General features: G+C 67.9%; 224 protein-coding genes and 5 pseudogenes (2 of these 229 running past the window's edge). 89 read left to right on the forward strand and 140 right to left on the reverse strand.

From position 1 onward, the window contains the following. From F5X71_RS34585 to F5X71_RS34615, 7 genes are all read left to right on the forward strand, one after another. On the forward strand, window positions 1-847 hold the 3' portion of the coding sequence (locus F5X71_RS34585; RefSeq protein ID WP_167465754.1) for an SAM-dependent methyltransferase. Its footprint begins 68 nt before the window's first position; 847 of the gene's 915 nt are visible here — the last part of the coding sequence; the start codon falls outside the window, past its left edge; the stop codon is at window positions 845-847. Then, window positions 841-1677, forward strand: coding sequence for an SAM-dependent methyltransferase (locus tag F5X71_RS34590; RefSeq protein ID WP_238815619.1), 837 nt, complete (start codon window positions 841-843; stop codon window positions 1675-1677). The genes F5X71_RS34585 and F5X71_RS34590 overlap by 7 nt, the downstream gene beginning before the upstream one ends. Window positions 1678-1732: 55 nt before the next feature. Continuing rightward, on the forward strand, window positions 1733-2578 hold the full coding sequence (locus F5X71_RS34595; protein ID WP_167465755.1) for a hypothetical protein: 846 nt from the start codon (window positions 1733-1735) through the stop codon (window positions 2576-2578). Window positions 2579-2586: 8 nt separating this feature from the next. After that, entirely contained in the window at window positions 2587-3648 is a 1062-nt protein-coding gene (locus tag F5X71_RS34600; protein ID WP_167465756.1) for a hypothetical protein, read from the forward strand. A 63-nt stretch (window positions 3649-3711) separates the two neighbouring features. After that, window positions 3712-4233 (forward strand): hypothetical protein, encoded by a 522-nt coding sequence (locus F5X71_RS34605; RefSeq protein WP_167465757.1) that lies wholly within the window; start codon window positions 3712-3714, stop codon window positions 4231-4233. Window positions 4234-4278: 45 nt separating this feature from the next. Further along, window positions 4279-5583, forward strand: coding sequence for a hypothetical protein (locus tag F5X71_RS34610; protein WP_167465758.1), 1305 nt, complete (start codon window positions 4279-4281; stop codon window positions 5581-5583). Then, complete coding sequence (locus tag F5X71_RS34615; protein ID WP_167465759.1) at window positions 5570-6124, forward strand: hypothetical protein; 555 nt, start codon at window positions 5570-5572, stop codon at window positions 6122-6124. The genes F5X71_RS34610 and F5X71_RS34615 overlap by 14 nt, the downstream gene beginning before the upstream one ends. A 175-nt stretch (window positions 6125-6299) precedes the next feature. Here F5X71_RS34615 and F5X71_RS34620 read toward each other — a convergent pair whose 3' ends face one another. The 27 genes from F5X71_RS34620 to F5X71_RS34750 all read right to left on the reverse strand — a co-directional run bounded on the left by F5X71_RS34620 (window position 6300) and on the right by F5X71_RS34750 (window position 32296). Then, a complete protein-coding gene (locus F5X71_RS34620) occupies window positions 6300-6728 on the reverse strand; it encodes a hypothetical protein (RefSeq protein ID WP_167465760.1) in 429 nt (142 codons plus the stop codon). Next, a complete protein-coding gene (locus F5X71_RS34625; RefSeq protein WP_167465761.1) occupies window positions 6728-9124 on the reverse strand; it encodes a glycosyl hydrolase family 28-related protein in 2397 nt (798 codons plus the stop codon). The genes F5X71_RS34620 and F5X71_RS34625 overlap by 1 nt, the downstream gene beginning before the upstream one ends. Window positions 9125-9128: 4 nt before the next feature. Continuing rightward, entirely contained in the window at window positions 9129-9515 is a 387-nt protein-coding gene (locus tag F5X71_RS34630; protein WP_167465762.1) for a hypothetical protein, read from the reverse strand. Window positions 9516-9562: 47 nt separating this feature from the next. Further along, complete coding sequence (locus F5X71_RS34635) at window positions 9563-9793, reverse strand: hypothetical protein (protein ID WP_167465763.1); 231 nt, start codon at window positions 9791-9793, stop codon at window positions 9563-9565. After that, on the reverse strand, window positions 9790-11052 hold the full coding sequence (locus F5X71_RS34640) for a peptidoglycan DD-metalloendopeptidase family protein (protein ID WP_167465764.1): 1263 nt from the start codon (window positions 11050-11052) through the stop codon (window positions 9790-9792). The genes F5X71_RS34635 and F5X71_RS34640 overlap by 4 nt, the downstream gene beginning before the upstream one ends. Further along, window positions 11049-11453 carry a hypothetical protein gene (locus F5X71_RS34645; protein WP_167465765.1) on the reverse strand — a complete coding sequence of 135 codons (405 nt, stop codon included), beginning with the start codon at window positions 11451-11453 and terminating at the stop codon, window positions 11049-11051. The genes F5X71_RS34640 and F5X71_RS34645 overlap by 4 nt, the downstream gene beginning before the upstream one ends. Further along, complete coding sequence (locus F5X71_RS34650) at window positions 11450-12358, reverse strand: hypothetical protein (protein ID WP_167465766.1); 909 nt, start codon at window positions 12356-12358, stop codon at window positions 11450-11452. Before F5X71_RS34650 ends, F5X71_RS34645 begins: the two co-directional genes overlap by 4 nt. After that, window positions 12358-13206, reverse strand: coding sequence for a hypothetical protein (locus F5X71_RS34655; RefSeq protein ID WP_167465767.1), 849 nt, complete (start codon window positions 13204-13206; stop codon window positions 12358-12360). Before F5X71_RS34655 ends, F5X71_RS34650 begins: the two co-directional genes overlap by 1 nt. 21 nt (window positions 13207-13227) lie before the next feature. Beyond that, on the reverse strand, window positions 13228-14862 hold the full coding sequence (locus F5X71_RS34660) for a hypothetical protein (RefSeq protein ID WP_203218242.1): 1635 nt from the start codon (window positions 14860-14862) through the stop codon (window positions 13228-13230). Further along, on the reverse strand, window positions 14859-15653 hold the full coding sequence (locus F5X71_RS34665) for a hypothetical protein (RefSeq protein ID WP_167465768.1): 795 nt from the start codon (window positions 15651-15653) through the stop codon (window positions 14859-14861). Before F5X71_RS34665 ends, F5X71_RS34660 begins: the two co-directional genes overlap by 4 nt. 128 nt (window positions 15654-15781) lie before the next feature. Further along, the gene (locus F5X71_RS34670; RefSeq protein WP_167465769.1) at window positions 15782-21397 is read right to left on the reverse strand and encodes a phage tail tape measure protein; all 5616 of its coding nucleotides are present in this window, start codon (window positions 21395-21397) and stop codon (window positions 15782-15784) included. A 12-nt stretch (window positions 21398-21409) separates the two neighbouring features. Next, a complete protein-coding gene (locus F5X71_RS34675; RefSeq protein ID WP_167465770.1) occupies window positions 21410-21910 on the reverse strand; it encodes a hypothetical protein in 501 nt (166 codons plus the stop codon). Next, window positions 21862-22335 carry a hypothetical protein gene (locus tag F5X71_RS34680; protein ID WP_167465771.1) on the reverse strand — a complete coding sequence of 158 codons (474 nt, stop codon included), beginning with the start codon at window positions 22333-22335 and terminating at the stop codon, window positions 21862-21864. Before F5X71_RS34680 ends, F5X71_RS34675 begins: the two co-directional genes overlap by 49 nt. Window positions 22336-22427: 92 nt before the next feature. After that, a complete protein-coding gene (locus F5X71_RS34685; protein ID WP_167465772.1) occupies window positions 22428-23393 on the reverse strand; it encodes a hypothetical protein in 966 nt (321 codons plus the stop codon). A 10-nt stretch (window positions 23394-23403) separates the two neighbouring features. Further along, window positions 23404-23790, reverse strand: coding sequence for a hypothetical protein (locus F5X71_RS34690; RefSeq protein WP_167465773.1), 387 nt, complete (start codon window positions 23788-23790; stop codon window positions 23404-23406). Window positions 23791-23796: 6 nt separating this feature from the next. After that, window positions 23797-24162 (reverse strand): HK97 gp10 family phage protein, encoded by a 366-nt coding sequence (locus F5X71_RS34695; RefSeq protein ID WP_167465774.1) that lies wholly within the window; start codon window positions 24160-24162, stop codon window positions 23797-23799. Between the two features lie 4 nt (window positions 24163-24166). Then, window positions 24167-24514, reverse strand: coding sequence for a hypothetical protein (locus F5X71_RS34700; RefSeq protein ID WP_167465775.1), 348 nt, complete (start codon window positions 24512-24514; stop codon window positions 24167-24169). Beyond that, window positions 24511-25050 (reverse strand): hypothetical protein, encoded by a 540-nt coding sequence (locus F5X71_RS34705; protein WP_238815620.1) that lies wholly within the window; start codon window positions 25048-25050, stop codon window positions 24511-24513. Before F5X71_RS34705 ends, F5X71_RS34700 begins: the two co-directional genes overlap by 4 nt. Continuing rightward, entirely contained in the window at window positions 25047-25238 is a 192-nt protein-coding gene (locus F5X71_RS34710) for a hypothetical protein (RefSeq protein WP_167465777.1), read from the reverse strand. Before F5X71_RS34710 ends, F5X71_RS34705 begins: the two co-directional genes overlap by 4 nt. A 12-nt stretch (window positions 25239-25250) precedes the next feature. Beyond that, window positions 25251-26675 carry a phage major capsid protein gene (locus F5X71_RS34715; RefSeq protein ID WP_167465778.1) on the reverse strand — a complete coding sequence of 475 codons (1425 nt, stop codon included), beginning with the start codon at window positions 26673-26675 and terminating at the stop codon, window positions 25251-25253. Window positions 26676-26704: 29 nt separating this feature from the next. Further along, window positions 26705-27520, reverse strand: coding sequence for a hypothetical protein (locus F5X71_RS34720; protein WP_167465779.1), 816 nt, complete (start codon window positions 27518-27520; stop codon window positions 26705-26707). A gap of 376 nt (window positions 27521-27896) precedes the next feature. After that, window positions 27897-29363 (reverse strand): phage portal protein, encoded by a 1467-nt coding sequence (locus F5X71_RS34725; protein WP_167465780.1) that lies wholly within the window; start codon window positions 29361-29363, stop codon window positions 27897-27899. Then, complete coding sequence (locus tag F5X71_RS34730; RefSeq protein ID WP_167465781.1) at window positions 29363-29605, reverse strand: hypothetical protein; 243 nt, start codon at window positions 29603-29605, stop codon at window positions 29363-29365. Before F5X71_RS34730 ends, F5X71_RS34725 begins: the two co-directional genes overlap by 1 nt. An 11-nt stretch (window positions 29606-29616) precedes the next feature. Beyond that, entirely contained in the window at window positions 29617-31308 is a 1692-nt protein-coding gene (locus F5X71_RS34735; protein ID WP_167466970.1) for a terminase large subunit, read from the reverse strand. A 6-nt stretch (window positions 31309-31314) separates the two neighbouring features. Next, window positions 31315-31563 carry a hypothetical protein gene (locus F5X71_RS34740; RefSeq protein ID WP_167465782.1) on the reverse strand — a complete coding sequence of 83 codons (249 nt, stop codon included), beginning with the start codon at window positions 31561-31563 and terminating at the stop codon, window positions 31315-31317. Window positions 31564-31571: 8 nt separating this feature from the next. Further along, window positions 31572-31955: a hypothetical protein gene (locus tag F5X71_RS34745; protein ID WP_167465783.1), complete on the reverse strand. Its 384-nt coding sequence runs from the start codon at window positions 31953-31955 to the stop codon at window positions 31572-31574. Beyond that, window positions 31922-32296: a P27 family phage terminase small subunit gene (locus F5X71_RS34750; RefSeq protein WP_167465784.1), complete on the reverse strand. Its 375-nt coding sequence runs from the start codon at window positions 32294-32296 to the stop codon at window positions 31922-31924. Before F5X71_RS34750 ends, F5X71_RS34745 begins: the two co-directional genes overlap by 34 nt. A 334-nt stretch (window positions 32297-32630) precedes the next feature. Here F5X71_RS34750 and F5X71_RS34755 point away from each other — a divergent pair, with 334 nt between their 5' ends. The 6 genes from F5X71_RS34755 (at window position 32631) to F5X71_RS34780 (ending at window position 36265) form a co-directional block, all read left to right on the forward strand. Continuing rightward, window positions 32631-33635, forward strand: coding sequence for a hypothetical protein (locus tag F5X71_RS34755; RefSeq protein ID WP_167465785.1), 1005 nt, complete (start codon window positions 32631-32633; stop codon window positions 33633-33635). Between the two features lie 4 nt (window positions 33636-33639). Further along, the gene (locus tag F5X71_RS34760) at window positions 33640-34167 is read left to right on the forward strand and encodes a hypothetical protein (protein ID WP_167465786.1); all 528 of its coding nucleotides are present in this window, start codon (window positions 33640-33642) and stop codon (window positions 34165-34167) included. A 130-nt stretch (window positions 34168-34297) separates the two neighbouring features. Beyond that, on the forward strand, window positions 34298-34966 hold the full coding sequence (locus F5X71_RS34765) for a hypothetical protein (RefSeq protein WP_167465787.1): 669 nt from the start codon (window positions 34298-34300) through the stop codon (window positions 34964-34966). Between the two features lie 78 nt (window positions 34967-35044). After that, window positions 35045-35644, forward strand: a complete 600-nt coding sequence (locus F5X71_RS34770) for a hypothetical protein (protein ID WP_174817195.1) — start codon at window positions 35045-35047, stop codon at window positions 35642-35644. Window positions 35645-35714: 70 nt separating this feature from the next. Beyond that, complete coding sequence (locus tag F5X71_RS34775; RefSeq protein WP_167465788.1) at window positions 35715-35936, forward strand: hypothetical protein; 222 nt, start codon at window positions 35715-35717, stop codon at window positions 35934-35936. Further along, on the forward strand, window positions 35915-36265 hold the full coding sequence (locus F5X71_RS34780) for a hypothetical protein (RefSeq protein ID WP_167465789.1): 351 nt from the start codon (window positions 35915-35917) through the stop codon (window positions 36263-36265). Before F5X71_RS34775 ends, F5X71_RS34780 begins: the two co-directional genes overlap by 22 nt. Before the next feature lie 659 nt (window positions 36266-36924). Here F5X71_RS34780 and F5X71_RS34785 read toward each other — a convergent pair. From F5X71_RS34785 to F5X71_RS34815, 8 genes are all read right to left on the reverse strand, one after another. Continuing rightward, complete coding sequence (locus F5X71_RS34785) at window positions 36925-37215, reverse strand: holin (protein ID WP_167460079.1); 291 nt, start codon at window positions 37213-37215, stop codon at window positions 36925-36927. Between the two features lie 112 nt (window positions 37216-37327). Next, window positions 37328-37456 (reverse strand): hypothetical protein, encoded by a 129-nt coding sequence (locus tag F5X71_RS37565; RefSeq protein WP_275106760.1) that lies wholly within the window; start codon window positions 37454-37456, stop codon window positions 37328-37330. Further along, window positions 37453-37635 (reverse strand): hypothetical protein, encoded by a 183-nt coding sequence (locus tag F5X71_RS34790; RefSeq protein ID WP_167465790.1) that lies wholly within the window; start codon window positions 37633-37635, stop codon window positions 37453-37455. The genes F5X71_RS37565 and F5X71_RS34790 overlap by 4 nt, the downstream gene beginning before the upstream one ends. Next, on the reverse strand, window positions 37632-37820 hold the full coding sequence (locus F5X71_RS34795; protein ID WP_167465791.1) for a hypothetical protein: 189 nt from the start codon (window positions 37818-37820) through the stop codon (window positions 37632-37634). The genes F5X71_RS34790 and F5X71_RS34795 overlap by 4 nt, the downstream gene beginning before the upstream one ends. Window positions 37821-38121: 301 nt before the next feature. After that, window positions 38122-38877 (reverse strand): hypothetical protein, encoded by a 756-nt coding sequence (locus F5X71_RS34800; RefSeq protein WP_238815621.1) that lies wholly within the window; start codon window positions 38875-38877, stop codon window positions 38122-38124. 159 nt (window positions 38878-39036) lie between these two features. Further along, window positions 39037-40773, reverse strand: coding sequence for a hypothetical protein (locus tag F5X71_RS34805; RefSeq protein ID WP_167465793.1), 1737 nt, complete (start codon window positions 40771-40773; stop codon window positions 39037-39039). Between the two features lie 158 nt (window positions 40774-40931). Further along, on the reverse strand, window positions 40932-41354 hold the full coding sequence (locus F5X71_RS34810) for a hypothetical protein (RefSeq protein WP_167465794.1): 423 nt from the start codon (window positions 41352-41354) through the stop codon (window positions 40932-40934). Window positions 41355-41405: 51 nt separating this feature from the next. Next, window positions 41406-41609 carry a hypothetical protein gene (locus tag F5X71_RS34815; RefSeq protein WP_167465795.1) on the reverse strand — a complete coding sequence of 68 codons (204 nt, stop codon included), beginning with the start codon at window positions 41607-41609 and terminating at the stop codon, window positions 41406-41408. Window positions 41610-42020: 411 nt separating this feature from the next. Between F5X71_RS34815 and F5X71_RS34820 the strand changes: the two genes are divergently transcribed. Next, the gene (locus F5X71_RS34820; protein WP_167465796.1) at window positions 42021-42437 is read left to right on the forward strand and encodes a hypothetical protein; all 417 of its coding nucleotides are present in this window, start codon (window positions 42021-42023) and stop codon (window positions 42435-42437) included. Window positions 42438-42478: 41 nt separating this feature from the next. Here F5X71_RS34820 and F5X71_RS34825 read toward each other — a convergent pair whose 3' ends face one another. Continuing rightward, window positions 42479-42856 carry a hypothetical protein gene (locus tag F5X71_RS34825; RefSeq protein ID WP_238815622.1) on the reverse strand — a complete coding sequence of 126 codons (378 nt, stop codon included), beginning with the start codon at window positions 42854-42856 and terminating at the stop codon, window positions 42479-42481. 598 nt (window positions 42857-43454) lie between these two features. Here F5X71_RS34825 and F5X71_RS34830 point away from each other — a divergent pair. Beyond that, complete coding sequence (locus tag F5X71_RS34830) at window positions 43455-44168, forward strand: DUF6338 family protein (protein WP_167465798.1); 714 nt, start codon at window positions 43455-43457, stop codon at window positions 44166-44168. Between the two features lie 552 nt (window positions 44169-44720). On the opposite strand, the gene F5X71_RS34835 is transcribed toward F5X71_RS34830, so the two are convergent. The 8 genes and pseudogenes from F5X71_RS34835 to F5X71_RS34870 form a co-directional block, all read right to left on the reverse strand. Next, window positions 44721-45077, reverse strand: a complete 357-nt coding sequence (locus tag F5X71_RS34835; protein ID WP_167465799.1) for a hypothetical protein — start codon at window positions 45075-45077, stop codon at window positions 44721-44723. Further along, on the reverse strand, window positions 45074-45322 hold the full coding sequence (locus tag F5X71_RS34840) for a hypothetical protein (RefSeq protein WP_167465800.1): 249 nt from the start codon (window positions 45320-45322) through the stop codon (window positions 45074-45076). Before F5X71_RS34840 ends, F5X71_RS34835 begins: the two co-directional genes overlap by 4 nt. Then, a pseudogene (locus F5X71_RS34845) lies at window positions 45319-45603 on the reverse strand (endonuclease VII domain-containing protein); the annotation flags it as partial. The pseudogene F5X71_RS34845 and the gene F5X71_RS34840, both read right to left, overlap by 4 nt. Before the next feature lie 135 nt (window positions 45604-45738). Beyond that, window positions 45739-45927, reverse strand: a complete 189-nt coding sequence (locus F5X71_RS34850) for a hypothetical protein (protein ID WP_167465801.1) — start codon at window positions 45925-45927, stop codon at window positions 45739-45741. Next, window positions 45924-46130 (reverse strand): hypothetical protein, encoded by a 207-nt coding sequence (locus tag F5X71_RS34855; RefSeq protein ID WP_167465802.1) that lies wholly within the window; start codon window positions 46128-46130, stop codon window positions 45924-45926. Before F5X71_RS34855 ends, F5X71_RS34850 begins: the two co-directional genes overlap by 4 nt. After that, window positions 46127-46621 (reverse strand): WhiB family transcriptional regulator, encoded by a 495-nt coding sequence (locus F5X71_RS34860; RefSeq protein ID WP_167465803.1) that lies wholly within the window; start codon window positions 46619-46621, stop codon window positions 46127-46129. The genes F5X71_RS34855 and F5X71_RS34860 overlap by 4 nt, the downstream gene beginning before the upstream one ends. A gap of 28 nt (window positions 46622-46649) precedes the next feature. Next, complete coding sequence (locus F5X71_RS34865; RefSeq protein WP_167465804.1) at window positions 46650-47117, reverse strand: hypothetical protein; 468 nt, start codon at window positions 47115-47117, stop codon at window positions 46650-46652. A 194-nt stretch (window positions 47118-47311) separates the two neighbouring features. Then, the gene (locus tag F5X71_RS34870; protein WP_167465805.1) at window positions 47312-47581 is read right to left on the reverse strand and encodes a hypothetical protein; all 270 of its coding nucleotides are present in this window, start codon (window positions 47579-47581) and stop codon (window positions 47312-47314) included. Window positions 47582-48018: 437 nt separating this feature from the next. Between F5X71_RS34870 and F5X71_RS34875 the strand changes: the two genes are divergently transcribed. Continuing rightward, complete coding sequence (locus F5X71_RS34875; RefSeq protein ID WP_167465806.1) at window positions 48019-48300, forward strand: hypothetical protein; 282 nt, start codon at window positions 48019-48021, stop codon at window positions 48298-48300. On the opposite strand, the gene F5X71_RS34880 is transcribed toward F5X71_RS34875, so the two are convergent. From F5X71_RS34880 to F5X71_RS34950, 15 genes are all read right to left on the reverse strand, one after another. Continuing rightward, entirely contained in the window at window positions 48249-50510 is a 2262-nt protein-coding gene (locus F5X71_RS34880) for a bifunctional DNA primase/polymerase (protein WP_167465807.1), read from the reverse strand. The genes F5X71_RS34875 and F5X71_RS34880 overlap by 52 nt on opposite strands. Further along, complete coding sequence (locus F5X71_RS34885; protein ID WP_167465808.1) at window positions 50507-50956, reverse strand: HNH endonuclease signature motif containing protein; 450 nt, start codon at window positions 50954-50956, stop codon at window positions 50507-50509. The genes F5X71_RS34880 and F5X71_RS34885 overlap by 4 nt, the downstream gene beginning before the upstream one ends. Window positions 50957-51073: 117 nt before the next feature. Then, window positions 51074-51262, reverse strand: coding sequence for a hypothetical protein (locus F5X71_RS34890; protein ID WP_167465809.1), 189 nt, complete (start codon window positions 51260-51262; stop codon window positions 51074-51076). A gap of 27 nt (window positions 51263-51289) precedes the next feature. Further along, on the reverse strand, window positions 51290-52435 hold the full coding sequence (dnaN, locus tag F5X71_RS34895; protein ID WP_167465810.1) for a DNA polymerase III subunit beta: 1146 nt from the start codon (window positions 52433-52435) through the stop codon (window positions 51290-51292). Continuing rightward, window positions 52402-53280, reverse strand: coding sequence for a phosphoadenosine phosphosulfate reductase family protein (locus tag F5X71_RS34900; RefSeq protein ID WP_167465811.1), 879 nt, complete (start codon window positions 53278-53280; stop codon window positions 52402-52404). Before F5X71_RS34900 ends, dnaN begins: the two co-directional genes overlap by 34 nt. Window positions 53281-53352: 72 nt before the next feature. Continuing rightward, window positions 53353-54045: a hypothetical protein gene (locus F5X71_RS34905; RefSeq protein ID WP_167460080.1), complete on the reverse strand. Its 693-nt coding sequence runs from the start codon at window positions 54043-54045 to the stop codon at window positions 53353-53355. A gap of 64 nt (window positions 54046-54109) precedes the next feature. Next, window positions 54110-54274 carry a hypothetical protein gene (locus F5X71_RS34910; protein ID WP_167465812.1) on the reverse strand — a complete coding sequence of 55 codons (165 nt, stop codon included), beginning with the start codon at window positions 54272-54274 and terminating at the stop codon, window positions 54110-54112. After that, on the reverse strand, window positions 54274-55041 hold the full coding sequence (locus F5X71_RS34915; RefSeq protein WP_167465813.1) for a hypothetical protein: 768 nt from the start codon (window positions 55039-55041) through the stop codon (window positions 54274-54276). The genes F5X71_RS34910 and F5X71_RS34915 overlap by 1 nt, the downstream gene beginning before the upstream one ends. Further along, entirely contained in the window at window positions 55038-55532 is a 495-nt protein-coding gene (locus F5X71_RS34920) for a WhiB family transcriptional regulator (RefSeq protein ID WP_167465814.1), read from the reverse strand. Before F5X71_RS34920 ends, F5X71_RS34915 begins: the two co-directional genes overlap by 4 nt. Continuing rightward, a complete protein-coding gene (locus F5X71_RS34925; protein WP_167465815.1) occupies window positions 55529-55666 on the reverse strand; it encodes a hypothetical protein in 138 nt (45 codons plus the stop codon). Before F5X71_RS34925 ends, F5X71_RS34920 begins: the two co-directional genes overlap by 4 nt. Further along, window positions 55663-56067, reverse strand: a complete 405-nt coding sequence (locus tag F5X71_RS34930; RefSeq protein WP_167465816.1) for a hypothetical protein — start codon at window positions 56065-56067, stop codon at window positions 55663-55665. The genes F5X71_RS34925 and F5X71_RS34930 overlap by 4 nt, the downstream gene beginning before the upstream one ends. Further along, window positions 56067-56492, reverse strand: a complete 426-nt coding sequence (locus F5X71_RS34935) for a hypothetical protein (protein ID WP_167465817.1) — start codon at window positions 56490-56492, stop codon at window positions 56067-56069. Before F5X71_RS34935 ends, F5X71_RS34930 begins: the two co-directional genes overlap by 1 nt. A gap of 59 nt (window positions 56493-56551) precedes the next feature. Continuing rightward, window positions 56552-56935, reverse strand: a complete 384-nt coding sequence (locus F5X71_RS34940; RefSeq protein ID WP_167465818.1) for a hypothetical protein — start codon at window positions 56933-56935, stop codon at window positions 56552-56554. A gap of 177 nt (window positions 56936-57112) precedes the next feature. Next, on the reverse strand, window positions 57113-57352 hold the full coding sequence (locus tag F5X71_RS34945) for a hypothetical protein (protein ID WP_167465819.1): 240 nt from the start codon (window positions 57350-57352) through the stop codon (window positions 57113-57115). Continuing rightward, window positions 57349-58032 carry an RNA methyltransferase gene (locus F5X71_RS34950; protein WP_238815623.1) on the reverse strand — a complete coding sequence of 228 codons (684 nt, stop codon included), beginning with the start codon at window positions 58030-58032 and terminating at the stop codon, window positions 57349-57351. Before F5X71_RS34950 ends, F5X71_RS34945 begins: the two co-directional genes overlap by 4 nt. Window positions 58033-58283: 251 nt before the next feature. On the opposite strand from F5X71_RS34950, the gene F5X71_RS34955 reads away from it, so the two are divergent. Both F5X71_RS34955 and F5X71_RS34960 read left to right on the forward strand, forming a co-directional pair. Continuing rightward, window positions 58284-58829 carry a hypothetical protein gene (locus tag F5X71_RS34955; protein ID WP_167465820.1) on the forward strand — a complete coding sequence of 182 codons (546 nt, stop codon included), beginning with the start codon at window positions 58284-58286 and terminating at the stop codon, window positions 58827-58829. 504 nt (window positions 58830-59333) lie between these two features. Beyond that, window positions 59334-60065, forward strand: a complete 732-nt coding sequence (locus F5X71_RS34960) for a helix-turn-helix domain-containing protein (protein ID WP_167465821.1) — start codon at window positions 59334-59336, stop codon at window positions 60063-60065. A gap of 18 nt (window positions 60066-60083) precedes the next feature. Here the strand turns inward: F5X71_RS34960 and F5X71_RS34965 are convergent, their stop codons facing one another. From F5X71_RS34965 to F5X71_RS34995, 7 genes are all read right to left on the reverse strand, one after another. Continuing rightward, window positions 60084-61364, reverse strand: a complete 1281-nt coding sequence (locus tag F5X71_RS34965) for a site-specific integrase (protein ID WP_167465822.1) — start codon at window positions 61362-61364, stop codon at window positions 60084-60086. Between the two features lie 610 nt (window positions 61365-61974). Then, on the reverse strand, window positions 61975-63096 hold the full coding sequence (locus F5X71_RS34970; protein ID WP_428981428.1) for a methyltransferase: 1122 nt from the start codon (window positions 63094-63096) through the stop codon (window positions 61975-61977). Between the two features lie 349 nt (window positions 63097-63445). Continuing rightward, entirely contained in the window at window positions 63446-63958 is a 513-nt protein-coding gene (locus F5X71_RS34975) for a flavin reductase family protein (protein WP_167465824.1), read from the reverse strand. Continuing rightward, complete coding sequence (locus F5X71_RS34980; protein WP_167465825.1) at window positions 63951-64463, reverse strand: NADPH-dependent FMN reductase; 513 nt, start codon at window positions 64461-64463, stop codon at window positions 63951-63953. Before F5X71_RS34980 ends, F5X71_RS34975 begins: the two co-directional genes overlap by 8 nt. Window positions 64464-64508: 45 nt before the next feature. Then, window positions 64509-65726 (reverse strand): SfnB family sulfur acquisition oxidoreductase, encoded by a 1218-nt coding sequence (locus F5X71_RS34985; protein WP_167465826.1) that lies wholly within the window; start codon window positions 65724-65726, stop codon window positions 64509-64511. After that, the gene (gene sfnG / locus F5X71_RS34990) at window positions 65726-66841 is read right to left on the reverse strand and encodes a dimethylsulfone monooxygenase SfnG (RefSeq protein ID WP_167465827.1); all 1116 of its coding nucleotides are present in this window, start codon (window positions 66839-66841) and stop codon (window positions 65726-65728) included. Before sfnG ends, F5X71_RS34985 begins: the two co-directional genes overlap by 1 nt. Window positions 66842-66959: 118 nt before the next feature. Beyond that, a complete protein-coding gene (locus F5X71_RS34995; RefSeq protein WP_167465828.1) occupies window positions 66960-68345 on the reverse strand; it encodes a styrene monooxygenase/indole monooxygenase family protein in 1386 nt (461 codons plus the stop codon). 97 nt (window positions 68346-68442) lie between these two features. Here F5X71_RS34995 and F5X71_RS35000 point away from each other — a divergent pair, with 97 nt between their 5' ends. Beyond that, window positions 68443-68931: a GAF domain-containing protein gene (locus F5X71_RS35000; protein WP_167465829.1), complete on the forward strand. Its 489-nt coding sequence runs from the start codon at window positions 68443-68445 to the stop codon at window positions 68929-68931. 48 nt (window positions 68932-68979) lie between these two features. Here the strand turns inward: F5X71_RS35000 and F5X71_RS35005 are convergent, their stop codons facing one another. After that, window positions 68980-70416, reverse strand: a complete 1437-nt coding sequence (locus tag F5X71_RS35005; protein ID WP_167465830.1) for an LLM class flavin-dependent oxidoreductase — start codon at window positions 70414-70416, stop codon at window positions 68980-68982. After that, the gene (locus F5X71_RS35010; RefSeq protein WP_167465831.1) at window positions 70413-71636 is read right to left on the reverse strand and encodes an acyl-CoA dehydrogenase family protein; all 1224 of its coding nucleotides are present in this window, start codon (window positions 71634-71636) and stop codon (window positions 70413-70415) included. Before F5X71_RS35010 ends, F5X71_RS35005 begins: the two co-directional genes overlap by 4 nt. 138 nt (window positions 71637-71774) lie before the next feature. On the opposite strand from F5X71_RS35010, the gene F5X71_RS35015 reads away from it, so the two are divergent. Beyond that, window positions 71775-72074, forward strand: a complete 300-nt coding sequence (locus tag F5X71_RS35015; RefSeq protein ID WP_167465832.1) for a DUF1905 domain-containing protein — start codon at window positions 71775-71777, stop codon at window positions 72072-72074. Window positions 72075-72108: 34 nt separating this feature from the next. Here F5X71_RS35015 and F5X71_RS35020 read toward each other — a convergent pair whose 3' ends face one another. The 3 genes from F5X71_RS35020 to F5X71_RS35030 all read right to left on the reverse strand — a co-directional run bounded on the left by F5X71_RS35020 (window position 72109) and on the right by F5X71_RS35030 (window position 73094). Further along, on the reverse strand, window positions 72109-72444 hold the full coding sequence (locus tag F5X71_RS35020; RefSeq protein ID WP_167465833.1) for a hypothetical protein: 336 nt from the start codon (window positions 72442-72444) through the stop codon (window positions 72109-72111). Between the two features lie 142 nt (window positions 72445-72586). Continuing rightward, window positions 72587-72883: a hypothetical protein gene (locus F5X71_RS35025; RefSeq protein WP_167465834.1), complete on the reverse strand. Its 297-nt coding sequence runs from the start codon at window positions 72881-72883 to the stop codon at window positions 72587-72589. Continuing rightward, window positions 72870-73094: a hypothetical protein gene (locus tag F5X71_RS35030; protein ID WP_167465835.1), complete on the reverse strand. Its 225-nt coding sequence runs from the start codon at window positions 73092-73094 to the stop codon at window positions 72870-72872. The genes F5X71_RS35025 and F5X71_RS35030 overlap by 14 nt, the downstream gene beginning before the upstream one ends. A 142-nt stretch (window positions 73095-73236) precedes the next feature. Here F5X71_RS35030 and F5X71_RS35035 point away from each other — a divergent pair, with 142 nt between their 5' ends. Further along, window positions 73237-74019 (forward strand): alpha/beta fold hydrolase, encoded by a 783-nt coding sequence (locus F5X71_RS35035; protein WP_167465836.1) that lies wholly within the window; start codon window positions 73237-73239, stop codon window positions 74017-74019. Here the strand turns inward: F5X71_RS35035 and F5X71_RS35040 are convergent. From F5X71_RS35040 to F5X71_RS35050, 3 genes are read right to left on the reverse strand one after another with little or no spacing between them, the layout of a single operon-like run. Further along, on the reverse strand, window positions 74010-74678 hold the full coding sequence (locus F5X71_RS35040; protein WP_167465837.1) for a TetR/AcrR family transcriptional regulator: 669 nt from the start codon (window positions 74676-74678) through the stop codon (window positions 74010-74012). The two genes, F5X71_RS35035 and F5X71_RS35040, sit on opposite strands and share 10 nt — an antisense overlap. Continuing rightward, window positions 74663-75427: a crotonase/enoyl-CoA hydratase family protein gene (locus tag F5X71_RS35045; RefSeq protein ID WP_167465838.1), complete on the reverse strand. Its 765-nt coding sequence runs from the start codon at window positions 75425-75427 to the stop codon at window positions 74663-74665. Before F5X71_RS35045 ends, F5X71_RS35040 begins: the two co-directional genes overlap by 16 nt. Continuing rightward, window positions 75424-76953 (reverse strand): acetyl-CoA acetyltransferase, encoded by a 1530-nt coding sequence (locus F5X71_RS35050; RefSeq protein WP_167465839.1) that lies wholly within the window; start codon window positions 76951-76953, stop codon window positions 75424-75426. The genes F5X71_RS35045 and F5X71_RS35050 overlap by 4 nt, the downstream gene beginning before the upstream one ends. A 167-nt stretch (window positions 76954-77120) precedes the next feature. Between F5X71_RS35050 and F5X71_RS35055 the strand changes: the two genes are divergently transcribed. Next, a complete protein-coding gene (locus tag F5X71_RS35055) occupies window positions 77121-77870 on the forward strand; it encodes a crotonase/enoyl-CoA hydratase family protein (protein ID WP_238816081.1) in 750 nt (249 codons plus the stop codon). A gap of 176 nt (window positions 77871-78046) precedes the next feature. Beyond that, a complete protein-coding gene (locus F5X71_RS35060) occupies window positions 78047-79153 on the forward strand; it encodes a DUF4185 domain-containing protein (RefSeq protein ID WP_167465841.1) in 1107 nt (368 codons plus the stop codon). Between the two features lie 115 nt (window positions 79154-79268). Here F5X71_RS35060 and F5X71_RS37350 read toward each other — a convergent pair. Beyond that, window positions 79269-79543: pseudogene (locus tag F5X71_RS37350) on the reverse strand (transposase); the annotation flags it as partial. 60 nt (window positions 79544-79603) lie between these two features. On the opposite strand from F5X71_RS37350, the gene F5X71_RS35070 reads away from it, so the two are divergent. Both F5X71_RS35070 and F5X71_RS35075 read left to right on the forward strand, forming a co-directional pair. Continuing rightward, window positions 79604-80287 (forward strand): class I SAM-dependent methyltransferase, encoded by a 684-nt coding sequence (locus tag F5X71_RS35070; RefSeq protein ID WP_167465842.1) that lies wholly within the window; start codon window positions 79604-79606, stop codon window positions 80285-80287. Window positions 80288-80415: 128 nt separating this feature from the next. Then, window positions 80416-80646: a hypothetical protein gene (locus F5X71_RS35075; protein WP_167465843.1), complete on the forward strand. Its 231-nt coding sequence runs from the start codon at window positions 80416-80418 to the stop codon at window positions 80644-80646. An 18-nt stretch (window positions 80647-80664) separates the two neighbouring features. Here the strand turns inward: F5X71_RS35075 and F5X71_RS35080 are convergent, their stop codons facing one another. After that, window positions 80665-81261 carry an alpha/beta hydrolase family protein gene (locus F5X71_RS35080; protein WP_167465844.1) on the reverse strand — a complete coding sequence of 199 codons (597 nt, stop codon included), beginning with the start codon at window positions 81259-81261 and terminating at the stop codon, window positions 80665-80667. A gap of 226 nt (window positions 81262-81487) precedes the next feature. Between F5X71_RS35080 and F5X71_RS35085 the strand changes: the two genes are divergently transcribed. Then, window positions 81488-83323 carry an acyl-CoA dehydrogenase gene (locus F5X71_RS35085; RefSeq protein ID WP_167466972.1) on the forward strand — a complete coding sequence of 612 codons (1836 nt, stop codon included), beginning with the start codon at window positions 81488-81490 and terminating at the stop codon, window positions 83321-83323. Window positions 83324-83389: 66 nt separating this feature from the next. Here the strand turns inward: F5X71_RS35085 and F5X71_RS35090 are convergent, their stop codons facing one another. Together F5X71_RS35090 and F5X71_RS35095 are read right to left on the reverse strand one after the other, a co-directional pair. Then, on the reverse strand, window positions 83390-84502 hold the full coding sequence (locus F5X71_RS35090) for a GGDEF domain-containing protein (RefSeq protein WP_167465845.1): 1113 nt from the start codon (window positions 84500-84502) through the stop codon (window positions 83390-83392). 373 nt (window positions 84503-84875) lie between these two features. Beyond that, window positions 84876-87065, reverse strand: coding sequence for a VanW family protein (locus F5X71_RS35095; RefSeq protein WP_167465846.1), 2190 nt, complete (start codon window positions 87063-87065; stop codon window positions 84876-84878). Window positions 87066-87396: 331 nt separating this feature from the next. Here F5X71_RS35095 and gnd point away from each other — a divergent pair, with 331 nt between their 5' ends. Then, on the forward strand, window positions 87397-88425 hold the full coding sequence (gnd, locus tag F5X71_RS35100; protein ID WP_167465847.1) for a phosphogluconate dehydrogenase (NAD(+)-dependent, decarboxylating): 1029 nt from the start codon (window positions 87397-87399) through the stop codon (window positions 88423-88425). 152 nt (window positions 88426-88577) lie between these two features. Here the strand turns inward: gnd and F5X71_RS35105 are convergent, their stop codons facing one another. Both F5X71_RS35105 and F5X71_RS35110 read right to left on the reverse strand, forming a co-directional pair. Further along, on the reverse strand, window positions 88578-89903 hold the full coding sequence (locus F5X71_RS35105; RefSeq protein WP_167465848.1) for a lipase family protein: 1326 nt from the start codon (window positions 89901-89903) through the stop codon (window positions 88578-88580). Between the two features lies 1 nt (window position 89904). Next, entirely contained in the window at window positions 89905-91176 is a 1272-nt protein-coding gene (locus F5X71_RS35110) for a hypothetical protein (protein WP_167465849.1), read from the reverse strand. Between the two features lie 567 nt (window positions 91177-91743). Here F5X71_RS35110 and F5X71_RS35115 point away from each other — a divergent pair. Continuing rightward, window positions 91744-92229, forward strand: a pseudogene (locus F5X71_RS35115) (SDR family NAD(P)-dependent oxidoreductase); the annotation flags it as partial. Between the two features lie 108 nt (window positions 92230-92337). Here the strand turns inward: F5X71_RS35115 and F5X71_RS35120 are convergent. Beyond that, complete coding sequence (locus F5X71_RS35120) at window positions 92338-93660, reverse strand: acetyl-CoA C-acetyltransferase (RefSeq protein WP_167465851.1); 1323 nt, start codon at window positions 93658-93660, stop codon at window positions 92338-92340. Window positions 93661-93942: 282 nt separating this feature from the next. Between F5X71_RS35120 and F5X71_RS35125 the strand changes: the two genes are divergently transcribed. Continuing rightward, a complete protein-coding gene (locus F5X71_RS35125; protein ID WP_167465852.1) occupies window positions 93943-95301 on the forward strand; it encodes a 3-oxoacyl-ACP reductase in 1359 nt (452 codons plus the stop codon). Then, on the forward strand, window positions 95301-96167 hold the full coding sequence (locus F5X71_RS35130) for a MaoC family dehydratase (RefSeq protein WP_174817196.1): 867 nt from the start codon (window positions 95301-95303) through the stop codon (window positions 96165-96167). Before F5X71_RS35125 ends, F5X71_RS35130 begins: the two co-directional genes overlap by 1 nt. A gap of 93 nt (window positions 96168-96260) precedes the next feature. Here the strand turns inward: F5X71_RS35130 and F5X71_RS35135 are convergent, their stop codons facing one another. From F5X71_RS35135 to F5X71_RS35145, 3 genes are all read right to left on the reverse strand, one after another. Then, complete coding sequence (locus F5X71_RS35135; protein ID WP_167465854.1) at window positions 96261-97409, reverse strand: DUF5685 family protein; 1149 nt, start codon at window positions 97407-97409, stop codon at window positions 96261-96263. A gap of 125 nt (window positions 97410-97534) precedes the next feature. Then, window positions 97535-98134 carry a TetR/AcrR family transcriptional regulator gene (locus tag F5X71_RS35140; protein WP_167465855.1) on the reverse strand — a complete coding sequence of 200 codons (600 nt, stop codon included), beginning with the start codon at window positions 98132-98134 and terminating at the stop codon, window positions 97535-97537. A gap of 98 nt (window positions 98135-98232) precedes the next feature. Next, window positions 98233-99384, reverse strand: coding sequence for a glycoside hydrolase family 3 N-terminal domain-containing protein (locus F5X71_RS35145; protein ID WP_167465856.1), 1152 nt, complete (start codon window positions 99382-99384; stop codon window positions 98233-98235). Window positions 99385-99544: 160 nt separating this feature from the next. Here F5X71_RS35145 and F5X71_RS35150 point away from each other — a divergent pair, with 160 nt between their 5' ends. The 5 genes from F5X71_RS35150 (at window position 99545) to F5X71_RS35170 (ending at window position 106481) form a co-directional block, all read left to right on the forward strand. Next, window positions 99545-100033 carry a universal stress protein gene (locus tag F5X71_RS35150; protein WP_167465857.1) on the forward strand — a complete coding sequence of 163 codons (489 nt, stop codon included), beginning with the start codon at window positions 99545-99547 and terminating at the stop codon, window positions 100031-100033. A 120-nt stretch (window positions 100034-100153) separates the two neighbouring features. Continuing rightward, window positions 100154-101248, forward strand: coding sequence for an isochorismate synthase (locus tag F5X71_RS35155; protein WP_167465858.1), 1095 nt, complete (start codon window positions 100154-100156; stop codon window positions 101246-101248). A 147-nt stretch (window positions 101249-101395) separates the two neighbouring features. Further along, window positions 101396-101566, forward strand: coding sequence for a DUF2613 domain-containing protein (locus tag F5X71_RS35160; protein ID WP_167465859.1), 171 nt, complete (start codon window positions 101396-101398; stop codon window positions 101564-101566). 92 nt (window positions 101567-101658) lie between these two features. Then, entirely contained in the window at window positions 101659-105921 is a 4263-nt protein-coding gene (locus F5X71_RS35165; RefSeq protein WP_167465860.1) for an alpha-(1->3)-arabinofuranosyltransferase, read from the forward strand. A gap of 59 nt (window positions 105922-105980) precedes the next feature. After that, window positions 105981-106481 (forward strand): DinB family protein, encoded by a 501-nt coding sequence (locus tag F5X71_RS35170; RefSeq protein ID WP_238815624.1) that lies wholly within the window; start codon window positions 105981-105983, stop codon window positions 106479-106481. A gap of 18 nt (window positions 106482-106499) precedes the next feature. Here the strand turns inward: F5X71_RS35170 and F5X71_RS35175 are convergent, their stop codons facing one another. Further along, window positions 106500-107708: an acyltransferase family protein gene (locus F5X71_RS35175; RefSeq protein ID WP_174817197.1), complete on the reverse strand. Its 1209-nt coding sequence runs from the start codon at window positions 107706-107708 to the stop codon at window positions 106500-106502. 205 nt (window positions 107709-107913) lie between these two features. Here F5X71_RS35175 and F5X71_RS35180 point away from each other — a divergent pair, with 205 nt between their 5' ends. After that, window positions 107914-109059, forward strand: a complete 1146-nt coding sequence (locus tag F5X71_RS35180) for a DUF3068 domain-containing protein (protein ID WP_167465861.1) — start codon at window positions 107914-107916, stop codon at window positions 109057-109059. Between the two features lie 293 nt (window positions 109060-109352). On the opposite strand, the gene F5X71_RS35185 is transcribed toward F5X71_RS35180, so the two are convergent. Continuing rightward, the gene (locus F5X71_RS35185) at window positions 109353-110513 is read right to left on the reverse strand and encodes a polysaccharide biosynthesis protein (protein WP_238815625.1); all 1161 of its coding nucleotides are present in this window, start codon (window positions 110511-110513) and stop codon (window positions 109353-109355) included. A 220-nt stretch (window positions 110514-110733) separates the two neighbouring features. Here F5X71_RS35185 and F5X71_RS35190 point away from each other — a divergent pair, with 220 nt between their 5' ends. Beyond that, window positions 110734-112794: a hypothetical protein gene (locus F5X71_RS35190; RefSeq protein ID WP_174817198.1), complete on the forward strand. Its 2061-nt coding sequence runs from the start codon at window positions 110734-110736 to the stop codon at window positions 112792-112794. 37 nt (window positions 112795-112831) lie between these two features. Here the strand turns inward: F5X71_RS35190 and F5X71_RS35195 are convergent, their stop codons facing one another. Beyond that, complete coding sequence (locus F5X71_RS35195) at window positions 112832-114004, reverse strand: glycosyltransferase family 4 protein (RefSeq protein WP_167465863.1); 1173 nt, start codon at window positions 114002-114004, stop codon at window positions 112832-112834. Window positions 114005-114214: 210 nt separating this feature from the next. Here F5X71_RS35195 and F5X71_RS35200 point away from each other — a divergent pair, with 210 nt between their 5' ends. Next, entirely contained in the window at window positions 114215-115000 is a 786-nt protein-coding gene (locus F5X71_RS35200; protein ID WP_167465864.1) for a class I SAM-dependent methyltransferase, read from the forward strand. An 8-nt stretch (window positions 115001-115008) separates the two neighbouring features. Here the strand turns inward: F5X71_RS35200 and F5X71_RS35205 are convergent, their stop codons facing one another. After that, window positions 115009-115311, reverse strand: coding sequence for a hypothetical protein (locus F5X71_RS35205; RefSeq protein ID WP_167465865.1), 303 nt, complete (start codon window positions 115309-115311; stop codon window positions 115009-115011). 210 nt (window positions 115312-115521) lie between these two features. Between F5X71_RS35205 and F5X71_RS35210 the strand changes: the two genes are divergently transcribed. Continuing rightward, entirely contained in the window at window positions 115522-116967 is a 1446-nt protein-coding gene (locus F5X71_RS35210; protein WP_167465866.1) for an aldehyde dehydrogenase, read from the forward strand. Window positions 116968-117008: 41 nt separating this feature from the next. On the opposite strand, the gene F5X71_RS35215 is transcribed toward F5X71_RS35210, so the two are convergent. The 5 genes from F5X71_RS35215 to F5X71_RS35235 all read right to left on the reverse strand — a co-directional run bounded on the left by F5X71_RS35215 (window position 117009) and on the right by F5X71_RS35235 (window position 123377). Continuing rightward, window positions 117009-117212, reverse strand: coding sequence for a hypothetical protein (locus F5X71_RS35215; RefSeq protein ID WP_167465867.1), 204 nt, complete (start codon window positions 117210-117212; stop codon window positions 117009-117011). A gap of 540 nt (window positions 117213-117752) precedes the next feature. Further along, a complete protein-coding gene (locus F5X71_RS35220; protein ID WP_167465868.1) occupies window positions 117753-119585 on the reverse strand; it encodes a phosphoenolpyruvate carboxykinase (GTP) in 1833 nt (610 codons plus the stop codon). Between the two features lie 243 nt (window positions 119586-119828). Beyond that, on the reverse strand, window positions 119829-121412 hold the full coding sequence (locus tag F5X71_RS35225) for a hypothetical protein (protein ID WP_167465869.1): 1584 nt from the start codon (window positions 121410-121412) through the stop codon (window positions 119829-119831). After that, complete coding sequence (locus F5X71_RS35230) at window positions 121399-122532, reverse strand: hypothetical protein (RefSeq protein WP_167465870.1); 1134 nt, start codon at window positions 122530-122532, stop codon at window positions 121399-121401. The genes F5X71_RS35225 and F5X71_RS35230 overlap by 14 nt, the downstream gene beginning before the upstream one ends. Window positions 122533-122594: 62 nt before the next feature. After that, on the reverse strand, window positions 122595-123377 hold the full coding sequence (locus tag F5X71_RS35235; RefSeq protein WP_167465871.1) for an SDR family oxidoreductase: 783 nt from the start codon (window positions 123375-123377) through the stop codon (window positions 122595-122597). Between the two features lie 153 nt (window positions 123378-123530). Between F5X71_RS35235 and F5X71_RS35240 the strand changes: the two genes are divergently transcribed. The 4 genes from F5X71_RS35240 to F5X71_RS35255 are packed head-to-tail and all read left to right on the forward strand — an operon-like array spanning window position 123531 to window position 129537. Continuing rightward, window positions 123531-124874 (forward strand): lipase family protein, encoded by a 1344-nt coding sequence (locus F5X71_RS35240; protein ID WP_238815626.1) that lies wholly within the window; start codon window positions 123531-123533, stop codon window positions 124872-124874. Between the two features lie 59 nt (window positions 124875-124933). Continuing rightward, window positions 124934-125785 carry a tRNA (guanosine(46)-N7)-methyltransferase TrmB gene (gene trmB, locus F5X71_RS35245; RefSeq protein WP_167465873.1) on the forward strand — a complete coding sequence of 284 codons (852 nt, stop codon included), beginning with the start codon at window positions 124934-124936 and terminating at the stop codon, window positions 125783-125785. Then, window positions 125785-126513: an NYN domain-containing protein gene (locus tag F5X71_RS35250; RefSeq protein ID WP_174817199.1), complete on the forward strand. Its 729-nt coding sequence runs from the start codon at window positions 125785-125787 to the stop codon at window positions 126511-126513. The genes trmB and F5X71_RS35250 overlap by 1 nt, the downstream gene beginning before the upstream one ends. Continuing rightward, window positions 126514-129537, forward strand: a complete 3024-nt coding sequence (locus F5X71_RS35255; protein ID WP_167465875.1) for an MMPL family transporter — start codon at window positions 126514-126516, stop codon at window positions 129535-129537. 84 nt (window positions 129538-129621) lie between these two features. On the opposite strand, the gene F5X71_RS35260 is transcribed toward F5X71_RS35255, so the two are convergent. Next, a complete protein-coding gene (locus F5X71_RS35260) occupies window positions 129622-132027 on the reverse strand; it encodes a DUF2339 domain-containing protein (RefSeq protein ID WP_238815627.1) in 2406 nt (801 codons plus the stop codon). 335 nt (window positions 132028-132362) lie between these two features. Between F5X71_RS35260 and F5X71_RS37880 the strand changes: the two are divergent. Continuing rightward, window positions 132363-133133 (forward strand): annotated as a pseudogene (locus F5X71_RS37880) (isopenicillin N synthase family dioxygenase); the annotation flags it as partial. A gap of 245 nt (window positions 133134-133378) precedes the next feature. Here F5X71_RS37880 and F5X71_RS35270 read toward each other — a convergent pair. The 4 genes from F5X71_RS35270 to F5X71_RS35285 form a co-directional block, all read right to left on the reverse strand. Next, complete coding sequence (locus tag F5X71_RS35270) at window positions 133379-134080, reverse strand: DUF1707 SHOCT-like domain-containing protein (protein ID WP_428981429.1); 702 nt, start codon at window positions 134078-134080, stop codon at window positions 133379-133381. Window positions 134081-134162: 82 nt separating this feature from the next. Continuing rightward, on the reverse strand, window positions 134163-134831 hold the full coding sequence (locus F5X71_RS35275; RefSeq protein ID WP_167465876.1) for a response regulator: 669 nt from the start codon (window positions 134829-134831) through the stop codon (window positions 134163-134165). Beyond that, window positions 134828-136006 carry a MacS family sensor histidine kinase gene (gene macS, locus F5X71_RS35280; protein ID WP_167465877.1) on the reverse strand — a complete coding sequence of 393 codons (1179 nt, stop codon included), beginning with the start codon at window positions 136004-136006 and terminating at the stop codon, window positions 134828-134830. Before macS ends, F5X71_RS35275 begins: the two co-directional genes overlap by 4 nt. Next, the gene (locus F5X71_RS35285) at window positions 135987-137237 is read right to left on the reverse strand and encodes an AI-2E family transporter (protein WP_167465878.1); all 1251 of its coding nucleotides are present in this window, start codon (window positions 137235-137237) and stop codon (window positions 135987-135989) included. Before F5X71_RS35285 ends, macS begins: the two co-directional genes overlap by 20 nt. A gap of 193 nt (window positions 137238-137430) precedes the next feature. Between F5X71_RS35285 and F5X71_RS35290 the strand changes: the two genes are divergently transcribed. From F5X71_RS35290 to F5X71_RS35300, 3 genes are all read left to right on the forward strand, one after another. Beyond that, a complete protein-coding gene (locus tag F5X71_RS35290) occupies window positions 137431-138951 on the forward strand; it encodes an adenylate/guanylate cyclase domain-containing protein (protein WP_174817290.1) in 1521 nt (506 codons plus the stop codon). A gap of 4 nt (window positions 138952-138955) precedes the next feature. Continuing rightward, window positions 138956-140044 (forward strand): lysylphosphatidylglycerol synthase transmembrane domain-containing protein, encoded by a 1089-nt coding sequence (locus F5X71_RS35295; protein WP_167465879.1) that lies wholly within the window; start codon window positions 138956-138958, stop codon window positions 140042-140044. A gap of 73 nt (window positions 140045-140117) precedes the next feature. Next, window positions 140118-140498, forward strand: coding sequence for a DUF3054 domain-containing protein (locus F5X71_RS35300; protein ID WP_167465880.1), 381 nt, complete (start codon window positions 140118-140120; stop codon window positions 140496-140498). Here the strand turns inward: F5X71_RS35300 and F5X71_RS35305 are convergent. Beyond that, a complete protein-coding gene (locus F5X71_RS35305; RefSeq protein WP_238815628.1) occupies window positions 140495-142171 on the reverse strand; it encodes an NTF2-like N-terminal transpeptidase domain-containing protein in 1677 nt (558 codons plus the stop codon). The genes F5X71_RS35300 and F5X71_RS35305 overlap by 4 nt on opposite strands. A 408-nt stretch (window positions 142172-142579) precedes the next feature. Between F5X71_RS35305 and F5X71_RS35310 the strand changes: the two genes are divergently transcribed. Both F5X71_RS35310 and aroQ read left to right on the forward strand, forming a co-directional pair. Then, window positions 142580-143194: a hypothetical protein gene (locus F5X71_RS35310; RefSeq protein ID WP_167465881.1), complete on the forward strand. Its 615-nt coding sequence runs from the start codon at window positions 142580-142582 to the stop codon at window positions 143192-143194. Window positions 143195-143220: 26 nt separating this feature from the next. Beyond that, a complete protein-coding gene (gene aroQ / locus F5X71_RS35315) occupies window positions 143221-143661 on the forward strand; it encodes a type II 3-dehydroquinate dehydratase (protein ID WP_167465882.1) in 441 nt (146 codons plus the stop codon). A 26-nt stretch (window positions 143662-143687) separates the two neighbouring features. On the opposite strand, the gene F5X71_RS35320 is transcribed toward aroQ, so the two are convergent. Beyond that, window positions 143688-144134: a nitroreductase family deazaflavin-dependent oxidoreductase gene (locus F5X71_RS35320; protein WP_167465883.1), complete on the reverse strand. Its 447-nt coding sequence runs from the start codon at window positions 144132-144134 to the stop codon at window positions 143688-143690. Between the two features lie 174 nt (window positions 144135-144308). Between F5X71_RS35320 and F5X71_RS35325 the strand changes: the two genes are divergently transcribed. Continuing rightward, complete coding sequence (locus tag F5X71_RS35325) at window positions 144309-145430, forward strand: glycerate kinase (protein WP_167465884.1); 1122 nt, start codon at window positions 144309-144311, stop codon at window positions 145428-145430. A 55-nt stretch (window positions 145431-145485) separates the two neighbouring features. On the opposite strand, the gene F5X71_RS35330 is transcribed toward F5X71_RS35325, so the two are convergent. Further along, complete coding sequence (locus F5X71_RS35330) at window positions 145486-145836, reverse strand: winged helix-turn-helix transcriptional regulator (protein ID WP_167465885.1); 351 nt, start codon at window positions 145834-145836, stop codon at window positions 145486-145488. Between the two features lie 144 nt (window positions 145837-145980). Between F5X71_RS35330 and F5X71_RS35335 the strand changes: the two genes are divergently transcribed. Beyond that, on the forward strand, window positions 145981-146862 hold the full coding sequence (locus tag F5X71_RS35335; RefSeq protein WP_167465886.1) for an NAD(P)-dependent oxidoreductase: 882 nt from the start codon (window positions 145981-145983) through the stop codon (window positions 146860-146862). Window positions 146863-146966: 104 nt separating this feature from the next. Here the strand turns inward: F5X71_RS35335 and F5X71_RS35340 are convergent, their stop codons facing one another. Then, complete coding sequence (locus F5X71_RS35340) at window positions 146967-147203, reverse strand: helix-turn-helix transcriptional regulator (RefSeq protein ID WP_167465887.1); 237 nt, start codon at window positions 147201-147203, stop codon at window positions 146967-146969. 252 nt (window positions 147204-147455) lie between these two features. Between F5X71_RS35340 and F5X71_RS35345 the strand changes: the two genes are divergently transcribed. Then, window positions 147456-148259, forward strand: a complete 804-nt coding sequence (locus tag F5X71_RS35345; RefSeq protein WP_167465888.1) for an ArsR/SmtB family transcription factor — start codon at window positions 147456-147458, stop codon at window positions 148257-148259. A 61-nt stretch (window positions 148260-148320) separates the two neighbouring features. Then, window positions 148321-148689: an MmcQ/YjbR family DNA-binding protein gene (locus F5X71_RS35350; protein WP_167465889.1), complete on the forward strand. Its 369-nt coding sequence runs from the start codon at window positions 148321-148323 to the stop codon at window positions 148687-148689. Between the two features lie 60 nt (window positions 148690-148749). On the opposite strand, the gene F5X71_RS35355 is transcribed toward F5X71_RS35350, so the two are convergent. The 4 genes and pseudogenes from F5X71_RS35355 to F5X71_RS35370 all read right to left on the reverse strand — a co-directional run bounded on the left by F5X71_RS35355 (window position 148750) and on the right by F5X71_RS35370 (window position 152364). Then, complete coding sequence (locus tag F5X71_RS35355; RefSeq protein WP_167465890.1) at window positions 148750-149391, reverse strand: LuxR C-terminal-related transcriptional regulator; 642 nt, start codon at window positions 149389-149391, stop codon at window positions 148750-148752. Then, window positions 149385-149828, reverse strand: a pseudogene (locus tag F5X71_RS35360) (preprotein translocase subunit SecY); the annotation flags it as partial. The pseudogene F5X71_RS35360 and the gene F5X71_RS35355, both read right to left, overlap by 7 nt. A gap of 150 nt (window positions 149829-149978) precedes the next feature. Continuing rightward, window positions 149979-150668 carry a nitroreductase family protein gene (locus tag F5X71_RS35365; RefSeq protein ID WP_167465891.1) on the reverse strand — a complete coding sequence of 230 codons (690 nt, stop codon included), beginning with the start codon at window positions 150666-150668 and terminating at the stop codon, window positions 149979-149981. Window positions 150669-150774: 106 nt separating this feature from the next. Continuing rightward, window positions 150775-152364: an alpha/beta hydrolase gene (locus F5X71_RS35370; protein ID WP_167465892.1), complete on the reverse strand. Its 1590-nt coding sequence runs from the start codon at window positions 152362-152364 to the stop codon at window positions 150775-150777. Between the two features lie 196 nt (window positions 152365-152560). Between F5X71_RS35370 and F5X71_RS35375 the strand changes: the two genes are divergently transcribed. Beyond that, window positions 152561-152872, forward strand: a complete 312-nt coding sequence (locus F5X71_RS35375; protein WP_167465893.1) for a GNAT family N-acetyltransferase — start codon at window positions 152561-152563, stop codon at window positions 152870-152872. On the opposite strand, the gene F5X71_RS35380 is transcribed toward F5X71_RS35375, so the two are convergent. After that, on the reverse strand, window positions 152866-153627 hold the full coding sequence (locus F5X71_RS35380) for a lysophospholipid acyltransferase family protein (RefSeq protein WP_167465894.1): 762 nt from the start codon (window positions 153625-153627) through the stop codon (window positions 152866-152868). The two genes, F5X71_RS35375 and F5X71_RS35380, sit on opposite strands and share 7 nt — an antisense overlap. Before the next feature lie 116 nt (window positions 153628-153743). Here F5X71_RS35380 and F5X71_RS35385 point away from each other — a divergent pair, with 116 nt between their 5' ends. The 3 genes from F5X71_RS35385 to F5X71_RS35395 all read left to right on the forward strand — a co-directional run bounded on the left by F5X71_RS35385 (window position 153744) and on the right by F5X71_RS35395 (window position 155781). Then, window positions 153744-154388, forward strand: a complete 645-nt coding sequence (locus F5X71_RS35385; RefSeq protein ID WP_167465895.1) for a YqgE/AlgH family protein — start codon at window positions 153744-153746, stop codon at window positions 154386-154388. Between the two features lie 134 nt (window positions 154389-154522). Then, window positions 154523-155059: a sigma-70 family RNA polymerase sigma factor gene (locus F5X71_RS35390; RefSeq protein ID WP_275106761.1), complete on the forward strand. Its 537-nt coding sequence runs from the start codon at window positions 154523-154525 to the stop codon at window positions 155057-155059. Beyond that, the gene (locus tag F5X71_RS35395) at window positions 155056-155781 is read left to right on the forward strand and encodes an anti-sigma factor family protein (protein WP_167465896.1); all 726 of its coding nucleotides are present in this window, start codon (window positions 155056-155058) and stop codon (window positions 155779-155781) included. The genes F5X71_RS35390 and F5X71_RS35395 overlap by 4 nt, the downstream gene beginning before the upstream one ends. Window positions 155782-155793: 12 nt before the next feature. Here F5X71_RS35395 and F5X71_RS35400 read toward each other — a convergent pair whose 3' ends face one another. From F5X71_RS35400 to F5X71_RS35410, 3 genes are all read right to left on the reverse strand, one after another. Next, window positions 155794-156564 (reverse strand): ABC transporter permease, encoded by a 771-nt coding sequence (locus F5X71_RS35400; protein WP_167465897.1) that lies wholly within the window; start codon window positions 156562-156564, stop codon window positions 155794-155796. Beyond that, window positions 156561-157541: an ATP-binding cassette domain-containing protein gene (locus F5X71_RS35405; protein WP_167465898.1), complete on the reverse strand. Its 981-nt coding sequence runs from the start codon at window positions 157539-157541 to the stop codon at window positions 156561-156563. The genes F5X71_RS35400 and F5X71_RS35405 overlap by 4 nt, the downstream gene beginning before the upstream one ends. Before the next feature lie 127 nt (window positions 157542-157668). Beyond that, window positions 157669-158184, reverse strand: a complete 516-nt coding sequence (locus F5X71_RS35410; protein WP_167465899.1) for an EXLDI protein — start codon at window positions 158182-158184, stop codon at window positions 157669-157671. Between the two features lie 202 nt (window positions 158185-158386). Between F5X71_RS35410 and F5X71_RS35415 the strand changes: the two genes are divergently transcribed. From F5X71_RS35415 to F5X71_RS35435, 5 genes are all read left to right on the forward strand, one after another. Next, window positions 158387-159157 carry an MspA family porin gene (locus F5X71_RS35415; protein ID WP_167465900.1) on the forward strand — a complete coding sequence of 257 codons (771 nt, stop codon included), beginning with the start codon at window positions 158387-158389 and terminating at the stop codon, window positions 159155-159157. 119 nt (window positions 159158-159276) lie between these two features. Beyond that, complete coding sequence (locus F5X71_RS35420; protein WP_167465901.1) at window positions 159277-160965, forward strand: thiamine pyrophosphate-binding protein; 1689 nt, start codon at window positions 159277-159279, stop codon at window positions 160963-160965. Next, complete coding sequence (locus F5X71_RS35425) at window positions 160949-161659, forward strand: SRPBCC family protein (RefSeq protein WP_174817200.1); 711 nt, start codon at window positions 160949-160951, stop codon at window positions 161657-161659. The genes F5X71_RS35420 and F5X71_RS35425 overlap by 17 nt, the downstream gene beginning before the upstream one ends. Before the next feature lie 7 nt (window positions 161660-161666). Next, window positions 161667-162689: a 3-oxoacyl-ACP synthase III family protein gene (locus tag F5X71_RS35430; protein WP_167465902.1), complete on the forward strand. Its 1023-nt coding sequence runs from the start codon at window positions 161667-161669 to the stop codon at window positions 162687-162689. After that, window positions 162686-163720 carry an aminotransferase class I/II-fold pyridoxal phosphate-dependent enzyme gene (locus F5X71_RS35435; RefSeq protein ID WP_167465903.1) on the forward strand — a complete coding sequence of 345 codons (1035 nt, stop codon included), beginning with the start codon at window positions 162686-162688 and terminating at the stop codon, window positions 163718-163720. Before F5X71_RS35430 ends, F5X71_RS35435 begins: the two co-directional genes overlap by 4 nt. Here F5X71_RS35435 and F5X71_RS35440 read toward each other — a convergent pair. The 5 genes from F5X71_RS35440 to F5X71_RS35460 form a co-directional block, all read right to left on the reverse strand. Continuing rightward, window positions 163717-164721: a bile acid:sodium symporter family protein gene (locus F5X71_RS35440; protein WP_167465904.1), complete on the reverse strand. Its 1005-nt coding sequence runs from the start codon at window positions 164719-164721 to the stop codon at window positions 163717-163719. The two genes, F5X71_RS35435 and F5X71_RS35440, sit on opposite strands and share 4 nt — an antisense overlap. A gap of 138 nt (window positions 164722-164859) precedes the next feature. Continuing rightward, window positions 164860-165186 carry a hypothetical protein gene (locus tag F5X71_RS35445; RefSeq protein WP_167465905.1) on the reverse strand — a complete coding sequence of 109 codons (327 nt, stop codon included), beginning with the start codon at window positions 165184-165186 and terminating at the stop codon, window positions 164860-164862. Next, the gene (locus tag F5X71_RS35450) at window positions 165183-166055 is read right to left on the reverse strand and encodes a DUF692 domain-containing protein (protein ID WP_167465906.1); all 873 of its coding nucleotides are present in this window, start codon (window positions 166053-166055) and stop codon (window positions 165183-165185) included. Before F5X71_RS35450 ends, F5X71_RS35445 begins: the two co-directional genes overlap by 4 nt. A gap of 15 nt (window positions 166056-166070) precedes the next feature. After that, entirely contained in the window at window positions 166071-166994 is a 924-nt protein-coding gene (locus F5X71_RS35455) for a TIGR04222 domain-containing membrane protein (RefSeq protein ID WP_167465907.1), read from the reverse strand. Window positions 166995-167143: 149 nt separating this feature from the next. Then, on the reverse strand, window positions 167144-167551 hold the full coding sequence (locus F5X71_RS35460; RefSeq protein WP_167465908.1) for an SdpI family protein: 408 nt from the start codon (window positions 167549-167551) through the stop codon (window positions 167144-167146). A 352-nt stretch (window positions 167552-167903) separates the two neighbouring features. Between F5X71_RS35460 and leuS the strand changes: the two genes are divergently transcribed. After that, the gene (leuS, locus tag F5X71_RS35465) at window positions 167904-170750 is read left to right on the forward strand and encodes a leucine--tRNA ligase (RefSeq protein ID WP_167465909.1); all 2847 of its coding nucleotides are present in this window, start codon (window positions 167904-167906) and stop codon (window positions 170748-170750) included. Window positions 170751-170815: 65 nt separating this feature from the next. Here leuS and F5X71_RS35470 read toward each other — a convergent pair whose 3' ends face one another. Then, a complete protein-coding gene (locus F5X71_RS35470; protein WP_167465910.1) occupies window positions 170816-171517 on the reverse strand; it encodes an SDR family oxidoreductase in 702 nt (233 codons plus the stop codon). Between the two features lie 195 nt (window positions 171518-171712). Between F5X71_RS35470 and ggh the strand changes: the two genes are divergently transcribed. Then, a complete protein-coding gene (ggh, locus tag F5X71_RS35475; protein WP_167465911.1) occupies window positions 171713-173050 on the forward strand; it encodes a glucosylglycerate hydrolase in 1338 nt (445 codons plus the stop codon). Window positions 173051-173144: 94 nt separating this feature from the next. Continuing rightward, on the forward strand, window positions 173145-173879 hold the full coding sequence (locus F5X71_RS35480; protein WP_167465912.1) for a glycoside hydrolase family 25 protein: 735 nt from the start codon (window positions 173145-173147) through the stop codon (window positions 173877-173879). Between the two features lie 112 nt (window positions 173880-173991). On the opposite strand, the gene F5X71_RS35485 is transcribed toward F5X71_RS35480, so the two are convergent. After that, complete coding sequence (locus F5X71_RS35485; RefSeq protein ID WP_428981516.1) at window positions 173992-174795, reverse strand: hypothetical protein; 804 nt, start codon at window positions 174793-174795, stop codon at window positions 173992-173994. Between the two features lie 90 nt (window positions 174796-174885). After that, complete coding sequence (locus F5X71_RS35490; RefSeq protein WP_167465914.1) at window positions 174886-175422, reverse strand: lipoprotein LpqH; 537 nt, start codon at window positions 175420-175422, stop codon at window positions 174886-174888. 176 nt (window positions 175423-175598) lie between these two features. On the opposite strand from F5X71_RS35490, the gene F5X71_RS35495 reads away from it, so the two are divergent. From F5X71_RS35495 to F5X71_RS35510, 4 genes are read left to right on the forward strand one after another with little or no spacing between them, the layout of a single operon-like run. Further along, window positions 175599-176927, forward strand: coding sequence for a hypothetical protein (locus F5X71_RS35495; protein WP_167466981.1), 1329 nt, complete (start codon window positions 175599-175601; stop codon window positions 176925-176927). Beyond that, window positions 176927-178120, forward strand: a complete 1194-nt coding sequence (locus F5X71_RS35500; protein ID WP_167465915.1) for a hypothetical protein — start codon at window positions 176927-176929, stop codon at window positions 178118-178120. Before F5X71_RS35495 ends, F5X71_RS35500 begins: the two co-directional genes overlap by 1 nt. Before the next feature lies 1 nt (window position 178121). Then, the gene (locus F5X71_RS35505) at window positions 178122-179648 is read left to right on the forward strand and encodes a tetratricopeptide repeat protein (protein WP_167465916.1); all 1527 of its coding nucleotides are present in this window, start codon (window positions 178122-178124) and stop codon (window positions 179646-179648) included. Beyond that, entirely contained in the window at window positions 179645-180904 is a 1260-nt protein-coding gene (locus F5X71_RS35510) for a CHAT domain-containing protein (protein WP_167465917.1), read from the forward strand. The genes F5X71_RS35505 and F5X71_RS35510 overlap by 4 nt, the downstream gene beginning before the upstream one ends. Here the strand turns inward: F5X71_RS35510 and F5X71_RS35515 are convergent. Together F5X71_RS35515 and F5X71_RS35520 are read right to left on the reverse strand one after the other, a co-directional pair. Continuing rightward, window positions 180901-181200, reverse strand: a complete 300-nt coding sequence (locus tag F5X71_RS35515; RefSeq protein ID WP_167465918.1) for a hypothetical protein — start codon at window positions 181198-181200, stop codon at window positions 180901-180903. The genes F5X71_RS35510 and F5X71_RS35515 overlap by 4 nt on opposite strands. Window positions 181201-181328: 128 nt before the next feature. Further along, window positions 181329-182168 carry an alpha/beta fold hydrolase gene (locus F5X71_RS35520; RefSeq protein WP_167465919.1) on the reverse strand — a complete coding sequence of 280 codons (840 nt, stop codon included), beginning with the start codon at window positions 182166-182168 and terminating at the stop codon, window positions 181329-181331. A gap of 67 nt (window positions 182169-182235) precedes the next feature. On the opposite strand from F5X71_RS35520, the gene F5X71_RS35525 reads away from it, so the two are divergent. After that, window positions 182236-183036, forward strand: coding sequence for an AAA family ATPase (locus tag F5X71_RS35525; protein ID WP_167465920.1), 801 nt, complete (start codon window positions 182236-182238; stop codon window positions 183034-183036). A 50-nt stretch (window positions 183037-183086) separates the two neighbouring features. Here F5X71_RS35525 and F5X71_RS35530 read toward each other — a convergent pair whose 3' ends face one another. The 5 genes from F5X71_RS35530 to F5X71_RS35550 form a co-directional block, all read right to left on the reverse strand. Beyond that, window positions 183087-183383, reverse strand: a complete 297-nt coding sequence (locus tag F5X71_RS35530; RefSeq protein WP_167465921.1) for a hypothetical protein — start codon at window positions 183381-183383, stop codon at window positions 183087-183089. Between the two features lie 158 nt (window positions 183384-183541). Beyond that, a complete protein-coding gene (locus tag F5X71_RS35535) occupies window positions 183542-184267 on the reverse strand; it encodes an amino acid ABC transporter ATP-binding protein (protein WP_167465922.1) in 726 nt (241 codons plus the stop codon). Between the two features lie 4 nt (window positions 184268-184271). Next, window positions 184272-186068, reverse strand: a complete 1797-nt coding sequence (locus F5X71_RS35540; protein ID WP_167465923.1) for an ABC transporter substrate-binding protein/permease — start codon at window positions 186066-186068, stop codon at window positions 184272-184274. Window positions 186069-186237: 169 nt separating this feature from the next. Next, window positions 186238-187032 carry an LLM class F420-dependent oxidoreductase gene (locus F5X71_RS35545; RefSeq protein ID WP_167465924.1) on the reverse strand — a complete coding sequence of 265 codons (795 nt, stop codon included), beginning with the start codon at window positions 187030-187032 and terminating at the stop codon, window positions 186238-186240. 112 nt (window positions 187033-187144) lie between these two features. Next, window positions 187145-188158: a tellurite resistance/C4-dicarboxylate transporter family protein gene (locus F5X71_RS35550; RefSeq protein WP_342803754.1), complete on the reverse strand. Its 1014-nt coding sequence runs from the start codon at window positions 188156-188158 to the stop codon at window positions 187145-187147. A 162-nt stretch (window positions 188159-188320) separates the two neighbouring features. Between F5X71_RS35550 and F5X71_RS35555 the strand changes: the two genes are divergently transcribed. Then, window positions 188321-189403 carry an ABC transporter ATP-binding protein gene (locus F5X71_RS35555; protein WP_167465926.1) on the forward strand — a complete coding sequence of 361 codons (1083 nt, stop codon included), beginning with the start codon at window positions 188321-188323 and terminating at the stop codon, window positions 189401-189403. A gap of 99 nt (window positions 189404-189502) precedes the next feature. Here the strand turns inward: F5X71_RS35555 and F5X71_RS35560 are convergent, their stop codons facing one another. Further along, window positions 189503-190027 carry a winged helix-turn-helix transcriptional regulator gene (locus F5X71_RS35560; RefSeq protein ID WP_167465927.1) on the reverse strand — a complete coding sequence of 175 codons (525 nt, stop codon included), beginning with the start codon at window positions 190025-190027 and terminating at the stop codon, window positions 189503-189505. Between the two features lie 100 nt (window positions 190028-190127). Here F5X71_RS35560 and F5X71_RS35565 point away from each other — a divergent pair, with 100 nt between their 5' ends. Next, on the forward strand, window positions 190128-191297 hold the full coding sequence (locus F5X71_RS35565) for a thiolase family protein (RefSeq protein WP_167465928.1): 1170 nt from the start codon (window positions 190128-190130) through the stop codon (window positions 191295-191297). A gap of 34 nt (window positions 191298-191331) precedes the next feature. On the opposite strand, the gene F5X71_RS35570 is transcribed toward F5X71_RS35565, so the two are convergent. Both F5X71_RS35570 and F5X71_RS35575 read right to left on the reverse strand, forming a co-directional pair. After that, window positions 191332-191670 carry a hypothetical protein gene (locus F5X71_RS35570; RefSeq protein ID WP_167465929.1) on the reverse strand — a complete coding sequence of 113 codons (339 nt, stop codon included), beginning with the start codon at window positions 191668-191670 and terminating at the stop codon, window positions 191332-191334. Between the two features lie 166 nt (window positions 191671-191836). Continuing rightward, the gene (locus tag F5X71_RS35575; protein WP_167465930.1) at window positions 191837-192196 is read right to left on the reverse strand and encodes a hypothetical protein; all 360 of its coding nucleotides are present in this window, start codon (window positions 192194-192196) and stop codon (window positions 191837-191839) included. Between the two features lie 90 nt (window positions 192197-192286). Between F5X71_RS35575 and F5X71_RS35580 the strand changes: the two genes are divergently transcribed. Next, a complete protein-coding gene (locus F5X71_RS35580; protein ID WP_167465931.1) occupies window positions 192287-193264 on the forward strand; it encodes an o-succinylbenzoate synthase in 978 nt (325 codons plus the stop codon). 22 nt (window positions 193265-193286) lie between these two features. Here F5X71_RS35580 and F5X71_RS35585 read toward each other — a convergent pair whose 3' ends face one another. Continuing rightward, window positions 193287-193799: a TIGR04338 family metallohydrolase gene (locus F5X71_RS35585; protein WP_167465932.1), complete on the reverse strand. Its 513-nt coding sequence runs from the start codon at window positions 193797-193799 to the stop codon at window positions 193287-193289. 175 nt (window positions 193800-193974) lie between these two features. Next, window positions 193975-194841: a DUF2786 domain-containing protein gene (locus F5X71_RS35590; protein WP_174817201.1), complete on the reverse strand. Its 867-nt coding sequence runs from the start codon at window positions 194839-194841 to the stop codon at window positions 193975-193977. A 143-nt stretch (window positions 194842-194984) separates the two neighbouring features. Here F5X71_RS35590 and F5X71_RS35595 point away from each other — a divergent pair, with 143 nt between their 5' ends. The 6 genes from F5X71_RS35595 to F5X71_RS35620 all read left to right on the forward strand — a co-directional run bounded on the left by F5X71_RS35595 (window position 194985) and on the right by F5X71_RS35620 (window position 201831). Next, the gene (locus F5X71_RS35595) at window positions 194985-196286 is read left to right on the forward strand and encodes an ABC transporter substrate-binding protein (RefSeq protein ID WP_167465933.1); all 1302 of its coding nucleotides are present in this window, start codon (window positions 194985-194987) and stop codon (window positions 196284-196286) included. A 135-nt stretch (window positions 196287-196421) separates the two neighbouring features. Next, a complete protein-coding gene (locus F5X71_RS35600; protein WP_167466983.1) occupies window positions 196422-197354 on the forward strand; it encodes a carbohydrate ABC transporter permease in 933 nt (310 codons plus the stop codon). Continuing rightward, a complete protein-coding gene (locus F5X71_RS35605) occupies window positions 197354-198232 on the forward strand; it encodes a carbohydrate ABC transporter permease (protein WP_167465934.1) in 879 nt (292 codons plus the stop codon). Before F5X71_RS35600 ends, F5X71_RS35605 begins: the two co-directional genes overlap by 1 nt. Window positions 198233-198374: 142 nt before the next feature. Then, a complete protein-coding gene (locus F5X71_RS35610; RefSeq protein WP_167465935.1) occupies window positions 198375-200633 on the forward strand; it encodes a transglycosylase domain-containing protein in 2259 nt (752 codons plus the stop codon). 304 nt (window positions 200634-200937) lie between these two features. Next, a complete protein-coding gene (locus F5X71_RS35615) occupies window positions 200938-201396 on the forward strand; it encodes a GyrI-like domain-containing protein (protein ID WP_167465936.1) in 459 nt (152 codons plus the stop codon). A gap of 9 nt (window positions 201397-201405) precedes the next feature. Further along, window positions 201406-201831 (forward strand): GyrI-like domain-containing protein, encoded by a 426-nt coding sequence (locus tag F5X71_RS35620; RefSeq protein ID WP_167465937.1) that lies wholly within the window; start codon window positions 201406-201408, stop codon window positions 201829-201831. A gap of 214 nt (window positions 201832-202045) precedes the next feature. On the opposite strand, the gene F5X71_RS35625 is transcribed toward F5X71_RS35620, so the two are convergent. Beyond that, window positions 202046-203143: an inositol-3-phosphate synthase gene (locus F5X71_RS35625; protein WP_167465938.1), complete on the reverse strand. Its 1098-nt coding sequence runs from the start codon at window positions 203141-203143 to the stop codon at window positions 202046-202048. Then, complete coding sequence (locus F5X71_RS35630; protein WP_014989047.1) at window positions 203136-203693, reverse strand: PadR family transcriptional regulator; 558 nt, start codon at window positions 203691-203693, stop codon at window positions 203136-203138. The genes F5X71_RS35625 and F5X71_RS35630 overlap by 8 nt, the downstream gene beginning before the upstream one ends. A 214-nt stretch (window positions 203694-203907) precedes the next feature. On the opposite strand from F5X71_RS35630, the gene F5X71_RS35635 reads away from it, so the two are divergent. The 3 genes from F5X71_RS35635 to F5X71_RS35645 all read left to right on the forward strand — a co-directional run bounded on the left by F5X71_RS35635 (window position 203908) and on the right by F5X71_RS35645 (window position 209018). Then, the gene (locus F5X71_RS35635) at window positions 203908-204327 is read left to right on the forward strand and encodes a DUF5318 domain-containing protein (RefSeq protein ID WP_167466984.1); all 420 of its coding nucleotides are present in this window, start codon (window positions 203908-203910) and stop codon (window positions 204325-204327) included. Between the two features lie 97 nt (window positions 204328-204424). Beyond that, entirely contained in the window at window positions 204425-207169 is a 2745-nt protein-coding gene (locus tag F5X71_RS35640; protein ID WP_238815630.1) for a transglycosylase domain-containing protein, read from the forward strand. Window positions 207170-207302: 133 nt separating this feature from the next. After that, a complete protein-coding gene (locus F5X71_RS35645) occupies window positions 207303-209018 on the forward strand; it encodes a glycosyltransferase family 87 protein (RefSeq protein ID WP_167466986.1) in 1716 nt (571 codons plus the stop codon). Here the strand turns inward: F5X71_RS35645 and F5X71_RS35650 are convergent. Beyond that, a complete protein-coding gene (locus F5X71_RS35650) occupies window positions 209000-210628 on the reverse strand; it encodes a TerD family protein (RefSeq protein WP_167465939.1) in 1629 nt (542 codons plus the stop codon). The genes F5X71_RS35645 and F5X71_RS35650 overlap by 19 nt on opposite strands. Window positions 210629-210659: 31 nt before the next feature. After that, the gene (locus F5X71_RS35655; RefSeq protein ID WP_167465940.1) at window positions 210660-212078 is read right to left on the reverse strand and encodes a TerD family protein; all 1419 of its coding nucleotides are present in this window, start codon (window positions 212076-212078) and stop codon (window positions 210660-210662) included. Window positions 212079-212312: 234 nt separating this feature from the next. Between F5X71_RS35655 and F5X71_RS35660 the strand changes: the two genes are divergently transcribed. From F5X71_RS35660 to F5X71_RS36750, 4 genes are all read left to right on the forward strand, one after another. After that, window positions 212313-212936, forward strand: a complete 624-nt coding sequence (locus tag F5X71_RS35660) for an AIM24 family protein (protein ID WP_167465941.1) — start codon at window positions 212313-212315, stop codon at window positions 212934-212936. Window positions 212937-212946: 10 nt separating this feature from the next. Beyond that, on the forward strand, window positions 212947-213642 hold the full coding sequence (locus F5X71_RS35665) for an AIM24 family protein (RefSeq protein WP_167465942.1): 696 nt from the start codon (window positions 212947-212949) through the stop codon (window positions 213640-213642). A gap of 2 nt (window positions 213643-213644) precedes the next feature. Then, window positions 213645-214409 (forward strand): AIM24 family protein, encoded by a 765-nt coding sequence (locus F5X71_RS35670; RefSeq protein ID WP_167465943.1) that lies wholly within the window; start codon window positions 213645-213647, stop codon window positions 214407-214409. A 110-nt stretch (window positions 214410-214519) separates the two neighbouring features. Beyond that, window positions 214520-215437, forward strand: a complete 918-nt coding sequence (locus tag F5X71_RS36750) for a hypothetical protein (protein ID WP_203218243.1) — start codon at window positions 214520-214522, stop codon at window positions 215435-215437. Window positions 215438-215635: 198 nt separating this feature from the next. Here F5X71_RS36750 and F5X71_RS35680 read toward each other — a convergent pair whose 3' ends face one another. Both F5X71_RS35680 and F5X71_RS35685 read right to left on the reverse strand, forming a co-directional pair. After that, window positions 215636-216541, reverse strand: a complete 906-nt coding sequence (locus F5X71_RS35680) for an NAD-dependent epimerase/dehydratase family protein (protein ID WP_167465944.1) — start codon at window positions 216539-216541, stop codon at window positions 215636-215638. Window positions 216542-216723: 182 nt separating this feature from the next. Beyond that, entirely contained in the window at window positions 216724-217521 is a 798-nt protein-coding gene (locus tag F5X71_RS35685; RefSeq protein WP_167465945.1) for an MBL fold metallo-hydrolase, read from the reverse strand. Window positions 217522-217567: 46 nt separating this feature from the next. On the opposite strand from F5X71_RS35685, the gene F5X71_RS35690 reads away from it, so the two are divergent. After that, window positions 217568-218002 (forward strand): MerR family transcriptional regulator, encoded by a 435-nt coding sequence (locus tag F5X71_RS35690; RefSeq protein ID WP_167465946.1) that lies wholly within the window; start codon window positions 217568-217570, stop codon window positions 218000-218002. Between the two features lies 1 nt (window position 218003). On the opposite strand, the gene F5X71_RS35695 is transcribed toward F5X71_RS35690, so the two are convergent. The 4 genes from F5X71_RS35695 to F5X71_RS35710 form a co-directional block, all read right to left on the reverse strand. Next, window positions 218004-218852: an HAD family hydrolase gene (locus tag F5X71_RS35695; protein ID WP_167466987.1), complete on the reverse strand. Its 849-nt coding sequence runs from the start codon at window positions 218850-218852 to the stop codon at window positions 218004-218006. Window positions 218853-218933: 81 nt separating this feature from the next. Next, complete coding sequence (locus tag F5X71_RS35700) at window positions 218934-221423, reverse strand: phosphoribosyltransferase (protein WP_167465947.1); 2490 nt, start codon at window positions 221421-221423, stop codon at window positions 218934-218936. Then, window positions 221420-222634, reverse strand: coding sequence for an HpcH/HpaI aldolase/citrate lyase family protein (locus F5X71_RS35705; protein ID WP_174817203.1), 1215 nt, complete (start codon window positions 222632-222634; stop codon window positions 221420-221422). The genes F5X71_RS35700 and F5X71_RS35705 overlap by 4 nt, the downstream gene beginning before the upstream one ends. Window positions 222635-222647: 13 nt before the next feature. After that, complete coding sequence (locus F5X71_RS35710) at window positions 222648-223865, reverse strand: hypothetical protein (protein WP_238815631.1); 1218 nt, start codon at window positions 223863-223865, stop codon at window positions 222648-222650. A gap of 145 nt (window positions 223866-224010) precedes the next feature. Here F5X71_RS35710 and F5X71_RS35715 point away from each other — a divergent pair, with 145 nt between their 5' ends. After that, a complete protein-coding gene (locus F5X71_RS35715; RefSeq protein ID WP_040740034.1) occupies window positions 224011-224586 on the forward strand; it encodes a TerD family protein in 576 nt (191 codons plus the stop codon). Window positions 224587-224794: 208 nt separating this feature from the next. Further along, window positions 224795-225266 carry the beginning of a DUF475 domain-containing protein gene (locus F5X71_RS35720; protein WP_167465948.1) on the forward strand. It continues 629 nt past the right edge of the window, so the window shows 472 of its 1101 coding nt (coding positions 1-472); its start codon is at window positions 224795-224797; its stop codon lies off the right edge, out of view.

The raw sequence follows: 225266 nt of genomic DNA on the forward strand, positions 1-225266 counted from the left end.
CGGCAAGGACTACTACGAGCCCGACCAGAAGATCGCGGACGGCATGCTCGCGATCGCGCCGGACTCCAGGACCGTTGCGATGCTCGTCCGCGTATTCCAGTGCCGTGCTGTGCGATTGGCCGCCGAGGCGGGCGTGCGCCAGTTCATCGACCTCGGCACCGGCCTGCCCGCGCTCGCAACTGTTCACGAGGTGGCCTGCGAGATCGAGCCCGCGGCCCGTGTCGTCTACATCGACAACGATCCCATGGTTCGCGCGCACTGCGACGCGCTGGTGGCGCACCAGCGAAGCCGCACGGTGATGCAGGCCGATATCCGGTGTCCGAGGCAGATCGTCGAGCAACTCGATGCGCAGGGGCTCATCGACTTCCGCGAGCCCGTCGCCGTGACCATGGTCGGCGTACTCGACCACGTGATGGACGAGGAAGACCCCGCCGGAATCGTTGCTGTGTTCGGTAACGCGATGGCGCCGGGCAGCTATCTCGCCCTCGCTCACGGGTCCACCGAGACCGACGCCGAGTTCATCCACCAGACCCAGGTCGACACCCTCGCCACCCCAGCTCAACTGTGCTATCGCTTTCCCGCCGAGATCGAAAAGTTCATGGCGGGCTTCGACTTGCTCCCGCCCGGCATCGCACCGATACAGGCGTTCATCGACAACGTCAACGACCTGGAAACGCAGTGGGTTTTCTCCGGCGGCATCGGCCGCTCAGGACATCCGGCCAGTCAGACCACCATGTCAGCGAATTCCGGTGCTAGCCAGTGGATTAGCGAGTTGATCGACCAGCCGGAGCTTTCCACGCCACGCCTGCGAGCCCAACGCGACGAAGGGGGCTACCGACGGTGGTGACGCCATTACCTACTGACGCACAACCGGATTGGAGAACCGCTGCCATGCAAGATCGTTCGCCCGGCTTCGATCCCTCGGTTCCCAACTCCGCACGGATCTACAACTACATGCTCGGAGGCAAAGACCACTACGAGGTCGATCGGCAGGTCGCCCACCGCTTGCTCGCTGTCGCTCCCGACACCAAGACCCTGGCCTGGCTCGTCCGCAAATTCCTCGTCCACGCCGTCGAATTGGCTGCCGACGCACAAGTCAAGCAGTTCATCGACCTCGGATCAGGCATCCCCGCCTCACCGAACGTGCACGAGGTAGCGCGCGAGATCCACCCCACAGCACGAGTCGTCTACGTCGACAACGACCCCGTGGCGTGCCTGCACTGCGAAGTGCTGCTCGCTAGGCCGCGCGGCGTGTCGGTCGTGCAGGGCGATATTCGCAGCCCGCAGCAGATCATCGACGAGATCGAAGCTAAATCGCTCGTCGACTTCAGCGAGCCGATCGCCCTACTCATCGTCGGGGTCCTGCATTACGTGATGGATGAGGAGTATCCCGGCGAGATCATCGCGGCGTTCCGCGACGTCATGGCACCCGGCAGCTACCTGGTAGTCGCCCACGCAACGGACGACACCCATCCCAAGTTCCAGTCGCGGTCACACTCGGAGACCGATAACACCTCCGCGCAACTGTGTTACCGATCCGCAGGCGAGATCGAGACGCTGATGAAAGGCTTCGAACCACTCTCGCCCGGCATCGCACCGGTCCAGCAGTTCCTGGGATCGGATCTGCCCACAACCCGACTCGTGATGCACGGCGGTATCGGCCGCCGAACGGACTGAACCTCCGAAAACCCGACACGTCAACGTCAATGACTCATACCCTCCCGGAGGACCCATGGGCCGCCGCGCCCGTTCCCGACGCGACAGCGAGAACACCGCAGCACGACTCCGAGTGCTCCGGCACCTCGCCGACACAGGCGGCACCGAGACCACAACCCAGATCGCTGAAGCGATTTCGTACAGCTCGCTACCCAGGCTGACACACATCCTGGAAACACTGACGGCTGACGGGCACATCTACGGAGACTCACGCGACGGCCAATGGCAATGGACGATCACCGGCAGCGGGCGGCGAGCGCACGACCGACCGGACACGGCCGCGGATGCCGGGCTGGCTCCGCTTCCCGACATGGTTCGCTTGCTCAGCCTGTGGGACGGCCTATTCGACCCATCGACCCAGCTCGGGCACGCAACCCGTGTCTGCGTCGGGCTGTGGATGGAACTACTCGAGCATGTGGTCATCCGCAGCGCTGACGACCTCGCCGTGTACCACCTCGAAGGCGATGCACTCGACCTCTACACGACCGTCGTCCGCGCACTCGACGATGAGGTGACCTGGCATTTGGGCAACGATCCCGACGCGGTGGTCCTCATCGACGATGACGATCCGGACCCAGCCACAGTCGGCGAACTCATCGCCCAGATCGCCTGCTATTCCGTGCTTCTCGACAAATGGCCCCAATCCCTCCCGGACTGCCCACTGAGCGCCCCGTTCAGGCAGACCGGAGCACTGTACGAGGCGCTGGTCACAGACCTGGTAAACGGCAGCGCACGACAGCCCCGCCGCCGATCACACGGCATGCCCCCGATCCAGCCACCACGACGTATCGACCTGGGACGCCTCCCGCCCGACCTCGTACCCGACAGCCCCGCGACAATCATCGACAACCCACACCGATAAGGGGCGAGATGAGCAACGACGAGCAGATGATGATCGATCTCGGCCAGCTCGACCTCACACCCACCACCCGGCCCACGCCTCCCGGCCCGGCCGACTGGGTGCGCTGGTTCGCTCAGATGGACGCCCAGTTGCGAAGATTCGCCACCGAGACGTTCCCTGATCTGCCGCAACCGATCTGGTCTCGCGAGGCCATCGATCGCGTCGGCGAGGCATTCGATCAGATCTTCCCCGATAAGGAAACCGTCGCCGACCCGGCCAATGCCGATCTGGTCGATCAGTTCCTGCGATGGTTCGGCGAGTGCTACACCCACTACACCGATTACGAGTGGTGTTACTCCACTTTTGGACCCGCCGTCTACAACGAAGATGACGATCCGAAGGGTGAAGGGCCGACCGCTGTGCGGTTCTGGTTGAACTACGCGGCCGAATACGGCTTCGACTACATCCGCAGCCACTTCCGGCCCGAATCCGAAACCGAATACGTCGACGACGAATACCGACGCCGCGAACAACAACGCCATACCGCGGCCGCCGCGGCACTCCAGCGATTCCTCCACGCCAGCCCCGGCCCGAGCGCCAACCCTGCGTGGGACGCCTGGATCGCCCCGTACCGTCGCGTGCGGCAACTCCAGACCTTCCTCGATCACATCGGATGGGACGACCTGCCACCGCAGCCGTGGAGCGATGACAGCGCCGACGTCGAGCGGATCGGCGCGCTGCTCACCGACTGGTTCCCGAACCGCAAAGCCATGGTCGCCCCCGAAAACACTGACCGCGCCGACCAGGTCGTTGTTTTCCTCGGCGAATGCCTGATCCGCTACGGACACGGCCGCTGGTTCGACCGCCGCCAATACCACGAGATGCACCTGGTCCACATGGGCGAAAAGTCGATCCTGACCCTCTACGACGGATTCGAACCCGCGATCGTCGTGCCACACACGACAACCAACTACGGCATACCGTTCTTCACCTACGTAGCAGGAGGGCTGCTACCGCGAGCGGTCAACAACTTCGCGGGCATGACCCGATTCCTGCAAGGCTTTCACGGGATGGACGCGCGACTGGAATAATGCAAGGCCGACACTCACGGTGGAACCTCCGAATCGACTGCACGACACCACGAAGGGACAAGCATGGGAACCGGCGACCAGTTGGGCATGGACCTCGGCGTACCACTCGAGCAGTCCGAGTGGGGAAAATGGGTCGACCCCGATCGCAGGGCGGCACAAGTGCGAAAGTTCCTGCGCCGGGCCGAGATAGGCGATCTTCCGTCTGCGCCGTGGCCCGAGGATGCGCCTGAGTTGAGGCAATTGGACGTCACGGTCGCTGAGTTGTTCCCAGATATGGCAACGGCGATGAAGCCCGAGAATGCCGATATTGCTGACGCGTTCATTTGCTTCCTCGGCGAGTGCTTCATCCGGTTCGCAGGCGCGCATTGGGAAGACTATCAATGGTTCGGCCGTGACAAGTCATTCTACGATCACGTCAATCCGATGCTCGAATACGGATTCGATGCCGACGGCGATACCGCCTATGGGCTGATGAGGCTCATGATCGACGACCACGATCCTGCCGACGGGGGCATGTTCTCCGCCATCGCTGAAATGCTGCGCGAATTCGCTGAAGAGTACGCGTTATCGCGCGGAGGCGCGTAGCGAAAGCCGTCCTGTTCAAGGACGTCATTGGGGGTGCGTTCGGCGATGCCCGACGAGTACGACAAGATCCGGGAAGATTTCAACCCGCCGGAACGGGGACGGATTTTCGAGAGCGGCACCAACGAGGTCCTGGGGGACCGCGAACAGGGCCATGTGAGGCATCCGGACCCGCGTCCTACCTCTCTGGGGCCGCGCCACTACGACAAGGAACGTGCCGATGATCACGGCAAGATTCACGCCTTAGAGGAGAAGTCCGGTCAAACCGGAAGCGCGAATGATCTCCGGGAACTGAAGAAGGATCGGGAGCTTCTCGCCGCCCGTGAAATAGAAACGCTCACTATACGAACTGTTGTTGGCGAGAAGATGTCGCCAAAGTATGTACGTGAGCTGTCCAAACTGCGTGACGAATTCAAGAACAGGGTAATTCACATCGAGCTGACGCGCGATCAAGCCCGCGTAGCATTCGGGAAGGGGATATCACTCGAAAAGCCTTCGCCTCAGCTCGAGCTGCCAGGGGTTGCAGACGTAGCACGCGAGCAGGTAGCCGTCGACCTCCAAAAGCGCAAAGGGAAAATCGCAACGCTTGCGCAGGCGCGTGAGACTGCCGAGAGATTCCGAGCTGTGCAGAAGTTCAGCCAAGGGGCCGAACGCGGCCGGAAGGACGCAGAACGGGCTCGCGAAGTACGCGAGACGCGCGAGAACGAGCAAGCCCGTGACCGAGAGCTAGCAAAAACCGCGGAAACGCGTGAACAAATAAAAGTGAAGAACGTTGAGCTAGCGCAGGCCATGGAAGATCAGGCCCGAGACATTAATTCAGCCTGGGATAGTGGCGAAGCGGTTCCTGTCGAGAAGGTGCGTGATGCACACGCGACGTTGAGCCGCGACCTCGCGGAAATCCGGGAAGCCGAGTTGGTGCAGGCGCGAGATGATTTCGTGGCCTCTGGCCACACTTCGGAAGAAGTGCGGACAATCGAGTCGCGGTTGGAGCAGGTACGTGAGGAAGCCCGCCGCGAAATCGTCAAAGGGATCGATACCCTCGGTGTGATCGTCGAGCGCGGCGACAACGCGCATACCGAACGCGAGACGGCAGAACAACAGCGCGAGCGCGAACGGGCGGCCGAGCGTGAGGCAGCGCGAGCTCAAGACGCGGCGAGACAGGCAGCGTACGAGAGGCTTGATCGACAAGGTCAGCTGACCGAGGCCGAGCGGCTGCATTGGCTGGGCCAAGGCACCGACCCACGTGCAGCGGTAAGAAGTCCCCCTGCGCCAGCGCCCTCCGTTGAGCGGGGAGGGACCGGGCAGGGTCAGGGCATCAACCGATCGCTGAATCCGACCCGTGAGGGCCGATGATGTTGACGCAGCGGTCTTCGTGGCATCGATGTCCTACGAGATCGCGCAGCTGCACAACGATGTTCGCGTGGCCTGGCGTCGAGGTTCGGAATCTCAGCGGATGGTCCGGTTGACGGCGCGATCGGCTCGGCGGACGATCTTTGCATCGGTCGCAGATGAGGGGGCAAATGTCATGATGTCAGCGCGTCAAGTCCGACAGAGCAGCGCGACTTGCATACCGCTGGTTGCCGTCGCGATGGTGGTTCTTGGATGCTCCAGCTCGCCCGAGGACGAGGCGAGGAACTTGGAGATGCACCGGCAGCGCCTGCTCACGGGTAAGTGCAGGGAGCTCGTAGAGGGTGAGTTGAAGTCGCCGGGGTCGGCGAAGTTCTCCGGGGAGACAGTCACGGGTGACGCTGCTGCGGGATGGACGGCGGCCGGGAACGTGGACAGCCAGAACAGTTTCGGTGCGCTGCTTCGCAGTGCGTGGTCGTGCTCAGCGAGGTTGGAGGCGGACGGCGACACCATCTATGTGAAGCTAACTCGGCTCGCTCAGTTGTGAGATCCGCGAAACGACGAAATCGCCCTCCCTTTCCCGGTTTCGGGAAGGGAGGGCGATTTCGATCAGCACGTTTCAGGCGCTGGCCGAGGCGGCCAGTGCCGCGATTTCGGGTGCGTGCTTGATGATCACGAGCAGCAGCTCGAGCACGATCGCGAGCATGGTGTCCTTTCTGCGGTCAGGTGAAGTAGAGATAGGTGTTCGTCGCTCCGCTGAGCAGGGTCGCGGAGGCTCCTAGCGGGGTGGTGTAGCTGAGCCACACGGTGTCGCCGCTGGCGAGGGTGAGCGCGACCGATGTGAGTGTGGCGGTGGTGTTGTTGAAGGGGATGGCCATCGTCGCGACCGACGTGGCGTTCTTCATGACCGTCAGCGTCAGCGCCGTCGAGCTCGGCCAGGCCGCAGTCAGCACCGCTTTTGCGTTGAGCATCCATGCTGCGCCTCCGTCGGCGACGAGTTTGCTGCTGGTGATCACGGTGGCGCCGAACCCCGCGCGGGCCGCCCACCCGGTGACCTGCGCGGCGGTGTTGGCCGTCATGGCGAAGTTGGTCGCCAGGTTCATGCCCATGGGATTCGCGCCAGCGGGGGCGGAGGCCCGTGTGACGAACATCAGTCCCAGGTTCCGAACAGATAGGCGCGCAGCCCCTTTCCGGGTGTGGTGCCGGGAGCTGTCAGGGCTAGGGCAAGCCGGTCGCCGACGGCGTAGGAGATGTTGATCGCCGCAGTGCGCGCCGCGTCGGTCGTCGTGTTGTCGACCTGGCTGGTGGCGGTGACGGAGAGATTCGAGTTGGGCACTTGGGCGCCGTTGCGGCGTAGCTCGACGGTGCTCGAGCCACCGCCATCGGCGCTGTCGAACTGGTAGATGGCCTTGGTCAGGGTAAACGGGCGTCCGACGTACATGCCTGCGGCGAGGTCGCCTACGCCGGTGGTTCGGGTGCCGGTCTGGGCGACCCATACGAAGTCGCAGGCGACCGTCCCGCCGGTCGGCGCACGGGTGTTGGACAGGCGCGGGTCGTCGCCTGCACAGGCTGTTGCCGCAGCAGTGCCGTAGACGACGGCGAGGGTCCGGTCGGCGACGAGACTGCCGCCGCCGCTCAGGCCGGTTCCGGCGATGATCTGCCGAGCCGCGTCGGCCTTGTTGACCAGCGCGGGAACCGTGGGCGCAGCGGCGGTTCCGCCGAAGTCGCCTGCCAGCTGGACGAGTCCCTTGACGGTGCTCGTCGCATCAGGCGCGGTTCCTCCCCCGCTGCCGGGCGTCTGCCAGCTGGCGTTGCCCTCGGCGTCGCTGGTGAGCACCCGCGCTGCGCCTGCGCCGTTGGTGACCCGCAGGCTGCCTGTGGTCGTTGTTCCAGCGACCGAAAGGTTCGACGAGGAGCGAAGATTGGGAAATCGTGCTTGCCCTCGCCGGAGCACATTCCAGTACTGGGGAAAGTCCGCGTCGGAGAAATCCGGGCGCAGGGTCGTGACGAGGTTGGCGGCAAAGCCCTCGATGGCCTCGTCGCCGCCTGCGGCGAAGACGAGCTCGGTCATCATCGTGCCTTGGTCTTCGTTGAACTCGCACGCGATCAGTGACGGCTGACGGCACCGGTTGAGCTGGATACCAACGCTTTTCGCCCCGATCTTGCAGCCGATCATGGCGAAACTCGACGGACCGCCGACACCGAGGGTGCCGACGATGAGCCCGTAGTCGCTGCCTTCGAACCAGCACGACTCGAAAATCCATGTGGCACCGACGCCTTCGATAACGACGTGCGCGGCGGTGGTCGTTGCGCCGTCGGCGATGAATTCGGTTGCGACCGCGGCCAGCCCGGAGGAGTTACCCGCCCCGGCTCCTTTGATGCCGTTGTAGCAGTTGACCACCTTGGAGTTGGTGATCTCGTTCTGGATGGCGTCGGTCTGGAGGCCGACACCGAGGTTGGCCAGCACGGTGTTGTGGATTCGGGTGTTGCCGGTGTTGGCGACCAGGCGCAGGCCGGTCTGGTTCCGGTACGTCGCGCCGGTCGCGCTGGTATGAGCTCCGCGGATGCGGACGTCGTCGAGGGCGATCTGGAAGCAGCCTGACAGTGTGATCGCGGTTGCCCCGGCGCCGCTGAGGTGGATACCGAGCGAGCGGAAGGCGATGTCCTGCTTGCCGGTCAGGGTCAACAGGGTGTCGGTGCCGGAGTAGCGGATCTCCGAGCGCAGTGGCCCCTCGCCGATGAGGCGGCTGCCGTCGGCGAGGTCCGGGAGCGTGGTGACCGGGTAGGTGCCTGCGGGGAAATACAGCGGGCGCCCTGCCGCGGCGGTGTAGGCCGCAGTGATCGCCGCGGTGTCGTCGGCGACGCCGTCGCCGAGGGCTCCGTGGTCACGCACGTTCACCATGAGCTCGCCGCGCGGCACGGCCCCGTCGGCGCGGGCGAGGCTGGCCTGCACTGTGGCCCCGAGGTCGAGAGCGGGTATCCCGGTGCTGGGTTTGGTGTAGGTGCCCGCGCCGATGCTGGCGCGCGCGGTCTGGCTGTCGGCGGCCGTGAGGATCGAGCGGCCGACGGCGCTGGAATCGGTGATGCCGGTGGAGGTCACGACGGCGGAGACGTGGACGTTGCCGTGGTCGTCGGGTTCGAGCCCGTTGACGGTGCGGACGTAGGAGACGCGGTAGTCCGGCGGGACAACGAGCTCGGAGTTCCAGTCGGTCAGAAAGACGCTGGTCTGATTCTTGAAGACCTGGATGATGCCGTTCTCGACGCGGTGTGTGCCGTCGGCCTCGGTCCAGGTCGCGTTGATCAGGTAGGACCAGCCCATGACGGCGTCGGTGGTTCCGGCGGCGACGAATCCGTCCTGGTCGACTGCGGGCAGCAGCACCCAGCCCATGGCGGGGAAGGTGGTGCACATGCTCGACAGGTGCTGGCCGGTCGGTGTCCACACCAGATCGCGTGAGGGGATAGCGGTGATGCTGGCCGTCCGCACAGCGCCCGCCGTGGACGGCAGTGCGGCGACCTGGACTGTGATCACGCCGGGCGGAATGCTCATGGGGTTACCCCCTTTCGATCTCCGCTTTGAGGTCGTCGGACATCTCGGGTGCGGGGATGTTGTGGTCTGCGGCGACTTCGAGGAAGTCGCGCAGTACCGAAACAGCGTGCCGCAGTAGCTTTTTGAGCCGATCCTGTTCGGCGTCGCTGGCGCGGAGTTTGGTTTCGAGGATGTCGACACGTGCCATCAGGTCGGCGAGTTCTCGCCGGTAGGTCTCAAGTGTCGCGACGAGCATTTTGTTGACGTCGCGCGCCATTTCGAGCTGGAGCTCGGAGACGCGCAGATCGTGCTCGGCGAGTTCGAGCCGGTCATGTTGGGCTTCGGTGTCGGTGGGATGGTCTCGTCGGCGCCGGGCGGTGAGCATGCTGGCCGTGCGGCGGGCGGCCTCCACGCCGAGGCCGCCGCCAGCGAAGGTCGCGATGCTGACCCAGTCGATACTCACCGGAGCGCCGCGCGTTCGGCGTGGGCTTTGGGTGCGATGACGGCGCCGCGGATGAACCAGCCCGCCACGATCGGTGCGACGATTCCGTAGATGGTGACCGTGGTGTCGATCCAGCTGACGTCGACGGCCCGGCCGAGAACGACGGCCACGACGGCGGAGATCGCGACGAGTACCGAGCGCACGAGCGCGGGTTCCATCTGCGCCAGGCGCAGCAGGCGCGCTTTCACTTCGCTTCCAGCTTCTCGATACGGGCAGCCAGCGCGGGCAGTGCGGCGGCGATGGTGTCGAGCTGGGCGGCGAGCTGAGCAGCCTTGTCGACGAGGGTGAGGTTCTGACCGTCGCGGTTCTGGCCGAGCTGTGCCCAGCCGTTGCCGCCGGGGCCGCGCAGCTGTTCCCAGATTTCGGTGAGCTGGCGTGCCTGTTCAGGGTTCATGTCGTTGCCTTCCGTGAGAGCCGACCACTGTCCGTAATCGGTTGTGAGAGCGATGTTCTGGTCGCATTGGACGCCGCCGACGTAGGCGTAGCCCGCGTTGTTGAGCTGGCGCAGTTGAGCGCGGGGGTCGACATTCCCGCCCGACCACGCCTCGCACTGCCACGCCCAGGCGGCGGTGCCGTTGTCGAGGCAGCGCCGCACGACCCAGTAACCGCCGTACACGCCGACGTTCTCGGCGCCGACGACTGAGGCCGCGCCACGTAGGTAGTCGTCGATGGCGTCCTGCTCCCATTCGGCGGCGTCCCAGTCGGCGCTGAAGTAGATCGGGCGGTCGGACCGGCCCCCGCATCGAAGGACATGTGCGAGTGCGGCATTGGCGTCGTCGACGCCTGCCTGCCAGCCGTCGCGCATGCGATCGGCCCAGGTCTCCCAGTTGCTGACGATCTCGATGCCGCAGGCGCGGTAGTCGTCGGCTTCCCAGGGGAGCAACTGCTTGCCGGGCAGTGACCGGCCGCCGTCGGAGAGGTATCGCACGACGAAGCTGAAGCCTGCGTCGCGGATGGCTGCGGCGCCGGGGCGGCCCCCGGCGAAGTCCAGACCAGTGAGGGGCATTGGTGTGTCGTCACTTTCGCCGATGTAGCTGGCCTCGGCCAGCCACGGGAGGGGGTCGATTTTGGTGTTGGGGTCGTAGCCGCGCGGCATCACCGACAGGTGCAGGTGCGGGCCGGAGGATTGGCCGTTGCTGCCGACGTAGGCGATGAGTTGCCCGGCGTCGACGTGGTCGCCGACCCGCAGGCCGGTGGTTCGTGCGTCCCACATATGGCCGTATTCGGTGACGCCGCCGCCTTCGTGGTCGGCGTGGTCGAGCACGATCCATTCGCCGTAGCCGGAGGCGGCACCGATGTAGAGCACGGTCCCGGCTTGGCAGGCGTAGATGGGGGTGCCGTCGAAGGCGGCGAAGTCCTGCCCGGCGTGGAATCCGCCCCACCGCGGACCGAACCCCGAGGAGAGCTCGAAGGAATTGCGGGCCAGAGGCCAATAACGTGCGCTCATGGGTGTGCCCTCCATGCGGGGTCGTCGGCGCGCAGCGCGGCGCGCAGGCCGTCGAGGAAGCACCCGTTCTGCGCGCAGGATTTGTACATGCGGACATACAGCTCGCAGGTCTCGTCCTTGAGCCCCTGGAAGGCGCGATCAGCCTCGAGGAGTTCGACGAACCAGCGCACGGCCCCTGTCCCGGTTGCCTCGGTTCCGGCTGCGCCGTGGACGATTTCGTTGTGCGGGTCGTAGGCGGGGTCGTCGCTTTTGATCGCGTCGTACAGGGCTGGGACGACCTTGTTGTGGATGTAGAGCAGATCGACCGAAAGTCCCTCGATACCAGTGAATTTCCGCTGGCCGAAGCCGTCGAGGACAACGCCGACGAAGAACTGTTTGACGTGCGCGAGCTTGTCTGTCACGTGGCCTCCCGCAGGTAGAAGAACGGCAGTTTGGTGGAGCGGTCGTAGTTGAGATCGGACTCGGCGACGAATGCGGGCATCGCGCTGTAGGTCCCGGCGTAGGCGTAGTTCTTGCGGGGGTACGCGGTCTCGGAGCGGTTGAGATCGGCGAGCGTGGTGCACATCAGTGCGGCGGCGGTCTGAATCAGCCCGGTCTGTTGGAGCACGCCGATGGCGTAGATCTCGTGCTGGCGGGCGTTGATGGTGACGCCGAGGGAGAACCGGTGCTCGGTGTTGCGTGTGGTCACCGAGTTCGCGATGTTCACCGTGGCCGAGCCAGGGTTGAGCAGGGTCAGCGCGCCGGTGGCGGTGTCCATTTTGAATACGCCGAGGTAGCAGCCGTTGATACCGGCGAAGGTCTGGCTGTTGCCGGAGATGAACCCCACTTCGGACAAGGCGCAGTCCTTGGTGACGCGGATGAAGCCGAGTTCGAGGTAGTTGGTGCCGTTGCCGGAGGGCTGGTAGTCCGGTACCCGGTTGAGCGTGTGGGAGTGCGATCCAGACTGGCTGCCGCCGGACGCGGTCGACGGTGCGCTTCCGAATGACAGCTGGGTTCGAGGAAAGGTGGACTGCTCGGCGCGCGAGAGGGTCTTCCACAGGTCGGTGGATAACGGGATCTCACCCATCGAGGGCTTGCCGTTGGCGACGACGTGCGCTGCGTTGGCGGTGTTCTGGGCGGTGTCGGCGGTGGCTTGTGCGCGGATGGCCTTATTGATCGCGTCGGCGGCCTGCTGGCGTAGCTGGGTGGCCCACCCGCGCAGGTTGATGATGCCGCCGGTGGTCTGGGTGATCGCGTCGGCGATGTTGGCGCCGATCAGATCTCCGAGCGCGGTGCCGAATGCCTGCATGAACTGTGGGCTGGGCATCAGATCGGCACCACGTCGATCATGAACTGGCCGTTGGTGTTCACGGTGTTCCAGTTGTCGGTCGTGCTGGCGGTCTGGACCGCGACCAGATACAGCGTCGCTGCGGTACCTGCCGCGATTTGGCCGTAGGTGCTGGTGCCGGTGATCGCGCCGCCGAAATGCGGGACCACGTTCACCGGGACCGGTCCGGCGCCGGTCACGCCAAGGCCGTAGCCGACGATGTCCCCGGCGACCGGATCGCCCAGGCGCACAACAGCATCGACGTGGACGTTGGGTGTGCCGCCGACGTAGAGGTGTGCCGAGGCGCGGGGCCGCCACGCCCACGGCTGGGCGGGTATGCCGATGGTGGAGACGACGTAGCTGCCCGCGTTGCCGTTGTAGGGCGCGTTGAAGGCGGAGATGAACGGGCCGATCACCCGCCGTGGCGGCCCGGCCACGAGTTTCGCGGTGGCTGCGGAATAGATCAGCTCCCAGCCGTCCTGGATACCGGTCGAGACGACGTCGCCTGCGGTGAGCACCGCGGCGTTGGTGCCCGCGGCTCCTTGCTGGCCGGAGTTGAGGTGGATATCGAGGTCATAGACCGAGGCCGTGCCCGCGCCACCGGGCGAGACCAGCGTCCATGTGGGCGCGGGAGGCGTTGTGCCGTACGGGACTTGGTGCACAACGACGTTGCGGAACCTCGGCGGCACGCCGGGTTCACCGTTGACCAGCGCGGGCAGATTACTGACACCGCCCGCCGGAGTAAGTGTGAGAGTGGCGACGCCGGTCGAGAGGGGGTCGGTGGCGCCGGAGAAGGTGACAGAGCCGGTCCAGGTGATCGACCCATCGGGATTGGTGGTGATGGGCACTGAGGTACCCCCTTGATGAAATCAGTTGGAGGACAGCATCGCGATCTGCATCGCGGACTTGAAACCGGAGAGCTGGCGTTGCAATTTCGCCCACGGGGATTCCTGGGCGGACCCGTCACCGATTTTGGTCAGCACGGTGACGCGTTCGTTGCGATCATCCGTCGCATCGATTTCGGTGATGTAGTCGGTGTAGAGCTTCCCGGCGTGAATCCACGACATCAGATCACCATTTTGATAATCGCGTCCGAGGCTGTACGGGATTCCGTCATACATCACCGCCTGGCAGCTCGTATAGCCGCGCGTATCCCACATAGCGATTTCGAGAGCGAAGAATTCGTCGAGGGTGTAGGCGGTTGATCCTGTGCCGGTGAAGAATTCGGGAAACCCGAACCGGCCGAGCTTGAATCGGCGTTTGGCGTTCTCGATCTGCTGGAACGCGAGGATGATGTTGTCGAACAATCCATCCAGCAGCGTGGAGCTGATACCCGCGGCGCCGAGCACCGTGAGGATCTCGGACAGGATCAACTCGAAGATCACGTCGATGATTTTGTTCACCCACGATGGTGACCGCCCGCCGCCGACGACGGTGTAGGCCAGCGGGTGATGCTCGGTGATGTGGCATTCCTTGATGCCTGACCGCGGGACATCGGGCAGCAGCACCGTCCAGGGCCGGACCCAGTTCACCCCGAACGCTGGCGCGAGATTGATTCCCTCGGGCCGGTATTCGGAGTCGGCGAACGGGTCGAGGATTTCACCGAGCATGCCATCGGCGATATCGACGGCTTCTTTGATCAGCCCGTCGACGATCGTGCCGGTCGGGCCGGTGACACCGGACTTGTCCTTGATCCGCACGACCACGCAGGCTTCGTTCAGGGTGTACCACTGTGGACAGGGCTGCGGGTCGCCGGGCCGCCACGCTTCGGCAGACAGATCGATACCGTTGTCCTTACACACCTGCTCGCTCAAGGTCGCGACCGTGTCCATACGACCCGATATGGCAACCCATTTCGACGTATCGGTGAGCGGGTTGATCGGCACGACCGCGATCGGGGTGAGAAGCCCTTCCTTCATTACCGCCGTCGCGAACCACGCGGCCGGATTGAGGATGTTGTTGACGACCTCCCACAACCCGAGTTGTAACCGAATGGCTTGCTCGAAGCACATGGCAGCCAGGACAGTACATGCCGGGCCGATATAGATGGCTTCCTTGGGTACCTGGAATTGGATGGGGAGCAGAAAATTCGGCCATACGAGGATTCGGTGGAACCACTGCCAGTCCGAAATCAGTTGCAGCGTATAGGTTGCTACGCCGTCGACGAGATCCCAGCTGGCGGTATCCACGCGACCGGTCCACTTGTAGCCGTTGACCTCGGCGATGATCGGCACGACGGTGGTCCGGCAGCGCATCGCATACGCGCCGAGGGGGTCATCGCCGTTGAGGACGATGGTGCCTGTCGAGGTCGCGTTTCGTTTCCAGACGATGTTGGCCGAGATATAGTCGGTGATTTCGCCGTGGCCGCCGTATTCGTTGTCGAGAATCTCGATGACGAATTCGGGGTGGCGAGCGCGCTTTTCGTCGTTCTGGCGTTTCAGCTCGGTGTCGACCGCCCGCATGACCAGACGGGAGTCCAGGGTGTCGAGGTCGATCGGAGTCATTCCGGCCACCTCCGATACGGAGTCAAGCTGGCGATGACTTTGGTCTGCGCGGCGACGGCGCCGGTGACCTTGCATGGGATGTGGACCGCGCGCCCGCGCGGGATCGGGGTAGTGAATCGGCCGGTGAGCAGCTCGTACATGTTGACGCCGGTATTGATTTCGGTGATGGCGCGCAGGCGCGGCAGGGTGGTGACCAGCACCTGCACCCCGGCGGGAACGGGTCCGAAGGCGACGGTGTTGTTCGAGACCCCGTCCCCGAAGGTGAACGTGCCCGGCCCGCGCAACACGAACCGCGCCCAGCCGTCTTGGTCGCCGCGGTTCCACAGCGGCAAGAAGTTAGGCGCGCCCACACCTTTCGGGTCAGCAAGGTTCGTCGGCGAGTTCGCGACCAAGGCGGAGACCGAGTCGAAGCTGGTCCAGAACGGGAGGTCCGCGCGGGCCGCCCACGTGAAGTCCTGCATGGTCATCGACGCCGGGGAGTTCTTGAACACCTCGCCGGGCTGTTTGAGCAGGCGCAGATCGGTCCACCATTCCCCGTACTGGCGGCTGTAAAAGCACAGGCGGCCTTGAGTCCTGGTGTCCCAGGAGTTGATCCAGTTATGGGCGGTGATGCGGTAGGCGCGCGCAGATCGACCCGAGATGGTGATCCCGATGTCGATCTCTGCGGCCTCCCACACCGTGTCTTCCCACGTGACGCCGTCCTGGCGCGCGGATTGCTGGTCCAGGTGCTTGAAACCACCCATGAGCCCGCTGATTTCGCGCATCGACACCCCGTCCTGCACGCCGGGCATCGGAGCCAGTCCACCGGAGAGCGGCCAGCGCGAACCGTCCGCGCCGACCCAGGTGATCACCGTTTCGTCCTCTGCCAGAAACGAATTGAGCTGCCACAGGTTCGGCGGCGAGGACGGGATGTGCAGGGTCACCGCGACCCCCCTCCGATGTAGGCGTTCATCTCCCGCGCGATCTGGCGACCGGCGGCGTGACCGTCTTGGTTCGAGCCCTGGTGGTAGTTCTCGATGTGCACCCAGGACTTCGCTGGGGCGGAGAGGTTGGCGCCGATGCCCATGCGTGCGATGGCGGTGAGGTTGTCTTTCTCGCGTGGGGCCAGGACCGGCTCGGGGATGCCGGTGGCGTTGTTGACCAGCGTGAGGCCGGGCATGAGGTAGCCGCCCTGGTCGTGGACCTGAGGTGGTTTCACGCCGAGCAGCTCGGCCAGCGTCCCGCCCAGTGAGGGCTTGGGCTGGGTCGGTGATGTCGGAGCCAGCGGGGTGGTTTCGCCGACGCCGGGCAGCCATTGCGGGCGCGGGAAGGACCCGAGGCTCGGATGCTCCTCTGTGTCGGCTTGTGACGGGACGTCGGGTCCGGGGTCGAGGGGTTCGTCGTCCTCGGGTGAGCCGTCCCAGCCGGTGGCCGGTTCGTCGGTCAGGTCGTCGCCGGGGTCGATGCTGAGGTAGTCGTCCGGCTCGTCGTCGACCGGGTAGTCCTCGCTCGGGTCGTCTTGGCGGTAGTCCCCGGAGTCGTAGTCGTCGGAGTCCGGGCCAGAACCGCTGCGATCGGTCGAATCTCCCCTGTTCTTGGGAACTTTCGCGAACGGGTTGAGGATCGCGTTGCCGACCCGCAGCAGATAGGACTTGTTGGGATCGGCGAAGACGGTGTCCTCGAGCCCGAACGTTTCCAGCAGGCCGTCGACGAGGATGCCGCCGATCCGCTCGCCCGCCTCGCGCGGGGTCAGCAGGCGATTGGCGTCGGCGGAGTTTCGGCTGTCGGTGTCCTCGGGCCGTTCTGGCGCGGTGCGCGCGGTGCGGGAATCCTGGTCTGCTTGGTCGGCCTGGACGGTGGTGTCCTCGGCGCGCTGGCGTGCCTTGGCGGCTTTGTCGCGTGCCTTGTCGGCGGCGGTGCGGGCCTTGCGGGCGCGCTCGCGTGCCTTGCTGGCCAGCTCGATCGAGCGCTGGCGGTCGCTGGGCAGCAGCGCTTCGGCGGCATTGGCGTCGTAGCGTGCCGCGTCGGCCAGTGCGTCCTCGGCGACCTTGTCATGCTTTGCCGCGGATTCGGTGGCCGCACGTTCCTGCTCCTTGGCCTTCTCGACTTGCGCGCGCAACTTGCCGGAGCGTTCGTCGAGTTTGTTCGCCTGCGCCTGTCCCTGGCCCGGCCTGGCTCCGGCGCCGGTGTAGGGCGGGGAGAACAGGGAGCCGGGCAGGTAGTAGTGCGTGGTGAACAGGGAGCCGTCCGCGCCGGTGGCGCCCGCGCCCATCATCGCTCGTCCGCCCGTGCCGGACGTTTCGACCGGCAGGCCGTCGAAGGTCGCGGCCATGTGACCGGCCGCGCCCGGCTTGGGCAGCACCCCGATAGAGAAGATGCCGCCGAGACCCTTCTTGAAGCCCAGGCTCAAAAAGTCCGACATCGTGTTGAAGGCGCGGCGATTCGGGTCACGCCCGAGCAGCGATTGGTAGATGCCGGAGATGAGCATGCTGCAATCGAGTCCGCCGAGCTGGTAGGGCGTTCCCAGTACAGAATTCAGCCAGGCATGCGCACGATCGAGCGCTGTCCGATCAGGCCCGTCAGACCGCTTCTTGTCGCTGATCTCGCCGACGACGCCGCCGCCTTCATAGCCTTTCGGCGGCAGATTCGGATTCGCCTGCTGAACATTGTCGATGTCGCCGTAGCGGGCTTGGATGTAGCGGATTCCGGCGACGATGTTGGCGACCGGGTCGTAGATGTTGGGGCTTAGCCGTTCGTCGTGATACCGGTCGAAGGTTGCGCCGATGGTCTGCATCAGCCCGCGTGAGGGGTCTCCGTTGGCGGCGTTTATGTCGGTGTCGTTGCGGGCGTTGGGGTTTCCGCCGGATTCGCGCATGATCAGCGTGCGCAAACCCGGTCCCCAGTGCCCTGGGTCTACGCCCGCGAAGGCCATTGCCTGGGTGATCCACCCGTCGAGGTCACCGCTGCCAGTGAAGGGCGTGCTGGCATTCCCGTTGCCGCGCAGCCCGTTCCAGTTCGCTGCGGTCTGGACGGCGTGTGCCACGAATCGTCGCGGGATGTCGACGAGCATCCGGCGCCATTGGGACTGCTCCCCTGGTGTCGCCGTTGCCTCGCGCATGGTCCCGGCGAACAGCGACTTGATGGTGGCGGCGGGGTTGGCGCTCAGGCGCGCGGTGAAGGCGCCCGCGTCGGCGACCTTGTCCCAGGCACTGTCGAGGAAATCACTGACGCCGCCGAGGAATCCGCCTGCGGCGTGGATCGGCATCCCCGCGGCATCGTTGGCGCTGCGGCGCCCGGACTTGCGGTTGAGCGCCATGATGGTGCTGGGACCGAGCTCGCGGGTCGCCTCCGGGGTCAGCACACTCTCGCCGGGCGAGAGGCGGGCGTTGACTTCGTCGTGACCGGGCTTGTATCCGGGGATGACGCCGGGGCCGGTCCAGACCGCCTTGTCGCCGTGCGCGATACCGGAACCGGGCCAGATGCCACCGCCTGCGGCTTCGAACTTGATCTCGGGCAACTGGTGACCGCCGCCGAAGACCTTATCGATGCGATTCCACAGTGGCCGCACGCCCCGGTCGTAGACGTGCTGGATGATCCAGCGGACCGGTTTCGCGGTGATTTCCTGGAGCTTGCTCCATTGGCTGCGGACCGCATCGACGGTGCGAGAGAAGAAGTTTCGCATCCCGGTCAGGGCGCGCCCGACCGCGTCGACCGTCGGCTTCAGGGTGACCGAATAGAGCGCTTTGATCACCGCGCCGAGGCCGCTGAGGACAGTCTTGATTCCGTCGACGGCGGCGGAGACCATGCCCCTCGCGTGTGACCAGGCTCCGGAGAAATCGCCGGTCAGCAGGTTCTTCCAGAACCCGAAGTAGTGCTGGACGAAGGACCAGACGTCGAGGACTATCCGCTTCAGGTTCTCGAACCACGGGCGCAGGACTTCATCCCACACGAACTGGAACGCGGCACCGACCGCGCGGATCGCTGCGTCGACGATGTTGCGGAAGGTCTCGGAGTGCTTGTAGGCATAGATCAGACCGGCGACGAGTGCGGCGACGCCGATCACGATCAGCCCGACCGGGCTGAACGCGAGGTTGAGCAGTGCCTGCGCGGCGGCCCACGCCCTGGTCGATGCTGCGGCGATGCGCTGGGCGATCGTCATCTGCGTGATCGCCACTGTCACCGTGCGGATGCCGCTCCAGGCGTTGATAAATCCGGTGACGACAGCGGTTTTCAGGTTCGCCGCCATCGACACACCCAGCGCGACGATGCCGCGGCTGATGCTGGCGATGCTCGTCGCCGCCGAGGTCGCGCCCGTGCGGAGCGCGCCGACCAGGCGGCCCATGGCGTTCGACGCCGCCGAGACGCCCGCAGCGGCCGCCTGGGCTCCCGCTGTTGCCCAGCCGGACACCGTAGACCCGACATTGCCGACGGCGCGGCTGGCCGTACCGCGAGCGGCTTCGGCGCGCGGACGCGCGTTCCAGGCCCAGTAGTCCGCGAGCCCACTGCCCACGCTTGCGGCACCGCGACCGATCGCGGCGGTGGCGCCACCGATGCCCCGTCCGGTGGCGGCGACACCACTGCCGATGCCCCGCCCGCCTGCCACAACGCCGCGCCGCAGCAACGCACCGAAGGCGCCTTCCCCAGCCCCGAACAGTCCAGCGATACCGTTGCCTGCCTTGATCAGTAGCAATGCGGTGCCCGCGCCGATCGCAGCGACGGTGAGTGTCTGTACCGCCGTCTCGTGTCGGCGCAGCATCTGGACCGAACTCGAAAGACCCTTGACGAAGGACGTGAGTGGCCCTTGCGAAGACTGACCGAGATCGGTCAGCACGCTATTTATCGAGCCCTTGAGATTCGCTAGCTGAGCATTGAGCGACTGCTGGGATTCGTTGGCGCCCTTAACTGTTCCGTCCGGCTCGTTGTGACTCTCGTCTTCCATATGGGCGAAGCTGCGCTGATACTCCGGAAAGTATTTGCCCACAATGTTGTTGGCGACCTGTAGCGTCGGCTGGTCGCCGAACAGCAGTTTCTGTGCTTGCTGGACCGAGAGGTCGGGGTTCATGCCCTTGCGCAGGGCGGAGTTGACGCCGTGTAGCTTCTGAAATGCGGTGAACCACTGTGTAAGTCGTGCTTGGTCTTCGCCGCCGAGTTTGCTGACGATCGCTCGGAAGCTCTTGTCCGACACTTCGCCTTGACCGCTGAATCGGTCGGCGATCTTGCGCTGGAACGGGTTGAGGTTCTCGTATTGCGCCGCAAGAGATTTGGAGGCGTCTTTGCTCATCTTCTGCGGGTCCAGGCGCACGCGGCCGGTGGCCGGGTCGGTGGCCTTATCGATCGCGTCTTGGATCATTTGCATCGTGCCGCCGAGCTGGCGGTTGGGGTCGGCCAGCCCTGCCTGGAGCTCGGTGACGCTGATCCCGAACTGGCCCAATGCGTCTCGCTGCGGGCCTTGCGGACTCTGGAGAGTCAGGATGGCGTGGCGGATGTTCTGGGCGGCGTTCTGCGCGGTGAGGCCGTGCTGGGTCATCACCGAGAAGGCGGCGTTGAGGCCGGACAGGTTCATGCCCGCGCTGGCGGCTACCGCTTCGACGGTGCCGATCGCGGCGGCGTAGTCCTCGAGGGTGGTTTTGGAGATCGCCGCTGCGGCGACCGAGGCCGACATGGCCTCGTTCACCTGTGTGATCGGGACGTGGAAGTCCTTCATGGTGGTCGTCAGCTGGTGCACGACCGTGGAGAGGTTCGAGCCTTCGGCCTTGGAGGCTTGAACGCCTGCGGTGAGTACCTTCAGTGCGTCTGCGCCGTGGAATCCCGCGCGCTCGATGAGCAGCAGCGCGTCGGCCTGGGACTTCGCGCTCGCACCCCAGGTCGATTGCAGGTCCAGTACGCCGTCGCGGAGCAGTTCGAGGTTGTCGTGGGATTCACCCGCGCCCGAGACGAGCAGGTTGAGTTGCTGGTTGAGGTCGGCGGCTTTGTTGGCGCCGATGATCAGCGCGGCGGCCATGCCGACACCGACGACGGCGGTCGTCTTGGCTGCTGCGGCGCTGAACCTGCCCGCAGCCGCCGCGGCGGCGGTGTTGGCTTCGGCTTGGCGGCGGGCGGCTTCGTCGACGCCTCGGGTGGCGGTGACCACGGCGGCGTTGCCCGCGGTGAGTTCGCGCTGGGCCGCGGCGAGGTTGCGGGTGGCGCGTTCCTGCGCGGCCAGGGAGCTGAGGTAGGACGCGGAGGTCGCGCCGTTGCGGGCGAGGATCTCGGTGCTGCGGGCGCGTGCGGCCTCGAGGCGGCGTTCGGCGACCGCGACGCGGTCCAGGGCGGCTACCTGGCGTTCGGAGGCGCGATCCATCACCGCGTTCGCGGCGCGCATCTGTGTTTCCATCCGTGCCACGTAGCGGTCGAGCTGCGTGGTCGCTGGGGCGAAGACGTTCTGCCCGGCGAAGGCGCGGGCCATCTCGTCGGATGCTCGTGATGCGCGCCGCGAGGCGTTGCCGAACAGTTTATCGACCACGGCCATGTCCAGGCGCGGGATGATGTCCATCCAGACGCCGCCGTATCCGGCCATTGTTCACCGCCTTTACGCGCTCGGCGGTGGGGTCGCTGTTCGGCCGAGTTTGTCCTCGGTCTCGAAAGTGACTGTCCGCGTGGGTGGTTGGTACTCGCCACGCATCTGGGCGAGCATCATTTCGCGCAGGTCCAGGTACTGCTGCCGTTCGGCTGCCTTTGCTGCGAGCTGTGCTGGCGAGAGGATCAGAGCGGGCCTCATGTCTCCGCCGTGCGCGGAGGCGAAATCAGCTCGGTAGCAGAGGAACTCGTTGATCAGGCGTGTGGTCAGGTAGCGTTCCTGGGTCCAGTCACCTTCGCGGGCACCGGTTTTCGTCGCTGACTCGTCTGGAAGATGGGCGATGTAGGCGAAGACTTCCTGGGAGCTGAGCTGGCCGTGCCACCAGTCGCGGATGCGGATTCCGTGGTAGCGCGAGAGGTCCGACTGGACCTCGAGCGGCCATTGTTTGAGGACTTCGACGACTTCTAGCGTTTTGGGCTGGCCGCCTGCACCTCGGCGGCCAGTGCCTGCCATGCCAGCGCGACGTGGGCGGATTTGCCGCCGTGGGCGAGCAGTCGGGCGTGGTCCTCGGGGCCGAGTACCGCCCGCGCGAGGCGCACGGTGTGCGAGTCGGCCGGTTCGCCGTCGATGGTCGCCGGGGTCGCCGGGACGGTGATGGTCTTGCCGGTTTCGGGGTCGACGAGGTCTTCCTGGTCGAGGTCCAGACCGGCCTGCACTCGCTCGATCTCCTCCATCCGCTCGTCGGCGACCAGCAGCGGGTGCGGGATGTTGAGCTCGCCGCCGTCGCCGTCGAGGATCAGGGTGTAGCCGGGCAGCTGGCCCAGCGCGTCGAGGGCCTGCCCTTCGAACTCGGCGATGGAGAGTTTCTTCGCGGTCAGCGGCGCCTTGGGCTGACGGACGGCAGAGACAGGAGTCTTGCGGATATTGCGTGTTGCCATGGAAAGTCCTTCGGCTGTCGTGGATCTCGGCTGTTGGGGGGTGCCCGGTAGTGCGGCCAGCCGAGGAACCGCACTACCGGGTCGAGATGGGGTCAGGCGAGCACGGTGATCGAGTTGCTCGCCGTCGAGGGCACCGACTGTGACCCGTTCGCGCCGGTCGCCTGAACGGTGAAGGTCGACGCGTCACCGACGGTCAGGCCCGTGACGGTCAGCACGACCGCCGACGGTGAAGTGGAGTTCACGGTCACGTTGGCGGGCGGGACGGGTGTGGTCACTCCGGCGACGATCTTGTTGGCGCGATAGAGGAACGGGCCGTTGGGTGAGGTCGGCGGCGCGAAGGTCAGCGTCGCTTTCGCCCCGGCGACCGCGACGGCAACGGGGGTGCCCGGTGCGGTCGTGGTGCCGCCGGACGCGCGCCAGGCCGGTCCTTCCCGGAATCGGCGCACCGAGAACCCGGAGTACGGGTCGGGGTAGGAGCCGAAGGTCAGCGGCGTCAGGATCTCGGTCTTTGCCTGCCAGTCGACCTTGTCGGGCTTGATCATCAGTGATCGCGGGAACAGCACACCGAAGTACTCGTTGTGGCCGGAGCTGCCGTCGACGCCGAGGGCGAGCACCTGCCGGTACACCATCTGCGGGACCTTGGGCTTGGTGACGGTGTAGCCGATGGCGCCCATCGCCGGGAGCCCTTGCAGTGGCAGGTTTTCGCGCAGCGCGTCGACGACCGGGGATGCTTCGGCGCACTGGATGCTGCATTCCTCGGCGTCCTGGGTGACGTCGGTGCGCTGGGCCTGGCGGCTCTGCCAGACCATCGTGTCCACCGTCTGGAACTGCGGTGCGAAACTCACGCCCTGCTCGCTGAGCAGGCCGACGTCACGCCAGCCGTCGGTGGTCAGCAGGGTCGGCGAGAGGTTGCCGGTTTCGGGATCGAAGGGCGAGTAGGCGGCGACGGCAGTGGCGGCATCGCCGTAGTCGCGGACCAGGAACGAGCCGTAGAGGGCTTTGGTGATTCGAGTGGCATTACCGCCGAAGAAGGCGTCCCACAAGACGAATCCGGACATGGGGATCTCCTCAAAGAGGTTGGGAAGTAAGGCGAGTCGCGAGTTCGTAGCGGGCGACGTAGCGTTGGAGGTTCTCGTCCTGGTAGTCCAGGAATGCCGGGCCGAGCAAGGTGGCGCGGTGGTCGATGCTGGCCGGTCCCTTGTCGGTGGCCACGACCGCGCGTGGGCTGAGCGCCAGCATCCGGGCGTGCATCCGGCGGGCCGCCACGCGAGCGCTGTTGCGGTTGGCGGCGAATACCTCGATTTGCACTGTGCCCCAGTCAGTTACGCCGTCATCGGAGCCGGTGATGCGGCTCACGAGGTGGAACGGCAGTGGCGGGGTGTTGGGCATCTCGGCGCGCACGTAGCCCAGTGGCGCCAGGTAGGCGATGACGAATGTCTCTGTGTCGATGTACATTTCGCCTCAGATGCCGTGACGCTTGTATTTGGCTTGGCGCAGCAGTTCCTCGCGGGCGTCGGCCATGGGGTGGCGTGCGGCCATCTTGACGGTCCCGAATTCCAGCCAGTGGGCCTTGTAGTCGGTGGTGTAGACGCGGACCTTCATGCGGGTCGGGTTGCGCATGATCTTGTAGCGGATCGAGTCCCGGTAGGAGCCGGGCCGGTCGACGTAGCCGCCGCGCGTGATGTGCGTGCGGTTGCCGACCGGCGCGAGCGCCTTCCAGATCGCCACCGCTTCTTGTCCGGCTCGGGTGAGTTCGGCGTGGATGTAGCTGGAGTTCTTGAGGAAATCGGCGAACGCGTTGGCATCGACCCTGTAGCGAGACGGCACAGCATCACCCCCTCGAGCGCCGTAGGTGGAATCGGACATGGTCGACCGCGCCGTCTTCGCCGGTCCACGGGGTCGGGTCGCCGTGCACGGCGTATCGCTCGCCGAGGTAGCCGATTTCATCGATTGCCTTGAGCGCCAGTATCAATGGGGTCGGCGGTGCGTAGACGACCCACACGGTTCGAGTGAAGTCGGTGTCGGCGATGACCTCGGTGGAGTACTTCGGCTGCACACTGCATCCCGGTTGCGCGGTGGTGCGCTCGTCGGCGGCCGGTATCCCCAGTGGGTCGGCGGTGACACCTTCGCCGCGCTGGATGACCAGTATTGTCTGATCACCCAGGGGCTCGGCGATCACGAGACCTCTTGTGCGGCATAGCGATCCAATATGGTCTTGTCCGAGTCGCGGATCGGCTCGGCCGACTGCCAGTAGGCGGTTTCGACGTCGCCGACCTTGCGGCGCTGCACCCACCGTGGGTTGGCGGAGATCTGCGCGGCCAGCCGCGTCACGACGCCTTGGATGTCTTCGGGAATCACTTCGAAGCCGTGGCTGTAGATGATCTTCAGCCCGCCGGGCACCCAGGGCCAGCTCGGCTCGGGTACCCGCAGGCGCCCGGTTTCGGCGGTGGCGTTGTAGAGCAGCCCTCGTGGAATCCAGCGGTAGGTCAGCGGTTGCCAGTCCCAGACGCCGGTCGGGCCGGGCATCCAGCCCAGTGCCGAGGTGACCGCGGTGACAGGGGTTTGCGGCAGCTGGACCGTGCCGTCGGGGCGTGGATCGAGGATCTTTGTGTCGTTGGCGACGTGGTGAAACGCGATGCCGCAGTAGCCCCGGACGATGTCGCTGGCGTATTCCCACGGGTCGAGGCTGGGCTTCCCTGTCACCAGCGCGTTCACGTCGTTTCGACCTCCCCGGCGCTGGGTTCGGCCTTGGCGGTGGCGGGTGCCTTGATCAGCTTGGCTTGTGCCTTCTTGGGCGCGGGCTTGCGCTCGGGTTTGTCTTCGTCCTCGTCGTGGGTGCCGAAAATGGCGGTCATCGGTCCGATCAGCTGACGGTGGTAGTCGTCGACATACTCAGTTGCCATGTCGCCAGCTCCTTACGAGCCGTTGGCGAGCTGGATCAGCTCGAACCCCGACGGGCGGTAGACCGCCAGGCCGGTGCGCATCTGGGCGCGTACAGTGACCAGTCCGTGGTCGAAGTCGTTGCCGTTCGAGTTCGACATCTCTACCGAAATGCCCTGTCGGCGAAACGCTTCCAGGACATCCCTGGTGAAGGTGCCGACCAGCACGGTGCCCGGCGGGATCGCCGGAGTGACCACGACCGGCTTGTTCCACAGGCCCTCGCCGGTACCGGCTCCGTTGCCGTAGTTGGTGCCGAAGAACGAGCCGCCGAAGTACTGGCCTGCGCTGTCCTTGGCCAGGCGGATCACTTGCCAGTCCAGGGGATTCATCACGACTGCGGTCGGCGCGACGTGCGCGTTGAGCCAGATGTCGGTCATCGCCTGGAAGACGGCTTCGGCGATGGCAACGGCGGTCGGGTAGGCACCGGCGGCGGCGCCGACGACCTTGCGGCCGTAGGTCAGTGACGGCAGCACCGACGGGACGGTGGCCGCGCCGGGCACGCCGGTCGGCGGAAAGGACACGTTGGTGACCGGGGCGATGGTCTGGGGCTTGGTGAAGCCGGTGCTGCGGTTGAGCAGGCCGTTGACGCCGCCGTTGCCCTTACCGGCCAGCAGTGCGGCCTCTTCCTTGCGCTGCACCCCGAGCACCAGGCGGCCCTGGGCGAAGTTCTGGAACATCGCCGAGTCGGCGATGGTCTCATCGGTGAGCTTCTCGGCATTGGCGATCTTGCCGAGCTGCTCGTAGACCCGATCGAGCTTGGTCGAGCTGTAGGGGTACTGACCGGCCTCGGGTACCTCGTCGGCGTTGTTGGTGAACGCGCTTTCCACGACGTAGGACAGGTTGTTGGTGCTGATCGCGCTGCCAGGGATCAGGTCGGCGATGGTCAGCGCGTAGAAGCGCTGCTCGACGATGCCGCCCAGCCAGGTCGGCTGCAAGATTGCTGCCGCAGCGCCGGTCGGGAAGAACGGATTCTGGCCGAGCGGGGTCGGGCCGACCGTGCCCATGATGGATTCACCCATCTGGTTCTGCGCGACGCTCGCATCCTTCAAGTCGATCTCGAACGCCTTGCTGAACGCCCGCTTCGCGTCGGGGTCGACCGCGGCGGAGGCGTCGACGAAGTCAGGGTGCCGCATGATCAGCGCGGCGAGGGTCCTTTGCGTCATGGTCGGCGCGGGGTCGGGGGTGTCGCCGCTACCGGCTTCTCCGCGGCCCAGCTTGGCACTGAGCTGGCTGGCGAGCTCAGAGTTGGCCAGGTCAGTCTCGTAGGTCTTGACGTCGGCTTCGAGGGACTTGAGCTTCTCGGTGCGCTGGGCACCCGTCAGCTCGGTGTTCTCGGTGATGGTCTTGAAGTCCTCGCGCAACTGGTTGCCGCGAGCCTTCAGGGTGGCGGTGTTCGCCATGAATGCTCCTGTGTTTCAGGGAATCTGGATTACTCGCTCAGCTCGGACTCGGCGAGTGAGAGCACTGCCAGGCGCGCGGAGATCTCGGTGGCCAGCAATGCGGCGGCGTCATCGGCGGTGTCAGCGGCATCAGCCTTGGCGGCGGCGGGGTCTGCGGGCGCATCGGAGGAGGCGGCGGCAGGCGCGGCCGGGGCGGCGGGCGCTGCGGGTGACGTGACCAGTTCGTTGTGCGAATCATTCGACTTGCCAGCGTGATTCGGGATTGCCGACAGCGCGGCGTGGGCGATGAGATCGGCCAGGCGCTGGAGGAAGGTGTCGGCGTCGAGCGCGGCGGCCGGGGTGACTTCCGCCGGTTCGGATGCATCCGCTGCGAGCGAAGCAGACACTGCCGCTTTGGATTCGAAGATGACGGCTTCGCGGTTACTCGGGATCGCCACGATGCCCGCGTTGAGCAGCTCACGGCTGGGGGCACCATCCTTGACGGTCTGGTCGTGGATGAATGCCACACTCACAGAACGGATGTGGCCTTCGTTGACGAGCGCTCGAACCTCTTGGGCCTTACGGGTCGAGGCGAACGCGGCCCGGATTCGCAGGCTGCCGTCGGAGTGGATGTAGGGCACCGCGCTGCCGACGGTGCCCGCCACGCTCATCTCGTGGTCGATGTCGATGGTGATGTGGTCGGGCAGTGGCTTCCAGCCCGCTGTTTCGAGCCGGTCGCCGTCGCGGTCGAGCGCCGGGGTGGACAGGATGGCCTCGAAGCCGCCATAGGGGGCTTCGGTGGACGCGGCGTCCGGCGCTGTCGTCGAGGCGATCGGCGCGACAGCCTTCTGAATTGCCTGCGGCATGAATCTCTCCTGGAGTACGGCGGCGCCGCCACGCTGCGCCGGGTGTGCGCGCGACGGCGACGTCCGCTCAGCCATTCCGGCCGTCGGGGTTCATCGCCGTCGCGCGCACAGCGGCTATCAGCTGCCGGTCACCACGGTGTTCGGGTCAGCTGAGCCACTGGCGGCGTTGCCGACAGCGATCAGCCACAGGATCAGCTGGAGAAACAGGGGCATGAGATTTCCTCTCGATCGGCCATTTCTTCGGACAGACGACCCGACGTGGAGCCGTCCGGGTCTCAGGGGCGCAGTGGTGTCGCGCCTGTATGCAGGCGCACGAGCGTGGCTGCGGGAGGCTCTGGGCAACAAGGGATCTGCTCTCGATGAGCACGCTGGCCGTCTAGACAGCCAGCAGGAACCGCGCAGCGGCGAGGATCTCGTGTCGGTCGGCGGGGTGCTTGTCGGCCAACGCGACAGCAGCCTGTTCGAGCGACTGCCCGCGCCCCATACCGCCGCGGATCGCACGGACGTAGCGCGAGGACTTTTGCGGCCGTGGCGCCGAGGCCGATGGATTCGGCGCAGTGTCGGCGGGATCGGTGGTCGCAACGCCGTCTGGGTCGCCGCCGGGCGCCACGTCGCCGGTCAGGGTGATGCGTTCGGCGGGCTGGCCTAGTGGCTGGATGCTCGCCTGGGCGTAGAGCCGGTCGGCTTCGGGACCGGCCTTGCCGAGCTCCATGACCTCGCGGCCCTCGGCGGGCTTCATCACTCCGGCGAGGACCAGCTGCTGCACCGACTGCGCGCGAGTCTCGTAGTCGCCACGCAGCACCTCCGCGACCGCGAAGCGTGCCTCGAGATCGTCAGCGAACTCGCAGCCGAGGTAGTAATCCAGTTGTGCTTCAACGAATTCCAGCCGGACGCTCATGGTGTCGCGGTAGAACGCCCTCATCTGAGCTGTGATATTCGAGAACGTCGCCCTATCCAGGATGTGCACCATCGGAGGTGCGACGTCGTAGACGGCGCAGACTTCCTCGCGGTTGAGCTGGCGCGACTGGACGAATTGCATTTCCACGGCCGTCAATTGGACCGGCTCAGCCTTGACGCCGTCTTCGAGCACGAGGGTCTTGCCCGAATTCAAGCTACCTGCATGGTTGCTGTCGAAGGATTCACGCAGTCGTTTGCGCCCCTCTGGGCCCAGCACCTTTGCGCTGGACAAGACCATATTCGGCCGTCCGGCGTTACGCCACATCGAACTGGTTGCTGTGCGGCTGGAGTCTTCGGAAATCAGCGTGCTGCGCAGCGATTCCAGGCGCGAGAGCCCGCGCATCGTGTTGTCCGGGCTGTAGAGCTGAAAGGGGACAACATCCTCTTCAGCGAACTCCAGCAACCCGGCTTGCGAGGCCGCGGTGCTGAAAAGGTACACGCGGCGGCCGTCGATCTCGCGGCGGATGCTGGTGCGCGAAGGGTGCATCGGGATCAGCGAGACAACCGCACCGGCCGCGTTGCGCACCTTGACCAGGAATGCCTCGCCGTAGATCTCGATCGTCGTCGCAATCCACGCCCAGAAGCTGTAGGGAGACAATCCATTACATGGGTTGGCAATGAGTTTCGCGTACGGACTTCGGGCTAGCCTTCGGTCCGCACCGGTACCTTTCCACACCTCGATACTGAGGCGCGCCAACGCATTTGCGAGCTTATCGACGACGACACGCACCCACGGTTGATGCCGATAGAGCGCGCCGTAGAAGGCCCACTGCCGTTCGAGCAGGAGGCCATCGGAGATCGGATAGTAGTAGGAGCGATACATCTGCGGGCTGAACTCCGCCAGTGCGGACGGCGCGAAGTTCAGGCTGCCGTCCTTGAGCAGCACTACCGGCCTCCGCTCTCGACGAGCTGGCTGTAGCGCACCTCGGCGCGGTCGATGTACAACCGGCCCGGCGCCGGGACGAAGCCGCCGCCGTCCTGGTATGCCTGGATGTCGTCGAAAACCAGGGTCCTGGCCGAGACCGCGGTGAGGACGCCGCTGATGACAGTGCCGTCCTTGCAGGTCACCACGAAGCGGTACAGCACGGCGCCGACGTATGCGTCCAGGCCCTTCTTGCGAGAAAACAATATGGGTCCTCCTAGACGGTGAAGACGTCGTAATCGCCTGTGGCGTAGACGCTTTTGACTTCGTCGCCGCGGGTCTTCCACGCGTTGACCGCCATCACCGCAGCCGGGACGCCGTCGATGCGTTTGGCGGCACGCGACCGGTTGGGTTTATCGGGGCGAATCCGGTCAGGATCTGCAGGGTCGACGCGGACATCGGTGGAGTCGAAACAGAACCGCGCCAACGGGTTTCCGTGCCAGCGGAACGCTTGCTGCTTGACCAGGTCCGAGATGTGATGCATCCCTGGCGACATGTGCTGAAACACGTTGGAATAGGCGAAGATGTCGTCGCAGTAGATCAGCTGCTGGATGCGCTGGAGCACGGGGTCGCTGGCAAACTTGTCGGCATCGCCACCGAGGATCTGGAACAGCGTGTTGTCGGCTTCGACGTCGGCGTAGAAAGCATCGAAATCGAGGACGTCGCCTTCGGTGACGCGCAGCCAGCCGTCCTTGACCCATTGCGTGAACCGGCCGTCATTGGCGGCGTTGAGCCGCGCGTAGGCCGCTTCCGGTAGCCAGAACCGCCACAGCACGTCGACCCCGCCCGCGCTGTCAGGGAAAGCGAAGGCCATCGAACACAGATCCTGTCGGCTGGCCAAGTCGAGGCCGAACCAGCAGTCAGCCCCGGCGAACGCCGCCCGCCCGGCGTCGGCCGCGGTGTATGGCTCGCCGACCGAGGCGTCGAACAGGTGCATCGGCATCCAACGGAACGTTGCGCTCTGCCATTGGTTGAGCCGGAACTGTCGGAAGGCGACCTCGGCGATGGGATTGTTCCGAGCCTCCAGGGCCTGCTTACGCATCCCCTCCAACGAGAGGAACGTCCCCAACGCGGGATTGGCGAGGTGCCAGTTCTTTTCATTCCACGGGTCGGCGTCCATCGGGACGTTGCGCAGGTACACGAAAATGTGGGGGCTGCGCGCAGGGTCGTCGGCGACACGCTGCATCTCGCGGTGCATCGAACCGGCGAATGCTTCTGTGTCGCTACCGGCGGTCGTGGCGGCGACCATGAGCGGCTGGCGGCGGGCACCCGAGCCCATGCCGGTTCGCATCGCATCCCACATGCCGGAGTTCGGCCACGCGAGGATCTCGTCGGCACCGACACCGTGCGGGTTGGAGCCGAGCGCGCCGCCCGCGTCGGCCGCCAAGACTCGATAGAACGAGTCAGTCCGTGGATAGACGATGCGCTTCTCGGTCGCCTTGATCCGCAGGCGCTTCCGCAGGACCGTCGACAACTGCACCATTCGCTTGGCAACGTCGAAGACGAGACTGGCTTGCTCGCGGTTGCGGGCGCAGCCGTAGATCTCGGCGGACTCCTCGTCGTCCATCAGCAGCAGGTAGAGCATGATCCCGGCCAGCAGCTCGCTCTTGCCATTCTTGCGGGCAACCTCTATCCAGGCGATCTCGTATTGCCGCTTGTAGCAGCCATATTCCTGGCTCCAGACCGTCGCGCCGAGCAGTGGGTAGACGATGTCGTCGCGCTGCCAGTCCTCAAGGATGAACGGCCGTCCGGCGTAGGCGCCTTTGGTGTGGACCAGGACGTGGGCGAAGAAGTCCGCGGCCAGTGTTGCCCGCGCGAGGCACAGGTGATCGCCGGTCTCGCTACAGCGGAGACCGGATAGAGCGTTGCGGAATCCGCACGTCGGGACCGGCGCGCTGATGTCGGCCAGCGCAGATCACCGGCGGCGGGTCTTGGCCGCTGCGTCATCGACGACAGACGGCGCGAGCTCCGCGGCGGGCGCGTCGGCGAGAGTGAGCTGCTCGACCGTGGAAGGAGCTGCGACCGCGGCCGGTTCCCCTGCGCGCAGGCGGGCCGAGATTGCGTCGAGGCGGGCGGTCTCGGCGAGCAGACCGGGCGCGGTCGCGCGCAGCGCGGCGATGGCGCGGTCGAGGTCGTCGGCGATGGCGTCGGTGTGGATGGACATGGTTCTCCTCAGTCGTTGTCGGCGGTGTAGCGCCAGTCGCGGTCGATCAAGATGGCGGCCAGATCACAGGGCAGATGTCCGGTGGAGTGGGTGACGCCGCGGATGGCGCCCCAGTCCTGGGCATCGCCGTGCCAGTCCTGTGCGCTCGGCGTGGGGATGCCGACCTGCTCGGACAGCTCGGCCAGAACCCCGGCGAGTTTGCCGAAGGCCGCGGGCGGCTTCGCGCCGGTGGTGTAGAGCGCGGCGCGAACCTGCTCGAACTTGGCGGCCGTGCGGGCGTAGCGTTCCAGCGTTCGCGGCGGCGCGGCGGGGTGGCAGTGTGCGGTGAACTCGGCGATCTGCTCCCATCGGCCAGCCATCAGAGCCCGCTGGCCGTCGAGTCGTTGGCCCATCCTTCGGCATCCTTGAGGAAGGCATCCAGACCGTCGGTCGGGTCAATCTTGTTGTCGTAGAGCGGAACCAACTTCGCCAGCCGCATCATGTCCACACGCAGCGAGTTGAGCACCATCACGCCGGGGTGCCTGCTCAGGCCGCCCCGCTCGCCGGGGCGGATCATGCCGTCGGCGCGCATCCTGGCCATCGCCTCCTGATAGAGCGCCATGCAGTCCGCGTACATCGCCAGCGCGTCGAGGTTGACCACATCCGCGCGACCCTCGTCATAAATGCGGTCGGCGTGACGATGCCAGTGCTCTTTCGCGTGTTTGGTCAGCGCGAAGGGCGGGTTAATCTTCATTCGGAGCTCCCTTCCGGGCTGACGAGCCCTTGACCAGCGGATATGGACGGGCCATGGGGATGAAAACGGTTCGCAAAATCGTGACTTTTTGAGAGAGGGCCGGGGAGAACGGTCCGCGCCGGCGAGTCGCAGAGATACCCACCTGGGGTACCTGACGTACCCGCGCTAGGTATGTCCTATACCCGGCGCGAGTACGTCCGATTTGGTGCGGGAGTGACACCAATCGGCGCAGTCCTCGATAGCGAAATCCGTTGCGCCATGCCTACATTCGGTGTCGTTCGACGTACGCGATCGAGCGCAGGAGCAATCGCAGAAAGGCAGGCAAGCAATGGCAATGACCGCTCTCGCCGAAATGACCGAACTCGCAACAGATCACGGTTGGAAGATTCGGACGCACCTCGATGCCGACACCTACATCCGCACGGACGCAACGGGAAAGACGGTTATCGACGTCATGTACGACAAGCGTGGCGCAGTGCGCAGCATGCTCCGGCATCACAACGGGCGCACCGAACATCGCAACGCCGATTCCGCAGGCAAGCGCGCCGAGCTTGCCAAGTGGCTCAGCGCGGAACGCTTCAGCACCGACTACGACCACCGAATCGGGTGGGTTGTCCGGAAAGCAGGCAGCACAACCGATTTCATGATCAGTGCCATCGGCAACAAAGGCGCTGTGTTGATCAAGCTGCCTGACGGCTCGAACGTCCACGCGGTACCGCTCGAGTCGGTCTCTCGGTGGACCGGAGAACAGCACCTGGTCAAGTTGACTGACGGCACGGACTACGCACGGGTAGAGACATGGCAGGGCGGACGCGCCGCAGCAGAGCAGAAAGCGCGCGAATTGGGCGGTTACGTCGTCGAACTCGACGCCAACTTGTGTCCCGGAACCATCGTCGCCGACTACCGACCGATCACGAACATTAAATCTGTGAGCGTGCTTGTCTCCGAACTGTCAGCGCATGCTAAGTCCGGCGACTACGCCACACACACGCGAACCGGACGCGCCGTCGACCAGGGATACATCGTTCAATTAGATGGGACACAAGTTCCCCTTACGGCGAACGTCGAATCCGATGTCCGGGAGTTTATCGTGCAATTTGAGGAATGGATTACAGAGGCCGAAGACGGCGCGTTCCGTATCTACACAATGCGCGATCCGGAAACATGCGCATGGATGTATGTAACCGATCAGGTACTGATAATTCCTGATCGCGAACGCGCATTTGATCTCGCGATCGAGCACGGTGTGCCGAGTATTTTCGACGCGGTATACGGAGACGAAATCGACGTACCAGACAACCGCCGTGGTATTCAGCAGAATCTGACACAGAACGGATAGAGCAATGGGTCACATGCTCTCGAACGTCGGAACGGCCTACCTTCCCCATGTCCACAATCTGAACGCGTGGACGGGAGACTTCCGCGAACATCGCGAGTTCAGGTTGCCGGAACCGGACCGTAGCGCGTATGCCGCGTACCTGGCTGAGAACGCGAATCAGCGCATTCTCGTGGTCACGCGGGAGACCGAGCGCGACCACACGTGCACTGCGGACTATGCCGCAGACTGCGTGTGCGCCGACAACGGGCGCGACTCCGTAACCGAGGTGGCCATAGGTGCTACGCCCATGTACGTGGCCAACCTGCTCGGCTACTACGGCATCACGGATACCGAGATGTCCTGGAACGCTGAGCACTTCTATGCCGACACGATGGCAGACACGGACGATGGCGAACCCTTCGAACGGCCGGACGCTGATGAATATTACGATGCCGAAGGGCCGGTAACGGCGCGTTACTCGGCGCGGTTGATCGGCTTCACCCCTGTACAGGTGCGCGCCATCCGTACCGCGTTGGGAATCAAGGAGCGCTAAAGCGCCTACAACACTCCGTAGCGTCTGAGCCTTCTAATCCTGAGCTCACTTAATCGGGATTAATACCACATTCAACTGTCTCTTTTGTGCTGCCAAAAAACAGCACGACTACCGAAATGGAGTAATCGCAATGGGCGAGTACGCAACACGTATTTCTGACCGTCAAGAAATCAAGATTGGCACATGTGAGGACATGTACTACCTGCGCTATGACCAGCGCAATAAGGTCAGCGGTGGCGACGCGACGGGGTGGGCTGCTCGCAATTGGGATGGCGCGCGGTTCCGGTTTCCGTTCCCGAGCGAGGATACGATTGCGCCGGGTGCCTTCGAAGACTACGACAAGGGCTTGAACATTAGCGGTTGGGAAATCCCTAGCGATTGGCCTGTCGACCATGGCACGGTTCAATTCACGGCCGATCAGGGTTACGTCGTTTCCCTTCCTTGTCCCGAAGTCAACCCAGATGAAACATTCGGAGAATCGCGATATGGCACGCTCAAAGTGCACAGAAACGGATTCAAAGGTTCGCTGTTCATCGTTCAACAACGATTGATCAAGGATGACGCCGGGTGTACTCACCTTGTTCCGATTCTGCGTTGTGCGTGCGGTTCCATATTCAACATTGGCACCGACTACGTCACATTCGAATCACTTGCGGTTTTCCTGCGCTCGATGGCAGATGAGGACGTGAGGCGGGAGAGCATCTACAACCGCGATATTACCGAAACTCACTTTTCGCGAATGCTGCACACCGTAGCCGACCGAATTCTGTCCGGATACAACGTGTCTGACCCGTCCTAGTCGCTTACGGGGCCGCTGTAGGTGCTCAGCACTCACAGCGGCGCCGTTAGGGACTAGGCCGAACAAGGAGAGATCAACATGTGGACACCTGAACACGGCGGAATCACTACCGCCGATCAACGCGCGCAAATGCTCGCCGACCAGCTAGCAAAAGGCGCGCAACGCACGGCGCGCGTCCTGGAACTGACCGGGTTCGACGTCGACAGCGCGGTACGGGGCTACCTCGAGGCGAAGCTCTGGACGTCCTGCGACGAACTCTTCCCGGACGCGGACAACGATCTACCGCCATCCATTCCGGGTGTCGACCGCAGGGACCACCACGAAAGGCTAGACGAATATTATGACGTCGACGATATCGACGGCGAATATGTGGAATCAACGCGCGCCGATATCGTTGACTTTATTACCGCGCAACCGTTGGCCGTCCGCATCTATATGAGCAAGCGGCGCGCACACGTGGCGAGTGCCGATATGTCCGAGTACTTCGGTCACGATTTCTTGCTGACAAGGGACGGACACGGCGCCGGTTTCTGGGATCGGGGGCTAGGCGCGGTAGGTGAATACCTTTCCCAGAACGCTCGGGTATACGGAAGCTCCGGCGAACTCAGCGACGGCGCATTGTGCAGCGATCCGAAAGGAGTGCGTACGTTCGAAAGCGGCAGGCTTTACGGGTCCTAGTCGCTTCCCTTGCGCGTCGCACCTTCGGCGCGTCCGGGTGGCAGCTAGGCCAGTTTAAGGAGAGTGCTAAATGGAAAATATCCGCTACACATTCGGCGATATCGAGTCGGGTATGGGGTTCATTGCTGAAGGGCTCAGCCTGTCGGAACGGGACACTGATTTGATGGAATTATTGCTAAACGCGATATATGACCGATCGGAATCGGCAGATATAACGCTAGATGAGGTCATTTCTAACCATTACTCGGGTACGCCTGCCGAAGTGCGTTCATGGTGGACGAACTGGTCCTGATAATTGCGCGAAAGGTGCATCTCGTGGCATTCGTTATTATTCAAGAAGGCGGCGCTTCCGGTGAGTACTACTTGTCGGTATGGGGCACAGAAGAAGAAGCTGAGACATTCCGCGTCGATTGCGCCACAGAAGAGGCGTACCGCACCACCGACCCAGTTGAAATGGACGACGCGAACGACTGGAACGAAATCGAGGAATGGGTTCAATCACTCGGATACGGTCCGGAGGTAGGCGTTCCGAAGAATGCCGATCGGCAGGAATTATCCGCCCTGCGCGAATCATTGGAGACGCTCGATTGCGTTGACGTCGACGAATCTGACGGAGACTAGTTTCTTCCCTTGCGCGTCGTCTGTTCGGCGCGTCTGGGTGGCCACTAAGAGCCGAGTTATCTATAGCCCCCGCCTAGCACTGCGCTAGCGGGGGCTATGCGCGTTGAGTGTCACAACAGCCGAAGACGGTTCATTCGACAGAAGGGAGCGAGATAGCACCTAGGGCGCCCGGCAGGCTCGGGAACCATTTCATCCGCGCTCTGTAATCGAGCGCGGTACACAACCCGGTCACGCGCGCCGATTGGTGCAGGGGCGTTGTCGGAACACGCCTAGGACGGATAGCGCCGAGCGACACCCGGCGCGAGCCGACATAGGACCAATACCGGAGCGGACCCGCGCATCGCGTCGGCTGAGCGCGCACGGGCGTCCATCAAAGGGAGTGGCGTGTTGTCGACGCGTCGACCTGCACACCCCAAGCTAGTAATGGGGATTGCCGCCATCGGAGTGCGTGTCGACACGCCGCTAAATCAAACGTTATCAACTCGTGATGCCTGACACTTCCGGTCCCATTCGGTCGATACCCCCTCTGCTTGCAGTTGCAAGCGGAGGCGGGAATAGCTAGCGGGAGCAAAGTTCTTGTCGCCGAATCCCTTTTCTGATTTACGAGCAAGTCGCTCACAAATTTTTTTTCTTACCCGCCGAAATCGTGGGTGGTCCCGTCACCGCGCTTTGCCGAGGTTGCCGTGGCCTTGGGTCCGGCCGGTGTGGCGGTTGTGGCAGTACACGCACAGCGCTCGCCCGTACTGCGGGTCATCGGCATCGAGGCCCGCGGCGACGAGCTCGCGGCGACTGAGTGGATGGTGGTCGGCGACGTCGGCGAATCCGCCGCACATCTGGCAGGTCTGGTCGTCGCGGGCGAGCACACCAGCGCGGAATCGCGCGGAGTGCGCAGTGCCATAGCCGCGCTCCGTGCGAGTGCCGCGCAAGGCGTCGACGCGGGCGTGATGCATCGCGAGGTGGTGTCGGCACTTGCCGCCGGAGACTGCGGGCGCCCCGCAATACGTGCAGGGCCGATGGGGCTTGGTCGGCATGGCTGGCTCCGCCTCTCCCGATCAGGGATCACTACGGATCGGCGTGATCGGCCTCGAGTGCCAGAGTGTCCTCGTCATGTTGGCTGACGAGCCTGCGCATCCATTCGGCAGTCGTCGATGTGGGCCGGTCACCGAGGGTGTCGATGGGGTCGCTGGTCACTGGACCGCCGGGATGGTGATGACGACGGTGCCATCGGCGTGGGTGGCGATGTCGGCGCCGAGCTCGGGGGCGCGTTCGAGCAGACCACGCACGACCATCACCAGCGCGGCACGCTGGCCCGCAGTCATCGGCTGCGGTGTCAAGATCGCCAGCGGCTGAGCCTTTTTGGGCTTCTTCACGACTTCGCCTTAGGCATGAACTTGTTCGTCCGCAGGAAGTGCACGATGGCTTCGGCAACCATCTCGGTCACCGCCGGTCCGGCACCGTCGAACATGACCAGGCGTAGGTCTTTGCCGCCTGGGTGCGGGATCTTGGGCAGGGTCGCCGCCAGTGCGACGACGGCCGGGTCCTTCTTCTCTGGCATGGTTCTCTCCTTCGAGGTAGGTGGCCCATGTTTGCGCTCGGTGCCATGAGCGGCGCACGCGAGATCGGTTGCGGGCGAAGGGAGTAGACCCGCGCCTGTCCTCGGGCGCTGGGAGCGTCGCCGAACGGCGATGCTCGTCAACGGCGGACACCCCGCGCAATTCTGACTGTCGCGGGGTGTTCGATTGCCGGTATTCAGCGGGTGGCCTCGGCGGCTGTGGAACGCCCGAGGCGCTCGAGCCTAAACACGGGGCGTTCGGCAATTTCCATCCCACTGCGGTCGGTGGGTGTGTCGGGTGGACTCAGGCCGCGGTGGCGAAGCGATGTCCACCGAGGGCGGCCAGGACGTCGGCGGCGCTGTAGAGCTTTCGCCCGGTCGTGTCGGTGACGCGCCGGACGGGGTTGTGGCGACGGTAGGACAGGTCGTGGATGCGTTTGCGCGACACCGCGACACCGAGAGCGGCCTGGACGGCGATGACCATGTCGCTGGCGGGCAGAAATCGCTGACCGAGTTGCTCGTAGACGCGCACGTCGTTCTCGCGACGGGCCACCTTCGCGCCGCACGAGCGGCAGTGCAGACGATCGCTGTCACGACGGCCGAACAGCCCGCCGACACCACACGGGCACGGCCCTGCAAACACCGCACCTTCGCGCCGGTCGACGGTGAACGCGGCTGCGCGGCAGGCGTAGGCGATCTCGTCCTGCAAGCGTGCAGCGTCCGGCAGTTGCTGGAGGCGCGCGATGTGATGAGCAAGCCATCCGGCGTAGTCGACCGCGGTGGGCCGGTAGCTGGTGGGCAGGCGCTTCTCGCCGGGCCGCAGCGGGCCGATGAACTCCGCTCGGTGGTGTGTCCACACGGGCGCGAACGCGATGCCGATATGCGTCGAGAGTTCCTCGGTCCAGACCCGCAGCGTGTCACGCAGTACCCACGCCGCGTCGGACGCTTCGGCGTTGTAGGCCAGGGGTCGTTCGCTCGTACGGCCGCCGTCGCGGTAGGGGCCGCCGAGTTTGTCGCGGCGCGTGAGGGTGATCTGTAGCTGATGGGCCAGCCACGGCACCGATACGAGGTCGCGGTGGACGAGGCGAGTACAGGCGGTGCATATGTAGGACGGGGTGGGTCGCAGGCAGGTGTCGCAATTACGCTCCATGAGCGCAAAGTAGGCCCGCCGCGTGACAACTATGAACGCGCGAAACCCCGAGGCGACCTTCGGCGACCGTCATCGTGATGCATGTTCGAGCCTTGCGTCGAAGGTTCGAGCCAGGTCTGCTATTTCGCTCATGTGTGGCAGGTACGTATCCCTCAGCCCTTCCTCCAGGAATCGTGAATTACGCAGGGCGCCATAGGTGTAGCGGAGAAGGGTGAGCACCTGACGGTCATCGAGTCGCCGCTGGCGTAGCAGATCGTCGATGGCCGCCCTGATGTAGACGCTGCCTCGCAACCACGATTTTGCCCAGTGGGCAGTCGTGGATTGCTCGGCCAGGGTGACCACCGCCGCCCAGGCTGGGGTATCGGCGATGCTCGTGAGGAATTCGTCGGTCGCAGGCTGGCGGGTTCGCCGCTCACGAAGGTCTGCGATCCATTCGGCGGGGTCGCCGTACTGGTCTGCCAGGTAGTGGGCGGTGGCGGTGGTGCAAAGGCCCTCGTCGAGCACGGCGAGAAGCTGGTCTGGTGTGAACTTCGGCTTCCGGGAATCCTTGCGGCACATGGCAAGTGCCATCTCGATGGTCAGCCCTTTGCCGTGCGCAGCGATTGCCGCGTCGGCGAAGTCGTCGTTGGTCTGGTCGCGGTAGCGGTGGGCCATCAGCTTGCCGAACGCGGCCACGAACGACGGTGACAACCCCGCACGCGCGACATCCAGTACCCGCTCCGGGTAGATGAAGCGCCAGGGGAACATGCTCATACGCCGAACACGATCGGCGTGAAACAACTTGCCGGGCCGGTCTTGATCGATGGTCAGGCTGGCGTTGTCCCAGCGCGTCAGGGAGATCTGCTCGGCGGCAGCTTCGACCAACAGGGAAAACGGCAACAGCCCGTCGGGCCGGTATCTCAGGTGCTGGATCTTGCGTATCTGCGCGCTCCACTGCTCCGGAGTGAGGCCCTCCCGCGCCGCGCGCTGCGCGAAGGCGGGGTCCATCTTGGCGTCGATGAGGTCCTTGATCTCGGCAGCGGTCCGGACACCGGCCTCGGCGAAGGCTAGCGAGGTCCCAGCATCGAGACCGAGACGGAACACGGCGAGTGCTTCCGCGTGGGACACGCCATGTCGTGTCAGCGATCGGAACCGGTAGTCGTCGTATTCGGGCATAGCGAGCACGTCGGCCGGTATGGGCTTCTCGCCGAGCAGTTCGTTCAGCTTGTCGAGCGGTACACCCTGTTCGAGGGCTCGAACACCGAAGGCGGCGAGGCTTTCCGGAGTGTGTCCAGCGGCGATCACCAGGTCCAGGAACCGGATTCGGTCATCGCCATCGTCGTAATTGTCCTCTGGCAGGACGGTTGCCATCCCGCGCTCGGCGGCCTCGAGCTGGAGGCGGCTGCACGCACGAAACCACTCGTAGATTTCGGCCGAGGAGCTGGGGGCGTCCTCGCCGAAGTACAGCCAAGCCAGGGCTTCATCGACTGTCAGGCTGTGCTGGTCTTTCGGGAAGCATTCTCCAGGATAGGGATGGAACGCAACGCCACACGCAGCCAGCTGCCGGTGCCGATCAGCCAACTCGGTGATCTTCTGCATGGTGTCGATGCCCGCACCGGGCAGCAGCTCAGCGATTCCCAGCGCGTGAACGTACCCAACAGCGTCCAGAATTGCCTGGGTGTAGGCGCGTTCGCTTTCCGGTGTGGCGGACCGTATCTCGGCGACCGGCGATCCATAGCGCGTCAGGCAGACAGGGCCGGAGTCGCCGAGCTGGTCGATCACTGCGGTCAGATCGTTCCGGAATGCGGTGAGGTCCATCGCGACCATCGCCAGGCCATCCTTCGTTGGTCATGTGGTGGGGGCAGATCAACGCTGACACACCGCACCCGCCAAAACAATTCCAAACATTTCAGCAAAAATGTTTGGAAACATTTCAGTAGTCGAGGGTCTGACTCGACGGCAGGTGCACCTGCGCCGGGTCCGGGTCAGCTCGGATTCTGTTCGATGAGTTCGAGCTTGACCAGCTTCAACTCGGTCTCATCCTGACCGCGGAAGTTGCTGTGCTTCTTGACCGTTGCACGCAAGATGCGGACGCGGTCACCGACTTCGCGGTCATAGGCGGCATCCGAGCCGGTCGCCCACTTCACAACCCGGCCGTCGTCGAGCGCGATAGTCAGAATTCTGCCGTACACGACCCGGCCGTAGCGGTCTGCGCTCTCGTAACGGTGCTTGCCGGAGACGACGCCGCATAGCGGCTCCGCGAGTTTGGCGCCGACCTCGCCGACGTGGCCCTTAGGCCGGGCTTCGCGCCGAGCCCGCTCACGCCAAGCGGCCTCTTCGTCGCGCAGCAATTGGTGATAGTCACGTTCCGCGGCAAGCCATTCCAGATACGGGGTTTTCTCGCGCATCTCAGCGGCTCGCTTAGCCGCTCTCCTCGCTCGCGCACGGACGCTGGACACCTAGATCTTCCAGCCGCCAGCGCCACGACAGGTGAAGCACCAGGTGCCTTCGCCTCGGCCTCGAATGATCCATGTGATGCTGCTGTGCCCGTTGTAGACACCGCTGTCGCAGTGCGGGCATTGCTCCCAGACCTCGTCTGTGCCCTTCTTGCCGGGGCATGGGTCGACATAGATGGTCGGATCGCGTTGTTCGTCTGCGGCCACGGTTTCATTCTCCTGTCGAGGCGGTGCGTGACGAATGCTTCGGGCAGACATCAAGTGGGAAATTGGGCGACTCCGGATTGGCAGGAAAGGTCCAGCCCTGCTTGCGGAGCTTGCGCCGGATTCGGCTGGGCGGCTCCCCTGCGGCGCCGAACACACCGTTATCACATTGGTCGCACCTGACCAGGTGGTATCTCAGCTCGCTCATCGCGGTGGTCCTCCTCTGCCTCCAGCGCGACGCTGTCCACTGCCCGACAATACGGAGTGGACACCCAGTGCGCAACATTTCCGATCATATAGTGATCATAAATTCTGAGCTTGCAGTGTTCGACGATTGCGAGCAGTATGTGTGCAGACGCGGTGGACAGTGGTTAGCGAGATCCGTTGTCGACCCACTGACCAGGAAGGGGCTCGATGCTCTACACGGCGAAGGTGACCGGCCGAGACAAGCGGTGGACGGTCACGATTCCCACGCTCGGCACGGGCGAGCATCTCCGTGTCACCTATCTGGCCGATGTCGCGGCGGCGGCCAAGAACTTGATCGTCTCGACGCTGGACGTTGCCCCGTCGACGGTCGATGTCGCGGTGATCGTCGACGACTTCGCCGGTATCAGCGATGTGCAGCTACGATCGGAACGAATCCACAAGGCACGCGGGCATATTCGCGATCTCCAGGAAGGCGTTCAAGCCGAGACCAACGCACTGGCACTGGAACTCGATGACGCCGGGCTCTCGCGCCGCGATATCGCCTATCTGCTCGACCTTTCTCCGACCTGGGTAAAGCAGATCGTCAAACCCGATAGCGATAAAGAGCAGGGACAAACATCATGACGAATCGCCCTCCCCTGTCGGTACAGGCAGTGGCGCACCAACTACGGAAACATGAGATAAAGCATAGTCATAGCCGTCTCCGCCAGGGGGTCCGGCTCAGGCAACGCGACGATGAGGTAGTCGTCAGCCCGGACTTCGATGCCGAGCACGAACGTATGGAATGGGCACAGATACTGACGGGCCTGTTCGAGGATGCGGGCCTCGTCGTCAGACAGCGAGAGGGTTCTGACCTGCTCTATGTCAGTAATGCCGAATTCACAGCGTTGGAAGGCGATCCGTCCTGGCTGATTCCCGGAGCGAAGGTCCTCGTTACCGAAACCCGAGGAAAGCCAGTGCCGGATATCGTTACCAAGGTTGGCCCTCGCGATATTGTCACGGAGCGTGAATACCGCTTCAATAAGAAATCGGGCCGCTGCCAAGACGGAGACAATGTGTACTACCGACGCGCACTCGACAACTTCCACTGGCATGAACTCCGCCCCGCCGAATCCCCAACAGGCAGGCAGCCATGACCCACGTTGTGGCTGTTCGCCTCGCATTCGCAGACTCGCCGGACGCCGGACGATGGGCGATGGCATGAACACCGACGATCAAAGGAATCAGGTGGAAACCATCCAGATCGAGAAGTTCACAGACGGCCTGCGGGACGGGCACATCGACGTTCCTGCTGACTAATTGCGGGCAATCATCAACGACGCCAAGGAAATCGGATACCACATTGATCCATCCGATATTTGGTACATGGACGGAGGGCTCACGATCGGCGACGAGGACCCCTCGGATTGGCTCTCCGCCCGCGGAGCAGAGTAGAAAGTCATGAAAATCATTGCTGGACTTCATGAATCGGAACAGCTCGATGCTGTTCGCGCAGAGCCGACCACCGGACAACAAGACGGCGTGTCGGAATAGCCAGGACACCTTCGGGAAAGACACGTGACGGAAGATGCGGCGGCGCGCGCGGTGTTGCGGTAAGAAGATCCCTACAGCCGATTATGGCGATTCCCAGAGAGGGGCTATGTGAATCTGCCGCAGACCGTAGCTCAGTTCTTCGTGCTGTTGCTGCTGGTGGTCCCCGGCATCACCTTCATCGCAGTTCGGCGCACTTTGCGCGGGCCAGGAGCCGACGACAAGGATTTCAGCGCCCGGCTGGCCAACGCGATTGCAGTCAGCATCGCTTTCGCGTGCCTCTATGCCCTATGTCTCGGCCCCTGGCTGATCGAGCTGTGGACCAAGAACGCCCAGGGGGTACCGGGATATGTCCGGCGCCCCCAATTGGCGGCACTTACGGCCGCTGGGCTTGCGTTCGCAGTGCCTATCGGGGTCGCCGCGATCTGCAATCTCCGTGTACGTCGGGTTGCGCCCAACCGCTGGGTACGTGATCTCAGGGTGGTCAGGCTGCCGATGGGCTACGCGGCTCCGAGCGCATGGGATGCCCGCGCGTCCAGTCGAGCAGACTGTTTCATCAGAATCTATACAGCGGACAGTATGTGGGTCGGTGGCTACATACCTGGCAACGCTGGCTTCATTGCCACGCACCCGCAGCCGCGCGACATCTTCATCCCCGAACCCTGGAAGATGAACGCAAACGGAGAGTTTGTCGACCCTGTTGAAAACAGCATCGGCCTCTACGTGCCACTTACGGGCGCTGAGCGCGTCGAATGGGTCGCAGAACCCGAGGGAGAAGAAGCACCCCGCCCTCCGGACCAGCCAGCGGACGGAGCTTCCTCCTAGTAGCGGGACCTCGTGCGACCGAACCTATCTCGCCTTCGCCTGGCCCGAACCCCCAGCGGGCCGCTTGCGAGGTGGGCGCGGAGGCTGCGGGACAGCCCGCGCCGACGGGCTGAGCCCGTGGTCTTCGCGCGCCCGTGCTGCCGGTCGGCGCGGAGCGGCGCCCCCGGTCAGCGATTGCCGGTCATCCTGCGGCGCTCGCTCGGCCGTCATGTCTCAAACCTCCTGCTAGGTCCGTGGCCCAGCTCTATTGAATTCGCCGCAAGCAAGGACGCCCCGGCACTGGTAGCGGCGACTATTTCGCTTTGCTCTGGCCCGAACCACCGCCGGGGCGCTTGCGGGGCGGTGTCGGAGGAATACCCGTCTTCCGCGGTGAATTGCCCGCCTTCTTGCTCGGCTTGACGGGCGACCGACCTCGGTCTTCATGCGGCTGAGCAGCCATCGTGCCCACCTTTCTCGACCTGCACCGCGCGTTCCAGTTAGAGAGTAAGTCGACAGCTATCGAACGCGCCCGTGTATTGAGTCAAGACGGCTTTTGGACGGCGCTCAACATGCCTACTCCGTTAAGGGACACGACGAATCCTCACCGTCGAAGCAATGCCTGATCCCACCGGCATCGAACACCTCGTACGGCGCGCGGTCGGCGAGGCCGGGCAGCGCCAAGTAGCCGGTTACCTTGCGGTGCAAGCCCTCGCCGCCGTAGGACACGAGAACGTCGACGTGGTCTTCGATCAGCGCGGTCTCCAGATCCAGCTCGAAGTCGATGCTGGTCAGATCGGTGTAGTAGTCGGCGAGGTATGCCGCCAGGGCGGCCAGCGTGGTTTCGTTGCCGTCGAGCTGGAGCCAGGATGTCCTCGAGGTCTGCGCATCGTCGTCCCGTTCGGCGAACGGCACGAACCGCCAGCCGGTCACAATGCGGTTGTCGGCACAGCGATGCCGAGTTGCCAGGCCCAGCCAGCCAGCGTCGCCGAGTCGAGTTCGTTGATGGACTGAAATCGGATCGCCAGGGCCTGCTCGTCGGTGATGTGCAGGCGCGCGGCGATGTCGACGGTCTTCGTCCCGGCGAGGTACTCGTCCAACGCGGTCAGCAGGATCGCGCGTGCGCGCATTTCGGCGGCGAAGTCCTCATGTGGGATCAGGTCGAAGATGTCGGTCACGGCAACTCCTCGGTGGTGTCGAGGCTGAGCAATACCTCTTGTGCGGGTGGGTGTTTCAGGTAGGCGATGGCGCGCAGTAGCGCGTCGACATCCTCGCGCAGGTGCCCGATGACGCCGAGATTGCATGGACCGCAGAGCAATCCGCGGACCATTCCGTCGGAATGGCGGTGGTCGACGGCCAGCTTCTTGGTCTTTCCGGTGGCGCGGCGGCAGATGTAGCAGCGCCCGCCCTGGAATGCGTAGATCGCGGCGTATTCCTCGGCGGTGATGCCGTAGACCTTCTCGACGCGGCGGCCGTGCGCCGCGACCTTGCGAGCTCTGGTGACGGCACGGTGGTGAGTGGTGCAGCGCGGTCCGGGGTGCGGGGCTGGCCGGTCGTTGACCGATCCGTCAGCGCGGCAGTCTTTTGCAGTCGGTCATGCGTCGAATTCCCATTCGATCTCGGTGAGTCGGCTCAGCGGCACGGCGATGAGTTCCCTACCGGCGGTGAGGCATTCGGCATAGGGGAATGGCCATGACCAGGTGCGCTGTACGACGACGGGCAACGACTCGGTCGGCGCGTAGGCCACCGCACCTTTGCGCGGGATCGTGACGAGAGTCCTCACAGCGCAACCAGGGCGGCCTGTAGCGCGGAGCGGACGCTACGCCGGACGCAGTTGACTTCGTAGGCGATGGTTTCGGCTTCGCGGTCACTCGCGGCGATGCCGTTGGTATCCAGCATCTCGGCGACGTCGGCGGGATCGAGATCACCGGCAAAGTTGGTGATTCGAACGGTGAGGACCGCTTTGCGGAGCTCGATATCAGTCATTCGTGTTGTCCTTCAGTGTCTTTCGTGCGTCGGACCGCGGGGTTGTAGCAGGTTGTGCAGTAGCCGTGTCCGGCGTAGCGCCGCTGCGCGGGGCCGGGCGACCTGAGCGCGGGCACGGTCAGGCGTCCGCAGCCCAGGCATGGGGCGCCGGAGTGGTGTCCGTTGCCGGGCTTGGGGATGTAGGGCAAGTCGAACCGCTCGGCCATCCGGCGCCGGACGCGCTCGCAGGGACCACGTTTGGCGCTGTTGTCGGTGTGAGCCATTCCGGCGAGCACGACCCCGGTGATGTAGTCGCCGGTCGTGAGCGGCTCGGCCAGCGCCCACTGCGCGCATTGGCGGATGACCGGACAGCCTGCACATACGCGCTGCGCATACCGGGTCCGTTCGCCGGGCAGCTCGGGAAGGTTGTCGGTGGCCCACCCTTCGGGGTCGCTGCCTGCGCAGGCCGCCTGCTCCATCCACGGTGCGGGCCGGGGCAGAGAGGGGATCACGGTGCGCCGCTTCGTCGAGCGGCGCGCATCACTGCTCGGCGGCGAGGTGTTCGCGAGCGGCTCGGGCCACGGCGTGCCAGGGCTCGCTGGCATCACCCAAGCCAGCGGTGGCGCGCTGGTAGATCTGGCGCAGAGTTCCGGCCAGAGCGGCGGTCTTCGCTCGTTCGGCGTCGGCCTCGGCGGTGCGGCGTTCGCCGATCTCAGTGTCGTAGACCTTCAGCGCGGCGTCGAGGAACGCGGCGTACTGCGCCTTCTTGACGACATCGAGCCGGGCGATTTCGCGTTGCTCGAGAACGTACGCGCGGATCTTGTCGGCGCTCGATCGCGCGTCGGCGTCACCCGGATCGAGGGCAGGGTTCAGCGGGACGTACGCCCGGCTGCCGTTGTCGTTGATCAGGTAGTCGCCGTCACGGCGGACGGTGACGGCGATGACGGTGTTCTCGCCGAGGAAATAGTACGGGTATTTCTCCATGGGCTGATCGGGTGCGGTATTCATCTTTCTCCTCATTAATGGGGGGTGATGATCTTCATCGTCGCGCCGATACCTGAAATCGGTGCACCGCGAAAACGTGACGCTCGGCGCACGACCGCACCACGGATAATTGGCCCTTGCGCGGCAGCGCAAGGGAATGCCAGCGCAACGCGAAAGCCACCGCGCCGACCGCCGACCTGCGGGCGCGCGCAACCCGCTCAGAAGGGCGGGTCCTCGCCGTCGTAGACCTTCCGGCCCACCGCGACATGCCTGGAGTCCACGCGTTGCCCGCACCGATGAGTGCGATGGATGGTCCCGATCAACGGACGTGGTTCGAGGTGGATCATCGGCGCCGAGCGCCGATGCAACCGGCCCTCGACCAGGTGCAGGGTGCGGTGACCGGCCAGCAGCGCCGCAGCTTCGCCGAGCAGGCTCAATGCGGCCGTATCCAGCGCGATCTGCCGCGAGTCGTAGACGGCGGACAGCACGGCGGCCTGACATGTGCGACACGTCGTCGCTCTCGGAGTCGAGCATGCTGGGGTCCAGCGGTATCGGGTGGCGGGTGGCTTGCGGACCATCGTGTGTCCTGGAATTTTTCCTGTCGGGAATGTGGACATGCGTCGTGTCCACACCTGTACACACCGAGCGGTATGGACATGGCCTGCGTCACCTGACACGCCGTGCTGGCGGCGGGATGGACGTTGCGAGCGGCCCTGATTACACTGAGTTTCGAAGCAACGACATTAATCCTCGAATGCTTCGATGACTTAATCCTCTGAGAATTCTTTGAATTCATATATTTCTTAGAAGTCGTCCGCGATTTTTCTCGGAAGAGTGTGTCCACAGTCCGCACCGCTCGGTCTGCTTCGGAAGATTTACGGTTCGGGCTTCGCCGCGCTCGTGATTGAGTGGAAGGATGTGCGGTATGACCAACGAGGAAATCGATAGCCGCGTAGCGGCTGTGCTGAGCGTGGATGGCGAACTGCCGTGGGACGAAGCAGTTCGACTCGTCACGATCCTCCGCCGGGCGGAAGTGTTGCGGTCGGCGACAGGCATCCGCAGTATCGAGATCACCGAGAGCATCGACGCGGACCCCCGAGTATCGATCGAGTACGAAGGCGGGCGCAAGCTTGCCGGTGCCCTTCGCACCGACATTCATATCCCAGCCTTCGGTTGGTCGAATCCGTTGCTGCCCGATGCCTCATAGAGGCAGATCTCACGCTCCTCGGTGATCACGATGCGGCCTTCCTCGGCCAACTGGAGCAACGCGCCTTCGAGGTAGTCACGATCGCGCGAGGCCAGGCGGCGATGCAGGCGCGGCCAGCCCGCCCGGCCACCGAACTCGGTCAGTTTGGCGACCGTCCACGACGCCACCCTGGAGACCTTCTCGGCTTCGGCGACGGCGTCGGCGACCGCGCGCTGCTCTCCGAGCTCGCGACCACGTTCGGCGTTGGCCTCTCGGGCGGCGCGACGTAGCTCCGCGGTGACCATCTCCCGAGTCCGGTCACTGACCTCCATGACAATCCCGGACAGGTGCCAGTCGTCTTCGCCGATGTCGGTCCGGCCGTCCAGCGCGGCCAGTGCGAGAGCGACCTTCTCGCGGACGAACAGGCTGTGCCCATCGAGAGCGTGGCCGTCGCCGCGGCCTCGCAGGACGTGGTTCTCGGTGATCGCCAGCTCCGCGGACTTCGGGATCGCCACCGAGCGCGAGTAGGCGCCCCAGACCGGCCCCTCCGGCAGCGAGCACGGTTCCGGCGGCCGGTCGACGCTGATGCCAGGATCGGTCGTCGGCAGCCACACGAAGCGTTGCGGAGTGCCGCCTCCGGCGTCGCTGATGAGTGGTCCGGCCTTGGATGGCTGGACACCCAGCACGAAACACATCCGGTAGGCGTGCTTGCCGAGGGTGATTCGACGGCTCGCGTCGGCATAGGAGAAGCCGATCTCCTCCCCCGAGAATGCATTTCGAAGTTTGCCCATCAGCGTGGAGCCGGTCCGGCTGCCGATCCCGGCGAGGGTGTCGATCTCGGATTCGCTGAACAGCACCGCGCAGCGGTCCCAGGTCACGACCCGCTTTTCGATGTGGGCGTACTGGTGCGCCAGCCCCTCGCCGGAGCCGATCGGAGCAACATGCACCGGTGCGGGGAACAGGTCGGTCGCCGCCGATTCCGAGGCGCCTTTGCCGCCGCCGGATGGGCCGACGAGCGCGACGAACAAGTTGAGCGATCCCCGGCCACCGATCAACGGCGGCAACGTGATCCACGGCGGAACCGTGGTGATCAGCCGTGCCATCACAACGCCCAGCACGCTCCATGGCGAGCACATCCGCGCGAACGCGAACTGCCGGATCGTTCGCAGGCTCGCCCGGCAACCCCAGAACTCGTCGAGGGGTTCAGTCGTCGGCTCGGCGACCGGCGAGGGTTCGACCGGCCGCCGTTCGGTCGCCGCGCCGGGAATGTGCCGCTGCTCCTCGGCGACACCGGAGATCGTGGCGATGTCGATGGTCGGCGTCGCCGCGATCATCTGATGCCCGCGCGGCCCGGTCACCATGCGCACGTACTCGGCCCGCGCTGGCCCCTCACCGCGGTCTGCGCCGACCACTCGGACGAACTCCTGCCCAAGTGCCGTCAGTGCTTCTGCGACGCCGCCACGACCTTGCTCGGCCATCCGCAGCAGGGCGAGGACGTGCTGGGTTGTGGTGTCGTGGCGGCTTCCGGCGCCGAGGGAGCGTAGGTCGGTCATCGCGCGTTCGAGGCGCGCCGTGACGACGACGTTCATCGGCCCGGCGGGCAGCGCCGCCAGCACGGCGGCGACATCGACATCGGCCAGCGGCGCTTCCGCTGGGGCGGCCAGCTCTTGGACCCACCGTGCGGGCAAGGCCGGGAACTCGTCGACACTCGGCGGCTCATCGGCCCAGAAACCATCCGGATCGCACCACCGATACGGTTTGCCAGTGTCGGGGTGGATGCTCGGCGAGACGACGGCGTAGCGGTGAAACCATTGGATGATCTCGATGTGGGCCAGATTCGCTGCGGGAAAGGTGATCTGGGTGACCAGTCGAGTGCCTGGCGGCACGCGGTAGAAGCGGATTCCGGAAATTCCGTCGGTGCGTGCCGTAGACATCCATGTCCGGGGCAGCACGCCCCAATCCCTCACCGCGTGTGAGTATGTCGCACCGCCGGTCTTGGTGCCGTAGGCATCGACGTCGATACCGATGACATCGTCGGGCATGCGTAACGCGATGTTGCCGTCGGCGTGCTGCTCGGTCCAGGAGTAGACGTCGGGGTATTTCGGATAGGCGCCGGAGTATCCGGTGTATCCCTCCGGTGGCGACGCCTTCTTGCCCGGCGGCAGCGGCAGAACGCCATGCCATCCGGCATCCCAGAGCCCGAGTGCAGCCGTAGCGTACGGGCCGGTCATGGCGCGGCTCGCTTCCGCTGCCGATTGCGGGCATTGATGACGATGCATTGGCGGCAATACCGATATCCGCCGCGCCGGTAGGTGTTCGCCGTTGTGTACCGGTGCCCGCGAGCACAAGCGCGTTTGCGGGCGTTGATCGCCGTCGGCCCGCTACCGCGCAACGTGTTCTCCCGCGAGGTGACCGGCTCCAAGTGGGATGGATTGCAGCAGCGCCTGTTTCGGCAACGATGATCCAGCACGAGACCGGCGGGGACGGGGCCGATGAGCGCGGTGTAGGCGACGCGGTAGCCGCGGCGCATCCGGCCGTCGTACCAGAATTCGGCGTAGCCGCGGTAGGTCGAGGCGCGCCAGTCCCAGCATCGCCAGCGGCCGTGCCGTACGACCGCGACCTTGTCCCAGAATCGTTCCGGTAACCGCGGGTCGCCGAGTTTCGCGGCTACTCCCATTTGAGGTCCATCCAGCTCGGACCGTCACAATCGCCTAAGCCGCGGCCGTAGTCGATGCTGGCGTCGTTCTTGGCTTCGACCATTTGTTGTTCGAGTTGGTCTGCGGCCCAGATGGTTTCATTGTGGCGCATTGGTCATCCCCTGCTGTGTCGGTGCGTCGAGGGGCGGTTCGTAGTGGAGGTGAACGCCGACCTGGTGGCCGGGGAGGAAGGCGAGGACGTCCTCGCCAGTGATGGTTGCTTCGATCGTGATGCGGCCGTCGGGGCCATGTTGGACCTCCGTGACGGTGCCGAGAATGACAGACATGAGCGTTCTTTCTGGATGGCTTGCTGGTCAGCGCACGGGCATGACAGCGCAAAGGGCTGGTACAGAGGGCTTTTCGAGCGAGCGCGCATGATCGCCGGGGTAGGCGAGCAGCGGTCTGCGGTCGGCGGGATCGCTGAATCCCAAAGTGACGGAATCGGATTTGAGTCCCACGACCATGCTTCGGAGGAACGCTGCGTTGCACCTGGTGGTGATCGGTGTGCCGATCGACTGGCAGTGCACCAGCTCGCGGGCGCTGCCGGTTGCCTCGCCGGTATCGGTCACGGTGACCGTGAATCCGTCACTGGCGGTGGTGAGGGTGACGTGGGCGGTCTTGCCTGCGACGACCTCGACGCGACGCAATGCCGCAACGAGGTCGGCGGATGGCATCGAGACCATCGCCGCGTGGGGATAGGCGAGTACGCGCTGCCATGTGGGGTAGTCGTGTGCCAGCGATCGTGTCGTGCCCATCATCGAGGCGGTCGAGAGCCCGAAGGTGGTGCCGAAATGCAGTGTCGGGTCTACGCCGTCGGCCGTGCGCACGATGGCCGCGAGGGAGTCCGCGGGCAGCAACGTGCGCGCGTCGGCGGCGTCCCATTCGAGGTAGGTGATCGCCATGCGCCACCTGTCGGTCGCGACGACCGCCAGCCGTCCCTCGCTGGCCTCGAGCCGGATGCCGAACAACGATTTCAGCGCTGCGGCGTCGCCACCGGTCAACGCGCCGCAGGCGCGAGTCACCGCTTCAGCGAACCGTTCGCCGTCGACGGTGGCTGTTGCGGCAGCCGGAGTCGGCAGGGCCGGGTAGGTCGTCGAGGCCATGGTCGGCAATCCGAAAACCGACGCGCCTGCCTCGATGGCCAGCACCCTGGCGCTCAGTCCCAGGTGAATTTCTGTGCGCGGCAGCTCTTTCGTGAGCCGGGCGAGTAGCCGTCCGGAGACGAGGGTGTCGCCGGGCCGGAGGACTTGCGCCTCCAGGCGGGACAGCAGCGAGGTTTCGAGGTCACAGGCCGACAGCGTCAGTTTGTTCTGGTCGGCGCTGAGCACGATGCCGCCGTGCTCGGGGGCGATCGGACGCTCCGGTACAGCCTTGCTGACCGCCGCTACTGCCGCAGCGAACGCCTTGTGCTCGACGACTGCCTGCATCATCGTGATGCCCGCGTCGTCGTGAAATCGCAAGAGCTGCACAATGGCCCAGTGCGCGCAATGTGTGTGCCCGCCCCGTTGCCCCACGTTGCTTTGGTCCCGCGATGGCCTGCGGCGGCGACGTCGCGTTGCAATTGGTCGATCTCGGCGGCGACGTCCGGGAACCACATTCGGATCTCTTCCAGCTCACCAGGTTTGGCGAAGGACCCGCACAAGCACTCGCCGGACATGTGCAGCAGCTGTGACACTTCGTTGAGTGGTACGTCGCTGTGCATCCGCCGATAGGTGGTCAAGTCCAGTGCTGTCCACATCGCGATCGGCGAAACCCAGATCACCGAATCCACGCGCTCATACAGCGGCACGATCTGACGCCGCTTCGATTCCTGCCGTCGCCGACCGGCGATGAATGCGACCCGTTCCTTGCGACCGTCGGCGACAAGCTTCCTGCGGGCCTGGCGTAGTCCTCGCTCCTTCAATCGCTGATACATCTTGATGTGATGGCCTGGACCGGGGAATCCCTGCTCGAGTACCAGTTCCCGGTAGGTACGCGGGGCGATCTCCTCGATCAGGGGGATGCCCAGTGACTCGCAGGTCGCCCTGACGAATTCGCGTGTCTGCTCGATGCCGATCGTCGTGTTGCAGTGGATTGCGTGCGTGGCTCGCGAGCGCATCAGATGTGTCAGCACAGTCGAGTCGTTGCCGCCGGAGAACAGGATCGCCGTGGCTGCTAACCGCTTTCCCTCCAAGTGTTTTTCCAGCGCTCGGTCGTAGACGAAGTGCGCTTGATCGATGAGGTTGATGACCCGTTTCGCCCTTTGCAGCTCGGAGAGTTCGGCGACGATCTCTATCGGCGTCGGGCTGTCCAGGCCGGGGGCCATGGGATCTTCCATCGTGTCCCTCTCGGTTCACCACCGGCGGAGCAGACAGTCCGCCCCACCGGTGGTGCGATCTCAGCCCTGCTGACGCTGCTGAGCCGCGGTGAGCTCGGCGATGGCAGCGAACGCGGCCTCACTGATCCCCAGGCTGGCCGCCGTCGGTCCGTGCACCGGCCCCTGCTGCTGGGGCGGAGTCTGCGGTGCGGGTTGCTGGTAGACCGGAGGCTGGGCGGGCGCCTGCGGCGCCTGCTGCTGATAGGCGGGGGGCTGGTATGCCGTGGCAGCGGGCTGGATGGGCGGCGTGACCGGTGGCTGTCCGGTGGTGCCGAGGATCTGCGACTGCGCGGTGATCTTCGGCGGCGAGTAGATCGCCGAGTGCAGGCGAGGCGCGTTGTAGCCAGGGGTCGTGCTGGTGCCGTCGCCGATGTACCGGATCGCCAGGAACCCGCCCTCTTCCACTTCGCGCTTGCCGACGTGTTCGAGTGCTGTTGAGACAGCGCGCAATTGGTCGGTGCTCTGCTTGAGGAAGAACCTGCGTAGTCCGTCGTCTTCGGCGTCTTCGCGCAGGGCCGTCTGGATGGTGACGATGATCTGCATCTTCGGCTTGCCGTCGTCCCAGTACAGCAGCTTGCCGTCTTTGAGGTCGGTCTGCTGGACGACCTCGGGCGCCTTGGTGATCACTCCGCCGACCTCGAGGCCGATCGGATCGCCCTTTTTGAAGGCGGCGCGAGGTCCTTTGCCGCCGAACAGGATGCTTTCCATATCCATAGACGTATGTCCTTGTCTGGTAGAGGTTTCCGCAGTCTTGACCCGCTGCGAATCGGGCGCGGTCTCAGCGTGTGCGGTACGGGTTGCGGCCGAAACGAGTGAGCAGCCAGGCGAAACCTGTGTGCGCCGGGCGGTTTCGGCAGTGGGGAGGTGCGGCCAGCGCGTCGCGTTCCGCGCGCTCGTCGAGGGCTTGCTGGTAGCGCTGCTGGGAGTCCAAGAACCGGCCCATTACTGCACCTGGCCGGGGATGCAATGCGCGCCGACGACGGGGCGCGCGGTCTTCCAGGCGCAGAACGAGCAGTCTTCGGTCGAGGCAGGGATGAGCTGATAGCGCTCGGGGTGGTGCTCAACATCGAGGTCGGCGCACAGGCCGACGAGAGTGACGTACCGCTGCTCGAGACGCTGGGCCACGGCCGGGTCGAACGGCACGCTCCAGAGCACGGAGTCGGCGATCAGGCCACCGCGAGGTAGCAGCCATATGGCGACTGCCCGGACCTCGCGGCCGGTGGCTGCGAGTGCGGCGCCGTAGGTTTGGCCTTGCATCTGATAGACCGATTTGGGGCCGCGTCGACCTGCGGCGCGTTTGATGGCGTCTTTGCCGAGGAATTTGTGGTCGATGACGGTCCCGGTGTCGGAATCGAACAGGTCGAGGTTGCCCTCCATGCCCGGCCACGCCGAAACGCGGTGCTCGATGAGCCATCGGTCGCGCCCGAGACGCTGGTTGTCCATCTCGAAGCTTTTCGCGAACCACAGGTGCGCACCCGTGCCGACAGCGCTGGGCAGGGGATCGAATTGCGGTGCGACAGCAGGTGCGCCCATGAGGCCGAACCCGATCCGCCGCGGGCAGGGGTGTCCGATCTCGGACGGGCCGAGCGCGACCTGAAGCGACCTCGGAGAGTGCGAAATCGCATACCCGATTACCGCTTTCATGTCTGCGAGCAGGTTCTCGGTGACGAGGTTGTCGAAGTCGAAGATCTCTTCCATCGACGCGTTCATGCGACGGCCGCCGCCTTCTTGGCGTGGTAGCGAATCACCTGCGCGCATTTGCGGCACCGGCCGTAGGAGTCCTTCTCTCGGATGCCCGACGGAAAGCGGGCCTCCGAGAGCGCTGTTCGCGTGGCCATGGGATCGCCGCACCGGCGGCACGGCTCGGTTTTGATCTCCCTGATCGGCTCCACCACCACTGGCCGTCCGGCCGCGACTGCTTCGAGGCGACGCGTGTCCGACGCTGGTGTGCAGTTCCTGCCGCCGACGGCGATGCCCGCGACGACCATGCCTACCGTCGCGCGACGGCGCAGGTGGAACTTCGCGCAGGCGGCGATGACGTCGCATCCGGCGCAGCGCTGCGCCGCCGCAGCTTCGCGGAGTTCATGACCTTTCGGGAGCAGATCGGTCGACCATCGTTCCGGCGGCTGGTCCCGGCACAGGGCGCGGTGGCGCCAGTCCTCCCGCTCATCGCTCGGCGTGGCCTGATACGGGTTGTTCACTTGCACGCTCCCTTCGTCGAGCCGGTTGATACGGCGTGCGCGCCGTGTCCGGCGGGGCCGAACAGAGCCAGCCCGGCCGCGGCGAGGGTGGCTGTGGCGGCGATGGTGACTGTGATCGCGAAGGCGCGCGTCATCGCGGCTGGTCCTGGTCGTCGAACTCGAGCGGGCTACAGCGCGACAGGGCGGGGGCCTTACCGTCTGCGGCGGTGACCGCGTAACCCCACCGGTGTCCCTCGTCCTGATGGCGTTGAACCTCGAGGAGCCAGGCTTCTTCGAGGTCTCCGAGGGAGATCCCCAGTGAGCGCAGCAGGTGCTCGGCGTCGTGCCGGTTCAGCCCGCGCTGGTCGAGCTCTGCTGCTGAGATACCTAATGCGACAATGGCTTTGCCGATGATGCACGAACCGACCAGCACGCCGTTCTCGTCGGTTTCGACGTTGACGCAATCGCCGATCTTGTCGTAGATGTGATCTGGGTGCGCGGCGGCGATCTGGCGGACCTTGCTGATGACGTCCGCGACGGTGACGTGGTGAACCATCAGACCGCCGCTTTCGTCAGTTCGGCGACCACGCGGGGAAACCGGGCACTGGCGATGTCGACGGCCTCGGACCACGTGTGCTTGTGGTCTTGGTTTCGCTGCACGTCGTTGATCCAGTAAGGGGTGTTGATCGGATCGCTGAAGGCGGTGCGAATTCCCAGGTAGGACAGCATCATCCACGCGGACTTGCTGCGGTCGGTGAGTTGCTGGGGGGCAAAACCGAGCGCGATCAGCGCCCGGCCCACCAGGCACGAACCGACCAGCACACCGTTGACGTCGGCAACGTAGACACATCGCCGCACGCCGTCGTCATCCGAACGCGGTGGCGGCTCGTAGACGAAGCCGGGACTTTCGCGAGCGAGCTCGAGGATCTTGCGAGCGACGTCGCCCGTGGTAACGGATTTGGGCATGGCTGTAGTGCTCATGGATTTCTCCGGATGTGAGTGAGTGCCGAGAAGGAGTGGCGGTCAACGGTTTTAGAGCGCTACAGCGGCGCTTGCATGTCGGCCTTGGCGATCACCGCGCCCCACGGTTCGTCGAGGTCTTGCCAGATCTGGACAGCGGTCAACCAGGCCAGCTGCGGTCCGCGCCGCCAGCCGAGTAGTTCGTAGATGCCGTAGTCGATTCGCTTGGAATTGATGGTGTCGGTCACTCCGTCGGCGATACGCGTGTCGAAGAACGAAGCCGGAACACCGAGGGTGACAAGAGCTTTTCCGACGATGCAATCACCGATGCCGTTACGCACGTACACGCATTTGGTGGCCGCGCCGGAGCGATAGACGACCGCGGGGTTTTGCGCTGCGATGCGGCGGACTTCGGCGATGACATCTTCGATTGCGGGCGAAACAGGTGATTTCGCGGCGGTCATTGGGGTCCTTTCGCTACGGTGCGGACTATCGCTGCGGAATGGATGGCGAATAGCCAGCGACGGATCGAGAGCTCGTCGCAGTCGAAGTAGCTGGCGCGCCACTCGGCCTGCTCGCCGATCTCCTCGAGCTCGGCCAACGTGCGGTCGCGAAGACGGAATGGCGGCGGGAGTGTCATCTCAGGCCCTCACCGCCGGGAGCGCGTCGATGTAGCGGCGCAGGCTCTCCCCCAACACCAGGAGCTTGGTGCCCTCGTAGCGCACGGTGACGACCTCGTTGCGGGCAAGCTCGTAGATCTTGGAGCGGCTCAATCCGAAGGCGTCCATCGCGCCCGCTACGCAGTAGGAATACGCCGCGCCGTTGGGGACCGGAGCACCACAGTGGGAGCAGCAATCGCGATGTTGTTTGGTGGGCTTCATTCCGGGACCGGAAGTCGAAGGCGCTTGAGATACCGGTCATGCATCACCAGCGTCCCGGCCACTGCGACATTGAGGCTCCACGGCGCGGGGGTCGGCACGGTCACGATGCGATGGCAACGGTCGAGCACTGACGCGGGCAGTCCGTGATCCTCAGCGCCCAGCAGGTACATCGCACGGGCCGGATGCGCGAACGCTGTCAGCGATTCGGCGCGCGAGTCGAGCTCCACTGCGACCAGCGGGCAGCTGTGCGGGAGATGGCCCACGAGGTCGTCGATGTCGCTGTAGTGATGCAACGGCACGGACTTCGGCGTGGCGCACGTGTCGGATGCCTGAGTGGCGTAGCGGCGTCCGACCGTGGCGATCAGCGCCGCGTCGTAGCTCATTGCCGAGCGCCACAATCCCCCGACGTTCGCCGCCCGCTTGGGGTGCCAGATACCGATGCCGTAGTAGCCTCTGATCGACATACAAGTCAGCCTTTCGAGAAGTATTGCGGCACTGCTCATTTCAGTGCCAAAGGTTGCTTTCCTCACCCCGGAGGAGCTCGCACGGTGCGCGTGTGCCGCTGCGGTGAGGCGGGTCGTCCCGCTGGCGCCCGAGTGGCGAAGCCAGCCCAAGGAGCCAACACTTTCGTCGCTTCTATCAACGTTTACGTTGATCCGATCGACGTTTCCGTTGATCACACCAAGGACGCTAGCCACGGGGGCCGCCGGTGCCAACACCAGAAATCACCGCTCGGGCCGATCTTGAATACCTGCCGATCGGCAAGTACAGCGCCCCGTCAGCGATCTACCAGCGGATTTATCGCTACTGATGACCTGTAAAAGGTGGACCAGCGTCCATGTCTCGATTGCATAACGGAATCGACGCTCTGTCGACGTCGCGTTGATCGGTCGGCTGGACCCGGCGACGCCGTTCGGTCATGATGAGGACCATGACGAGCCATGGGTGGGCGGAGCTCGGCCCGATAGTCCGGGAGCGAAGAGATGACCTCGGGCTGACGCAGGCCGATCTCCAGGCGCAGGGCGTGATGGGCACGACTCAGCTGCGCACCCTCGAGAACGGCCGCGCGACCGGCATGGCCAGCGTCTACCGCCGCGCCCTGGAGCGCGTTCTGCGGTGGCGCGATGCCGCGATCGACAACTTCATCGAGTTCGGCGAGACGCCCAGGCCACTGCTCGATGAGGTCACCGCTACGGCGATCAGCGAGAACGGTTTCGACGTCGAACTGAACGCGCCTCAGCCCGCCGAGGGCCGCCAGGTCATGGGCTTGGCCGTGCTGGGCCAGCGTCTGACGGAGATCGCCCAAGACGTCGCCGACGGCGCGCCCGCCGATGATCTGGTCGATCTCGCTCGACGGGTCAACGTGGGAATCACCCGCCTGCTCGCCGACTCACTCGGAGTCGACGAGCAGGCCGCACACCGCATTGCGCGCGATGTGCGGCACCTGCTCGATCAAGCACCCAGCGATCGCAAGTAGTCCAGCAACTCGTCGCTGGACACCACGACGGGCTCGATACTCGGCGTGCGCGCCGACAGCCGCACGCGCACCCGCGCTCCTACTGCGGTGACGTAACACGGCGCAGTGCTATCCGATTCCGCAGCGTGACCCGCAAGCGGCTCCAGGGAAGCATCGAGCATCGCCCCCTCCGGTTCACTCTGCCGACCCTCCGACATCCTCAACTTCGATCTCCCCAACCCTCATCGTCATGCCTGGACGACTCGTTCGGCCGCCCTCTTCACCCCAGCGCATTCATTGTCCGGCCCCGGCCCGGACGTGTTATGTAACTCTCGTAGTCAACCCACAGTTCTAGGGGGCAAACTCGAAAAGCCTGGATATCGTCACTCTCCGAGAGTAAAACGTGATATATGTCACTTTTGTACCACTCGTTATGTTAATCAAACGACACCATTTATAGAAGCGTCAATAGCTGAGGGTTCCCCGAAGTTGAGGGCGGGCTGCCTCGAAGTTAGGGGATGGTAAGTGGATGACCATGTAGCGGGGCGAATTCGCCTGATCAGAGCAATCCGCGAGCAACAGGGACTGAGTCGGCAGACGCTTGCGCGACGTGCAGGAATCAGCTGGAAATGGCTCAGCACAATAGAACAGGGGGCGGGCAACCCCTCGGAGAAAGCAATTGCACAGCTATTTAATGGCCTGGGTGTCGGCGCCGAGTTGCAGCACAACATCCTGGCGCAGTTCCGGATGAATGCACTGCCCCGTGCCGAGTTCGACGCCGAGGACCAGGCCGAACTGGATGCTCACCCCTACCCCATGTGGGCTCAGCACATGTCGTCGCACGACGTCTACGGCACCAATGAGCAATACGAGCGCATGTTTCCCGGCATCAAACCGGGCACCAACGCGATGGTCTGGACGGTCACCGACCCCCGCGCCCGCGAACTCATGCCGGACTGGCTCCACGACGCCCGCGTGATGGTTCAGTGGTTCCTGACAATGTCGACGGTGCTCGTCGAACCCGCTCACCGCGACGAGATCATCTCGCAGTGTGCCGTCAACGACATCTGGGAGATGCTGTGCACGCCGCTACGCCCTCACCTGCTGATCCGCCGGACGCTGACCGTCTACGACCCCGAGATCGAGCGAGTTCGCACCTTCACCCGGCTCGTGTCCGAGGCACACATGCCCGAAGCGCGGCCATGGGCAGTAGGCAAACTGGTGCCACGCCCGGACGAGCCGCCCGTCATCGGATGACGGGCGGCCGTCGTCGACTTATGCAGGCTCGAGCAACACGCCGAGGTTGCCGAGAGCCTCGCGTGCAGCAGCCATGCTCAAGTGCTGGTATGCCCTCTGCGCTGTAACCGTGCTCTGTCCGAGGATCTGCATCCGGACATCCTCCGGAACTCCCAATTCCTGTAGGAGAGCGTTGCCAGTGTGACGGGCTCCGTGCAGCACGATCTCGGGAACGGGAATGGCCTTGGTGTCCGCGCGGGCCAGCAGCGAGTACCACGCTTCCAGATCGTCGGCGGCGTCGATCGGATGACCATCGGTACCGACCCACGTCAGCCCGTGCTCGTTCGCTGGACGCACGCGCAAGTACTGCTCGAACAGCGGGCCGAGCGGGTCCGGGATCGGGATGAGCTTGGGTTTTTTGCTCTTGAGCTTGGCGAGTGCGTGCCCACGGTAGACCGGCCTGTGGACATAGCCTTTGCGGACATCGAAGCGGTCCGGATCGTCGGGATCAGCACCCTTTTTCAGCGGCAACCTTTTGAGCTGCCAGGAGAAGTCGATAACCATCTTGTCGAGGTCGATGCGGTCGTCCTCGAGCCCCAACGCCTCGCCCTGTCGAACCGGCATGATGTAGGCGACCGCCCATCGAGTCAGCAGCCGGTCCCTGCGCGCGGTCAGCAGCACCTGCCGCGCCTGCTCGGCGGTATGTGTGTCACGAACCTTGGAGTCGGCCTTGGGACGCCGGACCGCGGCGCACGGATTCACGCGGACCTTGGGCGGAACCTCCTTCGCCAGATCGCCCCATGCCTGACTCAGGCGGTCATAGGCCACCTGAGCTGTTCGCGTGCTCCTACCCTCGTCCAGGACGTATTGATGCATGAACCGCACGTGCGCCGAGGTGAGCTTGTTGCGATCGATATGACCGATCGACGGGCCTATCTGACAGTTGATGACCGACTGGTAGGAGCCCAGCGTCGTCGGATCGATCTCCGGCTTCTTGATGTGGTCGAGCCAGTACTGCATGAGATCCAGCACTGTCTCACCGTTTGCCAAGGGTGTGCCACCGAGCCGTCGAATGTCGGCGACCTTGGCTTCGTACTTCGCCTTGCACTCGGCTCGGTCTTTCGCCGAGACCTCGATGATGCCGCGCTTGCCGCCGAGGCCGCCCGGCTCGGGCTCCCAATCCTTACCCAGGATTTCGCGAAGCACGATGGTCCTGACCCACGCGCCTTTGCGCATGAAATCCCCGCCGTTACCGTGGTCGCGCCGCCGGGTCTTGCCGGGCGTCTTGAACTTCTCTTTGCGTGCCGAGGTTGCAGCCATTCTGGAGTGATTCCGATCTAAATTGGGTTCCTCCTCCCGTCATTCACTCCCGTCAATGGTATGGTGTTGTCGATCAACACCCAAACCGAGAATTGGTAGTCACCAGGACTTTTGGGCGTTGATCAGCATGAACGGAACGGCGGTTTCGGATTCCCAAGCAGACAGCGCGGGTTCGATTCCCGTCATCGGCTCCACGAAAGAACCGGTCTGAGGCGGTGTGCTCGGGCCAGGTGTGTAGGCCTGCTCATCAGGCGGCGCTCAGTGCGAGACGGCGCCGAAACTCCCTTGGTAGCAGCTTGGTCTGCGATCGCTGCTCTGTTCAGGCGACGCGCATGTTCCGTTGTGCTGCGCGCGCGTTGGTCGACGGGTACGCGCGCGGGGTGATGAAGGCGCGTGGCGGGGGCGGGTGGCGACAGCGGGGCTGGCGACCCGCCATCGAGAAGACCGCAGCCGACGTTGGGGTGGTACTTGCCAACAGACGGTCCAGCGATGAAATCGACCGCCGCGCTTGAACATAGCGCCAGTCGGGGCAGATAGCTCAACGCACGGTGCGGGTTCGATTTCCGTCTCGGACCCGGCGGACGACGACTTCTGTGTGGTGTTTCGGGGGTTAGGTGGGGGTCAGGCGCCAGAGGGAGGTGACTTCGGCGGCTCGGGCGGTGTGCAGGGGGTCGGTGCTGTCTTGGGTGCGGGAGTGGTGGGGGGTGGTGTCGAGGCGGTCGAGGATGCGCAGGCCCGCGGCGGTGATGTGGGTGTGCAGATCGGCCCGGGTGCGCAGGCCGAGATGTTCGGCCAGGTCGGAGAGGATGAGCCAGGCTTCGCCGCCGGGGGTGAGATGCGCGGGGACGCCGGCGAGGAACTCGCGGAGCATGTGGCTGTCGGCGTCGTAGACGCCGTGTTCGAGGGCGGAGGTGGGGCGAGCGGGCAACCAGGGCGGGTTGCAGACGATCAGGTCGGCGCGGCCCTCCGGATACAGGGTGGGGCCGAGGACCTCGACGGTGTCGGCGAGCGCCAGTCGAGCCAGGTTCTCGCGGGCGCAGGTCAGGGCGCGCGGGTTGGCGTCGGTGGCGATGACGCGGCGGACACCGCGCCGGGCAAGTACCGCGGCCAGTACGCCGGTCCCCGTGCCCAGATCGAACGCCGTAGCGGGCACGACGGGTAGGGCGGCGCGTACGACGAGATCGACGTATTCGCCACGGACGGGGGAGAATACGCCGTAGTGCGGATGGATGCTGGCGCCGAGAGCCGGTATGGGAACACCCTTTTCGCGCCACTGCGCGGCACCGAGCACCCCCAGCAGTTCGGTGAGCGCGACAAGCATGGGCGTGCGGGCCGGGCCGTACGCCTCGGCACAGGCCCGGCGTACGTCGGGGGCGCGCCGCAACGCCAGCGCATGGTCGGCGTCGAGTTCGACGAGCAGCTTGCCGAGCACCCGGGCACGATGGCCGCGGGCCCGGCGTTGTGCACGGAACGCGTCCGCCGGATCATCCAGGAGCGCAGGCGTTTTCCGGTCGATGCGCCGCGTCATCGCGCGAAGCAGCTGACGGGCATTGTGGTAGTCGCCGCGCCACAGCAGGGCGGTGCCCTCGCAGGCCAGGCGGTACGCGGTGGCGGCGGAGGTCCGGTCGTCGGCGACCAGGACGCGCCTGGGCGCCGGTGCCGCGCATTCGGAATGCCAAGGGGCGCAATGGATGATTTCGGCTTCGGTCCAGGTCACGGTGGACACGGACAACTCCTCGCAGTCGGGCGGTCAGGGGCACGAAGTGCACCTCGACGAGGAGTTGTTGAAGGTGGGTACGGCCGGTGCCGCGCCCAGGGGCCGGTGCGGCTGTCGGCGGTCCGGGGGCGCCCACGGTATGGCGGAGGACGAGCCGATACCGGGATCGTATCGGCTCCGACGCCGCCTGCGGGCGTTCTGGACCGTCGAGAAACGTGCCGAAGCTCCTGGGTGAGGCTAAGTCTCCCGCGTCGACGTGCGCGCGGAGACGTCCCCTAAAACCATGCCCAAAGTCATGACCGACCCTTCCGAACAGATGCGCTACCAGTGTCGCACACCCGGCGTGGTCGCCGACCGGCCCGCCTCATGACGCGATATCGACCTCGGCGTGCAACCGGCGAAACCTGCTGCCGTGGAAGACCAACGGGTCCACGTCGCTGCGGGTGGCGATGCGGTGGATGCGCAGGATGACGACCGCGTGATCGCCCGCGGGCACCTCGGCCTCGGGTACCCCTTCGATCCACGCCGACGCACCGTCGATGAACACGGCCTCGCCGGTGCCGCGATGCAGCTCGGTGCCGCGGAAGCGGTCGCCGTTGCGCGCGCCCAGCGAGCGGGCGGCGTCCTGCTGATCGGTGCCGAGCAGACTCAGGCCGAGATGGCCCGCGGCGGCGAGCTTGGGCCAGGTCGAGGACGAGTTCTGTACACAGAACGACACCAGCGGCGGATCGAGCGAGACCGGCACGAAGGTGCTCACCGCGAGACCGTGTGGGGTGCCGTCGATTTCGGCGCACACCGCGACCACGCCGCTGGGAAAGTTGGCGAAGGCGCGGCGCAGACCGCTGCCGTCGCCGGGATTCTCGAAGAGCTCATGCATGATCGGTCGCCTTCACGGTGGCCAGCGCCTGGGCGACGGGGCGCCACCGGTCGCTGTAGCGGTCGATCGCGCCGTCTTCCTGGAAGGTGCGATCGGAGAGGTAGAGACCGGGCAGCGCGGCGGTGGCGCCCAGTTCGACGAGTACCGGCTTGAGCAGCAGGTCGGGGGCGAGCGCGTGCACGGGCCCGGCACCGAGCATCACCGGGACACTCAGCACCCCGGCCAGTCCGGTCCCGCCGTCGAACTGCTCGAGGAACAACTTCAGTAGCCCGGTGTAGGTGGCTTTGAACGTCGGGCTCGCGAAAACGACCAGCTCCGAATCGGATACGGTGCGCACCGCGGCGCCCACCGCTGGATCACCCCAGCCGAGCAGTGCGGGACCGAACTCGACCAGGTCTATCACGGTGGGCTCCACCTCGGGGCGCAGACCTCGCGCGACGAGCGTGGCCGCGGTCAAGGTGCGGGAGGCGGGCTTCGGATTGCCGACTACGACCGTCACTGTCACTGTTCGTATCCCTCTCACTGACAAACTGTTCGACCGCGCGAGCGGTCAGATCACGCCGTGCAACGGTGGCGCGGTGCCGTGCAACAGCGCACGGCCGAGGTGCTGGTATTTCCATCGGACCGGATCGTGCAGGGTATGGGTCCTGGCGTTGCGCCAGAAGTGGTGCAGGTTCAGATCCGCCGCGGCGCTGCGTGTTCCGCCCACTTCGAAGAGTGCGCTGGACACCTCGGTCGCGCCGCGGTCGGCGAGCACCTTCGCCGCCGCCACCGCGAGGGAGGCGCGCGCGGCCGTATCCGCGTCCGCCGCGGCACCGGTCGCCGCGTCGACGGCGGCGCCCGCGGCGGCGAGCGTGGCCTCGGCGGCGGTGACCGTGACGGACAGTTCACCGAAGCGCTGGATCAGCAGGGGGTCGTCGGCGGCGCGCGAAACCTCGGCCTCGAACCAGGGCCTGCTCGAGGTCTGCACGAATTCCGTTGCCGCCGTGAGCGCCCCACGGGCGATACCGGTATCGATGGCGGCGTGCAGCAGTTGCGCGTACGCACCGTAGGCGTGCGGGGCGCGCACCGCCGTCGCCCGCGCGATCACCTGGTCCGGGTCCACCAGTACCTCGTCGAACTCCACCGTGCCGCTGCCGGTGGTGCGCTGGCCGAAACCGTTCCAGTCGTCGATGATCCGCACGCCGGGGGTGTCGGCGGACAGGTACACGATGTACTCCCCCGGCGCCAAGCCGCTGCGCCCCTCGGGGTCGTCGAGCTTGGTCAGCACGGCGAGCAGATTCGCGAACAGTGAACCGGTGCAATAGAACTTGCGGCCGTCGACGCGCAGCCGCGCGCCTGCGGGCCGCAACGTGGTGCTGATCTCGGCGATGGTCGCACCGCCGCGCTCGGATTGCGCGTTGGCGATCCGCGCCCCGTCGAGCACCTGCCCGAAGTACCGTCGCCGCTGGGCGTCGGAACCGGCCAACCGCACCAGGTTCAGATAGACGAAATGGCTGTGCGGTATCTGCGCGATATTCGGGTCGGCGGCCGCGAGTATCCGCACCACCTCCGCGACCGCGCTCGGCGGCAGATCCGCGCCGCCGTACTCGGCGGGCACGGTGACCGCGAGCAGACCCGCGGCCGCGAGCCGATCGATCTCCTCGTACGGCAGGACACGATCGCGGTCGCGTGCGGCGGCCCCCGCCGCGAAGTCCGCCGCGAGCCGCCGCGCGACCGAAAAGGCCTGTGCCGCCGAGGTGATGCGATCGGCCGCGACCGCGGTCATCAGCCGACCGCCGCGACCGGCCGCCGCGCGGCCTCCAGCTCCCGGACCAGCGGCAGCACCTTCGCACCGAAGTACTCGATCTCCTCCTGGAAGTGCAGGAAGCCACCGAGGATCAGGTCGACGCCGAGCTCGCGATAGGCGACGATGCGCTCGGCGACCTGCTCGGGGGTGCCGATCAGTTTGGTCCGGAAACCATCGTTGTACTGCACAAGATCCTCGAAGGTCGAGTCGGCCCACATACCCTTGCGGTCCTTGGTGGACGCGCCCGCCTGCTGCACCGCGTCCCGGAAACCCGCCACAGCAGGCTTGTTCGCCTTCTCGATGATCTCACGCAGCGTGTCCTGCGCCTCCTTTTCGGTGTCCCTGGCGATGATGAACCCGTTCAGACCGAACTTCACCTCGCGATCGTTGGCCCGCGCCACCGCACGCAGATCGTCGAGCTGTTCGGTGACGCCGTCGAAGTCCTTGCCGTTGGAGAAGTACCAGTCGGCGTAGCGGCCACCGTTGCGCCGGGCGGCGGTCGAGTTACCGCCTTGGAACAGTTCCGGATTCGGGCGCTGCGGGGTGTTGAGCGGCTTCGGCTTCAAGGTGAAGTCCCGGATGCGATAGAAGTCGCCGCCGTAGTTCACGTTGTCCTCGGTCCAGATCTTGCGGATCACCTCAAGGAATTCGGCGCTGCGCCGGTACCTTTCGTCGTGCTCGAGCCACGGCTCGCCCAGTGCGGTGAATTCGCCTGCGAACCAACCGGAAACGACGTTGATGGCGAATCGTCCGTTGGACAGGTGATCGGCGGTGGCGCCGAACTTCGCGAGCACCGCCGGATGCCAGAGGCCCGGATGCACCGCCGCGATCACCTTCAGCCGCTCGGTCGCGCCGAGCAGCGCGAGGCTGAACGAGGTCGACTCGTGCTGGAACTCGGCCCCGTAGGACGCGGTGTAGCGCACCTGAGACAGCGCGTAGTCGAAGCCGTTGTTCTCCGCGGTCTGCGCCAGCTTCTTGTTGTAGTCGAAGTCCCAGCCGGTGCGCTGTTCGATGTCACTGGTGACCAGTCCCCCGCTGACATTGGGCACCCAATAGGCGAACTTGATCTGGTCGGCGATCTGCTCCGTGGTCATAGCTGCTCCATGGTTTTCGGGGGGTAGCCGTCGATCTACCCCACTCCAGCACCGCGACCCGATCGGCACGAGGGTTTGAATCTGTGCGATCGGATCGCCGGGCCGAGCGGGGCGGATGTCAGGCGCTGGCGAGGGCCTGCGCGAAGGTGGAACGGGCGAACTTGCCCGCCGGTGCGAAGCGGCCGAGCACGGCTTGCGCATCCTCACCGGTGACCCGGGTGATGAAGGCGTTGGCCGCGTCGAGCGAGTCGACCTCGAGCAACGGCTGTGGGTGGTGCAGCAGGCCGACCAGCGCGGCGGCGAACTTCGGTGCGACGGCGGCCGCGGCGAAGAGCTGGTTGCCGATCTCGGCCAGCTCCGGGTCGCCGAGGAACAGCCGGGTGACCTTGTTGGCCGCGTCGCCGCGCACGGCGAGGAACTGCGCGTACTGCTCGGTGAACCAGTCCGCGTCGAACGGTCCGTCGTGCACCGCCGCGGCGGCTACCAGCCGTTGGGCCTGGATGAGCCCGCTCTGCGCGCCCTGACCGGCGATCGGGTCGTAGGCCGCGGCGGTGTCGCCCAGCGCGGCCACCACGTGCCCGCCCGCGGTCTGCCCGACGGCCGCCCGGACCACCGGTCGCACCGCACCCTTGAGCCAGGAGTGCGGGTCTTCGGTGATCACCTGGGTGGCCAGCACCTCCGGCAGGTCCCAATCGATGAAGTCGCGGTACAGATCCTGCACAACGCGCAACGCCGACTCGGCGGAATCCGCTGTGGCGAAACGGGTTTCCCACTCGCTGCCCGGCCTGGCCCAGCCGAGGAAGGCCCAGCTCGGCCCCGCGTCCTTGTGCAGGTACGGACCCCACCACGCCTCGCCCTGCTCGGCCAGGATGGAGAAGCCGCTGTGCGCGCCGCCCGCCGGGCTGCGGTGCGCGAAAACGTCCTTGTCGTGGCCGATCCCGGTCACGGTGACGGTGAGCAGCGAGCGCTGCGGCGCGTCGTAGGGGGTGCGCGACTCGTCGATCGGGAACAGGTCCGACAGTCCGCCACGGCCGGTGGCGACCAGGGTCAGATCGTTGGCCGCCGCGATGGCATCGAGGGTTTCCGGGGTCACCGGCTCGACGACGAAGCGGCCGCCGCGCTCCAGGAAGGCGGTCAGACGCTCGTCGGCCTTCAAGCGGGTGTCGACGGCGACGCCGACGTAACCGTCGAAAGTGCCGTCGAACTGGATCAATTCGGCGCCCTCCGGCCCGGCGATCCGGACGCTGAGACCGGTGTGGCGGGGCGCGCGGCCGGTGTAGGTGTCCAGGCCGAGCGCCGACTCCGCCTGCTGGGTGACCCCGAATTCGAGGGCGGTGCCGGTGGCGGGGACGTCGTCGCGCAGGCTGCGCTGATCACGGTCGCTGTAGAGGGTCACGTCGAAGCCGGCGTCGAGCAACCCCAGTGCCGCAGTGGCGCCGGTCTGGCCCGCGCCGATTACCGCGGCCGAACGAGGGGTACGGGGAACGGAATTCTGCGATGTCATGTAGGGATCATCGGGGTGCGCCGCGGCGCTGGTGAGTGTTGCGATCACCAAGAATCAATGAGCGAACCGGCCTTTGCGCAGGCGTACCATTCGGCCCATGTCGTTTACCGTTGCCGAGCTGACCGGAGACCGTACCGAGCAATACCGCCAGCTGGCCGCGCAGGCGAGCGCCCTGGTCGCGGGCGAGCCGGACCGGGTCGCCAACGCCGCCAATATCGCGGCGCTGGTATTCCACGCGCTGCCCGAGGTGAATTGGGTCGGGTTCTATTTCTACGACGGACGCGAACTCGTGGTCGGGCCGTTCCAGGGCAAGCCGGCCTGCGTCCGCATCCCCCTCGGAAAAGGTGTGTGCGGAACGGCGGCACAGACCGGGGAGACGCAATTGGTGCCCGACGTGCACGCGTTCCCCGGCCATATCGCGTGCGATGCCGACACCCGCTCGGAAGTGGTTGTCCCACTGGTGCACAACGGCGCGGTGCTCGGCGTCTTCGATCTGGACAGCCCGAAGCCGGGCCGGTTCGACGACATCGACCGGCAGGGCCTCGAGTCCCTCGCGCAGGTGTTTCTCACCTCGCTGGCTCCGTGATCGCCCCGTCGTTGCGGCGGATTACCCACCGCCGCAACGACATCGGGCCTAGACCTGCGGCGTGACGACCGCCGCTCCCGGCCGGGAGATCTCCTCCGGCAGCACCGTCGACCCGGCGGCGCCGACGCGATAGCGGGCGCCCCGGTGCTCGTCCGGCAGCCGATCGCCCGCACCGAACAGCGCGTTGCGCAGGGTGCCCGGCACGTACTCGGCGGCGTAGGCACCGCGCTCGGTCAGCACCGGAACAACGTGGCGGACAATGTCTTCGAACGATCCCGGGGTGATCGCGTAGGCCAGATTGAAGCCGTCGAGATCGGTGTCGGCCACCCATTCCTGGAGCAGGTCCGCCACGGTCTCCCCGGAGCCGACGAAGACCGGCCCCATACCACCGATACCGGCCCAGCGGCCGATGTCGCGCACGGTCCATTCCCGCCCGTCGTCGTCGAATTCCTGGAAGGCGGCGACGGCGGACTGAATGGCGTTGCTCTGCACCTGGCCGATGGGATCGTCCAGGTCGTAACCGGACAGGTCGATGCCCATCCAGCCGGACATGAAGACCAACCCGCCCTCGATGCTCGCGTAGGACAGGTATTCCTCGTGCTTGCGCCGCGCGGCCTCCTCGGTCGCGTCGGTGATGATGGTCGCCAGCGCGTAGATCCGGGCCGCGTACGGATCACGACCCGCCTGCTTAAGCTCGGCACGAATTCGGGAAACGGTCTGTGCCAGCAGCCGTTTCGAGGGCGCGGCGATGAAGATGGCCTCGGCGTTCTCGGCGGCGAAACGCACGCCGCGGGTGGAGGCGCCCGCCTGGTAGATCACCGGCGTGCGCTGCGGCGACGGCTCCGACAGATGGATGCCCGGCACCGTGAAGTGCTTACCCTGGTGACCGATGTGGTGCACCTTCGCCGGATCGACGTAAATGCCCTGTGCGACATCGCGAACCACCGCGTCGTCTTCCCACGAGCCTTCCCACAGCTTGTAGAGCACCTCGAGGTATTCGTCGGCCTGGTTGTAGCGCTCGTCGTGGTCCAGCTGATCGGCGGCACCGAAATTCCGTGCCGCCGAGGGCAGATAGCCGGTGACCACGTTCCAGCCGATCCGGCCGTTGGTCAGGTGGTCCAGGGTGGACAGCCGGCGCGCGAACGGGAACGGATGCTCGAAACCGGTGCCGGTGGTGATGCCGAACCCGAGATGCTCGGTGACCGCGGCCATCGCCGAGACCAGCAGCAGCGGGTCGGCCACCGGGATCTGCGCGCCCTGACGCAGAGCGGCGATATCGGTGCCGCCGTACACGTCGTAGGTGCCAAGGACGTCGGCGATGAAGATGCCGTCGAACCGGCCCCGCTCGAGCAGCTGCGCCAGATCGGTCCAGTAGCTCAGCTCCTTGTAGCGGTGCGACTGGTCGTCCGGATGCCGCCACAGGCCGGGTGATTGGTGGGCGACGCAGTTCATATCGAAGGCGTTGAAGCGAATTCGGCGGGTCATTCGGCCGTGCCTTCCGTGGTCTTGTGTTCGCCCGCGCTCCAGGCGAAGGGCAGGTCCGTGCCGTTCAACAGGTGATCGCCGATCGCGCGGGCCTTCTGGATGGCCGGATTGTGCACCGAGATCGTGCGGGCGTTGCGCCAGTGCCGATCCAGCCGCTGGCGTTCCGAAACCACCGACGCGCCCCCGACTTCGAACAGCAGCGAGGTGGCGGGCAGCACCAGATCGATCACAGCCAGCTGCGCCTGCGCCGCGGCGAGTTCGGCGGCGATCAGAGACTTTTCGTCGGTGGCGCCGGCGTCGAGCACCTCGTCGAGCACGTCCGCGACGGCGAGCACGCTCGACCGCGCGGCGAAGGCGGCCGCCGACAATCGGCCGATCACCTGCTGCACCAGCGGGTCTTGACGCGGCAGTCCGGCCGCGGAATGGGTGTAGCTGCGGGTCCGGCCCGCCACCCAGGCGCGGGCGTCGGCCTCGGCGCGCTGTGCGATGCCCGCGAGCACCGCGAGCTGGACCAACTGCAGATACGAGGTCGCGTAGGTGGGGCCAGGCGCGCCGTAACCCGGGCCGAGGACGCGCTCCTCTGCCACCACCACATCGGTGAATTCGGTTGTCCCGCTGGCGGTCAACCGCTGACCGAAGCCTTCCCAGTCATCATGTTGACGCACCCCATCGGCACTCGCGTCGACCAGCACACCCACCCGCTCGCCATCGCGATCGGCGGCAGCGAGGATGTGGTCGGCGTACAGCGAACCGGTGCTGTAGTACTTCACCCCGTTGAGCAGCCAGCGATCGCCGTCCCTGGTCAGGGTGGTCCGGTAACGGTCGACCGCGCCGACGCCGGGCTCGGTGATCGCGTTGCCGACCAGCGTGCCCGCCGCCACCGCACGCAGCCATTGTTCGGCGGCCGGGCCGGGCGCGGCGAGCAGCTGGTCCTCGACGAAGGAGAAGTGCACGCGCAGCGCCTGCGGCAGATTCGACTCGGCCGCGGCCAATTCGATCAGCAACCGGAACAGTTGCCGCACTGTGACGCCGTAACCGCCGTACTCGACCGGCACCCGCAGCGCGCCGAACTTCGCCTCGCGCAACCAGCCGACCTCGTCGAACGGCAGCCTGCGATCGATCTCGCGCGCCACCGCGCCCTGGGCGATCCGGTCGAAGATCGGTCCGAAGACCGCATCCAGTTCGGCGTCTGTGGCGGATTTGGCTTCGATGGATGTCATCACCCCACGATCGCGCACGCGGCGAGGGAGCTCACCGGTTGCGCGCAGCGCGATCCGAATACGCGGCGCGGCAGCCTGGGACGACGGCGAAAGTGCTGGTCCCGGCGGCTTGTCGGTGGGTGCGGCTACAGTCGCGGCGTGGCTGGAGCGCAGTACTCGTTCGACGCGCAAGTGTGGGAGCACCACACGGGTTCGTGGTATTTCCTCTCGGTGCCCGAGGCCGTCGCCGATGAGATCGAGCAGCGCTACGCGCACCTGGCCGGCGGGTTCGGCTCGGTCCGGGTGCGCGTCACCATCGGCGCGAGCCGCTGGTCCACCTCCCTGTTCCCGGACAAGTCCCGCGGCACCTACGTGCTACCGGTGAAGAAGGCGATCCGCACCGCCGAGGACCTCGACGCGGGTACCCGCGCCCACGTCGAACTCGTCGTCGCGCTCTGAGCGAACCACTACGCCGCTACGCGCGGGACGGGCCTCAGCGCGGGACGCCAACGCATTCGGTGGCGATGCGGGCGCTCGCGGTGCGCGCCTTCTCCGCGTCTTCCTTGCTCATACCGAGGGTCTGCTGGTCGGCGGCCTTGGTGTCGTACTCGTCGCTCACCATGACCCGCAGGCCGTCCTGCGAAATACCCTGATCGACAAAGAGTTTCGCGGCACACTCGGCGAACTCCGGGTTCTTGAGCCCCTTGTCCTGCAGCGACTTGGCCAGATCGGCCTGGGTCACCGCGGGCGCAGCCGCCGCCTTGTCGCTACCGCATGCCGCGAGCACCGGCAGCGCGATGAGCGCCGCGGCGATCAGGGAGATCCGCACCTGAATCCTCTTCTGTCGAATGGACACTAGTCACTGCCTGGACCGAACGGACGGCACGACAGCACCGACGTCGGCCCCGATGGTACCGATCGCGCCGGAAACCGTCGTGCCGATGCCGTTTTCACACATCCCTCCGCCGCTGTCACAGATCCATGGCGGCGCGCAGCGCGGTGTCCAGGCGCTCCAGGGTCTCGGACTCCATCTCGTCCACCCGCTCGGCGAGCCAGCCGCGGAAGATCCGGCCGATGTTCCCGGCGTGCACCCAGCCGTAGCGTTCCACCGGCACCGCGAGAATGTCGCGCGGGTCGTCCTCGACCACCTCGGCGGCGATCAGCCACGGCCGCGGCGACTCGTTGATGCCGTCACTGCTGATGAGCACGACCGTGCGCCGACGTGGCGAACCATGCGGGTTGTAGATCCACAGTTCACCCCGCCGCACGCATCGCCTCCTCGGCGGCGGCCAGCTCGGCCGCGTCCGCGGCCGCCTCGGCCGTCACATCGAGCGCCGGGTCGCAGCCGGTGCGCACGGCCTCGCGGCGTGCGGCCTTCGATATCCATGCCGAGGGCGACATACCCGCGCGGGCCGCGGCCTGCTCGGCATAGGACCAGGCGGCCTCGTCCAGCGAAAGGGTGACCTTACGCGTTGCCATACCTTTTATCGTACCCATCGCCGCACGCTTGTATGCCGGACTCGGACCTGCCGACCCGGCCGTATCGGGGCCGATCAACTTCAGACGACAACTGAGGGCTGGTGCCTGCTGTTAGTGTGGGCCGAGCGCAGAGAGGCTGACCATGACGACGTTGAACTTCCATCGGGCGGGTGCGGGCGAGCCGCTGGTACTGGTGCACGGCGTCGGCAGCCGCTGGCAGGTATGGGAGCCGGTCATCGACACCCTCGCCGAGTCGCACGACGTGATCGCGGTCGACCTGCCCGGCTTCGGCGCCTCGGCCCCGCTGGCACACACGACCGTCGACACGCTCACCGACGCGCTCGCCGAATTCCTTGCCGCACAGGGGATCGAACGGCCGCACCTGGCCGGGAACTCGATGGGCGGCCTGATCACCCTCGCGCTCGGCGCACGCGGGCTGGCCCGCTCGGTCACCGCGTTCTCCCCGATCGCGTTCTGGGACAAGCCGGGCCGGATCTGGTGCCAGCAATCACTCGGCAGGTCCCAGCAGCTCGCGGGGCTGTTGCGGCAGACACTGCCCGCCGTGATGGGCACGGCGCTCGGCCGGACCCTGTTCCTGCAGCTGGTATTCGGCAAGCCGTGGGCGGTCAGCAAGCAGATCGGGATCGATACCGCGCTCGGCGCGGCCGACGCACCCGGCTTCACCGCGGCGCTCGCCTCGTTCGACAAGGCGCGACTGCCCGAGATCGGCGCGCTGGCCGACATTCCGGTCACCGTCGCCTGGGGCAACCGCGACATCCTGCTCACCTATGCCACGCAGAGCCGCCGGGCTCGCGCGGCGCTACCGGACGCCAGGCACGTCACGCTGCCCGGCAGCGGTCACACCCCGTACTACGACGACCCCGGCGCCTGCGCCGCGGTGATCCGCAGCACGGCTCACGCCTGAGGCGCGGGCCGATCCAGCAGCGTGTCCGCCTCGGCCGCGCCGAGCAGAATGCGGACCGCGTTTCGCCAGCGGTGCTGGATGATTCGGTTCCCGTCCAGGTCGCCGGTGAGCAGCACCCGCATGGCGAGGCCGGTCATGATCTCGATGGTGAACTCGGTAATCGTCGGCACCCGCGGGTCATCCGGGAATTCCGCACGGAAGATCTCGCGAATGCTGGTGTGCATCAACTCGAACAGCCGATGCTCGAGTGGCAGGAACGCCGCGAGCAGCTCCGGATCGGTGCGCGCGCCGACCCACATCTCCAGCGCCGCCCAGAACGACGGGCCGCTCAGCATGCGCATGGTCAGCTCGACCGCGGTCGCCAACCGATCCACCTCGGGCGCGATGTCGGCGAATTCGCTTGTCAGCTGGTCGAATCGGCGGGCGGCCAGATGCTCGACCGCGCCGGCGAGCAGGTCGGCCTTGGTCGGGAAGTGGTGCTGCAGCGTGCCACGGGGCACGCCCGCCCGCTTCTGCACCTCCAGCGTGGTCGTACCCGCGTAGCCGACCTCGACCAGGCTCTCGACCGCCGCGTCCAGCAGCCGGGTGCGCATGCGCGCCCGGCGCTGCGCCTGCGTCTCCCTGACGCGGTCCCCGGTGCCGGTCAGCGGCCCTGCCACCGCGGTTCACGCTTCTGCGCGAAGGCGAGCGCGCCCTCGGCCGCGTCCTTGGAAAACAGTGCGGGCAAAGCGATTTCACCCTGCTTCGCGAAGGCCTCCGCGACGGTCCAGTCGGGCGACTCGTCGATGATGCGCTTGCTCGCGGCGATGGCCAACGGTGCCGCGGCGGCGATCTCGGCGGCCAGCTCCAGCGCCACCGCCAACGCGCCGCCGGGCTCGGTGATCCGGTTGACCAGACCGAGCTGGTACAGCCGCTCGGCACCGACCCGGCCGCCGGTCAGCGCGAGTTCGGCGGCCATGCTGCGGGGCAGCCGCTGGGTCAGGCGCAGCACGCCGCCGCCCGCCGCGACCAGCCCGCGCTTGACCTCCGGGATGCCGAACTGCGCGTCGCTCGCCGCGACGATCAGATCACCGGCGAGGGCCAGCTCGAACCCGCCGGCCAGCGCGAATCCCTCGACCGCCGAGATCATCGGCTTGGCAGGCGGTTTCGCGGCGATACCGAGCGGACCGCGCCGCTGGGTCATCGGCATCTCACCCTTCGACGCGGCGACGAGATCCATTCCGGCGCTGAAGGTTCCACCAGCGCCGGTGAGCACGAGCACGCGGGCGGCCGGATCGTCGTCGAACTCGTCGACGGCGGCCTCGATGGCCAGCGCGGTCGCGAGATCGATGGCGTTGCGGGCCTCGGGGCGGCTGACGGTGAGCACGGTGACGGCCTCGCGCCGCTCCACCAAGATCTTTTCGGTCATCGAGCAATTCCTTCGGTGAGCGTGAGTGCGTCGGCGGCGGTGATGTGCACGGCGGCGCCGATCGGGTCGCCGTCGGTGAACGCCGCGACGGTATCGGCCGCGGCGGTCCGGATCAATACGCGGGCACCGGCCGGGTTCAGGGCACTGACCACGACGGCCTCCGGTTCGTCGAGGTGGGCGGGCGCGGGGCCCTTGCGGTAAGCGACCGTGTAGGCCTCCACGGTCGCCGGACCGGTGTATCCGGGCGCCGCCGCGCGCCGGGCGGCGGGCACCTCGGCCTCGATCGAATGGAACAGCCGCGCAGGCGGTTTCGCCGAATACACGCCGACGCCGTGTTTGGTGATGTACCAGCCGAGCGCCGTCGCCAGGCCATAGGATCGCGGATCCTCGCGCAGCAGGCCGACCATGGTGGCGATCGAATGGGTGCTGTAGTTGTTGCCGGGCCCGCCCGCGAAGGTGAGCCCACCGGTCACCGAGAGCGGCCGCGCCGGATCGTCGATCGGCAGGCCGAGCGCCTCGGCCGCGACCTGCACCGCGACCGGGAAGCAGGAGTAGAGATCGACGTGCGCGACCTCGTCGATGCCGATTCCGGCCGCGCCGAGCGCCGCGCGCCCCGCCGCCGCGATCGCGGGTGACACCGACATGTCCGCGCGCTCGGTGACGAACCATTCGTCGGTGGCGGTGGCCCCGCCGTGCGGGAACACCCAGCGCTCGTGCGGCACTCCGGCCGCGTCGGCGGCGGCCGCGCTGCACACGATCAGGCCTGCCCCGAGATTCACCGAAAGGTTCGCCACGAGCAGCTTCGGATACGGCGTCGCGACCAGCCGGTTGGCAGGGGCCGGGGTCACCAGCTCGGTCGCGTCGCGCGATTCCGGTTGCCACGCATAGGGATTGCGCGCCGCGACGGTGGACAGCCGGGACCACAGCGCGCCGATCCGCGCACGGTGCGCGTCGACGCCGAGCCCGAGCCGGCCGCGCAGCGCGGTCTCCATCAGCGCGTAGAAGTACACCGGCCCCCACAGCCCGGCAGCGGTTTCCATCTCGGAATTGGGGGCGCGGTCGGAACCGACGACCTCGGTCGGCCGCACGTCGTCCGGCTGCTCGGGCCATTCGAGGGTGGCGCCGGTGCGGGTGGCGCTGGTCCACGCCGCCACCGCCTCGGCGCCGGTGAGCAGCGCGACCTCGGACCGTCCGTCGGCGATGGCCTGGGCGAGGGTGTTGAGCAGGCGCTGCGGTGCGTCGCCGCCGTAGCGCACCGACTGCAGCGTGCGCTTCGGGCTGACGGCGAGCTCGGCCCCGACCAGCGCGGCGAGGTCGGCGTACGGCCTGCTGACCGGAGCGACGGCCGCGATCAGGTCCGCGGCGCGCAGGAGTCGATCGCCGGTGCCGCTGTCGGCGCCCGCGCGGCGCAGCGATTCGGCGGCGAGCTCGACCGGACCCGGCAGGCCCGGCTCACTGTTCCGGTGTACGACCTGCCCGGCGCCGACGAGCACCGGCGTTCGGGGATCAATTCCCGCTGGCAGCATGATTCCTCCGCTGATCTGGTGTGCGGCGCCCACGGCAGCAGGCGGGCTACGCAGTTACCGTCAACATTGACGGTAACTCGGGTTCGATTAGAGCAGAGTCCACCCGGCCGGGCAATGCCCACACCCTCGAACTGACTCACGGGTAAGATCCGGGCATGGGCACCAACATCGCGCTGCGCTTCGACGGGGATCGCGCCTACGTCACCCTCGACCGGCCGGACAAGCACAACGGCCTGACCGTCGACATGCTGCGCGCGCTGATCGATACCGCGCACACCATCGCGAAACGCGACGACGTGCGCGCGGTGATCGTGTCCGGCAACGGCCCCAGCTTCAGCAGCGGCCTCGACATCGCCAAGACGGCGGGCGATCCGCTGGCCATCGTGCGCGCCTTCGTGCCGCTGCCATGGCGCGGCACCAATGTCTTCCAGGAAGCCTGCTGGGCCTGGCGTCGGCTGCCGGTTCCGGTGATCGCGGCCGTGCACGGCCGCTGCTACGGCGGCGGGCTGCAACTCGCGCTCGCCGCCGACTTCCGCTTCGCCACCCCGGACGCCGAGTTCTCGGTGATGGAGGCCAGGCACGGGCTGGTGCCGGACATGACCGGCGCGGCCACCCTGTCCCGGCTGATCGGCGTCGACAAGGCGCTGCTGCTGACGATGACCGCCGACACCGTCGATGCCGCCTACGCCGAACGGATCGGCCTGGTCACCGAGGTCACCGCGGATCCGGTCGCCGCGGCGGACAAGCTCGCCGAGCGGATCGCGACGCGCTCGCCGCATGCCGTGGCCGGGGCCAAACGACTGTTCGACAAGGCCTGGCATGCCTCCGCCCGGCGCACGTTCGCCCTGGAACGGGCGACGCAACTGCCGCTGATCCTGCGGCTGGCCACCAACCGCGGCAAATCAAGCGCCGACTGAGGTCCGACCGGTAGTTCCCGGGCGACCGCCGCCCTTTCCACGAGATCACTGCTAGCATTTCCCGGAGATTTGCCAGCCAGTCGAATTGTGGTGCGTTACACACCGCGAGGGGTCTGTGTATCGCGGAAGTCTGTGTATCGCATTGCGTTCGGCGTGATTTCGGAGGGCGCACAGACTTGAACAGAACCACGGCCGTCCTGCTTACCGCGTTGGTGGGTGTTTCAACCTTGCTGACTACAGCGATTACCCCGGCCAGCGCCGACCCGAACACGATCAATCCGATTCCGGTGCTCAACGGCAGCAACGGTCTGCCCAATCTCGTCGGCCGATCCAGGGCCGTGTTCCAGATGACCGGCATGGCCAGCCCGAACAACACTCAGGCCTACAACGTGCTCGGCACCGACCTCGGCATCATGTGGGACAACGGCAAGGGCGAGCTGCTCACCGCGTTCGGCGATACGGCGGGCATCGGCTTCCCCAACCTGCTGGCGGGCAGCATGTGGTCCTGGCGCTCCAACATTCTTATGCGCAGCCACACGACGAACCCGGTCAACGGCATCTATTTCGACAGCGTGGTGCGCGATGTTTTCGGGCAGGCACGCGATCTCATCCCGAGCCCGAAAATTCCGTTTCTGGAGATTAGCCGCATTCCCACCGCGGGCATTTCGGTGGGCGATGTGCAATTCATGAGCCTCATGTCCGTCCGCAGTTGGGACGAGGTCGGACAGTGGAGCACCAACTTCTCCGGCCTCGCGGCCTCCGGCGACAACGGCGAGACGTGGGGCGAGTTGCCCGCCACCCGGCGCCCGAACGAGGGCGGCAACGGCAACTTCCAGATGAACGCCTTCCTGAAGGACGGCGGGTTCATCTACGAGTACGGCACACCGCCGGGCCGCAACCATTCGGCCTATGTGGCCCGCGTTCCCGAGGCACAGATCACCGACCTCAGCGCCTACGAGTACTGGGACGGCAAGGACTGGCGGCGCGACGACGTGAACGCCGCGGTGCCGATCATGTGGGGCGTCGGCGAGCTGTCGGTGATGTACAACGCCCATCTCGGCCAATACATCTCGCTCACCACCGACCCGTTCAACTCGGTGGTGCTGCGCCGGGCGGAGACGCCGGCCGGGCCGTGGAGCGACCCCGAGGTGCTGATCGATACCAGGGAACTGCCGAGCGCGTACGCGCCATCGATCTTCCCGTTTCAGACCGGCCGTGATCTGTACTACCTCACGACCGTGCACAGCCAGTACAACGTGCTGCTCATGCGCACGCAGCTCTAGCGTTTCGCGCCACCCGGACACCGACGATCCGGCGCGGTCCTTGACCTCGACCCGAGTTCACCTATGAGGCTGGATCGCGTCGGATCGTCGTTGTTCGGGAGTTTCCATGACCGCGTCAAGCCGCAGCACTGGTCGGGGCTGGTGCCTCGCGGGTGAAGGTGCGGCTGTCGCGGACCAGGGCCCATACGAGGTCGACCAGGCGGCGGGCCAGTGCGAATCAAGGCTTGGGTGTGGATCTTGCCTTCGGATCGTTTGCGCTGATAGAAGGCGCGATGGGCCGTTCGGGCGTTGGGTGCTCGACAGGGCGGCCATGTAGAACACTCGTCGCAGGCCGCGGTGGTAGCGGATGGGCCGGTGCAGGTTGCCGCGCACACGTCCGGAATCGCGGGGGCACTGGTTGCCGGAGACCGAAATCGCGGGGTAGCCGTGCGCGTCAATAGACTCGCGCACATGGACGCGACCGAGTGGGACGAGCGCTACGCCCAATCCGAATTGGTCTGGGGCGCGCCACCGAACAGCACCGTGGTGGAGCACGTCTTCGGGCTGGAGCGGCGCACCCCGCTCGCGCCGGACCGCACGGGCCAGGTCCCCGAGTTGCCCCGCGCGCTGGACCTGGCCTGCGGCGAAGGACGCAACGCGCTCTGGCTCGCCACCCATGGCTGGCAGGTCTACGCCGTAGACTATTCTCAGGTCGGGGTGGACAAGGGCCGGACCATCGCCACCCGCCTGTCCCGCTCGGTACGCAGCCGGATCACCTGGGAATGCGCCGACGTGACCGAACTCGAGACGGAAGGTCCGTTCGAACTCGTCCTGATGGTCTTCCTGCACCTGCCCGCCGAACAGCGCCGCACCGTCCTGCGACATGCGGCCGAGCTGCTCGCGCCCGAAGGCACCCTGCTGGTGCTCGGCCACGACACCACCAATCTCACCGACGGCTACGGCGGCCCCAAGGACCCGAGCGTCCTGTTCACCCCGGACGACGTAGTCGCCGATCTCGCGCCCGCCATCGCCGCGCATCGCGTCCGCATCCGCCTGGCCGAGCGCGTCGCGCGCCCGACCGAGGGACGCGACGCGATCGACGCCCTGGTCATCGCGACCCGGCCCGCCGCGCCCGAACTCGAAGCCGCGGAGTGAGCGACCACCCTGTGCCACAACCGCTTTCGTGCTGCCACCGATAACGCGGCCACCGGAATAAGGGGCGTGCCGACGGCTGCCGCGCTGGCTACCGTGACGTGACCCGATCCGTCCGTAGGAGTTGTTCGATGCGCCGTACCTCGCTGAAAGTCATTGCCGCCGTTACGTTCACGCTGGCGGCAGGAGCCGGGGTCGCGCATGCCGCACCCGGGATTCCGCTGGAGCCCGCACCGCACGGCCAAGTGAGCCCCGTCGGCAGCGAGGCAACGCCGATCGGCGTCTCGCCCGGCTCGAGCGACGCCGCGTCGCTGGCCTGCCTGCTGCAATCGCTGTCCGCGGGCGCCAAATACTGCCTCTGAGTCGGCGACCGCTATCGGCTACGCACACCAGCGCCGCAGCCACGGGGTGACGGTGTCGGCGATGACGTCGAAGCCGGTGCGGAACGAATGCGGTTGGCCCGCGATCACGACGACCTGCGCGGCATCGGCCGCGTCCGGTACGCCGAACGGGTCGCTCCCGCCGTTGATCACGACCACCTCGACAGGCCCGGCCGCCAGCAGTTCGGCGCGCCGGGTCTTTTCCGGCTTGCCCGGCGGATGCAGCGGAAACGACAGCGCGAGCACACCGCGCGCGTCGGCCTCGACCGCCGTCCGGCAGGCCACCCGCGCGCCGTTGCTGCGGCCGCCCTGGACGAGCGGCACGCCTGCGACCTCACGGCGCAACGCCGTCACGATCTCCAGCCACGCCTGGTCCTGCTTCTCCGCCGAGCCCGGCGCCCGCCGCCCGGCCACCCGATACGGCTGCACCACCCTGGCCACGGCACCGCCGAGTGCCACCGCGCGCTCGCGCACCGCGAGCAGGTCTTTCGCGTCGACACCGCCGCCGGAGCCGTGGGTGAGCAGCAGCAGGAAGGTGGGTCGGCGCGGCCGGTCGAGCTCGATCTCGGCCGGTCCGGCACTCGTCTCGATGCGCACAGCTCACCGTAACCAACGCACCGCCGCGGACGCCGTCGCCGCGCGCGTCGCTGTTTTCCGCGTCACATTGCCCGCTCGAGCCTTTGCCAGCCCATTACCGGTCGGTAATATGGTGCCTAAGTTACCAGCGAGTAGCATGCGGAAAACCGGCTACCGGTGGAGCGACAAACGGGCGGGAACGGCTAACCAACCGACCGCACCAACTCAACGGAGAGTGAGTACCGACATGGGTCACTACAAGAGCAACGTCCGCGACCTGGAGTTCAACCTCTTCGAGGTCCTCGGTCTCGGTTCCGTCCTCGACAGCGGCGCCTACGGCGACCTGGACACCGACACCGTCAAGGAGATGCTGAACGAGGTCCGCCGCCTGGCCGAAGGCCCGCTCGCGGACTCGTTCGCCGACGCTGACCGCAACCCGCCGGTGTTCGACCCGAACACCCACACCGTCTCGATTCCCGAGTCGTTCAAGAAGTCCTTCCGTGCCCTGCAGGAAGGTGGCTGGGAGAAGCTCGGCCTGCCCGAGGAGCTGGGCGGACTCGGCGTCCCGCGCACTGTGCACTGGGCGATCAGCGAACTGATCCTCGGCGCGCAGCCCGCCGCGTACATGTACGCCGCCGGCCCCGGCTTCAACACCATCTTCCACAACAACGGCACCGACGAGCAGAAGAAGTGGGCCAAGATCGCGATCGAGCGCGACTGGGGCGCCACCATGGTGCTCACCGAGCCCGACGCGGGCTCCGACGTCGGCGCGGGCCGCACCAAGGCGATCAAGCAGGAAGACGGCAGCTGGCACATCGAGGGCGTGAAGCGCTTCATCACCTCCGCCGATGCCGACGACATGTTCGAGAACACCATCCACCTGGTGCTGGCGCGTCCCGAGGGCGCCGGCCCCGGCACCAAGGGCCTGTCGCTGTTCTTCGTGCCGAAGTTCCACTTCGACCGCGAGACCGGTGAACTCGGCGACCGCAACGGCGTTTTCGTCACCGGTGTCGAGCACAAGATGGGCCTGAAGGTCTCGGCCACCTGTGAGCTGACCTTCGGCGGCCACGGCATCCCGGCCAAGGGCTGGCTCGTCGGCGAGGTGCACAACGGCATCGCGCAGATGTTCGACGTCATCGAGAACGCGCGCATGATGGTCGGCACCAAGGCCATCGCGACCCTGTCGACCGGCTACCTGAACGCGCTCGACTACGCCAAGGAGCGGGTCCAGGGCGCCGACCTGACCCAGATGACCGACAAGGCCGCGCCGCGCGTGACCATCACCCACCACCCGGACGTGCGCCGCTCGCTGGCCAGCCAGAAGGCCTACGCCGAGGGCCTGCGCGCGATCTACCTGTACACCGCGGCCCACCAGGACGCCGATATCGCGCAGCTGGTCTCGGGTGCGGACGCCGATGTCGCGTTCCGCGTCAACGATCTGCTGCTGCCGATCGTCAAGGGTGTCGGCTCCGAGCGCGCCTACCAGTACCTGACCGAGTCGCTGCAGACCTTCGGCGGTTCCGGCTTCCTGCAGGACTACCCGATCGAGCAGTACATCCGCGACGCGAAGATCGACTCGCTCTACGAGGGCACCACCGCCATCCAGGCGCAGGACTTCTTCTTCCGCAAGATCGCCAGGGACCGCGGCGTCGCGCTGGCGCACGTGGCGGGCCAGGTGCAGAAGTTCATCGATTCGGAGGCGGGCAACGGCCGGCTGAAGGGCGAGCGCAAGCTGCTCGCCACCGCGCTCGAGGACGTGCAGGCCATGGCGGCCACGCTCACCGGTCACCTGATGGGCGCCCAGGAGAACCCGTCCGAGCTGTACAAGGTCGGACTCGGTTCGGTGCGCTTCCTGCTCGCCGTCGGCGACCTGCTGATCGGCTGGCAGCTGCTGCGTCAGGCCGAGATCGCCATCCAGGCGCTCGACAACGGCGCCACCGGTGCCGACGAGTCGTTCTACCAGGGCAAGGTCGCCGTCGCGCAGTTCTTCGCGCGCAACATGCTGCCGGAGCTGACGGCCACCCGCACCGTGCTGGCCAACCTGGACAACGACATCATGGAGCTGGACGAAGCGGCGTTCTGACAGACGCTCGGTGATGCGGTAACGACGAAGCGGCCCGGATTCGATCCGGGCCGCTTTTTCATTGCCTCACAAGGTGTTCGACACCACCGACGCATCCGCCACCACCATGTTCCCGCCCAGCTGCTTGGCGCGATACATCGCCTCGTCGGCGTTGCGGAGCAGGCGATAGGCCTGCGCGGGGTCTCGGGTGCCACGGGCGACGACCACGCCCACGCTCGCGGTCACCGCGATCGTCTCCGCCGGTTCGGCGGCTGCGGCCCGCACCGGTATCGGCTCGGAGACCGCGAGCCGGACCTGCTCCGCGGCCGCCTGCGCGGTCTGCTCGTCGAGCCTGCCGAAGATCACGAATTCCTCACCGCCGGTACGCGCGACCAGCGCGGGCGAGCCGAGCACGGCCCGCAACCGCCCAGCGGTGCACACCAGGACCTGATCGCCGACGCCGTGGCCGAAGCGGTCGTTCACGTCCTTGAACCGATCTATGTCCAGCGCGATCGCACAGACCGGCGCGTGACACCCCGAGCCGATCAATTGGGCCAGGCGCAATTCCAACCCGCGCCGATTCAGCAAGGTGGTCAACGGATCTCGGACCGCGTCCTGTCGCAGCACCCAGAAGCAGAATTGCATCGACGGGAGCAGCAGCACTCCGCACGCCACCATCATCAGCACGATGGCGACGCCGAGCATCGGGTCACCGCCCTCTGCCACCATCCGGCCCGAGAGCAGCAGGGTCGAGAACATCGTCCAAGCCGCATGCACGGCAAGCACTTTCGCATTGTGCATGACCGCCAGATAGCCACCGGTGACCACCAGCAGAGTCAGCCCGACCGCGCCGTAGACGCGATTGGACTCCTGCAGGTTCGCCACCGTGATCCCGACATCCGCGCCCCCGAACAACAGCAGCGATTCGATCCGCGACGGCCACGGCAGCAGCCACCAGCGCAGCGCCCAGTACCCCGCGAACGCGACGATGACCCAGTCGAGCGTCCGGCCGACTGTGTCCGGTGGACCGCCGTCAGAAGTCAGGGCCAGCACGGCGATGCCCATGAGCAGCACACCGCCCGCGCCGACGACCAGCTTCAGCCAGCGCACCGCCGGGTAGGCGTCGAGCGCACGCGCCAGCCAGGCATAGTCGGCAGGATCGCGCCACCAGGCACGGAACATCGCGACAGCATCGGGCACACCGCTCACCACCTCGCTCGTAGAGGTTTCGGATTGCATGCGACAAGCGCGGGACCACGGCATCGGGATCCCGCCAGCTACCGAAAGTAGTGTATGGCGCGCGCCGCGTGGTCGCACCCGCTGGGTCGGGCGGCGTCGACGTCGATTGTCACGCCTCACCACTGGTCAGCCGGATATTTGTCAGCTTGCCCCACCGCCGCCGGGGGGGACGCCGAGCGCCGCGCCGACCGTTTCGCCGGAACCGGCGCGCTCGCGCGTGAACCCCCGGCAAACGACGCGTGGCGCCACCGGCCAGCCGGTGCACGACCGGCCGGTGGCGTAGATCCGCGCGGCGGACCGCAGGGTGTACGGACCGAGTGGGCGAACTAGGAACTCACTCGCACTTCACGACGGGGATGGGGTCGTATTTGACGGTGCGGGTGGTGCGGGAGACCTCTTTGCCGGTGCGGCGGTCGGTGATGACGCGGGTGTCGGAGATCGTGAAACCCGGTGCGCCCTCGGAGGCGATGCAGTCCTTGCCCTTCGGCAGCTTGATGGTGGTCGGCTCGGTCGGCTTGCTCTTGTCACCGGTGACCGACTCGACGTTGAGCGTCTTGGTACCCCAGAGTCGAACTGTCACTTCGGAATCCGTGGCCACGGCCTCGATGAGCACGCCGGTCGGGGTGTTGTTGCGGAAGCGCAGATCGATGGCGCCGTCGAAGACGGTCGCCTCGCGCGCGGCCGGGTAGCGGGAGATGTAGTAGCTGTGCTCGGTGTGGCCCGCGTCCTCCAGGCCGGCGAAATACGCGGCGTTGTAGAGGGTGGTGGCGAATTGGCTGATGCCGCCGCCGACGGCGGTGCTCGGTCTGCCGTGGTCGATGATGCCCGATTCCACGTATCCCTCCGCGGTACCGCGCGGGCCGGTGAACTCGTTGAGCGAGAAGGTATCTCCCGGCTTGACGACGGCGCCGTTGACCTTCTTGGCGACCACGCGGATGTTCACCCCGGAGGGTCCGCTGAATCCGTTGGTGGTGAACGAGCCCATGGTCTCGACCACGCCGAGCCCCTGGGCGGCTTCGGTGGTGAGCTTGGGCTCGACCTTTTCGTAGACCGCCTGCGCGGTGCGTTCCCCCGGCGCGGCCAGCAGCGCCGAGTACTGCTCCAGCGTCTTCGGCCAGTTGATCTTGTCGCCGACCACGGCGGGCACCACGGTGGGCTTGCCGCCGGTCAGCGCGAAGGTCGCGTCCTTGGCCTCGATCTCGGTGGCCGCCAGCTGCGGCGCCAGCACCCCGATCGCGACGTTCTGATCCACCGCGAGGGCCAACCCGCCGTTGCCGTCCGGTGCGAACGACAGCGTGGTCGCGATCTGCTCGGGGTCGAGCGTGGCGGAGGCCCCCTTGCCCGCGAAGGTGATCGGCGCGCGCACCGCGGGCTCGGCCACGGTGCGCAGGGCCGTCTCGACCGCTTCGGGTCGCACCTGCAGCGGCGCGGGATGCACCGGCAGATCCACCGTGACACCGGTGATCCACTCGTCGATGAGATCCTGCCGCGCGGCGGCGATATCGAGCACGCGTCCCGGCACCGGCGCGACGGCGACGGGTCCGGCCTTGTCGAACGCGATGGTCCCTTCGACCGAGGGACGGTCGTGCACGCGCAACGCGTTCAGCTGCCGTTCCAGCGCCAGATCGTCGACCACGCTGACGACCGGGACATCGCGCGCGCTGAAGAGCGAGGTGAACCGGGTGATCGGATTGAGCGGCTGCCCGCCGACCCGCGCCCAGGTGCGGTCCCAGTCGACCGAAAGGCCCGCGGCGCTCGGAATCATCCGGGTCTGCACGTCGCCGATGCGCAACGGCAGCTCACGTTCGGTGCGCGGGCCGAGCTCGGCGCGCAGGCGCTCGTCGGCCGCCGCGGTGCTCATCCCGCCGACCTCGACGCCCGCGACGACCGTGCCGCGCGGCACCTCGCCCGCGGACAGCGCCAGATCGATTCCGTACCCGATGCCGACCACCGCGAGCACCGCGCCGACCGTGATGCCCGCGCGCCGCAGCGTGGCACGGTCGAAGCGCTTCGGCGGCGGACCGGAGATGGGACGCCGCGCGGGCGGGCGCGGTGCGGGCGGCTTGGCGCGCTGGGTGCTCGATGCGGGGGTGGCGATCCGCAACGGCTCGGTGGGCGCCGAGTCGATGCCCCACTCCGGAGCCTGATTCGGCTCGTACGGAGCCGGATTCGGCCCGCTATGGGCCGGGTTCGCTTCGTACGGCGCCGGGCTCGCGCCGGGCTGGGCCGGGCTCGCGCCGGGCTGGGCCGGGCTCGCGCCGTGCTGGGCCGGGTTCGAGCCGTGCTGGGCCGGGGGTGCCGCGTACGGTGCCGGGCTCGCGCCGTGCCTGCCGGAGTTCGATTCGTACGGAGCGGGGTTCGCTTCGTACGAAGCCGGATTCGGTGCGGCGGGGTTCGCCCCACCGGCGTCCGCCCCGGGAGCCCTGTTCGTGCCGTTCGCCTGGGCCGCCTCGAGCAGCTGGCGTAGACCGACCTCGCCGCCCGATTGTCGGCCGCGGCGTCCGGTGCTCGACTGGCTCGTCACGAACCGTCCTCCCCGTTCGGGTGTCTTCGGGAACCCGCCCGGTGCGAGTCACCCGCCAACGATAATGCTCCGTCCCGACACCGTCCGGCCGACGCCGAGGGCAGCTAACCGCCCGCAAAGCCTCGGGTGGAACACGCAAAGGGCCCCGCGCAGTTGCCGGGTCGGGGGTCTGGCAACTACGCGGAGCCGATCTGATTATCGGCACGGCGCACCATGCGTTACACAGTCCGGACAAATTCCGCGCGCACCGGCGCGCGACAATCGAGGACGACCTCTCACCACCAGGGCTCGCGGAGCCTCCGGACGGCGTCGCACACACGAGGGAGATGGAATGCAGCTGGGAATGATCGGCCTAGGTCGGATGGGCGCCAATATCGTGCGCCGCATCGTCAGGGACGGGCACACCGCGGTCGGCTACGAGCGGCGCCCCAAGGCCATCGACGAACTGCGCCAGGAACTCGGCGACGACTTCCAGGGCAGCACCGATCTGACGGAGTTCGTGCGGGCCCTGCAGACCCCGCGGGTGGTGTGGGTGATGATTCCGGCCGGCGCCACCGGTGCCGTCATCGACGAGGTGGCCGAGCTGCTCGAGCCAGGCGACATCATCATCGACGGTGGTAACAGCCGTTATCACGAGGACATCGCCCGCGCCGAGCGGCTGACCCCGAAGGGCATCCACTACGTGGACATCGGCACCTCGGGCGGCGTTTTCGGTTTGACCCGCGGCTTCTGCCTGATGATCGGCGGCGAGCCGGAACCGGTGCGCTATCTGGATCCGCTGCTGCGCTCCATCGCGCCCGGCGTCGAGGCGGCCGAACGGACCCCGGGGCGGACCGGGGAACCGTCACCGGCCGAGCAGGGCTACCTCCATTGCGGCCCGGCGGGCGCGGGCCACTTCGTCAAAATGGTGCACAACGGCATCGAGTACGGCGCGATGGCCGCCTACGCCGAGGGCTTGAACATCTTGCACAAGGCCAACTTCGGCGCCGAGCACACCGGCGAGTTCTCCGCCGAGGAGACCCCGCTCGAGCATCCCGAGCACTACCGCTACGACCTCGATATCGCGGAGGTGACCGAGGTGTGGCGACGCGGGTCGGTGGTCGCCTCCTGGTTGCTGGACCTCACCGCGAGCGCCCTCTACGCCGACCCGAACCTCGATTCCTACAGCGGACGGGTCTCGGATTCCGGTGAGGGCCGGTGGACCCTCGACGCCGCGATCGACACCGGCGTGCCCGCGCCGGTGCTCGCCGCCGCGGTATTCCAGCGGTTCTCCTCGCGCGGGGAATCGGTGTACGCGGACAAGATGCTCTCGGCGATGCGCAAGGCCTTCGGCGGGCACAACGAGCTGCCAGGAAAGTGAGCGACGGCCGCGGCCCCGCTGGTGCGGGCGCCGCGGCCGTCGGCACGCGATCAGAAGCCGGCGGCCTGGGCCATCAACTTGGCCACCGCGAGCGGGCCGAACCAGAACAGATAGTTGAGTCCATAGAGAAATGCCATGGTAGCCAGTCCTTTTCAGTCGAAGTTACGGTCGATCCAGTCGATCGTCTGCATACCGAACAGGTCGGTGCCCCAGCCGTAGATGTCGGTGAGCATCCGGACCATGCTGCAATCGGTCGGCTGGTAGGTGACGTCGGCGCCACCAGCTCGATAGATCTCGGCCAGGTCGCGCGAGTCCTTGGCGGGCACCAGCGACATCGGCGAATCGTCGGCGGCGCAGGAGGTGATGGCCACCTTGGCCTTCGGTGTCCCGGACCGGCCGAGCACATTCTCCTCGAACGCGTGCTGGAACGCGGGCTCGTCGGCCGGGCTGAGTCCGGAGTTGAACAGCGTGTTCAGCGGCAGGAACGGCAATCCGAAGTACGCGGGCGTCTGGCACTGGGTGCGGAAGGCGTTGGCCAGCGCGACGCCGGCCGGGTTCAGCTTCTCGTTCACCCGCATGTCGGGGTACGCGGGCTCCAGACCGAGCAGGGTCGCCAGCGCGAAGCCCGAACCCACCGAGCCGTCGGCGACCCGCATGAAGTTGCGCGGGTTGACGACCATGCCTTCCAGCACAGCGGATTTCACGTCGAGCTCGGGCGCGTAGGTCGGCTGCAACTCGGCGGAGAACGCCGCGCCGACCCCGCCGCCCGCGATGCCGAACAGCGAAACCTGCGCCTTGGGATCCAGTCCGGCCTCCCGATAACCCAAAGCCGCACGGACACCGTCGAGTTGAGCGTGCGCGGCGAACTTGCCCGCGAACACGCCGTGCGGCTTGCGATCTCCGTCGTTGCCCACGTCGGAGATCATCACCGCGTAGCCCTTGTCGAACATCAGCGCCAGCGGACCCAGCGCCGACCACGACGAGCCGTCCAGCGGGTCACCGCCGGTCCACTGCGTGCTCGGATGACAGGACCAGCCGACGCTGTCGTTGGCCTCCTGGTAGGAGATGACCTTCTTCTCCCCCACGGGCGCACCATGATCGGGGATCATCAGAATGCCGGTGCTGATCATCGGCGTGACACCGTCGATGCCGGTGGTCACGTACATCAGCTTGTACGCCTCGATGTCGGGCGGGGTGATGCCGAGGAACATCACATCGACCTTCTTGGCCTTCAGCAGCGTGCCCGGCTGTTCGGCGCCGGTCAGCGGCGGTTCCTCGTAGAACGGATCGTTGGCCAGCAGCGCCTGGAAGGCCTGGTCCGGGGGAACCGGCTGCGCGTTCTGGATCTGCCCGACGACGAAGCCGTTGAAGACCCGGTCCAAGCCGGGCGTGCCCTGCGGACCAGGTTCGGCCCCCGCGTTTCCCGCGGAAAGCAGCAGGGCGGTGGCCGTCGCGATGGCCACGGTCAATCGTTTCATCTCAGCGCACCGCCATGGTCTCGATCGGGGTCACTTGCAGTTGCCGCGCCGCCGAGTCCAGCAGCTGCGGGATGTTGAACAGCGGACGATGCGACTCCATCTGCACCTCGTACGGCGTGCGCATCACGGCTTCCAGTGCGGGCCAGTTGTTCTCGACCTGGAACTTGTATTTGGGCAGCAGTTCGGAGGTGATGTAGTCCCACCGCGCGTCGAACTCCGACCAATTCCAGTCCGGCAGCGGCAAAGTCAGCAGCCCCGGGCGACCGTCGGCCATGGTGACCGGAATGCGCACCGGCCGGAACTCGCGCGGCGGCGCGACGCCGGCGACCGACGGCGAGCCCGCCGCACCGCTGACGTAGGTGACCGCCTCACCGACCACGCCCTTGTAATTGCGCGTCGCGTCCCACTGGTCGCGAATGGCCCAATACTGTTCGCGGCGCAGCAGTGCCGCGTTGCCCGCCGCGATCCGGTCCGCGTCGCCGGAGGCCACATCGCGCCATGCGCCCATCACCTCGCCGTCGAAAAGCCCGGCGGCCTGGAACTCCTCGAGCGCGGACAGTCCCTCGGTGACGTACGCGTCGTGCATCGGCATCAGATCCGAGAAGATGTTCTTCTGCATCACCAGGATCATCCCGATGAGGTAGTGCAGGTCGGCGGGTGTGATCTGCGGGCCCGCCGCGGCAAGCGCGCGCAGCCCGCTCGGAAGTTGCGCCACCGCTTGCGGTCCCGCGGCCTGCTCGACCGCGGCCAGCACGCCGCGCGCGGACTCCGAGAGGCCGGGCAGGCTGTAGATGTTGCTCATCAGCTCGAAATCGACGAGGCCGCCGCCGAAGTCGGCGCCGACCTGCCCGCCCATGCCCGCCCACTGCAGTTCGCGATGGTTCAGCTGCAGGTCTTCGTAATAGCGGTAGGACTTGATCAGGTTGGCGCGGTTGGCCTCCACGCCCGCGCGCGGATCCCAGGACCGCAGGTCGATGCCCGCCTTGCCGGTCGCGTCGACGAGCCAATACTGGTAGAGCAGCGCCGCATACCTCGTCGGCGCGACGCCTTGGGACCGTGCCTCGTCGAGCAGCTCACGCAATTCGGCCGCGTCGTAGGGCAACTCCGGGTTGACACCACCGGGCCCGCTCGCCGCGTCCCGATTCACCAGCGGTAGATCCAGGTAGCGAGTCACCTCGTCGGCCGCACCCGCCGGGGCCGCCGCGGCGAGTCCCAGCCCCACCGCGGCCGTCAGGGCCATGGCGGTGGTGCGCAGCGCAATACCGATTCGCATCAGCTGTTCAGCCTTCCTCTCTGCGTGCTCGGATAGAGCAATTCGTTGAGCGAAGAGATGTCTTTTCAGTAGCTGCGTGTCTGTAGAGCGGTGACAAAACGCACGTTTAGCCACCGGGTACCGCTAGCACAGTAGGTGACGTGCAGGTAAACACACAGATCAGCCCCACCGCAAGCGTCCATATGACCGATCCACAGCAGTCGAATAAAAGGTGTAACACCAAAATTGCCTGCTAGTAGCTACAAAAACTTTGAATTAATACAGTGAAATGCGACAAATGTGGTGTCCGACATTCATGACAAACCTCACAGCCGCACACCCCCGGGCATCGCGATCGCCGAGATCTACCCGAATCGCACTGTCCCAGACAGAATGGGTGGACGGGACCGCGACGCCCGGTCCGGATAGTGGGGCATGGCTGAGCCACATGTGGTGCGCAACGGCGAGGTCGACATCGCCGTCTACGAGAGCACACCGCGGTACCCACCCAGATCATCGTCGGCACCCGCGATCCCGCGGTGCGGCACTCGAGCCTCGCCGACGAGGACCGCCGGGCCGAACAGGTTTGGCGGGCAGGGCAATGCCTACGAACTCGATGTCTCCGACGAATCGGCGGTGCGCAAGCACGCCGACGACGTGCTGCGCGAGCACGGCGTGCCCGACATCCTGATCAACAACGCGGGCACCGGGCAGACCGGGCGCTTCCTGGACACACCGGCGGCCGACTTCGATCGCGTGCTCGCGGTGAATCTGCACGGAGACGTCAACGGCCGCAGGGCTTTCGCCGGCGCGATGGTCGAGCGCGGCGCGGGCGGACACATCGTGAATCTGGCGAGCATGGCGGCCTACACCCCGCAGGCGTTCAGCGCCTACTGGACGAGCAAGGCCGCGGTGTTCATGATCTCCGACTGCCTGCGCGCCGAATTGGCGGGCAGCGGAATCGGAGTCAGCACCATCTGCCCGGGCATCGTGCACATCGACATCGTCCGCAACACCATGATGTCCGGTGTCTCGGCCGACGAGGAGTTACGCGGGCAGCAGCGCTACGACCGGCTGGTCCGATTCGCCGCTGCCAGAACAAGTTCGGTGCGCTGAACGCAAAAGGGTGTTCGGCCGGATCATCCGGCCGAACACCCTCGGGCAGTTGCTGTTTCGCGCGTGCTACCGCTCGATGATGGCGACGACGCCCTGGCCGCCCGCGGCACAGATGGAGATCAGCGCGCGGCCGGAGCCCTTCTCCGCCAGCATCTTCGCGGTCGAGGCGACGATGCGGCCGCCGGTCGCGGCGAACGGGTGCCCCGCCGCCAGCGACGAACCGTTGACGTTGAGCTTGCCGCGGTCGATCGAGCCGAGCGCGCCGTCGAGGCCGAGCCGCTCCTTGCAGTAGGCGTCGGACTCCCACGCCGCCAGCGTCGCCAGCACCACCGAGGCGAACGCCTCGTGGATCTCGTAGTAGTCGAAGTCCTGCAGCGTCAGGCCGTTACGGGCGAGCAGGCGCGGCACCGCGTAGGTGGGCGCCATCAGCAGGCCGTCGGGGCCGTGGATGTAGTCGACCGCCGCGACCTCGCTGTCCACCAGGTGCGCGAGCACCGGCAGCTTGCGCTCGGCGGCCCACTCCTCGGTGGAGAGCAGCACGGCCGAGGCACCGTCGGTGAGCGGGGTGGAGTTGCCCGCGGTCATGGTGGCGTCGCCCGCCTTGACGCCGAACACCGGCTTGAGCGTGGCGAGCTTCTCGATGGTAGAGCCGGGACGCAGGTTGTCGTCACGGGTCAGGCCGAGGAACGGGGTGACCAGGTCGTCGAAGAAACCGCGGTCGTAGGCGGCCGCCATGTTCTTGTGCGACAGGTAGGCCAGTTCGTCCTGCGCCTCGCGCGCGATGCCGAACTCCTTGGCGGTGATGGCGGCGTGCTCACCCATGGACAGCCCGGTGCGCGGCTCGGCGTTGCGCGGGATCTCGATGCCGAGCATGCTCGGACGCAACTGGCCGACCAGCTTGAGCCGATCCTTGTTGGACTTGGCGCGGTTGGCGTCGAGCATCCACTCGCGCATGCCCTCGCTGACCCCGATGGGCGCGTCCGAGGTGGTGTCGGTGCCGCCGCCGATGCCCGCCTCGATCCGGCCCGCGGCGATCGCGTCGCCGACGGTGACCACCGCCTGCAGGCCGGTGCCGCAGGCGAGCTGCAGGTCGTGGGCCGGGGTGTAGGGGCTCAGCGTGCTGCCGAGCACGCTCTCGCGGATCATGCCGTGCTCGCCGACGCGCTTGAGTACGGCACCGCCGACGACCATGCCGAGCCGCTCGCCCTGCAGGCCGAAGCGGCTGACCAGGCCGTTCAGCGCGGCGGTGAACATGTCCTGGTTGGACGCGTGGGCATAGGCCTTGTCGGAGCGAGCGAACGGAATCCGGTTGCCGCCCACGATCGCGACCGGGCGGGCGGTCTTACCGGTCTTGGCGGTGCTCTTCGCCGAACGGGATTTGGTTGTCACTCGAGTCTCCAGGTCTCGTTGGGGATGTCCGGCGCTTCGGAGTCCGCGTGGAAGTCTCCACAGATCGGCGCCCCGTCGCGATTGGTTTACATTAAACTTACTCTGGAGTAAGTTTGTTGTCGACACCGTACCCCCGCAAATGTGCGTGAGCAGAGCGAATGCCGGGGGAACCGGCAGACCCGAGTACAGCATCGCGGCGTGAGCGACAGTCCCGGAGGCGGTAGCTTGCGTAACGGCACCGGGACCGTGCACGCCGCCGACCACACAGAAAAGGTAGGAACAGTGGCAGCCAGCAAGAGCAAGGGTGCGCCCAACCTCTATGGATCGTTCGTACACTCCTCCCCGGGTCAGTTCCTGGCGAGCAAGCTCGGGCTGCCGCAGCCGGAGAACCTGCGTCGCTACAAGGCAGGCGAGCCAGCGCTGCCGGGTCCGGTGCTGCTCGGCGGTAAGGGCCGGGTCGCCGAGCCGCTGCGCACCCTGCTGACCGACTACACCTTCGCCGATTCGGCGAGCGCGGGCACCAAGTACGGCGCGCTGGTCTTCGACGCGACGGGCATCGGCTCGATCGAGGACCTCTCCCAGCTGTTCGAGTTCTTCCAGCCCGCCATGCGCAGCATCGCGGCGTCGGGCCGCATCGTGGTCATCGGCACCACGCCGGAGCTGGCCGCGTCGGTGGACGAGCAGATCGCGCAGCGTGCGCTCGAGGGCTTCACCCGCTCGGTGGCCAAGGAACTGCTGCGCGGTGCCACCGCACAGCTGGTCTACCTGCACCCCGAGGCGTCGACCGCCGCCACCGGCCTGGAGTCGACCCTGCGCTTCCTGCTCTCGGCCAAGTCGGCGTTCGTCGACGGCCAGGTGATCCAGGTCGGCAAGGACGACGCCACCGCCCCCGCCAGCTGGGATCGCCCGCTCGACGGCAAGGTCGCCGTGGTCACCGGCGCCGCGCGCGGTATCGGCGCGACCATCGCCGAGGTCTTCGCGCGCGACGGCGCGACCGTGATCGTCGCCGACATCCCGGCCGCCGGTGAGGCGCTCTCGCAGACCGCGAACAAGGTCGGCGGCACCGCGCTCGCGCTCGATGTCACCGCGCCCGACGCCGCGGAGAAGCTGGCCGAGTTCGCCACCGAGCGTTTCGGCGGCATCGACATCGTGGTGCACAACGCGGGCATCACCAGGGACAAGCTGCTCGCCAACATGGACGAGGGCCGCTGGAACTCGGTGCTGAACGTGAACCTCGCCGCGCCGCACCGGATCACCGAGGGCCTGGTGGCGCGCGGTGCGCTGAAGGACGGCGGCCGCGTGATCGACGTGTCCTCCATCGCGGGCATCGCGGGCAACCGCGGCCAGACCAACTACGGCGCGTCCAAGGCCGGTGTCATCGGCATGGTCAACGCCGAGGCGCCGAAGCTGGCCGAGAAGGGCATCACCATCAACGCCGTCGCGCCCGGCTTCATCGAGACCGCGATGACCGCCGCCATCCCGCTGACCACCCGCGAGGCGGGCCGGCTGATGAGCTCGCTGCTGCAGGGCGGCCAGACCGTAGACGTCGCCGAGACCATCGCCTACTTCGCCAGCCCGGCGTCGAACGCGGTGACCGGCAACATCGTTCGGGTCTGCGGGCAGAGCCTGATCGGAGCATGATGACCCAGATGATCACGCTGACGGAACCACCCAAGAACGGCCCGCTCTACCTCAAGGCCGCGCTTGGCGCGGTGCCGCTGCCGCTGGTCTCGGCGCGCAAATCGACACTGCCGGATCGGGCGATCCAGCTCGACGGGCTGCAGGTGGATCCCGATCACCTGGCCGCCTACTGCCGGGCGACCGGGCTGCGGTTCAGCGACGCACTGCCGCTGACCTACCCGTTCATCCTCACCTTCCCGATCGTGATGCAGCTGGTGGTGCAGCGCGACTTCCCGTTCGTCGCGGTGGGCGCGGTGCACGCGGAGAACCTCATCGAGCGCACCCGCGACATCTCGGTGAGCGAGCCGCTGGACATCAAGTCCCACATCGAGAATCTGCGCGAGCACCCGAAGGGGCTGCTGGTCGACGCGATCAGTGAGATCAGCGTCGGCCGGGAACTGGTCTGGCGCCAGGTCACCACCTTCCTGCACCAGCAGCGCACCTCGCTCTCGGGTGGGCCGAAGCCAGAACCCAAGCCGGAAGAGGCGGCCCCGCCGACGCAGCGCGTCTGGAAGATCGATCAGAAGACGATCACCCAGTACGCCGCCGCGTCGGGCGACCACAACCCGATCCATGTGTCGAAGCTGGGCGCCAAGGCGCTCGGGTTCGCGCGGCCGATCGCGCACGGCATGTGGTCGGCGGCGCACATCCTCGGCGAGATCGAGGGCCGGGTGCCGTCGAAGGCCACCTACGCGGTGAAGTTCGGCAAGCCGATCCTGTTGCCCGCCAAGGTCAATGTGTACACCGACCAGGTCGAAGGCGGCTGGGATCTCGCGCTGCGCAACCCGAAGAAGGGGTACCCGCACCTCACCGCGACCCTGCGCTGAGACACGAAACCCACTGAGCCGCATCCCTTTCGAGGGGTGCGGCTCAGTTCGTTTCCGCGCGGCTACGCGGCGGGCGCCGTGCCGCGGGGGTGCTCAGCAATCACAACCGCAGCAGTCGCAGTCGCAGCAATCACAACCGCCGCAGTCACAGCCACCGCAGTCACAGTTCTTGATCCAGGCGTCTTTTCGTTCGCCGGTGCACGGCTGGGTGTGGTCGGCGCAGCACGCGTAGCCGGTGCAGTAGGCACCGAGGATCAGGGCGAGCGACTCACCGACGCCGGGACGCCTTGTCGGCTTCTGATAGCCGCTGCGCTGGGCACGCGGCGCGTCCTCGGCGCTGACGCCGCAGCTGTGCGCGACCGCCGCGCCGACACCGCGCGTGAGCTTGCGCAGCACCGAGGTCAACGGGTCGAGCAGCATCCAGCGCACGGTCGGCACCTGGTCGAGCTCGGCGTCGGCGACCGCGTCGCGCAGCCGCGCATCCGATTCCCGGAGCAGCTCGTAGGCCTGCGGCATGGTGGTGCCGGTCGCCGCGAGCGGATTGAACCGGCCGCGCGCCAGGTCGCGTTCGTAGTCCTGCACCGCGTCGGCCAGGTGCGCGATCCGGCCGAACTGCCGGCCTGCCGCGCGCAGCGCGTCAACGTTCTCCGGGCGCTCGGCCAAAACCGCTGTGTGCGCGAAGAATTCGGAGGCGCAGAGCTGGGTGGGCAGGGTAAGCGCGGCCAGCGCGTCCGTCCGGTCGACGGCCGCCAGCTGCTGCGCCGCCCGCTCCAGCCGCGCCTGTTCGCCGAGCGCGGCGAGCAGCGGATCCACATCCAGGCCGATCCGGCGGGCGCTCGCCCGTGCCTGCCCGGCCCAGCGGGCCGAGGTCCGCGCCAGCGGGGCGCGGGCCAGTGCGGCGGCATCACCGTCGTCCACGTGGTCCCGAATCTTGGCCGAGGCCAGCAGCAGTGACGCCGTGCTCGCCAGGCGTACACCGGGCGAATCCGCTGCCGCGACGGACGCGCGCCGCATGCCGCGCAGCGCACACCGCCCGGCCTCGGTGCGCCGCTGCGGGCCGCCCGCCTGCGCCTCGGTGAGCACGCTCAGCACGATCGCGTCCACATTGGTTGTGGCACGGGCCAATTGGCCGTGCTCGTCGCGCAGCCCCAGACACAGCCCGCACAGGTGGCTGCGCCACTGCGCCGCGTCGATGCCGTACTTTGCCGCCCCGTGCGCACACGGCCTGAGCAACCCGAACAACTTCCCGCCCCTTTTCCCCGGCTCGTTCGTCGAAACCGGTCTCCGCGTGGTGATCCCCCGAACTCTGACAGGCCGTGCGCACCGCGGCAACCGCTACCGCACGGTTACCCACCAGCGTGGTGGCGCTACTCCGTCTTCTTGCGCCCGGCCAGACCACGCCAGGCGAGATCGTCGAGCAGGTCGACGGCCTCGCTGACCTCGATCCGCCCGCTGGCCACCCGATCGGCGATGGCCTCGCCCGCGCCGATCACCGCGACCGCGACGACGTCGAAGTTGGTGCCGGGCTCGGGGTGCTTGGCGCTGGACTCGAGCAGTTTGGCGGTCAGTTCGATGAACCGTTCCCGCGCGTTCTCGATCTCCGAGGCGAAGGCTTGCTGACCGATGGCCTGCCGGTAGAGCACCTGCCACGAGCGCCGGTTGCGGTCGACGTAGCCAAGGAAACCCTCCAGCGCGACCCGCACCTGTTCGTGCGGGGACAGCTGCGGGTTGCCCGCGGGAACCACCGATTCGATGAACCGCATGCCCTCGCGCTGGATGCAGGCGCGGAAGAGTTCGTCCTTGGAGCCGTAGTACAGATACAGCATCGGTTTCGAGATCTTCGCCTCGGCGGCAATGGCATCCATCGACGTATCGTGGAAGCCTTTCCGCGAGAACACCTCGACCGCGGCGTCGAGCATCTGCTGCTCACGAACCGCCCGAGGAAGTCGCTTCGTTCCGCCCGCCATCCGCTCTCCTACCACAGGTGAATCTCATATATTACTCCAAGGTAAGTTCCGCGGGTCGGATTTGCTCTCCAGTCGCGGAACCAATACCTCCGCGCGCCTCAGCAGCGCGGTAACGCGCCCTTGAACGCCGCCATCCGCAACACCGAGGCGTCGACCTGCGCGACGGGCAGCCGTCCCGCCGTCACGGCCGCCTCGAGGTGGTCGAGCACCGCCGAGACCGCGTCCGTACTTATCCACAGGGCGTTGTCGGCCCCGGCGACCAGCGCGGCCTCCACCGCGGCTTCGATGGACAGCCGATCGGTGATCGCGGCCATGCCGCTCAGGTCGTCGGTGAAGATCGGGCCGTTGAACGGCGCGGCACCGTAGCCGGTGCCCTCCCGCAGCAGCCGCATCGCCTCCGGGCTGATGCTGGCCGGCACGTCCGGCGTGGTGAGGCCCGGCACGTCCAGGTGGCCGACCATCACCCCGGCACCGGAGCCGACGAGGTCCCGGTACGGGACGAGATCGACGGTGCGCAGGCGCTCCAGCGGCGGCGTGCGGACCGCGCCGCGATGCGAGTCGCCCGAGCCGGAGCCGTGGCCGGGGAAGTGCTTCATGACCGTGCCGACCCCGACCTCGCGCATGGCGCGGATGTAGGCATCGGCGTAGCGGGTGACCACGGCGGGGTCGTCGGAGAAGGAGCGGTCGCCGATGACCGAGTCGTCGGGTTGCGCGCTCACATCCACATCGGGGGCGAAATTCACCGTGATGCCGATGTCCTTCAGCGCACGGCCCCTGGTCAACGTCGCTTCGTAGAACTGCTCGGGTGTGCTGCTCTGCGCCGTGGTCCTGGCCGAGGGCGCGGGGCCGATCAGATACCGGACGCGCGAGACACGTCCGCCCTCTTCGTCGATGGTGACCATCAGCGGCGCCTTGGCGGCCTGCTTGACCTGCTCGATCTGCCCGGCGCCGAGCAGCGAAGGATCGGTCCAGCCGCCGATGAAGATGCCGCCGACCTGCTCGGACCGCACCACATCCATCGCGTCGGCGCGGCCGGTGACACCGACGGTCAGCAGTTGCGCCAGCTTCTGCCGCAGCGTGAACTGCGCGAGGTAGCCCGCGGCGCAATCGGGCTTCGGGGTCGAACTCGGCTGGGCGACGGTCGCGGGAGTGCTCCCGGTCGCAGGCGTCGGGTTGCCGTCGCCTCCGCTCGAGCAGGCCGACGCGACGGCGGCCAGCACCACGAACACGAGCAGGGGCGTCTTCCGCATGACGATCAACGGTACTGTTCGCGCGCCGTTGCGGCACGGTCGGGTTGGCTGCCGGACCCTTTCCGAGTGGAAGGTCCGATCCCGCGCGCCAGCAGATGAACCGGCGTTTCCCACGGTAGCCTTGAGCTATAGCCGGGAGACTCCCCGCAGGAGGTCCATCGTGCCGTGCGATCTGATGCTCATTGCCTACGACGGTTCCGAAAACGCCAAGCGCGCCATCGAATACGCGGGGCGATTCCTCAGCGCGGACAGAGCCGTCGTGCTGACCGCGTGGGAGCCGATGGTGCGCCAGGCCGCCCGCCTGTCCGGACTGTCGGGGGTGATGCAGCCCGAATGGGTGCCCGACGAGGAAGTCGAGGACATCGCCTACGTCGACGCGCGCACCATCAACACCGAAGGCGTGCGCCTGGCCAAGCTCGCCGGGCTCAACGCCGAGGCGCGCACCGCGGAATGCACCACGACCATCTGGAACGCGATCGTCGAGTGCGCCGACGACCTCGATGTGGACATCATCGTCGCGGGCACCAGGGGCGCCACCGGCATCCGCGCCCTGATGCACAGCAGCGTGGCCGACGCCGTACTCAAGCACTGCCACCGTCCGGTGCTCATGGTGCCGCCGGGCAAGGAGCCGGCGAGCAAATCCCGCTGACCCGCGCCGAGTGCGCAAGTGGCTACGCGCACAGGGGAATCGAACCCGGGCGCGGTGCGGCCGTGAATGCGGTCACGCGGGCCGTCGCGGCGGTCCGAGCGGGGTTAGGGTCGAGAGACTATGGACGGATTCCTGCTTGCACAGCCCGACGGCGTCGTACGGGCTTCCGGTAGCCGAATCGCATTCCACGAGCCCGAACGCGCGGTCGCCGCGCTGCGCGCGGGCAGTGCCGATCTGATCGTCGGCGCGTTGCCGTTCGACCCGCGCAGGCCCGCCGCGCTGAACGTGCCGGAACGGGCCGAGCACACCGCGGGCCCGTGGCGGCCCGCCGCCGTGCCCGAGCTGCCACCGGTGCAGTTCATCACCGAAATCCCCAGTGCCGCAGAACATATCGCGCGGGTGACCAAGCTCGTCGAGCAGCTCGGCGATCCCGCGCAGCCGCTGCGCAAGGTGGTCGCGGCCCGCTCGATCCTCGCGGAAGCGACCGCGGCGCTGGATCCGGAGGTGGTGGCCGCGCATCTGCTCACGCGGCACCCGCGCGCGAATGTCTTCGCGGTGGATCTGAGCGCGGCGGGGCGCACCGGAGCGACCCTGGTCGGCGCGACCCCCGAGGTGTTGATCGAGCGCCGCGGCGCGACCGTCACCCTGCATCCGCTGGCAGGCACGCTGCCCCGGCTCGCCGATCCAGAGGCCGACGCCGCCCAGGCCCGCGGACTGCTCGACAGCGGCAAGAACCGGGACGAGCACGCGTTCGTCATCGACTGGATCCGCGACCGGTTGGGCCCGGTCTGCGCCGAACTGTCCATTCCCGACGGCCCGGAACTGGTCAGCACGCACGAGGTGTGGCACCTCGCCACCCCGATCACCGGCAGGCTCCGCGACCCCGCGACCACCGCGCTCGAGCTGGCGCTGCTGCTGCACCCCACCCCGGCGCTCTGCGGCACCCCGACCGAGCTGGCGCTGGAGACCATCGCCGCGAGCGAGGAGGACCGTGGTTTCTACGGGGGCGCGGTCGGCTGGTGCGACGCGAACGGCGACGGTTCCTGGGTGGTCGCGATCCGCTGCGCGGAACTGTCCGCCGACGGACGCACCGTGCACGCCTACGCGGGCGGCGGCATCGTCGCCGCCTCGGACCCCAAGTCCGAACTCGACGAGACCACCGCCAAGCTGCGCACCCTGCTCGGCAGCCTGCACTGCGCGATCCCCGCGCACTGACCTCGGGTACCCGAGCCGGACGCCGCGGACCGCGCGGCGATACCCGTCGACTATCACCGGGAATCGGCGGGCTGAACGCACCGAATCCGGGGGCGGGCTGCTAGGTTGACCGGGAATGTGCCTGCATCGATGTATTGGAGTGCCGCAATGAAGTTTGCTGTTCCTGGTGTTGCGAGTGCTGTCGGCGGCGCCCTGCTCGGCGTGATCGCGGTGCTCCTCGTGACCGTTGCGGTGCAGCAGAACACACGTCCGGACATCGACCGCAGCGGCGACAAGGACTCCTCGCTGCTGAACAACGTCGAGTACGGCAGTCGCTGACCTCGGCGCCAACCGCCGAATCGCTCGCACCGACCGCGGCGTCGCGGCGGCACAGTACTGCGCCGCTGGGTAGACGCTGGCTCGTCGGCACCGTGCTCACGGCGTTCCTGCTGACCTTTCTGCAGGCGCCGGGGCGCACGGTCGCCGACACCAAATACGACCTGGCGCAGAACCCGCTGGGTTTCCTCGAGCGCGCCAGCCATCTGTGGAGCAGCCAGGCTCCGATGGGTCAGGTGCAGAACCAGGCCTACGGGTACTTCTTCCCGCACGGCGCTTTCTTCTCGGCCGGGCATGTGCTCGGCGTGCCCGCCTGGGCGACGCAGCGGATCTGGTGGGCGCTGCTGCTGCTCGCCGGGTTCTGGGGCATCATCCGGCTGTGTGAAACCCTCGGCATCGGCACCAGGGGTTCCCGGATCGTCGCGGCGATCGCCTTCGCGCTCTCGCCGCGCGTGCTGACCACGCTGGGCTCCATCTCCTCGGAGACCCTGCCGATGATGTTGGCGCCGTGGGTGTTGCTCGCGCCCGCCGCACTCGGGCTGCGCCGGCGCGCGCGACGACGCGGCGGTGCCGATTCTCCGGCGGGCAGTGCGCTCGCGCTGGCGCTGATGGGGTCGGTCAACGCGGTCGCGACGGTCGCCGCGTTCCTGCCCGCCCTGCTCTGGTGGGGCTCGTATCGGCCCGATCGCGCGTGGTGGCGGTTCACCAGGGCCTGGGTGCCGCTGCTGGTACTCGCCACGTTCTGGTGGGCGGTGCCGCTGCTCTTGCTGGGCAAGGTGAGTCCGCCGTTCCTGGACTACATCGAATCCTCAGGCGTGACAACGCAATGGGCCTCGCTCGCCGAGGTACTGCGCGGCACCGACAGCTGGACGCCGTTCGTCTCGCCGGAACGCATCGCGGGCGCGGTGCTGGTGACCCAGCCCGCCGCGGTGCTCGCCACCGGGCTGCTCGCCGCCGCGGGCATGGCCGGGCTGGCCATGCGGTCCATGCCGGATCGCGGCCGGCTCACCCTGATCCTCTGTGTCGGCCTGATCGGCATCTGTGCGGGATACGTCGGCGAGCTCGGCGGTCCGTTCGCCGAATCGGTGCGGCTGTTCCTGGATTCCGGCGGCGCGCCACTGCGCAACGTGCACAAGCTCGAGCCGCTGATCCGAATTCCCCTGGTACTCGGCCTGGCTCAACTGCTGGCCCGGGTGCCGCTGCCCGCCTCGGTGCCGATGCCGGTGTGGCGCGGCGCCTTCGCGCATCCGGAGCGGGACCGGCTGGTCGCCGTCGCCGCGCTGGTGCTTACCGCGCTGACCCTGGCCACGTCGCTGGCCTGGACCGGCAGGCTCGCCCCGCGCGGCGCCTACGACAAGGTGCCCGAGTACTGGACGCAGACCGCGCAATGGTTGCGCGACAACGCCGCCGACACCCGCGCCCTGGTGGTGCCCGGCGCGCCGTTCGGCAGCCAGGTCTGGGGACTTACCCGCGACGAGCCGTTGCAGGCGCTGGCGAGCACGCCGTGGGCGGTCCGCGACGCGGTGCCGCTGAACCCACCGGGCACGATTCGCGCGATGGATTCGGTACAGCGCCTGATCGCCGACGGCAGACCGTCCACCGGGCTCGCCCCAACGCTGGCCGGGCAAGGCATCGGAATCCTGGTGCTGCGCAACGACCTCGACGCCGAGACCTCGCGCTCGACCCGGCCGATGCTGGCGCACCGGGCGATCGAGGGGTCACCGGGCCTGAGCAAGGTCGCGGAATTCGGGGCGCCGATCGAATCCGCGGTCATAGCCGAGGATCTGGTTGCCGACGGCGACCTGCGCCCGGCCTACCCGGCTGTCGAGATATACCACGTCGGTGCGCCGAGGCCGGGCACGCCCGCCGAGATACGTAGCGGAACCGGTGCGCCGCAATCGTTCCCGGCCGCCTACACCGCGCCGCTCGGCGCGTTGCCGGTCGTGCAGGGCGGACCCGAGGTGCTCGAACGACTGCGCCGCGACCCCGGCGCGGCCGCGACCCCGGCGCTGCTCGCCGCCGACGCGGCACGGGCCGGACTACCGATCGGGCCGGTGACCGTCACCGATACCCCGATGGATCGCGAGGCCGACTTCGGCCGGGTGGACAACCACAATTCGGCGCTGCGGGCTCCCGGCGACGCCCGCCGCACGCACAACCTGGTGCCCGACTATCCGGTCGACGGCGCCGCACTCGTGCGCGGCGAATGGTCGGGCGCGACCGTCACCGCGTCCAGTTCGGCCGCCGATGCCACCCAGCTCGGCGGTGCCGCACCGGGCAGCTCGACCGCAGCCGTCGTCGACGGGGATCCAGCGACCGCCTGGATCAGCAACGGCACCGAACACGCGCTGGGACAGTGGCTGCGGCTGGACCTGGACCGGCCGGTCAAAGCAGGCCAGCTCACCTTCAGCACCAGCTCGGCCGCCATCGGCGACCCGGTGAAGTGGGTGGAGGTGCGCACCGCGAACGGCACCGTGACCACCAGAATCCCCGAACCCGGTACGCCGGTGTCGGTTTCGCTGCCCGCGGGCAAGACCGATTGGGTCACCATCACCGCCATCCGCACCGAGACCGGCAAGCGCGGCGGACAGTTCGGCATCAGCGAGCTGACCCTCGACGACTATTCCGTGCGCGACCAGCCGGTCCGGGTCGATATCCGGCACCGGACCGTGTTGCCGCCGACCCAGCCCGGCGCGCAGGTGCGCGGCTGGGACCTCGGACAGGAATTCCCCGGCCGCAGCGCCTGTTTCGCGTCGCCGAATCGAGTGCGCTGCAGCAAGGGTCTGGCGCTCGCGCCGGAGGAGCCCGGCACGTTCCAGCGCACCCTCTCGGTACCAGAGCCGATGCCGGTGACACCCGAACTGACGGTGCGCACGCGGCAGGGGCCTGCGCTGGAGGCGCTGCTCACCGATCCCGGTCGGCCGGTCGCGCGCGGCAAGGCCGATGTCGGGGACCTGCGGGGCGCCGCCTTCGCCGCGACCGACGGCGATCCGCGCACCAGCTGGACCGCGCCGGAGGCCGCCGTGCGCACGCTGACCGGGCCCAAACCCACACTGACGCTCGAACTCCCCGAACCGGCACTGGTGACGGGCCTCGACCTCACCCCGTCGCTGGGCGGGCTGCCCGCCACCCCCACCGCCGTGGTGGTCAACCTGGGCGACGGACCGCAGTTGCGCGAGCTCGAACCCGGTGACCCGGGCACCACACGCCGAATCTCGTTGCATCCCACCGTGACCGATCGCATCGAGCTCAGCGTGCAGTCCTGGCGGCCGGTGCTCGACCAGACCGCGCTCGGCTTCGTGCAGTCCCAGCCGCCGGGCTTGGCCGAGGTCGAGGTGCTCGGCCCCGACTACCCCGCCCCGGCGCCATTGGACCGGGAGATCACCGTCCCGTGCGCGCTGGGCCCGACGATCACCATCGATGGCCAGATCCGGCACACCTCGGTGACCGCCACCGCGGACGAGCTGCGTTCCGGCGCACCGGTTCCCGCGCGACTGTGTGCCGACGACGACACCGCGCCGCGGCCCGACTCCGCCGCGGTGGACCTGGCAGCGGGACGGGCCGATGTCGCGGTCGGCCCGACCGACCTGTTCTTCGTCGACCGACTTCGCCTGAACCGCACCGACGTCACCGCCGCGGTCCCGGCCGACCAGGGCGCGCGCGTGCTGGTGCTGCCGCTGAGCACGAACGTCGGCTGGCAGGCACAGACAGCCGACGGACGCACGCTGCAGCCCGTTGTCGTCGACGGCTGGCAGCAGGCCTGGCTGATTCCGGCCGACGCGCGCGGACCGGTCACGGTGTCGTTCCCGATCGACCGCTGGTACCGCCTGGGCATTTTCGGCGGACTGATGCTATTGCTACCGCTGTTTTTCCTCGCGTATCCGCGGCGCGCGTCGAAAAAGGCTGCGGCCGAACGGAGTATCGCGTCTAGCACGGTGCAGACGGCCCGCGCCGAGGCCCCGGGTTCCGCGGCGATGCCGAAAGCCGGTGCCGCGGTGCTCGACAGCGCCACGAACACCGGTGCCGACGAGCCGGATACCGTCCCACGCACCTGGGGCACCCGCTGGCTCGGCGCGCTCGGGCTCGCCGCGGTCGCGACGGTGATCGCCGGGCCGGTCGGCACCCTGCTCACCGCGGGCGCACTCGCCGCCGTGCGCCTGCGGCCCGCGTACGCGGCGCGGGCGCTGGTCATCGTCGCGGGACTCGGCACCGTGATCTCGGCCGCGGCGCTGTCCACCGGGCCGTGGCGCTCCGGCGACGGCTACCTCGGCGGCTCGGTGTGGGCGCAGCTGCCCGCACTGCTCGCCGTGATCGCCGTCGGGGTCGCGGCACTGCCGCCCGAACGCCGCGGGAACTGATCGGCGGGGTATCGATTCAGGCTGCGGCGCAACGGACCTCGTTGCTAATGTGGCCCGGCGTGGACACCTGTGCAGAATGTGGTTTCGTTTACGATCTGACCCGCGCGACCGACGTGGCGTCACTGGCCACCGAGCACGCCGTCGAATACGCCGACCTGCTCCTCACCGAGTCGCCGAAACTACGGCAACGCCCGGCGCCCGAGGTGTGGTCGCCCCTCGAATACGCCTGCCACATGCGCGATGTGCTGCTGGTGCAACGCGAACGCGCGCTCGCCGCCCGCCGCTGGGACACCCCGGAGGCCACACCGATGGGTCGCGACGAACGCGTGGAGCACGACGGGTACGCCGACCAGCGGCCCGCCGATGTCGGCAGGCAGATCCGTGACGCCGCACAGTTGTTCGCCAATGTGCTGGACCGGCTGAAAGACGAGGACTGGGAACGCACCCTGGTCTACAGTTTCCCTGAGCGCCAAGAACGTTCGGTGCGCTGGCTGGCGCTGCACACCCTGCACGAGTTGCGCCATCACCTGTTGGACATGCACCGCAGGCTCGACAGCTGAGGCACGGGGGAATTCGGCTCAGGGCGCGGCGAGGCGGTCCGCTTCATCGAGCTCGCGCGGCGGCTTCGGCCGGTCCCAGCGCCGCATCCAGTGCCGGACCGGCTCCTCGATGAGCGCGTAGCTCGCGGCGGCCACGGGCAGGGTCAGCGCGATCGTGAGCACCAGGACGTAGCCGAAATCGCCTGCGAACGGCAGGATCCCGAACACCGGGAAAACCACCGACAGCACCGCCAGATGCCAGATGAAGATGCCGTAGGACCAGCGTCCGACGGTCGCGGCCACCCGCGACTCCAACCACCGGTGCCGCAGGCCCGCAGGCCCGAGCACCAGCGGAGCGAGCAGGGCGAAGCCGATGATCGCGCCGAGGCCCATCTTCGCCGCGTACTGCCACGGCTGCGCGTGCGTCAGCCCGGCGGGGCCCGCGACGTCGGTTGCCGAGACCCCGAAGGCGAGTGCGGCCACCGCCCACATCAGCGGCTGGTTTCCGGCCATCCGCCACCATTTAGATAGCCGATCGCTATGAAATGAGAGTTCCGCCAACACCATTCCCATCGCGAACCACGGCAGATATGCGGGCAGCCAATTATCGGAATGGATAGCGTCGGGCGTCGGCACCGGAATGAAGTTCCAGCCCAGGCACACCGCAGCGAATACCAGCAGCACCGGCACTCGATAGCGGGCCGCGCCGCCGCGCAACCAGACCACGGCGAACGCGAGCAACGGCAACACCAGATAGAAGGCCACCTCCACCGAGAGGCTCCACATCTGAGTCAGTCCGTCGGTCAGCGTCAACGGCACGAATACCTGCAGCAGCGCAAGATTCGACAACCACACCCGCAGGCCCGCCGTCCCGGCCGCGCCGGGCAGCAATACCAGCACCGCGACCACCACCGCCCAGTACGCCGGCAGGATGCGCGCGGCGCGATGCCTGAGGTAGTAGCCGACCGAGGGTGCCCGTCCCAGCCCGCGCGCCGCCGCCGCGTGCGGGCGCCACAGCAGAAATCCGGAGAGCGCGAAGAACACCGCGACCGCCATGTCGAACCGGCCCCAGACCCGGCCGAGCACGGGGGTGTTCGCGGCGCCGGTCTGAAAAGCCACGTGCGTCAACAACACTCCGAGCGCGGCCAGTCCGCGCATGCCTTCCAGCGCGGGCAGAAAGGCGCGCGCGGGCGTGGCTTCGGCGGCCGCGGGAACGGCGGTAGTGGCGGTGGGCAGCGTTGCGGTCATCGGGCTCCAGTCTGCCTTGCCGATTTCCAGGTGATAACTCGACGTTTCACATTTCGCGCTAAACTCGGGCGATTTCTGGGTCGTTTCCGGCCTCGACGCCGCATGGTACGACATCGGGCTGTTAGTGTCGGGGCTCACGAGTGCCACCGGGGTCGATCCTGGGCACTCGCCGGAACGACCCTGTTCTACGACGAGGAGTGTTTGCATGGCACTGAGTGCCGGAACCAGAAGGACGGTGGCCTGCCTGCTCGTGGGTCTCGGCGCGTTGCTGATCGTCGCCGCGCTGATGATCCCGACATACACCGTCGGCAAACTGGCGAAGACTCCTCTGGATCTCGAGATCACCACGATCGCGACGAACCAACCCGGTGAAGAGAGTCTGGTGCTGGACTCCAAGTCGCTCACCGGCGAAGGCTCGGCGAAGATCGACAAGGACGTCAACCTGGTCTCGCAGCGCTTCCTCACCGTCGAAGAGCCCTCCGACGCCACCGAGATGACGGTGCAGGCGGGTTCGACGCTGCGGCGCACCGACAAGCAGGGCGACACCGGCCTGCTGACCGCGACCATCGACCGCGTCACCATCGACCGCAAGACCGGCGAGCCGGTCGACAAGGAGCCCAACGGCTCCATCGCGGTCACGGTGAACAAGGACATGCAGTCCATCGCCGACCCGGTGCAGCACACCGGTCTGCAGTACCGCTTCCCGATCGGTACCGAGAAGAAGACCTACCCGTACTTCGATCTCAACGTGCGCAAGACCTACGACATCAACTTCGTCGAGGAAACCGAGATCAACAATACGAAGGTCTACCACTTCCAGCAGGCCATCCCGGCGACCAACCTCTTCGACGTGGTGCCGGCGCCGACCAACAAGCTCACCTTCCCCGCCGCCAAGTGGGGCGTCGAGGGCGAGGGCGACATCACCATGGCGCGCTGGTACACCAACACCCGCGACGTGTGGGTCGAGCCGCAGACCGGCACCGTGATCAAGGGCGGCGAGCAGTTGCACCTGTACTACGCGCGCTCCGGTGAAAAGCCCGAGGTCACCGCGCTGAAGTCGCACATCGTCTTCAACGAGAACACCATCGAGTCGCAGATCGCGGTGGCCAAGGAGAACATCGACAAGCTCTCGCTGTACGGCCGGATCATGCCGATCGTATTCGGTGTGCTCGGCGTGATCGCGTTGATCATCGGCCTGATCCTCGGCATTCGCGGCGGCTCGTCGGCCGCGCCTGCGGGCAGCGGCGGACCGCTGAACCGGCGCTCGGGCGGCGCGGCGGCGGCCGGTGGGTCCCGCCCCGTGGACAACGATCCCCCGACCGAACAGATCAACATCACGAAACAACCGTGATATAGCACCATGATTCGGCCCCCGGTCCTCGACCGGGGGCCGTTTCCTTTGGCGTGGACAGTCGCATGGCTTGTACGCGAACAGGATCGACCCGCCTAGCTCGCGAGCACGTCGCTGTCGACCGAGCCGGTTTCCGTGGAAGCGGTTGGGAGATCGCCGAACTGGAGCACGCCGGCAAGATCCAGACTGGGACCGACACGGCCCAGCGTCCGCCGTGAAGCTGGGTACCAGCCGTGCCCTGCAACCGGCCCTGACTGCTGACGTCGCGAAGATGGGGGCCGACCGACGCGGGCTCAGGCGACCGGTCGTGCCGCACGGTCGGGTTCCGCGGTGCGCAGGACGATGATCGCGACCACGAGGGTGGTGGTCGCCGCGCAGGTGGCGGCGGTGGTGATGAGGGCTGGGATCGAACGGGCGAACGCGACCATGAGCGTCACCTCGACCGCCAGGCCCAGCCAGGTGAGCGCGGCGAGGGCGGTGCGGTCGACGGCGATCGCGGACAGCATCGCCCCCTGGAGCACGGCCAGAAGCGCGCCGTGCAAGGCGAACAGCCACAGCAGGCCCTGAATCGGCGCGTAGTCCTGGCCCGCCAGCAGCGGAGCGAGCGGTGCGGCGAGGGCCGCGCACAGCACGGCGACGGTGCCGATGCCGGACAGCACCGCCAGCGCCGCGCGGATCGCGCGCGCCGAATGCGTCGGCTGCGCCATCCGCGGATACAGCACAACGCCCACCGCCTGCGGCAGCCAGAACGCGATCTTGGCCGCGATGGTGCCCAGCGCGTAGCGGCTGGCGTCCGCGTCGTCCAGCACCATCCGGACCACGATCAGGTCCGCCGAGGACAGCGCCATCAGTGCCGCCTGCACCTGCGCCGCCCGCAACACCGGCAAGACCCCGATGGCCTGCACCAACTCGTCCTCGGCGGCGCGGTCGCGCGGCGCCGGGGCACCCGCGACGAACCTGGCGAACGCCGCCGCCACCGCGATACCCGCCGCGGCCGCGGTCAATGCCAGTGCCGCACCGCCGCCGACGGCCAGCACGACCAGCGCGGGCGCGACCCTGGCGATCCCGGCCGCGCCGAGCACGACGCCGAGCGCCCGAAATCGCCTGCCGCCCTGCAATACCCCCTGCTCACCAGAAAGCAGCACCAGCGCGGGCGCGGCGCCGAGCGCCGCCGCGCACGCGGCGACCCCGACGTTCAGCGCACTGGTCACCACCGGAATCAGCACCGCGACCACCGCCGCGACGATCACCGCGCACCGCCACTGCAACCCACGCAACGCCGCGGCGCCCGCGCCCCGGACCAGTTCCCTGGCCACCACGTTCTGCAGGGCCAGCGCGGGCACCGCGCACAGCAGCTGCACCGCGAGCAGGCTCGCGAACTCGCTGTACCCGGCCACGCCCAGCCAGCGCCCGGCCAGCAGCTGGAGTAGATAGCCCGCCACGTTGGCGGTCATCGCACCTGCCGTCACCAACGTCAGGTCCGCCACCACAGGAAACCGACGGACCGCAGACACGCTCGCCATCGTCCCATTCACCCGTCGCGCCGGGGGCTTCGCACCCCCTCGAGAGGGCGTTTTCGTGATCAGGAGGAACTGACGGCGGCATCGTCCGAGTGGTCGCCGCCCGTAGTTCCCCCTGATCTCGCAGGCCCGCCGCCACGTAGGGTGCACAAGCGTGAACGAGAGCGAGCGGAGCGTGCGCTGGGCGAAGGTCGTGCCCGCCGGGTACAGCGCGGTGCTCACGCTGCTCATCATGGGTCCGCTGCTGGGTCCGGGCTACCTGCTGCTGCGCGACGCGGTGAGTACGCCGCGCGCCTACCGCACCGACGCCGCCCTCGGACTCGGCGACGCCGCGCCGCGCGCGGTACCCCAGGACGCGGCCCTCGCCGTGCTGTCATCGCTCGTCGACGGCGGCTTGGTGGTCAAAGCGATTCTGCTCGTCGCGCTGTGGGCGGCCGGCTACGGTGCCGCCGCCCTCGTGCGCGAACTCCTGCACGCCCCCTTGCCCGCCCAGCTGGTCGCCTGCACCGTCGCACTCTGGAACCCGTATCTCGCCGAGCGACTCCTCCAAGGCCACTGGAGCCTGCTCACCGGCTACGCCGCCCTCCCCTGGATCATCCTGACCACCAACCGCATCCGTGCACACCCACACAGCGCCACGAACGTGCGCCCCCCGCTGCGGGATTGGGCGGGGTTGGCGGGGGCGCTTGCGGCGGCGGGGCTCACGCCTACCGGGGCGGTGCTCGGGACGGTGACGGCGTTGGTGGTGGTCGGGTGGCGGCGGTTCGCGGGGGTCGCGGTGCTGGCGGTGTTCGCGTCCGCGCCGTGGTTGTCGGCCACCGCGGTGTCCGGGGCGGGGAGCGAGCCGTCGGATCCGGCGGGGATCGCGGCGTTCGCCGCTCGTGCCGAACCCGGGCTCGGCACCGTGGGCAGTCTCGCGGGCCTCGGCGGGATCTGGAACGGTGAGGCCGTACCCGATTCCCGGACAACGCCGCTCGGGTTCATCGGCACGCTCCTGCTGCTCGCCATCGTCGCCACCGGACTGCGCGCCCTCTGCGCCGAACAGGACAACCGCTACGTGCATCGCGCGCTCGTCACCCTCGCGGCGCTGGCAATCCTGCTCCCCGCGCTCGGCGCGACCTCACCTGGCATGCACCTGCTCGAATGGCTCGTCGCCCACATACCCGGCACCGGACTACTGCGCGATACACAGAAATACGTCGCCCTCGCCATGCCCGCCTACGCACTCTGCGCCGCCGCGGCCTGTATCACGATCGCCGCCCGCTTCCACTCCGGCCGGGAAATCCGTTCGCCTGCAACAACACCCAACGGCCCGGCCGCTGGCGCCGAAGCACAACCCGCCGAGCCGCAATCAACACTCGGGAAAACCCCATCGACCGACCAACCGCCGACCCCCGTGGGCACCGCATCCGCTGACCGGCCGACAGTCACCGACCCCGCATCTCCGGCCGGCGACTCGACCGCAGGCGAAACCGCCGCGCCTTCCAGCACCGTCACCAGCACTGAAGCGGGGGCGAACAGAGTGCGGGCGCGGGTGGTAGCGGGGGTTTGCATGGTTTTGCTCTTGTTGCCGCTGGCCGATCTGGGGTGGGGTGTGGGTGGGGCGTTGCGGCCGGTGCGGTATCCGGCCGGGTGGCAGGTGGTGGCCGAACGGGTGACGGGGCCAGGGGACGTTGCGGTGTTGCCGGGCGGGATGTTTCGGAAGTTCCGGTACAGCGGGCCGGCGCCGGTACTCGACCCGGCACCGCGGATGCTGCCGCGCGATGTCTTGCAGACCGGTGAGCTGCCGGTGCGCGGACGCACCGTGGCGGGCGAAGGCACGCGCGCCCGGACGGTGGAAGGGCTGCTCCTGCACGGTGGTTCGGCCGCGGAGCTGGCGGCACACGGCGTGGGCTGGGTGCTGCTGGAACGTGGCACGCCAGGCCCCTTGGGCGAATCGAAAACGACGCTCGCGCAACTGGATCAGGTGTACGCCGACAACGATCTGGCGTTGTATCGAGTCCCCGGGCCGATCGATGAGCGCACCGGCTCCGGCACGGATCGCTTGGTCGTCATCGCCGCCCACACCCTGTGGGCCGCAATGCTTCTCGGCGGCCTACTGCTCGCCGCCGCGGCACGCATGCGGCCTACTCCTCGCTGCCGCGGCACGCATGGCCGGGGACGCCCGCAACCGCTGCCGGGTAGGCGACCGCGGCCGGGTCGGCGTCGCGGTTGATCGCGATGGCCGCGGCGGCCGAACACAAAACCCGGGTTCAGCTCACCGATCGCGGCGCGATCAACCCGGACGTGTACTCACCGCGTGCGGCCGCGGCCAGCACCTCGTACACCCCGTTCCCTGTTTGCTCCCAAGAGAATTCCCGTGCCCGCGCCCGTGCCTTCTCCCCCATCACCGTGCGCGCGGCGTGATCGCCGAGCAGTTCGCCCACCGCCTCGGACAATTGGGGGACGTCGTCGACCAGCAACCCGGTGACGCCGTCGATGATCGAGTCGGTGAGGCCGCGGGAACTGCGGTAGCCGATGGTCGGGACGCCGTGTTGCGCGGCCTCGATGACCGCGAGACCCCAGCCTTCCTTGCGCGAGGGCAACACGTGCACCCAAGCGCGCGAGAGCAATTCATGCTTGCGGCGCTCGTCGACGTGCCCGTGAAAGGTGACCGCGTCGGCGATGCCGAGTCGCGCGGCATCGGATTTCAGGTTGTCGGCCCACCAACCGTCGCCGATCACATCGAGATGCAGGCCCGGAATCGTGGGGCGTAGCCGCGCGACGACGGCGAGCGCGTCCTCGATCTGCTTGTGCGGCACCAGCCGCGACAGTACGACGATGCACGGGTTGTCCGTGCGGGTGCCCGCGGCACCGGTCGGCGCGTCGACGGGAACAGGTTCAGCGCCGTTGCGCACCACGGCGATCCGCGCCTGCTCGACGCCGAGGGTGGCGAGCTCTTCGGCCGAGGGCAGCGATACGGTCAGATATTGGTTGTGCCGATGCACCCGGGGCGAGAGGCGCGATTCGATCCACCAGCCGATCCGGCCGACCAGCCGACCAGCGACGGGCCACTGCTCTCGATGGCCATGATGCACCAGCACCACCGAGGGCGCTTTGGCGGCCGCGGTGGCGAAGAACGGGATCCCGTTCTGGGTGTCGATGATGGCGTCGGGCCGCACGTGCCGCAGCGGTCCGAGGCCGAGCCTGCCGAGCGCCATGGCGGCCAGCGCCCGCGGGTAGACCGAGTAGCGGCCACCGGCCCGGCTGATATCGATGCCGTCGAGGTGTTCGCGGCGCGGCGCCCCCGGATACCGGGCGGTGCGCAACGTGACTTTGACGCCCCGGGCCGCGAGCTGCGCGCCGACCTGCTCGAGGTAGCGTTCGCTGCCGCCGCCCTGCGGGTGCCCGGTGTCGCGCCAGCACAGCAGGAGGACTTCGCGCACGGTCGAGCTTCTCTCGGTCAGGTGGCCCCGGTCGGGGAACGTCGGATATCGGGCTACACCCTAACCCGGACACCCGCCGGAAAGCCGACTACCGGCGCGGGCGCGGGCACATGATCGGCTACCGCACCCGGTCGGCGTGGCTATCATCGAGCGCCTAGAGCCCAGTGCCCGTGCGGGACGCCACCGCACCGCTATGCGAGACTCGGCGCCGTGTTGAGAGCCGAAAAATCGCCCACCGACGGCGCGGCCCCCCGCTTCGCACGCCGCGCGACGCTGCGTCGTTCGCTGCGCCTGCTCGGCAGCTTCCGGTTCGAGCAGAGCGACCCCGCGCTGTTCTACGGTGGCCTCGCCGCCGACAGCGCGGCGATGATCGGCGATTTCTACACCGATCTCACGGGTCGAGAGCTGGTCGGGGCGACGATTCTCGACGTCGGCGGCGGGCCGGGCTACTTCGCCGACGAATTCGCGCGCACGGGCGCGCGGTACATACCGGTGGAACCGGACCCGTCCGAGATGCACGCGGCCGGATTGTCGGTGACGGGCGCGGTACGCGGCTCCGGGATGGCGTTGCCGTTCCGCGACGACGCGGTCGACATCTGCTTCTCGTCCAATGTCGCCGAGCACGTGCCCGATCCGTGGCTGATGGCGGAGGAGATGGTGCGCGTGACGCGGCCGGGCGGGTTGATCGTGCTGTCGTACACGGTCTGGCTCGGCCCGTTCGGCGGGCACGAGACGGGACCGTGGCACTACCTCGGCGGCGAGTACGCGGCGCGGCGCTACCGACGCAAGCAGGGACGGGAACCGAAGAACCGGTTCGGCACATCGTTGTTCGCGGTCCGGGCGTCGGACGGATTACGTTGGGCGGCAGCGACTTCGGCCGACGTGCGCACCGTGTTTCCGCGTTACCACCCACGCTGGGCGTGGTGGCTCGTGCGCATCCCGGCGCTGCGCGAACTACTCGTGAGCAACCTTGTTGTGGTCGCTACCAAGGCCTAGCGAACAGCTCAGTGCTCGAGCCAGCCCCGGCGCCAGCCGCGCCTGCCGCACGGTTCGTGCAGCGGGTGGCTCCACGGCGATTCCTGGATCGCGAGACCGACGGTCTCCAGCGTGGTGAGGCCGACTTGATCAGCTAAGGCCCCCACGACGGCCACCGCTTCGGCGGCTTGCATGGCTGCGGTCGCTTGCTCGATGGTCAGCGTGCGCCCCGGTAGGAAAGACACCACCCATCCGCCCGCGCCAACGCTCTTCGCTTGATGTTCGGTCTGGTCGCTGGTCATCAACGACCTGCCGACTACTTGCACCGCCATGACTCGGTCTCCCCAATTGCGGTATCGGTTCAGAAATCGAGCGAGCTGATCAGTAGCTAACAGCATCCTCTCTTCAGCAACAGAACGCAATAGTGCGTTCTACGAAAAGCGAACCGACAGGTTGGGATTCGTCCAGCTCAGCGCGATGACCACGGAGCAGAACTGGAACAGGTTACAGACAACTGCGGGACGAAACTGTAACGTGTTCTCATGCATTACGACAGCTTGTTCATCGGCGGCCGCTGGACCGCGCCAGCCACCACCGAGCGCGTTCAGGTCATCTCGCCGGTCACGGTCGAGCCGGTGGGCAGCGTCCCCGCGGTGTCGCGGGCCGACGTGGACGCGGCCGTCGCCGCCGCACGACACGCCTTCGACCACGGGCCGTGGCCATCGACCCCGCCCGAGGAGCGGGCCCAGGTGCTCACCAGGGCCGCACGGCTGATCGAGGAACGCTCGGCCGAACTGCTCGCCGCGCTCACCGCGGAAATGGGCGCACCGCAGATGATCGCCATGACGCTCAACCAGATTCCCGCGGTCGCCGCGCTTGATGCCTGCGCGGCGCTGGCAAAGACGTTCCCCTGGAACGAGACTCGCACCGGACTCTTCGGCACGTCCCGGGTGAGCAGGGAACCGCGCGGCGTCGTCGCGGCGGTCACCGCGTGGAATGTTCCGCTGTTCCTCGCCGCCAACAAGCTCGCGCCAGCCCTGCTCGCCGGATGCACCGTGGTGCTGAAACCCGCACCGCTGACACCGATTACGGCCAACCTGCTCGCCGACATCTTCACCGCGGCGGGACTGCCCGATGGCGTGCTCTCCGTGCTGCCCGCCGAACCCGAGGCCGCCGAATATCTGATCTCGCATCCGGGCGTGGACAAGGTCACCTTCACCGGCAGCACGGCGGTCGGCCGCAAGATCGGCGCGATCGCCACCGGTCAGCTCAAGAGCGTCTCCCTGGAACTCGGCGGCAAGTCCGCGGCAATTCTGTTGCCGGACATGGACATCGCGGCGACCATTCCCGTGCTCGCCTTCTCCGGGCTGATGAACAGCGGGCAGGGTTGCGTCGCGCAGACCCGAATTCTCGCGCCGCGCAGTCGTTATGACGAGATCGTCGACGCGCTCGTGGCGCACGTGCGGACCATGCAGGTCGGCGATCCCGCCGATCCCGCCGTGCAACTCGGCCCGCTGATCTCCGAGCGGCAGCGCGAGCGCGTCGAGGGCTACATCGCGAAGGGCAAGGCGGAGGGCGCGCGACTGGTGCTCGGCGGCGGGCGCCCCGCCGGCCTGGATCGCGGCTGGTTCGTCGAGCCGACCATCTTCGCCGATGTGGACAACAAGTCGACCATCGCGCAGGAGGAGATCTTCGGGCCGGTGCTCTCGGTGATCCCCTACGAGACCGAGGACGAGGCGGTGGCCATCGCGAACGACTCGGTCTACGGCCTGGCCGGCTCGGTCTGGACCACCGACGTCGAGCACGGCGCCGAGATAGCCGCGCGGGTGCGGACCGGCACCTACGCGATCAATTGGTACGCGTTCGACCCCAGCTCACCGTTCGGCGGCTACAAGAATTCCGGGCTCGGCCGGGAGAACGGCCCCGAGGGGCTCGACTCGTTCTGCGAGCAGAAGTCCGTGCTCATGCCGATGGGGTGGACCGGCTAGGCCGATTCGCGCGGCGGAACCCGCCGGGACGTGGCGGCGGCTCAGTCCGCCGGCATGACCACCCGCAGGACCGGCTCGCTCTCGCGGCCGGTCAGGCCCGGCGCGTCGACGATCTCGACGCGCCATCCCGGCGGCAGGACAGCCTGCAGGCGCCCGGCGGCGCGGCGCAAGGGCGTACTGAGCGTGGCCAGCTCGAAGCCGGCCACCAAGGGCGTGATGGACGCGCCCGTCTCCAGATCGGTCATGCTCCAACCACCTCTCGCGCGTCGATCTCATCGTCTTGCACCGCAGCGCGGGAATTCGATGTCGATAGGGAAGTAGTTCAGTCGATCAGTTAACAGTTAGCAATCGGACTGGCAGGTCATGAGACCAAGAACACAACAAGCATAAGCCACCTCTGCGCAAAGCTCACACATCGGACACTTACCCTTCGCCGTGCCTCGGCAAACGCCCCCAGCTCGCGCTTCCATGACCACCGACCATGACCAATAGCACCACACATTCCCGATCACGCGGCAGGGAACACGCGCAACGGGCGCGAATGATGTGTCATCCATCAGCATTCGACACCGCGGCGCTCGCGACGCTCTCCGCCCCGAGCCGCCGGTCATCCGTTGACCTACAACAAGTTTCAACAGGACAGCCGCGAAACACGGTGCGCCACCGACTGGCTCGAACACCCCACACCCACGTCATCCCCACTTCCAACTGGGGAGCGGACCGCGGGAACTGAGCACAAAAGGAAACGCCCGCACCGAGTTGGTGCGGGCGTTTGAGTTCCGGGCTCAGCCGAGGCGTTCTTTCAGTGCCTCGAACTCGTCGCGAACGCCGGAAGGCAGTTTGTCGCCGACGAATTCGAACCATTCCTCGATGAGCGGGATCTCCTTGCGCCACTCGTCGGCATCGACCTTCAGCGCCTCGTCGACGTCGTCGGGGTCGACCTTCAGGCCGTCGAGGTCGAGCTGGGCGGCGACCGGAACGTTGCCGATCGCGGTGGCCTCGGCCTCGGCCGTGCCCTCGACGCGGCCGACGATCCACTCCAGCACGCGGGAGTTCTCGCCGAAGCCGGGCCACAGGAAGCGGCCGTCCTCGCCGCGCCGGAACCAGTTGACGTAGAAGATCTTCGGCAGCTTGGTCGCGTCGGCGTTCTTGCCGAGGTTGATCCAGTGGTTCAGGTAGTCACCGACGTGGTAGCCCATGAACGGGATCATCGCCATCGGGTCGCGCCGCACGGTGCCGACCTTGCCCTCGGCGGCCGCGGTCTGCTCCGAGGACAGGGTGGCGCCCATGAAGACGCCGTGCTGCCAGTCGAAGGACTCGGTGACCAGCGGGACCGTGGTCTTGCGGCGACCACCGAACAGGATCGCCGAGATCGGCACGCCCTGCGGGTCGTCCCATTCGGGGGCCAGGATCGGGCACTGCGACATCGGCGTGCAGTAGCGCGAGTTCGGGTGGGCGGCCAGCGTCTCGGTTTCCCGCAGGTACCAGTCGTTGCCCTTCCAGTCGATCAGGTGGTCGGGTTCGCCCTCCAGACCTTCCCACCACACGTCGTTGTTGTCCGTCAGCGCGACGTTGGTGTAGACGGTGTTGCCCGCTTCCATGGTGGCCATGGCGTTCGGGTTGGAGCTGCGGTTGGTACCGGGCGCGACGCCGAAGAAGCCGTACTCCGGGTTCACCGCGTACAGGCGTCCGTCCTTGCCGAAGCGCATCCAGGCGATGTCGTCGCCGAGGGTCTCGGCGCGCCAGCCCGGCACGGTCGGCTGGATCATCGCGAGGTTGGTCTTGCCGCAGGCGCTCGGGAAGGCGGCGGCGATGTAGTAGGCCTTGTTCTCCGGGGAGATCAGCTTGAGGATCAGCATGTGCTCGGCCAGCCAGCCCTCGTCGTGGGCCATGGCCGAGGCGATCCGCAGCGAGTAGCACTTCTTGCCGAGCAGCGCGTTACCGCCGTAGCCGGAGCCGTAGCTCCAGATCTCGCGGTCCTCCGGGAAGTGGGTGATGTACTTGGTGTCGTTGCACGGCCACGGCACGTCGGCCTGGCCATCGGCCAGCGGGGCGCCGACGGAGTGCAGGGCCTTCACGAACGGGCGGTCGGTGCCGAGCTTCTCCAGTGCGGCGGCGCCCATGCGGGTCATCACGCGCATCGAGACGACCACGTACTCCGAGTCGGTGATCTCCACGCCGAGCTTGGGGTCCTCGGCGCCGAGCGGGCCCATGCAGAACGGCACCACGTACATGGTGCGGCCCTTCATCGAGCCGCGGTACAGCTCGGTCATCGTGGCGCGCATCTCGGTGGGGTCGACCCAGTTGTTGGTCGGACCGGCGTCGGCCTCGCTCTTGGAACAGATGTAGGTGCGCGACTCGACCCTGGCCACGTCCGAGGGATCGGAGAGCGCGAGGAAGGAATTCGGCTTCTTCTTCGGGTCGAGCTGCTTGAAGGTGCCCGCCTCGACGAGCTGAGTGGTGAGCCGATCCCATTCTTCGTCGGAACCGTCCGCCCAGACCACGCGCTGCGGCTGTGTGAGTTCGGCGACTTCCTGTACCCAGGCGAGTAGTTCGCTGTGCTCGGTCGGCGGCTTGCCGTCGGATCCACGAAGACCAGGAATGGTCGCTGAGGTCATGAAAACTCTCCTGAGATGGGCGGTCCCTACGATATATCCCACTGGCCCAAGGCCCTTGACCAGCGGTAACACACCGAGCGCCACCATTGGCGGGAAGGCACCCGCTAGGACCAGTCGAAAGCCGCGCCCCGGGTGGACGGCGGACGAGGACTTAGCGGACGCCCACAGTTCCTGATTAGAGGTTAACGCGGTGTGACGACCGGTACGGAATCGGGTTCGTCACTATGTACCCATTCTCAATAGTTATTCAACCGGCATGATCCAGCGGTCCAGGATCTCGATGTCGCGTTCACACGCGGCGAGTTGTCCGGGTTGTTCGGCCACGGTGCGGCGCAATCGCGCTTCGACCTCGGCGACCCGGCGATCGGTGTCGACCATTCGGGTGGCGCTGGCGCGCACGACGCGATCGGCCAGCACCGTCTCGGTTTCCACGAGCGCCGTCACCACCCGCTGCTCGAGCTGGGCCTTTACGTTGATCAGCGCGTCGGACACCCACTGCCGCACGTGCGCGCGGTCGGCCAGTTGCCTGCGCGCCCGCACCACCCAGCCCGCCGCGCCCGCGCCGAGCAGCAAGGTCACCGGCACGCTGGCCACGTCGAGCGCGGGAACGAGCGCGAAGGGCGAAACCAGCAGCCTGCCGAAGCCGACACCGGCCGACGCACCGAGCACGATCACGAGGTGATCTTCGACACCCCGGTGCCGCGGATCGGGGTCGGGTCCGACGCGCGGCGCCGGGTCGCGGCGGCGCGGCGGCAGGCCGGTCTCGGGTGCGATGTCCGCGCCCATGTGCGCGGCCAACTCGGTGAGGCGCTGATCGATGGCCTGGTCGACGCTGCCGGTCAGTTCGGTGACGGCCTGCTGCAGGCGCTCCGGGTATCCGGCCAGCTCACGGCGGCGCAGTCGAACCAGGTCGACGCGGGTCGCGGTGTGCAGCGCTCGAATGCGCGCGCCCACCTCGGTCATCAGGTCGACGCGGGCCAGATGCAGCTGACCGCGCAGGGTGGACATGGCGGTGGCCCGGCCGCCGTCGCGCCCGGCCAGCAGCACCGCGCGCTCCTCGCGCAGCCGGGCCGCGGCCGCGCCGGAGCGCAGGGTCGTCACCTGCTCGATGACCCGCTGCCTGGTCTCGGCCAGCACCCGGTCGGTCACCGCGGTGAGCCGACCACCGTCGGTGTGCGCGCTCGCCGTCGCCGCGGCCAGTTCGGCGTGCAGCGCGCCGAGCCCGGACCGGTCCAACAGTCCCGCGTCCCCGCTCGTGCGGGCCGCCGCGGCCAGCCGCGCCGAGACCGGCAGGATGTCGAGCTCGCCCGCACCCTGCCCGGCGAGCAGGGCCAGGTCACGCTCGCGCACGGCGCGCCAGTCCTGGTACGCGTGAATGCCGTTCATGACGAGCAGGATCCGAGTGCCGTCGCCGCGCAGCCGCCGCACCAGGCGCAGCGTGTCGGTGCCGAGGGTGGCGCCCGCGTCCAACAGGATCAGCGCCTGCGACGCGAGAATGGACCCGGGCTCGGCGAGCAGGCTCATCTCCGACACCGGGTCGGCGAGCGGGACGCGTGGCTCGAAGCGCGCGAGTTCGGTGCGCAGCAGGGTGGTGTTGGCGTCGGCGGGTCCGATCAGCAGGACCGAGCCCGCCGCCGCGCCCTCGCGCAGCGCGCGCAGCAGCGCGGTGCCCTGCGGATTCCATCGCGCGATGACCGCTTCGACCTCGGGCGCGAGCGGGCCGGCGGGACGCGGCGCCGGTCTCGGCTGGTTGTCGGTGGGCAGGTCGAGCGCATCGGCCTGCGCGGCCAAGCCCGGCGGTCCGTCCGGCGCGTCAGAGACCGGCACTGCTCATCCGTTCCCATAGTCGGACGTATCCGTTGTGCACCCGCAGCGCGGCGCGGCGGGCGGTGGCAGGCATATCACTGGTGACGACCGCGCGCCAGCGGGCCGCGCGGGTCATCGCGTCGTCGGCGTCGGTGGGCGCGGGCGCGGGATACCCCGCGGCCAGGTGCGCGACGCTGGGATGGGCCAGGCCGGCGCACAGGCCGAGCCAGCGCGCGTCGTCCCCGAACAGATAGGCCTCCAGGATGTCGCGCGCCCGGCTGTCCGGGCCGGGCACCGCGCGGGCGGCCAAGCGCGTCAGCTCGTCGAGCAGTTCGCCGCCGCGCAGCGCGCAGACCTGCTCGTAGCGCCGGTGCAGCAGCCGGTGCAGCGCGTCGACGCCGCTCGCCGCGTGCAGGATCTGCAGCAGGGTCTGCGGCGCGAGGTCGGGCTCGTGCCGCAGCGCCGCGAGCGCACAGGTGATCCCGTACAGGTCCCACCGCTGCAACAGCTCGACGCGTGCGTCTTTATCCGGGCCGGGCGCGACGAACAGATCCGGCGAAAGGGTAAGCGCCGCATCGTCTTTCGCGAGCACACCGCGTAACGCGGCGATATCGGCGGCGGTCATGGCACCGGCCCTGGTGCGCACGGCCAGCGAGGCGACCACCGGAAGCACGGTGACACCGAGTTCCCTGCCGTACTGCTCGGCCGCCGTGACCGCGTCGGCCCAGCGCGCGCCGATCGCGTCGGCCTTGTTCAACACCACGACGGCGCGTTCGGGTGGCAACGTGCCGATCAGTCGCCGATCCGCGGACGACGGCGCGGCGGAGAGCACGTAGACGACGATGTCGGCGTCGAGCGTCGGCTCCGGCGTATCCGGCTCGTCGACCGGCCCGGTCTCGACCGCGGACATGAGGGCAAGCGCGTGCAGCACGGTCGTCCGTCCCGCGTTGGCGCGGCCGGTGATCTGAATCCGTGGCGGCTTGCGCCACGCGCTGACCGCCGCCCCCGCCGCGTAGCCGATCTGCGCGTCCCGCCCGGTGCCGAAGGCCAGATCGGCGAGGAGCTGATCCAGGTTGTCCTTTTCCCGCGTCGGCACGCCGCGTTCGCGCAACGGTCCCTCGTGCTCGGTGGCTGTCGGCATGCTGCACCCCCTTTACGGTGCGCAATTCTTGCAGAAGTCGCCGCGGCGCAGGCGGTGACCGGTCAGGTGCCGCTGAAGTATTTGTTCACGGTGCGCACCGCCCAGTTCGGGGCATATTTGGCGGCGGTGGCCAGCACCTTCGCCTGCGCACCGATCTCGTAGTGCACCCGGGGCAGCCTGGCGCGCTTGCGGGTCGCCGCCCAGATGCCGGTGGCCACGTCGTCGGCGGTCAGCCGGACACCGAGCGATTTGGTGGTGCCGGTCTGCACGCCCTCGGTCATCGCGGTGTCCACGAACAGCGGCCAGATCGCGATCACCCGGATGTCGTAGCGCTCCCATTCGAGATCCAGTGCCTCCGTGAGGCTTTTGACCGCGGCCTTGCTCGCGCCGTAACTGGCCAGCTCGGGCTGACCGTAGATGGCCGAGGCCGAGCACAGGTTCACCACCTGGGCGCCCGGGGTGTCGCGCAGATAGCCGAACGCGGCATGCGTCCCGGTGAGCACGCCGCCCAGGTTGACATCGATGATGGCCTGGTGGGCGGCCAGGTCGATGGTCTCGAACGGGCCCGCGCGCAGAATGCCCGCATTGTTGATCAGGATGTCCAGGCCGCCGGTCTCGGCGTGGAACTCGGCGAGCCGCTCGGCCCACTGGGTGGCGTTCGTCACATCGAGCACGCCGGTGTGCACACTTCCGCCCTGGCCGGTGATGTCGGCGGCGAGTCTGCTCAGGCCCACCTCATCGACGTCGTAGGCGCCGACCTGATATCCCTGCGCAGCGAAAAGCAGTGCCGTCGACCGGCCGATACCCGCCGCGGCGCCGGTGATGAACACTGTCGGTCTGCCCATGTCGGCGAGTGTAATGCGGAACTGACAGGATCCTGCCGTCTTCCCAGACCCGCCGCCGGTCATTTACCCTGCTGAATATGGTCGGCGCCATAGTTGGTGCGTAACTTCGGTTTTCGAGTGCGGTACACCGGCCTCACAGACGAGGAGGTCGAGATGACCGCGGAGATCGACGCCGCCGACGCATCGGAGCCCGCCCTAGCGGGCCGCAAACCCCTGCTGCCGAGCGCCGATCCGTTCCACCGGCCACCCAGGGGCTACGCGGCCAAGCCACCCGGCACCATCCTGCGCAGCCGCAAGATCGAGCTCGCCCTGTTCGGCGTTGTGCCACAGCAGGTCCACGCTTGGCAGCTGCTCTACCGCAGCAACGACATGCACGGCACGCCGGAGGCGGCGATCACCACGGTGCTGCTGCCCAAGGACGCCGATCCACGGGCAGACCGGCCGCTGCTGGCCTTTCAGACCGCGATGGACGCGGTCACCGAGCGATGTTCTCCTTCTTACGCATTGCGCTACGGCGCCCGCGCGCTCGGCTCGGTCACCCAGTTCGAATGGCTGCTCGTCGCCAACGCGCTGCGCCGCGGCTGGGCGGTGAGCATCGCCGATCACGAGGGCCCGCGCGGAAACTTCGGCGCCCCACGCGAACCCGGCTACCGCGCGCTCGACGGCATGCGCGCGGCACTGCGCTTCGCGCCGCTCGGCCTGCACGCGGAAACCCGGATCGCGGTGTGGGGGTATTCCGGCGGCGGCATGGCGAGCTCGTGGACGGTCGAGATGGCGCCGACCTACGCCCCGGAACTCGACATCGTCGGCGCGGTGCTCGGTGCGCCGGTCGGCGATCCCGGACAGGTGTTCGCCCGACTGAACGGCAGCAGCTACGCGGGCCTGCCCGCCATCGTCATCTCCGCGCTGCGCAGGCTGTATCCGGCCCTCGGCGCGCTGCTGCAGAACGAACTCACCCTCGACGGCCACCGCTTCGTCGCGCGCGCGGAGACCGCGACGCCGTTCGGCGCCATCTTCGGCCTCGCCAACAAGCGCATGGACGACTTCCTGACCCGGCCGCTCGACGAGGTGATCGCCACCCCCGAGTTCCAGTCGATGTTCGATGATCTGCGCCTGGGCAATTCGACGCCGACCTGCCCGCTGCTCGTGGTGCAGCCGGTGCACGATCAGGTCATCCACATGGACGGCATCGACGGTCAGGTCGACCGCTATCGGCGCGGTGGCGCGGTGGTCAGCTACGTGCGGGACCGGTTGAGCGAGCACTTCTCGCTGCTGCCGCTGTCCACGCCGCTCAGCCTCGACTGGCTCGCCGACCGGCTCGCCGGGCAACCGGTGAGCGACGCGGGCGACAGTACGGTCTGGTCGGTCGCCGCCTCGCCGGCCGGGGTGCGCGGCCTGCTGGAGATGATGGTGACCGCGACCAAGGTCGCGCTCGGGCGCCCGCTGCGCCAGGAGGGGGTGGCACAAGCCCCGATCGCCCCTGCGCGCGCCGCCTGACCTCCTGCTCGCCGGCTTGCGCGCAGTCGATTGCCGCACCACTGGCCGGATGCTGGACAATGGACGCCGTGAACGACGCCGCGAACAATACTGCCGAGTCAGTTCCGGGCCCGCCGTCCACCGGATCGGCCCCGACTGAACCCGCCCACCCGGTCGGTCCCACCCCCGGCCGTCCCGCGGAACGTCGCACCCGGAGCAGCACCGGCTCCCGCCTCTACCCACGCGTGACCAGCTTTCGGTCGCGTCGTGGCGCACTGACCGCGACCCAGCAGCAATCCTGGGACCGCATGTGGCCGACGATCGGCCGCGAGGTGGCCGACGAGCCGCTGGCCGCCGCCGACTGGTTCGGCCGCGAGGCGCCGCTGGTCATCGAAATCGGTTGTGGCACCGGCACTGCCACCGCGGCCATGGCGCAGGCCGAGCCGCACCTGAACCTGGTCGGCATCGAGGTCTACCAGCCCGGCCTGGCGCAGCTGGTGCAGCGGATCGAGCGCGAGCAGATCCCGAATATCAGGCTGCTGCGCGGCGACGCCGTCGACGTGCTGGAGAACATGGTTGCTGATGAGTCGCTGACGGGCGTCCGCGTTTTCTTTCCCGACCCGTGGCCGAAGGCGCGCCATCACAAACGCCGCCTCTTACAACCCGCCACATTCAAGCTGATCGCCAATAAATTGAAATCCGGCGGTGTGTTGCATGTCGCCACCGATCACGCGGGCTATGCCGAACATATTGCCGAGGTCGGTGCGCAAGAATCCCTGCTCAGAGGCTTGAACGAGAGCACAGGAGGGGTCAGCGCGGACCATCGTGAACGCGCGCCGATCGGCTTCGAAAGGCCCGTTACGAAATTCGAGGGCAAGGCACATCGTGCGGGTAGCGCCATCACAGAGCTCATATGGGGGAAGATCGAATAATGAGTGTCAGTGAGATGGCCCACGAGGTGGTCGAAGTTGCCGGGGAGGTGCAGGGCACCGGATCCGAGGGTCTGGGCGGTACTACGCCGGACGTGCGCCGGGTCCTGCTGGTGTGGGACGCCCCGAACCTCGACATGGGACTCGGGGCCATCCTCGGTGGGCGGCCGACGGCCGCCTACCGGCCCCGGTTCGACGCACTCGGCCGGTGGCTGCTGGCTCGCACGGCCGAGCTCTCGGTCGGCGCCGTGCACCGGGTCGAACCGGAAGCGACCGTCTTCACCAACATCGCCCCCGGCACCGCCGACGTGGTCCGTCCGTGGGTAGAGGCGCTGCGCAACGTCGGCTACGCGGTGTTCGCCAAGCCGAAGATCGACGAGGATTCCGACGTCGACGCCGACATGCTGGCGCACATCGAACTGCGCAGCCGGGGTGCCGGGCTAGCGGGCATCATGGTCGCCTCGGCCGACGGTCAGGCGTTCCGCGAGCCGCTCGAGGAGCTCGCCGCCACCGGAATCCCTGTTCAGGTACTCGGCTTCCGCGAGCACGCGAGTTGGGCCGTCACATCCGATACCCTCGAGTTCATCGATCTCGAGGACATCCCGGGCGTGTTCCGTGAACCGCTGCCCAGGGTCAGCCTCGACTCGCTGCCCGACGAGGGCGCCTGGCTGCAGCCGTTCCGGCCGCTGTCGGCGCTGCTCACCTCTCGCCCCGCGCAAGGAGTCGCTTAAGTGTTCACACGCTGGGGCGATCTGGTCTACAAACTGCGCTTCGGCGTACTCGGTGTCGTCGCGGCCGCGCTGTTGGCGCTGGGCGGGTACGGCCTCGGTTTGGGCAGCCACCTCAGCTCCAGCGGCTGGGACGACCCGACCTCGGAGTCCTCGCAGGGCGCCAAGATCGCCGACGCGGCATTCGGTCGCGATCACACCAGCGACGTGATCGTGCTCTACACCGCGCCCGAGGGTAAGACGATCGATGATCCCGAGTTCAAGGCGAAGGTGCTCGAAAGCCTGAACCGCCTGCCCCGGGAGTACCCGGAGATCAGCAAGGTCAACGGCGCCTACTGGCAGACCGAGACCGGCCCCGCCTCGCCGCTGACCTTCGGTTCGAAGGACAAGAAGTACACCTTCGCGTCGTTGGCCATCAAGGGCGACAACGACACCGAGATGTTGAACAACTTCCGCAAGGTCAAGAACGTCTTCGACGTTCCCGGCGTCACGGTGCAGGTCGCGGGCCTGCAGGCGGTCGCGGGCACGCTCAACGACACCATGGCCGAAGACCAGCACCGGATGGAGATCCTGGCCATTCCGGCGGTCGCGGTGCTGCTGTTCTTCATCTTCGGCGGCCTGATCGCGGCGGGCCTGCCGCTGATCGTCGGCGGCCTGACGGTGATCGGCGCGCAGGGCATCGTCTTGTTCATCACCAGGTTCACCGAGGTGAATTCGTTCGTCGCGCCGGTCGTCTCGATGATCGGTTTAGGCCTGGCGATCGACTACGGCCTATTCATCGTGAGCCGGTTCCGCGAGGAACTCGCCGAGGGCTACAGCACCTCGGCCGCGGTGCGCCGGTCGGTGATGACCGCGGGACGCACCGTTGTGTTCTCCGCGACCATGATCATCGCCAGCCTCGGCGGCATGCTGCTGTTCCCGCAGGGCTTCCTCAAGTCGATCGCCTACGGCTCCATCGCGACGGTCTCGCTGGCCGCGCTGACCTCGATCACGATCCTGCCCGCCATGCTCGGCATTCTCGGCCCGCGGGTGGACGCGTTAGGACTCAAGCGCTTCCGCAAGACCAAGACCGCCGAAGAGGTCGAGAACGGCTTCTGGGGCAAGTGCACCCGCTGGGTGATGCGGCACCCGCTCAAGATCGCCATCCCGATCTGCATCCTGCTGCTGTTGCTGATCATCCCGGTGAAGAACCTCGCCTTCGGCGGCATCAACGAGCGGTATCTGCCGCCGGACAACTCGACCCGGCTGGCCCAGGCGAAATTCGACTCGATCTTCCCGCTGCGCAAGTCCGATCCGATCCAGCTGGTGTTCGTCTCGGACAACAGCAACGAGGTCGGCAAGGCGTGGGCGGAGGCCAAGCAGGCGCCCGGACTCGCGGGCACCTTCGAGGTGCCATCGCGGTCCAACACCGATCCGAACGTCTACCGCACCAGCGCGACGCTGGCCGACTCGGAGAACGCCGACCCGACGATCGACTATCTGCGCTCGATCGACGTGCCCGACGGCGTGACGATGTACGTCGGCGGGCAACCGGTGATCCAGAAGGACAGCATCGACGCCCTGCTCGATCGCATGCCGCTGATGATCGCGCTGGTGCTGTTCGTCACCACGCTGCTGATGTTCCTGACCTTCGGGTCGCTGGTGCTGCCGATCAAGGCCGCGCTGATGAGCGCGCTCGGCCTCGGGTCCACACTCGGCATCCTGACCTGGATCTTCGTCGACGGGCACGGGGCAGGGCTGCTGAACTTCACGCCGCAGCCGATCATGTCGCCGGTGCTCGTGCTGATCATCGCGGTGATCTACGGTCTGTCCACCGACTACGAGGTCTTCCTGCTCTCCCGCATGGTCGAGGCACGCACCCAGGGCGCGTCCACCACCGAGGCGGTGCGCATCGGCACCGCGCAGACCGGACGCATCATCACCGCGGCCGCGCTGATCCTGCTGGTCGTCACCGGCGCGTTCGCGTTCTCCGATCTGGTGATGATGCAGTACCTCGCGTACGGCATGATCGCCGCGCTGTTCATCGACGCCACCATTCTGCGCATGCTGCTGGTGCCCGCCACGATGAAGCTGCTCGGCGACGACTGCTGGTGGGCGCCCGCCTGGATGAAGAAGATCCAGCAGAAGATCGGCCTCGGCGAACCCATCCTCGACGATGAGCGGCCCGGCGGCGGCGAACTCGTCGACCTGGTGAAGACCACGCCGATCACCGACCCGGTGACCATGCAGATCCCGGCCTTCGCCGACCCCAACAAGCCGCGCAAGCCACGCAGACCGCGCACGGTGGAGGAGATCGAGGCCGAGGCGCCGACCAAGCACCTCGACAAGATCAAGCCCGCGCCCGCCACGCCGCAGCAGGCCACGCCCGCGCCGCCGCCGCTGGACCCGACCCGGCAGCGGCCCATCCCGCCCGCCGGCCTGCCGTCCGACCCGAAAATGCCTCGGCCGACCGGATACTCGGCGACTCCGCCGGAGCCGATCACGCCGCGGGTCAGCCCGCCGACGATCAGCAGGCCGGATTCGGGTGCGGCCCGGCCGTTCTCCTCGATCCCGCACGACCCGACCGGTCCGCGGCCCACACCACCCACCCCGCCGCCCGCGCCGCGACCCGAGCCGCCCGCGACGTCGTTCGCGGCGTTCGAGCCGCCCGCACCGGCCCCCTTCGAACCGCCGCCCGCGCAACCGGAGGCGCCGAGGCGGCCCGAGGCGAAGTTCGAGCCGACCCAGCCCACCCCTTCGGTGCCACCCTTCGGCGGCGCGGACCCGCGGCCGTCCATGCCGCTGCCGCGGTTCGTCGATCGCGCTGCGGCGCAGGACAACTCGGCGTCGAACCAGCACGGCACGCCGGAAGCCGCGGAGCCGGTCGAGGATCCGAACCGCAACAGCATCGAGAACTGGATGGCCGAACTGCGCTCCTCCCGGCGCAGCGGCAAGGCGCCCGGCAAGGCCGAGGAGGGCAGGCACTCCGGTGGCGACGGCCGCACCGTCAGCGTGAACGAGCTGCTGCGCCGCCGCGACACGGAATAGCGGAATCCGCACCGGCTTTCGGGATTCGCACCAGTTCCGGACCTGCGGAACCGGTGCGAATCCCTGGAGTCGGCGCGGATCTCGCTACTCCGCCTCGGCGAAGGCGCGGGCGTAGCGGGTACCGACGACCAGGAGCAGCACGCCGACGACGAGGAAGGCGGCTACCCGGACCAGTCCGTCCAGGGTGGCCAGGTCGAACAGGAACAGCTTCGCCAGCGCGGCGGCGGTGACCAGCAGGCCCGAGCCGAGCGCGAGTTTCGCTACGGCGGAAGCCTTCCCGAGGTTGCGCAGGCCGTAGAACAGCGACGCGGTCGCGCCGGCCATCCACAGGATCGTCGCCGCGCTGTGCCCGATCAGGAAGCCGTCGTCGGCACCGGTCGCGACGGCGATCGACACCGCGGCGGTGGTCACCGCGTACAGCCCCGCGAGACCCGCCACGATCCACTGCAACTCGGCGGTGTTCCGCAGACCGGGCACGGTGCGCGCACACCAGAGGGCCACCGCCACGACCGCCATCAGCAGCAGCGCGGCCAGTGCCGTCGCCACGGTCAGGCTCTGTTCCGACCGATGCTGCGAGGCAAGGATTTCCGGGCTCGCGACGTTCAGGAACGCCAGGCCGCCGAGTACCGCGAAGGCCGCACCGAGGCCGGCCGCGACACCCGAGCGCCGCTGCCCGGCAACGCCGAAGAACCCGAGCGCCACCAGCAACCACGCGATCGGCAGGGTGCGCGCGTCGGTGACGACAACGCAGACCTCGAGCAGCGCGACCGCTCCGGCGACCGCCGCGACCGTGCAGGTGTGTCCCGGAAGCCGCACCAGCGCCGCGACTTTCGGCACCAGGGCGGTGGCGGCCACCAGCAGCAGCACCGCCGCGAAGACCGCCGCGATCGCGGTCGCCACCGGCCGGTCGCCCCGGTACATCCCCGGCGCGATCAGCAGCGGCACGCTCACGAGGGCGAGCGTCAGCGAGGCGGTGACATCGGACGGCCGCTGCCGGACCACCAGGACGGTCCCGGCCAGCCCGACCGCCGCCACGGCCACCGCGGCCACCAGCAGCCGCAGCCGATCGTCCGGGGTGTCGAGCAGTGCGCCCGCGACCACGAGGAACGTGGCCAGCCCCGCGGGCAGGGTCCGCACGACATGCAGATACGGCCAGTCCCGCACCAGTTGCACCGGCAGGCACGCCACCTGCAATACGATCAGGAACGCCAGCAGCACCAGCTCAGTCGTCAACACGGGCGACAGCGCGGCAGCGCCGACCACGACCAGCACCGCAAGCGGCTGCGACTGCCACCGCAGCGCCAGCGCCACCCCGATCGCCGCGACGCCGAGCGCCACCGCGAAGCCGAGCACCGGATGCAGCCAGTGATAGATCGCGGTCACCGCGACCACGTCGAGGTAGGCGCCCGCGATACCGGTGGCCGCCAACGCGATACCACCGACCCGGCCACCCGGCCGATCGAACACCCGCATGCCCGCCGCCACCAGCGTGGCCGAGAATGCCGCACCCGCAACAACTCTGGGAATCGGGCCGAAGAAGCCCGCCTGCGCGGCCAGCACCAGCAGCATCACCACACCGATCAGCGTCACGCCGACCCCTGCCACCGCCAGCAGCTTGCTGATCAACCCGTCGCGCTGCCACCACGGCGTGTGCGGCACCGGCGGCGCGGCCCGCGGCGGCACCGGCGGCCGCATCCCCGGACCGGGCATGCCACGCCCCGGCATCGGCGGCCGCGCAGCCCACCCCGGCCCGCCCTGCGGGGCGAACATGGGCGGGTAAGGCGGCCGCACCGCGCCGGAAGACACTGCGGCCCAAGCCGCTTCATTCGGGAGAGGCGCGGTGCCCGGACCGTGCATTCCCTGCGGCGCAACGATGCCCGCCGCAGGAACACCCTGCGGCGATCCACCAACGCCCGGGACCTGGCCCATCGGCACCGCCCCTGCCGTCGTGGGTGCGCCCGGCGCACCCGAGGACGCGGATGGAACATCCGTACCGGTGCCCGGAGCGGCAGCCGAGCCCTGCACACCCGTCGCCGGGGTCGCAGCAGCGTTCGCACCGTGCGTCGCTGCTTCGTCAGGAGCCGAGCCTGCCCCCGAAACCGCGTCCGATCCGTGCGGCCGCGGACCCGTCGCCGCGCCGGAGGCGAAGCCCGCGCCCGAATCCTGCGCCTGCGGACCCGAGCCCGTGGCCTGTCCCGGAACCTCGGTACCGAGCGCGCCCGAGCTGGTCTCCTGCGAACCCACCCTCAGGGTGGGGCCTGCCAAGGCCGGCGGCACCTGCCCGGCGCCGAGATCGACGGCGGTTCCCGGCACCGACCCCTCGGCGCGACCGCCTTCCAGAGCCGAAACCCCGTGCGCCCCAGCGGAACCTGTCACTACCTGAATACGCAACAGCTCCAGGTCCCGTCCGAGCACACCCATCTGCGTCCCCAACGCAGCGAATTCCCCCGAAAGGCGCGAGATCAGCGCCGGATCGATAGATGTGGTCATGCACCCATGCTCGCCCCGCCGACCCACGCGAACATGAGTAGTAACCCCTGCTGACGACCCGAGATCTACCCGAATACCGGCACGGCTCGGCCACGCGACAGCGCGCGGCGACGATATGCAGGATTCGCGCACGCGACCCGCCCCGCGGTGCACGTTTTTCCCGCGGCGATCTGGTGTTCCAGCGGAAATTCACGCCACGGCACCGGTGCGGCGACGCAAGCGGATCGTGGCTCGAATACTCGGTGTCCATCCGCATTCGGGAAAGGACAACAACATTGAGTGCGACACCAGCGAGTGACCACCCCGGGGTGACCTTGCTCGACGGGTTCGTCCCGGTGATCGACCTGTCGGCCAGGCACCATGCCGACGGACGCCGGGCGATCGCGCGGGCGATCGGACAGGCCTGTGCGAACTCGGGCTTCTTCACCATCGTCGGCCATGGCGTGCCTGCCGACCTCATCGCTCGGATGTGTGCGTCGAATCGGGAGTTCTTCGAGCTGCCCGACGCGATGAAGGACCGGGTCGCACACCGGCCCGGGGTGTCGGGGTTCCGGCGCATGGCGGGCGCCACCGCACACAGCCTGGACCAGCCGTCGCCGCCGGACCTGTGCGAAGTCTTCGCCGCACACGTGACCGGAGAGCTGAGCGAGGCGCGACGCGCGCGTCTCGGCGACTATTGGGCCTCGTGGAAATTGGCCAATATCTGGCCCGAGGTGCCCGCGGATTTCGCGGACGTCTGGCACGAATATCTCGCCGCACTCACCGAATTGGCGGGCGATCTCATGCGGTTGTTCGCGCTGGCACTCGAATTGCCGGAGACCTTCTTCGACGCCCTGTTCGACCGTCACGTCTCCTCAGTGGCGGTGAACTACTACTTCCCGCAGCGCGCGGCGCCGCTACCCGGCCAGTTGCGCCGCGGCGCGCACACCGACTGGGGCAGCCTCACCATCCTTTACCAAGACACCGCCGTCGGCGGCTTGCAGGTACGCCACGGTGCCGGTGCGTGGCAGGACGTCCCGGCGGTGCCCGGCGGCTTCATCGTCAACATCGGCGATCTGATGGCCCTGTGGACGGCGGGCCGCTGGGTCTCCACCATGCATCGCGTGATCAACCCCGAACAGGGTGATTCGTCGTCACGGCTGTCGATTCCGTTTTTCTACCTCCCCAACCACGACGCCGGCCATCGATCCGATCGGCGCCTTCGCCGACCGGGCCGCACCGCGGAAATTCGACGTCGACACCGCGGGACAATGGATCTCGCGCAAGATGCAGAAGACCTTCGCGGCCGATCCACAGCACTACCGATCGGCAGGCTGATCCCACACCGACCCGGTCCGACCGGCGGGGCGGGTCAGTGGCCCATCATCCGGCGCCAGTGCGCCATGAAGGGGTGTTTGGCGGTGAGCGAACCGAAACGGATGCGGCCCCGGACCACGAGGTGCAGCGGGCCGATGGGCGGCCCGGTGCGCACCTTGTTGTTGACGCTGGAGCCGATCAGGTCCACCTCGTTGAGGTCGACGGTGGCTTCGCGCGGCACGATGAGGGTGAGCGAGCTGCAGAAGTCGTCCACGTTCACCTCGACCACCTGGGTGGACATGATCGCCTCGGTGAAATCGAGGGTGACGCCGGAGAGCCAGCTGTCGAGGTGCAGGGTGGGCGCGACCTGCCACGGCCCGCGCCGGTTCACCCCGGACAGCCTGCTGCGGATCACGCCGCCGTTGCCGGTCACCGGGCCGACCGGCGGCGGCACCGGACGATGCTTCACGAACGAGGGCGTGGTGTTCACGAACGCCGACGGCTGCGCGGTGGGCTGACCGACCAGCCGCACCCCGGGCAGATCGATGAGTACGGCGTTGAGCTCGCCGCGGGTCTTCGCGGCCAGCGCGGTGTCCATCCGCTCGGTGAACTCGCCGAGCGAGAGCATGCCGAGTCCGACGGCACGCTGCAGCAGCTGCCCGACGTGTTCGCGTTCGGCGTCGGACACGCGCAGATCCCGGTCGCCGATCGCGTCACCGGGGCCGACGCCGTGGGATGTCGATTCGGGTCCGCCCATGGCTTCGAGATTACCGATTCGCCGTCCCCTGCGGATCAGGGCGATCCCGGATTCCGCATGGCGAGTTCGTACCTCCGCCGGACTACTCCAGGCCCTGCTCGATCGCGTAGCGGGTCAGCTCGACCCGGTTGGCCAGCTGCAGCTTGCGCAGCGTCGCCTGCACATGGTTCTCCACGGTGCGATGACTCAGGTTGAGCCGGGACGCGATCTGCTTGGCGGACAACCCTTTCGCTACCATGCGCAGCACCTCGGTCTCCCGTTCGGTGAGCGCGGGACGGTGCGGCTCGTCGGGCTCGGCAGGCGCCGTTGCCATCCGCCGATACTCGCCGAGCACCAGCCCGGCGAGGCCCGGGGTGAACACCGGCTGCCCGGCCGCGGTCGCGCGCACCGCCTCGATCAGCTCTGCCACCGACGCGCTCTTCACCAGGTACCCCGAGGCACCGGCCTTGATCGCGTCGAGCACGTCGTCGCGTTCGGCCGAGGCGGACAGCACGAGCACCCGGCTCTGCGGCGAGACGCGCAGCACCTCGGCGGTCGCCTGCGCGCCGTTCCCGTCGGTCAGCTGCATGTCCATCAGCACCACCGCGGGTCGCACCGCGGCGGCCCGCCTGGTCGCGCTGCCCACCCCGTCCGCGGTGGCGACCACCTCGAACCCGGCCTCGGTGAGATCGCGCGACACCCCGTCCCGCCACATCGGGTGGTCGTCCACCACCATCACCGAAATCGCTTCGGCGCCAGCACTGTCGGTCATACTCCGCTCCTCGGTACCCGGAATTCCCATTCGGTGCCGAAGCCGACCCCACCGTCGATCTCGGTGAGCAGGTCGGCGGTGCCGCCGAGGGCGGCGATCCGTCCGACGATGGACCGGGAAACACCCAGTCGCCCTTCGGCTTCGGCTTCGGCCAGCCGCCCCGGCGCGATGCCGACGCCGTCGTCGCGCACCGAGATCACCACTTCCTCGCCCGTGTCCTCCAGCAGCACATACGCTTTCGCGTCCGGGCCGGCGTGCAGCTCGACGTTGGACAGCGCGTTCGCGACGGCGGCCGCGATCTCGCCCGCCGCCCAGCGCCCGATCGGCACCGGCTCGCCGGGGGTGGAGACGAACACCGTCGGCTTCGCGTGCACGGTGAGCAGCGGCCGCAGATCGACCTCGGCCCCGCCGGCATCGCCGCGGTCGGCCTGTTCGCTGATCAGGACCCGCAGCGCCACTTCCTGTTCCCCGGCGCGCTGCGCGAGTTCCTCGGTGGGACCGCCGATTTCGGTGCCCCGCCGCTTGATGTAGCTGAGCACCTGGAGCACTCCATCGTGCACTTCGCGCGAAAGCCGTTCCCGCTCTTCGGCGGCGGCGGTCAGCCGAACGGCGCGTTCGAGCTGCTCCTGGGAGCGGCGCGCGGTGTTCGCGGCCAGCCCGAGAGCCAGCCCGACCGAGACGAGCACCGGCACCGTCGCGTCGGTCCACACGTCCTGTCCCCACTGGTCACGCACGGTCAGCGCCGCCGAGGCGATCAGCGCGCCGGAGAGCACGCCCGCGATCGGCCCGCGCAGGATCGCCGCGCCGATCACCGCGTTGGCGGCCCAGAGCGTGGTCGGCAGCGTCTGATGCCCGTGGTACCAGTCGTAGTCGGCGACCAGCCTGGTCGCGGCCATCAGGGCGATCACAACGACGTGGTCGCCGAGCACCACCCAGCCGCGCAGCCGCCGCACGTCGGGAAATTGCCACTGCGACAACATGATCGCCGATGCGCCCGACCAGACCGCCATCAACGCGATGAGCACCCAGCTCAGCCGCTGGTTGTGGTAATACGGCACCGAGGAGACCTGCTGACCGACCGCGTACAGCAGGGTGACCAGGCGCAGCGCCTGTACGGCCCGCCACAGCGGCGTGGTCGCCGCGTCGGAGCCGGGCTCAGCCGCGCGGCGAGCCATCACCGGGTCCAGGCGTGGCGGGCCGCGCCTCGGGCGTCTCGGCCGCGGCCTTCGTCAGGGTCGCCGCCACATCGAAGCGGTGCGGGTCGGGCTCGTCGGGTTCGATCTCCCCGGTTTGCAGGTCCTCGAACAACTCCTCCGGGCTCTCCGCGAGCAGCGAGCGGATGGCGGTGTTCATCACCGCGACGAACGGCACCGCGAGCAAACCGCCCGCGATCCCGCCGAGCACCACGCCCGCCGTGATCGCGAGCACCACCGCCAGCGGATGGATGCTCACCGCCCGGCCGAGCAGCAACGGTTGCAGCACATGGCCTTCCAGCTGCATCACCGCGATGATGATGCCGAGCACGATCAACGAGGTGATCAGTCCCTTGGTCACCAGCGCGATGAACACCGCGACGAACCCGGCGACGAACGCGCCGATGATCGGGATGAACGCGCCGATGAACACCAGCGAGGCCAGCGGAAGGGCCAGCGGCACACCGAGAATGCCCAACCCGGCGCCGATGCCGATCGCGTCCACCGCCGCCACGGCGACGGTGGCGCGCACGAACCCGACCAGCGTGCCGAAACCGAGCCTGCCCGCGGTGCGCACCCGCTCGCGCTGCGGAGTCGGCACGATCCGGGTGACGAAATGCCAGATCTGATCCCCGCCGTAGAGGAAGAAGATGAGGATGAACAGCGTCAGGAAGATGCCGGTCAGCAGCTCGAAGATGACCCCGGCGGTGGTCAGCGCCCCGCTGGTGAGCCGGTCCTGATTCGACTGGATGGTCTTGACGATCTGGTCGCCGGCATTGCGGATCTGATCGTCGCTCATGTGCGGCGGGCCGGTGATCAGCCAGTCCTGAATCTTGTGAATGCTGTTGGTGAACTCGTCGGACAGTTGCGGCACGCCGGCGACGAACTGCTCGACGACGAAGGTCATGATGCCCGCGACCAGCCCGAGCGAGCCGACCAGCGCGACGAACACCCCGACCGAGCGTGGCACGCCCAACCGCTGTAGCCAGTCCACCAGCGGCGCGAGCAGCGCGGCCGCGAGCAGCGCGATCGCCAGCGGGATCACCACCGTCGCCAGCTTCTGGATGATCGCGATCAACGCCAGCGCGACCGCGAAGAGGATAAGCAGCCGCCAGCCCCACTCCGCCGACACCCGGACGATCGGATGCACGGAGTCGGCGGCAGGCCGGGTCGACGCGGCTTTCCGCTTCGGGTTCGGCTCGGGGGCACTCACCTCGCCGAGCTTAACCGGCACAACAGGGCAAAGTCGCGCGTCGACCCGCCCTGTGCCGCGCCCGAACCTGGGCTGAGCCGCGCCTGAGCCCAGGCTGAACCGCACCGGCGCGACAGCGCCGCGGCGATGGACGCGTGATCGAAACGCTAGATTGTTGGTTGTGTCAGCGCCCCTGGAAGCGGTCAAACAGACCATGCGAACGCGCTGGCCGCTGTACCTGGCATCGATGCTGCTGGCCAACGCGTTCGGCGCGGTGCTGGTGTGGGCGTTCATCCAGTACGGCCTCCCAGTCCCCGAGGACGCGCAGTCCGGTGCCAGGAACACCGGCCTGCTGGTTCCCGGCCTGGTGTTCATCACCGGCGGCATGCTCAGCGCGGTCGCGTCCGCGCTGATGCTGCGCCCGGTGATGCGCTGGCAGATGCGCGGCGGGCCGCCGAGCAGGCAGGAACAGATGGCCGCGCTGCACGCGCCGCTGCGCCAGGCGATCCTGCACCTGGCGCTATGGCTGATCGGCGGCGCGATCCTGGCCGGCCTGATCATTTCGGAGGAACCCAAGCTGGCCGGCGCGGTGATCGTCACCGAGTGCATGGCCGCCACCATCGTGTTCGGCTTCACCTACATGCTCGGCGAGCGGATCCTGCGCCCGGTCGCCGCCGAGGCGCTGACCGCGGGCACCTTCGATCACACCCTGACCCCCGGTGTCGGCACCCGGATGGCCATGACCTGGGGCATGGGCACCTTCGCGCCGACGATCGCCATCGTGCTGCTGTGTATCACGCAGATCTCCTCGGACGTGAAGTTCTCCGCGCAATCGCTGGCGATCTCCATCCTGCTGCTCTGCGGCGTGGTCATCCTGCAGGCGCTCGCGCTCTCGATGCTCACCGGTTCCAGCATCTCCGACCCGGTGCGCCAGCTCAGCCAGGCCATCGACCGGGTGCAGGAGGGCGCGCGCGACGTCCAGGTCGAGGTCTTCGACGGCAGCGAGATCGGCCTGCTGCAGGTCGGCTTCAACCGGATGATGGAGGAGGCCGCCAAACGCCGCCAGTTGCAGGAGCTGTTCGGCCAGCACGTGGGCGAGGAGGTGGCCCAGCGCGCGCTGGACTACGGCACCGAGCTCGGCGGTGAGACCCGGTTCGTCGCGGTGCTGTTCGTCGATATGGTCGGCTCCACCGCGACCGCAGCCGAGCGCCCGCCCACCGAGGTGGTGAGCCTGCTCAACGAGTTCTTCCGGATCGTGGTCGACGTCATCGACCGGCACAACGGCTTCGTCAACAAGTTCGTCGGCGACGCCGCGCTGGCCATCTTCGGCGCACCGCTGGACCGCCCGGACGCACCGACCGCGGCACTGGCCGCCGCCAGGGAACTGCGCGAGGTATTGCGGCAGGTGCCCGGTCTCGACATCGGGATCGGGGTGTCGGCCGGGCTGGCCGTCGCCGGAAATATCGGCGCGGCAAATCGTTTCGAATACACGGTGATCGGAGATCCGGTCAACGAGGCATCCCGGCTGACCGAGCTCGCCAAAGACCAGCCGGGGCGCACCCTGGCCTCCGGCAGCGCGCTGTATTTCGCCGATGAAAGCGAGCAGGACAAATGGGAAACCGGCGAAGAGGTACAACTGCGTGGCCGCCGCCGAAAAACCCTGCTGGCCTGGCCGAAAGAAAGCGTCCGGCATACCGAGGAGGCAGACGCCGAAACGGTGCGTTCGTTAGGCTGACCGGGTGACGGCCCACGGGGAACTGGCCGGAGAACCTGCGCCGGCGCACACGGACGAGACCCGCCGTGGCAAATTCTGGTGGCTCAAATGGGTCGCCGGTATCGCCCTGCTGGCATTGTTGATCGGCGAGGGCGTCTATCTGTGGCCGCGGCTGCACGAATCATGGCGAAAACTCAGCGAAATTCATTGGGGCTGGGTCGCCGCGTGTATTTGGTTGCAGGCGTTGTCGATGAGTGGATTCGGCCGGGTGCAGAAACAACTGCTGAACGCGGGCGGCGTCGAGGTGAGCCAGCGTAAATCCGTCGCGGTGGTCTACGGCGCCACCGCCATGTCCGTCACGCTGCCCGCGGGCCAGGTGTTCTCCACCGCCTTCACCTATCGGCACACCCGCCGATTCGGCGCGAGCCCGATCGTGGCGTCCTGGCAGCTGGTGTTCTCCGGCGTGGTCGCCGCCGTGGGTCTCGCGCTGCTCGGCGTCGGCGGCACGCTGCTCTCCGGCGGCACCATCGGCCCGTTCAAGCTGGTCTTCTCGCTCGCCGCGGTCGTCGCGCTGGTGTGGGGCGGCAACTACATCTCGCGCAATCCCGGCTCGCTGGAGGCGCTGCTGCGCCGGGCGCTCGGGCTGGTGAACCGACTGCGCAAACGACCAGCGGGCCAGGGCGCGAGCAAGATCGGCGACGTGCTGGCGCAATTGGAGTCGGTGGAGCTGGGCAAGCGCGACGGGGCGCTGGTCGCGCTCTGGGCGCTGGTGCACCGCTTCGCCGACGTGGCCTGCCTCGGCGCGGCCTGCTATGCCGTCGGCGGCGACCCGCGCCTGGCCGGGCTGCTGCTCGCCTTCGCGCTCGGCAAGGCCGTCGGCTCGATCCCGTTCGCCCCCGGCGGGATCGTCTACGTCGACGCGACCCTCATCTACGGTCTCACCGCGGCCGCGGGCCTGCCCGCCGCGCAGGCGGTGGCCGCCGCGTTCGTCTACCGCATGGTGAGCTTCATCCTGGTGGCGATCGTCGGATGGATCGTGTTCCTCTTCCTGTTCCGCACCCCGCAGGACGACGACGCCGAGTACGAGAAGGAATTCTCCCAGCGGCGGTTCTGAACGCACCCGGCCGAACACGCAGCGCCGCAGGTGCTTCACATTCGGCGCGGCCGCGCCCACTACGCTGACCCGCGTGAAGAAACTGGTGCCGTTGGTTGTCGATGCGCTCCTGGTGATCTTGTTCTGCGCGATCGGCAGGCGAAGCCACGACGAAGCGGTACTCACCGGCCTGCTGCGCACGCTGTGGCCGTTCGCGATCGGCCTCGCCATCGGCTGGCTGGTCGCCGTTGCCGCGGCGAGCAGGCTGTTCGGCGATGCCGGGCGGATCGCGCGGTTCGACGGAACGGCGCTGTGGCCCACCGGGATCCTGGTCTGGCTCGGCACGCTCGGCGGCGGCATGCTGCTGCGGGTGGTGAGCGGTCAGGGCACCGCGTTGAGCTTCGTGCTGGTCGCGGGCGTGGTGCTGGCGCTGTTCCTGCTCGGCTGGCGAGCCGCCATCAAAGCGTTGAACTAGGGATCCGGGGTCGCCAGCGAGCGCAGCATCCGCACCGCCATGCGCGCGGTCGCGTCGGTACTGTCCACATCGTTGATGTGGACCGCGAAGGCCAGGTCACCCATGTTCGCGATGAGCCAGCCGTCGCGGCCCGCGGTCGCCGCGAAACCGGTGACGTCGCGATACATCCGTAGGCTCGTGAACTCGGGGGCATTGGTCGCGTCGCGCAGCATCGCGCGCAGCCGCTCGGTGATCTCGGGCGAGAGCGGGGCGAGCTGCGCGTCGGTGGTGCTCGGCCGCGCGACCTCGATCAGCGGCGGCGGCACCGAGCCACGGGCGATCGCGGCCGCGGCGATCGCCATGCCGAACGGGCTGGCCAGCACCGCGTCCGAGCCACCGCCCTGGCGGACCTGCTCGCTGCGGCCCGCGACGGCGAGCCGCCCGGTCACCTCGTCGAGACCGGGCACCTTGAAGTCGACGCCGACACCGAGCGCGGGCGCGAACTCGGCCGCCTCCGGCACCGGAACATCCTGCGGCGCCTTACCTTTGGTGATCGCGGCGATGGCGCGGAACAGCTCGATATTGCCGCCGACCGGGTACAGCCCGGTGAACGCCACCGGCCCGTGCTCGCTGGCCTGGGTGTTCTGCGCGACCGCGACCACCGCGCCGCTGGAGGGCTGGATCGCCACGATCGACGCGGGCGTCGGCGCGCTGACCACCGCGTCCTCGGCGGCACGCTGCAACCGCTGGTCCATGGTGCCCGCGATATCCGGACCGGGCGGGCCCTGCTCGCCGGCCAGCTGTGTGACGAACCGGCCGTCCTGCTCGAATATCTGGACGCCCCAACCGGAATGCTGATCCTGGCTCTCCTGCTGCACCTTGCGCAGCGCGTCCAGCATGGGCGACCAGACGCGGCGGTCGGTGGAGATGAGCCGCTGCTGCTTTTCCATCACGACACCCGGGATCGGCGCCATATCCGGTTCCAGCAGCTCGAAGTCGGATTCGCGCAGGTTCACCGCGACCACCGGCTTGCCCTGCGAGGTGGCCACCTGCTGCATCAACGACGGTCCGGTGATCAGCGGGGCGACCGGCTCGATCGCCTTGGCCAGCGCGGTGGTCGAGCCCACCGGATCTGGCATCTTCGCCGGGTCGAGCTTGATCACGTTGATCGGCTGCTCGGTCATCAGCGGCTGACCCGCGATGTCGTTCACCTTCGGCGCGGGCGCGGGCTGGGTGCGCACCAGGCGCACGGTGCGGTTGTGATCGAGCTGCGGCATGACGATCGCCGGATCCCACGAGATGCGCCAGCCGATCGCGAGCTTGCGCACGTTGCCCTGCAGGCTGTAGTTCCAGTTCTTGCGGTCGCCGAAGTTCCAGTCGGCGTCCATGCTGAAGATGGCCGATTCCGCGTCGAGCCCGATGAATTGCGTCTTGCGGTAATCCACCTTGCCCGGCTGCAGGCCGGCGAACATTTGCTTCAGGGTTGCCGATGCCGCGGTGGGATAGGACGTCAGTTCCGAGGCCCGGGTGTAGTCCTGTTTGTCGAGCAACTCGGTGAACCGCTCGACGACCTCCTCGGCCTCGTTCTTACCCTCGTGTATCCCGCACGATCCCATCGCGATCGCAAGCGCCGCCACCCCCGCGAGTGCCATAGCGCCCCGGACGCGGAAGCGGCGGGATCCCCACACATCCATGTCGCCCACTCTTCACTCTTGTCACTCCAGTAACAAGACCACCGTACCTGAAAAAGACCTGTCTGCGGTGCCTCCGCCGCACGGACGTTACCCATGCTCAGCATCTCGATTGTGCCCGAAATCTCCCGTCTCGGGGGTCCGATCTCGATCGGTGTCCAGTGCTACGGCGACAACCGGCGCCGCTACCGTACCGGGCACTCGCGCAAAGTTGTGCACTTACTGACTTACTCGGCGTTTCGGATCAATGGGTACCCAGACCGCGTCCGGACGAACCCTAGAACAGCCATCGGTACCGGTGGCTGAACCTGCGGCGAACTCTGTTCGCACAGAGCGGAACCAATGCCTCGACATGCGACGTAATCTTGTAATTACTGTAAGTGGGACAAAACGGTAAGTAGGTGATCCCCCATGAGACAGCACCACCGGGGACGGAGCTTCGGACGACCGGGCGGCTGGCAGCAGGCCGACCTGCCCGACCCCGCCGACGCGGCGGATTGGTTCGCTGGCAGGTTGCCAGATGACTGGTTCACCGGTCCGCCCGTGCTCGAGATCGACCGGGACGAGATCGTCGTCATCGGCGAACTGCCGATCCCGCGGCCCGAGAAAACCGCCGCCGCCGACACTCCCGCGGACGGCGACGCCGAAGCACCGACCGACGAGGTGCCGCGGGCGACCAAGGAGGGGGCCGTCTCCCGCTTCCGTGAATCCACCCGGCCCGCCCGGATGCAGATCGCCGACGAAGCGCAACGCCGCTACGGCCGCAGCGTCGCGTGGGGCGTCTCGGTCGACGGGGAACGCCTCCTGTTCACGCACCTGGCCGTGCCCGTGATGACGCGGCTGCGCCAGCCCGAACGCAAGGTGCTCGACACACTCGTCGACGCCGGCGTGGCGCGCTCCCGCGCGGACGCGCTGGCCTGGACGGTGAAACTGGCCGGGCAGCACGCGGAATCGTGGCTGGCCGAGCTGCGCGACGCGATGCGCAAAGTCGATGATCTGCGCGCGGAGGGCCCACAGGGCCTTTAGGGCGACCAGGGCCTAATGTTGCGAGCATGTCCGCATCTGGCCCGATCCTGGTTCTCAACGGCCCGAACCTGAACATGCTCGGCACCCGACAGCCGGAGGTCTACGGGTCGGCCACCCTCGACGACGTCGTCGAGCTCTGCAGGCAGACCGCCGAACGGTACGGTCGCGAGATCACGGCATTTCAATCGAATTCCGAAGGGGCACTGATCGACCGGATCCATCGGGCGCGCGGTGTCGAATCGGCCATCGTGATCAATCCCGGCGGACTCACCCACACCTCGGTGGCGCTGCGGGACGCGCTGGTGATCCCGGAGGTCCCGATCGTCGAGGTGCACATCAGCAACGTGCACGCGCGCGAGGAGTTCCGGCACCACTCCTACATCTCCCCGATCGCCACCGCGGTGGTCGCGGGCATGGGCATCCAGGGTTACGCCGCGGCCATCGAATTCCTGGTCCGCTCCGCCTGATCGCGAAAGCGCGGCGAGCCGGGCTTTCAGCCGATCCGGAAGACGGGAAAGCCGGGAGCGATGGCGGCGAGCTCTTCGTCGGTGGCGTCCTTGTTGACCCCCTCGAAGAACTTGCCCACCTCCCAGCCCCACTTCCGCAGGTAGAGCCGCAGCAGCGGCACCTTGTCCGCATCGGCGACCTCGGTCGCGGTGAACTGCTCGACCTTGCGACCGAGCCGCAGTTCGCCGCCGCCCGCGACCCGCAGATTACGCACCCACTGGGTGTGCCCGCGCGGGGCGACCAGGAATCGCGCGCCGTCCTCGCGCACCATCGGATTGACCATCGTGGTCCGCCACTGTCCACTCTTGCGCCCGCGCACCGCGAGCAGCCGCGAACCCGCCACGCTGATGCCGATCCGGGGCAGCCAGTTGGCGATCCGGTTGACGATCGGATCCAGACCGGAGGGGCCGATGTAGCGGGTGCCGAGGTCCATTTCTTCACTCCTTGCGTGAGCACTGCTCTCTGTTGCGATAAGCGTCCCACACATGCAATCGGAAAGCAAGAGCACTGCTCTCTTTTGACGAAGAGGCAGGTGCGGCGAGCTATCCACACTTATGCACAGCCCGGTGCGCGCTGGGGATGAATCCGCGCGCCGCACAATGTGGAGATGACACGGGAAGACCCGCGCCGGGTGGTGCTCGCGCCGGACAAGTTCAAGGGGTCGCTGACCGCCCCGCAGGTCGCGGCGGCGCTCGCGGCGGGCATCACGCGCGTCGCGCCGACGGTCACGGTCGAGCAGGTGCCGGTCGCCGACGGCGGCGACGGCACCGTGGACGCCTTCGTGACCGCGGGCTGGCGACGGGTGGAGCTGGTCGCGCCCGGCCCGACCGGCGTCGTCACGAACGCCTCGTACGCGATGCGGGGCAGCACCGCCGTCATCGAACTGGCCGCGGTAGTCGGACTGGTGAAACTACCAGGGGGACAAACCGATCCACTGGAAGCGAGCACCTACGGGCTCGGTGTCGCGCTCGCGCACGCGCTCGACAACGGCGTCACCGAGATCGTGCTCGGCCTGGGCGGCAGCGCCTCCACCGACGGCGGGGCGGGCATGGTGCAGGCGCTGGGCGGGCGCATCCTGACCGCCGACGGGCGCGAATTGCCAAGGGGCGGCGCGGCTTTGACGCAAGCGGCCCGGCTCGACCGGTCCGGCCTGCACCAACGGCTGCGGGCCTGCACCGTTACGGTGGCCTCCGATGTGGACAATCCCCTGCTCGGCTCCGCGGGCGCGGTGGCGGTCTACGCGCGCCAGAAGGGCGCGAGCGCAGCGGATCTCGGCACACTGGAAGCAGCACTGCGCAACTGGGCACAACTGGCCGGGCCGGAGTTCGCGGACCGGCCGGGCGCGGGCGCCGCGGGCGGCACCGGCTTCGGGGCACTCGCCGTGCTCGGCGCGCAGGTGCGCAGCGGCATCGAGGTGATCCTCGAATTGCTGGATTTCCGAACGCTGCTCGCCGGCGCGACGCTGGTCGTCACCGGCGAGGGCGCCTTGGACCGGCAGAGCCTGCACGGTAAGGCGCCGATCGGCGTCTGCGCGGTCGCGAACGCCCTGCGCGTCCCCGCCGTCGCGGCCGTCGGCCGAACGCTGCTCAGCGCCCGGGAGATTCGCGCGGCGGGCTTCGCCGAGTGCTACGCGCTCGCCGATCTCGAACCGGACCCGGACCGCTCGATGGCCGCCGCCGCGACACTATTGGAGCAGGTCGGGGCGAAGATCGCCCGGCATCAGCTATGAGATGTCCGCCGCCGTGAGTCGAGCACCGAGCGGCATGCCACGGGGCTGACGCCGCCTAACTCGCCGAGGCCAGCAGGTTGCCGAGCAGTTCGGCGCGGTGCCGTTCGCCCCATTCCTCGAGCGGCCGCAACGCGGCGGCCAATTCCTGACCGAGCGGGGTGAGCGAGTACTCGACGCGCGGCGGCACCTCGGGAAAGACCTCGCGGTGCACGACGCCGGAGGCCTCGAGCTGACGCAGGTTCTCCGCGAGCACCTTTTCGCTGACGCCGGTGAGCAGGCGGCGGATCTCACCGAACCGCTGCGGGCTGGCGCCCAGTGCCCACATCAGGTGCAGTTTCCACTTGCCGCCCACCACGTCGATCGCCACGGACATGCCGCACACATCGTGATCCGCGTCACTACTCATGTTCCCCGCACTCCTTCTGACCTCATCTCGAACCTCGAGGTAAGCAACCACACCTGAACGTGCGGTCTTCCCGACCCTACCTGCGGCAACGACTATTGCTCTCGGCGCCGAACCCACCGAAATCGAGAACCGAAGGGACACACAATGTCCGATCAGACCACCCCCCGTTCCGTCTCCGTCGTCGGCCTCGGGCCGATGGGTCAGTCCATGGTCCGCGCCTTCCTCGACGCCGGTGTCGAGGTGACGGTGTGGAACCGCAGCACCGACAAGGTCGACGCGATGGTCGAACTCGGCGCCAAGCGGGCCGACACCGTCGCCGCGGCGTTGGCGGCCAACGAGGTGACGGTGCTGAGCCTCACCCACTACGCCGCCATGTACACCGTGCTCGAGCAGGCGAGCGCGCAGCTGGCGGGCAAGGTGATCGTCAACCTGTCCTCGGACTCCCCCGAGCAGGCGCGCAAGGGCGCCGAGTGGGTGCGCTCGCACGGTGCCGAATTCCTTTCCGGCGGTGTGATGTCGGCGGGCGACAACCTCGTCCATCCCGCGTCGTACATCTTCTACAGCGGCCCGCGCGAGGTCTTCGACGCGCACGCCGAACTGCTGCGTCCGCTGAGCCCGCAGGAGTACCTCGGCACCGACGACGGTCTGGCACAGGTCTTCTACCAGGGCTTGCTGACCATGTTCCACCCGTGGCTGCTGGCCTTCGACCAGGCGACCGCGATGATCGAGCGGTCCGGCAACAGCATCGCGCAGTTCATTCCGTTCGCCGTCCGTTCCGCGGCCGCGTACCCATACTTCATGGAGGAGTTCGCGGTCGCCAACCAGAACGGCGGCTGGGCCACGCTGGCCAGCCTGAAGATGATGGACGCCGGCGCGCAGCACATCATCGATGCCAGCGAGGAGGTCGGTGTCGACGCGACGTTCTCGCACACCGCACAGGCCTTTTGGCGCAAGGCGGTCGCGGCCAGCGAGGAGCAGGGCACGGCCGTCTCCACCTTCGCCCTGCTCGGCGGCGGCCGCGCGTGAGCACCGACTAGCCAGAGCCGGGACCGATGACCGCCGCCGACCCAGCGGCGGTCATCCCTCGTTCCGGTACGGCCGTCCGGCGCCCGACCGAGACCTCCACCGGCTCAAGCTGTTCCGGTGCCCAGCCGAGGAAAGGGCTGAGTGGAGAACACCACTTCCACCGCGACCTCGAAGTAGGCCGCGATGCGCAATGCCAGATGCAGGCTCGGGCTGTATTCGCCGCGCTCGAGGTAGCCGATGGTCTGGTAGTGCACACCGAGCGCCTCCGCCAACTCGCGCCGCGAGATACCGCGCTCGGCACGCAGCATCGCGATGCGGTTGTAGATGACCTCAGTAGGCACGCCGCATCGCCTCCACGCGGCGCTCGGCCACACTGGAGCCGGACTCGCGCCGCGGATTTTCGATGTCGAGGACGATCTCCCGACCTACTGTCATTGTTCCCTCCGATGGCGGGTATCCCTCATTTCGTAGCGTATCTACTACATTCCGCCCGGACAACGCTCAGCCCCCGACATCAACCGTTGACATGCAGCCAAACGGCTGCCTATTCTCGCAACATGCAGCCGAACGGATGCATATATCGAGAAGGTGGCATGGACGAGGTCTTCAAAGCCCTGGCCGACCCGCACCGCAGGCGTTTGCTGGACAGTCTCAACGCGCGCAACGGGCAGACCCTGCGCGAACTGTGCGCGGGGCTGGCGATGGCCCGCCAGTCGGTCAGCAAGCACCTCGCGGTGCTCGAGGCGGCGAATCTGATCAGCACCCGCCGCAGCGGCCGCGAGAAGCTGCACTACCTCAATGCCGAGCCCATCAACGCCATCACCGAGCGCTGGATCAAACGGTACGACCGCGGGCGAGTGCACGCACTCGCGGATCTGAAACAAGCATTGGAGGCAAATCCCATGAGCGACAACACTTTCGTCTACACCACCTACATCAAGACCACCCCGCAGCGGCTGTGGCAGGCGCTGACGGACCCGGCGTTCACCAGCCGCTACTGGGGCGCCACCTTCGACACCGACTGGCGGACCGGCTCGGAAATGGTGTGGCACCAACAGGATTGGCATTGCAAGGACCCCGAGCAGGTGGTGCTCGTCGCCGAGCCCTACACCACTCTGTCCTACACCTGGCACACGTTCGACGCCGAGTTCGCCACCGCCTTCGAGATGAACCCCGACGAGGTCGCCGCCTGGGCACGCGAACCGCGCTCCAAGGTGACCTTCGAACTCGAGCCCGCGGGCGAGGTGGTCAAGCTGACGGTCGTGCACGACGGTTTCGCGCCGGGCAGCAGGGTGCTGGAAGGCATCAGCGGCGGTTGGCCCGCGATCCTGTCCGGACTCAAGACGCTGCTCGAGACCGGCGAGAAGCTGCCGGATCCGGAACCGGCGCAGCCCTGACGGCAGGGCGGACGCGGCCGGGGCCGTTGTATATTCGGACTCCGGCGGCGAGGGGTTTGCGGTGGCTGTACCGAGTGATGAGTTTTTCCGGATCATCGAAGCGCTGGTCGACGTGCGCGGCAACCCCGGCGAGAAGTACACCTCCTACAAGGTGCGCGGGAAGGTGTTCGGCTACTACTGGCCGCGCACCAAGACCGTCGGCCTGAAGCAGACACTGTGCGAGCAGCGCGCCCTGATCGCCGAGCGACCGCAGGTCTTCGAAGAACAGTTCACCGCAGGCGGTTTCGGCTGGGTCGTCGTCCACCTGGACGGCATCGATGCCGACGAACTGGCCGAGCTCGTCTTCGAAGCCTGGCGGCTGTCGGCCCCCGACACGCTGCTCGCCGAAGTCCCGGACTGGAGCCCGGCACCGCACCGGCAATCGAAGTGAACCCGGCGCGGTGTCATGATCGTTCAGGTCCCGCTGCGCTATTCGCTCGGGTTCGCAACGTCAGACGCGGATCCGGATCGGGTCGTCTGGCCGATACTGGTGCGGGGGTGCGACGATCCGCCGGGTGTGCGCGTAGACCGCCGCGTGCACCCGATCCCGGACACCGAGTTTGGCCAGCACATTGGACACATGGGTCTTGACGGTCTGCTCACCGACTCCGAGCGCCGCGGCGATCTCCGGATTCGTATAGGCCTTTGCGATCAGCTGCAACACCTGATGCTCACGGGCGGTGAGGTTTTCGACCTCGGGCGCGCTGGGGAACGGTTCGCTGCCACCGGTCAACCGGGTGACCAGCCGGCGGGTCAGGTTCGGGTCGATCAAGGCGTCACCCCGGGCCGCCATTCGGATGGCCGAGATCAGGCCGTCGGCGGGCAGCGTCTTCACCAGAAAGCCCGTCGCGCCGAGACAGAGTGCGCGATAGAGGTTTTCGTCGGAGGCACTGCCGGTGAGGGTGAGAATGCGGGTGCCGCCGCCCAGCGCCGCGACCGCGTCGACGGCCGCCGGACTGTCGAAACCGGGCAGGTCGAGGTCGATCAGCGCCACGTCGGGCCGCAGGCGCTCGAGCTCGCGCACCGCTGCGGCACTGTGATCGGCCTCCGCGACGCATTCGATATCCGGCTGGGTGCCGATCGCCGCGCGCAATCCGGACCGAGTTGGCCCCGCGCGGCGAGAGCGACCAGCGTCGAGCCCTCCAGCACCGCCAGCGCCATCGCCAGGTAGCGGGTGTACTGCGTGATCTTCGCCTGACCGGTGGCGCCCTCCTTGCGCAGTTCCTCGAAGCGCGGGATCACGACCGTCAGCAGCTGCGTGATGATCCCCGCGGTGATGTAGGGCGTGATGCCGATCGCGAACACCGAAAGGTGCAGCATCGCGCCGCCGGAGAACAGGTTGATGAGCTGGTAGATGCCCGCGGCATCGCCGCCGGAGGCGAGCGCGACACAGGTACGCACCGCCGCGAGGTCGACGCCGGGCGAGGGCAGTGCCGCACCGAGGCGATACAGCGCGAGCAGCCCGACGGTGCAGAGTATTTTCCGCCGCAGCTCCGGAGTCCGAAAGGCCGGTACGAGGGCGGAAAGCACGGGTCCTCCTGACGAAAGGCAGTGTCGGACAGGGGAATGCCTGCCGTTGCCTTCGCACGGTACGGAGCATCGACCTCGGCCCACGTCGCCCGCGAGTCGGAATTCGTCCTCCCTCCATCGGGGGAAACGTGGGCGTGGCCGCCGCGTGCCTCAGATGCGAACCAGCACCTGGTCCAGGGACTTACGGGTCAGATTGGGGACAACGGAGTCCTCGGCGGGGTACCCGATGGGGATGACCGCGAAGGCCTTCTCGTTGCGCGGACGGGCGAGCACCTCGGCGAGGAACTTCATCGGGCTCGGCGTGTGGGTCAGCGCGGCCAGGCCGCTCAGATGCAGCGCGGTGAGCAGCATGCCAACGGCGATGCCGACCGATTCGTCGCCGTAGTAGTGCTTATAGGTGGTGCCGTCCTCGCGTAACCCGTAACGCTGCTGGAAGACCACCAAAAGGTAAGGGGCATCGGTCAAGTGCGGCTTGTGCTCGTCGGTGCCGAGCGGACGCAGCGCAGAGAGCCATTCCTCGCCGAGCCGCCCGCTGTAGGAGATGCGCTCCTCGGCTTCGGCGGCCGCCCTGATGCGGGCACGCACCTCGGGATCCTGCACCAGCACGAAGGTCCACGGCTGTTGATGCGCACCGGAGGGCGCGGTGTTGGCCACCGCGATGGCGTCGAGCACGAGTTGCTCTGGCACCGGATCGGTGGCGAACATCCGCACGGTGCGGCGCTCGTCCATCCTGGCGCGCAGCACGGCGGAGGCGGCGAGCGCCTGCTCGGCCGGAATCCGGTTCGGGTGGTAGGGAATCGGTTCGTACGGGTGCCCATGCAGCGGAGTCCACGTCCTCATAGGTGGAGTGTGGGCCGCGCCACCGCGACAGACAACGCCGCACCGCGATTACTGTCCACTCCGCCAGACGTGCGCCGACGCCGAAACCGCGCCGGGGCGGCATCGCTCAGCGGTCCGGGATCGGCGCCTCGGGCGCTTCGGTGATGGTGACCTGGCCGGTACGCAGGTAGGTCATGACGGCGTCGTCGACTACCTGGTTGCCGCGGGCGAAGTTGCCGTGGTCGCCGCCGGCCACCGTGATGAGCGAACCGTTGAGCGCGTGCGCCATCGCGGGGCCGCCTTCGTATTTGGTGAGGGCGTCGTGGCGGCTCTGCAGCACCAGCGGCGGGGTGGCCAGGCCCGCCCCGCTGATCTTCACCGGTGTGGTGACGGGTTTCCATGTGCCGCAGCTCATTCCGGAACGCACCAGGTCGGCGCGCGCGTCCATCGCGTTGCCGCCCGAGACGATCGTCGCGACCGCGGCGCCGATCACGTCCAAGCGACCGGGAATCGCGTTCTCGTTGCAGGTGATCGCGGCGAACACGAACCGCCCGGTGGGGTCGGTGGCGGTCGCGCCCGCGATGGCGCGCAGCCGTCGCACGTTCGCCGGATCGGCGACCGCCTCGGACATGGCGCGCGCGAACGCGGGCCAGAAGGTGCGGGTATAGCTGGCGACGGACGTCGCGCCGAGCAGCGGCCCCTGCGCGGAGACGCCGCCGGAGATCAAGGTGCGCACCAGATTCTGCAGCTTGCCCGCCTGCTCGACGCTGCCGCTGTACCCGTCGCGGGCGATCTCGGCGAGCGGCTCGGGCAGCGCGCCGGGCAGGTCGGCGAGGCTGGCCGGCGGCGGGGTCAGGTTGGCGTACCAGCCGCCGCCCTGATCGGCCGCCAGCCGCACCCAGTGCTGGTAGACCTGCAACGCGGTGTCACCCAGGTGGTATTCGGCGCTGTGCTCGGCGATCCAGGCGAACAGGTCGTCGAGGCGCTGTTTGCCCGCGATCTGCTGCTGGGCGAACTCCTCGGTCCACACCCAGTCGGGATTGACGTTGGAGTCCAACACCATTCGCTCGACGCGGTCCGGAAACAGCGAGGCGTACACCGCGCCGAGGTAGGTGCCGTAGGAGGTGCCGAGGTAGCTGATCCGGTCCAGCCCGAGCGCGGCCCGCACCGCGTCGAGATCACGCGCGGTGTTCGCGGTGGTGATGGTGTCGAGGTAGCCGGGCCGCGACGCCTCGCAGGCCTGCTTGATCTCGGCGCGATTGCCGCCGCCCAGCGAAACCTGGGCGCCCTCTTCTGCTTTCACCGCGCCCGCACACAGCAGCGGTGTGGCCCAGCGCAACCCGCGCGGCTGCACCGCGACCCGGTCGTAGTGGGCGGCCAGCTCGGCGGGCACCACGTCGGTGCGCGATCCCCAGAAGTCCAGTCCGTCCGCGCCGGGTCCGCCTGGATTGGCGAACAGCACACCGCGGCGCTCCCCGCTCGCCGCGATCCGGCTGACGGTCAACTCGATCCGCGGTCCGTCCGGGTCGGCGTAGTCCATCGGCACCTCGACGACCGCGCACCGCACCCCGTGCCCGGCGACCACGGCGCCGTCCGGGCAGGCGCCGAAGTCGACGCCGGGCGCGGCAGTGGCGAAACCGGGCACGATCGATGGACCGAGCAGGCACACGGCGCCCATGGCGAGCGCCGCCCGCGCGAACAGCCCTACCTTCATCATGTTTCGTACCTCCCCGGGCCGCCGCCACGCACACGCGCGCGACCCCCGATCAAGAGCATTCTGCGCAGGTAGGAGGCAACAGACAAGTCGAACATCGGTTTTCGCCGGTCAGCACGCGGGCCGCGACGGCGGGCAGCATAGAGCCGGATGTGCCGTGGAATACGCGGATGACGTCGCACGGGAGTAGCGTCGAGCCATGTCGACCGAGGTCCGTCTCAACACCGCATTGGAACGTTTCGAGATCCATGTCGACGGTGCGCTCGCCGGATATGCCGATTTCCAGGACACCCAGTCCGAACGCGCGTTCGTGCACACCGAGATCTACCCCGACTACGAGGGTCAGGGTTACGGCCGCGACCTGCTCGAGGCCGCGCTGAACAGCACCGCCGCGGATCTGCTCGGCGCGTTGCCGATGTGTCCGATGGTGCACCACTTCATCCAGACCAGGCCGGAATACCTGGTGATGGTGCCGCACTGGGCGCGCGACAGCCTGAACCTGCCTCAGTAGGCCGCGACGGCCCCGTCGAGCGCCTGCTGCAGATCGGTGCGGACCAGCCGCGCGATATCGCCCGGCTTGGCAGGCAGCTCGGTGATCGGCACGCCGAAGTAGAAGCTGGCCGACTTGGCCTGCTCCTTCGTCGGCTGCACCGCGGGATCGTCGCGCTTGCCGTAGCTCAGTCCCATCGACACCAGCACCGGCGCGGCGCCGAGCTTCATCGCGCGGAACGCGATGTGCCCGATCCCGCTGCCGACCGGCTGCACCTGGCTCGGGTCGACCTCGTTGCAGGTGCCCTCGGGAAACACCGCGACCCCGTCACCACGGGCCATCCGCTGCGCGCAGATGTCCATCATGCGTTGCCCCGCCGCGTTCACCGCGCGAATCCCGTGGTCCTTGCCGCGGAAAACCGGGATGCCGCCCATCATGTCGATCTTGCGCCGCTGTTCGGGTTCCTCGAAGAGCTCGTCCTTGGCCAGCACTCGCACCCGCCCGATCACCGGGCGCAGCACGCTGCGCCACGCCGCCGCCGCGACGGTGTACGGATCGTTCTCGGAAAGATGATTGATCGAGATCAACAGCGGTCGGCCCTGTTTTATCGCCGCGCGTAAACCCGCGCGGGCGCCGTCGGCATAGGCGATGCGCGGATAGTAGCGACGGCTGAGAATGGCGTACGCACCCCAGGCTTTCAGCCGGTTCTGACGGTGCTCGAGATAGAAGTCGTACACGGTATCGCTGTTCTCGAGGCGCACCTCGGGAGGTTCCATGACACGGACTCTACGACGCCGCGCCGCGGCCGGTTCGGGGCCCCGAGCCGAAATCCGATCGCCGGAACTGCGCCGCAGAAGGAGCAAATCACCGAAACAACTGCGATGATGTCCGAGTGGCACGCGCAGACGACCCGGATGATCGGAAAACTCGCGGCGGGCACGGCGACCGCAAGCGGCGCGATTTCCGGCACGGCGAGCAGGTGGTGCGCGCCGGCACCCTGTTGGTGTCGGCGACCGAACTCGCGGAACCGACCTTCCGGCGCACCGTGGTCTACATCATCGAGCACAACGAGGCGGGCAGCCTCGGCGTCGTGCTGAACCGGCCGAGCGATACCGCCGTGCACGACGTGTTACCCCGCTGGACAGAGCTGGCCGCCGCGCCGCGCACCCTGTTCATCGGCGGTCCGGTCAAACGTGACGCGGCGCTGTGCCTGGGCACCCTGCGCGTCGGCGCGAGCATCGACGGCGTGCCCGGCCTGCGCCGGATCGACGGACGCGTGGTGCTCGTCGATCTGGACGCCGATCAGGAAGAAATCGGCCGGCTGGTCGAAGGCATCCGTATTTTCGCAGGTTATGCGGGCTGGACCTTCGGACAGCTGGAAGGCGAATTGGAAAACGACGACTGGATCGTATTGTCCGCGTTGCCGTCCGATCCGATCAGCACCGGCCGCCGGGATTTGTGGGGCCATGTATTACGCCGCCAGCCCCTGCCGCTTTCCCTGCTCGCCACCCACCCGATTGAACTAGAACGCAACTGACACCGTGTACTCGTCGAACGGCATCACAACGAGACGACGTTCCGGCGAGATCCTGGGTAACTCATGGAGCCCGCCGAGCATCCGGCGAGGCAATCGAGCGCCGGCCCGCGACGTGAGTTCGGAGGCACCTACCTGTGCGGTTGATACGCGGAGAGGCGGAGCACCCCGACGACCAGAGCGAGTTGTTGCGGGTCCTCTACGACGAGCACGCGTCCGCCCTGTGGCGCTACACCCTCGGTTTGGTGCGCGATCCGGGCCGGGCCGAGGACATCGTGCAGGAGACGCTGCTGCGGGCATGGCAACGCCCGAACGTGCTGGATCAGGCCACGACTTCGGCGCGCGCGTGGCTGTTCACCGTGGCGCGCAATCTCGCCGTGGATGAACACCGCAGCGCCCGCAACCGGCGCGAGTACCGCACCGACGCACCGCCGGAGCGGGCCGCGCCGGACCAGGCCGACCGCGCACTGGACAAATGGCTGGTCGCGGACGCGCTCGGCAAGCTGAGTTCCGACCATCGGGAGGTGATCGTGCGGGCCTACTATCGGGGCCTGTCCACCCAGCAGATCGCCGAGGAACTCGATATTCCGCCCGGCACGGTGAAGTCCCGAATGCACTACGGCATGCGGGCGTTACGACTGGCACTACAGGAGATGGGGGTGACGAACCAGTGACGGACCTTGCCGACGACTACACCACGTGGGATGCCCCGTACGTACTCGGCGCCCTGACTCGCACCGAACGTCAGGAGTACGAGGCACATCTCGCGAGCTGCACCGCCTGCCAGGCCGCGGTCGCGGAGCTGGCCGGCCTGCCCGGCATGCTCGCGATGGTGGACCAGGACACCGCGCTGGCGATGATCGAGCCGCCCGCAACCCTTGCCGCCGAGGCGGATCCGGCCGAGACCGGGCCGCAACCACCGCGGTTGCTGCCCCGCCTCGCCGCGGCCGCCGAGCGGCGCAGGCGGCGCGGCCGCTGGGTCACGATCGCGGCGGCCGTCGCGTCGGCCGCCGCGGCCGTCGCGATCGCCGTGCCGGTCGTCAGCACCGTGACCGCAGCCGATTCGCCGACCGCCGCAGCGGTTTTCGCGCAGCGACAGATGGATCCGCTGGTGCCCACGCCGGTGCAGGCCAGCTTCAAGCTGCTCGCGAACGACGGCAAGGCGACGGTCGAGCTGTCGTGCAGCTACGCCGCGGGCGGTCCGGACTACAACGCGGACTTCCAGATGTGGATGACGCTGAAGGACGGCCGCACCGCCGAATTGGCCGGCTGGACGGCCGGACCTGGCGACGCCCTGACCTTGACCAGAACCACCGAGGTGGCGCCGGAGCGGATCCAGAGCGTGGAGATCCGCTCGCCGCAGACGGGGCAGACGATCCTGCGGGCAGCGGTCTAGCGTCGACGGCGCTCACGCCGTCTTGCGCCGGAAGATCGCAGTGGCCCAGCAGAATCCACCGATGGTCAGCACCAGGCACCACCCGATCGCGATGATCGCGTTGCTGCCGATCGCACCGCCCATCAACAGCCCGCGCACGGTCTCGGTGATCGGCGTGAACGGCTGATACTCGGCGAATTGGCGCAGCCCGGCCGGCATCGTGTCGGGCGCGACCAGTCCGCTGCCGAGGAACGGCAGCATGATGATCGGGAAGACGATGTTGCTCGCGCCCTCGGCGTTCGGCGACAACAACCCGAGCGCGACGGCGAGCCAGTTCAATCCGAAGATCATGAACGTGAGCAGGCCGAGCGCCGCGAGCCATTCGACCGGCGTCGCCGCCGGGCGCCACCCGATCAGCAGCGCGACCACGCCCATGACCGCGATGCCGAGCAGCGCCTGCAGCAGCGCACCGAGCACGTGGCCGGTCAGCATCGAGGACTGGGTGATGCCCATGGTGCGGAACCGGTTCACGATGCCCTTGTCGGCGTCGTTCGCGATGGACACCGCCACCGACGCGGTGATGTAGGCGGGCACCATCAACAGCATCCCAGGCACGAGATAGTCGACATAGTTTCCGCCGGAGGACTTTTCGAGCGCGCCGCCGAAGACGAACTTGAAGATGAGCAGCAACAGTGTCGGCATCATGATGACGCCGATGCTCATGCTCGGATAGCGCTTCGCGTGAGTCAGGTTGCGCCGCAACATCGTCGCCGAATCGGCGAGGGCAAGGGACATGGCGCTCATACGAGGGACTCCTTTTCGGAGGTGGGGCGGCCGGTGAGGGTGAGGAAGACATCGTCGAGATCGGGTGTGTGCACAGCGAGGCCGTCGACCTGGATCTGCGCGTAGTCGAGCCGATCGAGCACGGCGCGTAGCGATTTCACGCTGCCATCGCTCGGCACCGCGAGCGTGAGGTCCGCGGTGTCGTCGTCGGCGGCGACGCTGCCCGCCACCACGCCGAACGCGGCGGAGGCCGCGAGCAGGTCGGCGCGCGCGGCGAAACGCAACCGGATGTGGCCGCCCGGCACCATTCGCTTCAGCTCCGCCGCGGTGCCCTGTGCGACGATGCGGCCGTGGTCGAGCACGGCGATGCGGTCGGCCAGCTGGTCGGCTTCCTCCAGGTACTGGGTGGTGAGAAAGACCGTCACGCGGTAGTCGTCGACCAGGCCGCGGATCATCTCCCAGATCACCCGCCTGCTGCGCGGATCGAGCCCGGTGGTCGGCTCGTCCAGGAAGATGATGCGCGGATCGCCCACCAGCGTCATCGCCAGGTCCAGCCGCCGGGTCATGCCGCCGGAGTAGGTGGACGCGGGCTTGTCTGCGGCCGCCACCAGGTCGAAACGTTCCAGCAGGTCGGCCGCCAGCCGCCTGGCGTCACGGCGCGGCAGATGGTGCAGATCGCTCATCAGCAGCAGGTTCTCCCGGCCGGTGAGCAGTTCGTCGACGGCCACGAATTGGCCGGTGACACCGATGATTTCGCGCACCGCGGCCCGCTCGGCCGCGACGTCGTAGCCGCCGACCCGCAGCTCACCGCCGTCGGCGTGGCCGAGCGTGCTGAGAATCTGCACGGTGGTGGTCTTGCCCGCGCCGTTCGGGCCGAGCAGCGAATAGATCGTGCCCTCGGGGACGACGATGTCGATCCCGTCGAGCACCACCTGCTCGCCGAATGCTTTGCGCAAGCCCAGCGCCGAAATGGCGGGTGCGCGATGACTGTTGACCATGGCGGTCCCTTTCGATATAGATCAGTGAATGCGCATGTGCGCATGACTGATCGACACCGCACCCGATGTTCCGGGGCGGCGGGAGGGCCGATCAGTCGCTGTCCAGTTGTCCGAGAGCCGGATTCGGCTAGATGTCGAGGTCTTCGATCTGGGGACGCTTCGCCAGATCGACCGCCCGCTCGTAGAGCTTCGGAGAAAGCTTGCCTTTCAACTCCTCGATCGTGTCCACGATCTCCAGGACGTAGTCACCCCAGTCCTGTTCGCCGACACCGAGCATGCGCCGCCAGTTCGTCAGATCCTTGAGCCAATTTGCAGATTGGGGATAGTCGGACCAGTCGTTGTAGTGCGCGTGCAGCACGTACTTGCCCTTGCGACTGCGGTACACGCGGATGTGTTCCAGCCGCTCGTCGGTGTACTCGCTCGACTCGATGAGCAGCACGCCGGAGAAGCGGACCTGCCGGACACCGTTGTGGCCGACCCGGACGATAATTTCGTCGAACCCCTCCTGACGACCCTCTTCCAGCTCGATGAAACGGCGCAGCGCCGTGGTCACCGCTCCGGAGAGATTGCCGCCAACCAGCTCCTGGGCGCGCTGGAACAGCGCCAAGTCGTCATCGGCAACATAGATCGTCTTATTGGGCATGATCCGACTATACGTAGATGTATACGTACATACAAGTGTTGCAGGACAATAGCCTCAGCCCTTTCGTGGAGATACATCTTCTTGTAGGTTGCTGAACATTCACTGAGATTTACTCAGCCGACGCTGCCTGAGCTCAGGAACTCAATCGGCAGGATGCTGGGTGCGCGCGAATGCCGCCCGGCGAAGCGAAAAGGGTGCTGTGGTGATCTCTCCGAAGAACCTGAGGAAGCTGCCGGCGCTGCTGGCCCCCGCGGTCGGTTTGCTCGTCTCGACGCTGCTGGTGGGTACGGCGGCACCCGCGTCGGCCGAGTTCGTCGACCCGGCCACGCTGAACGTCCGCATCGGCCACCAAGAGGTGAAACCCACGCTCGACGGCTTCGCCATCATGACCACCGAGGCCAACACCGACGCCAGGGTCATCCCGCCGCTGGACGGCAGTCCGTTCAGCCGCGAGGCATTCCTGTCCGGCATCGGCATCGGACAGGTGGACGGGCCGCCCGCCGGGCACGTCGCCAGCGCGGTGATGGAGGTGGGCTACGAGGTCGGCTATCCGATGTCGTTCGCGCCGAACGGCATCACCGTCACGCTGAACTCGCCCTCGGTCTCGGTCTCCGGCGCGGTCCGTCCCGAAATCTCGGCCGGGGTCACCCCGCAGATCAATCTCGCGCCCACACCCGGCGCTCAGATCGAGTTCCCGCTCAGTGCCAAGCTCGGCGCCGAACTGGGCGCGCAAGCCACGGTACTGCCGTCGCAGCAGCTGTCCTTCCAGGTCGGGCACGGCGGAATCACCGAGGTGTCGCTGGCCAAGTTCACGCTGACCCAGCCCCTCGCCTACGCGGATCTGTCCAACACCCATATCACCGTCACCGGGGCCCTCGGCCCGGTCACCATCCGCACCTTCGTGAAGTTCACCCTGGTCACCGCCGCGGGCCAGACCAGCGACGCGGTGTACAGCGACCCCATCTCGCTCTGAGCACTACCGGGCGCGCACCGGTTCACCGTTGAACCGTCTGCCGGGCTCACCCGTATCACCTTTGTACGCAGGATGTGATCTCGCGGGCCCGGCACACCGGACCGCGGGGAGGAGTGCCGATGCAGACCCGGGTCGTGGACTATCTCGTGCAAGTAGTCGCGGACCTGGGCGTACGCCACATCTTCGGCGTGGACGGCGCGAACATCGAGGACCTCTACGACGCCCTCTTCGACACCGCCCACGATGTCACCGGCGTGATCGCCAAGCACGAGTTCGGCGCGGCGACCATGGCCGACGGTTATGCCCGCTCGACCGGCGGGTTCGGTGTCGTAGCCGCCACCTCGGGCGGCGGCGCGATGAATCTCGTTGCGGGTCTTGCCGAATCATTCGCCTCCCGAGTCCCGGTACTCGCGCTGGTCGGCCAGCCGCCGACCGCGCTGGAAGGCAACGGCGCCTTCCAGGACACCAGCGGACGGGCGGGCACCATCGATGCCGCTCGCATGTTCGCGGCGATCACCCGCTACTGCGCCCGCGTCGAGACCGCCGCCGACCTGCCCGATCAGGTGGCGGTGGCGGTCGCCGCGGCCCGCCGCGGCGGCCCCGCGGTGCTGTTGCTGCCCAAGGACGTGCAGCAGTGCGACCTGGGCCGGCTGCCGCCGTTCCGGTTGCCCGCCAAGACTTATCGGCGCGACGGACCCGGCCTGGCGCAGGTGGTCACCGCCCTGCGCACGGCCCGACGGACCGGCAAGATCGTGCTCATCGCCGGTGACCAGGTGGCCAGGGACAACGCCCGCGCGCAGCTGGCCCGCCTGGCCGTGGCGCTGGACGCCGTGGTCGGGGTCGCGCCCGACGCCAAGGACACCTTCGACAACACCGATCCCGGCTTCTGCGGGGTCGCGGGCAGCATGGGCCATCCCGAACTCGCTGCCGCACTACGGAACTCGGCGTTGTGCCTGATCATCGGCACGCCCATGCCGATCACGGCGCGGACCGGCCTGGAAGACGCGCTGGCCTGCACCACGGTGGCCGCCCTCGGCGCCGTGCCGACGCATCTGCCCGCACTGCACGCGACGAGCACCGATCTCGCTCGCACGCTGGACGAACTCGCCGACGAATTCGACACCGCCGCGACTACCCGCGATCCGCGGCCCGCCACCGCGCTCACCCCGCTGCGGGTGCCCGCCGCGACCGGCCCCGGGCTGCGCTACCGCGAGATCGTCGAAACCATCGAGGCGGCACTGCCCACGGGCACCGACATCTTCGCCGACGCGGGCAATACCGGTGCGGCGGTGGTGCATCAGCTGCGGGTGCCGCGCGGTGGCCGGTTCACGGTGGCGCTCGGCATGGGCGGTATGGGCTATGCCTTCGGCGCCGCGATCGGCTCCGCCTTCGCGCGGCGCGGCGGCGGCAGGCGCACCGTGGTCGTCGCGGGTGACGGCGCGTTCTTCATGCACGGCCTGGAACTGCACACCGCGATCGAGCACGCGCTGCCGGTCACCTTCATCGTGTTGAACAACAACGCGCACGCCATGTGCGTCACCCGCGAGCAGCTCTACTACCGGGATCGCTACAGCTACAACAGGTTCCGGCCCGCGCAGCTCGGTGACGGCATCGGCGCGATGTTCCCGACGCTGCCCGCCGTCTCGGTGCGCGCACCCGGCGAGCTCGCCGCGGCGCTGCGCGCCTGCTTGGAAAGCCATGGGCCGTCGTTCCTTTCGATCGACGTCGACCCCGACGAGATCCCCCCGTTCTTGCCTTTCCTGACCACCACCGACACCTCGAGGAGCAGAAATGACCGCAGCGCGTAGCGATTCCCGAAGCAGCGGTGGCCAGGCGACGGACGGGTCCGGCAGCGCCCTGCCCGCCCTCAGCGATTTCCCGGACGAACTCGTCCCGGGTGTGCTGCGCATCGAGAACTCCGACAAGGACGCCACCACCCCGATCATCATGGACATGCTGCGGTCGGTGTACCCGCACGACCAGATCTTCGGCGAGTACTGTCCGGTGCAGGCCTATATCGCCGCGCCGCCGCGCGAAGTGTACGAATATCTGGCCGATACGAGGTCGCTGGAGGAATGGACCTACAGCCTGCGCGGCTTCGTGGAAACCGAGGAGCCCGGCCTGTGGCTGGCCTACGACCGGCTCGGCGACCAGACTCAGATCTTCACCAGGACCGTGGCCAATCCCGAGGCGATGACCGTGGACTACCACTGCGCCTGGGACCAGTCACGGCACCTGTGGATGATCTACCTGCTGCGGGTGATCGACGCCCAGGTCGTGTTCGACAAGCCGGGATCGGTTGTGCTGTGGGTCAATTGCAAGCATCCCTTCTACGACGAGAACCCCTACCCCGAGACCGCGCCGCCGCGGCGCCCGGTCTGGGTCGGTGACTTCTGGGAGATGTTCTCGGCCGGGCACCAGCTGGAAATGGACAACCTCAAGGCGATCTGCGAGTACCGGGCGGCCAACGGTCTTCCGGTCAAGCCCGACTGGATGAAGTGAGACCCGTATGAGTTCGTTTCCCACAGTCAGCCTGGTCGACGTCGCGAGCTATCTGCCCGGCGAGCCGGTCGGCACCGAATACTTCACCCAGTTCTCCCGCTCGGACCGGATGGCGAAGAACGTGATGTTCCGCTCGCCCAAGGCCCGCCACCACGTGGACCGCGACGAGACCGCGGTCGACATGGTCGAGCGCGCGGTCGCCCCGCTGATCGAACGCCATGGGGCGCGGTTCATCTCGGAGATCGACGTGCTGATCACGCACACCCAGCTGCCGACGAATCCGGTGCTCGGCTGCGGGCCCGAGGTCGCCCGGCGCCTCGGTGCGCGACCCGGCTTCGTCTACGACGTGCACAACGGCGGGTGCGCGGCGTTCGTGCACATGATGTCGATGGCGCGGATGGTCCTGCAGACCACCGACGCGCGCACCGCGTTGATCGCGGCGACGCAGAACTGCGCGGGACCGGTGTTCACCCAGCCGGAGATCCGCAAGCTGGCCCAGGCGCCGGTGCCCGGCGACGGGTGCGGGGTCGGCCTGCTGGTCAAGGACGACAGCTCGCCGATTCTCGACATCGAGTGCCGCACCTACCCCGAGTTCGCCGGCGACATGGAGTTCTCCACCAACGGCGAGCGCAAGTACTGGGAGCCCGGCGAGGGCCAGGGCTGCGTCAGCTTCACCGAATCGAAGATCACCAAGGTGTTCGCGCGCGGCAACCGGTTGGTGCCGGAGGTGGCGCTGGCGGTGTGCGACCGGATCGGGGTGAAGGGACGCGACATCGACACCTTCGTCACCAACCAACCCAACCGCTTGTTCCTGCGCAACTGGCACGACGCGCTGGAACTGCCCGCCGAACGCCATCCGGACACCTTCGACATGTGCGGAAACCTGTTCGCCGCAGGCATTCCGGTGACTCTGGACGTGGAGAACCGCGCGGGCAGGCTGCGCGCGGGCTCGGTCGTGCTGCTGTCGGCCTTCGCGCACGCGGGCGATTTCGCGGCCGCGGCGGCCGTCCGGTGGGGCGCGGCCGGATGAACGTGCGGCTCGTCGAGGAGACCAGGCCGTCGCGGCAACCCCGCGGCGCCGCCACGGCGCCGCGTTTCGACCTGGCCCTGAGCGAGAATCCCTTCCCGCCACTGCCTTCGGTGCTGCGCGCGATGCACGCCGAACTGGCACAGGCGAATCGGTACCCCGAGTTCCTGCCGGACCGGTTGCCCCGGCTCATCGCCGGGCATCTCGGCGTGTCCGCGGATCAGATCGTGGTCGGTGCGGGCGCGACGGGGGTGGCGCTGCAGATCATCCAGTCGCTGACCAGTGCCGGTGCCGGAATCGTCTACGGCGCACCGACTTTCGACGGCTATCCGATCATGGCCGAGATGACCGGACTCGACGCAGTGCCGGTACCGCTGACCGCCCGCGGCGACCAGGACCTGTGGGCGTTGGCCCGGGCCGTCGACAAGCGCACCGGATTGGTGGTGGTGTGCCGCCCGCACAATCCGACCGGCACCGTGGTCACGGCCGGGCAGTTGGCCGCGTTCCTGCGCACGGTGCCCGCCCGCGTGCCGGTGATCCTGGACGAGGCCTATGTCGAATTCCTCGATGCCGCCGCCCATATCGACCCCGGTGCCCTGCTGCGCAAACACGCGAACCTGCTTTTCCTGCGTACCTTCTCGAAGGCGTACGGCCTGGCGGGGCTGCGCATCGGCTACGCCTTCGGCAGGCCGGAACTGATGGCCAGGGTGCGCAAGCTGCAGTTGCCGTTCGGAGTGAGCTCGACCGCGGCGGCCGCGGTCGCCGCCTCCTATGCCGCCGCACCGGAGCTCGCCGCGCGCACACTACGCATCACCGCCGCACGCGAGGCACTGCGCACGGCGTTGCGCCGTCGCGGCATCGAGGTACCGCGCAGCCAGGCGAACTTCCTGTTCCTGCCCGGCCCCGGCGTGGCCACCGCGCTGCGCCGGGCCGGTATCGCCGCGAAGGCGTATCCCGATGGCAGCGCACGCATCTCGGTCGGCGACCCCGACGCCGATCAGGCGGTGCTGCGCGCACTGGAGGGGCTGCGTTAAGCGGCGGGCTTCAATTCCCCTGCCTCGCCTGGCTCCTCGGCCTGCTTGCCCCAGCGCTGCGATAGCGCGGCACAGGTGATCAGCTGGATCTGATGGAACATCATCAGCGGCAATACGATCAGGCCCACCGGCTGGCTCGCGAACAGCACCGTCGCCATGGGCAGCCCGGTCGCGAGGCTCTTCTTGGAACCGCAGAATACGATCACGATGCGGTCCGCGCGGGAGAAGCCCGCGAAGCGGCCGATCAGCATGGTCAGGGTGATGACGAGCGCGAGCAGCACACAGCAGACACCGGCCAGCGCGAGAATCCGCCACGGCGAGAGCATGTGCCAGATGCCCTCCACCATGCCCGCGCTGAACGCGGCATAGACGACGAGCAGGATCGAGCCGCGGTCCACCAGCTTCGTCGGCTCGGCATAGCGGCTGAGCCAGCCGATCACCTTCGGCCGGATCAGCTGACCGATCGCGAACGGCACCAGCAGCTGCAGCACGATGTCGCCGATCGACGAGAAGTCCACGCTGGCATGGCCGGTGGTGTTCATCAACAGGATCACCAGCAGCGGGGTGATGAAGACACCGAGCAGGTTCGAGGTGGTCGCGCTGACGATCGCGCCGGGCACGTTGCCCTTCGCGATCGAGGTGAACGCGATCGAGGACTGCACGGTGGACGGGACCAGGCACAGGAACAGCAGGCCGGTGTACAGGTCGTCGGTCAGCACGCTCGGCACCAGCACCCGCGCCGCGAGTCCGAGCAACGGGAAGGCGACGAAGGTGCAGGCGAGCACCACCAGATGCAATCGCCAGTGCGTCAGGCCGGCCAGCGCCTCCTTCGGCGAGAGCCGGGTGCCGTACAGCAGAAAGAGCAATGCGATGGCAATCTTCGTCAGCACGTCGACCACGTCCGCCGCGGTACCTCTGGCCGGGAAAACGCTGGCCAGGGCGACGGAAGCGAGGATCGACAGGATGAATCCGTCGATATAGAACTTGCTGAGGAATCGCACAGCCCAGGCTAACGCCGCGGCACCCCTGCGCGACTCCTGAGCAGTGCGTACTTCCTCACATCCCATGAATTGCGCGGCGGCCGCGGCGGAACGCGATCTTCGGCGCCCGCGGTGCCGGGCCACCGGCGCGAACGGGGTTCAGCGCCGCGACGACCACCGCGCACGTTTGCTTGCCCTGCCCAGCAAAGGTGCTGGTAGATCCAGATATTGCGCGAAGTCCACCGCATCGGCGGCGGTCGTGGTCTTGGGCTTGCCCGCGGCCCAGGCGATGAATAGCGGGGTGAAGTCGGCCCCGCAGGCGTGGGCCAAGCGGGGGTAGCGGCGGGCCACCTCGCCGGCGCGTTTGCGCAGCAGGGCGTGGGCGGCCGCGGCAAGGTCCTCGGGGTCGAAGCCGGTGGGGGCGGATGCGCCCGCGACGAGAGCGCGGATCAGCGCGGCTTGGCGGGCGGCGAGTTCGTCGCTCATGGGCGCGGTGCTCGCGCGCGGCCAGTGATCGAGGGACGGTCGGCCGCGACGGCGATCGCGTCCAGTTCGTCGAGGAGTTCGGCGGCGGGCGGGTAGTTGCCGTCGCGTTCGAGCATCAAGGGCACCGGATGCCGGGCGGTGAACGCACCGACGAGGGCGAGCACGTCGGCCGGGACGGGGTCGGTGTGCGTGTCGTGGTAGCGGCCACCGGCTTCGTGACCGCCCGCGACGTGACAGTAGGCGACCCGGTCGGCGGGCAGGCGCAAGAGTTCGGCCAGCGGATCGCGGGCCCGATTACGGGCATTGGCATAGATATTCGCGAGGTCGAGCAGTAGGTACACCCCGGTCCGCTCCACCAGTTCGGTGAGGAACTCCGATTCGGTGTACTCGTCGTCGGGCCAATCGAACAGCGCGGCAATGTTTTCCACGGCCAGCGGCACGCCGAGCCCGGCCTGGGTCCTGGTGATGTTGCGGGCCAGCACCGTCAGCGCCGCGGCCGAGCGCGGCACCGGCAGCAGATGCCCCGCCTCGATGCCGTCGGCCCGCACGAACGCGATGTGCTCACTCACCAGCGGCGCGCCGAGCGCGACCGCGGCGGTGCCGAGCTGTGCGATCCGTCGGTCCTCGACCGGGTCGGCGCCGCCGAGCGACAACGAAACACCGTGCGGCACAACGGGGATACCGCGTCCGACGAGCGCGGCCAACTCGGCGGGCGGCACAACGCGCGGCCCGCGCAGCCGGGATCGCCGCATGGGTAGTGCTTCCGCGATGACCTCGCAGAAGCCAAGGCCGGCCAATTGGGCGATGACACCGCAGATCTCCGGACGCCAGCCGATGCCGAGCGCCCCCTCGGGCAGCAGCCCGGTCATCGCCCGGCCGGACCGTCAGCCACCACAGCCGCCACCCCCGCCACAGCCTCCGCCACCACCACAGCCACTACCGCCACCGTCCCCGCTGCCACCGCCGTCGCTCCCCCCGGACGAGCTCGGCGGCTCGACCGCACCGGCCAGCCCCGGATCGAGCGACAACAGCGCGGCGCCACCGAAGATCGCGGCCGCGAGCGCGGCGCTCTCCGCCCCGTAGGTGGAGTAGGCGGGTGAATTGGACGGGCGCAGATGCAGGCCGCTGGTCGTCGCGTTGGCACGGGCTCGATGGCCGAACGGGGTCAGCCGTGGCTTGCGCACCAGGAACCAGTAGCAGAGCAACTGTGCCAGGAGCGCGAACACGAGGAAGGCGACCGGGTTGTCGTTGAGCAGGCCCGCGATGAGCCGCACCACGCCGACCGCCATCACGATCAGCGTCGGCAGGCCCGCGTCCCAGATCCGACGCTTGAATTCCGCGTCAGGGAAGTAGCCGCGCTTGACCATGGACTCGCGCATCTCCGCGCGGGTGCCGGACAACGCGGCGGTGAGCGCGGCCACCGTCGGCTTGGTCCCGGCGACGATGCGCCGATAGACCGCGACGGTGAACGGGTCCAAGCGGAACTCGTCGGCCTGCTCCAGTGGCCGGGCCGGCGCCGCGCTCGAATCGATGAGGTCGGCGCTGCGCAGCCGGGCCAGCGCCGTGAGCACCGCACGCCGATCGTCGAAGAGCAGGCCCAGCTCGGGCAGGGACAGTTCGGCGCCGGGGTGTGCGGGGGCGGAGTCGGGCGCGGCCCGCGTCACCCGTAGCCGCAGCCACACCCCGAGTGCCAGCGCGAGCAGCGCGAACGGCAGATAGATCGCCAAGAAGTCGGGCCCGGAGATGCCCCAGGTGTCACCCGCGGCGACCACGAGGTCGGAGCTCGTGCTCCGGTCGAACGTACCCATATCCACCCCGGAGTCGTGCCAGTAGTTTCCCCAGTATGGGACCGCCCCACACCGGTGTGAACCGGATTCCGTGCGTTGACCGGATCGAAACCCGGGTGAATAGGGTCACCGGCGGGCCGGTGGCACGGTTCGGCCGGACGAAACGGGGCCTAGGTCGCGGGCTGGCAGGTGTCGCGCAGTGAGCACCCGCCGCACGCGCTGCCGCAACCGCCGAGCTCGGCGGGCGGCGCGATCGCCTCGGCCTTCGCCGCCGCCGCGTTGGCGCCCGCGCCGAGGGTGAACAGCGCGAGCACGGCGACACCCGCGGCGACGAGCAGCGCCGCGAAACCACCCGCGGCGAGTACGACGAGTCCACCGGCGAACAGCAGCGCTCCCGCGGCCAGCGAGGTGGGGGCGGCGACGCGATTGGCGATCCGGAAGGTCTCGTCATCGGAGAGGGCGGCCTCGGTGTGCACCCCGACGAAGCGGTTGCGCGGCAGCCGGCCGCTCAGCCCGAGCGCTCCGGTCGCGAGGGCGACGAGGCCGAGCACGAACAAGGCGAGAGCGACTACGAACACCCATGCAGGCTATCGCATCGGTCGACTCCGGCTACCGACAGCTCCCGCGCAACCACCCAGCACATGGCAGGCCACCACTGCGGACGAGCGCTTTCCACACTGCGCCGAAACGGCTCCGCAACGCAGCAACCAAACGCACTGTTGGGTCCGCCGAGATGAGAACGCCGACGCCGGGGCGACGCGAAACCGGTGTGCCGCAGCGACATACCGACGGGTGGGTAACCTCGTACGGAAGATCGGCACGCCCGCGCGAGCGAGGTCTGCGCAGCCCGATTTTCAGTACCGCGGTGTGCACGTTCTACCCTGATAGACGAAGTTTGTCGGGGATCGGCGATAACAAGAAGGCAGGACCGTGCAGGACACTCGTGCGACCGATAGCGATGTACCCGAGCATCGGTACAACGCCGCGCTTGCCGCCCGTATCGAACAGCGTTGGCAGCGGACGTGGGCCGAACGCGGGACCTTCCATGCGCCGAACCCGGTCGGTCCGCTAGCGGGTGCCACCCCGGCGGACAAGCTGTTCATCCAGGACATGTTCCCGTACCCGTCGGGGGCGGGCCTGCACGTCGGGCATCCACTCGGCTACATCGCCACCGACACGTTCGCGCGGTACCACCGGATGCACGGCCGCAACGTGCTGCACGCGCTCGGCTTCGACGCGTTCGGCCTGCCCGCCGAGCAGTACGCGGTGCAGACCGGCGCGCATCCGCGGGTGACCACCGAGTCGAACATCGCCAACATGCAGCGCCAGCTGAGCAGGCTCGGCCTCGGCCACGACAGCAGGCGCTCGTTCTCGACCACCGACCCGGAGTACTACCGCTGGACCCAGTGGATCTTCTTGCGCATCTACAACTCCTGGTACGACCAGGAGCTGGATCGCGCGCGGCCGATCGCCGAGCTCGAGGACCAATTCGCCAGTGGCGCACGCGCGGTCCCGGACGGCAAGACCTGGGCCGAGCTCACGGCCGCCGAGCGCGGCACGCTGCTGGACTCCTATCGCCTGGTGTACCTGACCGATTCGATGGTCAACTGGTGCCCCGGCCTCGGCACGGTGCTGTCCAACGAGGAGGTCACCGCCGACGGCCGCAGCGAGCGCGGCAACTTCCCGGTGTTCCGTAAGCGGCTGTGGCAGTGGATGATGCGGATCACCGCCTACGCCGACCGGCTGATCGACGACCTGGACCACCTGGACTGGTCGGATCAGGTGAAGGCGATGCAGCGCAACTGGATCGGCCGCTCGCGCGGCGCGCAGGTGAAGTTCGACGCGGCGGGCAGGCAGATCGAGGTCTTCACCACCCGGCCCGACACCCTGTTCGGCGCGACCTATGTCGTGCTCGCGCCGGAACACGAGCTGGTCGATCAGCTGACCGCGGCCGAGTGGCCCGCCGGCACCGACCCCCGCTGGACCAACGGCGGCGCCGCGAATCCCGCGGACGCCGTTGCGGCCTACCGCAAGTCGATCGTGGCCAAGTCGGATCTGGAGCGCCAGGAGAACAAGGAGAAGACCGGCGTCTTCCTCGGCGTGCACGCGGTGAACCCGGCCAACGGCCAGGCCGTTCCGGTCTTCATCGCCGACTATGTGCTCAGCGGCTACGGCACCGGCGCGATCATGGCGGTGCCCGGCCACGACCAGCGCGACTGGGAATTCGCCACCGCGCTCGGCCTGCCGATCGTGGAGGTCATCACCGGCGGCGACCTGAGCGAGGCCGCCTACTCCGGCGAAGGCACCCTGGTGAACTCCGGCTACCTCGACGGCCTGTCCGTCGAGGAGGCGAAGGCGACCATCATCGCCCGGCTGGAGACCGAGGGCCACGGCACCGGCACCATCCAGTACAAGCTGCGCGACTGGCTCTTCGCCCGCCAGCGCTACTGGGGCGAGCCGTTCCCGATCGTCTTCGACGAGGACGGCAGGCCGCACGCGCTGCCGGAATCGATGCTGCCCGTGCGGCTTCCGGAGCTCGACGATTTCGCGCCGGTCACCTTCGACCCGGACGACGCCGACTCCGAGCCGTCGCCGCCGCTGGCCAAGGCCGCCGAGTGGGTCAATGTCGAGCTCGACCTGGGCGACGGACTCAAGCGGTACCGCCGCGACACCAACGTCATGCCGAACTGGGCGGGCAGCTCGTGGTACCAGCTGCGCTACGCCGACCCGACCAACGCGGAGGCGTTCTGCGCCAAGGAGAACGAGCAGTACTGGCTCGGCCCGCGCCCGGCCGAGCACGGCCCGGACGATCCCGGCGGCGTCGATCTGTACATCGGCGGCATGGAACACGCGGTGCTGCACCTGCTGTACGCGCGGTTCTGGCAGAAGGTGCTGTTCGATCTCGGCGATGTCAGCGGCCGGGAACCGTACCGGAAGCTGTTCAACCAGGGCTACATCCAGGCCTACGCCTACACCGACGCGCGCGGTGCGTACGTGCCCGCGGCCGAGGTCGTCGAGCGCGACGGCAAGTTCTTCTGGACCGAGCCGGGCGGCACCGAGATCGAGGTGTTCCAGGAGTACGGCAAGATCGGCAAGTCGCTGAAGAACGCGGTCTCGCCCGACGAGATGTACGACCTCTACGGCGCGGACACCTTCCGCTTCTACGAGATGTCGATGGGTCCGCTGGACAGCTCGCGGCCGTGGGCGACCAAGGACGTCGTCGGGGCGCACCGCTTCCTGCAGCGGGTGTGGCGACTGGTGGTGGACGAGGAGACCGGCGCGGTGCGCGTCGCCGACCTGGACCCCACCCCGGAGACGCTGCGCCTGCTGCACAAGACCATCGCCGGTGTCGACGAGGACTACGCCGCGCTGCGCGACAACACCGCGGGCGCCAAGCTGATCGAGCTGACCAACCATCTCACCAAGACCTACCCCGACGGCGCGCCGCGCACCGTGGTGGAGGCGCTGGTGCTGATGCTGGCCCCGCTGTCCCCGCATATCGCTGAGGAGATGTGGGAACGCCTGGGACACAACGAGTCCCTGGCGCACGGCCCGTTCCCGGTGGCCGATCCCGCGCTGCTGGTCGAGGACTCCGTCGAGTACCCGATTCAGGTGAACGGGAAGGTGCGCAGCCGGATCCAGGTGCCCGCCGACGCCGACAACGCCACCATCGAGGCGGCGGCGCTCACCGACGAGAAGATCGCCGCACTGCTCAACGGCGCGGCCCCGCGCAAGCTGATCGTGGTCCCCGGCCGACTGGTCAACATCGTCGCGTAGTCCACCGAACTCGGCCCCTTCCCGCTCCGACGCACACCGGAACAGGAAGGGGCCGAAGCCTTTTCCTAGCTCGGCATCGGGCGCAGCACGATCTCGGTCGGGTGCGCGTCGCGCGGCGTCTCGACCGCGGTGCGCACCGCGCCCGCAACGGTCTGCGCGCGCAGGAACTGCTCCGGCTGGTAATCCCTGCCCTCGTGCGCGATGATCGCGCGCTGCATGTCGGTGTCGATCCGGCCGGGGTGGATGGCGGTGACGCGCAACGCGGGCTCCTCCAGCCGCAGTGCATCGCCGAAGGCCCGCAGCGCGAACTTACTCGCGGCATAGGAAGCCCAGCCCGCGTTGGCGCGCAGGCCCGCACCCGAATTGATCAGCACCACATGGCCGTTCGCGACGCGCAGGGCAGGCAGCAGCAGCCGGGTCAGCTCAGCGACGGCGATCACGTTGGCTTCCAACGTGTGTCGCCACTGATCTACGGTGGACTCGGCGATGCTGTTCAGATCCGCGACACCCGCGTTGTGCACCAACACATCCAGCCGCGGTATCTGCGCGGTCGCCGCGGCCACCGCCGGATAGTCGGTCAGCTCGACCGGCCACGCGGTCGCGCCGGGCAGCTCGTCGAGAACAGGGCGCAGCGCCTCGGCCGATCGCGCGCCGAGCAGCAGGTCGTGCGTCGGCGCGAGCTCTCGGGCGATCGCGGCGCCGAGCCCGCGGCTCGCACCGGTGATCAGCGCGGTCGGCTTCGGGGTGCTGGTCACGGCATTGGTCATGCGCCCCACCGTAATGGCCCAGGAAAACAGAGCGATGCACGCATATATCGATCGACAATCTCGAGCAGCGAAATACGGACGGGGCATTCGAGAGTGACAACCGCCGCGCACGAGCCCCCCGCCACCAGGTGGGACGAGGCCGAGTCGGACATCACAGAACGCGCGTACTTGCGGGTGGCACCGCAGAATAGGGGGATGGCACACCCGGGATTCACCCCAACGCAGCTCGCGGCCCGCGCCGCGTACCTGCTGCGTGGCAACGACCTGGGCACGATGACCAGCGCGGCGCCGCGCCTGTACCCGCACATGTGGAGCTGGGACGCCGCGTTCGTCGCGGTCGGCCTGGCACCGCTGAGCGTGGAACGGGCCGTGATCGAACTCGACACGCTGCTGTCCGCGCAGTGGAAGAACGGCATGATCCCGCACATCGTCTTCGCCAACGGCGTCGACGGCTACTTCCCCGGCCCCGCGCGGTGGGAGTGCCGCAGGCTGGCCGCGAACGCGCCGGACGGACCGGACACCTCCGGCATCACGCAGCCGCCGGTGCACGCCATCGCGGTGCAACGCATCCTCGACCACTCACGCAGGCACGGCCGCAGCACCCGCGCGGTCGCGGAGGACTTCCTGCAGCGGCGCTGGCCCGATCTGGTGCGCTGGCATCGCTGGCTGGCCCACGCCCGCGACCCCAAGGAGACCGGCCGGATCACGCTCTATCACGGCTGGGAATCCGGCATGGACAACTCGCCACGCTGGGATCGGGCCTACGCCAACGTGATTCCTGAGGATCTACCGCCCTACCGGCGTGAGGACACCGCGGTGGTCGCCGACCCCACCCAGCGCCCGAGCGATCGCGAGTACGACCGCTATCTGTGGCTGGTCGAGCAGATGCGGCGGGCGGGCTACGACGACTACCAGCTCTCCTCGACGATGAGTTTCGCCGTCGAGGACGTGTTCGTCACCGGGATCTTCGCGCTGGCGTGCGAGGTGCTCGCCAATATCGGCGAGGAGTACAAGCAGCCGCACGCGGACGTGCGCGAGCTGTACTCGTGGGCCGAGCGCTTCCGCGCGGGCGTCATCGCGACGACCGACGCGCGCACCGGCATCGCCCGGGATTTCGATGTGCGGTTGCAGCGCTGGATCAGCACCGAGACCTTGGCGATGTTCGCGCCGCTGCTGTGCGGCGGGCTGCCCCGGGATACCGAGCGCACCCTGCTGCGCACGTTCGAGGGTCCGCGATTCTGCGGGCATCCCGACCTGCGCTACGCGCTGCCGCCGTCGACCTCGCCGGTCTCGCGCGACTTCCGCTCCCGCGAGTACTGGCGTGGGCCGGTATGGCCGGTGATGAGCTGGCTGTTCTCCTGGGTCTTCGCCCGGCGCGGCTGGGCCGAGCGCTCGTTCATGCTGCGCGCCGAGGGCCTGCGCCAGGCCAGCGACGGCAGCTTCGCCGAGTACTACGAACCGTTCACCGGCGAGCCGCTTGGCAGCATGCAGCAGTCGTGGACCGCCGCGTCGGTACTGGACTGGCTGGGCTGAAGCGCGCGGTTCGCGTGCCGTTGGGTAAATGTTCCGCAACTGCACCTTACGCAACACTGGTCACAGACAGATCAAATAGCTATCGTCGAACGCCATGGACATCCCGCGTTGGAGCTCGACCATCCGTCGCCGCGGTTCGGCGCTGACCCTGATCGCCCTCACCGGCATCCTCACCGCAACCACGCAGGCGACCGCGGTGGCGACGCCGACCGGTCCGGACGTCTCGTCCTGGCAGCACATCGACGGGCGGCTGATCGACTGGTTCGCGGTCAAACGCTCCGGCCACGACTTCGCCATGGTGAAGGCCACCGAGGGCTTGAGCTACATCAATCCGTACTTCGTCCCGGACAGCCTGCTGATGCGCGCGGCGGGCGTGGCGCGCGGGACCTACCATTACGCTCGGCCGAACCTGCCGCCCGAGCCGCAGGCCGCGCTGTACGCGACCGTGGTGCTCGGCCAGAACGGCGCGCTGGACCTGCCCCCGGTGCTCGACCTGGAGACCGCCGGCGGACTGCCGCCTGCCGCGCTGATCGACTGGACGCACCGGTATCTCAACACCGTGCAGGCCCTCACCGGGCGCGTGCCGATCATCTACACCTATCCGAACTTCTGGCGCACGGCGATGGCCGACACCAACGAGTTCACCCGGTTTCCGCTGTGGATCGCCGACTACCGGGACAACGACGACCCCGAGGTGCCGGGCGGCTGGCCGCACTGGACGTTCTGGCAGACCACCGACAGCGGCCGCATCGACGGCATCGCCGGCAACACCGACCTCAACCGATACAGCGGCGCGCAAGGCGATTTCGCCCGCTTCGCCAACATGTAGGCGCACCGGGCGCGGTGACATAGCTAGTGGGATCGGCCATGGTCTCGACCAGGCCGAAAATGAATGCCGCGCCGCTCCGCGCGATTCGGAGGGACGCGGCATTCGCCGGCGTTCAGGCATTAACGGCGAGGGCGATGACGACCTCTTGCTCGACCTCCGGCAGGTAGTGCACCCGCAGGATGCGCCCGACCTGCACCTGGCCGACGCTGCCGGGGGCAAGGAACTTCTCCACGAGGGTGCTGAAGGTCGAGCCGTCCGGCCGGGTCACCACCAAGCCGAGGGCGATCTTCGAATGGCCGTCGCGGATCTCACCGGTGACCGAGAGCGAGCGCACCACCGCCTCGGTGGCGATGCCGCGCTCGGCGATGTCGAGCTTGCGCCGCGTGGTGATGCCCTTGCGGATCATCGACTCGTTCATGGCCTGCTGGGCCCGCGCGGTATCGCCGGAGAGGTCGACCTCGACCTTGTCGGTGCGGTCGGGCAGATAGCGCACCGGCAGCACCACCCCGGGCCGCAACAGTGCCAATTCGGTCAGCGGCACAATCATTTTCGCGGTGGCGACAAAGGTCTTGCCGTCCGCGCCCTCGACCGCGAACTCCACCCGGACCTGCGGCTGATCGTTGACGGTCACGCCGGTCCGGCCGACCGATCTGATCGTCCCGAGCCCGAGCAGGCCGTTGCGGAACGCGGCGCTGTTGCGGCCGGTGAACGCCGCGGCGATGCCTTCGCCGGTCACCGCGAAGAGCACCGGCACGAGGGTGAGCGCGACGATCGGCAGCGCCAATTGCCAACCGAACCAGCCCATTCCGGCGGGTTCGTAGGCATCGGTGCGGACGTAGGTCAGGCCGTGGAAGAGGTAGTAGCCGATGGCGAGCGCCGCGAGCGCGGCGGCGGACCAGCGCAGGGTTTTCATGATGCTCCTGGTGGATTCGAGCCCGCCCCGTCGTCGGGCGCATGGCCACGACGACGGGGCGGGGTGGGTGGAAAGGGTTGGGGCCGAGGGCGTTCAGCCGCCGACGATGGCCGAGCAGGCGAAGGTGACGTCGAACTTCGAGGTCTTGGGGCCCGCGAGCGGGTTGGTCAGATCGGGAGCGCCCACTCCCTCGCCGGAGATCTTGTAGGTGTTGCCGTCCTTGGTGAGGGTGGCCGAGCCGCCCGGCATGCCGTTGCCGAAGCCGATCGCGTAAGGTTGGCCGGATTCCCCGCCCTTGGTGCCCGCGAAGCCCACCGCCTGGACCGTGTCGGTCCCGGTGATGGTGGCGCTCACCGAGAGGTTGCCGTAGGTGGGGTTGGCGGTATCGGTGAGCGCGAGCGCCAGCGTGCCTGCCTGCTTGGCGCAGGTGGTGGTGAACGTCGCGGTGAGCGCCTTGCCGTCGACCGAGGCGGACGACTTGCCCGCCGGTGCCGGGTCGCCCTGCGCGGACGGTGCCGCGGCGCCCGAGGACTTGGCCGGGGCACTGCTCGCGTTGTCGCTACACCCGGTAACGAACAGCGCGGTCGCGGCGGCGGTGACGAGGGCGGCGGTGACGGACTTGGTGTTCATGATGGTTCCTGACTGTCTGTGGAGGGCCCGATGCCTTCCTGGAGTTCGGTCAGCCCGGTGTGGCTGGGCCGATACGAGAAAGGTAGGAACGGTTCGCGCCCTACCGATCCCAGGTTTGCTCGGGTCCGAATCCGATAAATGTCCGTTAACCTGGTCGAATGCGACGACCGCGCGCCATGGTGCTCGACGAGGTGTGGCGCGAACTCGACGGCGTCGAACCGCTCAGCGGTCCGCACGGCGGGCCGCTACGCCGCACGGTGAAACTCGTGCTCGATCCGCTGGTGATCCGGCCCGTGCGACATCCGCTCTGCGCGGGCCCGATCCTCTCCGCCGACGGCGCGGTGCTGCTCGCCACCCGGGTACATGCCGCGGCCGACGTCCTGCGCGCCACCGCGGCCTGGTTCACCGTGCTCAAGCAGGTGCGCCGCGCGTTGCGGATCACCGAGGGCAATCCACAGGACCTGTACTTCCAGCGCTGTTTCGAGCTCGCGACGACGGCGGGCATGCCGGACCTCGAGCGCGACCGCGCGGTCGCCGAGGCGACACTGCGCGACGTGCACGATCTGGCGGCGGGCCGGACCACCCAGGCACTGAAGGAGTACGTCACGCAACGCACCCCCGAGCTCGCCGAGCTGATCGAGATCGCCTGGCGGCGCAGGCCGTTGACCGACCCGGCGGATGTCGCGCACACCGCCGCGATCGCCGGGCTGCTCGACGCGTGCGCCGCCGCCAGACAGGGGCAGCGCCGGGACAGCGGTCAGGCGAGCCTGGACGGCCTCGTCGCCGCGCACGCGGGCACGCATACCGGCATCCGGCTGTGGCAGGACGAATCCGGCTGTTCGGCAAGTGAGCTCGGACTCACGGTGTACCCGGTGCCGCAGCCGCCCGAGGTCGGCGCCTCCGCCGCCACCGCCACCCTCGGCTTGCCCTTCGACCGCAGCGTCTACGAGCGGGTGTTCACCGCGTTGCAGGCCTCGACCGAGCGGACCGACCTACCACCGATTCCCGAGCTGGTGCGCACCGAGATCGCCCGGAGCTGTTCGCCATGGGCCCTTTTGGACGAGACGCTGCGGGTGACGGCGACGATCGGGCTCGAACTCGCGCTCGGGCTCGCCCCGATCGGCGCGCGCGAGCGGGGCCCATCCGATCGCCCCGGCGCCGATACCGCCGCGCACCGCGTCATCAACAGCCGCTGGCAGCGGGAAGCCTATGTGCTGCAAGCCCGGAGGTTGGTGGTCGGCGACGGCACCGCACCCCGGCCCACCGGGCCGCTCGCGGCCATCGCCGCGGAGTTGTGCACACCATGGCGGCCGTACCTGCGGCGGCTGTGGGTTCGGCTGCACGGCCGCGACATTCGGGAGTTCGCGGTGTTCGACCCGGAGGAACTGTGGGATCTGCTCGACGGCGTCGCCCGCTCGGTCATCCTCGATCACCGCACCAGGGTCAAGCAGGCGCTGAGTGTCATGGCGGCCGAGCCGGATTCGACCGAATCGAGGGCGAGCTGATGAACGACGCGGTGCGCATCCGCCGAACCGAGAACGGGCTCGTGGTGATCGCCGCGGCCGGGGCGCCGACGGTGCTCGACCCGGCGGCACGGCTCGACGTCACGGTGCTCGAGGTGCTGGGCGGCCATCTGACGTGGCACCTGCTCGACGGCACGACGCTGCCCGCCGCGGTGCTCGAGCGCGTCGAACTCGCGCAGGAATGGCTGTGGGCGGTGTTCGGCGAGCAGGTCGCCCTCGCCGTCGAAGCGGCCGAGGACGTCGAACTGCCTGTCACGCCGGAACTTCCGGACCTGACGCCGGCCGCATGGCGGCTCGCCTATGCGCACTGGGCGAGCCGGTGGTGGCCCGCATCGACCATCGACGGCATCGCGCCGCTGGACGAGCGGCTGCTGCTGGACGAGATCGCCGCGCTGAGTGCCGAATGCGAGATGCTCCTCGACGGTGCCGATCTGGCGGCCGACGAGGCAGACCTGCCGGTGTTCGTCGGGCGCGCCGAGGACTACGCCTTGGCCGCCGGACCCGCGATGACCCCGCCTGGCGGCGCGCTGGTGCTGGCCAGGGGTACCACCGGCTGGAATTGGCGACGCTGCCCGCCCGGCCTGCTCGACGCCGCCGAACGCGCGATCTCCTGGACGGTGCTGCGCGCCGACGGCCGAACCACCGTCACCGTCCGCGCCGTCGCCGCCCCGGGTCTGCGCGGTCCCGTACCGCTCCACCTGCGCCCGCACGCCCTGGTACACACCTCCGCCGGGCCGGTGCACACAGCACTGACCCTGCACGGCGACGCGTGGACCGGCGAGGTAGCGGCCCCGGCCGACGCGGATCCCGCTGTGCGAATCGAGGTTTCGGTTCCAGGGGTCGGCGACCCCGGTCTCTCCGACAACGAGCCGGCCAGCTCCGACCCGAACGGCAACGAACCGCGCAGCGGTGCGGCCCTCGGCAGCGAGTCGGGCGACGCGGACCGGGGCTCCGGGGAACCGAGCGACGCGGGGTTGCGCCGCGAAGGGCCGGGCAACGGCGGGCGGCGTGACGGCGGATCGCATGCCGGGGTAGGCGGCACCGACTTGGATGGGCCGGAGATCCGCCGCCGCATCAGGGATTTCGCTTCCGATCGGCTACGCCGCGCCGCCGATCCTGGCGCCGGGGCGTTGGCGGCCGAAACCGCGGCCGCTGCTACGGATTCGGACTTCTGAGATGGACACCGGCACATCGGACGACGGTCGCGCGCTGCTCGCCGCGGGCGCCGAAGCCTACTCCCGCGGCGACACCGCCGAGGCGCTGCGCATCTTCGAGGATGCCGCCCGCACCACCACCGGGGACGTGCGGATCGGCGCCATCGTCAACGCGGCGAGCATGGCCGATGAACTCGGCGAGCACGCGACGGCACTGCGGCTATACCGGGAGGCGCTGGCGGCGATGCCGCAAGACGCGCCGCGGCTGCGCCCCAACGCGCTGGTCAACATGTCCCAGGCGCTCCAGCATCTCGGTGAACTGGACGCGGCACAGGAGGCGTTGGAGCAGGCGCGCGCGTTGCTGGCCGCGAGCACCGATCCGGAGCAGGGCGTGCTCCGGGTCGCCTGCCTGCTGTCGCTGACCGCCGTCGCGCTGCATCGGCAGCAGTGGGCCTACGCCGCCGAGCTGGCCACCGAATCGCTGGACGCGGCACGGCGGTTCGCACCAAAGCTGGCGGGCCATCCGCTGATGAACCTGGCCGCCACGTATTTCGAGACCGGGCGCCGCGAGTTGGCGGTCGACCTCACCCGGCAGGCGCTGGCCGCGTTCGACGCGGCCGGTGATCGCAACGCGGTGGCCGAAACCCAGCAGAACCTGGCCACCATGCTGGTCCGGTTGGCACGCTTGGACGAGGCCGAGGCTCCGTTACAGACCAGCCAGCGGTATTTCGAGCAGGCCGGGCTCGGCCATCGGGCCGGCATCGGGCTCAAGACCCTGGCCTTTCTCGCCGAGGGGCGCGGCGAGCTCACCCGGGCACAAGAGCTTTACGAGCGCGGCCTGGCCTACTTCGTCGAGTCCGGTGCGGTGCTCGACGCCGCGGACCTGCGCATGCGTTTGGCCACAGTGGCTTTCAAGAACGGCGACGCGGCGCAATGCGAGGCGCTGCTCGCGCAGGCGTTCACCGCCTACGCCGAGCGCGGCCTCGGATTGCACTGCGCCCAGCTCGACTACTGGCACGCCACGCTGCTGGAAGGCGCTGTGGATGCCGCGGAGTCGCCATCAGCACAACTGCTCGCCCAGGCCGTCGAGATCGCGGTGCCCGCGGCGCTCGCCATCGACGCGGTCCGCTACACCCTGCCCAACGGCACCCAGCGTGATCAGTGGAATCGGCAGATCGCCGACCCCGCCATGCGCCTGGCGTTCCGTTTCGCCTATCTGTCGGGCAATGGCTTATTGCTCGCCGACCTCATCGAAACCCAGTGCGCGGGAACTACTTTGAACCTCGATCGCGCCGAGCGCCCGGCCACCGCGCAGCTGCCGCTCGAGCTGTTCGAGCCGCCCGCCGAGCCGACGGCCGATCCCGGCGTCAGCGCGCTACAGCTCGGCGCGGCACTGGCCGAGGTGGCCGCCGCGGCGGGATTGCCGGTGTCCTCGCCGCCCCGCCTGGCTTTGGCCGCGGAGGGCCGCATCGCGTTGGCTCCCTATATCGCCGCCGCCGAACAGCGGTACGGACGCGTGATCCGCGACAGCAAGGTGCTCACCGTATGACGCGGCAGCCGACCGTCCTGGTGCGCATGGCGGACGCGGGCGATGTGTACATGTCCTGGCGCTGGCCCGACGGCACCGCGGCGCGCGGCGCGGCCATGCTGCCCGGCGGGCCGGTACTCGAGGCGGTGCGACGGCTGAGCGCCGCGTTGCCGCAGCCGGCCCGGCCGGGCGGGCTCGAACACGCGATGACGAACGGCGCGTTCGCCGCATATGACACCGAATATCCGATAGCCCAGGCTCTTTCCCGCGCGCTGCTGCCGCAGGGGCTGGCGATCCAGCTGTATGAGCTGTGGCAGCAAGGCATTCGACCGCATATCCGGCTGCAACCTTCGCCGCGCGTCGCGCAGGTGCCGTGGGAGCTCCTCGCGCCCGCACCCGAGCTGCGCCTGATCGATATCGCCGACGTGAGCCTGCTCGCGCCCGCCGGAATCGTGCGGGCGCCGGGGCGCACCGCCCGCAGCTGGGCACACACCCGGTGCGAACCCGTTGTCGCCGTGCTCGATCCGCGCATCCCCGGCTTCCGCGCGGACTCGACGCTCGGCTCGGTCCTCGGCCGGATGCCCGCCGACGCCCCGCTCACCCGCCGCATCGCCGGCTACGCCGACCGGGACCGCCTGCGGCCGGCCGTCGCCGTGCCGACCGAGATCTTCCGCCGCACCGACCTCGACCGCAGCTGGCTCGGCGAGACGCTGCGGGCCGGTGCGAGCAGGCTCGTCTACGTCGGCCACGTCACCGCCGCGCCACCCGAGTCCGGCCAGAGCGAAGCCGCGCAACTGCATCTGTCCTGCACCGCCGACACCCTGGGCTTCGCCGAACCCGACCGCACCCATCGGCCGTTGTCCGCCAAGGACTTCCTGCTCGGCACGCACACCCTGGCGGCGACACCGGCACACGGGCCGGACCTGTGGCCGCTGCCGAGCCGGGTCGCGCTGATCGCCTGCGAGAGCGGCGGCGACCTGCGCTTCACGGAGGCGCTCGGCCTGACCGCGGCCATGATCAACGGTGGTGCCGAACTGGTGACGGCGAGCCGCTGGCCGTTGCCCACCGACCTCGCCTTCCATCGGATCGCAGGCGCCCCATCGCACGCGCACCCGCTGCAGCAGGCGATCTGCGCGATCGACGCGGCCCACGAAACCGAGGACCCGATCACCGCGCTGGCCGAATGGCAACGCGCGCAATTGAACCGGTGGCGCGACGCGGGCACGATCGAGTACTCGCCGCTACTGTGGTCGGCCTTCGCCACCCTGCTCGCCTAGGGCACGACCTGGCCCCGGCCGCGGACCGGCCGCACCACCGTGGGGTCGACGCCGAGCACATCGAGCATCTGCGAGATGGACATCGCCTGCACCTCGCCCGCGTAGTCCGGCCGGGACGCGTCCGCCAGATCCGCGTACTGGTGCAGCCGTTCGTAGTCGGCCATCGTCATGATCACCGCGATCTCGGTGTCGCCGTCGGTGACGATGGCGTCCGCGCCGGTTGCCACCACTTCGCGGACGACGGCCGCGACGGCCGACGGCAGTTCGTGCAGAGTGCGCGTATTCGAGTTGGGCATGCTCCGCATTCGGAGCGGTATGCCCCTTTGGATCGGCGTGTCACCGATTCGTTAACTCGAAGGCCATGTCCCGCCCCGCGGTGCGCGCGGACGCTCGCGAAAAGGTTGCCGGGCGAACGTGTCCCGACTCAGGACCGATGGGCGAGCAGGTGCCGCATGATCAATCGGGTCAGGTCTTCCGGGGCCTGCTCGGGAATCCAGTGCGAGACGTCTTCGAGCATTTCGAAGCGATAGGGGCCGGTCACGTACTGCCGCGTGGCGAGCGCGGCGGTGGAGCCGATGACGCTGTCCTCGGTACTCCACACGTACAGCGTGGGCACCGTCACCTCGCCGACCCGCCCCGACAAATGCGCTGCCCGATACCAATTCAGCGCCGCGGTCAACGCTTCGGGCTGACCGAGCCGATCCACATAGTGCTCGACGCGCTCCTCGGGGACCTTCCATTCGAAGAGCCGCCGCAGGCCGATCGCGCCGTCCGCGAGCAGGGCCCGCTCGGCGGTGCGCGGCTCGCGCAACCGTGCCACGTACTGCGACCGCAGCGCCTGGTCCTCGTCGTCTTTCAGCGCCTGCTGCAGCGCGGCGGGATGCGGTTGCGAGACGGCGGTGAAGGTGCGCAGCCGCTCCGGATACCGCGCGGCCACCGCCCAGCCGACGTATCCGCCCCAGTCGTGCCCGACCAGATCGAAGCGCTGCCAACCCAATTCGTCCGCGATGGCGAGCACGTCGCCGACCAGTTCGTCGAGCCGGTACTCGGCGGGCCGCTGCGGGCGCACCCCCGCGGAATACCCGCGCTGATCGGGTGCCACCACGTAGCACCCACCGCCGCCGAGCGTGTGCAGCTGAAACTCCCACTCGATGGCCGCCTCCGGAAACCCGTGCAGCAGCATGACCTCACGACCACGCACATCCCCGCAGGCCAGCGCGTCGAACGTCCCCGCAGCGGTGGAAATCTTCGTCGCCTCGATCACCCGGACGACTCTAGTGCGCCAGCGCTCGGCACCCTGGCGGCCGCCGATAGCGTGGCGACGTACCGTGATGGTGTGGGTAGAGAGGACGATCATCGTGCGCAATGACCGCTTCGCGGCGCGAGGTGGCTTCCTCCGGCGCGTCCTGCTGCCGCAGGACGCGGTCACCGACGACTATCCGTTCACGCTGCCCGTGGTGCGGCAGTTGGCAGGCTCGCCGGGTTTGAGTCTGGCGCCGGGTGTCACCTTTCTGGCGGGTGAGAACGGTTCCGGCAAGTCGACGCTGCTCGAGGCCATCGCGGTCGCGGCCGGGTTCAATCCGGAGGGCGGCAGCCGGCACTTCCACTTCGCCACCCGGGCCAGCGAATCGTCGCTGGGGGATCATCTGGTCCTGCAGCGCGGCATCAACAAACCGCGCAACGGCTTCTTCCTGCGGGCCGAGTCGTACTACAACGTGGCGTCGGAGATCGAGCGACTCGATCGCAGTGGCGGCCCGCCGCTGCTGCCCGCCTACGGCGGCGTCTCACCGCACGAGCGCTCCCACGGCGAATCCTTCGTCGACCTGGTGATCCACCGGTTCGGGCCACAGGGGTTGTATCTGCTGGACGAGCCCGAGGCGGCGCTGTCGATTCGCGGCTGCCTGGCGGTGCTCGCCCGCTGGGCGGAACTCGCCGACCAGGGCAGCCAACTGATCGTCGCCACCCACTCCCCCGTCCTGCTCGCGCTACCGGGCGCGAGCATCCTCGAAATCGCCGAGGACGGCTCGATCACCCCCGTCGACTACGACGACGCCCTCCCGGTGCGCCTCACTCGCGACTTCCTCGCCGCCCCGGAAAAGTTCCTGCGCCACCTGCTACCCGACGAGCACTGACCGGGCCAAGCCCAGAACACGGTGGGTCCGATGGCTTGGCCGGTCGGAGGTCAGTGTTCGTCGTAGTGGCCGTCGTGCGCGGCGTGGCGGTGGCCGTCGTGCAGGTAATCGAGGTGGTCGCCGTGTTGGACGGACTCGTGGCCGCAACCCTCGCCGTGCTGGTGGGTGTGGTTCGCGTGTTCGGTGTGGGTCGGCGGCTCGCACTCGTCGTAGTGGCCGTCGTGCTCGCGATGCAGGTGGCCGTCGTGCGCGTAGTCGATGTGATCGCCGTGCTCGACCGCGGTGTGCCCGCAACCGGGGCCGTGCGCGTGATCGTGTGCGGTGTGCTGCAGATGCGCTGTCGTCATAGTTCTCCCTCTTTCCCAACCTGGACAGATAGAGCTTGTGATCGACAACACATTAACATCTGCGCATCAATGAAGGTTGCTGGCGGTGCGCCAGCGCACCGGAGAAGCCGCGGCGTCCGACGCGCTGCAGGAACGCGGACGCCACGGCACCGCAGACGTTAGAGCACCTGCGACAGAAAACGTTGCAGGCGCGGTGTCTGCGCGTTGTCGAACAACGCGTCAGGCGTCCCGGTCTCCACCACCTGACCCGCGTCCATGAAGACCACGCTGTCGGAAACCGTTCGGGCGAAGCCCATTTCGTGGGTCACCACGATCATCGACATACCGCCCGAGGCCAGATCGGCCATCAGCGCGAGCACGCCCTTGACCAGCTCCGGGTCCAGCGCGGAGGTGGCCTCGTCGAAGAACATCACCTCCGGCTTCATCGCCAGCGCGCGGGCGATCGCGACGCGCTGCTGCTGCCCGCCGGACAGATTGGCCGGACGCGTGTCGACCTTGTCGGACAACCCGACGATCTCGAGTTGCTCCACCGCGAGCGCGCGGGCCGCTTCCTTGGACAGACCGCGCAGTTTGCGCGGACCGAGCGCGACATTGTCGGCCACGCTCTTGTGCGGGAACAGGTTGAAGTGCTGGAACACCATGCCGATGCGCTGGCGCAGCTTGTCCGGGTCCTCGGTGAGCACCGATGTGCCGTCCAGCAGCACATCGCCGCGATCCGGCTCGTGCAGCCGGTTCAGCACGCGCAGCAGCGTCGACTTGCCCGAGCCGGACGGCCCGATGACCGTGGTGGTCTTACCCGCGTCCACGTGGATGTCGATACCGCGCAGCACGTGGTTGTGCCCGAGCGTGAGGTGCAGTCCGGTACCGGTGAGGGAGGCACTCATGGAATTATCCGCGCCCTTCCGTGATCGTGGCGGCCTCGACCGGGTCGATCGGCCGGTCCGGCCTGCCGGTGCGCATGCGCCGGTCGATGTAGTTCACCAGGTGGGTGAGCGGGATGGTCAGCAGCAGGTAGACCAGGCCCGCGGCGACCAGCGGCGAGAGGTTTCCGGTCTGCGCGTTCAGGTCCCGGCCGACCGCGAACAGCTCGCGCTGGGTGGCGAGCAGACCGAGGAAGTAGATCAGCGACGAATCCTTGATCAGCGCGATGAACTGGTTCATCAGCGCGGGCAGCACGCGCCGCACGCCCTGCGGGATCACCACCAGCGTCATCGACTGCCGGTAGCCGAACCCGATGGCACGGGCCGCCTCGAGCTGCCCGGCCTCGACGGACTGGATGCCCGAGCGGAAGATCTCGCCGATATAGGCCGAGGCCAGCAGGGCCAGCGCGACCGCGCCCAACCAGTACGGGTTGTTCCCGGTCACGTTGCGCGCCACCGGCCCGATGCCGAGGCCGATCAACAGAATGATCACCACGGCGGGCAGCCCGCGGAAGATGTCGGTGTACACCCGGGCAGGCCAGCGCAACCACCGCGTCCTGGAAATGCCCGCCACCGCGAGCAACATGCCGAGCACGGTGCCGAGCACGCCCGAAACCACCGCCAGGATCAGGGTATTCGGCAGACCGGTCTTGAACAGATCGGGAAAAGCCTTGCGGTACAGGGACCAATCGAAGAACGTGTCCCGCAATTGTTGCAGCGTGGATTTCGGCGCGCTCTGCGCGGCGTCTTCGGGCTGGCGCGCGGCGGCAAGGGCGGCGAAGTCCGGAAGTTGCGGCAGCGGTGCGGCCTTGGAGCCCGGCTGCCAGCCCGGCGGCAGTTCCCGCGGCACCCAGTCCTGGTAGAGCTTGGCATAGGTGCCGTCGGCGATCACGGCGTCGAGGCCGCTGTTGAGCGCGTCGATCAGCGGCTGGTTGTGCTTGGCCACCGCGTAGCCGACGAAGTTGTCCAGGCTGAAGGTGTTCTGCGACACCGTCGTTCCGTCGCCGGGCTTGATCGCGCCCTCGGCCTGCGCGGACGGCGCCACCCAGGCGTCGACCTGACCGGACTTCAGATTGGCGTAGGCGGTGTTGTAGTCGGGGAACTTCACCGGGTCCAGGTGCAGCGTGTTGACGACGAACTCGTCCTGCACCGTGCCCTGCACGACCGCGATCCGGCTGCCGCTGTCGAGGTCCGAAAAGCCTGCGATCGCACTGCCTGCCGGGGTGACCAGCGAGAAGTAGCCGAAGTCGTAGCCGTTGGTGAAGCCGACCAGCTGCCTGCGCGCGTCGGTGGTGGTGATGTTCGATGAGCCGACGTCGAAGCGCCCGCCCGCGACCTGCGCGAGCAGCCCGGCGAACTCGGTGCCCGAGAATTCCACTTGCAGACCGAGTTTCGCGCCGATCGCGCGCAGCAGCTCGTTGTCGAAGCCGGTGAAGGCGCCCGCGCCGTTGACGCAGATGCTCGGCGGCGCGTCGGAGAGCGTGCCGACGCTGAGCTTGCCTGGCGTGATCAAGCCCAGTTTCGAGACGTCGATCGCGGACACCGGCGCGGTGGTCGCGGTGGTGTATTTGTCCGCGCCCGCGGTCTGCGCCGAGGCCAGGTTGGTCGGCGCGGCCGAGGCGGCGCTCACCCCCGGCGGGGAACACAGGTTGCGCTCCGAGGACGCACCATCGGAGCCGGAACCGCACGCCGTGGCCGCGAGACCAACGGCGAGCAATATCACGGCGATCAACGCACGAGACCGCACAGCGGGCAGACCAGCCATGATGGACAACCCTAGCGGCGGACCGGTTGCTAACCCGCAGCTACCCCGACGGCACCGCGAACGGGACAAGTCGGACCAGGAATACGCGAATTCGGATCACCGTGATCCGAATTCCGCCGCACCGCCCCGTCCCGGCCCGGCAATCCGGCGCCGACCGGGCCGAACGCCGTCAGGCGAGCCCGCTGACCTGCTCGGGGTTGACCTCGTCGCGCCAGCGAAGCGCGCGCTCCACCGTGCTCAGGTCGTAGTCGGGCCCGCTGACACCGACCGTGAAGGTGGACACACCGGCGGCGACGAAGGCGGGCGCCTGCTCGAGCCCCGGCCACGGCACCGAACGCTCGATCCTCGTGTCGTCGGTGCCGACCGCGGCACAATGCTCGGCGAGCACCTTGTTCTTGTGCACGAGCTGGTCCAGGTCGGCGAAGCTGTGCCACATGTGCGCGTACTCGGCGACCAGGCGCAGCGTCTTGCGCTCGCCACCACCGCCGATGAGGATCGGGATCTGCCTGGTCGGCGCCGGGTTCAGCGCGCGAAGCCGCACGGTGAGCCTGGCCATGTTCTCCTTCAGCAGCGCGAGCCTGCTGCCCGCCGTGCCGAACTCGTAGCCGTACTGGTCGTAGTCCTTCTGGAACCAGCCCGCACCGATGCCGAGGATGAGCCTGCCGTCGCTGATGTGATCCACCGTGCGCGCCATATCGGCGAGCAGGTCCGGGTTGCGGTAGCCGCCGCCGGTGACCAGCGCGCCGATCTCCACCCGTTCGGTCTGCTCGGCGAGCGCGCCGAGCATGGTCCAGCACTCGAAGTGCGCGCCGTCCGGGTCGCCGGTGAGCGGATAGAAGTGATCCCAGTTGAAGACGATGTCGACGCCCGCGTCCTCGGCACGGCGCACGGCATCGCGGATCAGCCCGTACTTCGGCGCGTGCTGCGGCTGTAACTGAACTCCGATCCGAACCGGGCGGCTCATGCTCGCGCCTCGGTGATTCGCTCACTGCGTTCGCTCATAGCAATGCTCCTCCCTCGCTGTTCGGCCCCTGATCGAGGCTACTCGCGGCGGCCGATGCCCGACGGCACCCCGCTCAGGCGCGACGCGGCCGGAAGGTGCTGCGGTCGGTGAGCAGGACCGTGAAGGTCAGCGCCCAGGCGCCCACCGCCACGACCAGCAGCAACTCGCCGAGCAGGTGCAGCGCGGGCACGCCGACGGCGGCGCCGGTGGACAGCGCCGCGACGGCGGTCATGCCGAGCGGGAAGACGGTGGCCCAGCGGCGGATGTCGTAGCCGGGTCGCGGGCGCAGCACCTCGGCGACCAGCAGCACGGCGTAGCCGATCAGGTTGAGCCCGAGCACGATCAGCGCGACGATCCGGAGCAGGCCGTGCATGCCGCCGGTCAACTGGTGGGCCGCAACGAGTTTCGACGCCACCAAGGCGGAGATGGCCAGCGCTCCGGTGGCGATCCACTGATCACCCGCTCCGGTCCACACCTGTGCGACATCGAAACGCGCCAATGCCCCGACATAGAGCAGCAGGCCGAGGGAGAAGAACACCGCCGTGGCGAGGATCAGCCAATCCCCGGCGCCGGCCAGTGCCAAAGTGCCAGCCAGTACCGCGAGGCCCTGCGTCGAGACGCACACCAGGAACACCGCGCCCGGCATCCGCCGCCGGGCCTGGCGCAGCACCGCGTTCAGCAGGACCGGCCAGACCAGCGTCGCCGCGGCCAGCAGCACCGCCGCGACACCGAGCAGACCCAGCTGCGCGAGCCGGGTGCCGAGCACCGTCGTCGCCGCGATCCCCGTCAGCGCGGGCGGCGTATCCGCCTCGGACAACCAGCGAGATCTGTTGCGCAGCAGCCGTTCCGCGAAATCGAACACCAGCACCAGCCACACCACCGCGGCCAGCACCAGCCCACTCAACGACACCACCTCGAACCCGGTCAGATGCAACCCGACCGACACAATGCCGGTAGCCATCACAAACGACCCCGCCGCAGGCGGAAGCTCCCGCCACCATCGCCGCGCCACCCACCCATCCCAACCCACCCCCACCCCCAGGTCAACCAACACCCCAGCCCGCGCGTCGCCGCACGTCACATGCACCGAGAACTGGCCGCGAACGCTGTGACGTTCTCCCTACCAACGATCGATTCCGCGCGAATTCGGGCAATTCGAGCAGGATTCGCGCAGAGCCAGTAATATCGCGGGTCAACCCTTACTCGGATCGTCCGGCACGTTCCTGCCGGTGATGGGAAGTGATTTCGCATGGCCACAGTGACTTTTGATCGCGCTACGCGGTTGTACCCCGGTTCTACCAAACCTGCGGTGGACCAGTTGAACCTGGAGATCGAGGACGGGGAGTTCCTGGTTCTCGTCGGCCCTTCCGGTTGCGGCAAGTCGACCTCGCTGCGCATGCTCGCGGGACTGGAGGACGTCAGCGACGGGCGCATTCTGATCGGCGCCAACGACGTGACGCACGCCGAGCCCAAGGAACGCGATATCGCGATGGTGTTCCAGAACTACGCGCTCTACCCGCACATGACCGTGGCCGAGAACATGGGCTTCGCCCTGAAATTGGCCAAGGTCGCCAAGGCGGAGAAGGACAAGCGGGTGCTCGAGGCGGCGCAGCTGCTCGACCTGGAACCGTTCCTGGACCGCAAGCCGAAGGCGCTCTCCGGCGGTCAGCGCCAGCGCGTCGCGATGGGTCGCGCGATCGTGCGCCAGCCCCAGGTGTTCCTGATGGACGAGCCGCTGTCGAACCTGGACGCGAAGCTGCGCGTGCAGACCCGCACCCAGATCGCCCAGCTGCAGCGCAGGCTCGGCACCACCACCGTGTACGTCACGCACGACCAGGTCGAGGCGATGACCATGGGTGATCGCGTCGCCGTGCTGAAAGACGGTCTGCTGCAACAGTGCGCGACCCCGCGCGACCTGTACCAGAATCCGGTCAACGTGTTCGTCGCCGGGTTCATGGGCTCGCCCGCGATGAACCTGTTCACGCTGCCGGTGTCCGACGGGAGCGTCTCGCTCGGCGGTCACGACCTGCCGCTGCCGCGTTCGGTGGTGGACGCGGCCGAGGGCTCGGTGTCGGTCGGCATCCGCCCGGAGCACTTCGAGCTCAACGGTGCGAGCGGCGGCATCGAGATGGAGGTCGACGTGGTCGAGGAACTCGGCTCCGACGCCTACATCTACGGTCGCACCACCGCACAGGGCAACGCCGCCGGGGAAGCCATTGTGGCGCGGGCAGATTGGCGCAACCCGCCCTCGAAGGGCACCCGGGTCCGCCTGTCCACCGACCCGGCCCACACCTACTTCTTCTCCGCCACCGACGGACGTCGCCTGAACTGAGTCACGGTTCCGCCGGCCCGACCCGCACCGGACCGGGTCGGCGGATACCCCCGAGCCGCGTCGGCAACAGTCGCGCGGAATTCGAAACGTGTTGCGACTTCAGGATTTCGGCGCTCGCTTGCGCCGCTTCGCAGCCATGTAGTCATCGTTCAACCGCACCCCCAGCTCTTCGAGTGCGATCTCGTGCCCCGACTCGCTGCGGACCTGCACCCGCACCGGCGCGCCGGTGGCCTCCTCGACGAGCAGTAGCGGCGCCGGGCCCGGTTGCAGGTAGGTGTCGCCCCACTGCATCAGGGCCAGCACGGCAGGGAGCAGGTCGCGGCCCATGTCGGTCAGCACGTATTCGTGCCGGGTGCGTTTGCCCTGCTCCTGGTAGGGCCGCTTGGCGAGCAGGCCCGCCGTGGTGAGCTTGCGCAGCTGCGCGGCCGCGGCCGCGTCGGTGATGCCGACGCGCTGGGCGAACCCGTCGAACCGGGTGGTGCCGTAGTAGGCCTCGCGCAGGATCAGCACGGCCGAGCGGGTACCGATCAGGTCCATCGCCTTGGCGATCGAGCAGTCCGTCGCCTGCCACGCACTCAGATCGGCCAACGGGCCCTCCATCACTGCTGCCATGACCGACAGCATATCCGAGCTGACTTGCCACAACTATCGCCAGGGGTAACCTGACTATGTATTGATAGAGCCAGGCATGGTCGCCCGGTTCTCGGTTCGGAAAGGTTGCACCGTGAGAGACGCGGTGATCGTCGAAGCGGTACGCACCCCGATCGGCAAGGGCAAGCCGAACGGCGCGTTACACGAGGTCAACGCGGTGGATCTGCTCGCGCACAGCCTGCGCGAGGTGGTCAGCCGCAGCGGCGTCGACCCGGTACTCATCGATGACGTCGTCGGCGGCATCGTCACCCAGGTCGGCGAGCAGGGCATGAACATGACCAGGCGGGCCGCGCTCGCGGCGGGCTATCCCGAATCCGTCGCCGCCACCACGGTGGACCGGCAGTGCGGCAGCAGCCAGCAGGCCATCCACTTCGCCGCGCAGGGCGTGCTCGCCGGTGCGTACGACATCGTCGTCGCCGCAGGCGTCGAGTCGATGGGACGAGTGCCCATGGGCGCCAACCTGATCGGTTCCGACGATAGCTCCGGCATCGGCTTCGCCGAGCGGTACCCGCAGGGCCTGGTGCCACAGGGGATCAGCGCCGAACTGATCGCCGCCAAGTGGGGCCTGAGTCGGACCCAGCTCGACGAGTTCGCCCTCGGCAGCCACGAAAAGGCCGCGCTGGCAACAAAGAACGGACTGTTCGCGCGCGAACTCGCCCCACTCGGCGGACTGCTCACCGACGAGGGCATCCGGGTCGGCAGCACCTTGGACACGCTCGCCGCGCTGCGCCCCGCCTATTACGACGAGGCGATGGCCGCCCGCTTCCCGCAGATCGGCTGGGCGATCACGGCGGCATCGGCGAGCCAGGTCAGCGACGGCAGCGCCGCGGTGCTCATCATGACCAGCGAGCGCGCGCGAGAACTCGGCCTGCGTCCGCTGGCCCGGCTGCACAGCTTCGCGGTGGCGGGCGACGATCCGTTGCTGATGCTTACCGCAGTCCTCCCGGCGACCCGAAAGGTGTTGCGGCGGGCCGGACTTCAGCTCTCCGACATCGATCTGTTCGAGGTCAACGAGGCCTTCTCACCGGTCGTGCTGGCCTGGGCGCAGGAGACCGGCGCCGACCTCGCCAAGGTCAATGTCAACGGCGGCGCGATCGCCATCGGCCACCCGCTCGGCGCCTCCGGCGCCCGCCTGGCCACCACACTGGTGCACGCCATGCAGGACCGCGGCGCCCGCTACGGCCTGCAAACCATGTGCGAGGCAGGCGGGTTGTCGAACGCGATGATCCTCGAACGCCTCTGATCGATCGGTGCCCACCCCGCCGGGGTGGGCACCGTCATACCGCGACCAGCACGATCGTCACCAGCAGGCCGACCACCCAAGCCCCGATGATCACCGGCACCGCCACCACCGGGGTCCAGCCGACCGGCCTGCGCGCCCTGACTCTCCCCGCCATCAGCAGCACCGCCCACAGCACCGCGCCGACGATCCCCGCGAACGCGACGAACTGCGCGATCCCCAGGTACCGCCGCGCCCCGCCGTCGGCGTCCTCCCATGCCACCACGTCGTAGACCGACACGAATGCCGCTACGACCCAGGCGAACCCGATCACGAACATCGACCCGAGCACGGCTCGCGCGATATCCGCTCCCCACCCCCGTAATTCCGATCTCACCCCCCATTCCTGCCCGCAACGTCACCACCCCAAACGCCCGGCCGGTACGAAACCTGCCGACAACCTCGTTCACCCCAAGATGTTGCGCGGCCGGACCGTCGACTGAGATCGTTCTGCACGCGTCGCCGGGTCCGGGGGTCGATCGCCGGACCCGCGCGCGGGTGTCCTAGACCTGGCTCGCGAGGGACGCGCCGCAGACGAACGAGCCCACGATCACGGCCATGGCGAGGATCGGCCAGTAGAACATCAGCCAGCGCTTCACGGCGGCGACGATGATCATGACGAGGGAAACGACGAGGGCTGCGGCGGTGCCGCCCCAGGAGACGGCGAAGGCGGCGTTCAGATACTCGTCGTGGCAGGTGCGGCCCGACCCGCAGGCATCGGCGGCGAAGGCGAAGAAAACAGTCAAGTAGGCGGCGATCAGGCCCGCTACCACGGCGGCGCAGTAGAGGACGATGGTGAGGATCACGTCCCAGGTCCGCTGTGGCGGCCGGGCCGTCTGCTGAGCGGCCGGGTAGTAGGTCATGGCTTCAGCATCGCAGGGCAGGCAGCGGGCGGGTACCGCAAAACTACTCAGGCCGGGTGAGAGGTTTCCGCGCCGGTTACGCTGACGCCGATGACCGATCACGTGCTCGAGAGTTTCGTCTACGCCATCCCGATGCGCACCCGGTTCCGCGGTATCACGGTGCGCGAGGGGATGCTGATCCGTGGACCGCTCGGCTGGGGTGAGTTCTGCCCGTTCGTCGAATACGACGACCGGGAGGCCGCCGGGTGGCTGGCGACGGCGCTCGAACAGGTGAGCATCGGCTGGCCGGACCCGGTCCGCGACCGGATCCCGATCAACTGCACGGTGCCCGCGGTCGATGCCGAGCGCGCGCACGCGATCGTGGCGGCGTCAGGCTGCGGCACGGCGAAGGTGAAAGTCGCCGACCATCCCGACGCACTGGCCGAGGATCTCGCGCGGGTCGAGGCCGTGCGTGACGCGCTTGGCCCGGCGGGGGCGATCCGGGTCGACGCCAACGCGGTGTGGGACGTCGCGACCGCGGTCACCCACATCAACCGGATCGACCGTGCCGCAGGCGGTTTGGAGTATGTCGAGCAGCCGTGCCGCACCATCGATGAGCTGGCGGCGGTGCGCAAACAGGTCGAGGTCCGCATCGCCGCGGACGAATCGATCCGGCGCGCGGAGGACCCGCTGCGGGTCGCGGTCGCCGGCGCCGCCGATATCGCGGTGCTGAAATGCACTCCGCTGGGCGGGGTCCGGCGCGCGCTGCGGGTGGCCGAGGCCGCCGGGTTGCCCTGTGTGATCTCCTCGGCGCTGGAAACCAGCGTCGGGCTGGCCGCGCAGCTCGCCCTCGCCGGCGCGCTCCCCGAACTCGGCTTCGCCTGCGGGCTCGGCACGTTGTCACTGCTCACGGGGGACGTGGTGGACGACTCGCTGCGCCCGGTCGACGGATATCTGCCGGTGCCGCGCACCGCACCGCATCCCGACCCCGCGCTGCTCGAGCAATACCGGCAACGCGACCCGGAGCGGGTCGCCTGGTGGCAGGACCGCCTCCGCCGCACCTTGCCGCTGGCCACCGCCTCGACCTGAACGACGCACTCGCGGCGAACACTCAGCCAAGGCGGACCCCGCAGCCCAGCATCGTCGCGCGCAGCACTAGCGCCGCTTCGGGACCGATAACGCCGTCCACCAATTCCAGGTAGCGGGTGCAGAATTCGGGACCGTGCGGGGCGACCTCGCCGGGCTCGGCCTCCAGGTGATGGGCGAGTTCGTGCAGGACAACGAGTTCACGCAGCGCCCACGCCGTGCCACCGGTGTGCAACGGGACGGCGAGCACCGCGTCGGCGGACTCGTAGTGCGCGGCGGTGGCCCCCGCCCTGGCCCGCACCCGCACCGGCACGCCCGCGCGATCCCATTGCGCCCGAACCCAATTCAGGGCCAGTACCTTGCTCGCATAGACCTGCACCGAATCGACGGAGGCGAAACGCCGCTCGATCGGCAGCGTGATGTGTGAGCCGTACAGCTCGACGGTGCGGTTGCCGTGTTCGTCGGCTCGGTCGAATACGCCGCGCACCAACTGCTCCGCGTCGTACACCTTGGCGCGCTGCGTATCTCGCACGCTCACGACGCCCCGCCGATCGCGTATCGAGGGTCGTCGCGCCGCCCACCGCCACGCGACGTCGGACTGTGGCTCGAAGCACTCGGCTGACGCACGCCCACGAGCATCGTCCTACGCACCCGAACGCGCGACCCGAGCCGGAATTCGGCACCTGAGGCACCCGACCGCGCGCGCACCGCACTCACGCCGACCCGCTGCCCTTGCCTCGCGACTTGCGCGCCGTCAATTGCCCACGCGCGGCGCCGAGTTCGGGCGAGGTACCCAGACGCGCCGCTTTGCCCGCCCGGTCGCCCGCGCGCCGTGCCGCGGCGGAATGCCCGGCCGAGTCCTGCGGTCCGCGCCACGTACCCCGCGCCTCGGAGGTACGCGCGTAGAAGTCGGTGAGTTCGATCTCCTTGTCCCGCAACGCCAGCGCGGTGCCGGTGGCGGGCGCGTCGGCGGGCGCCACCTCCGCCTCGACCTCGGCCTTGACCGCGGCGAGGCGCTGCCCGATCCGCGCGGCGAAGGCCATCTGGAAGTTCAGCCGGGCCGTCACGCCCGCGACGGGCGCCTGCACCCGGCGTTGCACCCTGCGACCCCAGCGCTTTTCGGTGACGACCTTCTCCACCGTGGCCGACCGGTACTGGCCCGACTTGATGTACTGATCCGAGGCGCGGACCATCTGCACGAGCAGACTCGCGTACAACGCCTCGCAAGTATCGATGTCGGAGTCGAAACCGTAGGCGTACACCTGGGTCGAGGTGCGAGCGACATCGCAGCGCACATCGTTGGCGGTCGCGATCGCGACGAACAATTGCACGTACGTGCGCAATCCACGCTTGCCCGGCTCGCCGATCGGGATGATCCGCTGCACCGGGGTCGGCCTGCGTTCACGCCCCGCGACGTGCGCACGCGCCACCGTCAGATCGATGGACGAGCGCGTCGCGAGGCGCTGCGCCGCGGCGAGGAACGCCTCGGCCTCGTGTTCGTTGTCGGTGGACTCGGCCTGGCGCAGCAGTCCGCCGATGCGTGTCAGCATCCGTTCGGGAACCGGGTTCGGCGATGTCATCACCTGCGAGCTTAGGCGGCTGGACGCGGCGGCGTAGCGAGGACTTCCCGCCACATGCCCCCGAGTAACTCCCACACCATGTATCTTGCGTTGTGCAACCGGCAGGGTGTGCTAATGCTCACGATCGATCTGGAGTGTCCGCGATGGCTGTGAAAAAGGTGTCGTCCCTACGTACGTCGCTCGTACCGAAGGCCGCGATGGCGGCTGTCTCGGTCGCGCTGCTGACGGCGACGTTCACCAGCGCCTGCTCCAGTGACAGCGGCGGCAGCCCGATCAACCAGAACCTGGACGGGCGCGGCCCGATCACCTACGTCGAGGGCAAGGACACCACCGAGACCGGTGCGGTCAAGCAGCTCATCGAGCGCTGGAACGCCGCGCACCCGGACGAACAGGTGACGTTCAAGGAACAGTCGAACGACGCCTCGCAGCAGTATGACGACCTGGTCGAGCACATGCGCTCCAAGCAGTCCAACTACGACGTGGTCGCGCTCGACGTGCCGTGGACCGCCGAGTTCGCCGCGAAGGGCTGGATCCAGCCGCTCAAGGACTCCTTCGCCATCGACACCTCCGCGCTGCTCTCCCCGCCGGTCGCCAGCGCCACCTACAACAACACCCTCTACGCGGCGCCGCGAAACACCAACGGCGGCTTGCTGTTCTACCGCAAGGACCTGGTGCCCAACCCGCCGAAGACCTGGACCGAGCTGCTCGCGCAGTGCCCGGTGGCCAAGGAGCAGAACATCGGCTGCTACGCCGGGCAGTTCGCACCCTACGAGGGCCTGACGGTGAACACCGCCGAGGTGATCAACGCCTACGGCGGCAGCTTCGTCGGCTCCGACGGCAAGACCCCGACGGTGAACAGCCCGCAGTCGAGGGCCGGACTCAAGGTGCTGGTCGACGCCTACAAGAACGGCGACATCCCGCCGGAGGCCATCTCCTTCAAGGAGCCGGAGAGCAGCAACGCCTTCGCGCAGGGCAAGCTGATGTTCCTGCGGTCGTGGCCGTCCACCTACGGTGACGTCGGCGGCGAGTCGTCCGCGGTCAAGGACAAGTTCGGAGTCGCGCCGCTGCCCGGCGAGAACGGTGTCGGCGCGTCCACCCTCGGCGGCTACAACGCCGCGATCAGCGCCTACTCCAAGAACAAGGCCACCGCGCTCGACTTCCTGCGCTTCCTGATCAGCGAGGACGCCCAGCACATCGTCGCCTCCGGCGCGCTGCCCTCGGTGCGCGCGTCGATGTACGACGACCCGGCACTGATCGCGAAGATGCCGTACCTGCCCGCGCTCAAGGATTCCATCGCCAGCGCGGTGCCGCGCCCGGTCACGCCGTTCTACCCCGCGGTGTCGAAGGCCATCCAGGAAAACGCCTATGCTGCGCTGAAGCAGACCAAGTCTGTCGACGACGCGATCACCGGCATGCAGAAGGGCATCGAGACCGCGGGATCGTAGGCGCGAGCGCAACGGACCCGACGAGACCCGTAGGAGAGAGAAACGGTGTCGGATCCTTCGGGAGCGGCCAGCACTGTGTCGAGCGAGGATTTCCTGCCACGTAAGCGTGGGCTCGGCGAGACCCTGGCCTCGGAAATGCGGCGCTCCGGTAAAGCGTGGCTGTTCGTCTCGCCGGTATTGCTGGCGCTTGCCGTGGTCATCGGGTATCCGGTGGTGCGGGCGCTGTGGATGTCGTTCCAGAAGGACTCGGGACTGGACCCGGCGACGGGGATGTTCACCGAGGGCGGCAGCGCGGGCTTCTCGAACTACACCCACTGGCTGCTGCAACAGTGCCAGGCCGGCGGCGAGACGGTCAGCTGTCCCACCGGCAACCTCGGTTCGCAGTTCTGGATGGCCATCGGCGTCACGCTGTTCTTCACGGTGGTCACGGTGACGCTGGAGGCCACCCTCGGTCTCGGCTTCGCCATGGTGATGGGCAAGACGTTCCGCGGCCGCGCCCTGCTGCGCGCCGCGGTGCTCATCCCCTGGGCGATCCCGACCGCGGTCACGGCGCGGCTGTGGGAGTTCATGTTCCAGTACGACGGCGTGGTGAACCGGGTGTTCGGCACCCACATCCTGTGGACCTCCGACGCCTGGGCCGCGCGGTTCGCGGTGATCGCCGCCGACGTGTGGAAGACGACGCCGTTCATGGCGCTGCTGTTGCTGGCGGGTCTGCAGGTGATCCCGGCCGACGTGTACGAGGCGGCCAGGGTCGACGGCGCCACCGCCTGGCAGCGCTTCACCCAGATCACGCTGCCGCTGCTGCGGCCGGCGCTGCTGGTCGCGGTGCTGTTCCGCACCATGGACGCGCTGCGCATGTACGACCTGCCCGCGATCATGACGCTGAACAACCCGTCCACCCGGGTGCTGTCGATCCTGGTCGTCGATCAGGTCCGGCAGGGCCCCAACAGCGCGGCCGCACTGTCGACGATCACCTTCCTGTTGATCTTCGCGGTGGCCTTCGTGCTGGTGAAGGTCTTGGGCGCGAACGCGGTCCGGACCCAAGAGGAACAGCGAGAGGCGCACTGATGTCCGTTCAGACTTCGGCAAAGCCTGCCGCGCAATCGGTTCCGTGGACCAACCGGCTCAAGTCGGTGCGGCTGTACGCCGGTGTGTTCATCGTGCTGGTGTGGGGTCTCGGACCGTTCTACTGGATGGCCGTCACCGCGTTCCGCGATCCGGACTACACCTTCGACAGCACGCCCTGGCCCACGCACGTCACGCTGGAGAACTTCCGCAACGCCTTCGACACCAGCCGTGGCAACAACTTCGGCAGGGCGCTGCTCAACAGCGTGGTCATCGGCTCGATCACCACGGTGATCGCCCTGCTCATCGGGGTCATGGCGGCATACGCGCTGGCGCGGCTGACCTTCCGCGGCAAGTATCTGGTGTCGGGGCTGATCCTGAGCGCATCGATGTTTCCGGTCGTCGTCCTGGTGACCCCCCTGTTCCAGCTGTTCACCAACATCGGCTGGATCGGCCAGTACCAGGCGATGATCATCCCGAACATCTCGTTCGTGCTGCCGATGACGGTCTACATCCTCGCCTCGTTCTTCACCGAGTTGCCCTGGGAACTCGAAGAAGCCGCGCGCATCGACGGCGCGACGAAGATGCAGGCCTTCCGCCTGGTGATGTTGCCGCTGGCCGCGCCCGCGGTGTTCACCACCGCGATCCTGGCGTTCATCGCCGCGGTCAACGAGTACCTGCTCGCCCGGCTGCTCTCCTCGGACAAGACCGAGCCGGTGACCGTCGCGGTCGCCCGGTTCTCCGGCAACAATCCGCTGGTCGAGCCGTACGCGGCGATCATGGCGGCGGGCACCATCGTGTCCATTCCGCTGGTGCTCATGGTGCTGCTGTTCCAGCGCCGGATCATCTCCGGTCTCACCGCCGGTGGCGTCAAGAGCTGACCCCTAGGCGCGATCGCGCTGCGTCGCGACGCCCCGGTGATAGCATCGCGGGTCACCCACCGCACGAGTACAGTCGGGCCGTGGGGGCACATTTCCGATCGTTGTTCGTGCAGGTGAGTTTCGACCGACGCTCCGGGAGGAGATGATCGTGGGCTCGATTCGCAGGCGGAAGTCGCGGCGCGGCGCCGAGTCCGCGCCCTATTCCTCCATCGCGGGTTTCAACGAGCTGACCTCACCCGCCGCCCGCGCGAATCGTCGTGCGCACGCGGCGAACAACCGCCCGCCCGCCCGGCCGAGACCCACCACAGACCCGAATCACCCGCCGCGCGGCAGGGCCGAACGCCTGCGGCGGCTCGTGCTCGCGCTGTTCATCATCTTCGGTGTGGTGCCGCTGCTGCTCTCGGTGCTCGTCTACTGGAGCGCCGAGATCCCGGACCCGAGCTCGGTGCAGACCAACCAGATCGCCACCATCCTGGCCGCCGACAGCAGCACGGTGATCGCCAAAGTCGTACCGCCGAACGGGAATCGGAGCCCGGTGCCGCTGAGCGAGGTGCCGCAGTCGATGCGGGACGCGATACTGTCCGCCGAGGACCGCAACTTCTACAGCAACCCCGGCTATTCCACCTCAGGCTTCCTGCGCGCCGCGCGGGACAACCTGCTGGGCCGTGACGACGCGGGCGGCGGCTCCACCATCACCCAGCAGTACGTGAAGAACGCCTTCCTCGGCTCCGAGCGCACACTGACCAGGAAGATGCGGGAATTGATCATCGCGGCCAAGATGGCGCGGCAGTGGAGCAAGGACGACATCCTCGCCGCCTACCTCAACACCATCTACTACGGGCGCGGCTCCTACGGCATCGCCGCGGCGACCAAGGCCTATTTCAACAAGCCGGTGAACCAGCTGACCCTGGCCGAGAGCGCGGTGCTCGCCGCGCTCGTGCGCACCCCGTCCATCCTGGACCCGGAGTCGCATCTGCCCGATCTGACGGCACGCTGGCAGTACGTGCTCGACGGCATGGTCGAGATGGGCGTGCTCGCCCCCGGCACCCGCGACGCCACCACGTTCCCGGCGATCATCCCGCTCAGCGAGATTCCCGACGAGAACGTGGCCCGCGGGCCGGAGGGGTTGATCCGGGCCCAGGTGGTCCGCGAGCTGCGGTCCTCCGGGATCAGCGAGCACGAACTGAACACCGGGGCTCTGCAGATCACCACCACGATCGACGCCAAGGCCCAGCAGGCGGTGCTCGGCGCGGTGCAGGATCGGCTGGCCGGTCAGCCGCCCGAACTGCGCGCCGCGGTGGTGTCGATCGATCCGCGCTCGGGCGCGGTGCGGGCCTACTTCGGCGGATTCGACGGCATCGGCTACGACTTCGCCCAGGCGCCCTTGCAGACCGGCTCGGCATTCAAGCCGTTCGCCGCGATCGCCGCGCAGCAGCAGAGCATCCCGCTGACCCGCGTGCTGGACAGTTCCCCGGTCACCGACCGCGGCACCAAGATCACCAACGTGGACGGTGAGTCGTGCGGCAAGTGCAGCATGGCCGAGGCGCTCAAACGCTCGCTGAACACCAGCTTCTATCGGCTCACCATGTCGATGTTCAACGGCCCCGAGTCGATCGCCGACGCGGCGCACGCCGCGGGCATCCCGGAGCGGATCCCCGGCGTCGCCGGTAAGACGCTGACCGAGGACGGTGGCCGGCCGTTGAACGGAATCGTGTTGGGGCAGTATCTCGTTCGCCCCATCGATATGGCATCGGCCTATGGCACCATCGGTGCGTCCGGGGTCTACCATCAGCCGTACTTCGTGCAGCGGGTGGTGACCGGCGACGGACGGGTGCTGCTGGACCGCGGCGCTCCGGAACAGCAGATCGGCAAGCAGATGCCCGCTGGGCAACAACGCATCCCCAAGGCGATCGCCGACAAGACCACGCAGGCGATGACGCCGATCGCCGCGTACTCCAACGGGCACGCCCTGGCCGGTGGCAGGCCGTCCGCGGCCAAGACCGGCACCACCCAGCTCGGCCAGTCCGACGACAACAAGGACGCGTGGATGATCGGCTTCACCCCGTCGCTGTCCACGGCCGTCTGGATCGGCACCGAGCAGTCCCAGCCCATCCGCACCGCACGCGGTGCCGACATCTACGGCTCCGGGCTGCCCGCCGACATCTGGAAGCAGGTGATGGACAACGCGCTCGACGGCACCGCGGTCGAGCAGTTCCCCGCGGTGGAAGGGAGCAACCCGACCGCGCAACCGAACGCGAACAAGCCCTCCGGCGGCACCTACGACATCTTGAACCCGCCGACGGGCACCCCGCGCGAACCGGTCGTCATCATCCCGCCCGCCCCGCAGGGGCCCAAGGAAGTGGAGATCTTCCCTGGCCTGAGCATCCCGGTCCCGGGATAGCGATGATGCTGTGACCTTCGTGCACCCAGGGGAACGGTTGGCATGGCAGCATCGTTTGCCAGAGTGAGAGCGAGCAGGGGCTGGGTCGGAACAGGCCGACGCCGGGGCCCCGGGATCGATGCGGAAGGATATGCGCTCGAGCGACGACACAGCGGTGTGAGCGACAGGCCCGACGGCGACGGCTTGCCTGACCACGATGGGCTACGAGACCGAACACAGCGACCCGTGAGCCGGCCCGGAGGCGCACCACGAAGGGCCGGGGAGCGCCGCAATTGGAGACAGACGAGACATAGGGGCTACGCCGGTGGATTTCAATGTCGTTGACCAACCCGAGACGCTGGTGGCGGGCACGGTACTGCGCAGCCCGGCGCTCGCGGTCGAGGGGCCGCGCCGCGCGAAAGTCGAAGAGGCGTGGAAGCACAACCTGGCGCGCCAGCTGCCCGGACCGCCGACGACCGCGTACGTCGACCACGCGCCGGAGATCAATTCGTATTTGACCCACATCGTGGGTTATCGCTGCCGCGGCCTCGACGACTTATTGCCCGGTGACGTGCTGGCACGGGTGCCCGCGGGGCGATTCGCCCGATTCATCGCCAGCGGCGACAACCTCGGCGACACCATCGTGCACATCTGGCGTTCGGTGTGGGATGCCGAGGCGGCGGGCCGTTTCGTGCGGTCCTACACCGGCGACTGGGAGCACTATCCCGACGCGCGCACGGTCGAAGTTTTCGTAGCGCTGGCAGACGACCAAGTCGACGGGTAGGAACAGACTGTGGACTTCGAGATTGTCACGTTGGACCAGAGCCTGGTCGCCGGACTGACCGTCCCCCTGGCCGGCCGTGAGGTGACCGCACGCGACCTCGACCTGGTGAACTTCACCTGGGATCGCTACCTCGCGCGGGAGAAGAACGTGCCGCGGGTGGCCGCTTACATCGGCCAGAACGATCACGCCGTCGCGGTGCTCGGCTACGAGATCACCGGCATGGACGAGATGGACGCCGGCGACGTGCTCACCCGCGTTCCGCAGGGCCGCTACGCCAAGTTCGTCGTCTCCGACAAGCCCTACGACCTGCTGCGCACCGCGTGGGCCCAGGTACGCAAGGCCGAGAGCGCGGGCACCATCACCCGCTCCCACACCGCCGAGATCGAGCGCTACACCGGCCCCACCTCGGTAGAGGTCTACGTCTCCCTCGACTGAGCACCGACCGGACCCCAACACAGCAAAGTCGCCCGAAGGCTGAAACCTCCGGGCGACTTCTATTAACAGCCCACAGCGCGAGTCTTACGAGCGCGTTCGCGGCCCGTCTCGCATCCGAGTGGCCGAAGCGCACGCGCCGCAGGCGCAAGTCTCGGCCGCTCGGATGCGAGACACCAGGGGCCGCGAACCCGCCGCGCCCGCGCGGCCAACTAACTCAGCCCTCGATGATGAAGGCTTCCAGCTGGGCACGGGCGATGTCGTCGGCCAGCTGCTGCGGCGGGGACTTCATCAGGTAGGCCGAGGCCGGGATGACCGGTCCGCCGATGCCGCGGTCCTTGGCGATCTTCGCGGCGCGCACCGCGTCGATGATGATGCCCGCCGAGTTCGGCGAGTCCCACACCTCGAGCTTGTACTCCAGGTTCAGCGGCACATCACCGAAGGCGCGGCCCTCGAGCCGGACGTAGGCCCACTTGCGATCGTCGAGCCAGCCGACGTGGTCGGACGGACCGATGTGCACGTCGTTGGCGCCGAGCTCCTTCTTCAGGTTGCTCGTGACGGCCTGGGTCTTGGAGATCTTCTTCGACTCCAGGCGCTCCCGCTCGAGCATGTTCTTGAAGTCCATGTTGCCGCCGACGTTGAGCTGCATGGTGCGGTCGAGCTGCACGCCGCGGTCCTCGAACAGCTTGGCCATGACGCGGTGGGTGATGGTCGCGCCGACCTGGCTCTTGATGTCGTCACCGACGATGGGCACACCGGCCTTGGTGAACTTCTCGGCCCACTCCGGATCGGAGGCGATGAACACCGGCAGCGCGTTGACGAACGCGACACCGGCATCGATGGCGCACTGCGCGTAGAACTTGTCGGCCTCTTCCGAGCCGACTGGCAGGTAGGACACCAGGACGTCGACCTTGTTGTCCTTCAGCACCTTGACCACGTCGACCGGCTCGGCCTCGGACAGCTCGATGGTCTGCGCGTAGTACTTGCCGATGCCGTCCAGGGTCGGACCGCGCTGCACGACAACGTCGCTCGGCGGCACGTCGGAGATCTTGATCGTGTTGTTCTCGCTGGCGAAGATCGCCTCGGCGAGGTCGAAGCCGACCTTCTTGGCGTCTACGTCGAACGCGGCGACGAACTTCACGTCGCGGACGTGGTACTTGCCGAACTTGACGTGCATGAGGCCGGGCACGGTCGCGGTCTCGTCCGCGTCCCTGTAGTACTGCACACCCTGGACCAGCGAGGAGGCGCAGTTGCCCACACCCACGATGGCGACGCGAACTTCGGTGGCGTTGTCAGCCTTCTGTGCTTCACTCATGGCCGATATTTCCCTCTTTCTGTGGTGCCGCCTTCGTCGATTGCTCCGCCGCAATCAACTCGTTGAGCCAGCGCACTTCGCGCTCGCTTGATTCGAGTCCGAGCTGATGGAGCTGCCTGGTGTAGCGATCGAGCGACCCACTGGCCCGCTTGATCGCCTCCCGCAGCCCTTCTCGGCGCTCTTCGACCTGGCGCCGCCTGCCCTCCAGGATCCGCATCCGCGCTTCGGCGGGGGTGCGGCTGAAGAAGGCGAGGTGCACGCCGAAGCCGTCGTCTGTGTAGTTCTGCGGTCCGGTATCGGCCAGCAGTTCGCTGAACCGTTCCCGGCCCGCAGGCGTCAGTTGGTAGACCCGGCGCGCACGACGTGCGACCACGCCCGCCGGGATCTCCTCCGCGATCAACCCGTCGGACTGCATGCGGCGCAGCGTCGGGTAGAGCGACCCGTAGGAGAAGGCCCGAAACGCGCCGAGCAGGCCGGTCAGCCGCTTGCGCAGCTCGTAGCCGTGCATGGGCGATTCGAGGAGCAGCCCGAGGATTGCCAGCTCGAGCACCGGGCTTCACCTCCCTGACTATGTACAGACCTAACTGATGGATGCGACTCCAAACTATATCGGAGCGATATAACCGTGCATACCCCCACGCGATACAGCGGGATCGACGGCCGTCGAATTCGGCGGGCCGCGACGCGCACCGACGGTGCCGGAGCGGCTTTCTCATACCCCTGAGCCGGGGCACCCCCTCGGCAACACCGCTACTCTGGTTCTCGTGCGAATCCAGCGGCAAGTGGTCGACTACGCCCTCCGGCGGCGATCGCTGCTGGCCGACGTGTACGCGGGCCGTGTCGATGTCGCCGAGGTATGTGATGCGAATCCCTATCTCCTGCGTGCGGCGAAGTTCCATGGCCGGGGGAGCGAGGTCACATGCCCGATCTGCCGGAAAGAACAACTCACGCTTGTATCTTGGGTCTACGGCGACGGCCTGGGACCGATGGCGGGTTCGGCTCGCACCCCCGAGGAGCTGACGCGCCTGGCTGAGACTCGCGAAGAGTTCTCGGTCCACGTCGTCGAGGTATGCCGATCCTGCAGCTGGAATCATCTGGTGCAGTCCTATGTGCTCGGTACCACACCGGCGCCGCCGCGCCGCCGCACCGGTACCCGAGCCAACCGGCGCACCGCAGCCGAATGAAGTGCCTGGTCATCTGCCCGTCGGGTGACTCGCGGAACCGAAGCGGGTCCGCCGCGGTCCACCCGACCGCACCGAGCCACCAGCAACGTCACGAGTTATGGAGATCTTGTCAGTGAATTCGCCCTACGAGACTTCCCCCTACGGCGATGACCCGAACGGCGGCCGTGCTCCACGGAGTTCACATCCAGGTCCCAACCCCTATCAGAACCCACGCCCCGGGCCGCCGCCCGGACCGCGACCGGGCCCGCCGCCGCAGCGTCCGGCCCCGTACCCGGGCGAGCTGCGTGGCCCGCAGCCACAGCGCCGCCCCGGCCCACCGCCGCCGCCCCAGCAGCGCCCGCCGCAGGGGCGCCCCGCGCCCGGTGCGCCGAACGGCCCGCAGGCGACGCAGCGGATCGAACGACCCAGCACGCCCAACAACGCGGTGGCCGAACAGAATCGGCGCGGCGCACCGCCCACCGGTCCGCGCCCGGCCGAACGCGCGCGCCGGGTCGGCGATCCGGCCAACGGCACCGGCGAACGCCGCAAGACCGCGGGCGGCCCGCCCTCGGGTCCGCCGCCGCGCCGCAACGGCGGGTCCGGTGACGGCTCCGGCGGTGGCTCGGGCAAGCGTCCTGGGCAGAAGAAGAAGTCGCCGTGGCGCATCGTGCGTCGCGTCATCTATGTGTTGATCGCGATGATGATCCTGATCCCCAGCGGCGTCTTCCTCATCGCGTACACGACTGTTTCGGTACCCCAGCCGCAGGATCTCAAAACCAATCAGGTGGCGACCATCCTCGCCGCCGACGGTGAGTCGGTGATCAGCAAAGTCGTTCCGCCGGAGGGCAACAGGACCGACGTGACGATCGACAAGATCCCGCCGCACGTGCGGTACGCGGTGATGGCCGCCGAGGACCGCGACTTCTACTCCAACCCGGGCTTCTCGATCTCCGGTTTCGCCCGCGCGGCCAGGGACAACATCCTCGGCAGGGAAAGCGCCGGTGGTGGTTCCACGATCACCCAGCAGTACGTGAAGAACGCGCTGGTCGGTGACGAACGCTCGCTCACCCGCAAGATGCGCGAGCTGGTCATCTCGGCCAAGATGGCGCGCCAGTGGAGCAAGGACGAAATCCTCGCCGCCTACCTCAACACCATCTACTTCGGTCGCGGCGCGTACGGCATCGATGCCGCGGCCAAGGCCTACTTCGGCAAGCCGGTGCAGGAGCTGACGCCCGCCGAGGGCGCGGTGCTGGCCGCCACCATCCAGCAGCCGTCCGGCCTGGACCCGGAGAAGAACCCGGAGGGCGCCAAGACCCGCTGGAACTATGTGCTCGACGGCATGGTCTCCGGCGGCAACCTCTCCGCCGCCGACCGGCAGGCGATGCAGTACCCGCAGGTGGTCCCGGTCTCGACGACCAGGGACAAGACCATGGACGACGGACCCGAGGGTCTGATCAAGTTGCAGGTGCTCAAAGAGCTGACCGCGGAAGGGATCAGCGAGCAGCAGCTCAACACCGCGGGCCTGTCGATCACCACCACGATCGACCCGAAGACGCAGAAGGCCGCCGTCGACGCGGCGCAGCAGAAGATGCAGGGCGAGCCCGAACAGCTGCGCACGGCGGTCGTCTCGGTGGATCCGAAGACCGGCGCGGTGCGCGCTTACTACGGCGGCGAGAACGGCCAGGGCTGGGACTTCGCCAACGCGGGCCTGCAGCCGGGCTCCTCGTTCAAGGTGTTCGGTCTCGCGGCGAATCTCGAGCAGGGCGTGCCGCTTTCGCAGCTGTACGACAGCTCGCCGCTGACGGTGAACGGCATCAAGATCACCAACGTGGAAGGCGAGCAGTGCGGCATGTGCACCATCGCCGAGGCGTTGAAGCGCTCGCTGAACACCAGCTTCTACCGGATGCAGATCGACATGGGCAACGGTCCGAGGAAGATCGCGGACATGGCGCACAAGCTCGGCATCCCGGAATCCATTCCCGGCGTGCCGAAGACGCTGACCGAACCGGACGGCTCCGGCCCGAACAACGGCATCGTGCTCGGCCAGTACCAGGTGCGCGCGCTCGACATGGCTTCGGCCTACGCCACTTTGGCCGCCTCGGGCACCTATCACAAGCCGCATTTCGTGCAGAAGGTCGTCACCGCCGACGGGCAGGTGCTGCTCGATCGCGGTGAGGTCGCGGGCGAGCCGCGCGTCTCGGCCGCGGTGGCCGACAACGTCACCGCCGCGATGAAGCCGATCGCGGCCTGGTCGCGTAACCACAACCTGGCCGGTGGCCGCGAGTCGGCCAGCAAGACCGGTACCGCCCAGCTCGGTGACACCGGGGAGAACAAGGACGCCTGGATGGTCGGCTATACCCCGTCGCTGTCCACCGCGGTCTGGGTCGGCAGCGTGGACGATTCGCCGCTGCGCAACTACGGCGGCGGCATGATCTACGGTTCCGGTCTGCCCTCCGATATCTGGAAGGCGACCATGGACGGTGCCCTGCAGGGCACGCGGAACGAGACCTTCCCCAAGCCCGCCCCGATCAAGGGGCAGGCCGGCGTGCCGGAGTGGTCGGCCCCCTACACCCCGCCCTCGACCACCGAGGCGCCGTCGATCCTGCCGCCGATCTACATTCCGCCGACGATCGACACCCCGTTCGGCCCGATCCCGCTGCCCGGCGGCCAGCCACGGCCGCAACAGCAGCAGCAACCGCAACCGCGCAACGAACAACCGGAGAAGCCGGACGCCGGTCCGCTCCCCGGCCAGCCGGTGGCCCCCGCGGACGGCTCGTCGCCGACCGCGACGGGCGCGCCGCGGCCGGGCACCAACGGGCAGGGCGATTCGAACGCGACGCCGCCGACCGCGCGCAGCAGGTAGGTCTGGTCGAGTGACCAGGGGGGAACAGGTGCGCGACACACCGGATGGTGATCGCCCGGTAGCCTCGGGTGCCGTGACTGATCAGCAGCTGGTGGATCAGCGGGCGAACGGGAGTGGACCGCACGCGAGTGAGGTGCCCTCCGGCACGGCGTATTACGTCGCTCCCGGTCCGCTCGCGCCGGATCTGCGCTCGGCCGACGCGCGCGACCGGCCCAGTCGCAACGACTCGCTGACCGCGCAGCTGTCCACGGTGATCGGTGGTCCGGTCGGCGAGCACGCGCTGATCGGCCGGGCCCGATTCTGGACGCCGATGCGGGTGCTGTTGGCCTTCACGGTGGTGTTCCTGGCCTTCGGCTGGTTCGGCAAGGCGGGCTGCATCCAGCAGACCGGCACCGACACCGGCGCGCTCACGCTCGACTGGAACAACGGCCGCCAATACGTCGCGATGTGTTACTCGGACACCGTGCCGCTGTACGGGGCCGAGCGGCTGAACGAGGGCGCGTTCCCGTACAAGAAGTACTGGATCGAGCAGACGCCCGATGGCAGCCGGGAGACCCGGTACATGGAGTATCCGGTGTTGTCCGGTCTCTACCAGTACGTTTCGATGCGCATCGCCAAAGCCTGGGACGCGCTGCCGCTGCCGGGCGCGCTGCAGGTGGTGATCTATTTCAACGTTGTCGCGTTCGGTCTCGCGCTGGCCTGGCTGGTCACGGTGTGGGCGAGCGCGCAGCTGGCCGGGCGCCGGGTGTGGGACGCGGCGCTGGTCGCCTGTTCACCGCTGGTGATCGTGCACATCTTCACCAATTTCGACGCGCTAGCAACGGCTTTGGCCGCGACCGGCCTGCTGGCCTGGGCCCGCCGCCGCCCCGCGCTGGCCGGCCTGCTGCTCGGGCTCGGCGGCGCCGCCAAGCTGTATCCGCTGCTGCTGCTCGGCCCGATCGTGCTGCTGTGCCTGCGCACCGACCCGATGCAGCGCACGCCGAGCACCCAGAACGGCGTGCGCCTGCGTGATATCGACAGCCCCGCCGCCGCGCTGGACTGGATACGCGAGATTCCCTACCGCGTGCACGTACTCGGCTCACGCCCGCTGGGCGCCGCGGCGGTCACCGTGTCGGCCGCGCTGGGCACCTGGGTCGTGGTGAACCTGCCGATCGCCGCGCTCTACCCCACCGGCTGGCGAGAGTTCTTCCGGCTCAACACCACTCGGCACGCCGACCCGGACTCGATCTACAACGTGATCACCTCGTTCACCGGCTGGGTCGGCTTCGACGGGGAACTCACCCACGCCGAACCCCCGGTCATCCTCAACGCGGTCTCACTGCTGGCGTTCATCGCGGCCTGCGTGGCGATCGGCTATATCGCGCTCACCGCACCGCAACGCCCCCGACTCGCCCAGCTCTGCTTCCTCGTCGTCGCCGCGTTCCTGCTGACGAACAAGGTGTGGAGCCCGCAGTATTCGCTGTGGCTGGTGCCGCTGGCCGTGCTCGCGCTGCCGCACCGCCGCATCCTGCTGGCCTGGATGACGATCGACGCGCTGGTCTGGGCGCCGCGCATGTTCTATTACCTCGGCCTGGACAAGAAGGGCCTGCCCGAGCAGTGGTTCACCGGCACCGTCGTGGTGCGCGACCTCGCGGTGATCGCCCTGTGCGCCTTGATCGTTCGTCAAATCTATCGCCCCGGCGAGGACCTGGTGCGCCGCGACTACGTCGACGATCCGATCGGTGGCATCGTCGACCGCGCGCCCGACCCGCTGCTGCCCTGGCTGCCCGAGGTGCTGCGCCCCCGGGTGGCGCCCACCCGCGAATGGCATCCGCAGGTGGACGCGTCGGCTCAGTGGGTGCGCAGGTAGCGCGCCAGCCGCTCCGGATCCTGGGTGAGCAGATCGAGGTCGAGCTGCCACGGGCTGCCGGTCCACGGATCGAACAGCGGCGTCCCGTCCACGGTCGGCAGATGCCTGCACGACTGCGAGAGCATCGCGACCGTGGTGTCGGCGGAGTCGGATTCATCGCTGCCCACGATCACCGTGGACAACCCGATCAGATCGCCGCGCATGACCAGCGAGCCAATCCGTTGCGCGTCCGAACTCTGGTAGCCGTGCGGGAAATCGGCCGCGATCAGGATGCGATGTTCGCTCGGCGGGCTGCCCATGCCGCTGGTGAAGGCGAGCTCGGCCAGCTCGGCGGCCTGCACCAATTCCTGTAGCCGCGGGGAGATCTCGGCGTGGTCGGTGATCGGCGCACCGTTGAGCACCGGCGCGAGCGGCGTGGTGAAACTGGTGAAAGCGCCGGTCAGATCGATGATGTCGACCACAGTGCGCCGACCGGGCGCCGCGGTGAGCAAGCGCGCGAGCAGCGCGCCGACCACCGGAGCGACCGCATGGGACGACTCGGTGTCGATCCACAGCGGCCGATTCAACGGCACCGGAACGCAATACGGCACCCGCAGCGCACCACGCTCCTGCGCATAGAGCTCCCCGAGCCGGATGCCGTCGCTGGGCGCCACCGGCTTGTCCCACGCGGGCGAGTCCCAGGACGCCAGCGCGGGCGGCAACATCAGGTCGGCGTTCGCGAGTTCGCGCAGGAGCTGTTCGCTGTCGCGCTGATGGTTGCGCTCGGCGGTGGCGATCAACTCGTCGCTGCGTTGCTGAGCGGCGCGCCGGGCCGCGTCGGCGGCCGGGGTGTTCCTGGTCGCGGGATCCGAGACGGCAGCCGACAATTCGTGATCGAGCCGCTTGGCCGCGTAGTCCCGCGCGGAGACCAGCGCCGCGGCCGAACGCGCGGCGTCCTCGAAAATCATCCACAGCCGTTCCAGGCCGTGCCCGACCTCCACCGGGGCGGCGGTGACCGAGCGGACCTCACTCGCCATCGGCCCGGCCATGGTGTGCGCGCCGGGGCCGGTGTGCGCCGTCGCGGTCGGCTGCGGCACAGCACCGGTCTGCGCGGCCGAACCGGTCGCGGCGGCCGGGTCGGCGGGCTGGTCCTCGACGTCGACCCCGTGCGCGGTCAGCAGCACCGCGAGCCCACCCGCATAGCCCTGACCGACCGCACGCAACCGCCATTCGGCCCCGCGCCGGTACACCTCGAGGCAGATCAGCGCCGCCTCACCGGCGACCGGGGTCACCACGAATTCCGCTGCCACCGCACCGTTCTCGGACAGTGTCGCGGTCACCGTGCCGAGCCCGCCCGCCGCGGCAGGCACCGCGGGGTCGGCGCTGACCACCAGCAACACCGCCTTGGCGTCCGCGCGGACCTCGGCGAGGGCGATGCTCACCTCGGCGCCGGCCAGCCGCACCCCCGCGGTGGCGGGCTGGTTGTAGAAGACGAAATCGTCCGAGGAGAACACCTTCAGGTTCTCCGCCACCACCAGCGCCGAAACATCCAGTGCCGCTTCGGCTTGCGCGCCGAACCGGACGATATCGCCGGTCAGGGGCACATTCTGACCGGCCTTGAGTTGAATCACGTTGTCTGCCCTGCCGTCCGCGCTGCCCTGCTCAACCGTTCTGCAGGAACCGGCCGAGCTGCGGCACCGCCTCGCCCGGATGCTTGGCCGCGAAGCCCTCGCCGAGCGCCTGCAGCTTCCAGTCGTTGCCCACCCGGAAGACCTTGGCCATCGCCATCGCGGTGAACGGCATCCCGCCCGCGAGGGTGTACCTGGCCAACTCCGCGTTGTTGGACCCGTCGACCAAGCGGCAGAACGCGTTCTGGATCTGCTCGAAGGTGTGGCCCTTGTAGGAGGTCACGATGAACACCAGCGTGCTCACGTGCGCCGGGATGCGGGTGAGGTCGACCAGGATCACCTCGTCGTCGCCCTCGCCCTCACCGGTGAGGTTGTCGCCCTGATGCCGGATCGAGCCGTCCTTGGAGGTCAGCTGCCCGTAGTAGGCGACGTCCACCGGGTTCATGTCGGCGAACATCACCACCGACGCGTCGAGGTCGACATCGACGGTGCGGTTGCCGAACATGCCGCGGCTCTTCACCGGATCCCAGCCCAGACCCATCTTGACGAAGGTCAGGGCGGTGCCGCCCTCCTTGCGCAGGGTCACCCGCTGACCCTTGGTCAGGCTGACCGGACGATCCTTGCTGAGGCTGACCTCGGCCGGCGGCTGCTGCGGCGGCGCGGCCGGCGGCCCCGGCTGCTGATATCCCTGCGGCTGGCCGGGCGGCGGGTAGCCACCCGGTCCGGGCGGCGGCGGGTAACCGGGGCCCGGCGGCGGGTAGCCCGGTCCGGGCGGCGGGTAACCCGGCCCCTGTGGCGGGTAGCCACCCTGCGCGAACTGCGGATCCTGTTGCGTCGGGTACGGCGGCGGGTAGTTCGGCGGCTGGGCCGGGGGCGGCGGCTGCGTCGGGTACGCGGGCGGCGGTGGCGGGGGCGGCGGCGCGGCCTGGGTCGCGGGCTGCGACGGCGAGTCGTCGACCGTCACGCCGTGGTCGGTGACCAGGGCGGCGAAACCGCCCGCGTAACCCTGCCCGACAGCACGCACCTTCCAGCTGCCCTGCCTGCGGTAGAGCTCGAGCGCGATCACGATCGACTCGGTGCTCAACCCCTCGATCTGGTACTCGTACAACCGATTACCCGCCGTGTCCGACACGATCGCGGTCGGCGCCGGGAACCGGCCGAAGTTGCTTGTCGCGTCGTCGAGCGTGATCACGGCGCGGATCTGGTCGATGTCCGGCGGCACCGAGTTCAACGACACCGCGAGCGAGGCGGGCTGGCCCGCCGGGGCGGGCTGCAGGTTCACCCCGGGTCCGCTCGGCTGGTTGAAGAAGACGAAGTCCGCGTCGGAGCGGACCTTGCCCGTTTCGGTGACCAGTAGCGCGGACAGATCCGCCGGCGCCGTGAGCTGGATGGACACCACCACGTCGTTGGTGGCCAACGGACCGTTTTGGCCCTTGGCGAGTGTTGCGGACAAGTTCGACCCTTCGCTTGTCGGTGCGTTCGAATGCCACTCTACGAGAAACGCGCGGGCCGCGGTTCCGGTAAACGCCGTGCTGGCCCCGCCGGTTCCCTCGGCATTCGCCCCGGCCGGACCGGCGCTGTGGATAGAATCCGTCGCGCTGCGCCTTATCCAGGTGACGAAACGCGGGCCGAATGTGGCGCGATTACCCCATATTCACTGATCGAGAACAGCAGGGCAGACACCTCTATGGCGCAACTCTTCGAACAATCCAAGAAGGTGATCGAGGCGCATCTCGCCGGAACCACACTCCGCGCGATTTCCGGCTCGATGATCGCCTACGAGGGCAACGTCCAGTTCAAGTCGGCCGGTTTCGGCGGCGGCGACGGCGTGCTCGCCGGACTCAAGCGCCGGGCCACCGGCGAGAAGCTGTCGCTGATGGAGTGCTCGGGCAACGGCCGAGTGTTCTTCGCGGTGAACGGCCAGCATGTCACCGTGGTGAATCTGAACAACGAGACCCTGCAGGTGGAATCGCAGCAGCTGCTCGCCTTCGCCGGCAACCTGCGCACCGACGTGCGCTTCGCCGGACTCCAGGGCGCGTCGACCGGCGCGGGCCTGTTCACCACCACGGTGACCGGTCAGGGCCAGGTCGCGCTGCTCTCGGCGGGCGGGCCGCTGATCCACCTCGAGGTGTCGCCGCAGTATCCGCTGGTGGTCGACCCGGACGCGTTCGTCGCGGCGCGCGGCAACCTCAATCAGTCGTTCATCACCGATATTTCGTGGCGTACCGCGGTCGGCCAGGGCGCGGGTGAGACGTTCTCACTGCGCTGGGACGGCCATGGCGTGGTGTTGATCCAGCCGGCGGAACGGTAAGGGCGAGTAGATGTTCGAGAAAGTCAACGGCAAGGTCGTCAAGATCAACGTCGGGATGTCGGGCGGGGTGGTCGCCCGCACCGGCGCGATGCTCTTCTACACCGGCGACGTTTCCTTTGCGCCGCACCAGATTCCGGGCGGCCAGGGCATGGGCGGCGGCGGGCTGATGCGCATGGCAGGCCGCATGATGGCCGGTGAACACGAGCGCACCATGCTGGCCCAGGGCACCGGCGAGGTGCATTACGGTTACGCCGGGCTGGAAGTCCATGTGGTGCACCTGCAGCCGGGCGCGACCCTGCGGGTCGAGGCCTCACGCCTGCTCGCCAACACCGCCGGATTGCAGAGTTCGATTGTCTCGGTGATGAGTTCGGGCGGCGGTGGCGGTGGCGGCGGCCTGATGGGCGCGCTGCGCGGCGCCGCCTCCGGCGCGCTCACCGGACAGGGCATGTTCACCACCCAGCTTTCCGGTCAGGGCTCGGCGGTGCTGCTCGGCCACGGCGGCTTCCTGGAATTGCCAGTGGGCGGGCCCAATCCGATCGTGGTCGACCCGCAGGCCTTCGTCGCCGCGTACGGCAATGTGCAAACCGAGCTGAAGACCGCACTCAGCTGGCGGGACGCGGTCGGTCGCGGCGCGGGCGAGGCGATGCAATTGCATTGTGTCGGACAGGGAGTGGTGTACGTGCAGGCCTCCGAAGAGAAGTTGTGACCATGGCTGACATCTTGAACCCGATGAATCTCGGGGAGAGCGACAACATTCCGGGCAACAACTACGCGTACTGCATCGACCTGAACAAGCCATGGTTCATGCGCAAGGGCGCGATGATCGCCTATTACGGCGACATGCGCTTCCAGACGCTCACCCACGGTCTGCAGGGCGGGCTGTTGCAGATGGTGGCGCAGCAATTCTCCGCGCCGCTGTTCACCGGCGACTACGTCGTCGCGCAGGGCCACGGCAAGCTGATCATCGGCGACCGCGGCTACGACATCAATTCCTATGATCTCGAGGACAACGGCAACCTCACCATCCGCGCCGCCAACCTGCTCGCGTTCGAGCCGGGGCTGTCGCTGAACCAGTCCATCGTGCCCGGGTTCCTGACGCTGATCGGCACCGGCAAGTTCCTCGCCTCCTCCAACGGACCGGTCATGTTCGCCGAACCGCCGCTGCGGGTCGACCCGGAATCACTGGTCGGCTGGGCCGACTGCCCGTCGCCGAGCCATCACTACGACGAGCGCTGGATCGGCAGCTTTCTCGCCGCCGGCGCGGCCCGGTTCGGCGTGAACTCCGGTGAGGAACGGCAGTTCGATTTCACCGGCGCGGGCACGGTGCTCATCCAGTCCAGCGAGAAGGTGCTCAGCGACGAGATGCTGGTCCGCACCATCGAGGGACAGATCCAGAGCGGTATCACCCCGCCCGGTCTGCAACGACTACAGGCCACCATCATGCAGCAGCTCGGCGGCCAGCAGCACTACTGACCGGCCCCAGGAGTAGGCCGAGATCCTCCCCGAGGTCGTCCGTTCGGAGGACTCGCCGCGCTTCGGCGCGCGGTTAGCGTTCCGGCAGGACTTCTTGCCGGGAGGGCATCATGAGCGTCGGATTGCTGATCGCCGTGTGCGTCGGCGCGGTCGTGCTGATCGTGAAACGGTTCGCCGGGGAGCCGGTGGACGCGCGCGATACGTTCGTCACGCCGCTGATCCTGGTGGGCATCGGCGTGTACAGCGTCATCCACGTCCAGGGACTCAGCGGCGCCGATATCGGCTGGCTGGTGCTCGGGGCGGTGGTCGGCATCGCGTTCGGCGCGGTACGCGGCACCACCACGATCCTGTTCGAGCGCGACGGCTACCTCTGCCAGCGGTACACGGTGAAAACCCTCGCCGTATGGGGTGTCTCAGCCGTCGCGGGCTTCGGTGTCAGCGCACTCGGCAGCGTCATGGGGCTGCACCCGGAGGCCAGGCCGATCACCCTCTCGATCGGCGTCGGCATGCTCGGCGAAATGCTCACCCTCGGCCTGCGCGCACTGTCCACCGGCATCCCGTTCGCCCCGGCCAAACGCGCCGGCGGGACCACGAACCGCCAAGGCGCGCAGGACATCTCGTCGACGCTCGATCGATTCCTGCGCAACCTCGGCCACCCGGGCTCCGCCGACCCGCACCGCGACACCACATCTGCGGACTCCGCGCCGCGGAACCCGGGCTCGGCCGACCGACTCCCGGGCTCCGCCGACCGGCAGGCAGGATGGGGCTCCGGGCACCCGGGCGCGGGCGACGGACGCCGCGACTCCACCGCGTATCCAGGCTCCGCGCCGCGGTACTCGGGTTACCCGCCGCGGGAGCACCCTCGTGAGCACGGCTCCGGTCCCCTTTCGCGGGACCGCTACCCCGGCGATCCAGCCGACGGCCGCCGCGGCGAGCCGGGTGGACCAGTCGGCGACTACCCGCCCCGCCTCGACCGCTCCCCCAGCTTTCGCGACGGCCTCGATTGGCTACGCGACCGCCGCCTCTGAGGTACTGCCCGCTCCGCTCGAGGGTTCCGCACCCTGCTAGGGCTGTCTCATAGGCCCGGCCGGATGTCGCTGCGGTCAGCTCCTAGCCCGGCAAGGCGGAGGAAGAGCCGATTGCGGGGTCGTATCGGGACGACAACGCGGCCAGGTGGCGAGCTGAACCGCGGCGCCGGATGGGTTTATGGGACAAGCCGAGCAGTGTCAGGGAGCGCGGGTGGACCATGCGTCGCGCAGGATCGCGGAGATCGACGAGTGGACGGGGGTCCAGTGCAGTTCTCGGTGCGCGCGGGTGCTGTCGCTGACCAATCGAGGCGGTTCGGGTTGGGACGGTTGGTGTTTCACGGGGATAGGGCGACCGGTGACCTCGCGTGCCGCGGCGATCAGCTCGCGCACGCTGGTGCCCGTGCCGCTGCCGATGTTGTACGTGCGGCAGTTCGGTAGGTCCGGCTGATCGATGGCTGCCGCGAAAGCCTCTGCGGCGTCACGGATATGGAGGTAGTCGCGCACGGCGGTGCCGTCGCCGTTGACGGTGAGCACCCGGCTCTCCCCCGCCGCGGCGGCGAGGATGCGCGGGATGATCCGGGTCGGGTCGCGATCGTCACCGCCCGCGATGTTGAACAGGCGCAGGACGACCGCGTCGAGGGCGCCGGTGGCGGCCTGCGCGGCGAGTACCGCCTCGGCGGCGTGTTTGCTCACCGCGTAGGGATGCGGCGGGCGCTGCGGCAGGTCCTCGGACATCGGCTGCGTGGCGGGCGTCCCGTAGATCGCGGCGGTCGAGGCGAAGACCAGCCTTCGCGTCCCGCTCGCGGCCAGCGCCCGCAGCAGCGCGACGGTGCCGCCCACGTTGACCTCGAAATAGCCCAGCGGATCGGCGAACGATTCGCGAACCCGGGTGCACCCGGCCAGATGACAGACCGCGTCCACGTCCCGCACCGCCACGGCAAGCGCGGCGGGATCGCGCAGGTCGGCGGAGCGCACCGGTACGCCCGCGGGGACACGCGAGCGGTCGTGCCGCACCAACCCGACCACCTCGTGCCCACCGGCACGCAACGCCGCGACCACCGCGGCACCCAGGTAACCGTTCGCTCCCGTCACCAGTACCCGCACACGCGTCCTTTCGTCCCCTGGATCGTGCCAGGTCGCGGGCCTCGGTCTCGTGCCGAAGTCCGGACGGATGCCGCCACGGTTCAGCTCGTCGCCCGGCAGGGCAGCCGAGGAGCCGATACCGGGTTGTCTCGTTGACGACAACGCGGCGAGCCGGACTGCGGAGGCACCGGACTTATCAGGGCCTAGTTGTAGCGGCTGAACTCCCACGGGTCGTGCGCGCTGAACACCGAGACCTCGTCGGCGTGCTCGCGCACGAGTTCACGCAGCCGCGCCTGGGTGCCGACGCGCAGGTCGTGATGCACCTCCGAGCTGGTCTGCACGACGTCCATGATCGGGTGCGGGTGATGGGGCCGCGTCAGCTCGCGGTGGTAGTAGTAGGCGTCGCCGCAGTGCAGCAGCCATCGGTCGTCGTCGCGCACCGCGACTCCGGTGTGGCCCGCGGTGTGCCCTCCGAGCGGGATCAGCTTGAAGTCCGCCGACAGCCCGGCCACCGGTGTCGCCTGGAAACCGAACCAGTCCTCCTCCCCGTCCGGGTGATAGGTGACCCAGTCCGGACCGTGGGCCCAATGTGCTTCGCGGTAGCGGTAATTCGAGCCTTCGTCCCGCACCGCCGCCAGTTCGGCGGCGAGCACGTGCACCTTCGCGTGCGGAAAGTCGGGCAGGCCACCGCAGTGGTCGACGTCGAGGTGGGTGAGGATGATGTGGCGCACGTCGGCGGGCGCGTAGCCGAGCCGGGAGACCTGCCGGATCGCGGTCTCGTCCTCGTCGAGCACCGGTGCCGCCATGGTCACCCAGTCCGCGCCGAGCGTGCCCGCCGGGTCGCGGATATCGCCGAGGCCAAGCCCCGTCTCGACGAGAACCAGTCCTTCCGAAGCGGTTTCGACCAGCAGGCAGTGATTGACCGCGGCCGCCGGGGCCGGACCCGCGTAGGTCGCCTCGATCTGTCGCAGCGACCCGCAATTGAGGTGGTGAATCTTCATGGCGAGTAGTGTTCAACTTGAAGCGCGCTTGAAGTCAAGGAGAACCATGGCCGCCACCCTGCTCGACATCGCCGAGGTCGCCGCGCACTCCGGACTCGCCCCCTCGGCCCTGCGGTTCTACGAACAGCGCGGCCTCATCGCTTCGGCGGGCCGCAACGGATTACGCCGGACCTATCACCCCGAGGTGCTCAGCCGCCTGGAGATGATCACCTGCGCGCGCGAGGCCGGATTCAGCATTGCCGAGATCGCCCGATTCACCCGCGCCACACCCCGCGACGCAGGCATCCGGGCGAGTATGGCGCGGAAGGCCGACGAGCTGGAGGACGAGATCGCGCGACTGATCCGCATGCGCGAGGCCCTGCGCCACGCCACCACCTGCACGCACGAGGTGCTGGTTGACTGCCCGGATTTCAAAAGCACGCTGACGAACCCGACGCCGCGTGCGGACCGCGCGCCACGCCGTCGCACCGGCGCACGCTGACTCAATCCTCTTGCGGCGGCGATCCTTTGATGAACCAGTTGATGATCTCCTCGCCCGCGAGGATGCCGGTGGCCCTGGTGACGGTGAGGTTCGGATGGGTCCAGTTGAGATGTTCGAGTTCACCGTGCCTCGGCCGGATGGCGTAGTCGGCGGCGCGCAGCATGTCGGCGTCCAGCGCTCCGTCTCCTGCGGCGAAAGTCCTTGCCTCGGTGGCGAGTTCGCCGGACTCGAATAGCCTGCGGCGCACCTCGGCGACCGCGTGGCTCTTGCAGACCACGTGCGGCATCGTGTAGATCTTGCGGCCCTGCTGGGAGGCGGACCAGCCACGAGGACGGCACCATGCGTCCCATTCGGCGAGGAATCCCGCTGGCACTTCTTTCGGACGCACCACCAGGTAGCAGAACAGATCGTCGGCGACGCGGAACTTGGTGACCCACCCGTCGCCGATGCGGGCGCGTAGTTCGGTGGTGATCTCGGACAGTGTGGCGCCGCCCGCGCGCACCTTGGCGTCGATATCGATGCGCCAGCGCAGATCGGGGACGCCGTCGACGAGAATATTGCCGCCGTTACTGGTGATGGCGTAACGCCATGGCGCACCGGGCAATCGGATCCGATTGAACTGTTTGATGGTGCGGGTGGTGGTCGGCACGACCGCGGCGGGCTGGGTGAGGGTCTGCATCCGGAGCGCGGCGGCGGTCGTCATGAACGACAGCGGGGCACCCTCGAGGTGTTCCACGCAGACCGTCGGCACCTCGGGATGGGCGTTGAAGGCATTGCGCGAGTAGATCATCGTTCGGTCCAGGTCGGTGGCGACCAGTGTGTGTCTTCGTAGTCGACCGTGACCCATCATCCGCTCTGCCCCATCATCCACTCAGCTCTATCATCAACCCGGCTCCGTCATCTGCTCGGTTCCATCCTCTGATCGGTTCCGTCACGACTGCACGTCCTTGATCAGGCCCATGCACGAGTAGGCCAGGCCGGGCACGACCTCCACCGGCACGCCGCGGGCCGCGGCGAGCAACCGGATGTGCGCGTGTTCGGGCGCGTCGGCCTCGCGCACCAGCACCCGCCACGGCAGCCTGCGCAACAGCACCCTGGTGGTCTCCCCCACCCCTGGTTTCACGAAATTGACACTGGCGATGCCGTATTCGGCCCGCACCTGCTCGACCGACGCCCATCCGGTCCACGTCGGCGTGCGCGCCGCGGCACGAACGGCGGCGACCGCGGCGGGCACCCGGTCCCGGATCGCGGCGAACGCACCGGACACGGTGTCCAGCAACCGGTTCGAGACGTCGTCGCCCGCCAGCTCGCGATAGAACTTGGCGCCGTGGAACTCGCCGGGCCCGATCAGTTCGTCGTTCAGCACCGTGCGCGAGATCAGTCCGGACACCGTCGAATTGAGGCAGGCCGAGGCGATGAGGAAATCGTCGCGGGTGCCGTAGGTGCGCACGCAGTGTCCCGGATCGGCGAGCACGGCGAGTTCGTCGTTGAATCGCGCGCCGCCCGCCGCGTGGTAGGCGGCGAGCGCCTCGGTCAGCTCGCGCGTGATCGCGCCCTTGCCGGTCCACCCGTCCACGAACACGACGGAGGACGGATCATGGTGTGCGGCAAGGTAGTCCAACGCGACGGCATCGATGCCGCGGCCGCGCACGATGGACACGGCATAGTGCGGCACGTCCAGGCGCGGCAGTCCGGCGGCCCGGCCGGACCGCAGCCAGCGCCGCATCAGGATGCCGATCGGCGTTCCCGCCCGCGCGAGCGAGACCAGGACGATATCGTCGCCGCGTTCGGCCACCACGAGTTCGGCGACCGTCGCGACCGCGAGCGCCAGCCGCTCTGCGCTCTCGGCGAGCACGTCGTCGAACAGCGCGCGATAGGCGGCATCAGGCTGGTACTCGATCGGCAGCGATTCCGCGTAGTGCGCCACACCGGCCTGGATGCGCCGTTCCCGCGCCTCGACATCGGCTTCCAGCTCGGCCGCGGACAGATCCTGCAGCAGCCAGCCCACCTCGTCGGCCGCGTACGAGCCGAATTCCGGGCCGTACAGCGGCTCCGGCAGCGCGGGTCGCACCGCGGTCGCCGGAGCGGGCTGGACGCCGGTGCGCAGCTCGGCGCGCGCGGCATCGAGCGCCCGGGGATCGGCGCCGGGCAGCACCGCCACCACCACATCCGCGCCGGAGGCGGTCAGCACATCCACCAGACCGCCGTCGGCGATCAGCTCGTCACTGTCGGCGGGCGGGTCGATGACGACCAGCAGCACCGGATCGGCGGCGTCCTCGTCCCACTGCGCGTTGTACAGGTAGCGCGGCGCTTCGCGGTCGAATTCCGGTGCGGTGAATCGGAACCCGCGGCGCAGCGGATAACCGGGCTCGTCCAGCACGTAGGCGGGCGAGCGCGTGGTGGTCTGATACCGCACCGGCGTGCCTGCCTCGGCGAGCCCGACCGCAAGGCGCAGCGGCAGGTACATCAGCTCCTCGTGCCCGAGCACGATGATCGGCCGCGCCGGGAAATCCGCGGCGAACCGCGCACGCAGCAGGTCGGTGGCCGTCGCGACGGCCGCGTCGAACGGCGCGAGGTCGGCGCGCAGTACGCCGTGCCTGCCACCTTCGGGCACCGAAGCGGGCCAAGGCAATTCGATCCGGGTGAACGAGCCGCGCCGCGCGGCAACCGGATTGAGCGTGCACTCGGGCAGTTCGGCGACCGCCTGCACCAGCCCTTCCGGCAGCACGGTCTGCCCCGACGCCAGGCATACCGTGTCGATGCGGACGCCGAGATCGGCCGCCGCTTTGTCGAATGCGGTGCGATCGGCCTCGCCGCGCATATCCACCAATGACGCGAGCACATAGTGCGAACGCGGCGAAAACGCGTGCAGCGCTCGTATCGCGTCGAGTGCCGTAGCGCCCGTGGATATTTCGTCGTCGACCAGAACCAATGGCAAGTCGTTGAGAAAGATATCGGCGGGCACCGGCTGCAGCTGATGCGAGGTGGCATGCGAATGCCCCTCTTCGAAACCGGTGAGCGTGTCTGCTTCGGCGACATCACGCCTGGTCGAATGCAAATAGCCGACGGCATCGATCCGTGCCGCCACGCAATGGCCGAGTCCCGTCGCGGTTTCGGCGAATCCGAGCACAAGCACGTCACGGCTGCCGAGCAGGGCGCGCACCAGATCGCCGAGGCGGTTGCCGCCCTCGAGCACCACGCGGGGATCGGTCGGCAGGTGCTTGCCGAGCACGGTGGACACGAGCAGGTGCGCGCGGCGCGGATTGCGCCGCAGGCCCGGCTGGATCAGCGACGCGATATCCAGCTGCGCGGGCAGCACCCCGACCTGGGCGGTCCCGAACGATTCCGCGTGCTCCAGTCGAATGCCCAGATTCTTGGTGGCCCAAGGGGTTCCGACCGCGTCCAGCGTCGCGCCGCTCATACTTTCACCATCGCGGTCAGCAGATCCACGAACGACACTCCCTTGTTGGCCACGCCGAACACCCTGGCGCGCAGCAAGGTCTGGCGGGCCCAGCTGCGGTGCGGCCGCATCTCGTTCATCTTGTTCCGATAGCCCGAGGCCGCCACCCCGCCGACGTCTACCTGCAGGATGTCCAGCGCGTCGGAGTACTCCTCGTGCGTCACCACCGACAGCGCGTGCACCGCCGCCACGTGGGACGGATGGATCACCGTCTTGCCCTGGATGCCATTGGCCCGGTCCAGCGTGATCTCGCGTAGCAGGCCGTCCAGATCCCGGCTGACCAGGTACTGCCGGAACGGCACCGCGTCGGATTCCTCGAATGGCGCGGTGCGCAGCAGCGGCCGGAACATGCGCTCGTGATCGGCGAAGTATTCCCAGACCGGGCCCGTGATGACGAACCCGGTTCCGTCCGCGCGGCCGAGGTAGTTCACGATGTCGCCGATCACGTCGGCGACCACTCGCACGTCATAGATGGTCAGGTCGCGATCGCGCCGGATGCCGAAGGTCGAGCACATGTCGGTGGCGCCGATCCGCACGGCGAGCACCCGATCGCGATGCGCGGCAAGCAGTTCCGCGATCCGGCTCAGCTCCTGGTCCCGGGTCTGGCGGTGCACGAGGCCCGCCGACTCGAGCACCGGCATGCCGTAGATCGGCCGGTCGAGCCGGTGCATCGCCGCGCTCAACGCCTCCAGATAGCGCGGCCCCGACGTGCTGTCGAATTTCGGGAAGACGAACCCGGTCAGCACCGAGGCGCCCGCGTCGAGCTGATCGACGATCTCGGTGATCGTCTCCGCGTCGCGCACCCGGACGAACAGCAGCGGATTCGCATCCCCGTTGTGCGCCAGCGCATCCAGCGTTCGTACCGTCTGCGACTTGGCCAGTTCGACCTCGTGATCGGCGACCGCGTCCTCCAGATCGATCACCATCGAGCACACGCCGCGGGCGGCGCGTCTGCTGATGGTGAGTGCCAGATCCGGGCGGGTCGCCGGTGCGTAGAGGGTCGCGCCGAGCGCGACCGCCAGTAATTCGCGATCGGTATGGTCGTCGCCGAACGGCTCGGGCTCGCGGTGGAAAAGACTCCGCACATCCGGACCGTGCAGCTGCCGAAAGTGGCGCAGCGGCATTCGCTTCCGCAGGGAAACTTCCCGCTGGACGGCGATGCCTGCGGTCATCGTTGATCCATCCTCATTCTCGTCGTGGTCCTGCTTGTTTTCTCATTCGATCTACCACCCCGGCGATGAAATCCATGACGGTATCCAGCTCCGTCACATAGGCCCAGTAGTCGGGGTGCCGCCCCGACAGGTTTTCGCTGATTCGATCGATCCGTACGGCTTGTGCGTCGAGCACAGAACCCCATTCCGGGACCAACTCGCGACTCACCGCGAGCATTTGCGCGTCCCGCAGCCGAAATCGTACGGCCTTTGCCTTCTCTTGCGGGTCGGACCGGACCTCCCGCAGCAGCGTCAGCCGCTTGGTGACGGCATCGACCTGCTGCTCGGCCTCCGTGAGATACCCGCGGGCGGATGTGGTCAGATCAAGTGCAATCTCCGGGTTGTTCTCCGCCGCTGCCGCACGCGCCCGGGCCAGGGCATCGTCCGCGGCCTCGATGGCTCGCTGGCTTTCCCGCTCATTGTCAGCTAAGTCCGCGGAACTCGCAGCATTGAATTCCCGCAGCAGGGCCGAATAGGCGGGCGCGAGCCCCTCGGCTCTGGTCCGGGCCGCGGCCAGCCGGGTGGTCACCGAGGAGATCGCGGTTTTCGCGGCGGCGGCCCGAGATGGGGCCTGCGCCAACGCTTCTGCCAACGCCTTGGTGGTCGCCTCCAGCCGATTCGCCGCCTCCCGGACGGTGCTCGCCGGGGCACCCGGACCTGCGGCTTCGAGTGTGATCAGCGCCTCATCCACCGCTTGGGCGCGTTGGCGGACCGAGGGATAGTTCGCGAACTCGGACTCGGCCGCCCGCCTGCGCACGTCCGCGGCGCCGATCTTCACCTGCTGCGCCAGCTGCGGCACCGTGGCGAGCACCCCGACCGCCTGCTCGAGCTGGGCCTGGTTTCCGCGATAGAACTCGTCGACCGCGTGCGCCGCCTCGGTCAGCTGCCTGGTCACGGTGGCGGCCTTGGCCTGCCCCTGTGGCATCGGCGTGCCATCGCGTTCGACCTGCTCGAGCTGCTCGGTCAGGCTCAGATAGGCTCCCGACGCTGCGTAGCAACGACCGCGCACCGGTTCCCAGCGCGCGGCCATCCGGCGCTCGGGGAACACCTGCTCGCACGCGTGCACCGCCGCCTCGGCCGCGCTCTGCCGTCGGTCCATGTCGAGGAACGCCGAAGCCAGCGCCCCTCGCGCCTGCTCGATCCATTCGTTGTTCCCGGATGACCGGAACCATCCGCGCCTACGGCCCACCACGCCCCGATCTTAGAGATCTCCTCTGTTCACCGAGGGTTCTACGGGTTCCTACGCAAGTTCGCCGAAACCTACTACTGTCGTAAGGCGTACCCGGCGATTCGGACATGCTGGGAACCAATGACGGACTATTGAAAGGGAATCCCGCATGGGTGTCAGTTTGTCCAAGGGCGGCAATGTCTCGCTGACCAAGGCGGCGCCTAACCTCACCAACGTCGCTGTCGGCCTAGGGTGGGATGTGCGGACCACCACCGGTACCGACTTCGACCTCGACGCCAGCGCGATCGCGACCGGCGCGGACAAGAAGGTGCTTTCCGACCAGCACTTCGTGTTCTTCAACAACCTGAAGTCGCCCGACGGCGCCATCGAGCACGCCGGCGACAACACCACCGGTGAGGGTGAAGGCGACGACGAGGTCATCAACGTCGACCTGGCAAACACTCCGCCGACCATCGAGAGCATCTTCTTCCCGGTCTCGATCTACGACGCCGAGACCCGGCAGCAGTCGTTCGGCCAGGTCCGCAATGCCTACATCCGCGTTGTCGACCGCAGCAACAACAACGAGCTCGCCCGCTACGACCTCACCGAGGACGCCTCGACCGAGACCGCCATGGTGTTCGGCGAGCTGTACCGCAACGGGGCGGAGTGGAAGTTCCGCGCCATCGGCCAGGGCTACGCCTCCGGCCTCGCGGGCATCGCTCGCGACTACGGCGTGAACGTCTAGGAGCAATCCGCGGTTGCAGGGGGCCCGGCGACGGGCCCCCTCGTCGTGCGCTCGAGCTTGTCCGATTTGTCGGGAACGCTGACGGGCGCGACATCGTTGGACAAGCGAGGGTTCTCCGGCCACGCTGGTACCGGCGGTGCCATCTCGGCTACATCAGATAAGCGATCGGACGGCAGACGTCCGGCCGACGCAAACGAAAGGTCCCCGCGTGGTCCTGCGAATTTTCGGCATGTCCATCATCGTGACGGTGGTGTCGCTCGTCGTGGCGTTCCTGTACGGCGGACCCACGGCCCTGGCGCTCGCCGCGATCCTCGGCATCCTCGAAGTGTCGCTCTCCTTCGACAACGCCGTCATCAACGCGACGGTGCTGGAGCGGATGAGCGCGTTCTGGCAACGGATCTTCCTTACCGTCGGTGTGCTGATCGCCGTGTTCGGCATGCGCCTGGTCTTCCCGCTGGCGATCGTGTGGATCACCGCGGGTCTGGACCCGGTCAAGGCCCTCGACCTGGCACTGAACCCGCCCGCGGGTGACGCGCCATACTTCCCCAACGGCGATCCCAGCTACGAAACCCTGCTCACCGACGCGCATCCGCAGATCGCCGCGTTCGGTGGCATGTTCCTGCTGCTGCTGTTCCTGAACTTCATCTTCGAAGACCGCGACATCACCTGGCTGTCTTGGC

It is taken from the genome of Nocardia brasiliensis (assembly GCF_011801125.1).
GTDB classification, from domain to species: Bacteria; Actinomycetota; Actinomycetes; order Mycobacteriales; family Mycobacteriaceae; genus Nocardia; species Nocardia brasiliensis_C.

What these genes read in the sequence shown, in the direction of transcription:
- F5X71_RS34595 (WP_167465755.1), top strand. Translation starts at nt 1,733, where the DNA reads ATGGGCCGCCGCGCCCGTTCCCGACGCGACAGCGAGAACACCGCAGCA.
- F5X71_RS34600 (WP_167465756.1), top strand. Translation starts at nt 2,587, where the DNA reads ATGAGCAACGACGAGCAGATGATGATCGATCTCGGCCAGCTCGACCTC.
- F5X71_RS34605 (WP_167465757.1), top strand. Translation starts at nt 3,712, where the DNA reads ATGGGAACCGGCGACCAGTTGGGCATGGACCTCGGCGTACCACTCGAG.
- F5X71_RS34610 (WP_167465758.1), top strand. Translation starts at nt 4,279, where the DNA reads ATGCCCGACGAGTACGACAAGATCCGGGAAGATTTCAACCCGCCGGAA.
- F5X71_RS34620 (WP_167465760.1), bottom strand. Translation starts at nt 6,728, where the DNA reads ATGTTCGTCACACGGGCCTCCGCCCCCGCTGGCGCGAATCCCATGGGC.
- F5X71_RS34625 (WP_167465761.1), bottom strand. Translation starts at nt 9,124, where the DNA reads ATGAGCATTCCGCCCGGCGTGATCACAGTCCAGGTCGCCGCACTGCCG.
- F5X71_RS34640 (WP_167465764.1), bottom strand. Translation starts at nt 11,052, where the DNA reads ATGAGCGCACGTTATTGGCCTCTGGCCCGCAATTCCTTCGAGCTCTCC.
- F5X71_RS34650 (WP_167465766.1), bottom strand. Translation starts at nt 12,358, where the DNA reads ATGCCCAGCCCACAGTTCATGCAGGCATTCGGCACCGCGCTCGGAGAT.
- F5X71_RS34660 (WP_203218242.1), bottom strand. Translation starts at nt 14,862, where the DNA reads ATGACTCCGATCGACCTCGACACCCTGGACTCCCGTCTGGTCATGCGG.
- F5X71_RS34665 (WP_167465768.1), bottom strand. Translation starts at nt 15,653, where the DNA reads ATGCCCGGCGTGCAGGACGGGGTGTCGATGCGCGAAATCAGCGGGCTC.
- F5X71_RS34670 (WP_167465769.1), bottom strand. Translation starts at nt 21,397, where the DNA reads ATGGCCGGATACGGCGGCGTCTGGATGGACATCATCCCGCGCCTGGAC.
- F5X71_RS34675 (WP_167465770.1), bottom strand. Translation starts at nt 21,910, where the DNA reads ATGGCAGGCACTGGCCGCCGAGGTGCAGGCGGCCAGCCCAAAACGCTA.
- F5X71_RS34680 (WP_167465771.1), bottom strand. Translation starts at nt 22,335, where the DNA reads ATGGCAACACGCAATATCCGCAAGACTCCTGTCTCTGCCGTCCGTCAG.
- F5X71_RS34685 (WP_167465772.1), bottom strand. Translation starts at nt 23,393, where the DNA reads ATGTCCGGATTCGTCTTGTGGGACGCCTTCTTCGGCGGTAATGCCACT.
- F5X71_RS34690 (WP_167465773.1), bottom strand. Translation starts at nt 23,790, where the DNA reads ATGTACATCGACACAGAGACATTCGTCATCGCCTACCTGGCGCCACTG.
- F5X71_RS34710 (WP_167465777.1), bottom strand. Translation starts at nt 25,238, where the DNA reads ATGGCAACTGAGTATGTCGACGACTACCACCGTCAGCTGATCGGACCG.
- F5X71_RS34715 (WP_167465778.1), bottom strand. Translation starts at nt 26,675, where the DNA reads ATGGCGAACACCGCCACCCTGAAGGCTCGCGGCAACCAGTTGCGCGAG.
- F5X71_RS34720 (WP_167465779.1), bottom strand. Translation starts at nt 27,520, where the DNA reads ATGCCGCAGGCAATTCAGAAGGCTGTCGCGCCGATCGCCTCGACGACA.
- F5X71_RS34740 (WP_167465782.1), bottom strand. Translation starts at nt 31,563, where the DNA reads ATGTCCATCCACACCGACGCCATCGCCGACGACCTCGACCGCGCCATC.
- F5X71_RS34745 (WP_167465783.1), bottom strand. Translation starts at nt 31,955, where the DNA reads ATGGGCCAACGACTCGACGGCCAGCGGGCTCTGATGGCTGGCCGATGG.
- F5X71_RS34750 (WP_167465784.1), bottom strand. Translation starts at nt 32,296, where the DNA reads ATGAAGATTAACCCGCCCTTCGCGCTGACCAAACACGCGAAAGAGCAC.
- F5X71_RS34755 (WP_167465785.1), top strand. Translation starts at nt 32,631, where the DNA reads ATGACCGCTCTCGCCGAAATGACCGAACTCGCAACAGATCACGGTTGG.
- F5X71_RS34760 (WP_167465786.1), top strand. Translation starts at nt 33,640, where the DNA reads ATGGGTCACATGCTCTCGAACGTCGGAACGGCCTACCTTCCCCATGTC.
- F5X71_RS34765 (WP_167465787.1), top strand. Translation starts at nt 34,298, where the DNA reads ATGGGCGAGTACGCAACACGTATTTCTGACCGTCAAGAAATCAAGATT.
- F5X71_RS34770 (WP_174817195.1), top strand. Translation starts at nt 35,045, where the DNA reads ATGTGGACACCTGAACACGGCGGAATCACTACCGCCGATCAACGCGCG.
- F5X71_RS34775 (WP_167465788.1), top strand. Translation starts at nt 35,715, where the DNA reads ATGGAAAATATCCGCTACACATTCGGCGATATCGAGTCGGGTATGGGG.
- F5X71_RS34780 (WP_167465789.1), top strand. Translation starts at nt 35,915, where the DNA reads ATGGTGGACGAACTGGTCCTGATAATTGCGCGAAAGGTGCATCTCGTG.
- F5X71_RS34785 (WP_167460079.1), bottom strand. Translation starts at nt 37,215, where the DNA reads ATGCATCACGCCCGCGTCGACGCCTTGCGCGGCACTCGCACGGAGCGC.
- F5X71_RS34795 (WP_167465791.1), bottom strand. Translation starts at nt 37,820, where the DNA reads ATGCCAGAGAAGAAGGACCCGGCCGTCGTCGCACTGGCGGCGACCCTG.
- F5X71_RS34805 (WP_167465793.1), bottom strand. Translation starts at nt 40,773, where the DNA reads ATGGTCGCGATGGACCTCACCGCATTCCGGAACGATCTGACCGCAGTG.
- F5X71_RS34810 (WP_167465794.1), bottom strand. Translation starts at nt 41,354, where the DNA reads ATGCGCGAGAAAACCCCGTATCTGGAATGGCTTGCCGCGGAACGTGAC.
- F5X71_RS34820 (WP_167465796.1), top strand. Translation starts at nt 42,021, where the DNA reads ATGCTCTACACGGCGAAGGTGACCGGCCGAGACAAGCGGTGGACGGTC.
- F5X71_RS34855 (WP_167465802.1), bottom strand. Translation starts at nt 46,130, where the DNA reads ATGACTGATATCGAGCTCCGCAAAGCGGTCCTCACCGTTCGAATCACC.
- F5X71_RS34865 (WP_167465804.1), bottom strand. Translation starts at nt 47,117, where the DNA reads ATGAATACCGCACCCGATCAGCCCATGGAGAAATACCCGTACTATTTC.
- F5X71_RS34875 (WP_167465806.1), top strand. Translation starts at nt 48,019, where the DNA reads ATGACCAACGAGGAAATCGATAGCCGCGTAGCGGCTGTGCTGAGCGTG.
- F5X71_RS34880 (WP_167465807.1), bottom strand. Translation starts at nt 50,510, where the DNA reads ATGACCGGCCCGTACGCTACGGCTGCACTCGGGCTCTGGGATGCCGGA.
- F5X71_RS34885 (WP_167465808.1), bottom strand. Translation starts at nt 50,956, where the DNA reads ATGGGAGTAGCCGCGAAACTCGGCGACCCGCGGTTACCGGAACGATTC.
- F5X71_RS34890 (WP_167465809.1), bottom strand. Translation starts at nt 51,262, where the DNA reads ATGTCTGTCATTCTCGGCACCGTCACGGAGGTCCAACATGGCCCCGAC.
- F5X71_RS34900 (WP_167465811.1), bottom strand. Translation starts at nt 53,280, where the DNA reads ATGGCCCCCGGCCTGGACAGCCCGACGCCGATAGAGATCGTCGCCGAA.
- F5X71_RS34905 (WP_167460080.1), bottom strand. Translation starts at nt 54,045, where the DNA reads ATGGATATGGAAAGCATCCTGTTCGGCGGCAAAGGACCTCGCGCCGCC.
- F5X71_RS34910 (WP_167465812.1), bottom strand. Translation starts at nt 54,274, where the DNA reads ATGGGCCGGTTCTTGGACTCCCAGCAGCGCTACCAGCAAGCCCTCGAC.
- F5X71_RS34915 (WP_167465813.1), bottom strand. Translation starts at nt 55,041, where the DNA reads ATGAACGCGTCGATGGAAGAGATCTTCGACTTCGACAACCTCGTCACC.
- F5X71_RS34925 (WP_167465815.1), bottom strand. Translation starts at nt 55,666, where the DNA reads ATGACGCGCGCCTTCGCGATCACAGTCACCATCGCCGCCACAGCCACC.
- F5X71_RS34930 (WP_167465816.1), bottom strand. Translation starts at nt 56,067, where the DNA reads ATGGTTCACCACGTCACCGTCGCGGACGTCATCAGCAAGGTCCGCCAG.
- F5X71_RS34935 (WP_167465817.1), bottom strand. Translation starts at nt 56,492, where the DNA reads ATGAGCACTACAGCCATGCCCAAATCCGTTACCACGGGCGACGTCGCT.
- F5X71_RS34940 (WP_167465818.1), bottom strand. Translation starts at nt 56,935, where the DNA reads ATGACCGCCGCGAAATCACCTGTTTCGCCCGCAATCGAAGATGTCATC.
- F5X71_RS34945 (WP_167465819.1), bottom strand. Translation starts at nt 57,352, where the DNA reads ATGAAGCCCACCAAACAACATCGCGATTGCTGCTCCCACTGTGGTGCT.
- F5X71_RS34955 (WP_167465820.1), top strand. Translation starts at nt 58,284, where the DNA reads ATGACGAGCCATGGGTGGGCGGAGCTCGGCCCGATAGTCCGGGAGCGA.
- F5X71_RS34965 (WP_167465822.1), bottom strand. Translation starts at nt 61,364, where the DNA reads ATGGCTGCAACCTCGGCACGCAAAGAGAAGTTCAAGACGCCCGGCAAG.
- F5X71_RS34975 (WP_167465824.1), bottom strand. Translation starts at nt 63,958, where the DNA reads ATGCATGAGCTCTTCGAGAATCCCGGCGACGGCAGCGGTCTGCGCCGC.
- F5X71_RS34985 (WP_167465826.1), bottom strand. Translation starts at nt 65,726, where the DNA reads ATGACCGCGGTCGCGGCCGATCGCATCACCTCGGCGGCACAGGCCTTT.
- sfnG (WP_167465827.1), bottom strand. Translation starts at nt 66,841, where the DNA reads ATGACCACGGAGCAGATCGCCGACCAGATCAAGTTCGCCTATTGGGTG.
- F5X71_RS34995 (WP_167465828.1), bottom strand. Translation starts at nt 68,345, where the DNA reads ATGACATCGCAGAATTCCGTTCCCCGTACCCCTCGTTCGGCCGCGGTA.
- F5X71_RS35000 (WP_167465829.1), top strand. Translation starts at nt 68,443, where the DNA reads ATGTCGTTTACCGTTGCCGAGCTGACCGGAGACCGTACCGAGCAATAC.
- F5X71_RS35005 (WP_167465830.1), bottom strand. Translation starts at nt 70,416, where the DNA reads ATGACCCGCCGAATTCGCTTCAACGCCTTCGATATGAACTGCGTCGCC.
- F5X71_RS35010 (WP_167465831.1), bottom strand. Translation starts at nt 71,636, where the DNA reads ATGACATCCATCGAAGCCAAATCCGCCACAGACGCCGAACTGGATGCG.
- F5X71_RS35030 (WP_167465835.1), bottom strand. Translation starts at nt 73,094, where the DNA reads ATGGCAACGCGTAAGGTCACCCTTTCGCTGGACGAGGCCGCCTGGTCC.
- F5X71_RS35035 (WP_167465836.1), top strand. Translation starts at nt 73,237, where the DNA reads ATGACGACGTTGAACTTCCATCGGGCGGGTGCGGGCGAGCCGCTGGTA.
- F5X71_RS35045 (WP_167465838.1), bottom strand. Translation starts at nt 75,427, where the DNA reads ATGACCGAAAAGATCTTGGTGGAGCGGCGCGAGGCCGTCACCGTGCTC.
- F5X71_RS35050 (WP_167465839.1), bottom strand. Translation starts at nt 76,953, where the DNA reads ATGCTGCCAGCGGGAATTGATCCCCGAACGCCGGTGCTCGTCGGCGCC.
- F5X71_RS35070 (WP_167465842.1), top strand. Translation starts at nt 79,604, where the DNA reads ATGGACGCGACCGAGTGGGACGAGCGCTACGCCCAATCCGAATTGGTC.
- F5X71_RS35075 (WP_167465843.1), top strand. Translation starts at nt 80,416, where the DNA reads ATGCGCCGTACCTCGCTGAAAGTCATTGCCGCCGTTACGTTCACGCTG.
- F5X71_RS35085 (WP_167466972.1), top strand. Translation starts at nt 81,488, where the DNA reads ATGGGTCACTACAAGAGCAACGTCCGCGACCTGGAGTTCAACCTCTTC.
- gnd (WP_167465847.1), top strand. Translation starts at nt 87,397, where the DNA reads ATGCAGCTGGGAATGATCGGCCTAGGTCGGATGGGCGCCAATATCGTG.
- F5X71_RS35105 (WP_167465848.1), bottom strand. Translation starts at nt 89,903, where the DNA reads ATGAAACGATTGACCGTGGCCATCGCGACGGCCACCGCCCTGCTGCTT.
- F5X71_RS35110 (WP_167465849.1), bottom strand. Translation starts at nt 91,176, where the DNA reads ATGCGAATCGGTATTGCGCTGCGCACCACCGCCATGGCCCTGACGGCC.
- F5X71_RS35130 (WP_174817196.1), top strand. Translation starts at nt 95,301, where the DNA reads ATGACCCAGATGATCACGCTGACGGAACCACCCAAGAACGGCCCGCTC.
- F5X71_RS35140 (WP_167465855.1), bottom strand. Translation starts at nt 98,134, where the DNA reads ATGGCGGGCGGAACGAAGCGACTTCCTCGGGCGGTTCGTGAGCAGCAG.
- F5X71_RS35145 (WP_167465856.1), bottom strand. Translation starts at nt 99,384, where the DNA reads ATGCGGAAGACGCCCCTGCTCGTGTTCGTGGTGCTGGCCGCCGTCGCG.
- F5X71_RS35155 (WP_167465858.1), top strand. Translation starts at nt 100,154, where the DNA reads ATGGACGGATTCCTGCTTGCACAGCCCGACGGCGTCGTACGGGCTTCC.
- F5X71_RS35160 (WP_167465859.1), top strand. Translation starts at nt 101,396, where the DNA reads ATGAAGTTTGCTGTTCCTGGTGTTGCGAGTGCTGTCGGCGGCGCCCTG.
- F5X71_RS35175 (WP_174817197.1), bottom strand. Translation starts at nt 107,708, where the DNA reads ATGACCGCAACGCTGCCCACCGCCACTACCGCCGTTCCCGCGGCCGCC.
- F5X71_RS35180 (WP_167465861.1), top strand. Translation starts at nt 107,914, where the DNA reads ATGGCACTGAGTGCCGGAACCAGAAGGACGGTGGCCTGCCTGCTCGTG.
- F5X71_RS35185 (WP_238815625.1), bottom strand. Translation starts at nt 110,513, where the DNA reads ATGACCGCCAACGTGGCGGGCTATCTACTCCAGCTGCTGGCCGGGCGC.
- F5X71_RS35205 (WP_167465865.1), bottom strand. Translation starts at nt 115,311, where the DNA reads ATGGCGGTGCAAGTAGTCGGCAGGTCGTTGATGACCAGCGACCAGACC.
- F5X71_RS35210 (WP_167465866.1), top strand. Translation starts at nt 115,522, where the DNA reads ATGCATTACGACAGCTTGTTCATCGGCGGCCGCTGGACCGCGCCAGCC.
- F5X71_RS35215 (WP_167465867.1), bottom strand. Translation starts at nt 117,212, where the DNA reads ATGACCGATCTGGAGACGGGCGCGTCCATCACGCCCTTGGTGGCCGGC.
- F5X71_RS35220 (WP_167465868.1), bottom strand. Translation starts at nt 119,585, where the DNA reads ATGACCTCAGCGACCATTCCTGGTCTTCGTGGATCCGACGGCAAGCCG.
- F5X71_RS35230 (WP_167465870.1), bottom strand. Translation starts at nt 122,532, where the DNA reads ATGCCGACAGCCACCGAGCACGAGGGACCGTTGCGCGAACGCGGCGTG.
- F5X71_RS35235 (WP_167465871.1), bottom strand. Translation starts at nt 123,377, where the DNA reads ATGGGCAGACCGACAGTGTTCATCACCGGCGCCGCGGCGGGTATCGGC.
- F5X71_RS35240 (WP_238815626.1), top strand. Translation starts at nt 123,531, where the DNA reads ATGACCGCGGAGATCGACGCCGCCGACGCATCGGAGCCCGCCCTAGCG.
- trmB (WP_167465873.1), top strand. Translation starts at nt 124,934, where the DNA reads ATGGACGCCGTGAACGACGCCGCGAACAATACTGCCGAGTCAGTTCCG.
- F5X71_RS35250 (WP_174817199.1), top strand. Translation starts at nt 125,785, where the DNA reads ATGAGTGTCAGTGAGATGGCCCACGAGGTGGTCGAAGTTGCCGGGGAG.
- F5X71_RS35260 (WP_238815627.1), bottom strand. Translation starts at nt 132,027, where the DNA reads ATGACCACATCTATCGATCCGGCGCTGATCTCGCGCCTTTCGGGGGAA.
- F5X71_RS35270 (WP_428981429.1), bottom strand. Translation starts at nt 134,080, where the DNA reads ATGGGCGGACCCGAATCGACATCCCACGGCGTCGGCCCCGGTGACGCG.
- F5X71_RS35275 (WP_167465876.1), bottom strand. Translation starts at nt 134,831, where the DNA reads ATGACCGACAGTGCTGGCGCCGAAGCGATTTCGGTGATGGTGGTGGAC.
- macS (WP_167465877.1), bottom strand. Translation starts at nt 136,006, where the DNA reads ATGGCTCGCCGCGCGGCTGAGCCCGGCTCCGACGCGGCGACCACGCCG.
- F5X71_RS35290 (WP_174817290.1), top strand. Translation starts at nt 137,431, where the DNA reads ATGCGAACGCGCTGGCCGCTGTACCTGGCATCGATGCTGCTGGCCAAC.
- F5X71_RS35305 (WP_238815628.1), bottom strand. Translation starts at nt 142,171, where the DNA reads ATGGATGTGTGGGGATCCCGCCGCTTCCGCGTCCGGGGCGCTATGGCA.
- F5X71_RS35310 (WP_167465881.1), top strand. Translation starts at nt 142,580, where the DNA reads ATGAGACAGCACCACCGGGGACGGAGCTTCGGACGACCGGGCGGCTGG.
- aroQ (WP_167465882.1), top strand. Translation starts at nt 143,221, where the DNA reads ATGTCCGCATCTGGCCCGATCCTGGTTCTCAACGGCCCGAACCTGAAC.
- F5X71_RS35320 (WP_167465883.1), bottom strand. Translation starts at nt 144,134, where the DNA reads ATGGACCTCGGCACCCGCTACATCGGCCCCTCCGGTCTGGATCCGATC.
- F5X71_RS35325 (WP_167465884.1), top strand. Translation starts at nt 144,309, where the DNA reads ATGACACGGGAAGACCCGCGCCGGGTGGTGCTCGCGCCGGACAAGTTC.
- F5X71_RS35330 (WP_167465885.1), bottom strand. Translation starts at nt 145,836, where the DNA reads ATGAGTAGTGACGCGGATCACGATGTGTGCGGCATGTCCGTGGCGATC.
- F5X71_RS35335 (WP_167465886.1), top strand. Translation starts at nt 145,981, where the DNA reads ATGTCCGATCAGACCACCCCCCGTTCCGTCTCCGTCGTCGGCCTCGGG.
- F5X71_RS35345 (WP_167465888.1), top strand. Translation starts at nt 147,456, where the DNA reads ATGGACGAGGTCTTCAAAGCCCTGGCCGACCCGCACCGCAGGCGTTTG.
- F5X71_RS35365 (WP_167465891.1), bottom strand. Translation starts at nt 150,668, where the DNA reads ATGAGGACGTGGACTCCGCTGCATGGGCACCCGTACGAACCGATTCCC.
- F5X71_RS35370 (WP_167465892.1), bottom strand. Translation starts at nt 152,364, where the DNA reads ATGATGAAGGTAGGGCTGTTCGCGCGGGCGGCGCTCGCCATGGGCGCC.
- F5X71_RS35375 (WP_167465893.1), top strand. Translation starts at nt 152,561, where the DNA reads ATGTCGACCGAGGTCCGTCTCAACACCGCATTGGAACGTTTCGAGATC.
- F5X71_RS35380 (WP_167465894.1), bottom strand. Translation starts at nt 153,627, where the DNA reads ATGGAACCTCCCGAGGTGCGCCTCGAGAACAGCGATACCGTGTACGAC.
- F5X71_RS35400 (WP_167465897.1), bottom strand. Translation starts at nt 156,564, where the DNA reads ATGAGCGCCATGTCCCTTGCCCTCGCCGATTCGGCGACGATGTTGCGG.
- F5X71_RS35405 (WP_167465898.1), bottom strand. Translation starts at nt 157,541, where the DNA reads ATGGTCAACAGTCATCGCGCACCCGCCATTTCGGCGCTGGGCTTGCGC.
- F5X71_RS35410 (WP_167465899.1), bottom strand. Translation starts at nt 158,184, where the DNA reads ATGCCCAATAAGACGATCTATGTTGCCGATGACGACTTGGCGCTGTTC.
- F5X71_RS35420 (WP_167465901.1), top strand. Translation starts at nt 159,277, where the DNA reads ATGCAGACCCGGGTCGTGGACTATCTCGTGCAAGTAGTCGCGGACCTG.
- F5X71_RS35425 (WP_174817200.1), top strand. Translation starts at nt 160,949, where the DNA reads ATGACCGCAGCGCGTAGCGATTCCCGAAGCAGCGGTGGCCAGGCGACG.
- F5X71_RS35430 (WP_167465902.1), top strand. Translation starts at nt 161,667, where the DNA reads ATGAGTTCGTTTCCCACAGTCAGCCTGGTCGACGTCGCGAGCTATCTG.
- F5X71_RS35435 (WP_167465903.1), top strand. Translation starts at nt 162,686, where the DNA reads ATGAACGTGCGGCTCGTCGAGGAGACCAGGCCGTCGCGGCAACCCCGC.
- F5X71_RS35445 (WP_167465905.1), bottom strand. Translation starts at nt 165,186, where the DNA reads ATGAGCGACGAACTCGCCGCCCGCCAAGCCGCGCTGATCCGCGCTCTC.
- F5X71_RS35450 (WP_167465906.1), bottom strand. Translation starts at nt 166,055, where the DNA reads ATGACCGGGCTGCTGCCCGAGGGGGCGCTCGGCATCGGCTGGCGTCCG.
- F5X71_RS35455 (WP_167465907.1), bottom strand. Translation starts at nt 166,994, where the DNA reads ATGGGTACGTTCGACCGGAGCACGAGCTCCGACCTCGTGGTCGCCGCG.
- F5X71_RS35470 (WP_167465910.1), bottom strand. Translation starts at nt 171,517, where the DNA reads ATGACCAATGCCGTGACCAGCACCCCGAAGCCGACCGCGCTGATCACC.
- ggh (WP_167465911.1), top strand. Translation starts at nt 171,713, where the DNA reads ATGGCACACCCGGGATTCACCCCAACGCAGCTCGCGGCCCGCGCCGCG.
- F5X71_RS35480 (WP_167465912.1), top strand. Translation starts at nt 173,145, where the DNA reads ATGGACATCCCGCGTTGGAGCTCGACCATCCGTCGCCGCGGTTCGGCG.
- F5X71_RS35490 (WP_167465914.1), bottom strand. Translation starts at nt 175,422, where the DNA reads ATGAACACCAAGTCCGTCACCGCCGCCCTCGTCACCGCCGCCGCGACC.
- F5X71_RS35495 (WP_167466981.1), top strand. Translation starts at nt 175,599, where the DNA reads ATGGTGCTCGACGAGGTGTGGCGCGAACTCGACGGCGTCGAACCGCTC.
- F5X71_RS35500 (WP_167465915.1), top strand. Translation starts at nt 176,927, where the DNA reads ATGAACGACGCGGTGCGCATCCGCCGAACCGAGAACGGGCTCGTGGTG.
- F5X71_RS35505 (WP_167465916.1), top strand. Translation starts at nt 178,122, where the DNA reads ATGGACACCGGCACATCGGACGACGGTCGCGCGCTGCTCGCCGCGGGC.
- F5X71_RS35510 (WP_167465917.1), top strand. Translation starts at nt 179,645, where the DNA reads ATGACGCGGCAGCCGACCGTCCTGGTGCGCATGGCGGACGCGGGCGAT.
- F5X71_RS35515 (WP_167465918.1), bottom strand. Translation starts at nt 181,200, where the DNA reads ATGCCCAACTCGAATACGCGCACTCTGCACGAACTGCCGTCGGCCGTC.
- F5X71_RS35525 (WP_167465920.1), top strand. Translation starts at nt 182,236, where the DNA reads ATGGTGTGGGTAGAGAGGACGATCATCGTGCGCAATGACCGCTTCGCG.
- F5X71_RS35530 (WP_167465921.1), bottom strand. Translation starts at nt 183,383, where the DNA reads ATGACGACAGCGCATCTGCAGCACACCGCACACGATCACGCGCACGGC.
- F5X71_RS35535 (WP_167465922.1), bottom strand. Translation starts at nt 184,267, where the DNA reads ATGAGTGCCTCCCTCACCGGTACCGGACTGCACCTCACGCTCGGGCAC.
- F5X71_RS35540 (WP_167465923.1), bottom strand. Translation starts at nt 186,068, where the DNA reads ATGGCTGGTCTGCCCGCTGTGCGGTCTCGTGCGTTGATCGCCGTGATA.
- F5X71_RS35545 (WP_167465924.1), bottom strand. Translation starts at nt 187,032, where the DNA reads ATGAGCCGCCCGGTTCGGATCGGAGTTCAGTTACAGCCGCAGCACGCG.
- F5X71_RS35555 (WP_167465926.1), top strand. Translation starts at nt 188,321, where the DNA reads ATGGCCACAGTGACTTTTGATCGCGCTACGCGGTTGTACCCCGGTTCT.
- F5X71_RS35560 (WP_167465927.1), bottom strand. Translation starts at nt 190,027, where the DNA reads ATGCTGTCGGTCATGGCAGCAGTGATGGAGGGCCCGTTGGCCGATCTG.
- F5X71_RS35575 (WP_167465930.1), bottom strand. Translation starts at nt 192,196, where the DNA reads ATGACCTACTACCCGGCCGCTCAGCAGACGGCCCGGCCGCCACAGCGG.
- F5X71_RS35580 (WP_167465931.1), top strand. Translation starts at nt 192,287, where the DNA reads ATGACCGATCACGTGCTCGAGAGTTTCGTCTACGCCATCCCGATGCGC.
- F5X71_RS35590 (WP_174817201.1), bottom strand. Translation starts at nt 194,841, where the DNA reads ATGACATCGCCGAACCCGGTTCCCGAACGGATGCTGACACGCATCGGC.
- F5X71_RS35595 (WP_167465933.1), top strand. Translation starts at nt 194,985, where the DNA reads ATGGCTGTGAAAAAGGTGTCGTCCCTACGTACGTCGCTCGTACCGAAG.
- F5X71_RS35600 (WP_167466983.1), top strand. Translation starts at nt 196,422, where the DNA reads ATGCGGCGCTCCGGTAAAGCGTGGCTGTTCGTCTCGCCGGTATTGCTG.
- F5X71_RS35605 (WP_167465934.1), top strand. Translation starts at nt 197,354, where the DNA reads ATGTCCGTTCAGACTTCGGCAAAGCCTGCCGCGCAATCGGTTCCGTGG.
- F5X71_RS35610 (WP_167465935.1), top strand. Translation starts at nt 198,375, where the DNA reads ATGATCGTGGGCTCGATTCGCAGGCGGAAGTCGCGGCGCGGCGCCGAG.
- F5X71_RS35625 (WP_167465938.1), bottom strand. Translation starts at nt 203,143, where the DNA reads ATGAGTGAAGCACAGAAGGCTGACAACGCCACCGAAGTTCGCGTCGCC.
- F5X71_RS35640 (WP_238815630.1), top strand. Translation starts at nt 204,425, where the DNA reads ATGGAGATCTTGTCAGTGAATTCGCCCTACGAGACTTCCCCCTACGGC.
- F5X71_RS35660 (WP_167465941.1), top strand. Translation starts at nt 212,313, where the DNA reads ATGGCGCAACTCTTCGAACAATCCAAGAAGGTGATCGAGGCGCATCTC.
- F5X71_RS35665 (WP_167465942.1), top strand. Translation starts at nt 212,947, where the DNA reads ATGTTCGAGAAAGTCAACGGCAAGGTCGTCAAGATCAACGTCGGGATG.
- F5X71_RS35670 (WP_167465943.1), top strand. Translation starts at nt 213,645, where the DNA reads ATGGCTGACATCTTGAACCCGATGAATCTCGGGGAGAGCGACAACATT.
- F5X71_RS36750 (WP_203218243.1), top strand. Translation starts at nt 214,520, where the DNA reads ATGAGCGTCGGATTGCTGATCGCCGTGTGCGTCGGCGCGGTCGTGCTG.
- F5X71_RS35685 (WP_167465945.1), bottom strand. Translation starts at nt 217,521, where the DNA reads ATGAAGATTCACCACCTCAATTGCGGGTCGCTGCGACAGATCGAGGCG.
- F5X71_RS35690 (WP_167465946.1), top strand. Translation starts at nt 217,568, where the DNA reads ATGGCCGCCACCCTGCTCGACATCGCCGAGGTCGCCGCGCACTCCGGA.
- F5X71_RS35695 (WP_167466987.1), bottom strand. Translation starts at nt 218,852, where the DNA reads ATGATGGGTCACGGTCGACTACGAAGACACACACTGGTCGCCACCGAC.
- F5X71_RS35700 (WP_167465947.1), bottom strand. Translation starts at nt 221,423, where the DNA reads ATGAGCGGCGCGACGCTGGACGCGGTCGGAACCCCTTGGGCCACCAAG.
- F5X71_RS35705 (WP_174817203.1), bottom strand. Translation starts at nt 222,634, where the DNA reads ATGACCGCAGGCATCGCCGTCCAGCGGGAAGTTTCCCTGCGGAAGCGA.
- F5X71_RS35715 (WP_040740034.1), top strand. Translation starts at nt 224,011, where the DNA reads ATGGGTGTCAGTTTGTCCAAGGGCGGCAATGTCTCGCTGACCAAGGCG.